The organism is Tepidibacillus sp. LV47 (assembly GCF_048381575.1).
GTDB lineage: Bacteria > Bacillota > Bacilli > Tepidibacillales > Tepidibacillaceae > Tepidibacillus.
In genome coordinates this window covers 1-180,546 of the sequence record NZ_JBLWIF010000005.1, presented here as the reverse complement: position 1 = coordinate 180,546, position 180,546 = coordinate 1, and the positions used below count along the sequence as shown (strand labels likewise).

171 protein-coding genes, 15 tRNA genes, 1 pseudogene, 2 riboswitches and 3 other annotated features are annotated in these 180,546 nt (G+C 37.2%); of the genes and pseudogenes, 147 read left to right on the top strand and 40 right to left on the bottom strand.

The window, feature by feature from the left end:
• Nucleotides 1–116: 116 nt before the first annotated feature.
• From ACMW72_RS08035 to ACMW72_RS07945, 19 genes and pseudogenes are all read left to right on the top strand, one after another.
• Nucleotides 117–192, top strand: a tRNA-Phe gene (locus tag ACMW72_RS08035).
• Between the two features lie 7 nt (nt 193–199).
• Nucleotides 200–275, top strand: a tRNA-Thr gene (locus ACMW72_RS08030).
• A 25-nt stretch (nt 276–300) separates the two neighbouring features.
• Nucleotides 301–385 (top strand) — tRNA-Tyr (locus ACMW72_RS08025).
• Between the two features lie 5 nt (nt 386–390).
• Nucleotides 391–464: transfer RNA gene (locus ACMW72_RS08020), tRNA-Trp, on the top strand.
• Nucleotides 465–480: 16 nt separating this feature from the next.
• Nucleotides 481–556 (top strand) — tRNA-His (locus ACMW72_RS08015).
• A 41-nt stretch (nt 557–597) separates the two neighbouring features.
• Nucleotides 598–672: transfer RNA gene (locus ACMW72_RS08010), tRNA-Gly, on the top strand.
• Between the two features lie 6 nt (nt 673–678).
• Nucleotides 679–752: transfer RNA gene (locus ACMW72_RS08005), tRNA-Cys, on the top strand.
• Nucleotides 753–767: 15 nt separating this feature from the next.
• Nucleotides 768–857 (top strand) — tRNA-Leu (locus ACMW72_RS08000).
• Between the two features lie 41 nt (nt 858–898).
• Nucleotides 899–984 (top strand) — tRNA-Leu (locus ACMW72_RS07995).
• A gap of 359 nt (nt 985–1,343) precedes the next feature.
• Complete coding sequence (gene rnhA / locus ACMW72_RS07990) at nt 1,344–1,925, top strand: ribonuclease HI (RefSeq protein ID WP_418368317.1); 582 nt, start codon at nt 1,344–1,346, stop codon at nt 1,923–1,925.
• Nucleotides 1,926–2,018: 93 nt separating this feature from the next.
• Nucleotides 2,019–3,185 (top strand): tRNA epoxyqueuosine(34) reductase QueG, encoded by a 1,167-nt coding sequence (gene queG, locus ACMW72_RS07985; RefSeq protein WP_418368316.1) that lies wholly within the window; start codon nt 2,019–2,021, stop codon nt 3,183–3,185.
• Between the two features lie 43 nt (nt 3,186–3,228).
• Nucleotides 3,229–3,759: a methylated-DNA--[protein]-cysteine S-methyltransferase gene (locus tag ACMW72_RS07980; RefSeq protein ID WP_418368315.1), complete on the top strand. Its 531-nt coding sequence runs from the start codon at nt 3,229–3,231 to the stop codon at nt 3,757–3,759.
• A gap of 71 nt (nt 3,760–3,830) precedes the next feature.
• Nucleotides 3,831–4,328, top strand: a pseudogene (locus ACMW72_RS07975) (amidase domain-containing protein); the annotation flags it as partial.
• A 121-nt stretch (nt 4,329–4,449) separates the two neighbouring features.
• On the top strand, nt 4,450–4,914 hold the full coding sequence (gene trmL / locus ACMW72_RS07970) for a tRNA (uridine(34)/cytosine(34)/5-carboxymethylaminomethyluridine(34)-2'-O)-methyltransferase TrmL (RefSeq protein ID WP_418368314.1): 465 nt from the start codon (nt 4,450–4,452) through the stop codon (nt 4,912–4,914).
• Nucleotides 4,915–4,948: 34 nt separating this feature from the next.
• Complete coding sequence (locus ACMW72_RS07965; protein WP_418368313.1) at nt 4,949–5,782, top strand: MTAP family purine nucleoside phosphorylase; 834 nt, start codon at nt 4,949–4,951, stop codon at nt 5,780–5,782.
• 13 nt (nt 5,783–5,795) lie between these two features.
• On the top strand, nt 5,796–6,284 hold the full coding sequence (locus ACMW72_RS07960; protein ID WP_418368312.1) for a metallophosphoesterase family protein: 489 nt from the start codon (nt 5,796–5,798) through the stop codon (nt 6,282–6,284).
• A gap of 373 nt (nt 6,285–6,657) precedes the next feature.
• On the top strand, nt 6,658–8,553 hold the full coding sequence (locus tag ACMW72_RS07955) for a PrkA family serine protein kinase (protein WP_418368311.1): 1,896 nt from the start codon (nt 6,658–6,660) through the stop codon (nt 8,551–8,553).
• 20 nt (nt 8,554–8,573) lie between these two features.
• The gene (gene yhbH / locus ACMW72_RS07950) at nt 8,574–9,722 is read left to right on the top strand and encodes a sporulation protein YhbH (protein ID WP_418368310.1); all 1,149 of its coding nucleotides are present in this window, start codon (nt 8,574–8,576) and stop codon (nt 9,720–9,722) included.
• Nucleotides 9,723–9,734: 12 nt separating this feature from the next.
• Nucleotides 9,735–11,147 carry a SpoVR family protein gene (locus tag ACMW72_RS07945; protein ID WP_418368309.1) on the top strand — a complete coding sequence of 471 codons (1,413 nt, stop codon included), beginning with the start codon at nt 9,735–9,737 and terminating at the stop codon, nt 11,145–11,147.
• Nucleotides 11,148–11,192: 45 nt separating this feature from the next.
• Here the strand turns inward: ACMW72_RS07945 and ACMW72_RS07940 are convergent, their stop codons facing one another.
• The 5 genes from ACMW72_RS07940 to ACMW72_RS07920 form a co-directional block, all read right to left on the bottom strand.
• The gene (locus ACMW72_RS07940) at nt 11,193–11,924 is read right to left on the bottom strand and encodes an ATP-binding protein (RefSeq protein ID WP_418368308.1); all 732 of its coding nucleotides are present in this window, start codon (nt 11,922–11,924) and stop codon (nt 11,193–11,195) included.
• Nucleotides 11,925–12,027: 103 nt separating this feature from the next.
• Entirely contained in the window at nt 12,028–13,131 is a 1,104-nt protein-coding gene (locus ACMW72_RS07935; protein ID WP_418368307.1) for a GerAB/ArcD/ProY family transporter, read from the bottom strand.
• A 26-nt stretch (nt 13,132–13,157) separates the two neighbouring features.
• The gene (locus tag ACMW72_RS07930; RefSeq protein ID WP_418368306.1) at nt 13,158–13,388 is read right to left on the bottom strand and encodes a hypothetical protein; all 231 of its coding nucleotides are present in this window, start codon (nt 13,386–13,388) and stop codon (nt 13,158–13,160) included.
• Between the two features lie 30 nt (nt 13,389–13,418).
• Nucleotides 13,419–14,603, bottom strand: coding sequence for a Ger(x)C family spore germination protein (locus ACMW72_RS07925; RefSeq protein ID WP_418368305.1), 1,185 nt, complete (start codon nt 14,601–14,603; stop codon nt 13,419–13,421).
• A complete protein-coding gene (locus ACMW72_RS07920; RefSeq protein WP_418368304.1) occupies nt 14,600–16,189 on the bottom strand; it encodes a spore germination protein in 1,590 nt (529 codons plus the stop codon). The genes ACMW72_RS07925 and ACMW72_RS07920 overlap by 4 nt, the downstream gene beginning before the upstream one ends.
• A gap of 251 nt (nt 16,190–16,440) precedes the next feature.
• Here ACMW72_RS07920 and ACMW72_RS07915 point away from each other — a divergent pair, with 251 nt between their 5' ends.
• Nucleotides 16,441–17,454 (top strand): C40 family peptidase, encoded by a 1,014-nt coding sequence (locus tag ACMW72_RS07915; protein ID WP_418368303.1) that lies wholly within the window; start codon nt 16,441–16,443, stop codon nt 17,452–17,454.
• Nucleotides 17,455–17,546: 92 nt separating this feature from the next.
• Here ACMW72_RS07915 and ACMW72_RS07910 read toward each other — a convergent pair whose 3' ends face one another.
• Genes ACMW72_RS07910 through ACMW72_RS07890 form a run of 5 tightly spaced genes read right to left on the bottom strand, consistent with a single transcriptional unit; the run spans nt 17,547 to nt 23,204 of the window.
• On the bottom strand, nt 17,547–18,017 hold the full coding sequence (locus ACMW72_RS07910) for a GNAT family N-acetyltransferase (RefSeq protein WP_418368302.1): 471 nt from the start codon (nt 18,015–18,017) through the stop codon (nt 17,547–17,549).
• Nucleotides 18,014–19,330, bottom strand: a complete 1,317-nt coding sequence (locus tag ACMW72_RS07905; RefSeq protein WP_418368301.1) for a YheC/YheD family protein — start codon at nt 19,328–19,330, stop codon at nt 18,014–18,016. Before ACMW72_RS07905 ends, ACMW72_RS07910 begins: the two co-directional genes overlap by 4 nt.
• A gap of 24 nt (nt 19,331–19,354) precedes the next feature.
• The gene (locus tag ACMW72_RS07900) at nt 19,355–20,731 is read right to left on the bottom strand and encodes a YheC/YheD family protein (protein WP_418368300.1); all 1,377 of its coding nucleotides are present in this window, start codon (nt 20,729–20,731) and stop codon (nt 19,355–19,357) included.
• The gene (locus tag ACMW72_RS07895) at nt 20,728–21,840 is read right to left on the bottom strand and encodes a YheC/YheD family protein (protein WP_418368299.1); all 1,113 of its coding nucleotides are present in this window, start codon (nt 21,838–21,840) and stop codon (nt 20,728–20,730) included. Before ACMW72_RS07895 ends, ACMW72_RS07900 begins: the two co-directional genes overlap by 4 nt.
• Complete coding sequence (locus tag ACMW72_RS07890) at nt 21,837–23,204, bottom strand: YheC/YheD family protein (RefSeq protein ID WP_418368298.1); 1,368 nt, start codon at nt 23,202–23,204, stop codon at nt 21,837–21,839. Before ACMW72_RS07890 ends, ACMW72_RS07895 begins: the two co-directional genes overlap by 4 nt.
• A gap of 105 nt (nt 23,205–23,309) precedes the next feature.
• Here ACMW72_RS07890 and ACMW72_RS07885 point away from each other — a divergent pair, with 105 nt between their 5' ends.
• The 5 genes from ACMW72_RS07885 to ACMW72_RS07865 all read left to right on the top strand — a co-directional run bounded on the left by ACMW72_RS07885 (nt 23,310) and on the right by ACMW72_RS07865 (nt 27,501).
• Entirely contained in the window at nt 23,310–24,398 is a 1,089-nt protein-coding gene (locus tag ACMW72_RS07885) for a DUF445 family protein (protein WP_418368297.1), read from the top strand.
• Nucleotides 24,399–24,466: 68 nt separating this feature from the next.
• On the top strand, nt 24,467–24,823 hold the full coding sequence (locus ACMW72_RS07880) for a YlbF family regulator (RefSeq protein ID WP_418368296.1): 357 nt from the start codon (nt 24,467–24,469) through the stop codon (nt 24,821–24,823).
• A 14-nt stretch (nt 24,824–24,837) separates the two neighbouring features.
• Nucleotides 24,838–25,524 carry a metal-dependent hydrolase gene (locus tag ACMW72_RS07875; protein WP_418368295.1) on the top strand — a complete coding sequence of 229 codons (687 nt, stop codon included), beginning with the start codon at nt 24,838–24,840 and terminating at the stop codon, nt 25,522–25,524.
• 221 nt (nt 25,525–25,745) lie between these two features.
• Nucleotides 25,746–26,036, top strand: coding sequence for a hypothetical protein (locus ACMW72_RS07870; RefSeq protein ID WP_418368294.1), 291 nt, complete (start codon nt 25,746–25,748; stop codon nt 26,034–26,036).
• Between the two features lie 151 nt (nt 26,037–26,187).
• On the top strand, nt 26,188–27,501 hold the full coding sequence (locus ACMW72_RS07865; protein WP_418368293.1) for a DRTGG domain-containing protein: 1,314 nt from the start codon (nt 26,188–26,190) through the stop codon (nt 27,499–27,501).
• A 100-nt stretch (nt 27,502–27,601) separates the two neighbouring features.
• On the opposite strand, the gene ACMW72_RS07860 is transcribed toward ACMW72_RS07865, so the two are convergent.
• Together ACMW72_RS07860 and ACMW72_RS07855 are read right to left on the bottom strand one after the other, a co-directional pair.
• Nucleotides 27,602–28,081: a hypothetical protein gene (locus ACMW72_RS07860; RefSeq protein ID WP_418368292.1), complete on the bottom strand. Its 480-nt coding sequence runs from the start codon at nt 28,079–28,081 to the stop codon at nt 27,602–27,604.
• A complete protein-coding gene (locus ACMW72_RS07855; RefSeq protein WP_418368291.1) occupies nt 28,081–28,410 on the bottom strand; it encodes a YtrH family sporulation protein in 330 nt (109 codons plus the stop codon). The genes ACMW72_RS07860 and ACMW72_RS07855 overlap by 1 nt, the downstream gene beginning before the upstream one ends.
• Nucleotides 28,411–28,534: 124 nt before the next feature.
• Here ACMW72_RS07855 and ACMW72_RS07850 point away from each other — a divergent pair, with 124 nt between their 5' ends.
• The 20 genes from ACMW72_RS07850 (at nt 28,535) to ACMW72_RS07755 (ending at nt 51,687) form a co-directional block, all read left to right on the top strand.
• Entirely contained in the window at nt 28,535–31,948 is a 3,414-nt protein-coding gene (locus ACMW72_RS07850; RefSeq protein ID WP_418368290.1) for a DNA polymerase III subunit alpha, read from the top strand.
• 158 nt (nt 31,949–32,106) lie between these two features.
• Complete coding sequence (locus ACMW72_RS07845) at nt 32,107–33,339, top strand: NAD(P)-dependent malic enzyme (RefSeq protein WP_418368289.1); 1,233 nt, start codon at nt 32,107–32,109, stop codon at nt 33,337–33,339.
• A 35-nt stretch (nt 33,340–33,374) separates the two neighbouring features.
• Nucleotides 33,375–34,052 (top strand): FadR/GntR family transcriptional regulator, encoded by a 678-nt coding sequence (locus tag ACMW72_RS07840; RefSeq protein WP_418368288.1) that lies wholly within the window; start codon nt 33,375–33,377, stop codon nt 34,050–34,052.
• 76 nt (nt 34,053–34,128) lie between these two features.
• Entirely contained in the window at nt 34,129–34,311 is a 183-nt protein-coding gene (locus ACMW72_RS07835) for a glutamate decarboxylase (RefSeq protein ID WP_418368287.1), read from the top strand.
• Nucleotides 34,312–34,349: 38 nt separating this feature from the next.
• Entirely contained in the window at nt 34,350–35,207 is an 858-nt protein-coding gene (gene accD / locus ACMW72_RS07830; protein WP_418368286.1) for an acetyl-CoA carboxylase, carboxyltransferase subunit beta, read from the top strand.
• Complete coding sequence (locus ACMW72_RS07825) at nt 35,204–36,163, top strand: acetyl-CoA carboxylase carboxyltransferase subunit alpha (protein ID WP_418368325.1); 960 nt, start codon at nt 35,204–35,206, stop codon at nt 36,161–36,163. The genes accD and ACMW72_RS07825 overlap by 4 nt, the downstream gene beginning before the upstream one ends.
• A gap of 157 nt (nt 36,164–36,320) precedes the next feature.
• Nucleotides 36,321–37,280 (top strand): 6-phosphofructokinase, encoded by a 960-nt coding sequence (pfkA, locus tag ACMW72_RS07820; protein ID WP_418368285.1) that lies wholly within the window; start codon nt 36,321–36,323, stop codon nt 37,278–37,280.
• 28 nt (nt 37,281–37,308) lie between these two features.
• Nucleotides 37,309–39,057 (top strand): pyruvate kinase, encoded by a 1,749-nt coding sequence (gene pyk / locus ACMW72_RS07815; RefSeq protein ID WP_418368284.1) that lies wholly within the window; start codon nt 37,309–37,311, stop codon nt 39,055–39,057.
• Between the two features lie 255 nt (nt 39,058–39,312).
• Nucleotides 39,313–39,738 (top strand): acyl-CoA thioesterase, encoded by a 426-nt coding sequence (locus ACMW72_RS07810; RefSeq protein WP_418368283.1) that lies wholly within the window; start codon nt 39,313–39,315, stop codon nt 39,736–39,738.
• An 11-nt stretch (nt 39,739–39,749) separates the two neighbouring features.
• The gene (locus tag ACMW72_RS07805) at nt 39,750–40,145 is read left to right on the top strand and encodes an FxsA family protein (RefSeq protein ID WP_418368282.1); all 396 of its coding nucleotides are present in this window, start codon (nt 39,750–39,752) and stop codon (nt 40,143–40,145) included.
• Nucleotides 40,146–40,396: 251 nt separating this feature from the next.
• Nucleotides 40,397–41,734: a citrate (Si)-synthase gene (locus ACMW72_RS07800; RefSeq protein WP_418368281.1), complete on the top strand. Its 1,338-nt coding sequence runs from the start codon at nt 40,397–40,399 to the stop codon at nt 41,732–41,734.
• 249 nt (nt 41,735–41,983) lie between these two features.
• Nucleotides 41,984–43,279, top strand: coding sequence for an NADP-dependent isocitrate dehydrogenase (icd, locus tag ACMW72_RS07795; protein WP_418368280.1), 1,296 nt, complete (start codon nt 41,984–41,986; stop codon nt 43,277–43,279).
• An 87-nt stretch (nt 43,280–43,366) separates the two neighbouring features.
• Entirely contained in the window at nt 43,367–44,305 is a 939-nt protein-coding gene (mdh, locus tag ACMW72_RS07790) for a malate dehydrogenase (RefSeq protein ID WP_418368279.1), read from the top strand.
• Between the two features lie 135 nt (nt 44,306–44,440).
• Nucleotides 44,441–45,283: a fumarate hydratase gene (locus ACMW72_RS07785; protein ID WP_418368278.1), complete on the top strand. Its 843-nt coding sequence runs from the start codon at nt 44,441–44,443 to the stop codon at nt 45,281–45,283.
• Between the two features lie 23 nt (nt 45,284–45,306).
• Nucleotides 45,307–45,864: a Fe-S-containing hydro-lyase gene (locus tag ACMW72_RS07780; protein WP_418368277.1), complete on the top strand. Its 558-nt coding sequence runs from the start codon at nt 45,307–45,309 to the stop codon at nt 45,862–45,864.
• A gap of 234 nt (nt 45,865–46,098) precedes the next feature.
• Complete coding sequence (locus tag ACMW72_RS07775; RefSeq protein ID WP_418368276.1) at nt 46,099–47,724, top strand: peptide ABC transporter substrate-binding protein; 1,626 nt, start codon at nt 46,099–46,101, stop codon at nt 47,722–47,724.
• A 98-nt stretch (nt 47,725–47,822) separates the two neighbouring features.
• A complete protein-coding gene (locus ACMW72_RS07770) occupies nt 47,823–48,755 on the top strand; it encodes an ABC transporter permease (RefSeq protein WP_418368275.1) in 933 nt (310 codons plus the stop codon).
• A 2-nt stretch (nt 48,756–48,757) separates the two neighbouring features.
• Entirely contained in the window at nt 48,758–49,678 is a 921-nt protein-coding gene (locus ACMW72_RS07765; protein WP_418368274.1) for an ABC transporter permease, read from the top strand.
• A 13-nt stretch (nt 49,679–49,691) separates the two neighbouring features.
• Nucleotides 49,692–50,717 (top strand): ABC transporter ATP-binding protein, encoded by a 1,026-nt coding sequence (locus ACMW72_RS07760; protein WP_418368273.1) that lies wholly within the window; start codon nt 49,692–49,694, stop codon nt 50,715–50,717.
• Entirely contained in the window at nt 50,707–51,687 is a 981-nt protein-coding gene (locus ACMW72_RS07755) for an ABC transporter ATP-binding protein (protein ID WP_418368272.1), read from the top strand. Before ACMW72_RS07760 ends, ACMW72_RS07755 begins: the two co-directional genes overlap by 11 nt.
• A gap of 205 nt (nt 51,688–51,892) precedes the next feature.
• Here the strand turns inward: ACMW72_RS07755 and ACMW72_RS07750 are convergent, their stop codons facing one another.
• Entirely contained in the window at nt 51,893–52,288 is a 396-nt protein-coding gene (locus ACMW72_RS07750; protein ID WP_418368271.1) for a DUF3899 domain-containing protein, read from the bottom strand.
• 169 nt (nt 52,289–52,457) lie between these two features.
• Here ACMW72_RS07750 and ACMW72_RS07745 point away from each other — a divergent pair, with 169 nt between their 5' ends.
• The 9 genes from ACMW72_RS07745 (at nt 52,458) to ACMW72_RS07705 (ending at nt 62,634) form a co-directional block, all read left to right on the top strand.
• Nucleotides 52,458–53,165: a response regulator gene (locus tag ACMW72_RS07745; protein ID WP_418368270.1), complete on the top strand. Its 708-nt coding sequence runs from the start codon at nt 52,458–52,460 to the stop codon at nt 53,163–53,165.
• Complete coding sequence (gene pnpS / locus ACMW72_RS07740; protein ID WP_418368269.1) at nt 53,162–54,934, top strand: two-component system histidine kinase PnpS; 1,773 nt, start codon at nt 53,162–53,164, stop codon at nt 54,932–54,934. Before ACMW72_RS07745 ends, pnpS begins: the two co-directional genes overlap by 4 nt.
• A gap of 101 nt (nt 54,935–55,035) precedes the next feature.
• A complete protein-coding gene (locus ACMW72_RS07735; protein ID WP_418368324.1) occupies nt 55,036–55,830 on the top strand; it encodes a prohibitin family protein in 795 nt (264 codons plus the stop codon).
• Between the two features lie 131 nt (nt 55,831–55,961).
• Nucleotides 55,962–58,616 carry a DNA polymerase I gene (gene polA / locus ACMW72_RS07730; protein WP_418368268.1) on the top strand — a complete coding sequence of 885 codons (2,655 nt, stop codon included), beginning with the start codon at nt 55,962–55,964 and terminating at the stop codon, nt 58,614–58,616.
• Nucleotides 58,617–58,635: 19 nt separating this feature from the next.
• A complete protein-coding gene (mutM, locus tag ACMW72_RS07725; RefSeq protein ID WP_418368267.1) occupies nt 58,636–59,478 on the top strand; it encodes a DNA-formamidopyrimidine glycosylase in 843 nt (280 codons plus the stop codon).
• Nucleotides 59,479–59,540: 62 nt separating this feature from the next.
• Nucleotides 59,541–60,191 (top strand): sporulation membrane protein YtaF, encoded by a 651-nt coding sequence (ytaF, locus tag ACMW72_RS07720; RefSeq protein WP_418368266.1) that lies wholly within the window; start codon nt 59,541–59,543, stop codon nt 60,189–60,191.
• A 19-nt stretch (nt 60,192–60,210) separates the two neighbouring features.
• Nucleotides 60,211–60,807: a dephospho-CoA kinase gene (coaE, locus tag ACMW72_RS07715; RefSeq protein ID WP_418368265.1), complete on the top strand. Its 597-nt coding sequence runs from the start codon at nt 60,211–60,213 to the stop codon at nt 60,805–60,807.
• Between the two features lies 1 nt (nt 60,808).
• Nucleotides 60,809–61,381 carry a lytic transglycosylase domain-containing protein gene (locus ACMW72_RS07710; protein WP_418368264.1) on the top strand — a complete coding sequence of 191 codons (573 nt, stop codon included), beginning with the start codon at nt 60,809–60,811 and terminating at the stop codon, nt 61,379–61,381.
• Between the two features lie 206 nt (nt 61,382–61,587).
• Nucleotides 61,588–62,634, top strand: coding sequence for a glyceraldehyde-3-phosphate dehydrogenase (locus tag ACMW72_RS07705; RefSeq protein WP_418368263.1), 1,047 nt, complete (start codon nt 61,588–61,590; stop codon nt 62,632–62,634).
• Between the two features lie 80 nt (nt 62,635–62,714).
• On the opposite strand, the gene ACMW72_RS07700 is transcribed toward ACMW72_RS07705, so the two are convergent.
• Complete coding sequence (locus tag ACMW72_RS07700) at nt 62,715–62,951, bottom strand: small, acid-soluble spore protein, alpha/beta type (RefSeq protein WP_418368262.1); 237 nt, start codon at nt 62,949–62,951, stop codon at nt 62,715–62,717.
• Between the two features lie 305 nt (nt 62,952–63,256).
• Here ACMW72_RS07700 and speD point away from each other — a divergent pair, with 305 nt between their 5' ends.
• The gene (speD, locus tag ACMW72_RS07695; RefSeq protein ID WP_418368323.1) at nt 63,257–63,643 is read left to right on the top strand and encodes an adenosylmethionine decarboxylase; all 387 of its coding nucleotides are present in this window, start codon (nt 63,257–63,259) and stop codon (nt 63,641–63,643) included.
• 90 nt (nt 63,644–63,733) lie between these two features.
• A complete protein-coding gene (gene nrdR / locus ACMW72_RS07690; protein WP_418368261.1) occupies nt 63,734–64,189 on the top strand; it encodes a transcriptional regulator NrdR in 456 nt (151 codons plus the stop codon).
• A 145-nt stretch (nt 64,190–64,334) separates the two neighbouring features.
• On the opposite strand, the gene ACMW72_RS07685 is transcribed toward nrdR, so the two are convergent.
• Nucleotides 64,335–64,628: an IscA/HesB family protein gene (locus tag ACMW72_RS07685; protein ID WP_418368260.1), complete on the bottom strand. Its 294-nt coding sequence runs from the start codon at nt 64,626–64,628 to the stop codon at nt 64,335–64,337.
• A 174-nt stretch (nt 64,629–64,802) separates the two neighbouring features.
• Here ACMW72_RS07685 and ACMW72_RS07680 point away from each other — a divergent pair, with 174 nt between their 5' ends.
• The 4 genes from ACMW72_RS07680 (at nt 64,803) to ACMW72_RS07665 (ending at nt 68,689) form a co-directional block, all read left to right on the top strand.
• On the top strand, nt 64,803–66,260 hold the full coding sequence (locus ACMW72_RS07680) for a replication initiation and membrane attachment family protein (protein ID WP_418368259.1): 1,458 nt from the start codon (nt 64,803–64,805) through the stop codon (nt 66,258–66,260).
• 3 nt (nt 66,261–66,263) lie between these two features.
• Nucleotides 66,264–67,190 carry a primosomal protein DnaI gene (gene dnaI, locus ACMW72_RS07675; protein WP_418368258.1) on the top strand — a complete coding sequence of 309 codons (927 nt, stop codon included), beginning with the start codon at nt 66,264–66,266 and terminating at the stop codon, nt 67,188–67,190.
• A gap of 60 nt (nt 67,191–67,250) precedes the next feature.
• Nucleotides 67,251–67,326, top strand: a tRNA-Ala gene (locus tag ACMW72_RS07670).
• Nucleotides 67,327–67,513: 187 nt separating this feature from the next.
• Nucleotides 67,514–68,689, top strand: coding sequence for an LL-diaminopimelate aminotransferase (locus ACMW72_RS07665; RefSeq protein ID WP_418368257.1), 1,176 nt, complete (start codon nt 67,514–67,516; stop codon nt 68,687–68,689).
• A gap of 135 nt (nt 68,690–68,824) precedes the next feature.
• Here ACMW72_RS07665 and ilvE read toward each other — a convergent pair whose 3' ends face one another.
• The 4 genes from ilvE to ACMW72_RS07645 form a co-directional block, all read right to left on the bottom strand.
• The gene (ilvE, locus tag ACMW72_RS07660; RefSeq protein ID WP_418368256.1) at nt 68,825–69,736 is read right to left on the bottom strand and encodes a branched-chain-amino-acid transaminase; all 912 of its coding nucleotides are present in this window, start codon (nt 69,734–69,736) and stop codon (nt 68,825–68,827) included.
• A 57-nt stretch (nt 69,737–69,793) separates the two neighbouring features.
• Nucleotides 69,794–70,672, bottom strand: a complete 879-nt coding sequence (gene pheA / locus ACMW72_RS07655) for a prephenate dehydratase (protein WP_418368255.1) — start codon at nt 70,670–70,672, stop codon at nt 69,794–69,796.
• A gap of 246 nt (nt 70,673–70,918) precedes the next feature.
• A complete protein-coding gene (locus tag ACMW72_RS07650; protein ID WP_418368254.1) occupies nt 70,919–71,326 on the bottom strand; it encodes a DUF1641 domain-containing protein in 408 nt (135 codons plus the stop codon).
• Between the two features lie 16 nt (nt 71,327–71,342).
• Nucleotides 71,343–72,482: an NAD(P)/FAD-dependent oxidoreductase gene (locus tag ACMW72_RS07645; RefSeq protein WP_418368253.1), complete on the bottom strand. Its 1,140-nt coding sequence runs from the start codon at nt 72,480–72,482 to the stop codon at nt 71,343–71,345.
• Nucleotides 72,483–72,773: 291 nt separating this feature from the next.
• On the opposite strand from ACMW72_RS07645, the gene ACMW72_RS07640 reads away from it, so the two are divergent.
• From ACMW72_RS07640 to thiC, 6 genes are all read left to right on the top strand, one after another.
• The gene (locus tag ACMW72_RS07640; RefSeq protein ID WP_418368252.1) at nt 72,774–73,040 is read left to right on the top strand and encodes a hypothetical protein; all 267 of its coding nucleotides are present in this window, start codon (nt 72,774–72,776) and stop codon (nt 73,038–73,040) included.
• 75 nt (nt 73,041–73,115) lie between these two features.
• Nucleotides 73,116–73,191: transfer RNA gene (locus ACMW72_RS07635), tRNA-Phe, on the top strand.
• Between the two features lie 49 nt (nt 73,192–73,240).
• Nucleotides 73,241–73,315: transfer RNA gene (locus tag ACMW72_RS07630), tRNA-Gly, on the top strand.
• Nucleotides 73,316–73,329: 14 nt separating this feature from the next.
• A tRNA-Leu gene (locus tag ACMW72_RS07625) sits at nt 73,330–73,419 on the top strand.
• A gap of 273 nt (nt 73,420–73,692) precedes the next feature.
• The gene (mqnC, locus tag ACMW72_RS07620) at nt 73,693–74,805 is read left to right on the top strand and encodes a cyclic dehypoxanthinyl futalosine synthase (protein WP_418368251.1); all 1,113 of its coding nucleotides are present in this window, start codon (nt 73,693–73,695) and stop codon (nt 74,803–74,805) included.
• A 105-nt stretch (nt 74,806–74,910) separates the two neighbouring features.
• Nucleotides 74,911–75,021, top strand: a riboswitch (TPP riboswitch).
• 149 nt (nt 75,022–75,170) lie between these two features.
• Nucleotides 75,171–76,943 (top strand): phosphomethylpyrimidine synthase ThiC, encoded by a 1,773-nt coding sequence (gene thiC, locus ACMW72_RS07615; RefSeq protein WP_418368250.1) that lies wholly within the window; start codon nt 75,171–75,173, stop codon nt 76,941–76,943.
• A gap of 50 nt (nt 76,944–76,993) precedes the next feature.
• On the opposite strand, the gene ACMW72_RS07610 is transcribed toward thiC, so the two are convergent.
• Entirely contained in the window at nt 76,994–77,293 is a 300-nt protein-coding gene (locus tag ACMW72_RS07610; RefSeq protein WP_418368249.1) for an MTH1187 family thiamine-binding protein, read from the bottom strand.
• A 169-nt stretch (nt 77,294–77,462) separates the two neighbouring features.
• Between ACMW72_RS07610 and ACMW72_RS07605 the strand changes: the two genes are divergently transcribed.
• From ACMW72_RS07605 to ACMW72_RS07575, 7 genes are all read left to right on the top strand, one after another.
• Nucleotides 77,463–78,236, top strand: coding sequence for a Cof-type HAD-IIB family hydrolase (locus ACMW72_RS07605; protein ID WP_418368248.1), 774 nt, complete (start codon nt 77,463–77,465; stop codon nt 78,234–78,236).
• Nucleotides 78,237–78,412: 176 nt separating this feature from the next.
• A complete protein-coding gene (gene pstS, locus ACMW72_RS07600) occupies nt 78,413–79,504 on the top strand; it encodes a phosphate ABC transporter substrate-binding protein PstS (RefSeq protein ID WP_418368247.1) in 1,092 nt (363 codons plus the stop codon).
• Nucleotides 79,505–79,596: 92 nt separating this feature from the next.
• Nucleotides 79,597–80,520, top strand: a complete 924-nt coding sequence (gene pstC / locus ACMW72_RS07595; RefSeq protein WP_418368246.1) for a phosphate ABC transporter permease subunit PstC — start codon at nt 79,597–79,599, stop codon at nt 80,518–80,520.
• Nucleotides 80,520–81,356, top strand: a complete 837-nt coding sequence (gene pstA / locus ACMW72_RS07590) for a phosphate ABC transporter permease PstA (protein ID WP_418368245.1) — start codon at nt 80,520–80,522, stop codon at nt 81,354–81,356. Before pstC ends, pstA begins: the two co-directional genes overlap by 1 nt.
• A gap of 23 nt (nt 81,357–81,379) precedes the next feature.
• Nucleotides 81,380–82,132 (top strand): phosphate ABC transporter ATP-binding protein PstB, encoded by a 753-nt coding sequence (gene pstB, locus ACMW72_RS07585; protein WP_418368244.1) that lies wholly within the window; start codon nt 81,380–81,382, stop codon nt 82,130–82,132.
• Between the two features lie 15 nt (nt 82,133–82,147).
• Nucleotides 82,148–82,804, top strand: a complete 657-nt coding sequence (phoU, locus tag ACMW72_RS07580; RefSeq protein WP_418368243.1) for a phosphate signaling complex protein PhoU — start codon at nt 82,148–82,150, stop codon at nt 82,802–82,804.
• Between the two features lie 86 nt (nt 82,805–82,890).
• A complete protein-coding gene (locus tag ACMW72_RS07575; RefSeq protein ID WP_418368242.1) occupies nt 82,891–83,283 on the top strand; it encodes a DUF6858 family protein in 393 nt (130 codons plus the stop codon).
• A 111-nt stretch (nt 83,284–83,394) separates the two neighbouring features.
• Here the strand turns inward: ACMW72_RS07575 and ACMW72_RS07570 are convergent, their stop codons facing one another.
• From ACMW72_RS07570 to nadB, 6 genes are all read right to left on the bottom strand, one after another.
• On the bottom strand, nt 83,395–83,718 hold the full coding sequence (locus ACMW72_RS07570; protein WP_418368322.1) for an ArsR/SmtB family transcription factor: 324 nt from the start codon (nt 83,716–83,718) through the stop codon (nt 83,395–83,397).
• 36 nt (nt 83,719–83,754) lie between these two features.
• Entirely contained in the window at nt 83,755–84,198 is a 444-nt protein-coding gene (arsC, locus tag ACMW72_RS07565; protein ID WP_418368241.1) for an arsenate reductase (thioredoxin), read from the bottom strand.
• Nucleotides 84,199–84,224: 26 nt separating this feature from the next.
• Nucleotides 84,225–85,277, bottom strand: a complete 1,053-nt coding sequence (gene arsB / locus ACMW72_RS07560) for an ACR3 family arsenite efflux transporter (RefSeq protein ID WP_418368240.1) — start codon at nt 85,275–85,277, stop codon at nt 84,225–84,227.
• Nucleotides 85,278–85,424: 147 nt separating this feature from the next.
• Nucleotides 85,425–86,489, bottom strand: a complete 1,065-nt coding sequence (gene nadA, locus ACMW72_RS07555; protein WP_418368239.1) for a quinolinate synthase NadA — start codon at nt 86,487–86,489, stop codon at nt 85,425–85,427.
• A complete protein-coding gene (gene nadC / locus ACMW72_RS07550; protein WP_418368238.1) occupies nt 86,489–87,331 on the bottom strand; it encodes a carboxylating nicotinate-nucleotide diphosphorylase in 843 nt (280 codons plus the stop codon). The genes nadA and nadC overlap by 1 nt, the downstream gene beginning before the upstream one ends.
• On the bottom strand, nt 87,285–88,862 hold the full coding sequence (gene nadB, locus ACMW72_RS07545; protein WP_418368237.1) for an L-aspartate oxidase: 1,578 nt from the start codon (nt 88,860–88,862) through the stop codon (nt 87,285–87,287). Before nadB ends, nadC begins: the two co-directional genes overlap by 47 nt.
• 424 nt (nt 88,863–89,286) lie before the next feature.
• Here nadB and ACMW72_RS07540 point away from each other — a divergent pair, with 424 nt between their 5' ends.
• From ACMW72_RS07540 to ACMW72_RS07505, 8 genes are all read left to right on the top strand, one after another.
• The gene (locus tag ACMW72_RS07540; protein ID WP_418368236.1) at nt 89,287–89,445 is read left to right on the top strand and encodes a hypothetical protein; all 159 of its coding nucleotides are present in this window, start codon (nt 89,287–89,289) and stop codon (nt 89,443–89,445) included.
• Nucleotides 89,446–89,852: 407 nt separating this feature from the next.
• Nucleotides 89,853–91,766 (top strand): threonine--tRNA ligase, encoded by a 1,914-nt coding sequence (gene thrS, locus ACMW72_RS07535; RefSeq protein ID WP_418368235.1) that lies wholly within the window; start codon nt 89,853–89,855, stop codon nt 91,764–91,766.
• A gap of 51 nt (nt 91,767–91,817) precedes the next feature.
• Nucleotides 91,818–91,929: a sequence feature (ribosomal protein L20 leader region), on the top strand.
• 34 nt (nt 91,930–91,963) lie between these two features.
• A complete protein-coding gene (infC, locus tag ACMW72_RS07530) occupies nt 91,964–92,473 on the top strand; it encodes a translation initiation factor IF-3 (RefSeq protein ID WP_418368321.1) in 510 nt (169 codons plus the stop codon).
• A 29-nt stretch (nt 92,474–92,502) separates the two neighbouring features.
• The gene (gene rpmI / locus ACMW72_RS07525; protein WP_418368234.1) at nt 92,503–92,700 is read left to right on the top strand and encodes a 50S ribosomal protein L35; all 198 of its coding nucleotides are present in this window, start codon (nt 92,503–92,505) and stop codon (nt 92,698–92,700) included.
• 37 nt (nt 92,701–92,737) lie between these two features.
• A complete protein-coding gene (gene rplT / locus ACMW72_RS07520; protein ID WP_418368233.1) occupies nt 92,738–93,097 on the top strand; it encodes a 50S ribosomal protein L20 in 360 nt (119 codons plus the stop codon).
• Nucleotides 93,098–93,323: 226 nt separating this feature from the next.
• On the top strand, nt 93,324–95,063 hold the full coding sequence (locus tag ACMW72_RS07515) for a B12-binding domain-containing radical SAM protein (protein ID WP_418368232.1): 1,740 nt from the start codon (nt 93,324–93,326) through the stop codon (nt 95,061–95,063).
• 77 nt (nt 95,064–95,140) lie between these two features.
• A complete protein-coding gene (locus tag ACMW72_RS07510; RefSeq protein WP_418368231.1) occupies nt 95,141–96,289 on the top strand; it encodes a Na+/H+ antiporter NhaA in 1,149 nt (382 codons plus the stop codon).
• 172 nt (nt 96,290–96,461) lie between these two features.
• Complete coding sequence (locus ACMW72_RS07505) at nt 96,462–97,517, top strand: M42 family metallopeptidase (protein ID WP_418368320.1); 1,056 nt, start codon at nt 96,462–96,464, stop codon at nt 97,515–97,517.
• Between the two features lie 39 nt (nt 97,518–97,556).
• Here the strand turns inward: ACMW72_RS07505 and sspI are convergent, their stop codons facing one another.
• Nucleotides 97,557–97,763 carry a small acid-soluble spore protein SspI gene (sspI, locus tag ACMW72_RS07500; RefSeq protein ID WP_418368230.1) on the bottom strand — a complete coding sequence of 69 codons (207 nt, stop codon included), beginning with the start codon at nt 97,761–97,763 and terminating at the stop codon, nt 97,557–97,559.
• A 114-nt stretch (nt 97,764–97,877) separates the two neighbouring features.
• Here sspI and ACMW72_RS07495 point away from each other — a divergent pair, with 114 nt between their 5' ends.
• From ACMW72_RS07495 to ACMW72_RS07430, 14 genes are all read left to right on the top strand, one after another.
• A complete protein-coding gene (locus tag ACMW72_RS07495) occupies nt 97,878–98,546 on the top strand; it encodes a potassium channel family protein (protein ID WP_418368229.1) in 669 nt (222 codons plus the stop codon).
• Entirely contained in the window at nt 98,543–99,361 is an 819-nt protein-coding gene (locus ACMW72_RS07490) for a TrmH family RNA methyltransferase (RefSeq protein ID WP_418368228.1), read from the top strand. The genes ACMW72_RS07495 and ACMW72_RS07490 overlap by 4 nt, the downstream gene beginning before the upstream one ends.
• A 33-nt stretch (nt 99,362–99,394) precedes the next feature.
• Nucleotides 99,395–99,623, top strand: a binding site (T-box leader).
• A 37-nt stretch (nt 99,624–99,660) separates the two neighbouring features.
• Nucleotides 99,661–100,695 (top strand): phenylalanine--tRNA ligase subunit alpha, encoded by a 1,035-nt coding sequence (pheS, locus tag ACMW72_RS07485; RefSeq protein WP_418368227.1) that lies wholly within the window; start codon nt 99,661–99,663, stop codon nt 100,693–100,695.
• A gap of 13 nt (nt 100,696–100,708) precedes the next feature.
• Nucleotides 100,709–103,123: a phenylalanine--tRNA ligase subunit beta gene (gene pheT, locus ACMW72_RS07480; RefSeq protein WP_418368226.1), complete on the top strand. Its 2,415-nt coding sequence runs from the start codon at nt 100,709–100,711 to the stop codon at nt 103,121–103,123.
• Nucleotides 103,124–103,300: 177 nt separating this feature from the next.
• Nucleotides 103,301–103,558 (top strand): cell division protein ZapA, encoded by a 258-nt coding sequence (gene zapA, locus ACMW72_RS07475; RefSeq protein ID WP_418368225.1) that lies wholly within the window; start codon nt 103,301–103,303, stop codon nt 103,556–103,558.
• 9 nt (nt 103,559–103,567) lie between these two features.
• On the top strand, nt 103,568–104,119 hold the full coding sequence (locus ACMW72_RS07470) for a CvpA family protein (protein WP_418368224.1): 552 nt from the start codon (nt 103,568–103,570) through the stop codon (nt 104,117–104,119).
• An 88-nt stretch (nt 104,120–104,207) separates the two neighbouring features.
• Entirely contained in the window at nt 104,208–104,474 is a 267-nt protein-coding gene (locus tag ACMW72_RS07465) for a metal-sensing transcriptional repressor (protein WP_418368223.1), read from the top strand.
• Nucleotides 104,475–104,670: 196 nt separating this feature from the next.
• Entirely contained in the window at nt 104,671–105,240 is a 570-nt protein-coding gene (locus ACMW72_RS07460) for a class I SAM-dependent methyltransferase (RefSeq protein WP_418368222.1), read from the top strand.
• 137 nt (nt 105,241–105,377) lie between these two features.
• On the top strand, nt 105,378–105,773 hold the full coding sequence (locus tag ACMW72_RS07455) for a DUF302 domain-containing protein (protein WP_418368221.1): 396 nt from the start codon (nt 105,378–105,380) through the stop codon (nt 105,771–105,773).
• A 210-nt stretch (nt 105,774–105,983) separates the two neighbouring features.
• Nucleotides 105,984–106,274: a metal-sensitive transcriptional regulator gene (locus tag ACMW72_RS07450; RefSeq protein ID WP_418368220.1), complete on the top strand. Its 291-nt coding sequence runs from the start codon at nt 105,984–105,986 to the stop codon at nt 106,272–106,274.
• A gap of 18 nt (nt 106,275–106,292) precedes the next feature.
• On the top strand, nt 106,293–108,683 hold the full coding sequence (locus ACMW72_RS07445) for a heavy metal translocating P-type ATPase (RefSeq protein WP_418368219.1): 2,391 nt from the start codon (nt 106,293–106,295) through the stop codon (nt 108,681–108,683).
• An 85-nt stretch (nt 108,684–108,768) separates the two neighbouring features.
• Entirely contained in the window at nt 108,769–108,975 is a 207-nt protein-coding gene (gene copZ, locus ACMW72_RS07440) for a copper chaperone CopZ (RefSeq protein ID WP_418368218.1), read from the top strand.
• A gap of 160 nt (nt 108,976–109,135) precedes the next feature.
• Nucleotides 109,136–109,672, top strand: a complete 537-nt coding sequence (locus tag ACMW72_RS07435) for a TlpA family protein disulfide reductase (protein ID WP_418368217.1) — start codon at nt 109,136–109,138, stop codon at nt 109,670–109,672.
• Between the two features lie 3 nt (nt 109,673–109,675).
• Nucleotides 109,676–110,380, top strand: a complete 705-nt coding sequence (locus tag ACMW72_RS07430; RefSeq protein WP_418368216.1) for a hypothetical protein — start codon at nt 109,676–109,678, stop codon at nt 110,378–110,380.
• A 73-nt stretch (nt 110,381–110,453) separates the two neighbouring features.
• Here the strand turns inward: ACMW72_RS07430 and ACMW72_RS07425 are convergent, their stop codons facing one another.
• Both ACMW72_RS07425 and ACMW72_RS07420 read right to left on the bottom strand, forming a co-directional pair.
• The gene (locus ACMW72_RS07425; protein ID WP_418368215.1) at nt 110,454–110,660 is read right to left on the bottom strand and encodes a DUF1657 domain-containing protein; all 207 of its coding nucleotides are present in this window, start codon (nt 110,658–110,660) and stop codon (nt 110,454–110,456) included.
• Nucleotides 110,661–110,736: 76 nt separating this feature from the next.
• Complete coding sequence (locus ACMW72_RS07420) at nt 110,737–111,090, bottom strand: phage holin family protein (RefSeq protein WP_418368214.1); 354 nt, start codon at nt 111,088–111,090, stop codon at nt 110,737–110,739.
• Nucleotides 111,091–111,354: 264 nt separating this feature from the next.
• Between ACMW72_RS07420 and ACMW72_RS07415 the strand changes: the two genes are divergently transcribed.
• The 9 genes from ACMW72_RS07415 to sdhB all read left to right on the top strand — a co-directional run bounded on the left by ACMW72_RS07415 (nt 111,355) and on the right by sdhB (nt 123,855).
• Nucleotides 111,355–113,706 (top strand): endonuclease MutS2, encoded by a 2,352-nt coding sequence (locus tag ACMW72_RS07415; RefSeq protein ID WP_418368213.1) that lies wholly within the window; start codon nt 111,355–111,357, stop codon nt 113,704–113,706.
• Nucleotides 113,707–113,813: 107 nt separating this feature from the next.
• Nucleotides 113,814–115,007, top strand: coding sequence for an MFS transporter (locus ACMW72_RS07410; RefSeq protein ID WP_418368212.1), 1,194 nt, complete (start codon nt 113,814–113,816; stop codon nt 115,005–115,007).
• Between the two features lie 18 nt (nt 115,008–115,025).
• Complete coding sequence (locus ACMW72_RS07405; RefSeq protein WP_418368211.1) at nt 115,026–116,498, top strand: spore germination protein; 1,473 nt, start codon at nt 115,026–115,028, stop codon at nt 116,496–116,498.
• Nucleotides 116,499–116,591: 93 nt separating this feature from the next.
• Complete coding sequence (trxA, locus tag ACMW72_RS07400; protein WP_418368210.1) at nt 116,592–116,909, top strand: thioredoxin; 318 nt, start codon at nt 116,592–116,594, stop codon at nt 116,907–116,909.
• Between the two features lie 53 nt (nt 116,910–116,962).
• Nucleotides 116,963–118,750, top strand: coding sequence for an excinuclease ABC subunit UvrC (uvrC, locus tag ACMW72_RS07395; protein WP_418368319.1), 1,788 nt, complete (start codon nt 116,963–116,965; stop codon nt 118,748–118,750).
• 71 nt (nt 118,751–118,821) lie between these two features.
• Nucleotides 118,822–119,012: riboswitch (Lysine riboswitch) on the top strand.
• A gap of 119 nt (nt 119,013–119,131) precedes the next feature.
• The gene (locus ACMW72_RS07390) at nt 119,132–120,340 is read left to right on the top strand and encodes an aspartate kinase (protein WP_418368209.1); all 1,209 of its coding nucleotides are present in this window, start codon (nt 119,132–119,134) and stop codon (nt 120,338–120,340) included.
• A gap of 342 nt (nt 120,341–120,682) precedes the next feature.
• Nucleotides 120,683–121,333, top strand: a complete 651-nt coding sequence (locus ACMW72_RS07385; RefSeq protein WP_418368208.1) for a succinate dehydrogenase cytochrome b558 subunit — start codon at nt 120,683–120,685, stop codon at nt 121,331–121,333.
• A gap of 15 nt (nt 121,334–121,348) precedes the next feature.
• Nucleotides 121,349–123,109 (top strand): succinate dehydrogenase flavoprotein subunit, encoded by a 1,761-nt coding sequence (gene sdhA / locus ACMW72_RS07380; protein WP_418368207.1) that lies wholly within the window; start codon nt 121,349–121,351, stop codon nt 123,107–123,109.
• The gene (gene sdhB, locus ACMW72_RS07375; RefSeq protein WP_418368206.1) at nt 123,106–123,855 is read left to right on the top strand and encodes a succinate dehydrogenase iron-sulfur subunit; all 750 of its coding nucleotides are present in this window, start codon (nt 123,106–123,108) and stop codon (nt 123,853–123,855) included. The genes sdhA and sdhB overlap by 4 nt, the downstream gene beginning before the upstream one ends.
• A 402-nt stretch (nt 123,856–124,257) precedes the next feature.
• Here the strand turns inward: sdhB and tpx are convergent, their stop codons facing one another.
• The 3 genes from tpx to ACMW72_RS07360 all read right to left on the bottom strand — a co-directional run bounded on the left by tpx (nt 124,258) and on the right by ACMW72_RS07360 (nt 126,317).
• Complete coding sequence (gene tpx, locus ACMW72_RS07370; RefSeq protein ID WP_418368205.1) at nt 124,258–124,764, bottom strand: thiol peroxidase; 507 nt, start codon at nt 124,762–124,764, stop codon at nt 124,258–124,260.
• Nucleotides 124,765–125,039: 275 nt separating this feature from the next.
• Nucleotides 125,040–125,309 carry a LysM peptidoglycan-binding domain-containing protein gene (locus ACMW72_RS07365; RefSeq protein ID WP_418368204.1) on the bottom strand — a complete coding sequence of 90 codons (270 nt, stop codon included), beginning with the start codon at nt 125,307–125,309 and terminating at the stop codon, nt 125,040–125,042.
• 96 nt (nt 125,310–125,405) lie between these two features.
• Nucleotides 125,406–126,317, bottom strand: a complete 912-nt coding sequence (locus ACMW72_RS07360) for an RluA family pseudouridine synthase (protein ID WP_418368203.1) — start codon at nt 126,315–126,317, stop codon at nt 125,406–125,408.
• Nucleotides 126,318–126,434: 117 nt separating this feature from the next.
• On the opposite strand from ACMW72_RS07360, the gene ACMW72_RS07355 reads away from it, so the two are divergent.
• The 15 genes from ACMW72_RS07355 to yihA all read left to right on the top strand — a co-directional run bounded on the left by ACMW72_RS07355 (nt 126,435) and on the right by yihA (nt 140,678).
• Nucleotides 126,435–126,857, top strand: a complete 423-nt coding sequence (locus tag ACMW72_RS07355) for a hypothetical protein (protein ID WP_418368202.1) — start codon at nt 126,435–126,437, stop codon at nt 126,855–126,857.
• Nucleotides 126,858–126,899: 42 nt separating this feature from the next.
• Nucleotides 126,900–128,087 (top strand): M24 family metallopeptidase, encoded by a 1,188-nt coding sequence (locus tag ACMW72_RS07350; protein WP_418368201.1) that lies wholly within the window; start codon nt 126,900–126,902, stop codon nt 128,085–128,087.
• A 156-nt stretch (nt 128,088–128,243) separates the two neighbouring features.
• The gene (locus ACMW72_RS07345) at nt 128,244–128,468 is read left to right on the top strand and encodes a helix-turn-helix domain-containing protein (protein ID WP_132767364.1); all 225 of its coding nucleotides are present in this window, start codon (nt 128,244–128,246) and stop codon (nt 128,466–128,468) included.
• 106 nt (nt 128,469–128,574) lie between these two features.
• Nucleotides 128,575–129,009: a MarR family winged helix-turn-helix transcriptional regulator gene (locus ACMW72_RS07340; RefSeq protein WP_418368200.1), complete on the top strand. Its 435-nt coding sequence runs from the start codon at nt 128,575–128,577 to the stop codon at nt 129,007–129,009.
• A gap of 29 nt (nt 129,010–129,038) precedes the next feature.
• The gene (racE, locus tag ACMW72_RS07335) at nt 129,039–129,848 is read left to right on the top strand and encodes a glutamate racemase (RefSeq protein ID WP_418368199.1); all 810 of its coding nucleotides are present in this window, start codon (nt 129,039–129,041) and stop codon (nt 129,846–129,848) included.
• Between the two features lie 109 nt (nt 129,849–129,957).
• Nucleotides 129,958–131,019, top strand: a complete 1,062-nt coding sequence (locus ACMW72_RS07330) for a GerMN domain-containing protein (protein ID WP_418368198.1) — start codon at nt 129,958–129,960, stop codon at nt 131,017–131,019.
• Nucleotides 131,020–131,172: 153 nt separating this feature from the next.
• Nucleotides 131,173–131,982, top strand: a complete 810-nt coding sequence (gene rph / locus ACMW72_RS07325) for a ribonuclease PH (RefSeq protein ID WP_418368197.1) — start codon at nt 131,173–131,175, stop codon at nt 131,980–131,982.
• Nucleotides 131,954–132,574: an XTP/dITP diphosphatase gene (locus ACMW72_RS07320; protein ID WP_418368196.1), complete on the top strand. Its 621-nt coding sequence runs from the start codon at nt 131,954–131,956 to the stop codon at nt 132,572–132,574. Before rph ends, ACMW72_RS07320 begins: the two co-directional genes overlap by 29 nt.
• A gap of 152 nt (nt 132,575–132,726) precedes the next feature.
• Nucleotides 132,727–132,800, top strand: a tRNA-Gly gene (locus tag ACMW72_RS07315).
• A gap of 9 nt (nt 132,801–132,809) precedes the next feature.
• A tRNA-Arg gene (locus tag ACMW72_RS07310) sits at nt 132,810–132,886 on the top strand.
• Nucleotides 132,887–133,186: 300 nt separating this feature from the next.
• Entirely contained in the window at nt 133,187–134,470 is a 1,284-nt protein-coding gene (gene tig, locus ACMW72_RS07305) for a trigger factor (RefSeq protein WP_418368195.1), read from the top strand.
• A gap of 128 nt (nt 134,471–134,598) precedes the next feature.
• The gene (clpX, locus tag ACMW72_RS07300; RefSeq protein ID WP_418368194.1) at nt 134,599–135,867 is read left to right on the top strand and encodes an ATP-dependent protease ATP-binding subunit ClpX; all 1,269 of its coding nucleotides are present in this window, start codon (nt 134,599–134,601) and stop codon (nt 135,865–135,867) included.
• A 144-nt stretch (nt 135,868–136,011) separates the two neighbouring features.
• Nucleotides 136,012–137,700 (top strand): ATP-dependent protease LonB, encoded by a 1,689-nt coding sequence (gene lonB / locus ACMW72_RS07295; RefSeq protein ID WP_418368193.1) that lies wholly within the window; start codon nt 136,012–136,014, stop codon nt 137,698–137,700.
• Between the two features lie 72 nt (nt 137,701–137,772).
• The gene (lon, locus tag ACMW72_RS07290; RefSeq protein ID WP_418368192.1) at nt 137,773–140,097 is read left to right on the top strand and encodes an endopeptidase La; all 2,325 of its coding nucleotides are present in this window, start codon (nt 137,773–137,775) and stop codon (nt 140,095–140,097) included.
• Entirely contained in the window at nt 140,094–140,678 is a 585-nt protein-coding gene (gene yihA, locus ACMW72_RS07285) for a ribosome biogenesis GTP-binding protein YihA/YsxC (protein WP_418368191.1), read from the top strand. The genes lon and yihA overlap by 4 nt, the downstream gene beginning before the upstream one ends.
• Here yihA and ACMW72_RS07280 read toward each other — a convergent pair.
• The 4 genes from ACMW72_RS07280 to ACMW72_RS07265 form a co-directional block, all read right to left on the bottom strand.
• Nucleotides 140,673–141,599: a DMT family transporter gene (locus tag ACMW72_RS07280; RefSeq protein ID WP_418368190.1), complete on the bottom strand. Its 927-nt coding sequence runs from the start codon at nt 141,597–141,599 to the stop codon at nt 140,673–140,675. The two genes, yihA and ACMW72_RS07280, sit on opposite strands and share 6 nt — an antisense overlap.
• A gap of 17 nt (nt 141,600–141,616) precedes the next feature.
• Nucleotides 141,617–143,305, bottom strand: a complete 1,689-nt coding sequence (locus ACMW72_RS07275; protein ID WP_418368189.1) for an HD domain-containing phosphohydrolase — start codon at nt 143,303–143,305, stop codon at nt 141,617–141,619.
• 242 nt (nt 143,306–143,547) lie between these two features.
• Nucleotides 143,548–144,369, bottom strand: coding sequence for an ABC transporter permease (locus tag ACMW72_RS07270; protein ID WP_418368188.1), 822 nt, complete (start codon nt 144,367–144,369; stop codon nt 143,548–143,550).
• Entirely contained in the window at nt 144,362–145,132 is a 771-nt protein-coding gene (locus tag ACMW72_RS07265) for an ABC transporter ATP-binding protein (RefSeq protein ID WP_418368187.1), read from the bottom strand. Before ACMW72_RS07265 ends, ACMW72_RS07270 begins: the two co-directional genes overlap by 8 nt.
• Nucleotides 145,133–145,303: 171 nt before the next feature.
• On the opposite strand from ACMW72_RS07265, the gene ACMW72_RS07260 reads away from it, so the two are divergent.
• Nucleotides 145,304–147,079 (top strand): M3 family oligoendopeptidase, encoded by a 1,776-nt coding sequence (locus ACMW72_RS07260; RefSeq protein ID WP_418368186.1) that lies wholly within the window; start codon nt 145,304–145,306, stop codon nt 147,077–147,079.
• A gap of 164 nt (nt 147,080–147,243) precedes the next feature.
• On the opposite strand, the gene ACMW72_RS07255 is transcribed toward ACMW72_RS07260, so the two are convergent.
• Nucleotides 147,244–148,251: an ABC transporter substrate-binding protein gene (locus ACMW72_RS07255; protein ID WP_418368185.1), complete on the bottom strand. Its 1,008-nt coding sequence runs from the start codon at nt 148,249–148,251 to the stop codon at nt 147,244–147,246.
• A 116-nt stretch (nt 148,252–148,367) separates the two neighbouring features.
• Between ACMW72_RS07255 and hemA the strand changes: the two genes are divergently transcribed.
• The 9 genes from hemA (at nt 148,368) to ACMW72_RS07210 (ending at nt 157,862) form a co-directional block, all read left to right on the top strand.
• Nucleotides 148,368–149,771 carry a glutamyl-tRNA reductase gene (gene hemA / locus ACMW72_RS07250; RefSeq protein WP_418368184.1) on the top strand — a complete coding sequence of 468 codons (1,404 nt, stop codon included), beginning with the start codon at nt 148,368–148,370 and terminating at the stop codon, nt 149,769–149,771.
• A 9-nt stretch (nt 149,772–149,780) separates the two neighbouring features.
• Nucleotides 149,781–150,590: a cytochrome c biogenesis protein CcsA gene (gene ccsA, locus ACMW72_RS07245; RefSeq protein ID WP_418368183.1), complete on the top strand. Its 810-nt coding sequence runs from the start codon at nt 149,781–149,783 to the stop codon at nt 150,588–150,590.
• A gap of 16 nt (nt 150,591–150,606) precedes the next feature.
• Nucleotides 150,607–151,257, top strand: a complete 651-nt coding sequence (locus ACMW72_RS07240) for a precorrin-2 dehydrogenase/sirohydrochlorin ferrochelatase family protein (protein WP_418368182.1) — start codon at nt 150,607–150,609, stop codon at nt 151,255–151,257.
• A complete protein-coding gene (gene hemC / locus ACMW72_RS07235) occupies nt 151,254–152,177 on the top strand; it encodes a hydroxymethylbilane synthase (protein WP_418368181.1) in 924 nt (307 codons plus the stop codon). Before ACMW72_RS07240 ends, hemC begins: the two co-directional genes overlap by 4 nt.
• 3 nt (nt 152,178–152,180) lie before the next feature.
• The gene (cobA, locus tag ACMW72_RS07230; RefSeq protein ID WP_418368180.1) at nt 152,181–153,713 is read left to right on the top strand and encodes a uroporphyrinogen-III C-methyltransferase; all 1,533 of its coding nucleotides are present in this window, start codon (nt 152,181–152,183) and stop codon (nt 153,711–153,713) included.
• 80 nt (nt 153,714–153,793) lie between these two features.
• A complete protein-coding gene (gene hemB, locus ACMW72_RS07225; protein ID WP_418368179.1) occupies nt 153,794–154,774 on the top strand; it encodes a porphobilinogen synthase in 981 nt (326 codons plus the stop codon).
• A 1-nt stretch (nt 154,775) separates the two neighbouring features.
• Entirely contained in the window at nt 154,776–155,828 is a 1,053-nt protein-coding gene (locus ACMW72_RS07220) for an Lrp/AsnC family transcriptional regulator (protein WP_418368178.1), read from the top strand.
• Between the two features lie 5 nt (nt 155,829–155,833).
• A complete protein-coding gene (hemL, locus tag ACMW72_RS07215) occupies nt 155,834–157,126 on the top strand; it encodes a glutamate-1-semialdehyde 2,1-aminomutase (RefSeq protein WP_418368177.1) in 1,293 nt (430 codons plus the stop codon).
• A gap of 148 nt (nt 157,127–157,274) precedes the next feature.
• Nucleotides 157,275–157,862, top strand: coding sequence for a DedA family protein (locus tag ACMW72_RS07210; protein ID WP_418368176.1), 588 nt, complete (start codon nt 157,275–157,277; stop codon nt 157,860–157,862).
• A gap of 70 nt (nt 157,863–157,932) precedes the next feature.
• Here the strand turns inward: ACMW72_RS07210 and ACMW72_RS07205 are convergent, their stop codons facing one another.
• Entirely contained in the window at nt 157,933–158,994 is a 1,062-nt protein-coding gene (locus ACMW72_RS07205; RefSeq protein ID WP_418368175.1) for a YeiH family protein, read from the bottom strand.
• Between the two features lie 25 nt (nt 158,995–159,019).
• Nucleotides 159,020–159,442 (bottom strand): universal stress protein, encoded by a 423-nt coding sequence (locus tag ACMW72_RS07200; protein WP_418368174.1) that lies wholly within the window; start codon nt 159,440–159,442, stop codon nt 159,020–159,022.
• 213 nt (nt 159,443–159,655) lie between these two features.
• Here ACMW72_RS07200 and ACMW72_RS07195 point away from each other — a divergent pair, with 213 nt between their 5' ends.
• The 4 genes from ACMW72_RS07195 to ACMW72_RS07180 all read left to right on the top strand — a co-directional run bounded on the left by ACMW72_RS07195 (nt 159,656) and on the right by ACMW72_RS07180 (nt 164,013).
• Complete coding sequence (locus ACMW72_RS07195; RefSeq protein WP_418368173.1) at nt 159,656–160,552, top strand: LysR family transcriptional regulator; 897 nt, start codon at nt 159,656–159,658, stop codon at nt 160,550–160,552.
• A 107-nt stretch (nt 160,553–160,659) separates the two neighbouring features.
• The gene (locus ACMW72_RS07190) at nt 160,660–161,964 is read left to right on the top strand and encodes a LysM peptidoglycan-binding domain-containing protein (RefSeq protein ID WP_418368172.1); all 1,305 of its coding nucleotides are present in this window, start codon (nt 160,660–160,662) and stop codon (nt 161,962–161,964) included.
• Between the two features lie 18 nt (nt 161,965–161,982).
• Entirely contained in the window at nt 161,983–162,963 is a 981-nt protein-coding gene (locus ACMW72_RS07185; RefSeq protein ID WP_418368171.1) for a phosphotransferase, read from the top strand.
• Nucleotides 162,964–163,008: 45 nt separating this feature from the next.
• Nucleotides 163,009–164,013 (top strand): phosphotransferase, encoded by a 1,005-nt coding sequence (locus ACMW72_RS07180; protein ID WP_418368170.1) that lies wholly within the window; start codon nt 163,009–163,011, stop codon nt 164,011–164,013.
• On the opposite strand, the gene ACMW72_RS07175 is transcribed toward ACMW72_RS07180, so the two are convergent.
• On the bottom strand, nt 164,006–164,167 hold the full coding sequence (locus tag ACMW72_RS07175; RefSeq protein WP_418368169.1) for a hypothetical protein: 162 nt from the start codon (nt 164,165–164,167) through the stop codon (nt 164,006–164,008). The genes ACMW72_RS07180 and ACMW72_RS07175 overlap by 8 nt on opposite strands.
• Nucleotides 164,168–164,318: 151 nt before the next feature.
• Nucleotides 164,319–164,540 (top strand) — a binding site (T-box leader).
• Between the two features lie 126 nt (nt 164,541–164,666).
• Here ACMW72_RS07175 and ACMW72_RS07170 point away from each other — a divergent pair.
• From ACMW72_RS07170 to ACMW72_RS07105, 14 genes are all read left to right on the top strand, one after another.
• On the top strand, nt 164,667–167,324 hold the full coding sequence (locus ACMW72_RS07170) for a valine--tRNA ligase (protein WP_418368168.1): 2,658 nt from the start codon (nt 164,667–164,669) through the stop codon (nt 167,322–167,324).
• Between the two features lie 84 nt (nt 167,325–167,408).
• Nucleotides 167,409–168,740 carry a bifunctional folylpolyglutamate synthase/dihydrofolate synthase gene (locus ACMW72_RS07165; protein ID WP_418368167.1) on the top strand — a complete coding sequence of 444 codons (1,332 nt, stop codon included), beginning with the start codon at nt 167,409–167,411 and terminating at the stop codon, nt 168,738–168,740.
• A gap of 16 nt (nt 168,741–168,756) precedes the next feature.
• Entirely contained in the window at nt 168,757–170,151 is a 1,395-nt protein-coding gene (murC, locus tag ACMW72_RS07160) for a UDP-N-acetylmuramate--L-alanine ligase (protein WP_418368166.1), read from the top strand.
• Nucleotides 170,152–170,417: 266 nt separating this feature from the next.
• Nucleotides 170,418–172,085: a GspE/PulE family protein gene (locus tag ACMW72_RS07155; RefSeq protein ID WP_418368318.1), complete on the top strand. Its 1,668-nt coding sequence runs from the start codon at nt 170,418–170,420 to the stop codon at nt 172,083–172,085.
• Between the two features lie 12 nt (nt 172,086–172,097).
• Nucleotides 172,098–173,123 carry a type IV pilus twitching motility protein PilT gene (locus tag ACMW72_RS07150; RefSeq protein ID WP_418368165.1) on the top strand — a complete coding sequence of 342 codons (1,026 nt, stop codon included), beginning with the start codon at nt 172,098–172,100 and terminating at the stop codon, nt 173,121–173,123.
• A gap of 23 nt (nt 173,124–173,146) precedes the next feature.
• Nucleotides 173,147–174,358: a type II secretion system F family protein gene (locus tag ACMW72_RS07145; RefSeq protein ID WP_418368164.1), complete on the top strand. Its 1,212-nt coding sequence runs from the start codon at nt 173,147–173,149 to the stop codon at nt 174,356–174,358.
• Between the two features lie 103 nt (nt 174,359–174,461).
• Nucleotides 174,462–174,803: a competence type IV pilus major pilin ComGC gene (locus ACMW72_RS07140; protein ID WP_418368163.1), complete on the top strand. Its 342-nt coding sequence runs from the start codon at nt 174,462–174,464 to the stop codon at nt 174,801–174,803.
• A gap of 78 nt (nt 174,804–174,881) precedes the next feature.
• Complete coding sequence (locus ACMW72_RS07135; RefSeq protein ID WP_418368162.1) at nt 174,882–175,634, top strand: prepilin peptidase; 753 nt, start codon at nt 174,882–174,884, stop codon at nt 175,632–175,634.
• 25 nt (nt 175,635–175,659) lie between these two features.
• Nucleotides 175,660–176,109, top strand: a complete 450-nt coding sequence (locus ACMW72_RS07130; RefSeq protein WP_418368161.1) for a type IV pilus modification PilV family protein — start codon at nt 175,660–175,662, stop codon at nt 176,107–176,109.
• Complete coding sequence (locus ACMW72_RS07125; RefSeq protein ID WP_418368160.1) at nt 176,106–176,582, top strand: prepilin-type N-terminal cleavage/methylation domain-containing protein; 477 nt, start codon at nt 176,106–176,108, stop codon at nt 176,580–176,582. Before ACMW72_RS07130 ends, ACMW72_RS07125 begins: the two co-directional genes overlap by 4 nt.
• Nucleotides 176,583–176,610: 28 nt before the next feature.
• Nucleotides 176,611–178,167, top strand: a complete 1,557-nt coding sequence (locus ACMW72_RS07120; protein ID WP_418368159.1) for a pilus assembly PilX N-terminal domain-containing protein — start codon at nt 176,611–176,613, stop codon at nt 178,165–178,167.
• Between the two features lie 49 nt (nt 178,168–178,216).
• Complete coding sequence (gene pilM, locus ACMW72_RS07115; RefSeq protein WP_418368158.1) at nt 178,217–179,254, top strand: type IV pilus biogenesis protein PilM; 1,038 nt, start codon at nt 178,217–178,219, stop codon at nt 179,252–179,254.
• Entirely contained in the window at nt 179,244–179,816 is a 573-nt protein-coding gene (locus ACMW72_RS07110; RefSeq protein WP_418368157.1) for a PilN domain-containing protein, read from the top strand. Before pilM ends, ACMW72_RS07110 begins: the two co-directional genes overlap by 11 nt.
• The gene (locus ACMW72_RS07105) at nt 179,813–180,466 is read left to right on the top strand and encodes a hypothetical protein (protein WP_418368156.1); all 654 of its coding nucleotides are present in this window, start codon (nt 179,813–179,815) and stop codon (nt 180,464–180,466) included. Before ACMW72_RS07110 ends, ACMW72_RS07105 begins: the two co-directional genes overlap by 4 nt.
• The last annotated feature ends 80 nt before the right edge of the window (nt 180,467–180,546 follow it).

The following is a 180,546-nucleotide window of genomic DNA, read 5'->3' as shown; positions in this document are numbered from 1 at the left end:
CATGCCTGCCTGTCACGCAGGAGATCGCGGGTTCGAATCCCGTCAGCTCCGCCATACTGTAAATGATCTTATTGACATCTTTGATGTAAAGGTGATATTATATTAATCATCTGAATGGCTCGGTAGCTCAGTCGGTAGAGCAGAGGACTGAAAATCCTCGTGTCGGCGGTTCGATTCCGTCCCGAGCCACCATTATTGTGCCGGCATAGCTCAATTGGTAGAGCAACTGACTTGTAATCAGTAGGTTGGGGGTTCAAGTCCTCTTGCCGGCACCATTTATTATATTTATATTCATATTTTGGAGGGGTACCAAAGTGGTCAAATGGGGCGGACTGTAAATCCGTTGCGGTATGCTTCGTAGGTTCGAATCCTACCCCCTCCACCACTTATAGGGGTGTAGTTTAATGGTAGAACAGCGGTCTCCAAAACCGTTAGTGTGGGTTCGATTCCTGCCACCCCTGCCATGCTAAAACTTAGATGGCGGTCGTGGCGAAGTGGTTAACGCACCGGATTGTGGCTCCGGCATCCATGGGTTCGATTCCCATCGACCGCCCCATATAGAGAATCGTTGGAGTCGCTAATCTAAACATCTTCTTTGCGGACGTGGCTCAGTGGTAGAGTATCGCCTTGCCAAGGCGAGGGTCGCGGGTTCGAATCCCGTCGTCCGCTCCAGGAGATGGCGGCATAGCCAAGCGGTAAGGCAGAGGTCTGCAAAACCTTTATCACCGGTTCGAATCCGGTTGCCGCCTCCATTTCCATTCCAATCTGCCGGGGTGGCGGAATTGGCAGACGCACAGGACTTAAAATCCTGCGGTGGGTTGACTACCGTACCGGTTCAAGTCCGGTCCTCGGCACCATTTATATTCAATATTATTTATGATCATGAATATATAAATACGCCGGTGTGGCGGAATTGGCAGACGCGCGCGACTCAAAATCGCGTTCCCAAAAGGAGTGGGGGTTCGAGTCCCTTCACCGGCACCATACATAGTGAAGATATTAGCCAATGCTTTGAGAGATCAGAGCATTGGCTTTTTTCATAATATATTTCAAGTTGCGACTTTTGGAGTTATGGACAACGGAGCTGGAATATACAAACCTATTTTTATTAAAATTTTTGTTAAGATTTTTTGCAAAAGTGTTGACCTTGTCCAATAGACATGGTATATTAAATTCTGTCTTTAAAATTGTTGATTTTTGTCGAACTTACATTATTGCTAGTTCCAACGCGGTTTTTCGTTCCGATTATGGACGAGGAGTCGCGTTTTTTTTTATATTTTTTCATAATTTATTAAAGGTTATTGCAAAAATAAGGAGAATGATAATTCAAAAGGAGGTTAATCATGGGTAATCAATCCTTTGAAGTATATACAGATGGTGCTTGTTCCAATAATCAAGCCTCTGGGATGCAGCCTGGAGGCTGGGGTGTTGTTTTTACAGATGGTAGGTCTTTTTCAGGTGGGGAAAAACAGACGACCAATAATCGCATGGAACTAACCGCTGTGATTGAAGCCTTGAAAAATACCCCGCCAGGAAGCCAGGTAACCGTCTACTCTGATTCTGCTTATGTGATTAATGCTTTTAATCAAAAATGGATTCAGAATTGGTTGAAAAATGGTTGGAAGACTTCCCAAGGGAAATCGGTAGAGAATCAGGATCTTTGGAAGACTTTGCTTCCCTTAGTTGAAGAGAGAACCGTAAAATGGGTAAAAGTTAAGGGACATTCAGGAAACCGCTTTAATGAATTAGCCGATCAACTAGCCGTTAAAGCTATAGCAAAACAAGAAATAAAAGAAGAAGAAATGACGGTCAAGATTACTTTATCCAAGTCAAACTATGATTTATTAATGGACAAACTTGGCCAATTAGGGAAAAGAGACCCCTCTATAAGAATTCTTTTGCATGAATTAAAAAGACAAGGTTAACCCAAGAAAAGATAAGTTTACCAAGAATTCATCACTACTATTCTTCATTTACATGCCCTATAATATACATTTAGTAATGATTAGGATAGAGTGATGAAGATGAATCAAGATTTGAAAGAACAGATCATTCAATATGCCAAAAAAATTGGTATCGACAAAATTGGTTTTACTTCTGCAGATCCCTTTCTTGAGTTAAAAGAAATTCTTATTCGTCATCGAGAGTTAGGATATGAATCTGGTTTTGAAGAAAAAGACTTAGATAAAAGAACGAATCCGAAGTTAAGTTTAGAAAATGCAAAATCAATCATTGCCATCGCTATTGCCTATCCATCGAAAATCGTATCACCACCGAAAAGTACAAAAGGAGAGTATCGAGGGTTTGTATCAAGGTCTGCATGGGGCCTCGATTACCACCTGATCCTCCATGAAAAATTAAATCTGTTAGGCCGGTATTTAAAAGAATTGGTTCCTTCGGCAGAATATGTAGTGATGTCAGATACGGGAGTGTTATCTGATCATGCTGTCGCTGAAAGAGCAGGAATTGGCTGGATTGGTAAAAACTCACTTCTTATTTCTCCTGAGTTTGGTTCATATGTTTATTTAGGGGAAATGGTCACAAACATCTCCTTTCCTGAAGATCAGCCAATGGAAAATCAATGTGGAGATTGCACCCGTTGTATCAATGCCTGTCCTACTCAAGCGATCGTAAGTCCATATCAAGTAAATGGGAAACAATGTTTATCTTACATTACCCAACGGAAAGATATGTTAGAAGAACATTGGATGGAGAAATTAGGGAATCGGATTTACGGCTGTGACACTTGCCAAATCGTCTGTCCAAAAAATAAAGGAATCAATTCGATGCATCATGAATTAACACGACCTAATCCTGAACTAGCAAAGCCTTTATTAAAACCTTTGCTAACGATCTCAAACAAGGAGTTTAAACAAACTTGGGGGAAGACATCTGCTGCATGGCGCGGGAAAAAAACATTACAAAGAAATGCGATTATTGGCTTGGCTCATTTTAAAGATGAATCATCCTTACCATTGCTAAAAGAAATCCTTGAAAAAGATAAGAGACCGATGATTCGGCAAACAACAGCTTGGGCAATAGGTAAGATTCGGGGACAACAAGCAAAAGAAATTTTGGAATCCGTAAAATTTAAAGAAAAAGAGGAAAAAGTCTTAGCTGAGATTAACAAATCCTTAAAAAGGCTGGCTAATCAAGATATTGCCGATTCGCCAAATAAGAAATAAATCGTTAACATTAGTAGAAACCAACCTCTTAAGGGGGAGTTCGATGAAACCATCATCGAGAGTGATTTACTACACGGAAATGGAAACACCAATTGGCTACTTAACCATTGCAGCAACGACAAAAGGTGTTTGTTGGATCGACTTTGGCATGTCTAAAGATACTTTTCCAGCTTTACAAAGATGGGCAAAACGTTGGTTAAATACAGAGCAATTCGTACCAGCCCAAAATGAATTAGATGATGTAAAGCAACAGTTAACTGATTACTTTGAAAAAAAGAGAAAGACCTTTGATGTTCAAGTTGATCTATATGGTACTTCTTTTCAAAAGCTTGTATGGCAAAATTTATTTACCATTCCTTATGGACAAGTTCGCACATATAAAGATATTGCCATGCAAATTAATGCCCCAAAAGCAGTAAGAGCAGTTGGCGGAGCAAACCATCAAAATCCAGTACCCATTATTGTACCTTGTCACCGTGTCATTGGAACAAATGGGAATTTAGTTGGCTATGGTGGCGGAATTGAGATCAAAAAATTCCTCCTTAACTTAGAAGGATATCAGGTTAAAGGTTAAAGCCCCATTTTTTCATATTCTGATTCCCTTCGCCATAGATTGAGGGTGAAGGGGGAATGAATATGGTGATGTATGATCGTGAACGAGCCGTTTTCTATGCGGAAAAATGGTGGAACAGTTACAATCCTCGTTTTCGTAAATTTGAGGTAGATTGTACCAATTATGTTTCCCAATGCTTATTAGCTGGTGGAGCTCCAATGACCCATGTAGGGAACCGTGGAAAAGGTTGGTGGTACAAAGGATCTGGTCAGTCTAGTGATACCTGGAGTTATAGTTGGTCTGTTGCCCATAGTTTGCGTTGGTATTTACAAACAAGCCAAACAGGGTTACGAGCAACGGAAGTAAGTTCACCAGATCAATTGCAATTAGGTGATGTCATTTGCTATGATTTTAATGGAGATGGACATTGGCAACATAATACTATTGTAACAGGATTTGATGCATTAGGAATGCCTCTAGTGAATGCCCATACGGTTAATTCAAGAAAGAGAAACTGGTCCTATCAAGATTCTTATGCTTGGACCCCAAAGATTCAGTATAAGTTTTTTCACATTCATGATCATTTTTGAAAATGGAAATAAGCAGTCAAAAAGTATCTCGCCTTGAGATGCTTTTTATTTTTTTTCATAAATGGATTTGTAGTATAATAAAAAGAGTTTATTGGTTGAAATTGCAATGAGGTGAAAAGAAATGGCTTTGAATATCGTCTTGCACGAACCAGAAATTCCAGCAAATACAGGGAATATTGCTCGCACTTGTGCCGCAACAGGAACAAGGCTTCATTTAATTCGACCCCTTGGCTTTTCTACTGACGATAAAATGTTAAAAAGAGCTGGACTTGATTACTGGCATGCCGTTGATATTCATTATTATGATTCCATTGAGGAACTATATGCCAAATATCCTAATGGCCGTTTTTTTTATGCCACAACCAAAACGGAGCAAAAATATACCGATTTGCAATATCAAGATGAAGACTTTTTCGTTTTTGGCAAAGAGACGGCAGGACTGCCGATGGAAATTTTAAAGAAAAATTGGGATCATACGATTACTATTCCTATGGGAGAAGCAGTACGTTCACTCAATTTATCCAATTCTGCAGCGATCATTGTATATGAAGCATTACGCCAATTAAATTTTCCAGGGTTAAAATAACGAGTGAATTGAAAAAATGGGAGGGGAACGAATCATGGATATACCAAAGGTAAAATTCGCAATCATTCAAGGATCAAGTACATTTTCCATTAACTTCCCAGAAGATTTACATCGTGACGATGTCAAGGTTTTAGAAACGGATCTTGTTTTTGATACTCCTTTTGGAAAAGGACCAAAGTTAAAACTGATTCAAGTGGGAGATAAAAAAGTTCTTACCGTTCGTATGCATGGATGGAGACCAAATGAGGGAATTTCTCGAGGAGTGGCTTCTCAACAACTTTTTTGGATTTTTGGACAAGCAGGGGTTAAGAAAATTTTTGCTGAAGGTGGCGTCGGCAGTATTAATCGTTTGTTAGAATTACGCGATTTGGTTATTGTTGATGATTATATTGACCATTCGATGCGTCAAGATGTGGGATTAGGCGGACCCTATCTTCTTACCATGAGGGACCCTATTTGCCCTACTCAAGCAAAAGCTCTAACAAAAGTGGCCAAACAGCGAGTAGAACCTTTAGGACGTCATGTCTTTAACCGTGGGGTTTATGTAAATACAGATGGCAGGCATTTTGAATCAAGAGCAGAGGTTCAGATGTTTCGCACATGGTTTGCCGATGTGGTAGGACAAAGCATCGCCCCTGAAGTCTATTTAGCAAGGGAAATTGGTGCTTGCTATGCGGGAATATATATGGTTGTCAACTATGCAGAAGGAATCATTAAAGATTGGGATCACAAGGATCTCAGTGATATCTTCTATCAAGAATCTCATACGATCGGCAATATTTTAATTGATGCAATGTATGAAATCGATGAGCATCAGGATCATTGTCATTGCCGTGAATATCGAAAAGATACATTATTAAAAGAATAAAAGAGAGGTTTTTATGAAGATTACAGTTATAGCTGATACACATATTCCAAAAAGAGCAAAGTGGCTTCCTGAAATTGTTTTTCAATCGATTGAATCATCCGATTTAGTTATCCATGCTGGGGATTTTACTGCTTATGAGGTATTGATTGACCTTCAATCCCTAAAACCTCTCGAAGGGGTAGCCGGCAATAATGATGGACCAGAAATCCTCATGCAATTAGGGAAGAAAAAAATCGTACAATATGCAGGCTTCTATATTGGAATCATCCATGGAGATGGAGCCTATGGAACAACGATTCAACGGGTGAAACAAGCTTTTGCCAAAGATAAAGTGGATATTGTCATTTTTGGCCATAGTCATCAGGCTTATCAAGAATGGGATCAGGGGGTTTTATATTTCAATCCAGGTTCTCCAACAGATAAAAGGCTAAGCCCCAAATATTCCTTTGGAGAAATTTGGCTAGGGGAGAAAATTGAACCCAAAATCCATTACTTTTTGTAATTTATTTTCACAAAATCTTAGAATGGCTTGTATGTTCTAACTCTGTTCCTAACCTTACGGCTTTCCGTAAATAAGGTCGGTGGGAAAACTCGCTCTAAAGAATCAGCTTATTAAACATACAAGCTAACTTATTAGGTTTGTATATTCCATAAGAGCGTTGGAATATACAAACCTATTTTTATTTGTAAAGTAGAAACAAACCTAGTTGGGACGCATACAATTTATAATAATTATATTTTTCACGTAAAGTTTTTCGTTTCATCACCAATTTCATCATGTACTACAAGTAAGAAGAATATAGTAGTAAAAAGAATGATTTTAAAAACTGCTAAAGGTCTTTTGGTGTTTTTGAAAAAGAAGAAAGGAGGCTACTATGGATATCTTAAAAAAGATTGCAAGGTATCAGGAAAGGGAAAAACAGTTAGCTTGGGAAGGCACCTTTGTTGATTACTTGGAGATCCTGAAAAAAAATCCACATGTAGCTCAAACTGCCCATTCCAGGGTTTATCAAATGATTATTGATCATGGCGTTGAAATTGTTAATGGAAATAAACAATATAAATTCTTTAGCAATGAACTGTTTGGATTAGATGAAGCCATTGAACGATTGGTGGAAGAATATTTTCATTCTGCGGCAAAACGTTTAGATGTAAGAAAAAGAGTGCTCCTTTTGATGGGACCTGTTAGTGGAGGAAAGTCGACGATTGTTCAAATGTTAAAAAGAGGGCTTGAAGCGTATACGCGGACAGAAAAAGGCGCTTTATACGGGATTAAAGGTTGTCCTATGCATGAAGATCCCCTTCACTTAATTCCTTATGATTTGAGGCCAGAATTTGAAAAAGAATTCGGAATAAAAATTGAAGGGAACTTGTGCCCATTATGCCAGTTGAATTTAGAAACAAAATACCAGGGGCGGATTGAAGACGTTGAAGTAGAGCGAGTCTTATTTTCTGAATCGAAAAGAATCGGGATTGGGACTTTTTCCCCTTCTGATCCAAAATCGCAAGATATCGCTGATTTAACAGGAAGTATTGATTTTTCTACCATTGCTGAATATGGATCAGAATCGGATCCACGCGCTTATCGTTTTGATGGAGAATTAAATAAGGCAAACCGAGGATTAATGGAATTTCAAGAAATGTTAAAAGCTGATGAAAAATTTCTTTGGAACCTTTTATCCCTAACCCAAGAAGGAAACTTTAAAGCAGGAAGATTTGCGCTGATTTCAGCCGATGAGCTCATTATCGCCCACACGAATGAAGCAGAATATAAAGCCTTTATTAGTAATAAAAAGAATGAGGCATTGCAATCAAGAATTATCGTGATGCCTATTCCTTATAATTTAAGAGTATCAGAGGAAGAAAAAATTTATAAAAAACTCATCTTTCAAAGTGATATTAAAGATGTGCATATTGCACCCCATGCCTTAAAAACAGCTGCGATCTTCACGATTCTAACTCGATTACGGGAATCCAAGAAGCAAGGAATGGACATCTTAAAGAAAATGCGTCTGTATGACGGCCAAGATGTGGAAGGCTTCTCAGAAGCAGATATCAAAGAACTTCGCAATGAATACCCAGATGAAGGCATGACAGGCATTGACCCGCGTTATGTGATTAACCGAATTTCCAGCGCCTTAATTAAAGAAGATACCAAATGTATCAATGCACTCGATCTGCTTCGGGCATTAAAAGACGGATTGGATCAACATCCATCGATTACAAGAGAAGACCGTGAGAAGTACCTGAATTTCATCTCAATGGCGCGTAAAGAATACGACACCGAGGCTAAAAATGAAGTGCAAAAGGCGTTTGTTTATTCCTTTGAAGAATCAGCAAAAACTTTGATGGATAATTATTTGGATAATGTTGAAGCTTATGCCAATATGACTAAAATTCGCGACCCAATAACAGGTGAAGAGCTTCCACCAGATGAACGTTTAATGCGCTCCATCGAAGAACAAATCGGTATTTCGGAAAATGCCAAAAAAGCATTTCGCGAAGAAATCTTAATTCGAATCTCCGCTTATGCGAGAAAAGGAAAGAAATTTGATTATAAGAGTCATGATCGTTTGCGTGAAGCCATTCAAAAGAAATTATTTGCCGATTTAAAAGATGTAGTCAAAATTACTACCACGACAAAAACTCCTGACGAAAATCAGTTAAAGAAAATTAATGAAGTGAGTAAGACATTAATCGAAGAATATGGGTATTGTCCAATCTGTGCCAATGATTTGTTGAAATATGTAGGTAGCCTCCTAAATCGCTAAAGGAAAAAGGGGGGAGAAATGTGGGTGAACCTCTCTTTAGCGTCTCCAAGGAAGATTGGTCTTTACACCGAAAAGGGTACGAAGATCAAATGCGGCATAAACAAAAAGTTCGTGAAGCGATTAAAAAGAATCTTCCTGATTTAGTCAGTGAAGAAAGTATTATTCTCTCAAATGGAAAAGAGATTGTCAAAATCCCCATCCGATCATTAGATGAATACCGTTTTCGTTATAATTACAACAAACAAAAATTAGCCGGTCAAGGTAAAGGAAAAGTTGGTGATGTATTAGGGGACGATGATGGCAGTCAAGCAGGGCCAGGAAAAGGCAGCGGCGCTGGAGACCAGCCAGGAGTAGACATTTATGAAGCAGAGGTAACTGTTGAAGAAATTGAAGAAATGTTATTTGCCGATTTAGAATTGCCGAATCTAAAAGATAAGCCCAATCAGAAAATGATTGTGGAAGATATCCGCTTTAATGATGTTCGTAAAAAAGGTCTGATGGGGAATATTGATAAAAAACGAACTATTCTTGAGAACTTGAAGCGAAATAGTTTGAATGGCAAAGCGGTGATTAAAAATATTTCCATCGATGACCTTCGTTTTAAAACTTGGGAAGAAGTCATAAAACCCCACTCTCAAGCAGTTGTCATTGCGATGATGGATACGAGTGGGAGTATGGGAATGTTTGAAAAGTATGTTGCCAGGACGTTTTTCTTCTGGATGGTTCGATTTTTACGAACAAAATATGAACATGTGGAAATTGTCTTTATTGCTCATCATACAGAGGCGAAAGAAGTGACGGAAGAAGAGTTTTTCACTCGGGGAGAAAGCGGTGGAACTATCTGCTCTTCCGCTTATAGAAAAGCCCTTGAAATCATTGATACCAGGTACCCGCCCGATCGTTTTAACATTTATCCTGTACACTTTTCTGATGGAGATAATTTAACCTCAGATAATGAGCGAAGTTTACATGCTGTAAAAGAACTATTAAAACGTTCCAATATGTTTGGCTATGGCGAGATCAATTCCTATAACCGTCATTCTACACTAATGAGTGTATTCAAAAATATTAAAGATGAAAAGTTTCGTTATGCAGTCATACGCGAAAAATCAGAGGTATATCAAGCATTAAAAACTTTCTTTTCGAAAAATGGAGAGCAAAACGATTGAGAGGGGTAGTAGATGGATGAGTTAAGAGAACTGGAACGAGCAATTGGGGAAATTACTGAGATTGCCAAAGGATTTGGTCTTGATCCATTTCCCATGAGATACGAAATCTGCCCTCCTGATATAATTTATACCTTTGGGGCCTATGGAATGCCGACCCGTTTTTCTCACTGGAGTTTTGGGAAGGCATTCCATCGAATGAAACTGCAATATGACTTGGGATTAAGTAAAATCTATGAGCTTGTGATTAACTCCAATCCAAGTTATGCTTTTTTACTTGAAGGAAATTCGCTGATTCAGAATAAATTAATCGTGGCCCACGTCTTGGCTCATACCGATTTCTTTAAGAATAATGTTTATTTTTCAAAGACAAATCGCGATATGGTTGAAAGTATGTCAGCCACAGCGGAACGAATTCGCAATTATGAGATCGAGTATGGAAAAGAAGTGGTAGAAAACTTTTTAGATGCCGCTTTATCGATTCAGGAACATGTGGACCCAAGTTTAATGGTGCCAAAACTTCGGTATGATCTACAGGAGGAGGAGATCGAAAATACCCCTAAGAAGCCGCCTACTCCTTATGATGATCTGTGGGAATTAGATATTAGGAACGAGAAAAAAGTAGAAAAAGCAAAAAAAGAACGTAAACTCCCTCCTAAACCAGAAAAAGATATTGTTCTCTTTATTCAAGAATACAGTACAATTCTAGAAGATTGGCAACGAGATATCTTAACCATGTTAAGAGAAGAGATGCTTTATTTCTGGCCACAAATCGAAACCAAAATCATGAACGAAGGTTGGGCTTCGTATTGGCATACTCGAATTTTACGCGAGATGGATTTAACTGAAGAAGAGACCATCGAATTTGCAAAATTAAATGCGGCTGTTTTACAACCATCAAGGACTTCGATCAATCCCTATTATCTTGGAGTAAAACTCTTTGAAGATATTGAGAAAAGATGGGATAACCCGACAAAAGAAGAACAAGAACAATTTGGAAGAAGACCAGGGCAAGGAAGGCAAAAAATTTTTGAAGTTAGAGAATTAGAACGGGATATTTCCTTCTTACAGAATTATTTGACCAAAGAAAATGTGAAAGAGATGGAGCTTTACCTTTATCAAAAAAAAGGGAACGAATGGGTGATTGTAGAGAGGGATTGGGAAAAGATTCGAGATCAACTGGTTCAATCAAAGGTAAATGGGGGATTCCCTTATATCGTCGTAGAAAATGGGGACTATTTGCGAAACGGAGAATTATATCTGAAACATCAATATGAAGGAATCGAACTCGATATCCGCTATGTTGAAAAAACCCTTCCTTATGTTTATCAACTTTGGGGGAAAACCGTGCATATTGAAACAAAAATCGAAGAACGACCGGTATTATTCTCCTTTGATGGGAAAAAAGTGTTCAGAAAATTTTTATAAGGTGGGTATCTTAACTCACCTTATTTTTGTTAACTTACAAGTTACTTAGGAAATATTTAAGGTGTATAGTGGTAATTGAATTGTAATCGTGGTTCCTTTTGTTTCTTCACTTTGAATCTCAATGGTTCCTTTGTGATTTTTTACAATTTGGTGACTGATCATCATGCCCAAGCCTGTACCAGTTTCCTTGGTTGTAAAAAATGGTTGACCAATTTTATCCATTATGTCTTTAGGAATACCACAACCTTGATCAATAATACGGATCTTTGTGAAAGAGGATGCTTTGGTTACGTCGATTCTAATTTGGCCTCCATTAGGCATCGCTTCAATTGAATTTTTAATTAAATTGAGAAAGACTTGCTTTAATTGGTTTTCATCGCATTCGATCCATAAAGGTTCATTTGCCAAGTTGCTGATTAATTCAATATTATGTAAGGTGGCCTGAGGCTGCATAAGCGTAATCACGTGATGAATAATCGATTGAATCGATTGCTTATGAAATACAGTAACTTGAGGTCTAGTAACGACTAATAATTCACTAAGGATTAATTCAATACGCTGAAATTCTGAATGAATGATATCGAAATAATTTTTTTCGATGATGCCACTTTCAATTAATTGTAAGAATCCTTTTATCGAGGTAAGGGGATTACGGATTTCGTGAACTAATGCTGCGGAGAGTTGGCCAATCAAAGATAATTTTTGTATGTTTCTTGCTATTTCATACATCTTCTTGTTTTCAGTCTTATTGATCAAATCTTCAAATTTATCAATCAACGGCGTAATGACCACTCCTATCACCCTTGTAAAATTTTTCTTTATTTTAACATAAAATTAAATAATTTTCATAATTTTTTTAAATTTATGGAATGGAGATGCATTAGTTTCTTACTTTTTGCTGCTTTTGTTTAAAAAAGCTAATTCCTAACAATAGCAAGGGAATCATAAAACCAAAAAGTAGGGCATAAGGAGTCCAAGTTGTTGCCGCAAATTCAGAAACTTCGATAATATTTTTATTGAGAATAATCGATAAAGAAATCACAATCATGATTAATGGAAGAACAATGATGCGATAATCCGTTAAATTGAATACTTGTGCAAACGCTAATACCCCTGCATAAAAACTAAGAGTCATTTTTATATAGAGGGTAAGTAAATAGGATAGGGCAATCATAGCCTCCAACCTTGTCAAAAATTCCCCTATATTAATTAATCGAGCCATCTTTAGTGTAGGAAAAATAGCCATTTTGGTTAGTGGTACGTCTAATACAAGGATCGCGCCCAGAGTAATGAGCATTAAAGTTAAACCGCCAATCACTACTCCACTTATCCACACGTTCTTGAGATGTTTTTGGTTATTTACAAAAGGGAAAATCATAAGAAATATCACTAATTCTGCGAAGGGAAAACCAAGGACAGGCATAGCTCCTTTTAAGATTGGTTTTATTCCTTCGGCAAAAAGAGGAAATATTCTTTTTGTTTCCATTAAAGGAAAAAGTAGAAATAAAGTGAGCCATATGCCACTAACCATAAAAGGTGTAAAAAGTTCATTGGAACGTCCGATTCCTTCAATCCCTTGCACCGTTACCATATAGATTAAGATACCAGCCATTAATGCAAATGTAATCGGTGGCGTTTCTGGCATAATCGCAGTAGTAGAAAAATCTGTCGCATTCCGCATCACTAAGGCGCTTAAATGAAGGAAAAACCATGCATACAATAATCCGATGACTTTACCAATTGGCTTACCTAGTAGTGTTTCCATGATTTCGATTAACGTTTGTTTTGGGTATTGCTTCGCTAGGGTCACCATGATCGATATGAATCCGATTGCTAAAATGGTTGCCGATAATATAGAGAGCCAACCATCTTGTTTTGCTTTAGCCACTACAGTTGATGGGATCATTAATACGGCACTTCCTGTTGTAAAGCTAATCACTAAGAGCCCAAATTGGAATCGATTGATCACTCCGTTTTCTAACATACATCTACCTCCAAATGTCGCTGAATTCAACTCAACAATTGGTCAATCCATTGTTGAACGGGTTGAAAAAGAAGTCGGATGCCATTGGTTGGGTTAGGAATATAAAGGTTTAACATCCTGCCAATCGATAGGTAAGCAGCCAAAATCATCAAACCTATATAAACGTAAATTTCTTTTTTTTGTTTTTCTCGAAAAAGAGGTTTCAGTTGAATGTAAGAAACAAACAAAATAAAAAGCCCGACTCCGATGACCATCATTGATTTCCTTTCATTTCAGTTTAGAAAAACTTATTTTAACAATCCGGTTTCATAAATAGTGGTATTCACTTTTACGTTGACGGTTAAATCAACAAATTCTTTTTCCCAATTGTTTTCGAGTTTTTTCCATTCTTTTGGGTATTCTCGTTTGAACTCCTCTCCAAAACCAAAGATGTCTGCCTTATATTTTTTTTGCGCCTTTTGAATGACATGCTCTACTTCTTTTTTCACTTCATGATTCGTGACTGTTTCAAGTTTTTTAATGAGCGAGGGATTTGTTAAATTTAAAGGCATACTTACCTCTCCAACATTAACAACAAGCTTGATCTCTAGATCAACTTCAGGCTTGCTATCAACAAGTCTTGTTTTCATTTTGGTTTTGGACCTTATAATTTCCATTGCATGATGGTGCCCATGAAAAGAAATGGGCAATACTCCTTTATCGACCTTATCGGTTACAAAAAGGAGACCCCTTGCTTCATCACTATTAAGAAAACCGATCAATTTATCTTTCTTAAAGACGGCAAACCCTTCCGTTTTTATTACAGTGTCTGGTTTTGACAATTGTGTGTGTTCCAATGTATCCTTATTAGGGCTAATAGGCGAGTTAAAAACATAAGGAACAATGGCGCTCCTTATAGGATTTGATAAAACATTGATCAACTCCCTTAATTCCACGACACGAGTAAAACCCCCAGACTTTTGCGCATTTTCTAGGTGCTTTTTGATGGAAACCCCATTGATTGAATCAAGAGGTAATTGAGTGGTTAAGATCTCTTCTGCCTTTTGCCCTTTCGTAACTAAAACAGGTGCATTTATCCGTATCTCTGCATCCCGGATTAAAAAATCAAGAAAAGCTTTAATCCCGCTTTTTCGCACCAATTCTTCATTAAAAATCCATGCCTGAGTGTGGGCAAAATAAAGCCTGCGAGACATTTCTCTTGTTGCTTTGCGCACCGCGTCAAATACCGTTTTCCCTGTAGACTTTATAGTAATAAAAGGAGTCATCGTACTGCTTACTCCTTGTTTCCCAGAGATTGCAGAAGGGTTAACGATCTGAAAAACCACAGTGATTTCTCCTTTTTTAGGGCCTGGATCAATACCTGCTGCTGTGACAATGGCAAGTTCATTTAGTTCACGCCGATTCCAACACCCTGTCGAAAAGAAGATGATAAAACTGATAAAAAGAAAAAGAGATAGGATCCTTTTGTTCATGATGGATCGCCCTCCTGTTTATTGCGCCTTCGGCTTTTTGGCGGATGGGGGATAGTAGGTTTTTCGCGAACTTCATTTGCTTGACTAAAAAGTCTTGGCCGGCTTAACATCATAAACCAGGGAATGCGCATAAAGATATCTTTTTGATCGCTAAGATTAAAAGGCGCGAGTCCATTTAAATAAGGAATTCCAAAGGAACGCAACCCAACTAAATGGATGGCAATCATCATTAAACCAAATAAAATCCCAAACAGACCAAAGCTTGCACTTAAAACAAGCAAACCAAAGCGGATAATCCGTGCTGCAATGGCTAAATCTACAGAAGGAGCTGTAAAACCAGCAATGGCTGTCATGGAGACGATAATTACCATTGCTGCTGAAATAATTCCTGCTTCAACGGCAGCTGTTCCAAGAACTAATGCTCCGACAATGGAGACCGCTTGCCCTACTGCTCTTGGCATCCTTATTCCTGCTTCCCGCAGCACTTCAAACGTTAATTCCATCATCAGGGCTTCTACAAAAGCAGGAAAAGGTATCCCTTCTCGTTGTGCTGCTATGCTAATCAACAAGGTGGTTGGCAATAACTCTTGATGAAAGGTAGTAACTGCCACATAAAGGGAAGGTAAAATCATCGAAAGCATAAAAGTGGCAATCCGCAATAAACGCAATAAGGAAGCCATAGGAGCGCGGATATAATAATCATCTGCTGCATCAAAAAACCTAACAATTGTGGCAGGAACAACCAAAACGAATGGGGTTCCATCCACGAGGATCACAATTTTTCCTTCTAATAATTCTGCTGCAGCGATATCAGGACGTTCTGTATTAAAGATAGTAGGAAATAACGACCACTTGGCGTCCTGGATAAATTCTTCAAGATAGCCGCTTTCTAGGACACTGTCGATTTTAATCTTGCTTAATCTGTTTCGCACTTCTTCTACGATTTTTGGGTTGGCATTCCCTTCGATATACATGATCCCGACAGTCGTTTCTGTTAATGTTCCAATTCTCATTTGTTCTAATCGCAACTTGGAACTGGGAATTTTTCTCCGAATTAGAGCAGTATTGGTGCGAATATTTTCTGTAAACCCTTCCCGTGGACCTCTGATAACTACTTGGTTTTCGGGCTCTGTTACTCCCCGACTTTCCCATCCTTTGGAATTTGCAATAAGGGCTTTTTTTTCACCTTCGATGAGGATCACAGATGCCCCTCTAAGCAGCTCATTTATAATCTTTGTTTGATTTTCCGATTCTATGACCTCGCCCACATTTAATAATTGGTCCTTAACGACAGTTCGTGGTGATAGGTTGGAATGTTCCGGATATTCAGTTAATAAGGTTTGAAAAAAGTGGTTTACAATACTGTTACTAACAAGACCATCTGTATAAAGCAGGGCTGCAGGAATTCTTTTTTCCTTCCCTAATGTGAACCGTCGCACGATTACATCTGGGCTATTTCCTAATTGATTTATGATTTTTGTAATCGTATCTTCTAAATTTGCTGAAATAGGAATGACTGGCCTATTTTGTTGTTGGGGTTGCTTATTTCTGTGTTTATTCTTATTAAACCAAGAGCGAATGAACATCCTTTCTCACTTCCCAATTCTGGTGATTAAGTAATAGTATGGTATTTTTTTTGTAGATTATGCATAACAAAAATTTTCCAATTCCCTCTATTTCAATGGTTCTACGTTCTTGGCAGATTTTACATGCCTGAGCGAACATTGATCTATGTTACCATGTACCTAACAAAACAAAATCTATCTAAATTCTATGAAAAATCGCTTTTTACAAAAGTGATGGTTTCATAGATTTAGAAAAAAATGGGAGGTCATGTATGAGATATCTAGCAAAGCGGCTGATTACTTTGGTATTGACTATGGCGATGTTTTTTGCCACTTCTTTTGTCTTTTTGCCAAGTGGATCAGTTCAAGCAGCGACAATAACAAGTACAAACATTGTAGAGGATGCCTTAAGTTTACTTGGCTCTCCATATCGGTTTGGCGGCGAATCCCCACAAACTGGTTTTGACACGTCAGGTCTTGTCTATTATGTCTATCAAAAGAACGGTATAACCGTTCCGAGAACGGTAAAATACCAGGCATTTTATGGTGTGCATGTGGATCGAAATGAATTACAAGCAGGGGATATTGTCTTCTTTTCCTATAAAGGGGATGTTCCCAATTTTGTCGGAATCTATATTGGAAATGGACAATTTGCTTCCTCATTTAGTGGAAAAGTAGAGGTTCATTCTTTAAACAGTAATTATTTTGATCAAAGGTATTTTGGAGCAAGAAGATTTATCATAGATGGACAAGCCGTAGCACAGCCTACAACTGCAGCACCAACCAATATATCAAGTAATACAAGTAGCTCTAATTCAAGTACAGTGCCAACGACAACAACTCAAGCTCCAACTCTAACGAATCAATTGGCAGATGCGATTATTCAAACAGGTTTGAAATATTGGGGTGTCGACTATAAATTCGGAGCCGATTATGACAAAGATGGTACCTATAAGTTCGATTGTTCTAGCTTTACGCAAAAAGTTTATGGAGAAAATGGTATTAGACTTCCTCGTAGTTCTCGCCAGCAGGCAACGGTAGGAACTTATGTAAAAAGAAGTGATATTCAAAAAGGAGATTTGCTCTTTTTTGCTACAGCTGGTAAGTTTGTAAATGGCAAACCATATATCGATCATGTAGGGATTGCCAAAGAGGTTCTATCGAATGGAACGATTATAATTCTCCACACCTATAAACCAGGTGTTGGGGTGACCACATCCACCATGTATCCAAACTCAGGCTATTGGAATAAGACTTTCCTTTTTGCGAAACGAGTTATTCAATAACAAAAATGAGGTTCGGTTTTCCGAGCCTCATTTTTTGAGAGAAATGGCTTCCTGACCTCTAATAAGCTTGGCTTGTATGATTCAGCGCAATTTTATAGCGAGCTTTCCCACTCTTCTTTGCTCCAATTTCCCCAACCTAAAATCAAAGTTGGTTTTCCTGTTGGTCCTTTTGTTAACGCAAATGCTTGCATGTCGGTGGCAAAACAAAGTTTTAGACTAGGGATATTGTCATTGGCCACCTTAACATAGAAACGGTCTAAGAATTTTTGGGCTTCTGTGATCAGTTGATAAGCAATTCCTTTCTTACGTGTTTTCGGATGAACGACAATAAAAGCTTGCTTCAGTCCATAATGGATGATGGCTAGAACACCAACGATCATTTTCTGATCAACCATGACATAAATAAGATCGCCATTTTCAGGGGTAAGTTTTTTGAAAGGAGTTTGTTTTAACCAATCGATGGCTTTTTTGGTAATATGGTTATCTCCATATTTTTGGATAAAGCGAATCAGTATTTGCCGATGTTGGTCATTCGTATCTCTTGTGATTTTGATCATCCTCATACTTTCCCTCCTTTAGGGACAAAACCAGATAAATAGCGGAAGTATTGAATTAAGCGTAAAAGAGATGTTTCTCGAATATTTGGTTCGTCAAATTCCATCGGTTTGGCATTGGCTTCAAAGAACCAGAGATTTCCGTTTTTATCAATTCCTAAATCCATTGACATTTCACCAAGAAGATGGTCAGTTTTTGCTTCAATATGTTTAGCGATTTTCACTGCGAGCCTAGCTATTTTTTCTTTCCATTTATTTGACAGTCCTTTATCAGCAAAGGTTTCTTTAAAGACTTGATCCACCGATTGAATATATCCACCTTGGGGAACATGGGTGGTAATGCTTTGTTTTCCAGCTACGCGTACACCGATACCAGTCACTTTCCACTGGTTTTTCCCGTTTTTTTGGACCAATACTCGGAGGTCATAGGGTTGTTGTTGATAAGTGTTTAGAAAAATACCTTGTTGAATAATATATTTTTTGTTCTTGGCAAGGGAATGGACTTTCTGCCATAAGGATTGGAAGTTTCTAAAACTTTGGTGATAGGTCATTTGCTTGGTTTGATAGGTAAGATAGAAATGATTTTCTTTTTTTTCAATTTTCATAAATCCGATTCCTGCTTTTCCATTTACTGGCTTTAGATATAGCATGGTATATTGTTGAAGATAGCGACTTAGATCTTCTTCTTTTAAAATGGTGGTATCCGGAAGGATTTTAGTCAGTTCTTTATTCTCACTCATCCATTGATGTAAAGCCCATTTATTGAAAAAATAAGGATTAAAAAAAGGAATGTTTTCTTTAACTAAATACTCTAAAACTGCTTTTACACTAGGTTTGCTTTCTTCTTTTCGACTTGGGATGCGATTATACACCACATCAGGGAAAGGAAGAATCTGTGTTACCCATTTTTTTTGATTGGAATCATAAATATATGCTTTTACTGTTTGGTCGATTAAGTCTACCTCTTCAGCAGGGAAAACAAAGATGAATACTCCTGCTTTTTTGCCCATTTGGATAATATCAATGAAATTTTTGACATTTCCTTTAAATCCTTGAGTTCCTTTTGTCGTTAGGATGCCAACAAAAGGTCCAGCTTTGTAACCTTTATCTTTTTTGATCAAGCGAATGGGATAGGTATAAGGCAATTTTGCTGGGCTGATTTTATAAGATGTCGTCGCTATGTTTTTGATTTGATTGTGTGAACCTACAGCAAGGGGATAAATGGCATGATCAAATTTTTTTGTATTCGTTTTAGAAGGAAGGATTATTTTCCATGATTGTGAAGGGTGAATTTGTAACCAGGCATATTGGGGTATGGCCATTAGATAACTCCTCCCTTGTTTGATTTAAAATCCAGATAAGTAAGTGGAATATTCAAGAAGAGATCGTCTTGATGTATGGCTAGCTGCTTTTAAATTCGGATGCTTAAAAATGGACCGGCCTGGTTTTGAATTCACTTCAAATAACCATATTTGTGCATCTTGATCAATTCCCATATCAAGTCCCAATTCGCCTATCGGGGTTGTTGATTTTTCTTCAACGACTTGAGCGATTTGCAGTGCTGCCTGATTTAATCTTTCGAGAATGTCAGTTGCGTCTGAATGAAACTGTTGTTCTATGAATTGTTTAGCGTCAAGCAATTTTCCTCCTGATCGAATATGTGTAGTCACACTGCCGTTGCCAGCAACCTTGGCACCAATAGCGACAACATTCCATTTGTTCGCCCTGTTTTTATGCATGTGTACACGGAAATCTACAGGTCGATTTTGATATTTTAGTAAATGAATTCCCTGCTGGATGAGGTAATGATTTGCTTTATGTTTATTTCTAAGAATGGTTTGATAAAGATTATGGAGATTTTTAAATGAAATGGCTCGATTTTGATTTTGCTGGCGGTAAAATAGAAGGTAATGATTGCGTTCTTTTTGAATCTTATAAATTCCAAGACCAAGGCTTCCCTCTGAAGGTTTTAGGTAGACCAGCGGATATTTGCTTAACATATATTCCAAAGTAGAAATATGGGAACTTAAATAAGTTTCAGGAAAATATTTTTTGATTCTGTCATCTACGGAAAGGATCTGGTGCATTTCCCACTTATTGAAAAAATTTTGGTTAAATAGTATTCCTCCAAGTCGTTGATAGTTTTCTTTAAATTGTACAACGGCAGGTGTTTTCTCAGTGGTTCGGTTAGGTACGCGGTTATAGACAACATCAGGTAGAGGAACTCTTATTTGTTGCCATTCTTTTCCCTTTAACTGTGGAAGATAAAAAAAACCGTTTACGGTTCTACTTGGCCAGTCGACTTGCTCCGGGGTAAAGACAAAATAATAAGCAGGATAGAAGGGTTCAGGTTCTAATAATTTTTTAAAAAACTGACTAAATGGGTTTTCAAATTCAGAAGTTGAATTAGTAAATTTTTTTCCTGAATAATCGGTTGTTAATATCCCAATAAGAGGGCCAATGCGGATTCTATTGTTCTCTCTCTTGATCATGATTTGTTTTTGGTAGGGGAGGTGAAGTTTTTTATAAACCGAAGAAGAAAGGAACGTTTGATCTTGGTTCATTTTTTTCTCTAACACTTTTACATCTAAATGTTTCAGGCCCAAAAAAAGATCTATTTTTTGATTAGGTTTTATCCCTAATTGGTGGATCAGTTTTTTTGATAGAAAGATGGTGTTATTCTGGGATGGAAAGATACGGAGTTTGGTGGAAATGGATGTCATTGTGCATTTCCTCCTAATGATCGATTTTTTGCTAAATATTTCGTATAAAGAATGGGCTGGCTCACAGATTTTATGATTGTCTGTTCTTCACCTAGGATCGAAAATACATTTCTGCCCGGCTTTGAATTCACTTCGATGATCCATACTTTTCCTTGTTGATCAATGCCAAGATCAAGACCTAATTCGAACAGTTCTCCGTGGGATTGTTCTATAAACGGGGGAATAGTTTTGGCAAAAGAGTGAATTAGTTCAAGGATCTCTTTTGCTTTATAGTGTGAAAATTCTTTTTGGATGAGGTGAACGGCTGATTCTACTTTTCCGCCTCCATGAAGATTTGAGGTAATATTACTGGCATCGCCGATTCGTGCTGCCATTCCGGTGGTTTCCCATTGCCCGTTTTCGTTTTTTTGAACTAATACCCTAATATCATATGGTTGATACTGTGAAGTGGTTAAATTTAAATACTGTTGAATAAGGTATCGTTTTTCTTTTGTAAACGAATGAATCCAATTAAGGAACTCTTTTTTGTTTTGAAAGATAAGGTGGATTTTTTTATTGTTATAGGCCCTTCCTAAGATATGGTAAGCACGATTTTGGATACTTACTTTTATCACACCTTTACCATGGCTTCCTCCGATTGGTTTTAGAATGATTGGCATTGTCGATAACCACTGAAAAAGCTGGTTTTCTCCTCGATAGATTGCCGTTTTGGGGAGATGAGATTTGAAAAGGGGATTGGTTGAAAGAATCTGATAAACTTCCCATTTTCCCTTTAACCCATTTCCTAAAAATGGGATTCGTTCTTGTTTGATTTTCTTGATATAAGGAAGATAAGTTCGGTATTCTTTTCTTGACGAATAAAAACATCGATCATAGATAAATGTGGGGATGGGGAAAATTTTTGTCTCGAAGCGGTTTTTATAGGGATTATACTGAAATCCATTTGTTGTTTTGCTTTTCCAATCGATCGAGTCTGGATAGAAGACATAGACATCAATATTATTTTTTTTCCCAATTTTATATAATTGTTTAAAATACTCTTTCTCAAAAAAGAGGTATTTTTTATTCTGGCATGTCATAATACCCAATATGGTTTTGCGGTTTTTCATTTTCGCCTACTCCCTTTTACCCTTTCAGGAAAACCAGTAAGAAAGCGTACATATTGAATCAGACGATGAACGGAAGGTCTTGGTCCAGCTAAGGTCGTTTCTTCTGTTTTCGATGGCTTGGAGTTAACTTCTAGGAGCCAAATTTTCCCATCGTTATCTAAACCTAGGTCAATACCTAATTCTGCAAAATGACCAGATGTTGATTCTTCCAGTTTTTTGGCAATTTGTAAAGCTAATTTACGAAAATGTTCTTTTTTTATGGTTTTGCTTAATTCTGGACTTGCTTGGCGAATAGTTGCCATTACACCTGCTTGTGTTCCACCTCTAGCAAGATTCGATACAAATTGCTGATCATTGGCGATTCTTGCAATCATCGATGTAATCGACCAATGGCCCCGGCCGTTTTTTTGAACAAGAATGCGAAAATCGATGGGACGCCGATTCAGTTGAATTAAGTTAAGTCCCTCTTGGATTAAATAAGGTTCCGATTGTAATCGAGGATAAAGGTGTTTAAGTAGCTTATTTAAGTTTTTAAAATAGAATGTAGATGCCCCATTGATCCGTGAATATTGAACAATATATTGTTCGGGTGACCGTTCGATTTTAATAATCCCTTTACCTAATGCACCATTGGTCGGTTTTAGATAAACGATCGGGTATTTTTTTATCATCTCTTTGAGAGATTGGTTTCCTTTAAAATAAGTGGTTTCTGGCATAAATTGATGAATCGAAGTTTTTTTCAGCATTTCATATACTTGCCATTTATTTAAAAAGTGCTCATTAAAAAAAGGAATTTGTTTTTGTAATTCAGCGATCTTTGCTTTGAATTTTCTTTCTTGACTGCGAGATGAGATTCGATTATAAATCACATCAGGCAAGGGGAATATTCCCACTTCCCATTGATTATTGCGATAGAACCATCCCTGAATGGTTTGCGATCCATGATAAATATCTTGAATGGTGAAAATATAAAATAAAATCCCTTGATTTCTTGCAAGAAGAGCAACCTCTTTAAAGAACTCTGTTAATTTGCCAAATGGGGTTTGGGGTTGTTTAGGATTGACGCTTTGTACTAATATGCCGAAAATCGGGCCTAACAATAGTCCTTTTTCTTTATCAAATTTCGCGTTAAGCAATGTACCATTTGGGATATGAAGTTGTGTTGCAAGATCAGATGGGATTCGCATTAAATTGCCGCTATTGGAGCTAAGAGTCACTTTTACCTCGGTTATTATTTTTCCAAATTTAAGGGAGATGGGTTGATTGATGGGAAGGTTGAGCCGATTGATTGTAGCGATATTTGCATAGATCGTCGGTTTTTGCTGATCTTCTTGTGTTTCAACTTGAACTTGTACGATACCCATTCGCTTCTCCCCTTTCCAAAACAAAAATAAACTACTATCATAATATGTTTTTAAAATTTAGGTGTGTTAGGCATTGGCCTTGAAAGGATGAAAGGAGATAACGTCATGATTCAACTATTTATGTCTATCTTCATTGGCGCAATCATCGGAGCACTTACAAATGAATTGGCGATCCGTATGTTGTTTCGCCCTTATCAACCATGGAAAATTGGAAATTGGCAAGTCCCTTTTACACCTGGTGTAATCCCAAAAAGACGAGAAGAAATTGCTGAGAAATTAGGGAATATGGTGGAAAAGTATTTATTTACGGCAAAAGGTTTAAAGGAATTTATCGAAAAAACGAATATGAAAGAAAAACTGTACCAAAAATTGCTTGAAAAGTTAAAAGGATATCGAGAACAAAATATGAGAATTGGTGATGTATTCGCTGCGTTTTTTCATCATGATTTGGCTAGTTTGTCTAAATATATGCCTATATATATAAAAAAAAGTGAATGGAAAAAGAAAAGTATAGAAGAGCTTTTCTCGCAAGACATTTTAGAGAGAGTTGAGGAACAAATTGACAATCTTGCTGTTACTTTTATCGGTGAAATGAAAGATTATCTCCATTCTGAACAAGGAGCTAGGTGGTTAGAATCGATTATTTTTGAGCTTCTTGAAGGAAGAAAGATGTTAGGATTTTTGGCAGGAATATTTTTTGATGGAACACAACTTTTACAAAAATTACAGGCTTATTTGGATCAACTTCTTGATCAACCAAATGCCTATCAAATTTTTGTTACCTTTCTTCGGAAGGAATGGAACCAATTAAAAACAAAGCCGATGGAAACATGGATCAATCCAATCGAACCGTACTTGGAAGAACAAATCGGGAATTGGATCAAGCAAAGTGTGGCCAAAATTGAAGAAATACCCATTGGACAAGCAGTTGATTTCCTGCTTGAAAACAATTTTTTAGAGCGCTTCTATGAGCAAATCTTTGGATTCATTCAAGAGCGTTTGGAACATTGGTTTTCTTATTTATCAATAGCAAAAGTGGTAAGAGAAGAAGTAAATCGCTTCTCCCTAAAAGAGTTAGAGAAGATGATCGTAGAGGTATCTGGAAAAGAATTAAAAATGATTACCTTTTTTGGCGGGATTTTAGGTGGGTTGATTGGCTTATTTCAGGGACTTTTGTTCCTCTTTTATTCATAATCAAAAACTTTCAGAATACTTGTGTAATATGGTAAATTATAGATAAGAATAGAAAAGGGAGGGGGAATATGGCGAATATTTATGATATCGCTTTTGAATTAGCTCGGGCAATAGAAAAAGATGAGAATTATCTTTTGGTGAAACAACTTTCGCAAAAGGTAATGAATCACCCGGAAAAAAGTAAAAAAGTAGATGAGTTTCGTTTTCAGCAATTTCAACTGCAAAAGAATCAGATGCAAGGATCACCTGTGGGGCCTAAAGAAATGGAAAAAATGAATCAACTTTATGAAGAATTAATTAAAGACTTAGAATTGAAACAACTTCTAGAAGCGGAACAACGGTTGAGTGTCCTTTTTGCCGATATCAATCGGATTTTGACCGGTCCATTAGAAAGAATTTATACAAAAGATGAAAACTTTAATTAAAAGGTGGGGTTAGAATGGACATTCGTTATCATGGACATAGTTGTATAGAATTAAGAGGTGAAAAATACAGTATCATTATCGATCCATTTATTACAGGAAATACTCATGCGAAAGTTGCGATTGATGAAATTAAGGTAGACTACATTTATATTACCCATGGTCATGGTGACCATATTGGCGATGCGGTACAAATTGCCAAAAATAATGCCGCAACGATTATCGCTCCATTTGAATTAGCCACTTATATGAGCTGGCAAGGGGTTAAGGCTCATCCATTACATATCGGTGGAAGCTATTCCTTTGAATTTGGTCGGGTGAAAGCAACACAAGCGTTCCATGGTTCTGGATTTGTCGATGAGGGGAACAAACAGATTATCTATTTGGGTATGCCAAGTGGAGTCATTGTTGAGATGGACGGGAAAAAGATTTATCATGCAGGAGATACGGGGTTGTTTGGCGATATGAAGTTACTAGAACGTGAACAATTGGATGTAGCTTTTCTGCCAATTGGGGGCAATTTCACCATGGGATTGGAAGATGCATTGTTAGCAGCGGAATGGATTAAAGCGAAGAAAACGATTCCGATTCACTATAATACCTTCCCTATTATCCAAGAAGATCCTCAAGCATTTGTCAATCGTTTACAAGAAAAAGGACTAAGTAGCGAAGTTCTTCCCATGAATCAGTGGGTGAAGTTGTAAGGGTGAATAAAAAACTTATTCTTTCATTCAAAAGAAATACACGGAAAAACGGATCAATAACTGAAGAAAAACAGTATATTCAGTTTGAAGTGCAAAAAGAAAAAGGTATCCTAACATCAAATATCCTCGATGGATTTACAATCGAGGTCGAAGAGTTATTCAGATAAATCTTGTTCTATCTTGTCTGCCTCCTACATACAGTGGAATAGGAGGGACAGTATATGAGACTATTAAAATCAATCGTCTATTTTATCATCGCCTTAGCGAGCTTGTTTTATGCGATACCCAGAATCCCTTTATTTCAAGGTGACTTATCAGCTCAAATCTTTGCCGTTACATGGATCCTCTTTGCGTTGCTTGTCGTTGGGGCCCATTTAGATCAACTCCTCTTCTTAGATGAAGAAAAACGCAAACAACTAGCTAGGATAAAAAAATATCAACGCCTAAAAAAAGAACAAGAAATCTTACATCTTCAACCGAAACGGATACAGATGGTACAAGGAAAACGCTAACTAGCTCCCTTACAAAATCTGAATGGCTTGTATGTTCTAACGCTTTTTTAGAACATACAAGCCTATTTTTATTTGCTCTTCAATCTGTTATAATATAGTACAACAGATGTGGGGAATTAAAGTATAACAGTATGGAAAGTACGGTGAGTTTATGGCAACCAAACACGAAAAAATTCTACAATATATTGAAAGTTTACCCATAGGTCACAAGATCTCTGTAAGACAGATAGCAAAAGAAATGAACGTAAGTGAAGGGACCGCCTACCGAGCGATAAAAGAGGCAGAGAATCAAGGTTTTGTCAGTACCATTGAACGGGTAGGAACGGTTCGGATTGAAAAAAAACATAAAGCAAACATTGAAAAATTAACCTTTGCCGAAGTGGTAAATATTGTTGATGGACATGTTCTTGGGGGTAGGAATGGATTATACAAAACCTTAAACAAATTCGTTATCGGTGCGATGAAATTAGAAGATATGATGAAATACGTCGACCCAGGTAACTTGTTGATTGTCGGGAATCGCGTACAAGCACACAAGTTAACTTTAAAGCAAGGGGCAGCAATTTTAATTACCGGGGGATTTGATACCAGTGATGAAGTGAAAAAACTGGCGGATGAAAGGGAGCTGCCGGTTATTTCTACAAGCTATGACACATTTACGGTTGCTTCATTAATCAATCGTGCCATCTATGATCGCTTGATTAAAAAAGAGATCATGATGGTAGAAGATATCATTCATGGACAAAAAGAAGTGATGATCTTAAAGGACAGGCAACTCGTATCAGACTACCATTTACTTGTAGAAAAGACAAAGCACAGTCGCTTTCCCGTTGTTGATGATCAAATGAAATTGGTTGGAATTGTAACTTCAAAAGATATCCTTGATAAAGATAAAAACCTAACCATTGATAAAGTCATGACCAAAAACCCGATTTCTGTCACTGCAAAAACTTCCATCGCGTCAGCTGCGCACATGATGGTCTGGGAAGGGATTGAACTACTGCCTGTGATCGATACGCATCGTAAACTAATTGGGGTCATCAGCCGTCAAGATGTACTCAAAGCTTTGCAATATATCCAAAAAAAGCCGCAAATTGGGGAAACAATCGATGACATTATAATGAAACCTTTTGAAGAACAAAAGGCAGAAGATGGGTCGATTATCTTTAAAGGAGAAGTGACTCCGCAAATGACCAACCAGCTTGGTTCTTTGTCAACAGGGCCATTAGCTAGCTTAGTGATCGAATCTGCCCACCGCATTTTGCGTCAGTATAAAAAAGGAGATCTTGTTCCTGAGAATTTGATGATTTATTTTGTGAAGCCTGTCCAAATCGAAAGTGTTTTAGAGATTCGTCCGAAAATCATTGAAGTCAGTCGAAAGTTTGGGAAAGTGGATGTTGAAGTCTACCACAAAAACCAGTTGGTAAGTAAAGCTCTAATTACATCGCAAGTAATTGAACGATGAAATGGCTTGTATAAAATGGAAAGCCGTAAGGTTAGGAGCAGCGTTAGATCATACAAGCCAGTGATTCTAATAAGGATAGAAAAAGCGGTTGGATGCTTTCTTATTGATGTTCTTGTACAGAGATCCAGATTCTTGTGATTGGTCCGACATAAATAATGTTCACCTTTACTGTAAATTGTCGTTTTCCAACAGTAAAATTCTTATTATTTAACAATTGATAAATCATTTCTGGCGCTTCGCCAATATCTTCGACTTTTTTGCCAACAAGAAAATAAGTCTCGTCAATTAAGACCTCAAGAAGTTCTGCTTCAATGTATCCGTTCAGTTTCTCTTGAATGTGAAATTGAACAGAACGAATGAGCTGATTCTTACTTTTGATTTTTTTCTCTAATTGCAAAACTTCAAGGTCGGCTTTCGTTTCTCTTAATTCATTTTTTAACTGTTCATTTTCAGTGATTAAATGGTCAATATGTTTGCCATGAAGAGATAAGTAAAAGAACATCCCCAAAAAAATACCCATAACAAAGAAAATGAGACAACGAATCCAAACTTTATGCAAAACCCAAGAGATATAACGCATTATTCCATATCTCCTTTTATGAGCCAAAGGATCACGATTCTGCCGGAATAAGCTCCGACTAAGCCTGTTATAATCATTAAAAGTTGGCGAACAATACCTGATAGATTTCCATCAAATAAACCACTTTCAAAAGTTTTAAATGAATCAAAAGTACCCCCTAGAGAAACAACCAATGCCCAAATTTTTAGGTCAGTAGAAAGTTCTTTAATAGTTAGAATCGGAGGTTGATGAGTCAAGAAAGCACCGATTCCCCCAAAGAGAGATCCACCGATCACAACGCCAAAAGCAAGAAAAAATGACATGATTAAATTGGTAATAAAAGCTCCCATCGTATTTCCCCTTATCAACAAGAATAGAAACTTGATGACGAAATTTTCCTTTATACTAGAATGTATGGGACAAATCTAGAAATCATGATAAGAATCAGTGAGGCTAAAACTTGAGGTGTCAGCTATGACGAATTTTGTTCACTTACATGTTCATACCGAATATAGTTTGCTAGATGGGGCAAGTCGAATCGACCATTTAGTGAAAAAGGCGAAAGATCTGGGAATGTCGGCTTTAGCGATTACTGATCATGGTGTCATGTATGGAGTGGTTCCTTTTTATCTAGCCTGCAAAAGGGAAGGGATGAAACCGATCATCGGAGTTGAAGCCTATATAACGTCAGGTCACCGAACCGATCGAATTTCACGACAAGAACAAAAAATTTATCATTTAGTGTTATTAGCAGAAAACGAGACGGGCTATAAAAATCTGCTGAAATTGACTTCGTTTGCCCATTTAGAAGGGTTTTATTATAAACCGCGAATCGATAAAGAGCTATTAAAAGAATATCATGATGGAATTATCGCTTTAAGCGCTTGTTTAAAAGGTGAAATAAACGACCATCTATTACAAGGTCAATATGAAAAAGCAAAAGAAGTTGCTCTCGAATATCAATCGATTTTTGGAAAAGAAAATTTTTATTTAGAGATTCAAGATCACGGTCTATCTGAACAGAAGCGACTATTAGAAGGGTTGATCAAGTTATCACAGGAAACGGGAATTCCTATCGTTGCCACGAACGATGTTCACTATGTAGAAAAAGAGGATGCCCTCATTCAAGATATATTAATGGCAATTGGCACAGGAAGTACGTTAGAAGATGAAAAACGGTTTCGCTTTCCTACTAAAGAGTTTTATCTAAAAAGCGCCAAGGAGATGAGAGATCTATTTTCTCATTTGCCAGAGGCATTAGAGAATACTATAAAAATTGCAGATCGTTGCCAATTAGAGATTCCGACAAATTTATCCATTTTACCGAAGTTTCCTGTACCTAATTCCGTTACTTCAGAACAATATTTAGAAGCCTTAGCCTATAAGGGGTTAGAAAAACGCTATCAACAAATTACAAAAGAGATCAAAGATCGTCTCGATTATGAGCTATCCGTAATAAAAAAAATGGGCTTTTCCGATTATTTTTTAATTGTCTGGGATTTTATGAAATATGCTCATAAGAAAGGGATTATGACAGGACCAGGAAGAGGGTCTGCAGCAGGTAGTTTGGTCGCTTATGTTTTAGGAATTACCAATGTTGATCCGATAAAGTATGGACTTTTGTTTGAACGGTTTTTAAATCCAGAACGAGTCAATATGCCTGATATTGATATTGATTTTCATTATGAGCGTCGTGATGAAGTAATCCAGTATGTGAAGGAAAAGTATGGGGAACATCGTGTCGCGCAAATTATTACTTTTGGAACGTTTGCCGCTAAAGCAGCTATTCGCGATGTGGGCCGAGTTCTGAATATCACTTACAGCAAAGTGGACAAAATTGCAAAACTCATCCCAAATCAATTAGGAATTACGATTGAAAAAGCTCTAAAAGAAAATCCTGAATTATTAACCTTATATCAACAAGATGAAGAAACGAAAAAAATCTTACAAATTGCAATGAAAATTGAAGGGATGCCAAGACATCACTCCACTCATGCAGCTGGAGTTGTCATTGGCGACCGGCCGTTAGAAAATTACACTCCATTGCAGGAAGGTCAAGGGAATATTCCTCTTACCCAATATTCAATGGGGATATTGGAAACTATTGGCTTGTTAAAAATGGATTTCTTAGGTCTGCGAAATTTGACCATTATTGAAAGAACGTTGGATTGGATTGAAAAAACGAAAGGAAAACGAATCTCACTTCAACAATTGGATGAGAAAGATCATAAAACTTATGAATTGTTAAGCCAAGGAAATACCAAAGGAGTCTTTCAATTGGAATCCCCGGGGATGATTCGTGTATTAAAAGAATTAAAACCAAGCCGTTTTGAGGATATTGTAGCGATTCTTGCATTATATCGTCCCGGTCCAATGGAGTACATTCCTGAATATATTAAAGCCAAATTTGGACAAAAAGAAGTGACTTATCCCCATGAAAGCTTAGAACCAATCCTAAAGGATACCTATGGAATCATTGTCTATCAAGAACAAATCATGCAAATTGCTTCAAAGATGGCAGGATTTAGCTTAGGGGAAGCTGACCTTTTACGAAGAGCGGTAGGAAAAAAGAAAAGGGAGATTTTAATTCAAGAACGGGAACATTTCGTCAAAGGAGCAATAAAAAACGGTTACGAGGGAAAAGTGGCCAATGATGTGTATGATATGATTGTACGATTTGCAGATTACGGGTTTAACCGCTCCCATGCTGTCGCTTATGCTGTCATTGCCTTTCAAACCGCTTACCTAAAAGCTCATTATCCTGTTGAATTTATGACAGCTTTGATTTCTGAATCAATAGGGAATCCGGAAAAGGTTACCGAATATATTGAAGAAGCAAGAAAAATGGGCATCGAAGTTTTACCTCCAGATGTCAAACATAGTTTCTATTCATTTTCCATAGAAGGAAATAAAATTCGCTTTGGTCTTGGTGCCATTAAAAATATTGGCGTTTCTGTGATTGAATCGATTCTTCATTTACGAAAAAGCAAGAAAGAGATTCGTAGTATCTTGGATTTTTGTATGGAAGTGGACGCAAAAGTTTGTAACCGAAAAACGATGGAATCCCTCATTCTAAGCGGAGCTTTTGACTCCTTTGGCATTCATCGAGCAAAACTTTTGGCCAATTTGGACGATCTTTTAGAACGAATTCAGAAGCGAAAAAAACTGCAAAACGATTTACAAATCGATTTATTTGCTGATCTAGATCCTTCCTCAGAGATTGAATTTGATTGGATCGAGGTGAAGCCTTTTTCTGAACAAGAACAACTAAAAAAAGAAAAAGAGTTACTTGGGGTTTACTTATCTGGAGATCCCTTAAAAGAGTATCGGGAACTGTTAAAAGCTTATACTTCCCATCATTTTACTGAATTTGCCCATTTGCAAGATGGTGAAAGGATCACTTTTGGCGGTTTATTAACAGAGTTAAAACCAATTGTCACGAAAAAGGGCGATCCCATGGCCTTTGCAGAACTAGAGACAGACGGACATCTGGTAGAACTGGTGTTATTCCCTAAAGTCTATCAGAAATATTTTTCTCAACTGCAAATTGACCAAGGAGTTTTGATCCGAGGGAAGATAGACAAGCAGGAAGAAAAAGTGAAAATCATTGTGGAGAAAGTGTCTTTATTATCCAACTTGAAGGATCATTTTCATTCAAAAGTGATGATGATCAAAATCGCAAAGGAAAACGAAAATACCAAAACATTGACAAAACTACAAAACGTTTTAACCAAAAGACAAGGGAACGTACCTGTCATCCTTTATTATGAGCAAGGGAAAAAATCAAGACGTTTGTCAAGGAAATATTGGGTAACATTCGATGAAGGACTGAAACAAGAAATCGAAACTATACTTGGCGAAAATAGTGTTGCCATCCATTTTGAATAGTTGATTGTATTCAGAACATTCAAGATGATAAAAAATTTTTTTCAAATCAAATTTTTTCGTGCTATCTGTTCCAAGATTCTGTTATAATGGTAGTGGTCAGACCACTAGGGAAGACTGTCTGGATTATTTTAATAGAAAAAAGTGGGGAGTTGTTGGTCTTGTCTACATTAAAAGAAGAAGCTTTAAAGATGCATCGTGAAAATCAAGGGAAATTGCAAGTAAGTGCAAAAGTACCGCTGATGAACGCACACGATCTCAGTTTGGCTTATTCGCCAGGGGTAGCCGACCCATGTATGGCCATTCACGAAGACAAGGAAAAAGTTTATGAGTACACCATGAAAGGAAATACCGTCGCCGTAGTATCAGATGGGACTGCTGTACTCGGACTTGGAAACATTGGACCTGAAGCAGCAATGCCTGTCATGGAAGGGAAGTCTGTTCTATTTAAAAATTTTGCAGGCGTAGATGCGTTTCCAATTTGTCTCAATACTACAGATGTGGATAAAATTGTAGAGACAGTGAAACTCCTAGAACCAACCTTTGGTGGTGTGAACTTAGAAGATATCGCAGCTCCAAATTGTTTTATTATTGAAGAACGTTTGAAAAAAGAACTAAATATTCCTGTTTTTCATGATGATCAACATGGAACAGCGATTGTTACCTTAGCTGGTTTAATTAATGCGCTAAAACTCGTGGATAAAAAGATGGATGAGATCAAAGTGGTGGTGAATGGAGCGGGGGCTGCTGGGATTGCTATTGTCAAACTATTAATGAGTGTTGGTGTTAAAGACGTGATCATGTGTGACACCAAGGGAATTATCTATGAAGGTCGTCCCGTTGGTATGAACCCTGTAAAAGAGGAAATTGCAAAGATTACGAATAAAGAAAAAGTGCAAGGCACTCTTGCAGATGCATTAAAAGGTGCAGATGTTTTCATCGGTGTATCGGTAGCAGGTGCAGTAACTCAAGATATGGTAAAATCAATGAATAAAGACGCGATCATTTTTGCAATGGCCAATCCGGTGCCAGAGATTTTCCCAGATGAAGCAAAAGCAGCAGGTGCCAGAGTCGTTGGAACGGGTCGTTCAGACTTGCCAAATCAAGTGAACAATGTATCTGCATTTCCAGGAATTTTTAGAGGGGCCCTTGATGTTCGAGCAAGGGATATCAATGAAGAGATGAAAATTGCTGCTGCTTATGCGATTGCAGAACTGATTAATGAAGATGAATTAACAGAAGATTATGTGATTCCACATCCATTTGATCCGAGAGTCGCACCAAAAGTAGCCGGAGCTGTTGCAAAAGCAGCAATGGAGACAGGAGCTGCACGTATTCAAGTTGATGTAAAAGAAATTGAAGAGAAAACAAGAAGATTATCTGTAATAAAATAGTTGAGAATGAAGTAAAAGTAAAATGGGGTGGCTCAATGCTCGATGATACGAAAAATCGAAAGTTATATCAAGAAGTTTTAGTTAAAATTAATGAAATCATCAAGGAAGATAATTTACAAGTAGGTGATCGTTTACCTTCTGAACGAGAACTCGCAGAACGACTCAAAGTAGGAAGATCGTCTGTTCGTGAAGCGTTGAGGGCATTGGAGTTACTCGGTTTAATTTCGACAAGACATGGAGAAGGTACATTTATTGAAGATTCCACTTCTCATCACCTAGTAGAGATTCTTGCTTTCTTTATTTTAAGGGATCAAAAATCAAAAAAAGATCTTTTAGAGATGAGAAAGATCATTGAATTAGATGCAGTAGGACTTGCTGCAGAGCGTATTACCGAAGAACAAATTCGCAAAATGGAACGTTTATTAGATGAAACCCAAAAGCGAATCAAGTCAGGTTTATTACCTGATGAAGAAGATTTTCTCTTTCATCAATATATTGCACTTGCAAGTGAAAATTATCTATTGTTTCGCATTTGGCGAGCGATTGTTGACTTTGGCCGAACGATTTTAAAAGACTCCCTTAAACGTCATGGGAGATCAGAAATTTCCATTCAAGAGCATCGGTACATTCTAGAAGCGCTTAGAATGAAAGATAGGGAAGAGGCGGAGCGAAGAATGAAAATGCACTTAGAAAAGAGCCAATTTTTTGCCTAATTGTACTCCCAAGAAAAATCGTCTAAAATAGAATAAATGGTCATAGAGCATGCTAGGAATGATGAGGGGGATCATCATGTGGACAGTCATCTATATTGCACCAAATGAAAAAGTAGCTACCAAAATCAAAGACCAACTAACTGCTGAAGGATTCCTAGTGAAAATAAGAGAAAGCCAGGTTTCAAATCAATTTGAAATCTTAGTACCAAAGGGAGAATTAGGCGAGATCCATGAAGTTTTGACAAAGATTCTAACTTAGCTTAACTTCTTTCTAACCTTCCAATGCGAGGTGTTGATGTGTTAAAAGATTTCTTTTTTAAACAAAAAAGATTTGCTACCATTCCGTCTGAACACGCGAAGAAAGATATCCCTGAAGGAAGAGTAAAAAAATGCGATCGTTGTGGTACGATTACTTTTGTTAAGGAATTAGAAAAAAACCTATACGTTTGTCCTAATTGTGACTATCATTTTGCCTTATCTGCTCCCGAAAGAATTAAAATGATCATGGATCAAGGACATTTTTTTGAATATGATTCGGATTTGATTTCTTCTGATCCTTTAAAGTTCGAAGGTTACACAGAAAAGTTAAAAAGCGATATGGAAAAATCGAACCTAAATGAAGCCGTCGTAACTGGAGAGGGAACGATAGGAGGTTTTCCTGTCGTTATTGGCGTAATGGATACTCGTTTTCGCATGGGAAGTATGGGTTCTGTCGTCGGTGAAAAAATTACAAGGGCGATTGAAAAAGCCATTGTAAAACGCTATCCCTTTATCATGTTTTCAGCTTCAGGTGGAGCAAGAATGCAAGAAGGAATTTTTAGTTTAATGCAAATGGCCAAAACGAGTGCAGCGATCGCTAAACTTCATCGAGAAAGAATTTTATTTATTTCTGTATTTACCAATCCAACAACTGGTGGAGTATCTGCTAGCTTTGCTTCGTTAGGAGACATTAATATTGCTGAACCTGGAGCATTAATTGGTTTTGCGGGGCCAAGGGTTATCGAACAAGTGATTCGCCAAAAGTTACCTGAAGGATTTCAAACATCTGAATTTTTATTAGACCATGGCCAACTCGATATGATAGTTCATCGTAAAGATCTAAAAGAAACCCTTAGTCAATTATTAAATTTACATATGGTAAAGGGGAGGATATAATGGCTAATTTACCGTTTGAACGCCCTCTCTTTGAATTGCGCAAAAAAATCCAAGAGTTAAAGCAATTTACTGAACATGAAAGTATCGATTTCTCAAAAGAAATTGAAGAATTAGAGAAAAAATTAAAGGATCTTGAACAACAAATCTATGGGAATTTGACACCATGGCAAAAAACACAGATCTCAAGGTTGGCGCAAAGACCTACGACACTCGATTATATTGAACGGATTTTTACGGATTTTATCGAATTACATGGAGATCGAGCATACGGTGATGATCATGCCATTGTCGGCGGCATTGCCAAATTTAATGGAATGCCTGTTACGGTTATTGGTCACCAAAAGGGTAGAGATACGAAGGAAAATATTTATCGCAATTTTGGAATGCCTCATCCAGAAGGGTACCGAAAAGCTCTCCGTCTCATGCAACAAGCGGATAAATTTCGTCGCCCAATTATATGCTTTATTGATACACCAGGTGCTTTTCCAGGTATCGGTGCGGAAGAAAGAGGACAAAGTGAGGCTATCGCAAGAAATTTGAGAGAAATGGCTCTATTCCAAGTTCCAATCATTTGTATTGTCATTGGCGAAGGTGGAAGTGGAGGAGCTTTAGCATTAGGGGTAGGAAATTATCTCTATATGTTGGAGAATTCTATATATTCAGTTATTTCTCCGGAAGGAGCGGCGGCTATTCTTTGGCGGGATGGTTCGCAAGGAGAGAAAGCGGCTAACGCAATGAAGATTACTGCTCAAGACTTATATCATTTTGGAATCTGTGATGGCATTATCCCAGAACCACTGGGTGGTGCTCATAAAGATGTAGAATTTCAATCCATGCAGATCAAAACGTATATTGAACAAGGATTAAAAGATTTATCCCCTTTAAGTGGGGAAGAATTAGTCGAACATCGCTATAAAAAATTTCGTGCGATTGGAGAATATATTTCGATTATTTAGAAAGTTAAAAAAGATAATAAAAAAAGGCCCTTTCATGTTATACTACTATATGAAAATAAATAAGGGTACCCTAAAATAAGGGTACACTCTTTTTTATCATATATGGACTTAATTTGTCCCTGTTGGACATTTTTAGATAATAGAAAGAGGTGTGATGATGAAACGTATTGGTGTGTTAACAAGTGGAGGAGATGCACCAGGAATGAATGCAGCCATTCGGGCTGTAGTTAGAAAGGGTTATTACCACGGATTAGAAGTATTCGGGATTTACCATGGATATAGTGGTTTAATCAATGGTGAGATTGAAAAGCTGGATATTGGCTCTGTAGGGGATATTATACATAGAGGCGGAACGATTTTATATACAGCGAGAAGTGAAAAATTTAAAACCCCTGAAGGGCAAAAACAAGCAATTGAACAGTTAAATAAGTATGGAATTGAAGGTCTTGTTGTCATTGGTGGAGATGGATCATTCCGTGGTGCGCTTAAATTAGCTCAACAAGGAATTTTAACGGTTGGTGTTCCTGGAACCATCGATAATGATATTCCTGCAACTGATTTTACGATTGGCTTTGATACAGCGGTAAATACCGTCATCAATGCCATTGACAAAATTCGCGATACGGCTACTTCCCATGAAAGAACATACATCATTGAGGTCATGGGAAGAAATGCCGGCGATATTGCTCTATGGTCAGGATTAGCAGACGGGGCTGAGTCGATTATTATTCCTGAAGCTTACTATGAAATGGATGAAATTATTGAACGATTAAAGCGTGGCCATGAACGGGGTAAAAAACATAGTATTATTATTGTCGCAGAAGGCGTTGGCAGTGGCATTGAGTTTGGAAACAAAATTAAAGAAAAAACTGGATTTGAAACAAGGGTGACGGTATTAGGTCATATTCAACGAGGCGGTTCACCAACTGCTTTTGACCGTGTACTTGCTAGTCGTCTTGGTGCTGAAGCAGTTGAATTATTAATAAAAAAGCAGTCTGGAAAAATGGTAGGGATCAAAAATAATCAGATTATCTCTGTAAGTATTGAAGAGGCACTAATGCAAAAACATACAGTAGATTTATCATTATATCAATTGGCAAGTATTTTAGCCATATAATGGAATATTGAAAGGATGTAGTTTGTATATGAGAAAGACAAAAATTGTTTGTACGATTGGGCCTGCTAGCGAAGAAGTTGAAGTTTTAAAAGAATTAATTCATGCAGGAATGAATGTAGCACGTTTGAACTTTTCTCATGGGGATTATGAAGAGCATGGGAGGAGAATAAAAAATATTCGACAAGCAGCCAAAGAAACAGGCAAGACGGTGGCCATTCTTTTAGATACAAAAGGTCCAGAAATTCGTACCGGTATTCTAGGAGTACCTGAAGTTGAACTAAAACAAGGAGAAACCATCATTCTAACGACTGAAGAAATTGTTGGCGATAAAAACCGCGTCTCTGTTAGTTATCAAGGTCTTCCACAAGATGTACATCCAGGCTCAAAAATTCTCATTGACGATGGATTAATTGGCTTAGAAGTTGAAAAAATTGAAGGAACTGAAATCTATTGCAAGATTTTAAATTCAGGAATTTTAAAAAGTAAAAAAGGGGTTAATGTACCAGGTGTAAAAATCAATCTTCCAGGTATTACACAAAAGGATGCAGATGATATCCGTTATGGTATTGAGCAAGGAATCGATATTATTGCTGCTTCCTTCGTTCGTAAAGCAAAAGATGTTTTAGAAATAAGAGAAATTCTTGAAGAATATAACGCCGATATATTAATCATTTCGAAAATTGAAAACCATGAAGGTGTTGAAAATATCGATGAAATTCTCCAAGTCTCTGATGGAATTATGGTTGCAAGAGGAGATTTAGGAGTTGAAATTCCTGCGGAAGAAGTTCCTCTTGTTCAAAAAATGATTATCGAAAAATGTAATAAAGCTGGAAAACCAGTCATCACTGCAACGCAAATGCTCGATTCCATGCAACGAAACCCAAGGCCCACTCGTGCAGAAGCGAGTGATGTTGCAAATGCGATTTTTGATGGAACCGATGCGATTATGTTATCTGGCGAAACGGCCGCAGGAAAATACCCGATCGAATCTGTTGCTACAATGGCTCGAATCGCATTGCGAACGGAAGAGGCCTTAAATTATTCTGAGATTTTCCGTAAAAGAAGTACGTTGCAACAAACCAACGTTACCGATGCAATTAGTCAAGCGGTGGTTAATACTGCAATTGATCTGAATGCAAATGCGATTTTAACTCCCACTGAAAGTGGACAAACAGCAAGACTCGTTTCCAAATATCGCCCTAAAGTTCCCATCATTGCTATTACCCCACATGAAAAAGTAATGAAAAAGTTAAGCCTAAATTGGGGTGTATATCCACTTTTAGGGAAAAAAGTTGAAAGTACTGACGAAATGTTAAAAGAATCTGTAGATACAGCAATAGGAGCAGGATATATTAAACATGGCGATCTGGTCGTCATCACTGCAGGTGTTCCCGTAGGGAAAGTAGGAACAACCAACTTAATGAAAGTACACTTGGTTGGAGATATTGCAGTAAAAGGTCAAGGGATTGGGAATAAGATCATCACAGGAAAAGTAGTAAAAGGGAAAACGGCAGAAGAGATTGAAGCAAAGATGGAAGAAGGCGCAATATTAGTAACGATTGCAACCGATAAAGAGATGATGAAATCTTTTGAAAAAGCTGCTGCAGTGATTACAGAAGAAAGTGGACTAACTTCTCATGCGGCAGTCGTTGGAATTAGTCTTGGTATTCCTGTCATTGTAGGCGCTGAAAATGCCTATGAAAAGTTTGAAGATGGAATGTATGTAACTGTTGATCCTGAACGAGGACATGTTTACGCAGGAAATAAAATGATTTAGTATGGTATAAAATAGGAGAGGCTGTGTAAACAGTCTCTTTTTTTGAGAATGGCTTGTCTATAGGTTTGTATATTCCAACGCGCTTTGTTGTTAGCCACTTTTTTTTTTAATAATGATTTAGGTGAGAAAGTGGCTACCAAAAGTCGCTGCTTATATACAAACCTAATAAGCTGGCTTGCTATGCTTTATAAGCGTTGGAATATACAAACATATTTTTAAGTTGTCTGTTTGGAATTGAGATAGGAGGAAAAGCTGATGGAATGGTTTGAGACAGAGATTCGAGTACGATATCAAGAGACCGATCAAATGGGAGTAGTTTACCATGCCAATTATTTTGTTTGGTTTGAAGTCGCCCGTACAGAAATGATAAGAAATTTTGGAATTGATTACAAAATATTGGAAAATATAGGATTATATCTGCCGGTTGTCGATGTCCGTTGTCAATATAAAGTATCCGCAAAATATGATGATGAAATTATCGTCAGGTCAAAAATTACAGAATACAATAGTTTAAGAATAAAGATAAAATATGAAGTGATCCGTAAAGAAGACGGAAAACTCTTGGCTACTGGCATGACTGAACATGTGTGGTTAGACAAAGACTATCGGCCTGTACGTTTAGATCGTTTTGCACCAAATATCCATCAAATTTTACAAGCCAAAATCAACCCAAAAAACTAGGAGGTATTCCTTTGTTTAGAACGATTGTAGTATTGATGATCATTGTTCCTGCTTTAGAAATCTGGGGAATTGTGAAAGCAGCAGAGTGGATTGGTGGACTAGAGACTCTATTAGCGATCATTGCAACTGGAGTTATTGGTGCCTATTTAGCGAAGAAAGAAGGAATGAGAATCTGGATAAAGGCACAAGAAGATTTAAGGAATGGGCGAATTCCTGGGCAAGCTATTCTTGACGGGATTTGTGTTTTTTCAGGCGGATTACTTTTATTAACTCCAGGATTTTTCACAGATACGATCGGTTTTTTATTGATATTTCCCTTTACTAGAAGTTTTTTTCAATATTACATAAAAAGATGGTTAGAAAAGAAGATTCGCAATGGCCAATATTATATTTTCATCCGACGTTAAAGGTTAGAAGAAGCGAAGTCGAATATATGAAGTAGTTCATTGAAATATTTGTACCAAAAAATATAATTTTTGAGAAAATTTCGATTACTAGTTCACAAAATAGTTGAAATAGTTTACAATATAATCAAACAAGAAGAAGGGCAATCTACATGCAGGTGTATAATTCTGAAAATTTATTATTTTGAGGATATTGTTCATCCTCTAACATGGTAATTAATTTTAAAAAAGGGGAGAGGTAAGGAGGTATTCAGATGTCAACTTTAAAGAACGTGCTTGCGAAAAAAATTGAAGAACACAGAAAAAGAACAACAAAGCTGTTAGTAGAATATGGGGACGTAAAGATTAGTGAAGTCACAATTGCGCAAGCGATCGGAGGAATGAGAGGGGTAAAAAGTTTAGTAACAGACATTTCCTATTTAGATCCATATGAGGGGATTCGGTTTAGAGGTTATACCATTCAAGAAGTAATGGAGAAATTACCAAAACCTGAAGGTAAAGAGTATCCATATGTGGAAGGTTTTTTGTATCTACTATTAACTGGTGATATCCCTACAAAAGAGCAAGCTTTAGAAGTAGTAGAAGATATGAGGAAGAGATCTCAAGTACCTCAATATGTATTTGATATGCTAAGAGCGTTACCAAGAGATTCACATCCCATGGCGATGTTCTCTGCAGCAATCGTATCCATGCAAAGAGAATCTGTATTTGCAAAGGCTTACAGCGAAGGTAAACTTAATAAATACAACAGCTGGGAATACATGTATGAAGATGTATTAAATTTATTGGCAAAGCTTCCACAAATCGGTGCATTTATTTATCGATTGAAATATAAAGGAGATACGCAGATTGATCCAGATCCAAATCTAGATTTTGGCGGTAACTTCGCTTATATGATGGGAATCGATCCACCATATGATGAAGTAGCAAGAATGTATTTCATTCTTCACTCTGACCATGAAAGCGGTAACGTTTCTGCTCATGCTACTCACTTAGTCGCATCTGCGCTTTCTGATGCCTACTACTCTCTCGCTGCAGGTATTAATGGCTTAGCTGGTCCGCTTCATGGCCTTGCAAACCAAGAAGTACTTGCTTGGATTCAAAAATTCATGGAAAAATTTGGTGGAGGAGTTCCTACAGAGGAGCAATTAAAACAAGCGGTATGGGATACGCTTAACAGCGGGCAAGTCATTCCTGGCTATGGTCATGCTGTGTTACGTAAAACTGACCCAAGATATACAGCGCAAAGAGAATACTGCTTAAAATATTTACCTGATTATCCATTATTCCAACTTGTAAGCAAACTTTATGAAGTCGTACCTGATATTCTCAGACAACATGGCAAAGCAAAAAATCCATGGCCAAACGTAGATGCTCAATCTGGTGTCATTCAATGGTACTATGGTCTAACAGAATATGATTTTTATACCGTGCTGTTTGGAATCGGAAGGGCTTTAGGAGTTCTATCGAATATTACTTGGGATAGAGCGCTTGGATATCCAATAGAAAGGCCAAAGTCAGTAACAACTGATATGTTAGAGGAATTTGCTAGACAGGCTCAAGAAGCAAAGGAAAACGGACATAGTGCTTAATCTTCAAAGATAGGGGAAATGTTTCGAAAGCGTTTCCCCTTGATCATGAATAATAATTATAATATATAAAAATTTTAGAAAAGAACAAAAAATAGATTGACGTTCTATTCTGTTTGGATACAGAATAGAAATAGGACAAGGGATATCAAGAAAATCATTCTTGAAAATCTCATTTGTGTAAATAGGAAATTATACAAATGTATAATTTCTTATCAATAATTATTATGGAAAATGGGGAGGTAACTGAAGATGTCAATTTTTGAAAAGTTCGACATGCCAACAAGGGGAGAAAAGATTACGATTGAAAATGGGAAATTAAATGTACCAAACAATCCAATTATTCCATTTATTGAGGGGGATGGAACTGGGCCAGATATTTGGGCTGCAGCTGTAAGAGTATTAGATGCAGCTGTTGAAAAGGCGTATAAGGGCGAAAGGAAAATCGAATGGTTTGAAGTATATACAGGAGAAAAGTCCTTTGAAAAATGGGGCGAATGGTTACCAAAAGATACATTAACAGCATTAAGAGAGTATTTAGTTGGGATTAAGGGGCCTTTAACAACACCGATTGGTGGAGGAATTCGTTCTTTAAACGTTGCTTTACGTCAAGAATTAGATCTTTATGCATGTGTACGTCCAGTTCGCTATTTCAAAGGCGTTCCTTCACCTGTAAAACATCCAGAGTGGACTGATATGGTCATCTTCCGTGAGAATGCAGAAGATATATATGCTGGAATTGAATGGCAAGAAGGAACAGAAGAGGTTAAGAAAGTCATTAATTTCTTAATTAACGAAATGGGAGTTAAGAAAATTCGTTTCCCAGAAACATCAGGTATTGGAATTAAACCAGTATCAAAAGAAGGTACATACCGTCTTGTACGTGCTGCCATTCAATATGCATTAGATAATAATCGTAAGAGTGTAACGCTTGTTCATAAAGGGAACATCATGAAGTTTACAGAAGGTGCATTTAAAAATTGGGGTTATGAAGTTGCTGAGAAAGAATTTGGCGATAAGGTATTTACATGGGCTCAATATGACCGTATTGCTGCTGAACAAGGTACAGAAGCTGCGAACAAGGCTCAAGAGGAAGCGCTTGCAGCTGGTAAACTTTTAATTAAGGATGTTATTGCTGATGCTTTCTTACAACAAATCTTAACCAGACCAAAAGAATATGATGTCATCGCTACCTTAAACTTAAATGGAGATTATATTTCTGATGCTCTTGCTGCTCAGGTTGGGGGTATTGGAATCGCTCCTGGAGCAAATATCAACTACGATACAGGTATAGCATTATTTGAAGCAACTCATGGTACGGCACCAAAATATGCAGGATTAGATAAAGTGAATCCGTCTTCTGTAATCCTTTCTGGCGAAATGATGTTACGTTACATGGGTTGGAATGAGGCAGCAGACCTTATTATTTCTGCAATGGAAAAAACGATTTCTAATAAAACCGTTACTTACGACTTTGCTCGCTTAATGGAAGGAGCAACTGAACTGAAGTGTTCCGAATTTGGTGATGAGTTAATCAAAAATATGTAATAATTTAAAAAATATGCAGGTAGAAAGGATATTTGTACCTGCAGATTGAATATTTCTATAATATAAAATGATTTAGAAGGGAAAAAAATGGTTTTTACACGTAGAAAAATTGCTGTCATCGGTGCTGGTTATACTGGTGCAACGACAGCCCTTTATTTAGCTCAAAAGGAATTGGGAGATATTGTACTCTTAGATATTCCTCAATTAGAGAATCCAACAAAAGGGAAAGCGTTAGATATGCTTGAAGCTACTCCTGTATTAGGAGTCGATGTGAATATTATTGGTACTAGCAATTATGATGATATCAAAGATTCGGACCTTGTCATTATTACAGCTGGTGTTGCTAGAAAACCAGGTATGAGCCGCGACGATCTTGTCAATACAAATGCGAATATCATGAGATCGGTGGCAGAAAAAGTAAAAGAATACGCTCCAAATTCATATGTCATTGTGTTGTCTAACCCGGTTGATGCAATGACGTATGTTGCATATAAGATAACAGGTTTTCCAAAAGAACGGATAATCGGTATGGCTGGTGTTCTTGACACTGCACGTTTCCGTACATTTGTTGCTCAAGCCCTTAATGTATCCGTGGAAGATGTGAACGGTTTCGTGCTTGGTGTGCATGGCGATACCATGGTTCCTTTAATTCGTTACTCCTATGCTGGTGGAATTCCTTTAGAAAAATTATTACCAAAGGATCAATTAGATGCGATTGTTGAGCGTACTCGCAAAGGAGGCGGGGAGATTGTTAACTTATTAGGAAACGGTAGTGCTTACTACGCGCCAGCAGCTGCTCTGACTCAAATGGCAGAAGCCATTTTAAAAGATAAGAAGAGAATCATCCCAACCATCGCCTATTTAGAGGGAGAATATGGTTATAATGACATCTGTTTAGGCGTACCTACTCTTATCGGAGGAAATGGCATCGAGAAAGTATTTGAGCTAGAATTAACTGAAGAAGAAAAAGCTGCATTAGACAAATCAGCGCAAGCCGTTGAGAATATCATAAAACTTGTTAGATAACATTATTCATAAAGTGAGCTTAACACCCCGGAGAGATTTTCCGGGGTTTTTTAAAAAAAAAAGCATTTCTAAACCGAAGATTCAAAAAATTATGGTACAATAAAATAAATGATTTATTGGCTGGGGGGAAAAGTAGTGAGAGAAATACATGTGGATCAAATTATAGACGCTGTAGCACAAATGGTTCAAGAAGCAAATTATGATTTAGGAAGGGATGTTGAAAACGCTATCAGGAGTGCATTAAGTACGGAGGAATCGCAAACAGGTAAGGATGTACTAAATCAATTACTACAAAATTATGATATTGCTAGAACAGAAAGAGTCCCAATTTGCCAAGATACAGGGTTCGCCGTTTTTATTGTGGAATTAGGGCAAGATGTTCATATTGTGGGGGGCAATTTAAATGATGCGATAAATGAAGGAGTTCGCCGTGGTTATCGGGATGGATATCTACGCAAATCCATTGTTGGCCATCCTTTAGAAAGGAAAAACACTGGAGATAATACACCAGCAGTTATTCATGTAGAAATCGTTGATGGAGATCAAATTAAGATCCACATGGCTGCTAAAGGTGGCGGTAGCGAAAATATGTCCTTTGTTAAAATGATGAAACCTTCAGATGGAGTAGAAGGAGTAAAAGAATTTATTATCGATTGCGTAAGACAGGCTGGACCAAATCCCTGCCCACCTATCGTCGTTGGTGTTGGAATCGGTGGAACATTTGAAAAAGCTGCTTATTTAGCAAAGAAATCATTATTCCGGGAAGTTGGAAAACGTAGTCACTTAGAAGACATTGCAAGGTTAGAAGAAGAGCTGCTAGAGAAAATCAATAAATTAGGGATTGGGCCTCAGGGATTAGGTGGGAGAACGACTGCCCTTGATGTTCATATTGAGATTTATCCTGCTCATATTGCTTCATTACCAGTAGCTGTTAATATTAACTGCCATGCTTCACGACATAAAGAAGTAGTGTTATAAAAAGGAAGAAGGGAGAGAGAAAAATGGCAACGATTCATATAACAACTCCTGTCACCGCTGAAGAAGTATCTAAGTTAAAAGTTGGGGATCAAGTATTGATCTCAGGTGTGATTTATACAGCTAGAGATGCTGCACATAAACGCTTAGTCGAATTAGTTGAACAAGGACAGGAATTACCGTTTGATATAAAAGATCAATTTATCTATTTTGTTGGCCCAACTCCAGCAAAACCAGGTCAAGTGATTGGTTCTGCGGGTCCAACAACTAGTTATCGCATGGATAAATATTCGCCGACTCTGTTAGATCTTGGTTTAAGAGGAATGATCGGAAAAGGAAGTAGGAGTCAAGAAGTAAAAGATTCGATGGTTAAGAATAAAGCAGTCTACTTAGCCGCTGTTGGCGGTGCCGCTGCTTTAATTGCCAAAACGATTAAAAGCGCAGAAGTGATTGCATACGAAGATTTAGGAACAGAAGCGATCCGAAAATTAGTCGTTGAGAACTTTCCTGCAATTGTCGTCAATGATGTCTACGGAAATGATCTCTATATCCAAGGTGCTGCACAATATCGAATCGATGACTAATCATATGAAGCCAGCCATAAAGTATAGAGATAAAATTTTTCTTGTCATTCAAAATTTTTTATGTATAATTGGTAGTGTGATTTTATGATGTTTATTTTTTTTTTTAATAATTGATGTTAACTAAAAATTTTGAAAATTCTAATTCATTTTATGAATTAGGTAGAAGATTAAGGTTGTTTATCAACCTTAATTTATAAAAAAATAAAAATAAAGATAAAAATAGGGGGTTAACTTATGAAAAAATTAAACAAATGGCTTGCACTTATGTTAGCGATCATCATGGTTGCAAGCGTTGGCTTAGTTGGTTGTGGTGGTGGAAGCTCAACCGGTGAGAAAGCACAACCAGATAAAGAACAAGTTTTAAAATTAAATGCAAGAACTGAACCACCAAGTTTAGATCCAGCTACGGCAACTGACTCTACTTCAGGGGATATCTTACGTGAAGTAATGGAGGGCCTTGTTCGACTAAATGAGAAAAGCCAAGTAGAGAAAGGTTCCGGTGTTGCTGAAGACTGGACAATTAGTGAAGATGGTCTTAAGTATACCTTTAAGTTGAAAAAGGGTCTGAAATGGACCAATGGTGATCCTGTAACAGCACATGATTTTGAGTATGCATGGAAACGCGTATTAGATCCAAAGACTGCTGCTGACTATGCGTATCAATTATTCTATATAAAAAATGCCGAAGAGTATAATGCAGGTAAAGCAAAAGCGGAGGATGTAGGGGTTAAAGCAACTGATGATTATACTTTGGAAGTGGAATTAAAAGCCCCAACACCATATTTCTTGCAATTAACAGCATTCTATACTTTAATGCCTGTTAACAAAAAAGTAGTGGAGGCTAACAAAAACTGGGCGGCTGAAGCTTCTACTTATGTTTCAAACGGCCCATTCAAATTAGCGAAATGGGAACATGATAAAGAAGTTGTGTTGGAGAAAAACCCAGACTACTGGAATAAAGATAAAGTTAAACTTAACAAGATTACTTGGGCAATGATAAACGATGAGAACACTGAGTATCAATTATATCAAAACAATCAATTGGATATTGCTATACCACCAACTGATCTAACCAAAGAGTTAATCGATAAAGGTGAGGCAAAAGCTGAGCCAATATTAGGTACTTATTGGTACCAATTTAATGTGAAAAAACCACCATTCAACAATAAATATATTCGTCAAGCATTTGCAGCAGCGATTGACCGTGAAGCGTTGATTAATAATGTAACAAAAGGTGGCCAAATTCCTGCATATGCTTTAGTTCCACCAAATGCTTCTCCGGATATGGGAGCTGATTTCCGTAAAGAAAACGGGGATTTTGTGAAAAAACCAGCTGATGCAAAAGCATTGTTACAAAAAGGTTTGCAAGAACTAGGGCTTAAAACATTGCCAAAAGTAACTCTTCTTTATAACACAAATGAAGGCCATAAGAAGATTGCTGAGGCGATCCAAGCAATGTGGAAACAAAACCTTGGCGTTGACGTTGAATTGAAAAACCAAGAATGGAAAGTATATCTTGATACCTTAAATGCTGGCGATTTCCAAATTTCTCGTATGGGTTGGTTAGCGGACTATATGGATCCCATGACATTTATTGATTATTTTGTAACTGATGGTGGAAATAACAATACAGGATGGGGGAACAAAGAATACGATGCATTAGTTCAACAAGCAAAATCTACTGGGGATCAAAAAGTTCGCATGGATGCTATGTTAAAAGCAGAGAAAATTCTAATGGACGAAATGCCAATTGCACCAATTTACTATTATACTCGAGTATATATGCAACATGATAATGTAAAAGGCGTAGTTCGTCATGCCGATGGTACCACTGAATATGCTTGGGCTTATATAGAGTAGATAATAATATCGAGTAGTTAAGGAAACAGAGAGGTATGCTATGATGTAGTATACCTCTCTAATTCCGTCTTTTACCCATTTCTCCGGAGGTGTTATACTTGCTAAGATATGTACTACAAAGATTAATGATGTTATTGGTCACGTTATGGGTAGTTATCACACTAACATTTATACTCATGCATGCCATACCTGGTGATCCTTTTACTTCAGAGAAAAAATTACCTGAGTCAACCATTCAAAATTTAAAAGCTTTTTATGGATTGGACAAACCTTTACTCGTTCAATATGTGAATTATTTGAAGAACATCGTTGTTCATCAAGATTTTGGCCCATCTTTTAAATCGAAAACATTAACAGTAAATGATTATATTGCAAGTAACTTTCCTGTTTCTGCTCAACTAGGTATTCAGTCATTGTTAATAGCACTTGTTTTTGGGTTGACCTTAGGAGTCATTGCTTCCCTTAGGCATAATACTGCATTAGATTATACAGCGATGATTATTGCTGTTTTAGGGGTTTCTGTGCCAAATATCGTCTTAGCTCCTATTTTGATCAATATTTTTGCAGTGAAACTCAAGTGGTTCCCAATTGCGATGTGGGGAACATTTGCACATACGGTATTACCATCGATTGCATTAGGGGCTCATTCGATGGCTGTCATCGCACGATTAATGCGTTCCAATATGCTTGAGGTACTTAACCAAGATTATATTCGTACGGCTCGTTCAAAAGGGCTTAGTTCTTTTGTTGTTGTCTGGAGACATACAATTCGAAATGCAATTTTACCCGTTATTACCATTTTAGGTCCATTAGCCGCTACATTATTGACTGGTACATTCGTTGTCGAGCAGATCTTTGGTATTCCTGGTCTTGGAAAATACTTTGTTCAAAGTGTTAGTGACCGAGATTACCCAATGATTTTAGGGACCACGATTTTCTACAGTGCAATTCTGATTACGGCTAATTTTTTAGTAGATATTGCATATGGACTGATTGATCCAAGAATCAAAATAGGAGCTAAGGGGGAATAAGAATGCCAGAAATCACAAAAGACAGCTTCAAACGAATTGAAAGAGACATCCATCAGTCAGAGCAAATTAGCCGTCCTAGTATCAATTTCTGGCAGGATGCATGGCGACGCCTGAAGAAAAACAAGTTAGCGATGGTGGGCTTAGGAATTATTATCTTTTTAATATTAATGGCGATTATTGGTCCACATTTGACCCCATATGATTATAAGACACAAGATCTAAGTAATACGAATCAACCAATATCAGCAAAGCATTGGTTTGGAACAGATGATTTAGGGCGAGATGTATTTGCGAGATCTTGGGAAGGAGCGCGTATCTCATTATTTATCGGTTTTGCAGCTGCGATGTTTGACCTTTTAATAGGAGTAGTATATGGTGGTATTTCTGGATTTAAAGGTGGAAAAATTGATCAAATTATGATGCGAATTGTGGATGTCCTTTATGGACTACCTTATCTAATCGTGGTTATATTGCTTATGGTTGTAATGGATCAAGGACTTTTTCCGATCATTGTAGCATTAGCTGCTACTGGTTGGATTGGAATGGCGCGTTTAGTTCGAGGACAAATTTTGCAACTAAAGCAGATGGAATTCGTATTAGCTGCTAAAACACTTGGGGCTGATACAAAGAGATTACTCTTTACTCATTTAATTCCAAATACGTTAGGTCCAATTATTGTCAGTATGACATTATCTGTACCAGGTGCGATATTTGGTGAAGCATTTTTAAGTTTTATTGGACTAGGCGTTACACCTCCGCTTGCTAGCTGGGGAACAATGGTCAATGATGCTGTTGTAACAATCATCTCGGGTTACTGGTGGCGATTATTTTTCCCAGCAACCTTAATCTCACTAACGATGTTTGCATTTAACGTTTTTGGAGATGGATTACGAGATGCATTAGATCCTAAATTACGAAAATAAGGGAGGAGCAAGTATGGCTGAAAAAATACTACAAGTTAAAGACTTAGAAGTCTCCTTCTTGACATATGCTGGAGAGGTGAAAGCGGTACGCGGCCTTTCGTTTGATGTGGAAAAAGGGGAAGCAGTCGCTATTGTTGGTGAATCAGGTAGTGGAAAAAGTGTTACTTCTCAAGCCATCATGAAATTAATTCCTACACCACCTGGTGTATACAAAAACGGCCAAATTTTGTTTGGCGGCAAAGATCTAATTAAACTTTCAAATAAAGAAATGGAGTCGATTCGCGGTTCGGAAATCGGAATGATCTTTCAGGATCCAATGACATCGTTAAATCCAACGATGACCGTGGGAAGACAAATTGCTGAAGGGCTTATGAAACATCATGGGTTAAACAAATCTGAGGCAATGAATCGTGCTGTTGAAATGTTGAAGTTAGTCGGTATACCAAATCCTGAAGTTCGTGTAAAACAATATCCCCATGAATTTAGCGGAGGAATGAGACAAAGGGTAATGATCGCAATCGCCCTTGCATGTAGTCCAAAATTATTAATTGCTGACGAACCGACAACAGCGTTAGACGTAACGATACAGGCACAAATTATTGACTTAATGAAGGACTTGCAAAAGAAAATGAATACTTCAATAATTATCATTACTCATGATTTGGGTGTTGTAGCGGACATTGCCCAAAAAGTGATTGTCATGTATGCTGGGAAAGTTGTAGAACAAGGTTCTGTAGATGAGATTTTTTACAACCCACAACATCCATATACTTGGGGATTATTACGTTCTGTACCAAGATTAGATTCAAAGGGAAACCGTTTAGAGTCGATCGAAGGGACACCGCCAGATTTATTATCACCTCCTAATGGTTGTCCATTTTACCCCCGTTGTCCTTATGCGATGGAAATCTGTACGGCCCATTTCCCAGATGAAACCGAAATTTCACCAACACATAAAACGTATTGTTGGTTACAACATCCTGATGCACCAAAGGATGACGTTCCGGTAAAAATAGGAGGGGCTTATCATGGAAAATAAAAATACACAACAAACAAACAACGATTATATTTTAGAAGTAAAAGACTTGAAGAAATATTTCTATGTAGGAAAAGGTGTTGTAAAAGCGGTTGACGGTGTTACTTTTCAGGTAAAAAAAGGAGAAACATTAGGACTAGTCGGTGAGTCTGGTTGTGGAAAATCAACGACTGGAAGAACAATCATTCAATTATATGAACCTACAGGCGGAGAAATTATCTTTAAAGGGAAAAAAATTGAAAAATTAAAAGGAAAAGAACGAAAACAATTTAACCGTGAAATGCAGATGATCTTCCAAGACCCTTATGCATCCTTGAATCCAAGGATGACAGTAGCAGATATTATTGGTGAAGGTATTGATATTCATAATTTGGCTACAGGCAAGGAAAGAATGGAACGCATTTATCATTTGTTAGAAACGGTTGGTTTGAATAAAGAACATGCAAACCGTTTTCCTCATGAATTCAGTGGTGGTCAAAGGCAAAGGATTGGGATTGCGAGAGCACTGGCAGTTGAACCAGATTTTATTATTGCTGATGAACCTATTTCAGCTCTTGACGTTTCCATTCAAGCGCAGGTCGTTAACTTGCTTCAAGATTTACAAAAAGAAAAAGGTTTGACTTATTTATTTATTGCCCATGATTTATCAATGGTGAAACATATCAGTGATCGAATCGGAGTAATGTATTTAGGGAATTTAGTGGAGTTGGCCGAGAGCGTTGAATTATATGAAAACCCGTTACATCCATACACGGAAGCATTATTATCTGCGATTCCATTGCCAGATCCCAAGTTATCTCGTACAAGAGAAAGGATTATTCTAGAAGGAGACGTTCCAAGCCCGATGAATCCACCAAGTGGATGTCGTTTTCGAACTCGTTGCCCAAAAGCCATGCCAGAGTGTGCAATTGAAACACCAAAATTAAATGAAGTAAAGCCAGGCCATTTTGTTGCTTGTCATTTATATAACTAATGAAATAAAAGACACCTTTATCGATCAATCAATAAAGGTGTCTTTTTTTATCGCTTGTATGTTCTAACTCTGATTCTAACCTTACGGCTTTTCCTTAATAAACAGTCGGTAGGAAAGCTCATTCGCTAAGTCTTACTTAGTTTATAGAATCATACAAGCCAAAAAAGAAATAAACGGACAACGGAGCGCACTGAAATATACAAACCTATTTTAATAGGAGAAATAAAAATAGGATTGCTTGGATAATAAGAATTATTGCGATGAATAATGGGAGGTAGATAAAAAGTTCATATTTAGCTTTCTTTTTTCGTAGGATGATCTCTTTCGGAACTTTATCTTTTTCTTGGCTCCAATGAGTTGAATCGGTATAAGGGTCTTCCCTAAAAAACATTTTCTTCCATCCAAGCCAAAATACATGAAAGAAACCAGAAATGTGAACAATCCCAATTCCACTGATTAATAACAAACTTAAACCGATCATAAACGTTGTATTCGAATAATTTAATAGGAAATTTCCTTCTCGCATATAGGCATAAAGAATAGAAACGAGTGTAAAGAAAAGACCGAGCATAACACGGATCAACCAAATTCGCTTTTTCATATTCATCTTCTCTCTCAAAATGATATATTACCAATAATCATGAGGTATTATATGATATTTTAAGCCTGAATCTCAATAGGATATAGCAATGTAAATAAAAATATTATGAGACTTATGTAGAAAAATGATAAAATAAGAATAGGAAAGTATGAAAAGGAGTGGGACGATTTTGCCCAAAAAGATCTTAGTTGTCGATGATGAACCATCGATTGTAACTCTGGTTAAATTTAACCTGGAAAAAACAGGGTTTGATGTGGAAACAGCCTTTGATGGCAGACAAGCAGTGGAACGATGTGAAAAAGAACCATTCGACCTTATGGTGCTTGATGTAATGCTGCCTGGGTTAGATGGATTAGAGGTCTTAAAAGAATTAAGAACAAAACAGATCAATATTCCCATCTTAATGCTAACAGCCAAGGATGACGAATTTGATAAGGTCTTGGGACTTGAGCTTGGCGCCGACGATTATATGACAAAGCCATTTAGTCCAAGAGAATTAACGGCAAGGGTGAAAGCTGTTTTACGGAGGTTATCTTCAAATCCCTCATATACTGAAGAAAAAGAATTAGAAGAAATACGAATTGGAGATTTAGTCATCGAACCTGAAAAATTTGAAGCTAGATTAAAAGGTCAATTATTAGAACTGACGCCAAAAGAGTTTGAACTTTTACTCTATTTAGCCAAGAACCAAGGGAAAGTGTTAACACGAGATCAATTATTAAATGCAGTGTGGAACTATGATTTTGCTGGAGATTCAAGAATTGTCGATGTTCATATCAGTCATTTGAGGGAGAAAATTGAAGAAGATACCAAGCAGCCGAAATACATTAAAACAATTCGTGGAATTGGTTATAAATTTGGTGATCCGCAAAAATGAAAAAATTAAAAACCCGTTTGACGATGACGTATATCATACTTATCGGAATTTTTGTGATAGGTTTAGGTATTTTTCTAGCGAAATTAATTGAAGAAACTTATATTGATGCAATCGGTGAGCGGCTAACAAAAGAATCAACCCTCTTACGTGAAGAAATTTCCTGGGTAATTAATCGCAGCGATACAAAAGCCCTTAACGAAGAAGCAAAACAGATTAAAGAAAAGTTGAATACAAGAATTACAATCATCGATGTAAATGGAAATGTACTTGCAGAATCAGATTTTGATAAGGATAAAATGGATAATCATGCTTCTCGTCCAGAATTTAAAAAGGCATTAGCTGGTCAAGTGGGAAAAGAAATACGCTATAGTCGCACATTAGGAATGAAAATGTTATATATTGCTTCACCTGTTTATTACGGTCAACATCAAGTAGGAGCTGTTCGTTTGGCGATTCCGTTTAGAGAAATCGAAGATTCTATCAACTCTTTTTGGTATAGTCTTGTCTTTGGTTTAACGATTGTTTTTCTCATTACGATTTTTATAAGCAACCAAGTGGCTTCGAAAATTACAAGACCGATCGAACATATTATCTATATTGCCAAACGAATCACGAATCGAGATTATCGTGCGCGTGTGCATATCCATACCCAAGATGAGATTGGGCAATTGGGTGCAGCGATTAATTTAATGGCAGACAGTTTACAAAACCAGATTGATATGATTCACGAAAATCAAAGCAAATTAAGTACGGTTCTCAATCATATGACATCAGGAATCTTACTCGTAGACAAAAAAGGAAAAATCATTTTGGCTAATCCTGCTCTAGAATGGCTCCTTGGAGTTAAAAATGAGGATATCATTGGCAAATATCATATGGAAGTTGGTCCAAATTACCTATTAAGTGAATTGATTGAACGGTCATTAAACACAGGGGAATCTATCCGAACAGAGATTGATACCCATTATCCTACGAAAAAATCTTTAGATAGTAGTTTAGCTCCTATCCTTGATGCTAAAGGTGAAATCAATGGTGTTGTAGCTGTTTTACATGATATTACCAAATTAAAAAATTTAGAAAATATGCGTAAAGAATTTGTAGCAAACGTATCTCATGAATTGCGTACACCCATTACAGCTGTAAGGGGATTTGCTGAAACTTTATTAGACGGAGCAATGAAAGATGAGGAAACCTGTAAGTCCTTTCTGCAAATTATTTATAAAGAAAGTGATCGTCTCCATCGTTTGATTAGTGACCTTCTTGATCTATCTAAAATTGAATTTAATCAAGATCTCCTAAAATATACTCTTGTTGATCTAAAGTCATTTATTGAATCCACTGTTGAAATGATTCGCCCTGAAGCAGCCAAAAAGGAACTTACAATCATTCAAGAATTAAGTTCGCTTCAAGCAGAAGTGGATGAGGATCGCTTGCGACAAGTGGTGATTAATCTCTTAACCAATGCCATCAATTATACTCCACCGAAAGGTACGATTACGATTCGCCTATATGAATATTCGGATCAACTCTTTGCAATTGAAGTAGAAGACACGGGAATCGGAATTCCGAAGAAAAGTTTACCGAGAATTTTTGAACGGTTTTATCGGGTAGATAAGGCAAGATCAAGGGAATCTGGAGGAACTGGTTTAGGACTAGCTATAGTGAAACATATTGTTGAGTCCCATGGGGGGAATATCAAGGTGGAAAGTGAAGTGCAAAAGGGAAGTAAATTCACGATTCTACTCCCGAAAAAAAGATATAAGGTATAGATTTTTAATAGGAGAATAGATTATGTTATGAAACTCTTGAGAGGAGAAAAGGAATGGAAACAGAAAAAATTGTTGATATGGTTCCCAAGAAACCAAAGAACATGAAAAAAATCATTGTTTCATTGATCATTCTATTTCTGACCATTTTCTTGCTTATTGACTCCTTTGTCATTGTAGATGCTGGTAACAGGGGAGTTGTGACCCAATTAGGAGCTGTACAAAATCGTGTCCTAAATGAAGGGTTACATTTTAAGATCCCATTTATTCAACAAGTGATCCAGCTGGAGGTTCGCGTGCAAAAGGAACAAACAGAGCAAACAGCAGCGTCAAAAGATCTTCAAGTCGTAACAACGACAGTCGCTGTGAACTTTCATCTCATTCCAGATGAAGTGAATCATCTTTACCAAAAAGTGGGCATGGCTTATAAAGAACGGATTGTGGCACCTGCAATTGGTGAGTCATTAAAAGCGGTAACTGCCCAATATACAGCAGAAGAACTGATTTCTAAACGTTCAGAAGTCAGTGAAAAAGTGAAAGAAACCCTAGCCAAAAAATTGGCGACCTATTATATGCAACTGGACGAGATTAATATTACAGAATTTAAATTTAGCGATGAATACAATCAAGCCATCGAACAAAAGCAAATTGCCGAACAACAGGCCTTAAAAGCAAAACTGGATCTCCAACGAGTTGAAATTGAGGCCAAACAAAAAATCGAACAGGCCAAAGCGGAAGCAGAAGCTTTAAAATTACAAAAACAAGAAGTAACCAAAGAATTAATTGAATTACGAAAGATCGAAGCACAAATGGAAGCGATCAAGAAATGGGATGGCAAATTGCCGAATGTAACAGGTGGTAGTATTCCATTTATTGACGTCAATGGTTTGCAAAAATGAGATCATCTCTTACGAAACAGTCTTCAGCTGGAAGACTGTTTTTCATTTGGGCGGAACAACGGTGCGCGCCTAGAAGTAGACAAATCGATATGATATGATAGTTGAAGAATATTGAAAGAGGAGTAAGTCGTATGGAAAAGTTCGTTTTAATTGACGGAAATAGTATCGCCAATCGCACGTTTTACGCATTACCACTTCTTAGTAATAAACAAGGGCTTTATACGAATGCTGTTTATGGATTTACGCAAATTTTATTAAAAATCTTAGAAGAAATAAAACCAGATTATCTTTTAGTTGCCTTTGATGCGGGAAAAGTCACCTTTCGGCATACCGATTTTAAAGAATATAAAGGGAAACGAATGAAAACCCCATCTGAATTATCGGAGCAATTTCCCATGATTCGCGAATTATTGGATGCCTTTCACTTACAATATTTTGAACTGGAAGGATATGAGGCAGACGATATTATTGGTACCCTTTCTAAAAAAGCGGAAAAGAAGGGGATTAAAACGATCATCTATACCGGGGATAAGGATATGCTTCAATTGGCATCTGAGTACGTGACGATCCATTTAACGCGAAAAGGTATCACAGAAGTAGAAGCATATACTCCTAAACAAGTGATGAATAAGTATGGTTTAGAGCCAAAACAAATCATTGACCTAAAAGGATTAATGGGGGATCCATCCGATAATATTCCTGGTGTTCCAGGTATTGGTGAGAAAACTGCATTAAAATTATTACACGAATACGGGTCGGTGGAAGAAGTATTCGCCAATATCGATCAGATCACAGCAAAAAAAGTAAAAGAGAAACTCATGGCTTATCAAGATCAGGCCATTTTAAGCAAGCAACTAGCAACCATTTATCGTGATGTTCCCATTGATTTGCAATTGGAAGATTTAAAAGTGGATGACAAAGGATATCAACGTGATGAAGTGTACCAATTGTTTAGCAAATGGGAATTCCATAGTTTGATTGACCGATTGGGAATGAAAAGATCAGAAGAAGAGAAAGGACAAAAACAAGAGTTGAACATCGATCGACTGACAAAAGAGACAAAAAGAAAATGGGAGCAAATCTTGCAAGAACAAGAAACTCTTGCTCTTTCTATTGAGACGATTGGTGAACAGCTTCATAACCGGCAAATTTTAGGTCTATCCGTGACAAACGGAAAAGAGATTCTCTTTATCAATCAAGATGAATTGAAAAAGTGGAATGCTTTTCAGCATTGGTTAAAGGATTCTTCGAAAAAGAAATGGGTTTTTGATGGCAAAAGAATGGAAATGATTCTTTTTTGGAATCAAATGGATATTCAAGGGATTGCTTCTGATTTATTGTTAGGGGCTTATTTGCTCAATCCCCAAGATGGTTCCCCTAGTTTAGCTGATATTGCTAAACAATATCATTATCAAGGTCTTGCCGATGATGAAATCATTTATGGCAAAGGAGCAAAATATGCCATTCCTGAAGAAGAAGTCTATGTGGAACATATCAGCCGAAAAGCGGATGCCATTTATTCGTTAATTCCAATCATTGATGAAAAGTTAATAGAGACAAATCTGAGTCGATTACTATATGAAGTGGAGCTTCCCTTGTCAAGAGTTTTGGCACGGATGGAGAAAGTTGGGGTTCGGATTGATATTGATCGTTTAAAGGAAATGGGTGAAGAGCTGAATCAGACCCTGATTTCTTTAACAGAAGAGATTTATGAACTGGCTGGCACTGAATTTAATATAAATTCACCAAAACAACTAGGAGAAATCCTTTTTGACAAACTGCAGCTTCCCATCATCAAAAAAACGAAGACAGGTTATTCAACGAGCGCAGATGTATTGGAAAAATTAGAACCTTATCATCCAATTGTCGGCTTGATTCTAAAATATCGGCAAATTGGGAAATTGCAATCCACTTATATCGAAGGATTATTAAAGATGGTGGATCAAGAAACAAAAAGAATTCATACCTCCTTTAACCAAGCGATTACCGCAACGGGACGGTTAAGTAGTACGGAACCTAATTTACAAAATATCCCAATACGTCTTGAAGAGGGAAGGAAAATTCGTCAGGCTTTTATTCCATCAGAAGACGATTGGTTGATTCTTTCCTCTGACTACTCGCAAATAGAATTACGGGTACTTGCGCACATTTCTGAAGATGAAAACTTAATTCAAGCATTTCTTTATGATATGGATATTCACACAAAAACGGCAATGGATGTGTTTGGGATAAAAGAAGATGAAGTGACACCATTAATGAGAAGACAAGCCAAAGCGGTCAATTTCGGGATCGTCTATGGAATTAGCGATTATGGGCTAGCGCAAAATTTGAATATTTCAAGAAAAGAAGCAGCTGAATTTATAGATCGTTATTTCTCCGTCTTTTCTGGGGTAAAAATCTATATGAAGGAAATCGTTGAAAAAGCAAGAAAAGATGGTTATGTGAGCACTTTAATGAACCGGAGAAGATATCTGCCCGATATTCATAGTTCCAACTTCAATCTTCGCAGTTTCGCTGAACGGACGGCAATGAATACCCCAATTCAGGGAAGTGCGGCTGACATTATCAAAATTGCGATGATTAAAATCGATCAAGAAATGAGACGTTTACAACTGAAAAGTCGTTTATTATTGCAGGTGCATGACGAATTGATTTTTGAAGTTTCTCCTGATGAAAAAGAGACTATGGAAGAACTTGTCAAACATATGATGGAAAATGCCATCCAATTAAAAGTACCTCTAAAAGTGGATCTCCACTTTGGCAAAACGTGGTACGATGCAAAATAAGTGGGAAAGAGGATGAATAATGCCTGAATTACCAGAAGTGGAAACCGTTAGACGGGGTTTAGAACTGGTTTTAATTGGAAAAGTAATAAAAGAAGTCCAAGTTTTTTATCCCAAAATCATTCGTTCGCTACAAGACATGGAACAATTTAAATTTCTGCTTATCGGCCAAACCATTCGATCGATCGGCAGAAGAGGGAAATATTTACTTTTCTATTTCACTGATTATACCCTGATTTCTCATCTAAGAATGGAAGGAAAGTATATCTATACCGAAAAGCCAAATGAGCCTTATGATCAACACCATCATGTGATCTTTTCTTTTACCGATGGAACAGAGTTACGTTATCGCGATGTACGGAAATTCGGAACTATGGATCTGGTTAAAAGAGGGAACGAAATGAGTTTTAAAGGGATTAAAAAATTAGGGCAAGAACCGATTGATCCTCATTTTGATCCAGAACGTTTTAAGCAGCAAGTGAGGCAAAGATCTGCGCCCATCAAACAGATATTATTGAATCAAGAGATCGTAAGCGGACTTGGCAATATTTATGTAGATGACAGCCTTGCTCTCAGCAAAATTCATCCATTACGTCAAGGAAAATCATTAACCGATCAAGAAATCTCGACTCTAATCAAGTCAATGAAACAAGTTTTGGAAAAGGCGATTGAAAAAGGCGGTTCAACCATCCGTAGCTTTGAAACCATTTATGGAAAAGGGTCGATGCAAGACCATTTGCTCGTATACGGGCGGACAGGAAAACCTTGTTTGTTCTGTGGTACTTCCATTCAAAAGATAAAAGTGGCTGGCAGAGGAACTCATTTCTGCCCTAACTGTCAAAAGGAACCAAAAGAATATAATTAGGCACTTCTTTTCTTCCTTTCCAATAAGATATCTATTGAAGATTGGAGAGGGAGAGATGAAGCTTGAGCATCGTTTCACTATTGATTTTATCACTTGCTGTTAGTTTAGATAGCTTTAGCGTTGGTGTGACCTATGGTTTTCGTAAAGTGTTGATTCCTATTTATTCGATTATAATCATAAGTATTGCTTCTGCGGCCATGATTTTATTATCGATGCAATTAGGGGGGGTGGTCCAAGCTTTTCTATCCCCAAACATTGCTAAGTTTATTGGGGCAATGATTTTGATTTTGATTGGCATTTGGGCTATTATTCAAGTTTTTCGCCAAAAAGATGAAGATTATGATCATGAAATCGGTTTTGAAGTTCAAAAAGTATTCATAATTGAATTTAAAAAATTAGGTTTGGTGATTCAAATATTAAAAACACCGATGAAAGCAGATATTGACCGTTCAGGAAGCATATCTTTATTAGAGGCGATATTTTTGGGATTAGCTCTTTCTTTAGATGCTTTTGGCGCAGGGTTAGGAGCTTCTTTAATTGGATTTAAACCTTTGATTACAGCCATTTCCATAGCAGGAATGAGTGGCCTTTTTATTTTAATCGGGATGAAAGTTGGCTTTTGGTTTTCGGAAGTAACATGGTTAAAAAAATTTACGTTAATACCAGGGATTATTTTAATCTTGATGGGTTTTTTCCGATTTTTGAAAAAATGAATGTAAAGGGTGAGTTGAGTTGATTGTTGGTCTAACTGGGGGAATCGGTAGCGGTAAGAGTACGGTAGCGAAGCTCTTTATAAAGTATGGAATTCCTATTGTTGATGTTGATCAGATCGCAAGGGAAGTTGTAAAGCCAAACCTGGAAGCATGGCAAAAAATCATTGAACATTTTGGCGAAGAGATTCTGTTGCCAAATCAAGAAATCGATCGCAAAAAGTTAGGGAGAATAATTTTTCAAGATGAAAAGAAAAGAAAAATCTTAAATGATATCACTCACCCGATCATCATTCAAAAAACACTGGATCAAGCGAGGGAGTTGGAAAAGAAACACTCTCTTGTGATTGTCGATATTCCCTTATTATTTGAATCAAAAAGGGAAGAATTATTTGATCAAATCATTGTTGTTTATGTTCCTTTTGCGGTTCAATTAGAACGTTTAATGAAACGGGATCAAATTTCAAAAGAAGAAGCCATCATGAAAATAAAGTCACAAATGGATTTAGAAGAGAAGAAAAAAAGGGCAGATCTTGTGATCTATAATGATAAAGGGATTGACAAAACGGAAGAACAAGTAAAACAAATCATTGCAGATTGGCAAAGGAAAAGGATTTAAGATGATGTTCAAATTAAAACGTTATCGAAAACCCATATTTTTCTTTTTCTTATTGTTCCTTGTCTTTCTTGCGATCAATTCCCGCGCTATTTGGAAGTTTATGTATCCTATAAAATATGAAAAGCAAATCAAGGTTTATACGAGTGAGTTTCGTGTTGATCCCTATTTGGTATTAGCCATTATTCAAGTGGAGACTCGTTTTCAAAAGGATAAACAGTCAGCAAAAGGTGCAATCGGTCTGATGCAAATTATGCCCGATACAGCAAAGTGGATTGCAGAAAAAGGGGGTTTTCCTCCTCACATGGCTAAAAATTTACATCAGCCAGATAATAATATTGCCTTTGGAAGTTGGTATTTAGCTCAAATGCACCAACGGTTTAATGGCAATATCTATGCTACCATTGCAGCCTATAATGCAGGTCCGAGGAATGTGGAAAAATGGATGCAACAAGGTCTATGGGATGGTTCATTTGAACAATTAAATCGAATCCCCTTTGGTGAAACAAGACATTATGTACAAAGAGTTCTCCATTTTTATGAACGATATCAATGGATTTACAAAGATGAATTCTGATCCTTTCTTTTTTTGGTAGCACTTCATATTTTGAAGTGCTATTTTTTATCTATTAGAAATGGATTGCATAGAATCAAACAAGCCTAAAAATTACTCCTAAATATTTAAAGTGATTATTTTTTTGAAATTTTGTTGCGCAATATGTCATACTGATTATAATAAATAATATAAATAGTGTGTAATAATATAGAGAGGAGAAGCAGATAATGTCAATTCGAATGGCGATTAGCGGGTTTGGAAGAATCGGAAGAATGGTATTCCGTCGAGCTATGCAATTTCCAGAAATTAATATTGTCGCTGTCAATGCAAGTTATAAACCAGAGATATTGGCACATATGTTAAAATATGATACCGTTCATGGGAAATTAGATGCGAAAATAGAAACCACAGATGATTCGATTATAGTAAATGGAAGAGAAACCAAAATCATTCCAGAACGCAATCCTGAAAAACTGCCTTGGAAAGAGATGAACATAGAAGTTGTAATTGAAGCAACAGGTAAACATCGAGATCGGGAAAATGCAGGCAAACACTTAACAGCTGGGGCGAAAAAAGTGATCATTACAGCACCTGCCAAAGGAGAAGATGTAACGATTGTCATGGGAGTCAATCAAGAAGTATATGATCCAGAAAAGCATCATATTATCTCGAATGCATCTTGTACAACAAACTGTTTAGCACCTGTAGCAAAGGTATTACATGAACATTTCACCATTGAAGAAGGAATGATGACAACAGTTCATTCCTATACGAATGACCAAAGAGTTCTTGATAATATGCATAAAGATTTACGAAGGGCAAGAAGTGCAGGTCAAGCCATTATTCCAACAACAACAGGTGCTGCAAAAGCCGTATCTTTAGTTTTACCAGAATTAAAAGGAAAATTAAACGGAATTGCACTTCGTGTACCAACACCTGATGTTTCAATTGTTGACCTTGTTGTAAACGTAAAAGAAAGCGTTACTGCTTTACAAGTCAATGAAGTATTAAAAAGGGCAAGCCAAAATGAAATGAAGGGAATTATTCAATACTGTGAAGAACCTTTAGTCTCTGCTGATTTTATTGGCAATGATCATTCAGCCATTGTGGATGCCTTATCGACCATGGTGATTGGTGAACATCAGATTAAAGTGATGGCTTGGTATGATAATGAATGGGGATATTCATGTCGAGTCGTTGATTTAGCTCGCTATGTATCAAATTTTGAAGTTAGCAAACGAGAAAATAAAGTACCTCTAACCTCTCACTACTGAATAATACGGAGGGGCCGAGAAAACTCGCCCCCTCCTTTTTTTCTAGCCATATTTCCAAATGGTTAGAAAAGGATATTCACTTAAGCTTGAGGCAATTTAGCTCCTCCTGCAAGCTGTTGTTCAGCGATTTGAACTAAATGACGAGTAATGTGACCTCCGATAGAACCGTTATCACGGGAAGCGATAAAGCCCATGTAACCATCTTGAGGAATTTGAATTCCTAGTTGAGTAGCCATTTCAAACTTAAGTTGATCTAAAGCTTGACCAGCTTCTGGTACAAGTAATTGATTGCTGCTACGTTCTTGACCTTTTGCCATGATTGTCACCTCCTTTGAGTTTGTACTTGTATTTTGTGTTGAACTCACAAAACAAATACAGGTAACTCATTCCTAACTTGGGAAATCTAATTTATAATCAATCTTAATCCAAAAAAATCCTTGCAAAAAGAGATTAAAACCAGTATACTGAAATTCGTGAAATTCATTATGATTCAAAACTAAAGGAACCAGTATCTACTTAAAGGGTTAGGACCTCATTGGACTAACTTGCCCCCGTGGTAGATAGCGTAGGTCCCGCATGCTTGAAAGGGCATGAAAATTATGAATTTAAGGGGGATTGAATGATGGATACTATGGGACGTCACATTATCGCAGAATTATGGGGATGTAACGTCGAAAAACTAAACGATTTTAAATTTATTGAAAAAATGATGGTAGATGCAGCATTAGAAGCTGGTGCAGAAATTCGAGAAGTTGCTTTTCATAAGTTTGCACCAATGGGAGTAAGTGGAGTTGTGATTATTTCCGAATCTCACTTGACTATCCATAGTTTTCCAGAACATGGTTATGCAAGTATTGATGTATATACTTGCGGGGATCGAATTGATCCGCAAATCGCTGCAGATTACATTACAAAACAATTAGAAGCAAAAACGCGTGAATCAGTTGAAGTACCTCGTGGAATGGGACCAGTGAAAATTGACCCAATGAAGGTCGAAACTTTTGCTTAAAAGCAAGATGTAAAAGGAAGGATGTAAAAATCCTTCCTTTTTTAATATACTAAAAATAAAGAAGGTTTATAAGGAATGAGGTGAGGATTGTTGCGTTGCCCCTTTTGTAATTACAATGGAACAAAGGTTTTAGATTCTAGACCCATTAATAATGGAAAATCAATACGGAGAAGAAGAGAATGCGAATCGTGTGGACGTCGTTTTAATACTTATGAAGAAGTAGAGGAAACCCCGATTTATGTGATCAAAAAAGATGGAAGCCGTGAAGAATTTAGCAGAGAAAAAATTTTACGGGGGTTATTACGGGCTTGTGAAAAAAGACCTGTTGGTATAGAAACATTAGAAAATATTGTTTCTGATATAGAAAAAGAATTAAGGAATGATTTACTTACTGAAATCGAGAGCCAAAAAATTGGCGAAATGGTGATGGAACGATTATATCATATCGATGAGATCGCGTATGTTCGTTTTGCTTCCGTTTACCGTCAATTTAAAGATATTAATGTCTTTTTACAAGAGATTACGGAACTATTGCGTAAATCATAAAGCGCTAGGATCTCCTTATAAAACAAAAAGTGGCTTGTATGTTGTTACTCTGTCCCTAACCTTACGGTTTTCCCTGAATACACGGTTGGTAGGAAAACTCGCTCTAGAGAATCAGCTTTTAGAACATACAAGCCTATTTTTTATATTATGAACATGTTGAACCATAAGTCGATCTTACTGTAAATCCGCTGCCAAAACGAGAATTTTTAAAATCGATCTCTACCTCACCGATATTTTCTAATTCTTGAGCATTGACAACCACTTTGAATTCATCTTGATCAAATATTTTATCTTCTTCATTTGGCTCATCCAGAGCCAACCCCAAAGAGGGTCCCCCTCAGCCAAAACCGGCTATATATACACGGATCGCTGCACTACTTTGTTTCTCTTTTAGGATTTGTGCAAGCTTCTCCTTTGCGCTAGGTGTAACAGTTACCATCCCTTATCTCCTTTCCCTTGTCTTAAACCAAATATAAATAACAAGATAAGAATTATTTTAATTCATAAAAACATTATATATAGTTTAGTACGATAGAGCAATAGATAGTTTCGGATAAATGAAACTGATGATATAATAAAATAGTGACCTGTTGAATATAAAGGGGATGAGATGATGCCATATCCTTTCAATGAGATCACACCGTTAGACCCATACCAAGTACGAATGACAGAATCCATTGAGATGTCTCATATCTCATACCTAATCCATTTATACCAACCGATTATTGGTCCTGAAGCAGTCAGTTTATACTTAACTCTGCGGAATCACTTTCCATCCCAATATCTAGGTGTTTCTTCACAACATATGCATCGCCAATTGGCCAATCAGGTATACGTCCCCTTTCATATTCTTATGAAAGCGCGAAAAACTTTAGAAGCAGTAGGTTTATTAAAAACAAAGAAATATCAACATTCCCTTGAAGAAAAACAGTTTATTGAATATATTCTTATTCCTCCCCTTAAACCTGTTGAATTCTTTCAAAGCGATATTTTAAGTATTATGTTACTAAATCGCATTGGAAAAAATGCCTATCAAGCATTAATGGAACAACTTCTCGTCGATGAAAAAACGGCCCCTTCATCAGAATATATTGAGAAAGAGATCACGAAATCGTTTGATGAGGTATTTGATTCGATTCTTTGGTCTGAGATTACCATTTCACCCGAATCAGAGATCGATCAGTTCATCAAACCTTATTCCTCCATTTCTGCAAAAAATTCGCAGAGAAAAACAATCACAATCAAAGATCAATATTTAGATATTGAATTTATTAAAGGAATGACAAGCAATTTATATCAAGACCAACATATTTTCTCACAAGAAAATATTCAACTTTTTCATGAACTTGCTTTTCTTTATCACTTATCGGAAATGGATCTGATTCACCTTTTACATGATCCTTATATTTATGATTCACACGGAAAATTACAAGAAGATTTGCTTAGAGAACGTGTTAGAGAAAGATTACAATATGAACAAAAAGAAATGTTCTTTGTTGAAAAAGGAAAAACCCTTCATTCGCCAAAAGAAGGACAAGTACCAAATATTGAAGATAAAGAGCAAAGGCATATGTGGATATTAGAACATTATTCACCGATTGAATTATTAAAACGATATCAGCGTGGAGCAAAAATTCCAGAAGCTGATCTTCATTTAATCGAAGGACTAATTCGCGATTACGGTTTACCTTATCAGGTGGTTAATGTTTTAATTGAATATGTCTTACTATCCAATCAATACAAGTTACCAAAGAAACTAACGGAGAAGATAGCCGGTCATTGGAAAAGACTAAATATCACCACGGTTGAGGAAGCATTACAAATTGCAAAGAAAGAACATCAGTTATATCGGGGATGGAAAGAAGGAAGCAAAAAAGGAAGCTCCTCAATTAAAACGGTCAAGGAAAGGAAAATAGAAAAAAGAGAAAAAGTTCCCGATTACATTTTGAATCAGGAGAAGAAATATCACGGGAATCGAAGCAGTGAAGCTCAAAAAGAATTGGATCCAAAAGCCCAAGAAGAAATTGAGGAATTGTTAAGGAAATTGGGGGAAACAGGGGAAGGAGCGTAAAAAATGAACCATTTAGGTCAAGTATTAAGTGAAATGCTCCCTAAACTTTTCATAGATAAACAAAATTGGCTGCAATATTTTGAACATCATCCAGAATTAGAAGAAATGATTCACAAACAACAACTAACAAAAGAGCATTTACTGCCAGCTTTAAATCAGTTATACCAATATATTGAAGAAAAAAAGCATTGTGAGATGTGTAAGGGACTTGACCATTGCCAGAATCTATTGAAAGGTCATTTTACCCAGTTAACTTTTTCCTTTGGGCAAATTCAGTCCGCTTTAACCAAATGTCGTTTTCTCATTCAACATGAAGAACAAACTTATAAAGAGAAATTATTCCACAGTCAATATATTGCAAAGGATATTTTGAACGCTTCATTTAAAGATTTGGATAAAACGGGAGAAAGACAAGAGGTCATTCGAGCACTGTTGAAGTTTATCGCCAATCAACAGGAAGGGAAAAAACAAAAAGGAATCTATCTCTATGGACCATTAGGAGTGGGAAAAAGCCATTTGATGGCTGCAACGGCCAGATTATTAGCAGATAAAGGAATTTCCACATTGATGATTTACGTTCCTGACTTTTTCCGAGAAATAAAAAACTCGATCCATGATCAATCATTAAATGAAAAAATGAAATTGTTAAAAGAAGTTGAGGTTCTGATTTTAGATGACATTGGAGCGGAAACGATCTCTCAATGGGAGAGAGATGAAATTCTAGGTGCTATTCTTCAGGCAAGAATGGTAAAAGGATTACCAACTTTATATACCTCTAATCTGAATTATGATGATCTAGAAGAACACTTGTCCTATTCGAGCAAAGGGGGAATTGAAGAACTAAAAGCGAAACGAATTATGGAAAGAATTCGCCATTATACCATTCCTTATTTTTTAGATGGACCAAATCGAAGAATGATGGGAAATTAAAATTTCTCATCTTGCGTGAGAAAAACCAACATGCTATACTATATTTTGTCCCAAAAAGATGGGGCATTAGCTCAGCTGGGAGAGCGCTACGCTGGCAGCGTAGAGGTCAGGGGTTCGAGCCCCCTATGCTCCACCATACATAGGATTATTCGTGGTCTAGTTTCCTTTGGAAGCTAGGCCATTTTATTTAAAAATGAATTTGCTGCATGAGATTTTTCTAGTTTTCCCATGAACTTTAATATAATATTTATAATATTAATGTAAATATTTTGATCATTTAAACAAGAAAGAAACTTTTGTATTGTTTCATTGGGGGAGAAGGTATGAATATTTCCGTATCAGAAAGAGTTAGGGTGTTTCAAACCAACGTTTTTTCTGAACTATTTGCTTATAAGAAACAACGGCTCGAACAAGGGTTAGAAGTGATCGATTTAAGTGTGGGTAGTCCTGACTTACCGCCGCCTGTTTATGTAATGGAAGTTTTGGCAGATGCAGTAAAGGATCCAACACAATATGGATATGCACTAAAGGGCACGGATGAGTTTCATGAAGCGGTAGCTCATTATTATGAGAAAAGGTTCTCCGTTTTATTGGATCCAAGCAAAGAAATTTTGCAACTCATGGGTTCCCAAGATGGGCTGGTGCATTTACCGATGATCTTTGCCGATCCTGGTGATTTGATTCTTGTTCCAGATCCAGGGTATACGGCTTATGAAGCAGGTGTTCATCTAGCAAGTGCAACCCTTTATCCAATGCCACTAAAAAAGGAGAATCAATTTTTGCCATGTTTAAGGGAGATTCCTGAAGACGTGGCAAAAAAAGCAAAAATGATGATTTTAAATTTTCCTGGGAACCCAGTTCCTGCTCTAGCGACAAAAGAATTTTTCGAAGAAGTTGTTCAATTTGCAAAAAAATATGAGATTATTGTCGTTCATGATTTTGCTTATTCCGAATTAATTTTTGACGAAAAAAAAGGAATCAGTTTTTTAGAAATCGAAGGAGCAAAAGAAGTTGGAATTGAATTTAATTCTTTATCAAAAAGTTTTAATCTGGCAGGAGCTCGTATCGGTTATATTGTTGGCAATGAAAAGATGATTGAAGAAATAGCCAAAGTGAAATCGAATCTAGATTATGGAACCTTTTTACCGATTCAAAAGGCAGCAGCCACTGCTTTAAAAGGTGGAACTGAGTTTTTGCATCAAAATAGGAAAATTTACGAAAGACGTCGCAATATTCTTGTTGAAGGTTTGTCCTCATTAGGATGGCATGTGGAAAAACCATCTGCTACGATGTTTATTTGGGCAGAAATTCCCAAAGGTTGGAGATCTAAGGAATTTGCTTTAGAATTAATCCAAGCGGGTGTTGTTGTGACACCAGGAAACGCTTTTGGTGTTCAAGGTGAAGGATATGTGCGGATTGCTTTAGTTCAACCGGAGGAGAAATTGAAAAGAGCTATTGAATTGATTGACCAAAGTGGGATTTTGCAAAGAAAAAGATAAATGGATGAAAAAAGTCTACTTGCAAAGAAGCAGGTAGACTTTTTTGACTGTATGTGCTAACGCTGCTCCAAACTTTAAAGTCGCAGCTTATAGAACATACAAACCTATTTTATTATCAAAATAAACTTTCATCTGTCAAATTAAAGAACTTGAAGCTTTTTGTTCCATATCTTGATAGACTTGTGTTCCTTCAATTTGGACGATTTTTCGAAACTCTGTTAATAGATGTCTTGTAATCGGACCAGGTACACCATCGCCAATTTGTCTGCCATCAACGTCGATAACTGCAATGACTTCAGCTGCTGTACCCGTTAACAATACTTCATCAGCGACATAAACATCATGACGTGTAAATGGTTGCTCGATAACTTGGTAACCTAATTTTTTCGCGATGTCCATAATCGCTTTTCGCGTAATTCCTTCAAGAGCGCCAAGGTATGTGGGTGGAGTGTAGAGAACACCATTTTTCACAATAAAGATATTATCTCCCGATCCTTCAGCTACATAACCATTTGCATTTAACATGAGAGCTTCACTGGCACCTGCGCGATTCGCTTCAATCTTAACAAGAACATTGTTTAAATAGTTTAAAGATTTAATTTGTGGATTAAGTGCATCAGGTGTATTTCTTCTCGTTGGAACGGTAACCACCCGAATTCCTTTTTCATAAAGTTCCTTTGGAAATAAGGCTAGGGGCTGTACGATAATAATGACTTCTGGCTTCTCGCATTTGAAAGGATCTAATCCCAAATCACCAATCCCTCGGGAAACAACCAATCGAATATAGGCATCCCGATAATTATTCTTACGAACGGTTGCAACAACTGCTTCTTTCATTTCTTCTTGAGTCATGCCAATTTCAAGTAAGATCGATTTTGCCGAATCGTATAACCGTTTAATATGTTCGTCTAAACGAAAGATATTTCCGTTATATACCCGAATCCCTTCAAAAATTCCATCTCCATATAAGAATCCATGGTCAAAAACAGATACTTTCGCATCTTCCTTTTTCACGTATTCTCCATTCATATAAACCCACTCAGACATCAATTTCTCCCCCTTTTAAATAATAGAAATATTTCGATAATTTTATAAAAAAGAAAATTAAGAGCGCACTCCATTCATTGTCTTTACAAAATAAGGATAACTTCCTAATATTCGAATCTGGCATCCTAAAGCTTCAATTTCAGCAAAAGCTCCAGGTAGTAAGACATCGTCCATTTTCTGTTCGATGTCAATGATAAAATAGTAATTTCCGAGTCCTCTTTTTGTAGGTCTAGATTCAATTCGTGATAGGTTGATTTTTCTCCAAGCAAAAGCGGCTAGAACTTGGTATAAGGCTCCAGGGTAATCTTTAGGGAGTGTAACGAGGATCATTGTCTTATAAGATGATGATTGCAATGGTTTAAAGTTGAGTGGTTGATCACCAAGAACGATAAAACGAGTGTAATTGTCTTTATAATCTTCAATACTCTCTTTCTTAAAAGATAATGAATAAATTTCCTTAGCTAAACGTGTACCAATAGCAGCCCAAGGCTTATCAGGATTCTCCTGTATCATTTGTGCTGCTTCAGCCGTACTATTGGTATATATTATTTCAGCATGTGTGAAAGTACTATAAATAAAACGGCGGCATTGAGCAATCGCTTGCGGATGTGAGTACACTCTTTGTATCTCTGAAAGAGATATCGAAGATTGAGACGGTGAAACCAATAAATGTTGGGTGATCGGTAGTACAAACTCAGTTAAAATTGGTAATTCTATCTCATGAATGATCCAATCTAACGTAAGATTAACAGAGCCTTCGATTGAATTTTCCAATGGAACAACCGCGTAATCAACCTTTTTTGTGTTAGCAGCTTCAAGGACATCTGGAATGCTACGAAAAGGAAGATAAGTAACTGTATCGTTTTTAAAAATGGAACGGGCAGCTTCTTCTGTAAATGTTCCATGAGGCCCTAAAAATGCAATTTTTTTTGACATTATTCATCTCCTTCAGAAGGTTTTGATTTTTATAAACCTTACTACTTTAAAAGTGTGATGTCAAATGATCAAATTTATGTTTTTTTGGAGGTGAAACCGCTTAAATTCTTAAAAAAGAGGAGAAATTCTTACTTGTTCGGAAATTTATAACGAATTTTAAAATTGGGTGTATGATATGAAAAACCCCTTTTTAACTTTTTTGTTAAAAAGGGGTATTCGTTTATTCGGTAGGTTTTTCATCTAATATTATTTTGTTAAATTTTTGGATAAGGTGAGAACGAATTTTATTGCTTTTTGTATTCCAGGATCTTTCATTAATTTTAATAGAGAGCCAATTCCTACTTTAGAAGTATCATGTTTTACTTGCTCTTGAGTTTCTTCAATCGCTTCTAGAAGTTTGTCAATGGTATCCATTCCGCCGATATCTGCAAAGAGACGATCACCATATTCCATTGCTGTGCCTGCAATACCAGCTAACTTAGTTACAGCACTTGTATTTAACGCTCTTGTTGCACTTGAAATAAGAGTTGCTAAGTCTATAAGGTCTTTTAAGACATTTTTTTCCTTCAGCACTTTAAGAGTTTGTAGTAATTCTTTAATCATTGCCACTTCTTCAGCGGTTAGTTGTAATTGTTGTTCGCTAGTAACACTCATTCTTCAACACCCCTTCCTATAATAGTCCTCGAGCTGTCATCCAATACATTTCGTTAAAGGCATGTTTAAACCAATGGATCATTGCCGATTGAGGAACTGGATTTGGTGGATGGTTATAATCCATATTGATATAGGTACCTTCTTCTAGACCTGCTTCAATGAAACAGAATACTTTACCATCATAGAAGTTGGTAGGTGTTTGGCCATGTAATTCTTGTTCGATGTTTTTTGCAACGTATTCAGACTCATAGTGAGCAGTAGAACCTGCTTTACTGATTTGCAATGCAGTAGCGTCACCAATTACGTAAATATAGTTATCGTTGACAGCCTTTAATGTATACTGGTTAACAGGAATGAAGCCCATTTCATTTCCCAAGCCAGAGTCAAAGATCACTTTTGCACCGCGATGAGGTGGGATGGATACTAACAAGTCAAAAGATTCTTCTTTTCCATCTTTGGAGTAAAGGATTTTCTTTTGCGGATCAACTTTTGCAGGAACGAAATTGGTTACATAACGGATGTTACGTTTCTCTAATTCTGGTTTAACCCAGGTTGCTACATTTGCTGCCATGTGAACCGTTTCTAGTGGATAGGTGTAAACCAGTTCAACCTTATCGCGTATTCCTTTCTTTTCGAAAAATTCATGCGCCATAAAATAAAATTCTATAGGAGCAACGGGACATTTATGGGGCATACCCAATGTAATAACAATTTTTCCGCCTTTAAAATTGGTTAATTTTTCTCTTAATTTAAGGGTTCCCTCTGGTGAATAGAAGTTGTCCCCCGCTTCTTTTAATCCAGGAATTAAGTCAAAACGTGGAACTGCTCCCGTACCAATGACCAAATAATCATAGGAGAAATCTCCTTTATTGGTATGTACGACTTTTTTGTCTTTGTCAATTTTGGTTGCTTCAGCAATTACAAGATTTACACTAGGGTGTGTAATCGTTCTTTGCTTCCTGATATAATGCTCTGGATGTTGAAGACCAAAAGCAACGAATAACCAACCAGGCTGATAAATATGTTCTGCTTCATTGGTGATCATGGTGAGTTTCACTTCACCTTTTTTAATCTCATGCTTTAATCCTTTAGCTAGGTGGTTAGCTACCATTGTACCGCCAGTACCACCGCCAAGGATAACAATGTTTTTTGCCATTTCTTTTACCCTCCCTGTATCTCTTTATTCATTAAAAAACCTTTGAGACATCTTTTTCATCTTTGTTCAATAATGAACTTAGTAAGTTCCTTGAAACAAAGATTACTTGATGGAATTCTCTAACAAATATTTTATACAAGTTGATAAAAAAATTCCATTGGTTTTTAGTAATTATCACAAAATACTAATTATAAAATTTATATATTTTTGAAACAGCTGGACAAATATGCAGGTAATACAATATTGACGTACATATAATAAATTAATCAGAAAACGATGGGAGGGGTTAAAATGATTGAAATCAGCATTATCATTGCGATGGCCATTTCTTTAACACCAATAATCAGCGAAAAGCTTCATATCAATAAAAAATTGCGAGCTTGGACGGCACTTGTATTGATTGTACTTTTTAATATAGCTAATGCTATTCTATTTACGGATCATGCAGTAATCGATGCGATTAGGCAAGGAATACGTGATGGTGTTGTAGCTGTAGGAATCTATTCTACAGGGAAAAATACAGTGGAGTATGTAGTAAGTAGAAAGAATAATACTTAATCAGGGAAAGTGAAAAATTTTTAAAAACATTGACATGAAACTAGAGAAATGATAATATAAAATTCGTCCGAAAAAGGCTCGGTAGCTCAGTCGGTAGAGCAGAGGACTGAAAATCCTCGTGTCGGCGGTTCGATTCCGTCCCGAGCCACCATTTTTCTGAATATCATTTATTATTTCGAGAACATCCGATAACTATATTTGCGGACGTGGCTCAGTGGTAGAGTATCGCCTTGCCAAGGCGAGGGTCGCGGGTTCGAATCCCGTCGTCCGCTCCATTACATCTTAATCTGCCGGGGTGGCGGAATTGGCAGACGCACAGGACTTAAAATCCTGCGGTGGGTTGACTACCGTACCGGTTCAAGTCCGGTCCTCGGCACCATTTATTTTGAATATTACATGAAAATTACCCCTCATTTGAATGTGTTGAGGGGTTTTTTGTTTTATCTCTTTATTATTTATTAATTGCATTATTTATTAATTGCTAAATCTATCTGTTGAATACTACTGCTTAATTGTTGATCAACCACATTAGCTTTTTTAACAGTGATAAAGATCATACTAAGGGCCTGATGAATACCCTTAAAATATAGGCAAATTATCTGGTTTATGTTACGATGGAAATGAGTGATTTGGACATCGTGGAGGGAGAAATATGTCGCATATCGATCAGATTTTAGAAAAAGCATTAAATGGAGAACGATTAACGCTGGAAGATGGAATAGAACTATTTGAGAGTAATGAAGTTGAAAAAATTGGTCAAGCAGCGAATGAGATCAAAAAACGACTCCATCCAGAACCGATTACGACCTTTGTCATTGGCAGAAATATCAACTATTCCAATGTTTGTGATACGTATTGTCGTTTTTGTGCCTTTTATAAAAAGCCGGGAGAAGAAGGCGCTTATGTACTATCGAATGAGGAAATTTTACATAAGATTCAAGAACTTGTAGATGTTGGCGGTACAGAAGTTCTAATGCAGGGAGGAACCCACCCCGATTTACCATTTGATTATTATCTCAATTTATTGAGGGAGATTAAAAGGCATTTTCCAAATATACATATGCACTCTTTCTCTCCAGCGGAAATTATGAAAATGAAAGAAATATCTGGTCTCACTTTGGAGGAAACGATACGATTATTGTATGAGGCAGGGCTTGATTCTTTACCTGGTGCAGGAGCTGAAATCCTTGATGATCGAACGAGGATCAGAATTAGCAAAAAGAAAGGTTCTTGGAAAGATTGGATCAATGTGATGAAAACAGCAAATAAGGTAGGTTTGACAACAACCGGTACAATGGTAATTGGCTTTGGAGAATCGATGGAAGAGCGCATTCTACATTTAATTCGAATTCGTGAAGCTCAGGATGAAACAGGTGGATTTCTTGCGTTTATTCCATGGACATTCCAACCTGATAATACGAACCTGAAAGCAGAAAAAGTAACGCCTGAAGAATATTTGAAAACCGTAGCGATTAGCCGGCTGATGTTGGATAATATTCCTAACATTCAATCCTCATGGGTTACGATGGGAGCCGAAGTCGGTAAACAATCCCTATTTTATGGTTGTAATGATTTTGGTAGTACAATGATGGAAGAAAATGTCGTTTCTGCAGCAGGTACAACACATAAAATAAATACAAATTTAATCATTCAACTCATTCGTGAAACGGGGCATATTCCTGCACAAAGAAATACAAAATATGAGATTCTCCATATTTTTGATCAAGATGAAAAGGTCGAGAAAGATTTTATCATGCAAAATTAATCAAAATAAAGGTCTGAATCTTTAGTATTAAAATAGCGATCATAAAGAGACAAAGGCTAAAAATAGATTGACAAAACGAAAAAATTTAGATAATTTTAATTTAAAATTGAATCATGCGGGAGCTTAGGGGAACTAGGCTGAGAGGATAACTATTCTGTTATCGACCGCCGAACCTGAACTGGGTAATGCCAGCGGAGGAATCAACGTACAATGCGATCACGATTTACAACTAGATGTACAAAGAACATCTAATCATTAGACCGCTTATATACCTAGGCGGTCTTTTTTGTTTACATGTTTTCTCCACCTTTTAGAAAAGGTTCAAGTTTCACTTATAATGGACATTATTAAAGGAGGTTATTGTCATGGCAAAAGAATATGGTGAAAAAAACAATATTTCTTTGTCGTCTTTTCCTGGGAGTAAAAAAGTATATGTTCAAGGATCGAGGCCCGATTTAAAAGTACCTATGCGAGAAATCGAACTAGCTACGTCTATAGGCCCATTTGGAGAAGAGAAAAATCCGCCAGTCCGCGTTTACGACACAAGTGGCCCTTATACCGATCCTTCCTACTCTGTCGATATTCGTAAAGGACTACCTGCCCTTCGTCGTCAGTGGATTTTAGAACGGGGGGACGTGGAAGAATATCCAGGACGTGAAGTTAAACCAGAGGATAATGGATTCCGTAAAGGTGATCCCAATCTAGAAATTCCTTCTAGCTTTAAAAGAAAACCCCTTAGAGCAAAAGCAGGACGAACTGTAACCCAAATGTACTATGCACGTCAAGGAATCATTACTCCTGAAATGGAGTTTGTTGCCATTCGTGAAAACGTGTCACCAGAGTTTGTACGGCAAGAAATAGCAAGGGGACGGGCGATTATTCCTGCCAATATTAATCATCCAGAAAGTGAACCGATGATCATTGGCCGCAACTTTCATGTTAAAGTCAACGCCAATATTGGGAACTCAGCTGTTACTTCTTCCATTGAAGAAGAAGTGGAAAAAATGACTTGGGCAATCCGCTGGGGAGCAGATACGATCATGGACCTTTCTACTGGGAAAAATATTCATACCACACGGGAATGGATCATTCGCAATTCTCCTGTTCCTGTTGGAACGGTTCCAATCTATCAAGCGTTAGAAAAGGTAAATGGAAAAGCAGAGGATTTGACGTGGGAAATTTTCCGGGATACCTTAATTGAGCAAGCAGAGCAAGGAGTGGATTATTTTACCATCCATGCTGGTGTTTTACTGCGTTATATTCCTTTGACAGAAAAGCGGGTAACGGGGATCGTATCTCGCGGCGGTTCCATCATGGCTGCTTGGTGCCTTGCCCATCATGAGGAGAATTTCCTTTATACCCATTTTGAAGAGATTTGCGAAATTTTAAAGACCTACGATGTAGCTATTTCCCTTGGCGATGGTCTTCGTCCTGGATCGATTGCTGATGCTAATGATGAAGCACAATTCGCTGAATTAGAAACTCTCGGGGAACTAACAAAGATCGCTTGGAAGCACGACGTTCAAGTGATGATCGAAGGTCCAGGTCATGTTCCCATGCATAAAATTAAAGAAAATGTGGAACGCCAACTTGAAGTTTGCCATGAAGCCCCATTCTATACGTTAGGTCCTATCACCACCGATATTGCTCCTGGATATGATCATATTACCTCAGCAATTGGCGCGGCGATGATTGGCTGGTTTGGCACCTCGATGCTATGTTATGTAACGCCAAAGGAACATCTTGGATTACCAAATAAAAATGATGTGCGAGAAGGTGTAATTGCCTACAAGATTGCTGCCCATGCTGCTGATCTTGCCAAAGGACATCCAGGGGCGCAAATAAGAGATGATGCTATTTCTAAGGCACGGTTTGAATTCCGCTGGCGCGATCAGTTTAACCTTTCCCTTGATCCGGAAAGGGCAATGGAATATCATGATGAAACCCTTCCAGATGAAGCAGCCAAAACGGTTCATTTCTGTTCTATGTGCGGGCCAAAATTCTGTAGTATGAGAATCACTCAGGATATCCGCGAATATGCGAGAAAGAAAGGAATCTCGTATGATGAGGCAATAAATGAAGGGTTAAAAGAAAAGGCAAAAGAATTTAGAGAAAGTGGGAGCGAGATCTATAAATAAAGATAAAAAGATGTCACTTCGTTGTGGCATCTTTTTATCTTTATTTTGAATTAATGTAAGGATTGTTGAACGACGGATACTTGATGATTCATTTCCATATTTTTGTCTACGCGATCATCAATACTTATATTTGTAATGACACGCTGTACTCCATTGGTTATGGCATTTTGATGAATTTCCTTTGCCACATCCATTAATTGATTAATGTCTCCTTCAATGATCGTTGCTGTAGGGGTAATCTGATATTTTAATCCCTTTTGTTCAATTAAACGTACAGCATTGGAGACATGGGAACTAAAACTTGGCGAATTTGTCCCAACGGGAACAACACTAATTTCAAGCAATGGCATGTTTGTCACTCCTTTATTAATAGGTTTGAGTTCTATCTATAGAATGCTTAAAAAAGCAAAATCTATACAACATGGATAAACACTACGAACATCTTATCCAAAAACAGCGTATTTCTATGATATAATTTCCTATGTATTGAAATTTGTTATGAAATTAGGAGCGTGAAACATGTCATACAAAATTGTCTTTTTTGATATTGACGGAACATTAGTGGACGAAGAAAAAAGGATTCCCTCTGATACCAAAGAAGCCTTGCAAGACTTAAAGAATAAGGGAATTCTCATTGCAATAGCTACAGGACGAGCTCCTTTTCACTTTGAAGAAATAAGAAAAGAATTAGGGATTGATTCTTTTATTAGTTTTAATGGTTCTTATGTTGTTTATAAAGGAAAAATTATATATCAACATCCTATTAGCAAGAACGATTTGGCATTACTAGAGCAACACGCAAATGAGAGGAATCACCCGATAGTTTATTTGAGTGATAAAGATTGTTTTGCTAATGTAAAGGATCATCACCATATCATTGAATCTTTTCATTCTTTAAAATTAAATTCGCCAAATTACCGTCAATCTTATTGGCAGGAAGAAACCATTTACCAAGCATTACTCTATTGTCAAGATCATGAAGAAAGTTATTATATCAAGAGCTTTATTGATCTTCAATTTGTTCGTTGGCATCAATATTCGATGGATGTTATTCCAAAAGGGGGCTCAAAGGCTAAAGGAATCGAGATGATGCTTAATTACTTAGGGATCTCTCCATCAGAGGCTGTAGCTTTTGGTGACGGTTTAAACGATCGAGAGATGCTTTCTTTTGTCGGTGCAGGAATTGCTATGGGAAACGCTCATGAAGAAGTAAAACCTTTTGCCAAGTTCATCACAAAACATGTTAACAATGGTGGTATCAGTTATGCCCTTAAACAACTATGTCTGATTTAATTTTGGAAAACCAAAAATATTAAGCATGAAAACATAAAAATGAGGGGAACATATGAAAAATAATCTTTAGGAATTTACAATTTCTTAACATTCTGTTCATGTAAGCTTGAAAAAGACAAGCTATAATTCAAAATGTGAGTTAAGAAAACACAAAAATCTGAGGAGGAAAAGTAATCGTGTATTTCAAAAAAATAGGCTTATTTTTCTTAGCATTAGTGATTATCTTTACTTTAGGTGCATGTCAAGCTCAACAACCACAAGGTGGGCAAGGCGCATCCAACAATAATCAACCAGCAAAGGGAAATGGAACACTTATTAATGGTTCTGGATCTACTTTTGTTTATCCGTTGATTGACAAAGCAAGGGCAGGGTACGAACAAAAAGCGGGAATTCGCGTGAATTACAAAGGCACTGGTAGTGGTGCTGGAATTCAGCAATTGATTGCAAAAACTGTTGAATTCGGTGCTTCTGATGCTCCGATGAAAGAAGATGAAATTCAAAAAGCTGGTGGAAATGTCCTTCATATTCCTGTTACCCTTGGTGGAGTAGCAATCTCTTATAACTTAGAAGGAGTTCAGGATTTAAAATTAACAGGTGAAGTACTTGCTGAAATCTATACGGGGAAAATTACAAAATGGAATGATAAGAAGATTGCAGATCTAAATCCTGGGGTTCAATTACCTGATCTATTAATCGCTCCTGTATATCGTTCAGAAGGATCTGGAACAACCTTTATTTTCACAAGTTATTTAAATGCAGCGGCTCCAAACATTTGGACAAAAGAGAAAGTGGATAAAAACATCGATATGGCTGCGAATAAAAATGCTATTGGTGCGAAAGGAAATGCTGGGGTAGCAGCTCAAATCCAAAATACAAAAGGTGCTATTGGATATGTTGAATTAGCTTATGTGATTCAAAATAATATGACTGCTGCTTCCATTCAAAATAAAGACGGCCAATTTGTAAAACCAACTCTTGCTTCCGTTACTGCGGCAGCGGTAGGTGCAGCACAAAGCTTTGCAAAAGATATGAAGAGTTCTTTAGTGAATCAGCCAGGTAAAGATAGCTATCCGATCGTTGGAACGACATGGGCATTGGTATATGAGCAATCTCCATTAGATGCTACAAAAACAAAACAAGTTGTTGACTTTTTAAAATATTTAGTAACTGACGGTCAACAATATGCAGAAGCTTTAGGGTATGCTCCATTACCAAAAGAAATTCAGGATCTTGATCTAAAAGAATTAGACAAAGTGAAAGTAAAATAGTAAAATCATAGTGGTTCTGCTAAAGCAAAAAGCCCTTCCATTAGGGTTTTTTGCTTTAGCTTGTGTATTTTATCTGGCAAGGAGTGTATGGCTTGAAAAAAAATTTAGGGGATAAGATTTTTAAAGGAATCGCATATGTTTTTGGGTTTTCGATTCTTTTTTTATTGTTTTTCATGGTCTACGAAATGTATCAGGGCTCAAAATTATCGATGAGTGAGTTTGGGCTTGGGTTTATCTTTCAAAAAGATTGGAATCCTGTTGAAGAAAATTTTGGAGCTTTGACTTTTATTTATGGAACCATTGTATCCTCCTTGATTGCGTTATTGATCGCAACGCCAATCAGTGTAGGAATTGGTATTTATTTAGTAGAAGTGGCACCAAAATGGGTTCGCAATGTGGTTGGCTTTATGATTGAGCTCTTGGCTGCCATTCCATCGATAGTTTATGGTTTATGGGGCATTTTTGTGTTGGCCCCAATCATTGCCGAAGATGTAGCGCCGTTTGTTGATAAGACCCTTGGCCAAATCATTCCTTTTTTTAGAGGTCCTTCGTTTGGGGTTGGACTCATTACAGCAGGAATTATTTTAGCCATCATGATTACGCCAACCATTGCTTCAATTGCAAAAGAAGTTATTATGACTGTACCAAATTCTCAACGGGAAGCTGCATTAGCATTGGGTGCAACAAAATGGGAAATGATTCGTATGGCTGTATTAACCTATGCGAGAACAGGAATCATTGGTGGTATGATTATTGGATTAGGGCGAGCGATCGGGGAAACGATGGCTGTTACGATGGTGATCGGAAACCGTCCTGCCATTGCGGAGACGATTTTCCAACCTGCCTATTCGATGGCCAGTGTCATTGCAAACGAATTTACAGAAGCATCTTCTAACCTGTATCTATCCGCATTAATTGAGATTGGTCTATTATTATTTGGAGTTACATTGTTAATTAATATTAGTGCGAGATTATTAATTTGGTCTGTTTCAAAGGGAGTTCAAGAGGTGAAATGATGAATTCATTAAAAATTAGAAAAATAAAAAGTGCCCTTATGATTAGTATCACGATATTATTCACAATTGCTGCTTTAATCCCTCTTTTTAGTATTTTTGGTTATGTACTTGCAAAAGGTTTACCTGCATTAAATATTGATTTCTTTACCCAACTTCCTGCACCTGCTGGTGAACCAGGAGGAGGAATGGCACAGGCCATTTTAGGGACCTTGATTTTAATTACACTTGCATCATTAATGGGAATTCCAATTGGTTTAATGACAGGAATCTATCTATCTGAGTATGGGAGAAATCGCTTAGGGAAGATCATCAGTTTCTTAACAGATATCTTAATTGGAGTGCCATCTATTGTTGTAGGAATTGTCGTATATACACTATTAGTAATTCGTATGGGCGGTTTTACCGCAATCGCGGGTGGTGTAGCTTTGGCGATCATTATGATTCCTGCGGTTACACGTACTACAGAAGAAATGCTAAAACTAATCCCAAACGATATTCGAGAAGCTGGATTAGCCCTTGGTTTACCGAAGTGGAGAGTCATCTTATTTATTGTCGTTCCTTCTGCTTTACGCGGAATTGTGACTGGTGTTATGTTAGCCGTGGCACGTGTTTCCGGAGAAACAGCACCCTTATTATTTACGGCTTTTGGTAATTCTTATTTTAGTACATCTTTATTACAACCAATGGCTTCTCTACCTGTTCAAGTCTATACTTATGCCACATCTCCTTATAAAGATTGGCAAGCTCAAGCGTGGGCTGGGGCTTTAACATTAATTCTTTTGGTCTTATTATTTAACGTTTCTGCGCGGTTTATAACAAGGCAAAGATCTTCGTGATTTTGTTCAAATGAGGTGAAACCATGTCAATTCAAGTCAACAATTTAAATGCTTGGTATGGGGATTTTCATGCGATTAAAGATATAAATTTAGATATTGCCGATAAACAAGTAACTGCATTAATCGGACCTTCAGGATGTGGGAAATCTACTTTTTTACGTACCATTAACCGTATGCATGAAGTGATAGAAGGTGCAAGAGTTTCAGGTGAAATCATTGTTGATGGGAAAAATATATATGACTCAGATGTAGATCCAGTAAATATTCGTCATAAGATCGGAATGGTTTTCCAAAAACCAAATCCATTTCCAACCATGTCCATTTACGATAATGTAGTAGCAGGATTACGTCTAAATGGGATTAAAAACAAAAAAATATTAGATGAGGTTGTAGAAAAAAGTTTAGTTCAAGCCAACCTATGGGATGAAGTTAAAGATCGCTTACACAAAAACGCAATGGGACTATCTGGTGGTCAGCAACAACGTTTATGTATTGCAAGAACGCTAGCCGTAGAGCCCAGCATTATTTTAATGGATGAACCAACTTCAGCACTTGACCCCATTTCTACTTTAAGAGTAGAAGAACTGGTTCATTCTTTAAAAGATAAATATACTATTATTATCGTTACTCACAATATGCAACAAGCTGCTCGTGTATCAGATAAAACCGCATTTTTTCTAAATGGGGAATTAATTGAATATGATGATACTGTAACCATATTTTCAAATCCCAAAAACCAAAAGACCGAAGATTATATTACAGGTCGTTTTGGTTAATAAAGGAGTGATCACATGCATCGTAAAACTTTTGACCAAGAATTGAACAACTTACAACAGAAACTCGTTCATATGGGCCAGTTTGTTGAGCAAGCATTAGAACGAGCGTTAGAATCTTTATCCAATTTGGATCGTGAGCTTGCCAGAAAAGTAGTAGATGATGATATTAAAGTCAATGAAATGGAAGATGAGATTGAAAGCTTGGCCCTTCAATTAATTGCAACACAACAACCTGTTGCAAAGGATTTGCGTAAAATCATCGCTGCGATTAAAATTGCGAGCAGTTTGGAAAGAATGGCAGATCTTTCTGTTGATATAGCAAAAGTGACGATTCGTATTCAGGAAGATCAATTAATGAAACCACTCATTGATATACCAAAGATGGCAGAAATGGTCAAAGAAATGCTTGCAAATGGGATAGAGTCCTATATCACTGAAAATGTCGAATTAGCGTTTGCTTTAGCAGAAATTGATGATCGAGTTGATAAATTGTACAGCCAAGTATTGCGAGACCTGTTAGAAATAATGACTCAAAGACCAGAAACCTTAAGTCAAGCCATGCTCTTATCTTTTGTTGCTCGTTACATTGAACGAATCGGGGACCACGCAACAAACATTGGAGAAAGTGTGATTTATTTAGTTAAGGGGAAAAAGCCTGACTTAAACTTGTAGTGTTGATATGAATAAAGGATTGCGGGATAATAAATTCTGCAATCTCTTTTTTATTTTTATAAATCGTCATTGGAGGGTACTATAGTATGGAAAAAATTAAATTTATGGAGAACTACTCGGTATACACTAAGAATATTATGAAGTCTAATACCACGTTTCAAACTGTAGATGAAATTATGGAGCATCTGAAACAAAAAGCAACAGCGCATCCAGCAGCAGAATTCATTGCTATATATGATCATTATCAACATACAAAAAATCTAGAAAACGGAGAAATTGCAGAAGGAATTGTGGATGCCAAGAACTTTATCTTTTGTTTTGGGGTGAGGATTCCTAACCCGAATACGTTGGCATTACGTCCTCGCTCGATTGGGGTTGTGGAATATGAAGATAAGTTTGTCCTTAGTTTCATGGAGGCACCAATGGAGAATGCTAACAAAACAATGATAGAATGGGTAGAATCCGTAGAGAATAAATAAGTAAGTAGGAAGTAAGGAAAAATAAATATAAAGAAACCCGTATGAATGCAAAAATCATACGGGTTTTTGGCTTTTGAGGGGGATAGGTTATAGCATTCATAGGAACGAAACTCACTTTTTACTAGGAGGCAAGCTACAAGTATTTCCCACATCAATAGAGTTGACCCAATCTGTGAGATCGGGTAATAGCTCAATAATTGCTTTGCGTATAAGATCACTTTCTTCTGGTGCTCGTAAGGAATAATAGACCCATTGTCCCTGTTTCCGTTCTTTGACCAAGTTCATCAGTTTTAACTTTCGAAGATGTTGAGAGATGGCTGGTTGAGAAACATCAAGTAATTCGGTAAGCTCACAAACACATAGCTCTCTTACCTTTAATAGGGAAAAAAGAGTGAGTCTCGTTTTATCCCCAAGTATTTTTAATAGTTCAGCCATTTCATCAATCTCCTGGATATGAGGATTGTCCAAGGATTATTCCTCCTTTAACGTTTGCCTTGCTTCTTCAATGATGTCATAAACCAATTTGTCAATTTGATCCCTTACTTTACGGAAAACAGCCATAATTTCTTCTTCTGTCCCCGTCGTTTTCGCTGGATCTTGCAGTGGCCAGTGAATTCGTTTCACGTGTGGAGGGGTGTATGGGCAACGTTCTTCCGCATCTCCGCATAATGTGATCGCATAAAGAGCGTTATTTAGAATTTCTGGGTCAATGATATCGGATGTATGATTGCTAATATCTACTCCAACTTCTTTCATTACTTCCACCGCTCTTTTGTTCAATCCATGGGCTTCGACACCTGCGCTATAGATGTCAAAGTCTCCACCCGCATATTTTTTCCCAAAGCCTTCGGCCATTTGACTACGGCAAGAGTTCCCTGTACAAATAAAGTAGATAATTGGTTTGTTTTTTGCCATGATATCATCCTCACATTCTTAGATTTTTACATAGATTGTGGAAAATATTTCTTTTGAAACCATAATGCCACATTCACTAAACCAATCATAACTGGAACCTCTACAAGTGGACCGATAACAGCAGCAAAAGCGGCTCCAGAATTGATTCCAAATACCCCGACAGCAACGGCAATCGCTAATTCAAAGTTGTTGCTTGCAGCAGTAAAGGATAAGGTCGTGGAAATGGAATAGTTAGCGCCGGCTTTTTTACTAATATAGAAAGAAACTAAAAACATAACCACAAAATAGATCAATAAAGGAATAGCGATACGAACTACATCAAGAGGTAATTTAATAATCATGTTTCCTTTTAAAGAAAACATAACAATAATCGTAAAGAGCAATGAAATCAATGTGATTGGACTGATCTTTGGAATGAACTTTTTTTCATACCATTCCTTTCCTTTTGTTTTGACTAAAGAATAGCGAGTAATCATTCCGGCAATAAAAGGTACCCCTAAATAGATAAAGACACTTTTCGCCACTTCAGCAATCGTAATATCGACAGCAAATCCTTGTAAACCAAACCAACCTGGTAAGATAGTAATGAAAATATAGGTGTAAAGGGAATAAAATAACACTTGGAAAATAGAATTAAACGCTACAAGCCCAGCTGCGTATTCGGTATCTCCTTTGGCCAGATCATTCCAAACAATAACCATAGCAATACAACGGGCCAATCCGATCATAATCAAACCAATCATGTATTCTGGATAATCTCGTAAGAAGATAATGGCAAGGAAAAACATGAATAATGGACCGATTAGCCAGTTTTGGATTAACGAAAGTCCTAAAACTTTGCCATTACGAAAAACTTGACCCATCTCTTCATAACGAACTTTTGCTAATGGAGGATACATCATCAGGATTAATCCAATTGCAATTGGAATAGAGGTCGTTCCCACTTGAAATTGATTTAAGAAGGAAACAAAGTTAGGAAACAAAAACCCAGCCCCAATCCCAACAATCATCGCTGTAAAAATCCATATCGTAAGATAACGATCCAAAAAAGATAATCTTTTGCTGACTTTTTCACTCAACTGTAAACACACTCCTCTACCTTCAAAACTATGTAAAATATAATTACATGCTTATATATTAAATTAAAAAGTCCTAAAAAACAAGATAGACCTTTACAAAGATGGAAAAGGTCTATCTCAACTCAAATTTTCGAATCGATTATTAGATTATTTAATCATGAACATGTTGTTAAGTGCTAATAAAGCATCTTCTTTTGTTTTTTCATCTACAATTATTTGATTAACAACCCTGCCTTTAACAATATTTTCTAAGGAATTTAGCAAATCTATTAAATCAATTTTATTCATAGTATAACAATTGATACAGGTATATGGATTTAACGAGATAATTTTTTTGTCTGGATTATTATGTTTCAAGCGATTGACTAAATTAAGTTCTGTACCTATCGCCCATTTGCTTCCACTTTCTGACTGTTCAATCGTTTGAATAATTTTGTTGGTTGACCCGTTTTCATCAGCCATTTGTGCTACTTCAAAAGTACATTCAGGATGAACAATAATTTTCATATCAGGTTCTGTTCTACGAAGATGTTTTATATCTTCCACAGTAAAGTTTTGATGAACTCCACAATGACCTTTCCATAAAATAATTTTAATATTATTTACATCTCCATCTAATTCTAATTCTTCTTTTATAGGATCCCAAACAGCCATTTCATCAAGCTGAATTCCAAGGGTATATGCTGTATTACGACCTAAATGTTGATCAGGTAAAAACAGGACGCGTTGTTTTTTAGTGAAGGCCCAAGAAAGTATTTTTTTTGCATTGGATGAGGTAACTGTAGCTCCACCATGTCTACCTACAAATGCCTTTATCGCTGCAGTAGAATTTACATAAGTTAAAGGAATGATGGTATCACCATAGATATGGGTTAAATATTGCCAAGCTTTTTCTGCTTGCTCTAAAGTTGCCATATCTGCCATCGAACATCCAGCCTCTAAATCTGGTAGTATTACTTTTTGGTTAGCATTCGTCAAAATATCGGCTGTTTCAGCCATAAAATGCACACCACAAAAAACAATAAATTCAGCTTCTTTATTTTCAGCAGCTAATTGCGCTAACTTAAGAGAATCTCCTATATCATCAGCAAATTGTATCACTTCGTCCTTCTGATAGTGATGACCAAGTATGTACAAACGACTCCCAAGTTTTTTCTTAATTTCCTGTATGCGTTCTTCCATTTGTTTTACGCTCAACTCTAACGCTTCCATTACTTTTTCCCTCCAGAAATATTAAAGCTAATATCTAATGCATTTGCTGAGTGGGTAAGCATTCCTAAAGAGATGTAATCAACTCCTGTATCACGATACTGTGCTATATTGTCCAGTGTAATTCCACCTGATGCTTCTGTAATGATATGATCAGGGACAAGGGATACATATTCTTTCACTTGTTCAGGTGTACAATTATCAAATAGAATGATGTCAGCACCGGCATTAACCGCTTCTATAACTTCTTCCTTTGTTTCTGTTTCAACTTCAATTTTAACCATATGTCCTAATTGTTGTTTCATGGTTTGTATAGCTTTTGTAATGCTGCCTAGATAGGCAGTGTGGTTATCTTTAAGCATTACACCATCATAAAGCCCAAACCGATGATTATAACCGCCACCACAGCGTATAGCATATTTTTCCATCATCCTAAGGCCAGGGGTGGTTTTTCTCGTATCACATATTCTTGTATGGTCACTGTTTAGTAAGTCAACTGCTTTTTTTGTTATTGTAGCAATACCACTCATTCGCTGTAGAAGATTTAATATTACCCTTTCTCCGCTAAGAAGATAAGTGATTGGACCGCAAACTGAAGCAATGATATCTCCTTTTTTAACCTGATCACCGTCATTAGCATAAAGTATTACATCGATCGAAGGATCAAAAATCGCATATCCTTCTTTTATAACTTGTAGCCCACAAATTATCCCATCTTCTTTAACCACAAATTGACCGCAGCCTTTACTTTCTTCAGAAAATATTGTTTCGCTTGTAATGTCCCTTTCTCCTATGTCTTCAATGAAGAACTGTTGAAGTAACATTTTTAACTTGATTGAATTCATTTTCTTCACTCCTTCTTACAATATATCGTTTCAGCCATTTTTCATCATTAGAATAAGGGTAGTCTTTGCGAAAATGTCCACCACGGCTTTCAGTTCTTTTTAAAGCTGATGTTGTAATTAACCATCCTGTAGTTACCATATTTAATCTAGTTATTTCCTCAAAAGACAAGTCGATTATCATGTTAGAATGAAATTTTGGTAGAAACTGTTCAAACCATTCTTTGGCAAAAAGAAGGCTAGCTTCATCTCGAATGATTCCTACGTTCTTCATCATTACATCTTGAATTTCTTTTATTTCCGGCAGTGATAATTTCAGTTTTTGTATTTGAGGAATCATTGGATCTCTCCTTATGTTCTTTTTAGGTCGCATGAAAATATATTCAGCTACTTTATTTGCAAAAACAACTCCTTCTAAAAGAGAGTTGCTAGCTAAACGGTTAGCTCCATGAACACCGGTATAAGCTACTTCGCCGATAGCATATAGTCCTTTCAAGGTTGTTTCACCATAAGCATTGGTTTTAACTCCGCCCATGATAAAATGGGCACCTGGAGCTATTGGTAATAATCCAGTGTTTATGTCGATATGGCCAGTTTCACACATTTTAGAAATGGTAGGAAAACGTTTAGTAAAATCTTTAATTATGGATATATCAAGATATACTTGATCACCATTTTGCATAGACAGATAGATTGTTCTTGCCACAATATCTCTTGGCGCAAGGTCTTTTAGAGGATGAATACCTTCCATGATCAATTCTCCCTTTTGGTTGACAAGTCTTGCTCCTTCACCGCGAACAGCTTCGGATACTAATCCAAAAGGGATACTGTTATGAACGAGCATTGTTGGATGAAATTGAATAAATTCAAGATCAATTAAATCAGCCCCTGCTCGATAGGCCATAGCAATTCCATCACCGGTAATTGTATGATCGTTAGAACTAATTGGATAAAGCCTACCAATACCCCCAGTAGCTAAAACGATATGGTCAGCTTGATAAATAAAATATTCACCCTGCATATTTTTGGTTATGACACCGACACAATTACCATTATGAGTTAATAGTTCGTAAACCATCTCATCTTCATATATGGTAACATGGGGTTTGATAAGCTTAATTAATTTTTCAATGATGATTTTCCCAGTCGAATCTCCTCCTGCATGGACGATTCTTCTGTTATGATGTCCCCCTTCTCTACCTAATTCCAAGTTGCGATGGTGATCGCGATCAAAAGTAACTCCAATATCAATGAGTTGTTGAATGATTTTTGGAGCATTTTGCACAAGGCATCTCACAGCTTCTTCGACATTATGATAATGGCCAGCGATAATCGTATCCTGAAAATGATGTTTCCAAGAATCATTTTTACCAATCGCTGCTGCAATTCCCCCTTGAGCCAAGATCGAATTACTATGATCTAGCTTTCCCTTTGTAATTAAAATCACTTTTTTTTTGCTGGAAAGGAGGTAGGCAGCATATAAACCTGCTATCCCACTGCCAATTATAATTACATCGGCTTTTCTCATTTTCATTAATAAAGCCTCCTTAAAATACTAACAACACACTTGTCTTTACATCTATATTTACACAAAACAAAGGATATGACAAGGGATTTAGCTGAAAAACATATTACTTACTTATAAAAGAAGAATATATAAACCAAATATTGGTAAATATAACATTGCAAAAATTAATATAACGTTTACACTCTCTTAATAATAGAAGATTATCCTTGTAGTAAAAGAAGCTACAGGAAGGTACTTATGGAAAGCTTTGATCGATTCCAGTTAAAATACTATTCAACAGCCATTGCTTTTAGATAATTGTGGAACAAATTATTCCCTTATTTAATGATCGAGTGGACGGCGCATTGGGAAATGAGTATACTCGAAGCAGCCACTATAGCCATGAAACATCAAAGGGATAAACAAAATGATTGTATGGTAGTGATGGAAAATGGACAATGCAACAAGCCATTTTCCAAACCAATCGTTTAATCAGGAATGTGGAAGTGAATTGAAAGAGACACTTCGAACGATTGGACAGACAAAAGAAATTCTTCTAAACATATTTACCAACATTCAATTCCATCAACAAAATCTTGAAGAATCTTAGACCAATCCAGACAACGAAGACGCATTGCAATCACAAAGTTAACGAAATCTGTGGTTCTTGACTTTTGACTATGGAATCACTATAATTTTTATCAATGTTATAACTTGATAAATTTCAGATTCGATGATGAGGACATGAATCATCAGAACACCCGTTTCCAGAGAGAGAACCCACTGGCTGAAAGGTTCTTAACGAAGAATGATGATTTACCACCTCGAAGAAATCAAGGTGAAACCAGTAGCTTTGATCGGGAATGGCCCCGTTATCAACGAAGAGGGTTTAGATCAATGTATAGATTTCTGTTTACACATCTAAACCGAATTTGGGTGGAACCACGACACGATCGTCCCAATAGGATGATACGTGTCTTTTTTCGTTTATAACGACAAAAACAAGGAGTGAAAGAAATGGACAAAATCAAGATTACATTACCTGATGGTTCTGTAAGGGAATTTGACAAAGGTGTTACCACTTGGCAAATCGCAGAATCGATTAGCCCAAGTCTTAAGAAAAAAGCAATCGCAGGAAAAGTAAATGGAAAACTCATCGATCTATATATACCTATTGAAGAAGATGCAACACTTGAAGTCATCACATTAGATTCAGAAGAAGGATTAGAAGTTTATCGTCATAGTTCTGCCCACCTCCTTGCGCAAGCGGTCAATCGCTTATATCCTGGAACAAAGTTTGGAATCGGGCCAGTCATTGAAGATGGATTTTATTATGATATGGATGTACCTGTCACTTTATCAAGCGAAGATCTTGAAAAAATTGAAAATGAAATGAAAAAAATTATTAAAGAAGACTTACCCATTCGTCGCCGTGTGGTGTCTCGTGAAGAAGCATTACGAATTTTCCAAGAAAGTGGCGATGATCTAAAGGTGGAGATCATTAATGAACTACCAGAAGATGCAGAGATCTCTATTTATGAACAAGGGGAGTTCTTTGATCTTTGTCGCGGGCCACATCTTCCCTCAACAGGGAAAATAAAAGCCATTAAATTGCTAAGCATAGCAGGCGCTTATTGGAAAGGAGATTCCAACAGACAAATGTTACAACGGATTTATGGAACTTCTTTCCCCAAAGAGTCACAACTTGAGGAATATTTGCATTTCCTAGAAGAAGCCAAGAAACGGGATCATCGCAAATTAGGTCGTGAACTGGAACTCTTTATGTTTTCCGAAGAAGCTCCTGGAATGCCTTTTTACCTTGAAAATGGGATGATTATTCGCAACGAGCTTGAGAATTTCTCTAGAAAACTTCAAGAACGAGCAGGATATATGGAAGTTCGCACTCCATTAATGATGAACCAACGCCTATGGGAGCAATCTGGACATTGGGATCATTATCATGAGAATATGTATTTTACAGAGGTTGATAATACCAAGTTTGCTTTAAAACCAATGAACTGCCCAGGCCATATGTTAATCTATAAAAGCCAGCTTCATTCCTATCGCGATTTGCCCCTTCGTATCGCAGAGTTTGGCCAAGTTCATCGCCATGAATTATCTGGAGCCTTAAATGGAATGATGCGTGTTCGCACCTTTACTCAAGATGATGCTCATATCTTTGTTCGTCCTGATCAGATTGAATCAGAAATTAAAAATGTAATCAACCTTATTGATCAGATTTATGGTGTCTTTGGTTTTGATTACCGTGTGGAATTATCCACTCGTCCAGAAGATTCCATGGGATCAGATGAATTATGGGAACAAGCAGAAACAGCCTTAAAAAATGTATTAGACCATCTGGGAATGGAGTATGTCATCAATGAAGGGGACGGTGCATTCTATGGGCCAAAGATAGACTTCCATATTCTTGATGCCTTAAAACGAAGCTGGCAGTTAGCAACCATTCAGCTTGATTTTCAAATGCCAGAGAAATTTGATTTACATTATATTGGGGAGGATAATAACCGATATCGTCCCGTTGTGATCCACCGTGCAATCATGGGATCGATCGATCGTTTTATTGGAATCATCACCGAACATTTTGCTGGAGCTTTTCCCGTTTGGTTAGCTCCTATTCAGGTGAAATTGCTCCCAATTGCACAAGCCCATGTGGAGTATGCCAATGATGTCTACCACAAGATGATCGAACAAGGAATTCGGGTCAAACTGGATGATCGCAATGAGAAGATCGGCTATAAGATTCGTGAAGCACAATTGCAAAAAGTACCTTATATGCTCGTTATCGGGGATAAGGAAGTTGAGAATGGAACACTATCTGTTAGAAAACGCAGCTATGGTGATCTAGGTGCAAAACCAGTAGATGAAGTTATCGCTCAGATCATCGAAGAAATAAGAACAAAAGCAAGATAGTTTATTGACAAAGATATAAAATTGTGCTATGCTGATTTAGCAATCATATGGATAATCAAGCAGAAGCGCCCGCTTCTCACCTTATTGACTAGGGTCAATGGGTTAATATGAATGAGAAGGATGGATAAGTGTGGGCGCATTGCGTCTACACTTTTTTCTTGCTTTTTTATCCATGGAAAGTTTTTTGGAGGTGGCAAATTATTATCAAAGAATATTTAGTCAATGAGGACATTCGTGCTCGCGAAGTTCGTCTAATCGGGCCTGATGGAGAACAGATTGGGATTGTTCCTTTAAAAGAGGCATTAAGAATTGCTGAAGAGCAAAATCTTGATTTGGTAAATGTTGCTCCTGCAGCTAAACCGCCTGTTTGCAGGATCATGGATTACGGCAAATTCCGTTACGAACAAAGTAAAAAGGAAAAAGAAGCACGGAAGAATCAAAAAGTGATCAACACCAAAGAGATTCGCTTAAGTCCAACCATTGAAGAAAACGACTTTCAAACGAAGCTTCGCAGTGCGATTAAATTTTTAAAAGCGGGAAATAAAGTAAAAGTCACCATTCGCTTTCGCGGACGTGAAATCACTCACCAAAATATTGGCGAAAATGTCTTAAACCGTTTAGCTAAAGAAGTAGAAGAGATTTCTGTTGTTGAACGGAAGCCAAAATTAGAAGGTCGTAGTATGGTTATGATTTTAGCGCCGAAATAAGAGTTTATGATAGATTGGAGGAATTGGTTATGCCAAAAATGAAAACACATCGTGGAGCAGCAAAACGCTTTAAGAAAACAGGTAGTGGTAAGTTGAAAAGAAGCCATGCTTTTACTAGCCACCTTTTAGAAGGGAAAAGCCCAAAACGCGCTCGTCATTTACGTAAGAGTACTCTTGTAAGTAAAGGTGATTATAAACGTATTAAACAATTAGTTACCTATCTATAATTAATGAACAAGGTCATGATCGAGGAGGGAAATTAATATGCCAAGAGTAAAAGGCGGATATGTGACTCGTCGTCGCCGCAAAAAAGTATTAAAACTAGCAAAAGGTTATTTCGGTTCTAAGCACCGTTTATTTAAGACTGCAAATGCTCAAGTCATGAAATCTTTATTATATGCTTACCGTGACCGTCGTCAACGTAAGCGCGATTTCCGCAAACTATGGATTGCTCGTATCAACGCAGCTGCTCGCATGAATGGTTTATCCTATAGCAAATTCATGTATGGTTTAAAAGTAGCTGGTGTAGATATGAACCGTAAAGTATTAGCTGACTTAGCTGTAAATGATGCAAAAGCATTTTCTGAGTTAGCACAATTAGCAAAAGAAAAAATCAATGCTTAATATGATTATTGAAAAAAGCACCCTTAGCGGGTGTTTTTTTTCAAAGATAAGAAAGTATAATAATGTTTGAAGCAATAGCTCCCTTACAAAACGTGAAATGGCTTGTATGTTCTAACTGGGTTTGTATATTCCATAAGCAGCGACTTTTGGTAGTGTATTTATACACGGACAACGGGGTGCGTTGGAATATACAAACCTATTTTTAGTAAAAAGGAAGAGGATTGCGATGAAAATCGTCTTATCAACCTTGAATGCGAAATATATCCATTCGTCACTTGCTTTACGCTATCTCAAAGCATATAGTCAGAAAGAGTTTCCCAATATAGAAATCTGTGAGTATTCCATTAATGAACCCTTAATGACGATTTTAACCGATCTATATGAAAGAAAACCAGATGTGATCGGGTTTTCATGTTACATATGGAATATTGAAGAGACGATTCAATTGATTCAGATGTTAAAGAAGGTAAGACCTGATTTAACGATCGTTTTAGGTGGGCCTGAAGTTTCTTACGATATCTCCTATTGGTTTAATCGTATAGAAGAAATTGATGTGATTGTTTACGGTGAGGGAGAGGCAACATTTCTTCATCTTTTGCAAACTCTACAAAAGGGAGAAACATTAAATCAGGTACAAGGGATTGCTTATCGAACAGAAACAGGCTACTATATTAATCCTCCTCGGCCAAAATTGGATCTCAATCAGATTCCAAGCCCGTACCAAGATGAAGAAGATTTAGCCTCATTGCGAGATAAAATCGTCTATTTTGAAGCTAGTCGTGGATGTCCTTTTTCCTGTGCCTATTGCTTATCTTCAGTTGAAACTGGGGTCCGTTATTTTGCTATTGACCGCGTAAAAGAGGATCTATTCCGATTGATTCAACACGGAGTTAAGACCATTAAATTTGTTGATCGAACGTTTAATCTAAATAAAAAGTATGCTATGGAAATCTTCCAGTTTTTAATTGAGAATCATCAGGGGACTGTTTTTCAATTTGAGATCACCGCTGATATTATGAAGGAAGATGTCCTTCAATATCTTGTCGATCATGCGCCAAAGGGGGTTTTTCGTTTCGAAATCGGCATTCAATCGACCAATGACTATACGAATGCCCTTGTAAATCGAAAACAGAACTTCAAAAAACTAAGCCAAACGGTTTTGAAAATCAAAGAAAGTGGAAAAATCGATCAACATCTAGATTTAATCGCCGGGCTACCTAAAGAAGATTATGCTTCTTTTCGTAATACATTTAATGATGTATTCGCACTGCGACCTGAAGAATTACAACTTGGATTTCTCAAAATGTTGCGGGGAACAAAAATCTGGTATGAAGCAGAACAATATGGATATGTCTATCAAGATTATGCTCCTTATGAGATTCTAAAAAATGATGATTTGCCATTTGACGATGTGATTCGCCTCAAAAGAGTGGAGGATGTGTTAGAAAAATATTGGAATGGGCATCGGATGGATCAGACCATTGAATACCTCGTTGACAAAGAGTTTTCTTCTCCTTTTGATTTTTTTCAGGAATTTGGTGATTATTGGACAGCAAAAGGCTGGCATCGTATCGGACATCAGTTAGAAACCTTATTTTTAAGGCTTCTTGAGTTTTTACAAGATCGTCAAACCAAACACATTGACTTTATCGTAAGTTTAATGAAATTTGACTACTTTTTAAATTTTACACATAAACCAAGAAAAACCTGGTGGGAATTTGCGATTTCTAAACAGAAATTGAATGATATTTTTAAACAGTTGGTTCAACATCCTGAAAGATTTTCTGCTCAATTCCAGATGCTAGGATTGAGCGAAAAAGATTTGCATAAACATACGATGGTAGAGATCCTTCCCTATCATCTTGGGGATTATTTTGAAACAGGAGCAATGGTCAAACAAGATACCTTATTCCTTGTTTACTTTAATCCCCCGAAAGAACCCATTTATTTTTTAAAAGAGGTTTGACATCATAAGAAAGTAAAGTTAAAATCGGATTTGTTATAGAATAGTGACAGAATTGAACTACAAAAGGGGGATGCTGATTGCGAAAAACGGTAAACTTATTAAGAGAATTTTCTATTCCATTGATTTCCGGTGTCATTGTCGCATTAATATGGGCGAATCTCTCACCAGAGAGTTATAAAAGCTTTGTTTACGGAAAATTATTTGGTGAATTTGATTTTCATTTCTTTGTTAATGATATTTTTATGGTCTTTTTCTTTGCGATTGCTGCGGTTGAGATTACGCAAAGCTTTATGCCAGGTGGTGCTTTAAATCCCATCAAAAAAGCGGTTAACCCACTTATGGCCACTTTGGGTGGGGTATTAGGACCTGCTATTGTCTATATGACATTAAATGCGATCATTGGCTCACCAGAACTCTTTCGGGGTTGGGGTATACCAACAGCAACAGATATTGCTTTAGCTTGGTTGGTTGCAAGATTTGTCTTTGGTAATAAGCACCCAGCTGTGTCTTTCTTACTTTTATTAGCGATCGCAGATGACGCCATTGGGTTGGCCATTATCGCTATTTTCTACCCAGATCCTGCCCATCCTGTTGAACCCGTTTGGTTATTATTAACATTAGCAGGGATGACTGTGGCTTTTATTTTAAGAAAAGCGAATGTAAAGAGCTATTGGCCATATCTTATCATAGGCGGAGCATTAAGTTGGACAGGCTTGCACAATGCCCACTTGCATCCTGCATTGGCTTTGGTCTTTATCATTCCATTTTTACCTCATCCAATTCAAAATCCTGGGGAATTATTTGAAGAAGATGAATCAGATATGTCAACATTACATCAATTTGAGCATCAGTGGAAAGCCTTCGTTGATTTTGGCCTATTTACCTTTGGATTGGCAAATGCAGGAGTTGAATTCTCTGAAATCGCTACTGCGACATGGTTAGTGTTTATTGCACTCCTTGTCGGTAAAACGTTTGGGATATTTACATTAGGTTTGATCGCTAATCTAATAGGATTTTCATTACCAAACGGTATGGGTAAAAAAGAGCTGTTTTTAGCAGGGGTTGTTGCAGCGATGGGATTAACGGTTGCTCTGTTTGTTGCCGGAGCAGCATTTACCGATCTAAAAGTCCAAGGTGCAGCGAAAATGGGAGCGCTCTTTAGTGCAAGTACAGCGTTGATTGCTTTTATCGTTGGTAAAATGTTAAGGATCAAAAGAATCAATTAACCTCTGAATTCAGGATTGAAGAGAGAAAAATCTCTTTTCAATCCTTTTTTTATTTATTCGCCTCCCGAAATATTTGTATAATTTGTTTTTATTATTCGGTATAATAAGTTTGTTTAAACGTACCAATCTAAATCAAGGAGGTTGAGCTAAAGTGGAAGACCAAACTTTACAAATGTTTAAAGAACTAACAGAAGCACCTGGTGTTCCTGGTCATGAAGGACCTGTTCGTGAGGTGATGAGAAAATATATCTCTCCATATGCCGATGAAGTCTTTACGGATAATTTAGGAAGTCTAATCGCTAGAAAAGGGGATAAAGGGCCAAAAATCCTTATTGCCGGCCACCTTGATGAAGTTGGCTTTATGGTCACACGGATTACCGATGAAGGTTTTCTAAAATTTCAACCATTAGGTGGCTGGTGGGAGCAAGTAATGCTTGCTCAACGTGTTACTGTACATACGCGAAAAGGAGAAGTTATTGGCATTATAGGTTCAAAACCGCCACACATTTTGCCGGCAGAAGCGAGAAAAAAACCCGTCGAGAAAAAGGATATGTTCATTGATATCGGGGCATCAAGCAAGGAAGAGGCAGAGGAATTTGGCGTACGTCCTGGAGATCCAATTACTCCTGTATCTCCATTTACGGTGATGAAAAATTCAAAGATGTTAATGGCAAAAGCTTGGGATAACCGTATTGGTTGTGCGATTGCGATTGAAGTGTTAAAACGATTAAAGAATGAACAACATCCAAATACGGTTTATGGTGCGGGTACTGTTCAGGAAGAAGTAGGATTACGGGGAGCTCAAACCGTTGTCAATACGGTAAAACCTGATATTGCCTTTGCTATCGATGTGGGAATTGCTGGGGATACACCAGGTGTAACACCCGATGAGGCTATTAGTAAGATGGGAAAAGGGCCACAAATTTTACTTTATGATGCATCCATGGTTCCTCATCGGGGGCTTCGTGATTTTGTGATTCGTATTGCAGAAGAGGAGAAAATTCCCTTTCAGTTTGATGCATTATCTGGTGGGGGAACTGATGCTGGACGCTTCCATTTACAAGGAAGGGGAGTTCCTTCTCTTGTTGTTGGGATTGCAACTCGTTACATTCATAGTCATGCTGCGATCTTACATCGGGATGATTTCGAACAAGCCGTTGAACTTCTCGTTAAGGTGATCAAGCGATTAGATGAAGATACGGTTAACCAAATTAAAAATAATGCCTAAATCTAAAAGAGTGCTATAAAAAAGCACTCTTTTTCATACTCAATTAATATGTTTACTCAATGTTTCCACCATATACTCCTGGGTATCTGCATCTACATTTGACCAAATAATTTCAAACAAAACACCTAAACCCGGTAACGTTTTTTCTTCATGTTCTTCGATGGATGTTACGATCATATCCCTCAACTCTTCTTCTGTTTTTCCTCTTATGTTATTGATAATCGCTTGGCGAAGATCAAAATTCATATTGATTGAAGAACCTCCTTATTTCCAGTGTATTAATTCTTAGTATATCCAAATCGATTTCAATCAATAGTTATGATATAATAAAATTTAAAATGCTTTGAAGGGAGAAACAATATGGGTAAGCAATTTGCGGTCATTGGTCTAGGTCGGTTTGGTTTAAGTGTGGCAAAAACCTTACACGAATTAGACTATGAAGTCTTAGCAATTGATAAAGACGGAGAAAGGATTCAAGAAAATATGAACCAGGTTACCCACGTGGTACAAGCCGATTCAACCGATGAAATGGCCTTAAAATCATTAGGGATTCGCAACTTTGATGTTGTTGTTGTTGCCATTGGTCAAGATATTCAGGCCAGTATTTTAACTACTTTAATTCTTAAAGAATTAGGTGTAGAAACGATTGTCGTCAAAGCGCAAAATCAACTTCATGCTAAGGTTTTATATAAAATCGGGGCAACAAAAGTTGTTTTCCCTGAACGGGATATGGGACAAAGGGTTGCCCATAATCTTGTTACCCCCAATATTCTTGACTATATTGAACTCTCTGATGAATATAGCATTGTTGAAATTATTGCCAGTGAAAAATTGTCAGGGAAAAGTTTAGTTGAATTAAATATTCGCGCAAGGTTTGGCTGTAACGTAATGGCGATTAAAAATCAAGACAAAATTAATATCGCACCAAGTGCAAAGGATATAATCTATGAAGGAGACGTGCTTGTTGTTATTGGTCATAATAATGATTTGAAAAAATTCCAAGACTTTGTCATGAATGGAAAGCGATGAAGATATCGATGAATACAAATGTAGAAATCATTCAATCGGTGCACAATCCAAAAGTCAAGTCATGGATTCGCTTAAAGACCAAACAAGGAAGAAATGAACAAGGGTTATTTTTGATTGAAGGAATCAAGAACGTTGAAGAGGTATTACAATCAGGACAAGAAGTGGTGAGTATTATCTACGGAGAGGACAAAGAGATTCCTGATTCATGGCGAACAAAAATGGAGCAGTCTAAACAACCCATTCATTTATATCAGGTTAGCCAACATATTATCGAAAAACTAGCAGAAACAAAAACCCCTCAGGGTTTTTTTGCCATCGTAAAACAAGAACTACATACCATAGAAACCTTACTCTCCCACTCCTTTTTACTTTTAGTAGATGAAATTCAAGATCCAGGGAATTTAGGCACAATTATTCGCAGTGCGGATGCAGCTGGAGTTGAAGGGATTATCTTAGGTGATGGAACAGTCGATCCTTATAATGGAAAAGTGATTCGTTCCGCCATGGGGTCTATGTTTCATCTTCCCATCGTAAAAGCAAGTTTAGATGAAGTGATACCCCGTTTGAAGGAATCTTCTTTTCAGGTGATTGGTACAAGCCCTTATGCCAAAAAGGCGTATTTTGAAATGGATTATAAACAAAAAACGGCCATTCTTGTTGGTAATGAAGCAAGGGGATTGGCTGAATCAAGAATGGAGCAAGTCGATCAAATGGTGCAAATTCCTTTTATGGGTCAAGCTGAATCTTTAAATGTGGCAATAGCGACTAGTATCATTTTATTTGAGCGAGCTAGACAAATATTGAAATCATCTTGAAGTTTTATTTATAATAAAATAAAAAATTAGATATAAAATGCGAGGAAAGAGAGAGTAGACAACGGATTGATCTTTCTCAGGGAGAAGGTGCCATAGACTGAAAGCATCTTTAAAGATCAAGTTGTTGAAGTTCACTCTGGAGCAGGGCTTTGAAAGATAGTAGGAGTATCCCGTTTGTTGGCGTTAAGACATCGAGGAGGAAAATAACGTTTTGTGTTGTTTTCCTTGAATTAGGGTGGTAACGCGGCTTTTCGTCCCTTGGGCGGGAAGCCTTTTATATTTTTAAGGAGGTTTGAACGATGCAAGACAGGTTAAAGCAAATTCGTGTGAACGCACTGGCTGAGATTGATCAAGTTACAGACTTACAATCCTTACAATCGTTACGGATTAAGTACTTAGGGAAAAAAGGCGAAATTACAGAGGTATTAAGAGGGATGGGGGCTTTATCTCAAGAAGAGCGTCCTTACATTGGGAAATTAGTCAATGAGATTCGTGAAGAAATTGAACAAGTTCTAAGGCAAAAAGAAGAGTTTCTGCGAGAAAAAGAAATGGAACAAAGATTAAAAGAGGAAACCATCGATGTTACCTTGCCCGGTCAACCATCGATTCAAGGGAATCGCCATCCGTTAACAAGAATCATTGAAGAGATTGAAGATATTTTTATTGGTATGGGATTTGAGGTAGCCGAAGGTCCAGAAGTAGAATCGGACTATTATAATTTTGAAGCTCTAAACATTCCTAAAGACCATCCAGCAAGGGATATGCAAGATACCTTTTATATCACAGAAGATATCCTCATGCGTACCCATACTTCTCCTGTTCAAGTTCGGACTATGTTAGCGAAAAAAGGAGATGTTCCAGTAAAAATTATTTGTCCTGGGAAAGTGTATCGCAAAGATGAGGATGATGCCACTCATTCCCATCAATTTACTCAGATTGAAGGACTTGTGGTAGATGAAAACATTAGCATGAGTGATTTAAAAGGGATCTTATTAAGTTTTGCGAAGCGAATGTTTGGGGAACAGTCCAAGATTCGTTTGCGTCCTAGCTTTTTCCCTTTTACTGAACCAAGTGCAGAAGTAGACGTTTCCTGTATGATCTGCCATGGAGAAGGATGTCGGGTATGTAAAGAAACAGGATGGATTGAAATCTTAGGTGCAGGGATGGTCCATCCGAAGGTATTAGAAAATGCTGGTTATGATTCTAACAAATACACTGGTTTTGCTTTTGGGATGGGTGTAGAAAGAATTGCTATGTTGAAATATGGAATCGATGATATTCGTCAGTTTTATATTAATGATCTGCGTTTTCTTGATCAATTTAAACGAATGTAAGGAGGTTATAGAAGTGAAAGTATCCTACCAATGGTTAACCCAATTTGTAGATATTAATGACATCAGTCCATATGAATTGGCAGAAAAATTGACAAGAAGTGGTGTTGCTGTCGATGTGGTTCAGCAAGTGAATCCAGACATTGAAAAAGTGGTCGTCGGCCATGTAATTGAGACCAGCAAACACCCTGAAGCAGATAAATTAAAGATTTGTAAAGTCGATGTGGGCAAGGAAGAAACCTTGCAAATTATTTGCGGGGCAGCGAATGTAGCTACAGGACAAAAAGTTCCTGTTGCTTTAGTTGGGGCCAAATTACCTGGTGGGGTCAAAATTAAAAAGGCCAAACTGCGTGGGGTTGAATCCCAAGGAATGATTTGTTCAGCAAAAGAATTAGGGATGAATGAACGTTTGCTTTCCAAAGAAAAAACAGAAGGGATTCTCGTTTTACAAGATGATGCAAAAATTGGTGAGCCTATTGAGCCTTTATTAGGTTTTGATGACTATATCTTAGAGCTTGACTTAACCCCTAATCGCGCCGATTGTCTAAGTATGATTGGTGTCGCTTATGAAGTCGCTGCCATTTTAGAACGGCCTGTTAAACTACCTGAAGATCCTTTAGAGGTTAAAATCGATCCCAACCATCCTGTGCAAATTGAGATTGATGCACCAAAGGAATGTAAACATTATGCAGCTCGAGTTGTTAAAAATATTCAAGTGAAAGAGTCTCCTCAATGGCTGCAAAATCGCTTAATCGCTGCAGGAATTCGTCCCATCAATAATGTGGTCGATGTGACAAACTATGTGATGTTAGAATATGGACAACCATTGCATGCCTTTGATTTTGAACGCTTAGATCAATCGAAAATCGTTGTACGCTTAGCAAAACCTGAAGAAAAAATCATTACCCTTGATGATCAAGAACGAACCTTAGATGAAGAGATGCTCTTAATTACAGACGGGGTAAAACCAATCGCCATTGCTGGCGTCATGGGAGGAGCAAATACGGAAGTAACAGAAAAAACAACACAAGTTCTGTTGGAGTCTGCTTATTTTGATGGAATTTCCATTCGGAAAACGTCTAAAAAATTAGGACTTCGTTCTGAGGCAAGTATGCGTTTTGAAAAAGGAGTAGATCCGAATCGAATCTATGCTGCATTAAATCGGGCAGCAGCGCTTTTACTGCAGTTAGCAGGGGCAACTCTTGAAGGAGATATAACGGAAGAAAAAATAGCAGAACCTGAAGAAAGGAAAATTCACGTTCGAACCAATTGGGTGAATCAAGTACTCGGTACCAAAATTACTGTTGATGAAATGAAACGAATTTTTAAACGACTTCATTTCGTTACGGATCAAGTAGAAGATGGACTGATGGTAACAGTTCCAACGAGACGTCAAGATATTATGCAAGAGGTTGACTTAATCGAAGAAATTGCAAGAATCCATGGCTATGATGAGATACCAACGACCATGCCAATTGGAAAGTATTCACAGGGTGGACTTAAGTCAAAACAACACCTTCAGCGCATAATCAAAAATCGACTAGAAGCAATGGGGCTTCAAGAAGTGATTACTTATACTTTGACTGGTGAGAAGCAACTTGGATTGAATCAAGGATTAGCAGATGGTTTGAAACCGATAGCTTTAGCACTGCCAATGAGTGAAGAAAGAAAATATCTAAGAACCGATTTAATTCCTCATCTTTTAGAAGTTGCACAATACAATATCAACAGAAATCAAACAAATATCCGAATTTATGAAATAGGGAAAGTGTTTCTTACCGATGAAATGAATGTAACTACTTTGCCTAAGGAAAAAAAAGTCATTGCTGGGCTTGTAACGGGTCAAGCGCCGACTTATTGGCAGAATAAAAATGAGGTTTATGATTTTTATTATACGAAAGGAATTGTGGAAGAGCTTTTAACATGCTTAGGAATCACCTCTATTCAGGTAGAACCAGCTACAATTAAAGGATACCACCCTGGACGTACTGCAACATTGAAAAAAGGCGAAATCTTATTAGGCTATATAGGCCAGATTCATCCTATAGTTCAACAACAATATGATCTAGCTGAGACTTTCGTTTTTGAATTAGATTTAAGTACTCTTCTTGAGATGGCAAACACTGAAATTGAATATCGCCCATTGCCAAAATATCCAGCGGTAGAACGAGATTTGGCTGTGTTGGTCCCAAAAGAAGTTACGGCACAAAAATTAATCGATATTATTAAAAAAGCTGCAGGTAATTTGCTTGAATCAGTGACACTTTTTGATGTGTATACCAACGAGAAATTAGGGACAGATAAGAAGAGTATGGCATTTTCTCTAATTTATCGCCATAAAGAGAGAACATTAACGGATGAAGAAATTGTCTCCATGCAAGAGAAAGTGATTGAAGCCCTAAAGGAACATGCGCAAGCAGAACTTCGTTAATTCACCCTCGACTGTTGGGAAATTTCCAACAGTCTTTTTTTCATGTTTCCATAAGTTGTTGGAATATATAAACCTATTTATATGGCTCAAAAATTTGCGAAGAAATTTTATGCCACACGTGGTATACTTATCATTATGGAAGAATGATTTCATTTTGCAGCAGGGAGGATTTGCCGAGTGAATGAAGCACAAAAAAATCGGTTAACAATCTCCATATTTGGACAACAATATACAATAGTAGGAAAAGCGAGCCCTAATTATATAAGGATGATTTCAGGATATGTGGATGAAAAGATGAGAGAAATTGCAAAATCGAATCAGCGTCTGGATTCGACCAAAATAGCTGTTTTAACGGCAGTGAATATCGCTGACGAATATTTTCGTTTAAAACAAGAATATGATGAATTATTGAAGTTGATTGAAGATGAAGAATAGAGGGATATGATGAATATAGTAGACCTTATTATTCTTTTTCTCTTAATTACTTCGCTCATCAGAGGATATCAGATGGGTCTCATACGGCAAATGATTCACTTTGTTGGTTATTTCGTGGCGTTTTTTGTTGCTTATCATTTTTCTGAAGAATTGGTCCCTTGGATCAAACAAATCGTGCCGACACCAATTTTTCAGCAATCTTCGGTCCGAATGTTTTCCAAAAACTTTCAATTAGAAGGAATGTTTTATCATGCAATATCCTTCTTTCTTCTTTTTATGATAACGAAGTTCGCATTAAATTTAGGTGGAGCGATTCTGCATCAAGTGGCTAGTTTTCCAGGTATCGCCATTGTAAATCAAACTTTAGGTGCAACCGTTGGTTTGATCCAAATGCTTCTTATTTTGATTATACTCATAAATATCGTTTCTGTTATACCATCGCCAAAGCTGAACCAATGGGTAGAAGGTTCTCTTTTCTCTCAATATTTATATTCCTTAACACCAATGATTACGAAAACGTTATATAATCTTTGGAATTCATCAACAATCGGTTCACTTTAATGTGCTTTTTTGCCAATTTCAATGAACCTGGCTTAAATGCTAATTTCTAAGCGAAATTGAAGCAAATTTGTTCTCGGAGGTGAACCTTTTGGAATATCCGACAGATATTATCAACCGTATGAAGAGAGTCGAAGGTCAGATTCGAGGCGTTCTTAAAATGATGGAAGACGGAAAAGAATGTGATCAAGTTGTCCATCAATTATCGGCAATCCGAAATGCTGTTGATCGGATAATCGTCAATGTAGTCGGGGTAGATATGAGTAATTGCTTGGTTGAACATCTCAAAAATAAAGAGGAACTGGATACAGATAAGATTATTAAAGATACATTGCAATTATTATTAAAAATCAAATAGTTGTAGTATGGCCAGGGATCTGTTTCTCTGATCTTTTTAACATATATCGGGTTTGTATATTCCATAAGCGTTGGAATATACAAACCTATTTTTTTCTTTGAAGTATAGAATTCACACTTAAAACTTTGATAGTTTCAATTAATTGGGTAAAAATATGTTTAGCTAAAAATTTGCATTTGCAGGAGTTGAGAGTTTAATGGTGCATCGTTTTGATCCAAAACATGCGAGTAAATTGAATAATGACGAAAGAAAGAAAATGTTACCTCCTGATAAAGTTCTTCAATATCTTGATTTAAAGAAAGAGGATACGGTGCTTGATTTAGGAGCAGGTACAGGTTATTTTTCTTTACCAATTGCAAAACTGGTAAAAAAAGTCATTGCTGTTGATGTGTCAGAGGAAATGTTGAGTCATCTGAAGCAAGAAATGAAACGGGAAAAAATAGATAATATCGAGATGATTCAACACGAAATAGAAACTTTACCCTTTGATGACCAAATCGCAGAAAAGGTTATTGTGTCCCTTGTATTACACGAAGTGAAAGATTTGAATCAGACAATAAGGGAAATTCACCGGGTATTACATCCTAAAGGGAAATTATTAGTTATTGAGTGGGAGAAGAAAATAAGTGAGTCTGGACCACCCATTGAAGAGAGAATAGACTCATTTAAATTAAAGCAAGTACTAGAAAACAGCAATTTTCAGGTCTCACTAGAACGGCCAAATCCAGATCAGTACATTTTAATTGGAGAAATAAAAAAGGACTGAATGAGATCAAAGGAAATTCATATTTTCTTCACAATACTCTGTTATTTTAAAAACTGTTCAGATTATTATTTTTGCTGATTCACAGAAAATAAGCAGAGCACAATAAGGGGTATAGTAGAAAGGGGTCTTATTTAAGGATGAAACAAGATCATTATCATGTAACGTTTGAGACAAAGAAGGAATTAGAACAAGTGATTGCAGATCTTGAAAAGGAGTTAAAGGAAATCCGTTTCGGGGTTTTGTGGAGATTTGATATTCATCAAAAGCTAAGTGAGTTAGAACTTCCAATTGAACATAAGATTGTTGTTTTAGAAGTATGCAATCCGAATGAATCCTCGGGGATTATTGCTGCAGACCCGATGTCTAGTTATTTCTTGCCTTGCAAGATCGTCGTTTCCGAACAAGAAGGGCAAACAAAAGTGGGATTGGTTCGTCCATCAATACTAATTGGGCTTATGGAACAAGAAAACCTAACGGAGATTGCAAAGAAAATCGAAGATAAATTAATTCAAGCGATTGAAAACGCAGTATAAGTAGGCGTGTGAATAAAAGAACCCGATGATTGTTTTAAACGGCCAAATTCTGGCCGTTTTTCACTTATGCGAATATATTCATTTGAATAAATACCTATATAGGGTATTTATAAAAAATGGTTTTGTTTAAAAAAATTATTACTAAATGAAAATTTGTCCTTCCAATCAAAAATAAAATCTTTTATAATAATACCTAAAGGGGGTATAGGTATGGAACGCTTAACAGATGATCTGTTACCAAATGAGACAGATCAAAAGATTCTTCGAAGATTAAAACGAATTGAAGGTCAGGTTCGTGGCATTCAAAAAATGGTTGAGGATAAACGCTACTGCGTTGATATACTTACGCAAATTGCTGCTGTTCGTGCTGCTTTAGATAAAGTAGGATTAGCGGTTTTAGAAAAACATACACATGGTTGTGTCCAAAAGGCAATCAAATCAGGTGAAGGCGACGCTATTATTGATGAATTAATGGATGTTATCAATCTTTTTATTAAATAGATCGTAAGTATATGAGGAGTGAGTTGCGTGGCGAGTGAAGCGAAAGCTACATTAAAAATTGAGGGGATGACATGTGCAGCTTGTTCAACAAGGATCGAAAAAGGGTTAAATAAATTAGATGGGGTAAACGCATCTTTAAATTTAACCTTAGAAAAAGCTGCGATTACTTATGATCCTAGTAAAGTAACGTTAGAACAAATTGAACAAAAAATTAAAGATTTAGGCTATGGTGTAAGGAAAGATAAAGTAGAACTAGATATTGTCGGTATGACTTGTGCGGCTTGTTCCGCAAGAATTGAAAAAGGTCTAAATAAAATGCCAGGTGTTTATTCTGCAACGGTAAATCTTGCAATGGAGAGGGCAGTTATCGAATACAATGCTGATGAAGTCGATCTTGATGATTTCATTAAAAAGATTCGAGATTTAGGTTACGATGGCAAAGCTCATGAAGATGAACAAATCGGTGAATCAGCGAAGGAAAAGGAATTACGGAAGAAGCGAAATAAATTAATTACTTCTGCAATTTTGTCTTTGCCGTTATTATGGACAATGCTTGGTCATATGGGAGCGATGTCTTTAGTCCCAGAATTTATGATGAACCCTTGGTTTCAACTTCTTTTAGCCACTCCCGTTCAGTTTTATATTGGTTATCAATTTTACCATGGTGCATATTCAGCATTGAAAAATGGTAGTGCCAATATGGACGTTCTTGTTGCACTTGGAACTTCAGCCGCCTATTTCTATAGTATTTATGGAATGATTGTGGGAACACATCAACTCTATTTTGAAACAAGTGCAATCTTAATAACTTTAGTACTTTTTGGTAAATACTTAGAAGCGTTGGCAAAAGGTAGAACATCTGATGCGATTAAAAAGCTGATCGATTTACAGGCCAAAACGGCGATGGTACAAAGAGATGGAGAGTTTATTGAAGTTCCCATTAAAGAGGTTGTGAAAGGCGATATCGTGATGGTTCGCCCTGGGGAAAAAATTCCTGTCGATGGGGAAATTATCGATGGTTTCTCTTCGGTAGATGAATCCATGTTAACGGGTGAAAGTATCCCGGTTGATAAAAAAATAGGGGATACCGTTATTGGGGCAACAATAAATAAACATGGCACTTTTAAATTTAAAGCAACTAAGGTTGGGAAGGACACCGCTTTAGCTCAAATTATCAAAGTAGTAGAAGAAGCAAATAGTACCAAAGCTCCCATTCAACGTATGGCTGATGTCATTTCAGGGATCTTTGTTCCAATCGTTGTTGCCATCGCATTACTCACCTTCATAGGATATTATTTCTTTGCAGATCCTTATAATTTTGAACACGCGCTTGTGAATGCAATTGCTGTTCTTGTTATCGCTTGTCCATGTGCTTTAGGATTAGCAACACCAACTTCGATTATGGTTGGAACGGGTAAGGCAGCAGAGCATGGCATTTTGTTTAAAGGTGGAGAACATTTAGAGAATGCAAAGAAGATTAATGCGATTGTCTTGGATAAGACAGGAACGATTACAAAAGGTGAGCCTGAATTAACGGATACAATTCCTGTAAATGCTTCAGAAGAAGAATTACTACAACTCGTAGGCTCTGTAGAGAAAAGTTCTGAGCACCCCATTGGTAAAGCTATTGTAAAAGGAATGGAAGATAAAGGAATTCCTTTATTACCTGTAAGTGATTTTGAAATTATTCCAGGAAAAGGTCTAAAAGCGAAAGTAAATGAAGTAATGGTCTATATTGGAACACGCAAATTAATCAGTGAGCTAGGATTGAGTATTGAAACCATAGAAGAAAAAATGGCTAAATTTGAAGAACAGGGGAAAACCGTTGTACTTGCTGCAACTGAAACAAGGATTTTAGGGTTGATTGCTGTAGCGGATACAGTAAAACATGATTCAAAAGAGGCAATTCAGAAATTAAAAGAGATGGACATCAAAGTTGTGATGATTACTGGTGACAACCAGCGTACAGCTAAGAGTATTGCGGAGCAAGTGGGTGTAGATGAAATTCGGGCAGAAGTCTTACCAGAAGATAAAGCAAAAGAAGTGCAAAAATTAAAAGATCAAGGTTATATTGTTGCCATGGTTGGTGATGGGATTAATGATGCTCCTGCATTAGCAACAGCTGACGTAGGAATTGCCATTGGTACTGGGGCAGATATCGCAATTGAAGCTGCTGATGTAACATTAATTGGTGGCAGCCTAAAAGGGGTCGCAGATGCGATTTATATAAGTAAGCAAACTTTAAAAAATATTAAGCAGAATCTTTTTGCTTCTTTATTTTACAACACAATTAGTATTCCTGTGGCCATTGCCGGTTTACTAGCTCCTTGGATAGCTGGGGCAGCAATGGCAATGAGTTCAGTATCCGTTGTCTTAAATTCATTGCGCTTAAAAAATATAAAATTATAAAGATGACGATTTTCGCTTGTGACCCTTACAAAAAAAAGAAAGGGTTTCATATAAAATAAAAATCTTATATTGGAGGGAATAACAAATGGAAAAAGTAATTCGTGTCGAAGGAATGACTTGCAATCATTGTAAAATGGCAGTAGAAGGTGCATTAAAAAAATTAAGTGGTGTTATTAATGCGGTTGTAAGCCTTGAAAACAAAAATGTTACCGTAACTTTTGATGAAGGAAAAGTAACATTTGAACAGATGAAAGAAGCAATTGAAGATCAAGGATATGATGTTGTTGACTAAAGGAATCTGAGATGGGTAAAATGGCTATTGATGGAAATTATCAATAGCCATCATTCGTTTTTGGTTCCTATAATGTTTCAATCATTGACGAAGTTACCATATCTTGATAAAAAATGTAGATAGAGAAAAGAAAAAATATATAGAAAGAAGGTAGGGCGCTTTGAAAAAAGGATGGATAAGTGTTCTCATTGCGATCTTACTGGTTGGAGGAATTATCTATTATAATCAAACCAGTGGGGGTAGGCAAAAAGATGTTCGACCTGAAGAAGGGTTTCTTGCTCCTGATTTTACTTTAAAAAATGAACAGGGAGAAAGCATTTCATTAAGTCAGTTAAAAGGAAAGCCAGTATTTTTAAACTTTTGGGCCTCTTGGTGTCCCCCTTGTAAAGTGGAAATGCCATATATTCAACAAGCTTATGAAAAATATAAAAATCAGGTCGCTTTTTATGGAATTAATCTAACCTTTAATGATTCAAAATCTGAGGCAATCAATTTCATGAAAGCAAACGGGTATCAAATGCCGATCTTATTCGATGAAAATCCAAACCCAGATCATACAGTTGCCAAATTGTATCGAGCCAATACCATTCCCACTAGTTTCTTTATCGATAAAGAGGGTGTGATTCAAGTTAAACATGTGGGAGCGATGGATTATAAGACGATTGAAACAAACATCAAAAAGATTTTGGGGGAGTAACGGATGATCGAAGCAAATCAGATTCTGAAAATCGGTCCTATTCAACTTCCCCTTCAATGGATCATTTTATTTATTGGACTTTTTCTTGGAACTTTTGTTAGTGAACAAATGGCACGAAAAAAAGGATGGGAGAAAGAGAACTTTTCTGATTTAGTATTTACTCTTATACTAATCGTGCTTTTGGTCTATAAATTTGGCTGGATCGTATTTGATCTAAAACGAGTGATCCAAAACCCCCAAGTAGTCATTTGGGCCTCTGGAACAAATACCAGTTTCTGGATAGGAATATTAATCGCTATTCTTTACTTGGTTTTTCAAGTAAGAAAAAAGGGTTTTTCATGGGTTGATATTTTGCAGTTTTCTTGGTTCATTTATACCATTACTTTCTTTTTCTATTCGTTATTGATCAAAGATGATGGAAAAGCGATCCAATCACAACACCTTTACCATCCAGTCAATCTCTATAAAGCCTTTTGGCTCGGTTTGTTATTAATCTTATTTTTTCGCTGGAGAAAGGAATTCACTTTCACCAAACTCATGTTGTTATATATGGGATTAGGTTATGGTTTATTAATCATTTCTATCTTTGATGTCAATATCAAATTGATCTTAGGCTTAACACAAGAACAATGGCTAAGTCTTCTTCTTTCGTTAATTGGAATGATTGGTATGTTCAAAAAAGAAGGCACTAAAAGACTTACTCCATAAAATATCCCTCTATAGTAGACAGTACTTTTTTTGTCTACTATAGAGGGATAATATTTTTTACGTAGCTTTTTATTTATTGTTGTTTGTATTGAGGCTCTTCATTTGTTATATAATTTAATCGTGCTTGCAAAGCAGAAATGGTGTTATCCATATTTTGTGCAAGTTGGTTAAACATTTGTTTTGCTTGTTGGTCTTGAGTTTGAAGAGCAAATGATTTTAAATTCGCAGCAACGCTTTGTGCACTTGCAATGGTTTGTTGTAGTTGAATTCCAACAGTCATTTTATTCACCTCCTTTTCACAGAAAAATTAAAATCTCCAGATGATTACTAAACTATAAATGTGAATTACTGTAAAATCAGGATCGCTCTTCACCTGTGAATTTTCTTTTTATTGGGACAAATAGATCAATAATCCCAATGACTAAAGCAGCAATTAAAGCACCTACAACGGTGACTCTTACACCTGGGATAAAAAATTGGGTTAGATAGATGACTAAGGCGCTTGTAAGAAAGCCGACAATGCCACGACTAAATGGGGAAACATTCTCTCCGAAAATGGCCTCAATAATCCATCCAAGCACTGCAATGACGAGTGCTGCTAAAAATGCGTTCCAAAAACCATTGATCACAAAGTTTGGAACGATAGCTCCTACAAATAATAAAACAAGAGCAGCAACTGCAAAACGAATGATATGTCGAATAATGGTCATCTTTTTTAATCCTCCTTTTAAATTTAAAAATGAAAGGATATTTGTATACTTTCCAGAATGCGTTGCTTTTATGAGTTTTTATCGTCAAATGATATAATAAAAAAAAAACTTCTATCGAAGTCTTTTCGAAGACGTAGTCGAGTTCTTCTTTAGAGGTAGTTTTTTATGTCGATCGTTCAAATTTAACTTCGATTTATTACTTTAATGAAGTTAAACTTTCCGATGCGGTAAAAAGTACGCTTTCTAACTTAAGGAGGACTATTTGTGGATCGTACACTAACGATTTTAGAATTTCACAAAATTATTGATCGACTAATCAATAAAGCGATGACTCCTATGGGAAAAGAATTGGCAGCAACAATACTTCCTTCTTTTGATTTGGAAGAAGTTGTTTATCGACAAAAAGAAACCCATGAAGGATTAGAGGTCATTCGCTTAAAAGGGGGCCTTTCTTTTGATGGGGTTCATGATATACGCGGCTTTATCAAACGAGCCAAAATCGGTGGAATACTTGCCCCAGAACAATTAAGACAAATCTCTTCTACTTTAATGGCAGCAAGGAAATTGAAGAAATTGATTCTTCAATTAAATGAAGAATTATCCCTACCTATTTTGCGAACCCTGGTTGAACCAATCATCGAGCTTTTTGAAATCGAAAAGAAAATCAATGAAAGTATTAATGAATACAATGAAGTGGTTGATTTAGCAAGTACAGAATTAAAAATGATCCGTAATCAAATTCGCTTAATTGAAAGCAGAGTGAAAGAGAAATTAGAATCGATTTTGCGAAATCCTCATTATCAAAAAATGTTGCAAGATCCAATCATTACCATTCGTAATGGTCGCTATGTCATTCCAGTCAAACAAGAGTATCGTGGGGTTTTTGGTGGGATGATTCATGATCAGTCGGCTTCAGGAGCTACTTTATTTATTGAGCCCGATTCTGTCGTTCAATTGAATAATCAACTAAGGGAGTATCAATTAAAAGAAGTAAAAGAGATTGAAAAAATTCTAAGACAACTGACTGATTTGATTCGGATGGAAGCAGATTCCATTGCAGAAATGGTGAAACATCTTGGAAGGTTAGATGTTATCCAAGCAAAAGGGGAACTTGCTAAAGAGATGAAAGCAACTCTCCCCAAACTCAACCGACAAGGATATATTCGTTTAAAAAAAGCTCGACATCCATTGATCAATCCTGAAGAAGTGGTTCCGATTGATGTTCATTTAGGCCAAGAGTTTCATGTTTTAATCATAACAGGCCCTAATACCGGGGGAAAAACGGTTACTTTAAAAACGATTGGTTTACTTACTTTAATGGCGATGGCTGGCTTTCATATTCCCGCTGATGAAGAGAGCGAGGTTGCTGTTTTTTCCTCCATCTTTGCCGATATTGGTGATGAACAAAGTATCGAGCAAAATTTAAGCACATTTTCCAGTCATTTAAAAAATATTATCGAAATCCTGAAAAAAGTGGATACGAATAGTTTGATCTTGTTGGATGAATTGGGGGCAGGTACCGATCCAACTGAAGGGGCAGCATTAGCTATTGCAATTTTAGAGAAAATTCGCTTGCTGCAAGCCAGGGTTGTTGCTACGACTCACTACAGCGAATTAAAAGCATATGCCTATAATCATCAAGGTGTTGTAAATGCTAGTGTGGAATTTGATGTAAAAACTCTAAAACCTACCTATCGCTTGCTAATCGGCGTACCTGGTCGAAGCAATGCGTTTGCCATTGCCAAAAGGCTTGGGCTTGAGGAAGAGATTATTCAATTTGCAAAAGAACAATTAAGTGAAGAAGATCAACAAGTAGAATTGATGATTCATTCCCTTGAATGGAACCAAAAAATAGCAGAAAAAGAACGACTTGAAGCAGAACGTTTAAGAAAGCAAACACAAGAGATGAAAAAAGAAGTGGAAGAAAAACTGGCTTTATTAGAACAAAATCGCTTCAAAATTTTAGAAGAAGCAAAACAAGAGGCAGAAAAAATCATTCGCAAAGCCACCAGGGAAGCCGATGAAATCATTCGTGAATTAAGAAAATTAATTCAGGAAAAACGGGTAGATGTAAAAGAACATGAATTAATTGCCATGAAAAAACGTTTAAATGAATCGGTACCTGACCTAGAAAAACCAAAGCCTATTTCCAAAAAACAAAACAAGAAGATTGAGGTAGGGGACGAAGTAAAGGTTTTAAGTTTAGGACAAAAAGGAAATGTGATTGAACAAGTAAGCGAGAACGAATTTATTGTCCAAATCGGAATCATCAAAATGAAGATCAATAGACAGGATTTAGAAGTTAGCGAAGAAAAGAAACGTTCTAATCCTGAGGCGATCATGACAGGGGTAAAACGCACGAAAGAGTATGTAAAACCAGAATTAGATCTTCGCGGTAAGACGGTTGATGAAGCGATGATCGAGATTGATCGTTACTTGGCTGACGCGCTCTTGGCAGGATACAAACAAGTATCCATTATTCATGGGAAGGGAACAGGGGTTCTTCGCAGCGGGGTACAGGATTTTCTAAAAAGGCATAAATTAACAAAATCGATTCGTATGGGTCAATATGGTGAAGGGGGTTCTGGTGTAACGGTTGTTGAACTAAAAGCGTAATAAAGAAGGAAAGACGAGACTGGTTTCATCAACCAGTCTTTTTTTTAAATTTTTCATTGGAATTGGGGAAAGATGAAAAAGACACTTTTTTTTTGGAGTGGTTTAAAATGAATCACCCTAAGACATTAGATAAAAACGCTAGATTGCTTTTACTGGTAAGCACATTATACACGATTGCCATTGCGTTATCGAATACATTTGTAAATGTATATTTATGGAAGTTAGAGAAAAACTATATTTTGATTGGATGGTTTAATTTTTTTCAATATTTAACAACCTTACTGATTTTTATTGTTGCAGGAAAACTAGCTAAATATTTGGACCGTGTGATTTTACTACGAACAGGAGTAGCGATATTAACTGTTTTTTACCTTGTTGTTCTACTACTTGGGTCTCTTTCAGCAAAATATTCAATGTCTTTGGGAGCTTTACTTGGTGTAGGCCAAGGATTCTATTGGTTTTCTTTTAATACCTTATATTTTGAAATTACAAACCCAAAAAATCGAGATATTTTTAACGGAATGAATGGTTTATTTACTTCTTTTGGCGGAATCATAGCTCCTTTTTTATCCGGATGGTTAATCTCTCATAATACAGGTTTTACTGGATACCGTTACATCTTTTTTATCTCCTTATTTGTATTTTTGGTTGCAGTTCTTATTAGTTTTCTTTTTTATAAACGACCATCAAAGGGGAGATATCGTTTAACAAAAGTGTTAAAACAAAGTTTAACTCCAACACCTTGGCGTAATATTTCCCTGGGAATGATTGCGCAAGGCGGAAGAGAAGGGGTTATTACTTTTCTTACAGGGTTGTTAGTATATATTTCGACAAATAATGAGTTTTCTTTAGGTACTTATTCGATGTTAATTTCTCTCGTTGCCCTTGTCAGTTATTTTTTAGTTGGAAAATGGATGAAAAAAAAGTGGCGAAACAAAGGGATGATGATCGGTTCATTGATGATGGCATTGGTGGTCATTCCCATGTTTTTTAAGACAACATACACCACTTTGCTGATTTATGGAATTGGAACCAGTTTATTTGCCCCTCTTTATTTTATTCCTTTAACCTCAGTTGTTTTTGATCAGATTGGGAAGAATGAGGAAACAGCAAATTTAAGATCCGAGTATATTGTTCTAAGAGAAATTAGTTTAAACCTTGGGAGAATGATGATGATTTTTGTGTTTATCCTTTTTATCAAATGGGTAGGGATTCACTATCTTCGTTACGTTCTTTTAATCTCTGGTATTTTACAAGTTTTTACTTGGTTATCATTTCGCAAAGTATTTACCTATAGCTGAAAGGGTGAAAGATGGGGAATGGTTCAACTAGAAGAAAGAAAGTTAAGCTCCAATCTTAAAGAAAACGTTGAATTTATGAATCAAGCATTGGGGGTCAACAAAAGTTTTGATGTCATCTACCGTAAACTCTATTATGGGGGAAAAGAATTTGCTCTTTATTTTATTGATGGATTTGCGAAAGATGATATAATGAATCAAATTATGAGGTATTTAGGGAAAATCGAAGCAAAAGATTTAACTCCCGATACCTTAAAACGTCTGTTAGAGACCCATATCGGTTATTTAGAAGTAGAAGCTGCGGATGATTTTAAAAAGATTATCTCCCAAGTTCTTGCTGGCCCCTTAGCGTTATTTATTGAAGGAGAAAACAAAGCGATTCTCATTGATGCAAGAACTTATCCCGCAAGAGGCCCGCAAGAACCTGATATTGAACGAGTGGTTCGCGGGGCACGTGATGGCTTTGTCGAAACGTTAATTTTCAATACGGCTCTTACCCGTCGTCGTTTACGAGATCCTTCTTTACGAATGGAATATTTGCAGGTTGGAGAACGTTCGAAAACGGATATTGCCATTGCCTATCTTGAAGATGTGGCGAATTCTGACTTAGTCGAATTGATCAAAGAAAAAATCAGTAAGATGGAAATCGATGGACTGCCGATGGCTGAAAAAACCTTAGAGGAATACCTTTTTCCTAATCATTGGAACCCTTATCCAATGGTACGTTATACAGAAAGACCGGATGTAGCAACGGTACATCTTTTGGAAGGGCATGTACTCATTTATGTGGATACATCACCGAGTGTGATGATTACGCCAACAACCTTATTTCACCACGTTCAACATGCGGAAGAATATCGGCAAAAACCGATCATTGGTGCCTATTTACGCTGGGTACGTTTTCTTGCGTTAATGATGTCAGTCATTTTGTTACCTTTATGGTATGCTGCTGTCAAGGAGCCATCTTTGCTTCCAGATTCTTTACATTTTCTTGAACCCAAAAAATCAGGGGAAATTCCTTTATTTTGGCAATTTATGTTTGCAGAATTGGGATTGGATGTTTTACGAATGGCAGCGATTCATACACCCTCTTCTTTAGCAACAGCAATGGGATTAATTGCAGCAATTGTGATTGGTCAAATGGCCATTGATGTTGGTTTATTTACGAAGGAAGTGATTTTATATCTCTCTATCGCTGGAATCGGTACTTTTGCAACACCTAGTTATGAATTGAGTCTAGCCAATCGAATTGTTCGCATCGTTTTGCTCATTCTCACTCATCTACTTGGGATAACAGGGCTTGTGCTTGGTTTCATATTATGGTTCTTACTTTTAGCATCTTCTAAATCTTTAGACACACCTTATCTTTGGCCTCTTATTCCCCTAAACGGCAAAGCCTTGCTGGATGTAATTGTCCGTTCACCAATGCCTTATAAGAATAAACGACCGAAAATCTTGTCTCCTAATGACCCAGATCGAAGCCCAAGAAAGTAAGGATAAGTTTTAATTGGTTGCAAAGAAACTTCATTCTTTGCTATACTTTTATCTGTTGTGAGACTTTTAATTATAAAAGGAGGACTGTTCAAAATGGCAATTGTTCATGTTACTGATCAATCCTTTGCTTCTGAAGTAGAAAGTACAGGTACAGTTCTTGTTGATTTTTGGGCTCCATGGTGTGGACCTTGTAAAATGATTGCGCCTGTACTTGAGGAAATTGATCAGGAAATCGGTGATAAATTAACGATTGCAAAGTTAAATGTTGATGACAATCCAGCCTCTGCTGCAAAATATGGAATCATGGGGATTCCAACACTATTGCTTTTCCAAAATGGAAAACCCGTTGAGAAAATCGTAGGTTACCAACCAAAAGAGCAATTAATGGCAACTTTAAGCAAGCATCTATAATTTTTTGATATAAACCCCCTAGTTCTTAGGGGGTTTTGTTGCAGGTGATAAAGATGGATCCAATCATTAAAGAGAAGCTCGCATTACTCCCCGATAAACCAGGTTGTTATCTGATGAAGAACCGTGAAGGGCAAGTGATCTATGTTGGTAAAGCAAAGGTTCTTAAAAATCGAGTTCGCTCCTATTTTACAGGTAGTCATGATGCCAAAACGCAAAAATTAGTCAGTGAAATCGCTGACTTCGAATATATTATTACTGATTCCAATGTGGAAGCACTCATCTTAGAGAACAATCTGATCAAAAAATACCGCCCTCATTACAATATCATGCTAAAGGACGATAAAACTTACCCGTATATCAAATTAACGGCGGACGAACATCCTCGTTTGGAAGTCACGAGAAAAGTGAAAAAAGATAAGGCGAAATATTTTGGCCCTTATCCAAATGCTGGATCGGCGCAACAAGTGAAAAAATTATTAGACAAACTTTATCCCTTACGAAAGTGCAAAAATTTAAACAATCGGGTATGTCTCTATTACCATCTTGGACAATGCTTAGCACCCTGTGAATTCGAAGTGAAACAAGAAACATATGAAGAGATTACGAAGAAAATTATTCGTTTCTTACAAGGGGATTATAAGGAGATTGCCGATGGATTACGAAAAAAAATGGAACAAGCAGCTGAAAATCTTGAGTTTGAACGGGCAAAAGAATATCGTGACCAATTACAAGATATAGAAAATATTATGTCAAAACAAGTGATCACTTTAAACGATCGAATGGATCGGGATGTTTTTGGAGTCTACACCGATAAAGGTTGGATGTGTATTCAAGTTTTTTATATGAGACAAGGTAACTTAATTGAACGAGAAGTCTCAATGTTTCCCTATTATGGAACGATCGAAGAAGATTTTATGTCTTTTATTACCCAATTTTATTTTGCAAACCCTGTTCTGCCAAAAGAAATTTTGCTTCCAAAAGAAGTTAAACTCGATCTTGCACTTTTAGAAGAATGGTTACAGATCAAAGTTTATCAGCCAAAAAGAGGTCCAAAAAGAAAATTAGTGGATATGGCAATAGAAAATGCGAAAGTTGCTTTAGAAGAAAAATTTAATTTAGATGCAAGAAACGAGGCAAAAACAATCCAAGCGGTTGAACGGTTAGGGGAACTTTTAAGAATCAAAACTCCCCATCGCATTGAAGCTTTTGATAACTCGAATATTCAAGGTACCGATGCTGTTTCTGCGATGGTTGTATTTATCGATGGGTATCCTGACAAATCTAGCTACCGCAAATATAAGGTAATGAGTGTTGAGGGATCAGACGATGTTCATACGATGCAAGAGGTCATCCGTCGTAGATATACGCGAATTTTAAAAGAGGGATTAAACCTTCCAGACTTAATTATCGTTGATGGGGGCAAACAACAAATCAATGCAGCCGTTAATGTATTAGAAAATGAACTGGGTCTCAACATTCCTGTTGCAGGACTGAAAAAAGACGAAAAGCACAAAACTGCCGAATTGCTTTACGGTGCTCCCCCTAAGGTTGTTCCAATGGAGCGAAATAGTCAAGAATTCTACCTTTTACAACGAATCCAAGATGAGGTTCATCGTTTTGCCATCTCTTTTCATCGGCAAACGCGAACAAAAAGCATGTTATATTCTCAATTAGATGAGATACCAGGTGTTGGCGAGAAAAGAAAAAAATTATTATTAAAACATTTTGGCTCGATTAAAAATATTCGTGAAGCATCGGTAGAAGAGTTTCGGAAAATAGGAATTGGCGATAAGTTAGCAAAGGAAATTTTAAAATTTTTGTGCTCTGAAGAAAAAAAGTGATAAAAATATTGCAAAAGGAGTCATTTATGTTATAATACAAAAAAATTTAATAATGATTGCCTCACTTTCCATTGTGAGGTAGGGGTTGCAAAATTCATGAGTCATCTACGGGAATGACGGGTAAATGATGAACGTAGATAAAAGGGGATTTTGCCGAAGCGTACTTATGAACCTGCATAAGTATAGCTGGGCTTACATCGAATAGGTGTAAGACTGTCACAGTTAAACCATCCCAATTTAACTGTGGAGAACTATCTTGATCTTGGGAGGTGGAGGACTTTTTGTTGTCACTGACAACAGGTAAAGTCTACCTGTTGTTTTTTGTTTATCAAAGGATTTTTTCAGTTTTTTAAATTTGGCAAGTATAATGAGGTGAGCGATATGGGGATCATTGTAAAAAAATTTGGTGGTTCCTCGGTAGCTAATGTCGACCGAATGAAAGCGGTAGCTAAGATCATTGCTAAAACAAAAGATCAGGGCCATCAATGTGTTGTTGTCGTTTCAGCGATGGGGGATCATACCGATGAGTTGATCGATTTAGCTCATCAGATTTCTGCACATCCTTCATCGAGAGAGTTGGATATGTTAATGACGACTGGGGAACAAGTATCCATCTCACTACTCGCCATGACCTTACAAGAGATGGGGTATCGTGCGATCTCTCTAACCGGTTGGCAAGCAGGGATTGAAACAGAAGAGGTTTATGGGAAAGCGAGAATTACCAATATTGATACGAAACGAATTTTGCATGAATTAGAGAAAGATCAAATCGTCATTGTTGCTGGTTTTCAAGGAATTTCCAATCAAGAAATCACAACTCTAGGTAGAGGTGGATCGGATACAAGTGCTGTCGCATTAGCAGCAGCTTTACATGCAGATGTTTGCGAAATTTATACCGATGTTGAAGGGGTATATACCACTGATCCAAGGGTAGTGAAGAATGCCAAAAAATTAAATGAAATTAGTTATGATGAAATGCTTGAACTTGCCAATTTAGGAGCAGTCGTATTACATCCAAGATCTGTTGAGAATGCCAAACACCATAGGGTAAAACTCGTTGTGCGTTCTAGTTTTGTTGATACTCCCGGAACAGAAATTAAGGAGGAGAAATCAATGGAAAATGTTCGTGTTGTTACAGGAGTTGCTTATGACCTAGATGTGACTCGCGTTCAGGTGGTCGATTTAGAAAATAAAATTGATGCTTTAGCCGATTTATTTACGACTTTGGCGAATGAAAATATTAACGTCGATATGATTGTTACGAGTGATTATGAAAAAGATCGAATTAATGTATCGTTTTCCATTAGTGATCAAGATATTGGCCCAACCTTAAAAGTGTTAGAAAAAAAATTAGGAGAACAAGCAAAAGTAAGTCATGATCATCACTTAGCGAAGGTTTCGATTGTAGGAGCAGGGATGATTTCCAATCCAGGAGTAGCAGCAAAAATGTTTAAGATCTTAAGTGATGCAGGAATCCCTATTCATATGGTGACCACTTCTGAGATCAAAGTATCTTGTTTAGTTCCAAAGACACAAGCAAAACAAGCAGTCCAAGTTTTACATGACGCTTTTGAATTAGGGCAGGAATAATTAGAAACATCCCTTCAAACCTTTGAAGGGATGTTAATCTCTTATATAATGATTTATATTTTCTAAATTTTTTTAAAAAAAACCAAAAAGGCCGATATTTCCATGATTTCCTGAGTTTCATACCGATTCTTTCACTCATGTCCTTTTTGACGCTTGCTAGGATAGAGGAGTACAATGAATTTTGAGATAAAATATTCCTTTTTTTGGTTTCACTCAATGAAACCTTTTTAAACTAGTTGTTAGAATATGAAAAAAGGAGGTTTAAGGGGAGGGAATGAAAGAGGTCTAGGAGGAACGTAAAATACAAATTGCTTTTCAATCTTTAAAGGGGGGAAATTGTTTATGGCAACTTCGCATTTTTTTAATCGCAGGTTGCACTCCTTATTAGGAGTTATTCCTGTAGGTGTGTTTTTATTGATTCATTTAACGGTTAACTACATGGCAACAAGAGGACCTGAATCCTTTAACAATGCTGCAGGTTTTATGGAAAGCTTACCTTTTCTACCAGTTCTTGAGTGGGTACTGATTTTCTTACCACTTTTATATCACGCAATTTATGGACTTTATATTGCATTTCAGGCGAAGCATAATGTTGGTAACTTTAGTTACGTCCGTAACATAATGTTTATGTTACAGCGTTACACAGGTATTATTACTTTAATCTTCGTTGGTTGGCATGTATGGGAAACGCGGGCTCAAATGGCTCTCGGAACCAAGGAACTGAACTTTAACATGATGGCTGATATTTTACAAAATAATTGGATGATGGCTTTTTATATCGTTGGTGTGATTTCGGCGATCTTCCATTTTTCTAACGGAATGTGGTCATTCTTAGTAAGTTGGGGAGTTACGATTGGTCCACGATCACAAAGGATTTCAACTTATGTGTGGATGACGGTATTTGTTCTTGTATCGATCGTTGCAATCTCTTCATTATTCTCTTTTACAAATGCTGAGTATATTAAAGAAGCAGTCAATTTAACAACTCATTAAGGGGGGAGCGGGAAGATGAGTAATCAAAGAATCATAATAGTTGGTGGTGGATTAGCAGGTTTGATGGCAACCATCAAAGTTGCAGAGGCAGGTGTACATGTCGATTTATTTTCTTTAGTACCAGTTAAGCGCTCTCATTCCGTTTGTGCGCAGGGTGGAATTAATGGTGCTGTCAATACAAAAGGTGAAGGCGACTCTCCATGGATTCATTTTGACGATACCATCTATGGTGGGGACTTCTTAGCCAACCAACCTCCTGTAAAAGCAATGGCTGAAGCAGCTCCTGGAATCATTCATCTATTTGACCGAATGGGTGTTATGTTTAATAGAACTCCTGAAGGACTTCTTGATTTCCGCCGTTTTGGAGGTACGAAACATCATCGAACCGCTTATGCTGGTGCAACAACGGGGCAACAACTACTCTATGCTGTTGATGAACAGGTTCGCCGTTGGGAAGTAGCAGGATTAGTAACCAAATATGAACATTGGGAGTTCTTATCTGTTGTTCTTGATGATGAAGGAAGAGCAAGGGGAATTGTTGCTCAAGATTTAAGAAGCATGGAGATACATACCTTTGTCGGCGACGCTGTTTTATTAGCAACAGGTGGACTAGGTATGATCTTTGGTAAGTCAACGAACTCTGTTATTAACACCGGTTATGCAACTAGTGCGGTTTACCGTCAAGGTGCTATTTATGCAAATCCAGAGTTTATTCAAATACACCCAACTGCAATACCCGGCGATGATAAAGACCGTTTAATGTCAGAATCCGCTCGTGGTGAAGGTGGAAGAATTTGGACTTATAAAGATGGAAAACCTTGGTATTTCTTAGAAGAAAAATATCCCGCATATGGAAACCTTGTGCCTCGTGATATTGCTACAAGGGAAATTTTCCACGTTGTTGTTGATCTTGGCTTAGGGGTAGATGGAGAAAACAAAGTTTATCTAGACCTATCTCATAAAGATCCCAAAGAGCTCGATATTAAACTTGGCGGGATTTTGGAAATTTATGAAAAATTCGTTGGCGACGACCCAAGAAAAGTTCCAATGAAGATCTTCCCAAGTGTTCATTATTCAATGGGAGGATTATGGGTTGATTATGATCACATGACAAATATTCCTGGCCTTTTTGCTGCAGGTGAGGTCGATTACCAATATCATGGAGCGAACCGTTTAGGGGCAAACTCATTATTATCTGCAATCTATAGTGGTATGGTTGCAGGTCCTAAGATGGTTGAATATATCAAAGGATTAAAGAAAGCTTCTGCAGATGTATCGAGCAAATTCTTCGAAGAACAAAAACGCAAAGAACAAGAAAAATACGATGCAATCACGAAGATGAATGGCAATGAAAATCCGTATAAACTTCATGAAGAACTTGGGAAGTGGATGACAGAGAACGTAACTGTTGTTCGTTACAACGATCGTCTCCTCAAAACCGATGAAAAGATTCAAGAGCTTATGGAACGTTATAAACGCATCAACATTGAGGATGCTTCGAAATGGAGTAATCAAGTTACCACCTTTACCCGTCAGTTAGAAGGCATGCTTGTCTTGGCTCGTGCAATTACAATGGGGGCTTACCATCGCAATGAAAGCCGTGGAGCTCATTACAAGCCAGAGTTTCCAAATCGTAATGATGAAGAATGGTTAAAGACGACGATGGCAAGATATACCCCTGATGGTCCTGTATTTAGTTATGAAGATGTGGATGTCTCTTTAATCAAGCCAAGACCTCGAAATTATGCCGTTTCGAAGGAGGAGACAATGAAATGAGTGAAAAAAAGATCCATTTAATTATAACTCGTCAAGATGGACCTGATTCAAAACCTTACAAGGAAGAATTTAAAATTCCTTACCGCCCAAACATGAATGTCATTAGTGCTCTCATGGAAATTCATAAAAATCCGGTAAATGCGAAAGGAGAAAAAACCAAACCTGTCGTTTGGGAAATGAACTGCTTGGAAGAGGTTTGCGGTGCCTGTTCAATGGTGATCAATGGGAGACCACGACAAGCTTGTAGCGCATTGATTGATAAATTAGAACAGCCCATTCGTTTAGAACCAATGAGTACATTTCCGATTATTCGGGACTTGATGGTTGATCGAAGTAGAATGTTCGATGCGTTAAAACGGGTTAAAGCTTGGATCCCAATTGATGGAACCTATGATTTAGGACCTGGTCCAAGAATGCCTGAACATACTCGTCAATGGGCCTATGAATTGTCGAAATGTATGACATGCGGGGTATGTATGGAGGCGTGTCCAAACGTAAATAGCAAGTCTGCATTTATTGGCCCATTTGCCATCAGCCAAGTTCGTTTATTCAATACCCACCCAACTGGTGCAATGAATAAGTGGGAGCGTTTAGAAGCACTTATGGGCGATGGGGGTGCCACAGACTGTGGTAACTCACAAAACTGTGTTCAAGCCTGTCCGAAGGGAATTCCATTAACGACATCCATTGCAGACATTAACCGTCAATTAACGATTTATTCCTTTAAGAAGTTCTTTGTGAGCTAATATATATGGAAAATATTGGCTGCCCTAAAAAGCTTTATGCCTTAAAGGGTGGCCCTTTTAAAATGAAATGGCTTGTATGTTCTAACACTGCTCCTAACCTTACGGCTTTCCGTAAATAAGGTCGGTAGGAAAGCACGTTATAAAACATACAAACCTATTTTTAAAACAGTTTTTTAAAGAAAATTTTCTTAAGGTTAGACAAGATTGTTCAACGATAGGGATCGTAAGAGTGCGATTCACCGATTTAGTATTCATCAGCTTCACCTCCGATTGTAAAGTTGGTCAATTGAAAAGAAGTTTTCATAATGCAACATTTATACTATATTTCTAGTGTAAAATTAAAAAATGTGATAAAAAAGAGAAGGGGTTTTCCCTTCTCTCATCATTGGCATTAATCGGCATTTACTCTGCCGCTTTAATTGCTTCTATAGCTTTTTCGTAATCTGGGTGATCGGTAATTTCTTTTACATATTCCACATAAGTGACTTCATTTTTTGAATTCACCACAAAAACAGCACGAGCTTCTAAACGAAGTTCTTTGATATATGTACCATAAGCACTGCCAAAAGACATGTTTTGATAATCGGATAATGTAATCACTTTATCAATACCTGCGGCTCCACACCAACGCTTTTGCGCAAAAGGTAAATCAACGCTAATGGTTAAAACCGTTGCATTTAATTTCGCAGCTTCTTCATTAAAACGTCTTGTTTGTGCATCGCAAACAGGTGTATCAAGGGAAGGAACTACACTAATAAGTTTAACCCCTGTAAAATCTTTTAATGATAATGGATTTAAATTATTATCAACGACAGTAAAATCAGGTGCTTGATCTCCCACTTTAATTTCTGGACCGAGTAAAGTAACTGGTTTACCTGCAAATGTAACAACTCCAAAACGTTCTTCCATATGTAAATCCTCCTTCAATATTAACAACTTTATTATAGTTATAAACTAACTATATTTAATATAATAACAAGTGCTCAATTTGAAGTAAAGTTCGATTTACACTTAGGAAATTCATTTTAATTTTTTATTCACACTTTTCTGTCTAATAAATATAATACATTGAAAGCCCCCCTTATAAACTGTTCCCCGGTAAAACATATTTTATTACCCAAGGTCTACCTTGGGATTTTTTTATACTAAAAAAGGTCAGAGAATGAAATAAAAAAGAAGAAGGGTTAACCTTCTTCCTCATCTTTCCTTACACGTCCCTGCTCTAGACGTGAAACACGTCTTTCTAAACGATTCACCTTTCTTTCTAATCGTTCTACCCGCTCTACTAGAGTACGAGGTGATGGAGTAGGCGGAACAGGAATGAATAAGGGTTGACCAACGTAAATCAAATTTGGATTGGTAATTCCATTTGCCCGCATAATGGCTTCGGGCGTCGTGCCAAACCGTTGAGCGATTGACCAAAGATTATCTCCAGGTTGCACAATATAAGTCATGTTTAGAACCTCCTTTGAAATATGTTCATAACAGGATATGTTCTTACTAGGGAGATGTGTATAATCAATCGCCCATTTTCAGCCTATGCACAGAAATTAGGCTAAATGATGAAAGAGAAAGCTTTGCATGTCTAATGGTAAAGGGGCTTGGAAATGAAGAGACTCACCTGTTCTTGGATGATCAAACTCTAATTGAATCGCATGTAGAGCTTGTCTTTGCATCCCATTATCCCCAGTTTTTCCACCGTATAATTCATCACCAACAAGAGGATGGCCGATATAACTCATATGGACACGGATTTGATGCGTTCTTCCAGTAGCCAATTGTAATTCAATTAAAGTCGCGTCACTAAACCGCTCAATCACTTTATAATACGTGATTGCTGGTTTTGCATCAGGATGAAGGTCAGTAACAACCATTCGACGTAAGGGATGATCCGGATCTTTCATAATAGGAGCATCAACGATTCCTTTATCTTCAGCTACATAACCATGGACAATCGCACGATATGTACGTTTTAAAGTTCGATCTTGGAGTTGAAGGGATAGTTTATGATGAGCGTATTGATTTTTGGCAATGACAAGTAATCCAGAAGTATTTTTGTCCAGCCTGTGGACGGGCCGAAAACGAAACTGCTCACCTTTTAATTTCCAATGATGAACCAAACCATTGGCTAACGTTTGATTAGGATGGGATTTAGTTGGATGAACGACAATACCTGCAGGTTTATTCACAACCACAATATCTTGATCTTCATAAATGATCTCAAAGTCGACAGGTTCTGGAGAAATATATTCTGATGTTTCAATGGGAACAAAGATTTCTAGTAAATCGCCTCGATGAACGCGAACAGTGACGTAAACAGGTTCCCGATTTAAATAGATTCCTTTTGTATTTTTCACTCTACTTAAAGATTTTCTTGAAAATTGATAATGCTTTAACAGGATTTCTTTTATCATTAGACCGTCCCATTCTATAGGAATCGAGATTCGGATTAACGGTTTCATAGGAAAACTCCTTCAGTAAAGATGATCCTTAAGAATTATTTTTGATCATCTTTCTCATTCTAATACTAAATATACTTTAACATCATACCATAATTTATATTGAAAGGATAAAGAAAGATGTTTTTTCATGGAATTGATGCAGAGCATTTATTGATTCAATACCCCATATTATCACCTCGGTTAACCATCTTTCGCCAAAATCTTGTACAAAAAAAAGACCGAAAACACTTACTAGAGCAATTTGGTTTTGAACCGGTTCATTTTTTAGAGTCTAGTAAAACGTATTCAGTCAAAAGCTGTTTAAATTCCTGTTTCGCTTTTGGCAATGTTGTCTTTGCTTTTTCATCATTACCCCAACCTCTTTTACAACTCTCTTCTCACGAGGTAGGAGTACCTGTTGTCGATACGCGTAAAGCCAACGCCATTTTCATTCAAAACCGCGATTTGGTTAATGAAATGAAAAGACTTTATCCTAATATTCCTATCATTATCGTCAATAGTAAAAGGTTTTCACATACGGCTATTTCCGATAGAATATAAATAGTAAGAAAATTAAGAAATAGGAAAAGGATGGATGTAAGTATGCATTACTCATTGGTTCCTGAAAAGGAGATTCAGGCAAGAATTGAAAAACTGCAAGAGCAATTGAAAAATCATGGGATTGATTGTGCACTGATTGCACAAAATGTTGATCTGTATTATTTTTCCGGTACCATGCAAAACGCAATGATAGTTATTCCTGCTATAGGAAATGCGAGTCTTTTCGTGAAAAAAAGTCTAGAAAGGGCAAAAAGTGAATCAACGATCAGAACCTTACCAATGCCTAGTATGAAGCAATTTCCACAACAATTGCGGGATCTTGGCATACACTATCAAAAAATGGGGTTAGAATTGGATGTACTTCCTTATGGACATTTTCAGAGAATGCAAAAAGTGTTTGTAGAAACGGAGTTTGTCGATATTTCACCAATCATTCGTAAACAAAGAAGTGTGAAATCAGCCTATGAAATCGAAGCGATTCGTCAATCGGCAAAAGTGGCTTATGAAGCGATATTAGAAGTACCAAAAATTTTAAAACCGAATATGAAAGAAATTGATTTCGCCTCTGAGATTGAAAAGTTTGTTCGAATGCGAGGCCACATTGGTAATCTAAGGCTTCGAGCTTTTAATCAAGAGCTTTTCCTTGGGATGATTGTTTCTGGTGAAGCAGCGGCAAAACCAACGGGCTTTGATGGCCCCGCTGGAGGGGAAGGTCTTTCTCCAGCGATACCTCAAGGAGCAGGATGGAAAGAGATAAAAGCAAATGAACCGATTTTAATCGATATTGCAGTGGCGGTAAATGGTTATATCGTAGATCAATCACGGATCGCCGTCATAGGGAAATTAGACCCTCAATTAGAAGAAGCATATCAAGTCGCCGTCCAAATCATCAAAGAGATGGAGAAAAGTGCCAAACCAGGAACGTTATGGTCTGAACATTATCTTCATGCGGTAAAAATGGCGGAAGAGGCAGGATTAAAAGACTATTTTATGGGTTTTAAACAAGATCAAGCAAAATTTCTTGGTCATGGTGTAGGATTGGAATTGGATGAATGGCCTGTTCTAGCAAAAGGGTTAGACCAGCCTTTAGAAGCAGGAATGGTAATTGCAATTGAGCCAAAATTCACTTTTCCTGGAAAAGGGGTTATTGGTATTGAAAATACCTATGTTGTGACAGAAAATGGTTTAGAGGCGTTATCTTATGCACCTGAAGAAATCATTCGAATATAATAACATTGTCTTCCCATTATCCTTCAACCCTTGCAAAGGGCAAAAAATAGGTGATTGACTCACAACCAGCTATGCACTTCTTGAACATAACGCACATAAAATAATCTGAAATCTCCCTTGTGAGTTGATGAGCCCGAGCAAGGAGGGGTGGAACTTTTGAAGGGTAATGACCAGCACGCTAAACCATTATTAACAAATCGGGAAAGAGAAGTATTCGAATTATTAGTACAAGACAAAACGACCAAAGAAATTGCCAAACAATTGTTCATTAGTGAAAAAACGGTACGTAACCATATTAGTAACGTGATGCAGAAATTAGGTGTGAAGGGTCGTTCGCAAGCGGTTGTTGAATTGGTTCGGCTCGGGGAACTAAAAATCTAAGCCCTTGAGAGCCCCCTAAAAAAGCCCGCTAGGAAACTAGTCGGGTTTTTTTAACGAAAACTTTGATATAATAATGCCATTAGATTTATATTGTTGGAGGGAGATCATGAAGCATTCCCCGGAACAAATAAAAGAAATTGAATATGTATTACGCAAAATTAGTGGGATTATTAAGCAGAAAGGAAGAGAGATTCTTAGTGAGTTTCCCATTACTCCCCCTCAATTTGTCGCACTGCAATGGTTAAATGAAGAAGGAGATATGACAATTGGAGAATTGAGCAATAAAATGTATCTTGCTTTTAGTACCACGACTGATTTAGTTGATCGGATGGAGAAAAATGGATTGGTTGAAAGAATACGGGATCAAAAAGACCGTAGAGTGGTTCGGATACATCTTTTGAATAAAGGAAAAGAGATTATTAATGAAGTTTTAGAGACAAGGAGAGCGTATCTTGCTCATATCTTAGAAAGTATGTCTCAAGAAGAAGTGAATCAGATGGCCATATCACTTCAACAGCTTTTTAAGAAAATGAATGAGTAGATTTACAAAAATTCTAGGAGGAACCTAAGATGGAAGAACAAAACGCAATAGGAATCTTGGACTCTGGCGTCGGAGGTTTGACGGTTGTCAAAGAAGTATTTCGGCAACTGCCAAGAGAAAAAATCATCTACTTTGGCGATACAGCTAGATGTCCATATGGCCCTCGGCCAGCTGAAGAGGTAAAAAAATTCACATTAGAGATCGTCGATTTTTTGCTCACTCAAAACGTTAAAATGATTGTGATCGCTTGTAATACGGCAACCGCAGCAGCCTTAAACGAAGTGAAAAAGAAGGTCAAGATTCCTGTTGTTGGTGTGATCCGCCCGGGAAGTTTAGCTGCGATTAAGCATACACGAACGGGAGAAATCGGTGTGATTGGGACGGAAGGAACCATACAAAGTGGTGCATATGAAAAAACATTAAAACAAATTAATCCCAACTTAAACATTACAAGTTATGCTTGTCCAACTTTGGTTCCTCTTGTTGAAAGTGGAATCGAAGATGAAACCATGATTCGCCAAGTGGTGAAAGAAGCATTACAACCGATTTTGAACCAAAAAATGGATTCCTTAATTCTCGGATGTACTCACTATCCACTGATTAGTCAATATATTCAAGAAGTAGTGGGTGAGCAGGTAAAATTATTAAGTTCTGCTGAAGAAACGGCTAGAGAAGTGAGTACAATTTTGCACTACCAGAATCTCCTTAATCAGACTGAAAATCATCCAAAACATCTTTTTTATACAACAGGTGATGTGGATCATTTTAAACAAATTGCAGAAAAATGGTTAGGAAGAACGATTGAAGTGACTCATATCGATCTCTCGAAAGTAAAATGAAGAAAAAAGTTCTATCAAAAAATGATAGAATTTTTTTTGGACAAAAAAGTACTAAATTTCCTTAAGGCTCGTATACATAGAAGTAGAATTGCCTTGAGGAGGGGAAAATATGTTCAAACGGAACAAATTATCATTGCTGATCATCTTAAGTCTAGCATTTATTCTATTATCTGGATGTGGAATATTTGGACCTGAGGAAACTTCAAAGGAAATTGATCCACCGCCTGCTTTGGATGTAAAAGATAATACAGGTACACTTGATGTAACGACTAAAGAAAATGAAGAAGCAACGACGGCAGATCAAAAAGAACAAGTGAAATTTACGATCTATTTTTTTGATGAAAAAGGTGATGTTGTTCCCTACACTATGGATATTCCAAAGGTTGAAGGGATCGGTCAAGAAGTGTTAAAGTACATGACCATTGGTGGGCCAGCTGAAGGCAAAATCCCTCAAGGGTTTAAACCCGTTTTACCAAAAGGAACAAAGGCTACAATGAATGTGAAAGCTGATCAAAAATTAGCCATCGTTGATTTTTCTAAGGAATTTTTATCTTATGAGGCAAAATCTGCTGCTGATGAGAAAAAGATTTTAGATGCAATTACATGGACATTAACGGAATTTCCAACCATTGATCAAGTGGAAATTCGGGTCAATGGTTATCCATTAGAATCGATGCCTACATGGAAAACACCAATTGTTGGACCTTTAAGCCGAGCAGATGGCATCAATTTAGAATTGGGGAATAACATTAAGATTGGACAAACGACTCCTGTAACTCTTTATTTTTATCGGAGTACAGGTAATAAAGAATATCTTGTTCCTGTAACAAGAATGGTACAAAAGACCAATGATTTAGCAAAAGCCACACTCGAACAATTAGTGATTGGTCCGAAAGTAGGTTCTGGATTAACTTCTCCAATTTTACCATCAACCAAAATCCTCGATGTAAAATTGGATCGTCAAGTGGTGATTGCAAATTTTGATGAGCAAATCTTGGGACCGAATCATGAACTGACAAATCGAGAATTAGACATCCTCGTTTGGTCATTGACGGAAAATACAGGTGCTAAATCCATTCAAATCAAAGTTAATGGAAAAACGGAAGGTTTAAAAGGAAACTTAGCAAAACCAATCACTCGTCCAGAAAAAATTAATGCCTCGATTTTATAATGAAAAAAGTTTTGTTATAATATGGTAGAAGGAAAACAAAGGAGGTAGTCAGCTACCCCTTTTTTCTTTTTCCCGCCTTTAACTTCTTTTAAAATGTTGGATGTTCAAAGGAAAGATGGCAAATACTAAGATATAAAGAATTGGGGGAAGAAAATGAGACCAGATAACAGAAATGCAGATGAACTACGAAAAGTAAAAATCACCAACCAATATATTAAGCATGCAGAAGGCTCTGTTTTAATTGAAATAGGAGATACAAAAGTGATTTGCACAGCAACGGTAGAAGATAAAGTCCCAAATTTTATGCGGGGGGAAGGAAAGGGTTGGATCACCGCCGAATATGCTATGATCCCCAGAGCAACCCATACAAGAAATCCGCGAGAATCTACCAAAGGAAAGATTAGTGGCCGAACAATGGAAATTTCGAGGTTAATTGGCAGAGCATTGCGTTCTGTCGTTGATTTGCAAGCTCTAGGAGAGAGAACCATTTGGCTTGATTGCGATGTCATTCAAGCAGATGGTGGAACGAGAACGGCTTCGATCACGGGAGCATTTGTAGCAATGGCAGATGCTTGTTATAGGTTAGTTCAAGAAGGAAAACTAACAAAAATGCCGATTCGCAATTTTGTAGCGGCAACAAGTGTAGGAATCATTGAGAATGAAGCAAGATTAGACCTTTCTTATGAAGAAGATTCTCAAGCCATCGTGGATATGAACATTGTGATGACCGATGAAGGGAAGTATGTTGAAATACAAGGAACAGGTGAAGAAGCTCCTTTTACAGGTGATGAATTGATGGAGTTACTTCGTTTAGGCAAAAAAGGAGTAGAAGAATTAATCCAGGTTCAAAAAGAAGTGATGAAAGAATATGTTGATCTCATTGGAAAAAAAACAGAGGCTAAAGGAGAAATAGAGGTTGGAGGAGAAACACAAGTTGAAGAAAAACCAAGTAGTGAACAATAAAATCGTTCTCGCGACGAAAAATCAAGGTAAGGTTCGAGAATTTAAGGCGTTATTTTCTGAACTTGGTATTGAGATTTTATCAATGAAGGAACTTGCAAACGTTCCTGAAATCATTGAAGATGGGAATACGTTTGAAGAAAATGCGAAGAAAAAAGCGGAAACGATCTGTAAATTAACAGGGGTACCTACCATTGCTGATGATTCGGGTCTTGTCGTGGATATATTAGGCGGAGCTCCAGGGGTCTATTCTGCTCGTTATGCTGGTGAACATGCGACAGACGAAGAAAATAACCAAAAATTACTTCAAGCATTAGCAGGAATACCGATGGAAAAACGTACTGCTCATTTTGTTGCCTATTTAGCCTTTGCTGTACCCAATAGCGAAACGATTGGTGTACAAGATTCGGTCGATGGTTATATCCTTGAATCGCCAAGAGGACAATATGGATTTGGTTATGATCCATTGTTTTATCTCCCCGAATATAACAAAACAATGGCAGAACTTAATCCAGAAACGAAAAATAGAATTAGTCACAGAGGAAAAGCGATGAGAAGATTATTTCAAATGTTAAAAGATCAATGGGAGCAATAGCTCTCTTACAAAAAATGAATAAAAATGAATGGCTTGTATGTTCTATAAAAACATACAAGCCAAGCTTATTATAAAAAATCATTTATACATATTGACCTTAAATTTTAAACTTGTTATAATATCTTTTGTCTTTGGGATATTGAATAAGATTTGCGGATGTAGTTCAATGGTAGAACATCGGCTTCCCAAGCCGACAACGCGGGTTCGATTCCCGTCATCCGCTCCATAGCAATCTGTCTCAGTAGCTCAGCTGGATAGAGCAACGGCCTTCTAAGCCGTGTGTCGGGGGTTCGAATCCCTCCTGGGACGCCATTACATAAAAGCAAGTAAAACGGCCTTTCTTATGTTGGATAGCAAACATAAGAAAGGTTTTTTCTTGTATAATTTAAAAAATTCTATTGTTTTGTCATTCATTTTTCGCTATATTTAAACTAGCGCCTTCGATCACGAAGACGTTTTTTTCATGTGAGGTAAATGTTTTTTATTGTTTTAAAAGAAATAGGTTTATGTTATAATGTAGTGGTTATACTGTGATATAAAGTATTACATATTTTTGGAAAAAATCATGGTATTGTTCCGTTTGGAAGAGTATTAGGAGGGGAAAGGAATAGAATGCAAACGAAATGGGAAAAGATAGAAAAGAATAAAGTAAACCTTCATGTTGAAGTTGAGATGGAAAAATTAGATGAAGCATTAGACAAAGCATTTAAAAAAGTAGTAAAACGCGTTAACGTACCAGGTTTCCGAAAAGGAAAAGTACCTCGAAAAATTTTTGAAGCGCGGTTTGGCGTAGAAGCCTTATATAATGATGCTTTAGATATTTTAATACCTGAAGCATATGAACAAGCGATCAACGAATCTGGTATTGAGCCAGTCGATCGTCCTGAGATCGATATAGAAACCCTTGAAAGAGGAAAACCTTTTGTGTTTCATGCGACGGTAACTGTAAAACCAGAAGTTGAGCTTGGAGAATATAAAGGAATTGAAGTTCCAAAGAAAGATTTCTCGGTTAAAGAAGAAGATATCGAAGAAGAATTAAAACAACTTCAAAACCGTCATGCTGAAATTGAAGTATTAGAAGACGGTGAAGTTCAAAATGGGGATATTGCCGTCATCGACTTTGAAGGTTTCTTAAATGGAGAACCCTTTGAAGGTGGAAAAGGAGAAAAATATTCCTTAGAAATCGGATCTGGTACCTTTATTCCTGGATTTGAAGAACAATTAATCGGAATGAAAAAGGGAGAAGAAAAAGAAATTCAAGTCACTTTCCCAGAAAACTACCATAATGAAGATTTGGCAGGAAAAGAAACTACCTTTAAGGTAAAAGTACATGATATCAAACGCAAAAAACTCCCTAAATTAGATGATGAATTTGCCAAAGATGTAGATTTTGAAACTTTAGATGAATTAAAAGCAGATATCAGGAAAAAACTTGAAGATCGTATGAAACATGAGGAAGAACATTATCGTCGTGACACGGTAGTTGAAAAAGTAACGGAGAATGCAACCGTTGATATTCCAGAAGTCATGATTAATAATGAGGTCCAAACCATGATTCGTGAATTTGAACAACAATTGGCCTATCAAGGATTAAACCTAGACCTATATTATCAATTCACGAATTCCGATGAATCTGCCCTAAAAGAGCAATTCAGGAAAGATGCAGAAAAACGTGTCAAAACCAGCTTAGTCCTTGAAGCGATTGCGAAAGCAGAAAATATTGAAGCGACAGATGAGGATGTAGAAAAAGAATTACAAAATCTTGCAGAGCAATATAAACGCGATGTAGAAGAGATTCGTTCTTTATTCACAGCACGTTCCAATGGTATGGAAGGTTTAAAATCGGATATCCAAATACGTAAAACCATTGACTTCTTGGTTGAACAAAGCAAATAATCAAATTACAATATAATAAACAGGGCACGGAATTCCGTGCCTTGTTTTCACAAAATAAACTGTTATATTCTTAATCAGACTAGCTCATACTTTTTTTAGTACCTTTGTAGAAGGGGCGTAGAATTTAAATGTTTAAGTTTAGTGATGAAAAAGGAACTTTAAAATGTTCATTCTGTGGGAAATCTCAAGATCAAGTACGCAAATTAGTTGCTGGACCAGGTGTATATATTTGCGACGAGTGTATTGAACTATGCAATGAAATCATTGAAGAGGAGATTGGAACAGAAGAAGATCTCACGTTGCAAGATGTACCAAAACCTTTAGAAATAAAAGATTTTTTAGATCAATATGTTATTGGTCAAGAAGATGCAAAGAAATCGCTTTCTGTTGCGGTATATAACCATTATAAGCGAATTCATACGCAACAAAAGTTTGATGATGTTGAACTGCAAAAAAGTAATATCCTATTAATCGGGCCGACAGGAAGTGGGAAAACGCTCTTAGCGCAAACGTTGGCCAAAATCTTAAATGTTCCTTTTGCTATTGCCGATGCCACTTCTTTAACCGAAGCAGGATATGTGGGTGAAGATGTGGAGAATATTTTATTAAAATTAATCCAGGCTGCAGATTATGATATTGAACGGGCGGAAAAGGGAATCATCTATATTGATGAAATTGATAAAATTGCAAGAAAATCAGAAAATCCATCGATCACGCGAGATGTATCTGGTGAAGGGGTACAGCAAGCACTGCTAAAAATCCTTGAAGGTACAGTTGCAAGCGTACCTCCTCAAGGCGGAAGAAAACATCCCCATCAAGAATTCATTCAAATTGATACCACCAATATTCTCTTTATCGTTGGTGGGGCATTTGATGGACTTGAGAATATTATCAAGCGTCGACTTGGTAAAAAAGTGATCGGTTTTGGCACAGAGAAAACGAATTCGGAACTGAAAGATGAGAATATTTTAACCAAAGTTCTGCCAGAAGATTTGCTCAAATTTGGGTTGATTCCTGAATTTATTGGCCGTCTTCCTGTGGTCGCAACTCTTCAACCACTAGATGAAGAGGCACTCATTCGCATTCTTACTGAACCTAAGAATGCCTTGGTTAAACAGTATCAGAAGATTTTAGAAATGGATAATGTGCAGCTTGAATTTGATCAAGAAGCATTAATTGCCATCGCAAAGGAAGCTTTAAAACGGAATACGGGTGCTAGAGGTTTACGTTCCATTATTGAAACCGCATTATTAAATGTAATGTATGAATTACCATCACGACAGGATGTTTCCAAATGTGTGATTACTGAAGACACGATTATCAAGAAATTCCCTCCTATACTCTATAATAAAGAAGGAAAAGTGATCCGTTTAAAGCCTCAGGAGGAAAGTGCGTAATAACAGAAACATTGGGTTTGTATATTTCAACGAAATATACAAACCTATTTTTAATTTATTTAAGCTTCTATTGATTATCGTTCCTCCTAAAAGGAAATACTATCTTTTATCAAGCAAAAAATGGAAAACTTTTGGGAGGTAATTATGAACGTTACCGCATTATTGATTAGTATCCAAGTGTTTTTTGGGATTATCATTGGTTTATATTTTTGGAATCTATTAAAAAATCAACATCAAAATAAAGTTGCCATTGATCGAGATTCAAAAAAAGAGTTAGAAAAATTATATAAATTAAGACAAATCTCCCTAACAGAACCCCTCGCTGAAAAAACAAGACCTCGCCATTTTAAAGAAATCGTCGGGCAAGAAGAAGGATTAAAAGCTTTGCGTGCCGCATTATGTAGTCCCAACCCTCAACATGTGATCATCTATGGACCACCTGGTGTTGGGAAAACCGCTGCTGCCAGACTTGTCCTTGACGAAGCGAAACAACTCCCTTATTCTCCTTTTAATCAAGATTCAAAATTTGTAGAAATCGATGCGACAACAGCGCGTTTTGATGAACGAGGGATTGCCGATCCATTGATTGGTTCTGTTCATGACCCCATTTATCAGGGTGCTGGAGCGATGGGGGTAGCGGGTATTCCTCAACCAAAGCCAGGAGCCGTAACAAGAGCTCATGGCGGTATTTTATTTATTGATGAGATTGGCGAATTGCATCCTATTCAAATGAATAAACTCTTAAAGGTTCTTGAAGATCGAAAAGTGATGCTAGAAAGTGCTTATTATAATTCAGAAGATACCAACATTCCAAAGCATATCCATGATATTTTCCAAAATGGTTTACCAGCGGATTTTCGTTTAGTAGGGGCAACAACAAGACAACCCCATGAAATTCAGCCAGCTATTCGTTCCCGTTGTTTAGAAATTTTCTTCAAACCCCTAACAACGGAACATATCGGTGAAATTATTAAAAATGCTTTGGATAAAATTGCGATGGATTATGATCCTGAGGTCATCGAAGTAGGGAAACGTTATGCAACTAACGGTCGGGAAGCAGTGAATCTCGTTCAAATATCTGCAGGAATTGCTCTATCTGAACAGAGGAAGAGAATCGAAGTGAAAGATATAGAATGGGTTATTAATAGTAGTCAAATCTCACCAAGGCCTCATTTCAAAGTATCCTCTGAACCCCAAATTGGCATTGTTAATGGGTTAGCGGTTTATGGGCCGAATATGGGTGCGCTTTTAGAGGTGGAGGTAACCGCAAAAAAAGTAAGGAAAGGTCAAGGAAAGATAAAAATTACGGGAATTGTAGAAGAAGAAGAACTTGGTGGTGGTCAAAAAACCCTTCGCCGTAAAAGTATGGCTCTTAATTCTCTAGAAAACGTGCTGACCGTACTACATCATCAAACAGATATTGATCCCTATGATTACGATATACATGTAAATTTTCCAGGAGGAACTCCCATTGATGGACCTTCAGCTGGGATTACCATATTGACTGCGATCTATTCTGCAATCAAAAAAATTCCTGTCGATTCTGAGGTTGCTATGACTGGTGAAGTGAGTATCCATGGAAAGGTAAGACCCATTGGCGGAGTGATTACGAAGATTGAAGCGGCAAAAGAGGCAGGAGCAAGAAAAGTGATTATTCCGAAAGACAACTGGCAACAAAGTTTTGAAGAATATCCAGGAATAAAAGTCATGAAAGTAGAAAATATTGAAGAAGTATTAAAAATCGCTCTAATTGGCAAAAAGGAGAAATCCTACCAAAAAACTGCTCAAGTGTACACGGCAACACCAACAACAGGTTTTAACTCTATGAATTAGACAAAAATACAAAGATAGGATAAAATTTCATCTGTAAAACGATCCTAAACGATCAGTTTGGAGGTGACAATCATGGCTACAGATAACGAAAGAAAATCACTCCCACTCTTACCATTAAGAGGACTATTGGTCTATCCAGGAATGGTACTTCATTTGGATGTTGGGCGGGATAAATCAGTAAAGGCTCTTGACCAAGCCATGATGAAAGAAGAAGCCCAAATTCTCTTGGCGACACAAGAAGAAATTCAAATTGATGAGCCAAGTATTCACGATATCTATCGCATTGGAACAGTAGCCAAGGTACGACAGATGTTAAAACTTCCGAATGGAACGATTCGTGTATTGGTAGAGGGGCTTTATCGAGCAAGAATTATCGAGTACATAAAAGAAGATAGCCATTTTGAAGTCATATTTATCAAAATGGAAGAGACGGATTCAACAGGGCTAGAAGTTGAAGCTTTAATGAGAATGGTGTTGGAACAATTTGAGCAATATGTAAGGATGTCGAAAAAGATTACTCCTGAAACTTTGGCCGCAGTAAGTGACATTGATGATGCAGGGAAACTAGCGGATGTTATTGCTTCCCATCTTCCTTTAAAAATTAAAGATAAACAAGAAATTTTAGAGATTACCTCGGTAAAACAACGCTTAGAGAAAATATTACATATATTAAATAATGAGAGGGAAGTTCTTGAATTAGAGAGAAAAATCAACCAACGTGTCAAAAAACAGATGGAAAAGACGCAAAAAGAATATTATTTGCGCGAACAGATGAAGGCAATTCAAAAAGAATTAGGCGACAAAGAAGGACGTCAAGCCGAAGTTGACGAACTTCGGGCTAAACTAGAGAAGTTGGAAGCACCTGATTATGTTAAAGAAAAGATCGAAAAAGAGATCGACCGTCTAGAAAAGATCCCTACTACCTCTGCTGAAGGGGGAGTCATTCGTACATATGTGGATTGGCTATTAGACTTACCATGGACAGAAAGTACCGAAGATGATTTAGATATTAAACATGCAGAAGAGGTTTTAAATGAAGATCATTATGGGTTGGAAAAAGCGAAGGAAAGAGTTCTCGAATATCTTGCTGTCCAAAAACTAGTCAAGAAATTAAAAGGGCCGATTCTCTGTTTCGTTGGTCCTCCTGGAGTTGGTAAAACCTCTTTGGCCAAATCGATTGCTCGGGCACTTGGAAGAAAGTTTGTACGCATCTCTTTAGGTGGTGTTCGAGATGAATCAGAAATACGGGGACACCGGAGAACTTATGTAGGAGCCATGCCTGGACGGATTATTCAAGGAATGAAAACGGCTGGAACCATCAATCCTGTTTTTATCTTAGATGAGATTGATAAGATGGCTTCTGATTTTCGCGGTGATCCAGCAGCTGCCCTGTTAGAAGTTCTTGATCCTGAACAAAATTATTCTTTTAGTGATCATTATATTGAAATTCCCTATGATCTATCTCGAGTCATGTTTATCACGACTGCAAATTCAACCCATACAATTCCTAGACCCCTTTTAGATCGGATGGAAGTATTACCCATTTCCGGCTACACCGAGCTAGAAAAGTTGCATATTGCGAAAAACTATCTTTTATCAAAACAGATGAAAGAGCATGGTTTATCCAAAGATAAAATGCAGGTTCAGGATGAAGCCATGATGGAAATTATTCGTCGTTATACAAGGGAAGCAGGAGTACGTAATCTGGAAAGAACCATTGCCACCCTTTGTCGCAAAGCAGCTAAAATGATTGTTTCCGAGGAAAAGAAAAAAGTAATTGTTACCGCAAAGAATTTAAGCCAATTTTTAGGCAAACCTATGTATCGCTATGGAATCGCTGAGAAGGAAGATCAGATTGGAGCGGTTACGGGATTAGCTTGGACCCCTGTTGGGGGAGATACGTTAACGGTTGAAGTTTCCATCTTTCCAGGAAAAGGGAAACTCACTCTCACAGGACAACTTGGTGATGTCATGCGTGAATCGGCTCAAGCTGCATTTAGTTATATTCGCTCGAAAGCCAAGGAATTCAATATTGATCCCGAATTTACGGAGAAAAACGATATCCATATTCATGTACCTGAAGGCGCAATTCCTAAGGATGGACCCTCAGCTGGAATCACGATGGCAACTGCCCTTGTTTCTGCTTTGACAGGAATTCCTGTCTCAAGAAGTATTGCGATGACAGGAGAGATTACGTTACGTGGCCGGGTTCTCCCCATTGGAGGGTTAAAGGAAAAATCGTTAGCTGCCCATCGAGCCGGAATCAAAACTGTGATCATCCCAAAGGAGAATGAAAAAGATTTAGAGGATATTCCTGAGAGCATTAAAGAGGATTTAGAATTTGTTCTTGTTGAACATATGGATCAGGTCTTAAAAAAGGCCTTGGTGAAAAAATGAAAATAATCAATGCAGAAATGGTGATTAGTGCGGTCAAACCGGAACAATATCCAAATGATGGCCTACCAGAGATTGCTTTGGCAGGGCGTTCTAATGTTGGCAAGTCTTCATTAATTAACAAAATGTTGCAACGAAGATCTTTAGCACGTACCAGCTCTAAACCTGGAAAAACGCAAACGATTAATTTCTATCGGATTAACAAAAATTTTTATTTTGTTGATTTACCCGGTTATGGGTACGCACGAGTATCAAAAACGGTTCGGGAACAATGGGGTGAAATGATCGAGAAGTACCTAACCAGTCGTGAGAATCTAAAAACGGTATTATTAATAACCGATTTGCGTCATCCCCCCACCAAAGATGATAAGATGATGTATGATTGGTTAAAGCATTATCATATTCCCGTTATCGTAATTGGAACCAAAGCAGACAAGATTCCTAAGGGAAAATGGGAAAAACACAAGAAAATTGCTAAAGAAACGTTACAATTTGATCCCAATGATACTTTTATTATTTTTTCTTCAGATACGGGACAAGGACGGGATCAATTATGGGATGAATTAAAAAAGGTCGTGTCATGAGACACGACCTTTTCGCTTTATCAGTTGAAAGATGGATTGGAATAGATCTGGAGGCAATTCGACCATAATCATTCCGATAAAAATCAGTAAACCTCCTATGATGGTCCAATGATTCATCACCTCATCGTGAACGATGTAAGAGGTAATGGCAGCAAATACAGGTTCCATTGCAAAAATAATTGCTACTCTTGTAGGTGTGGTATAACTTTGAAAGGTTGTTTGGGCAACATATGCGAATACTGTTGCCAAAAGTGAAGTAATCAATAATGCAATCAAAACATCTTTTTGAATGAAATTGTGAAAACTTAATTGCTCGAAATCATCAAATAAGAACATCACGATTCCATTTAATAATGCAACCGTCGTAATTTGGATCCAAGCAAGGGAAAGGGTTTCGTATTGGGGAGCAAATTTTCCTGTAAATACGATATGTAAAGCAAAAAAGATCGCACAAAGGAACACAAGTGTATCTCCCCATGCAAAATGTCCTCCTTCCATCATCGTCATCAAATAAAGGCCAATCGTAGCTAAAGAAACTCCTAAAATCGTTGGCCATTTTGGCAAAATTTTTAGCAAGAAAATAGAAAATAAAGGAACCAAAACCACAGATAATCCTGTAATAAACCCTGCTTTTGCTGCAGTAGTATAGGTTAATCCAATGGTTTGGAAGGCATATCCGCCAAAAAGGAAGATTCCAAGAATAATACCTGAACTCCATCCTTTTTTACCAAGCTCAACGACTCCTTTTCGATTTTTCATTAAGATATAAAGAAGCAAAAAAATCGATGCGATAGAGAAACGAATCCCGTTAAACGTATAAGGGGGTAAAATGGCTATCGCATTTTGGACAACAACAAAGGTGGTTCCCCAAATTAGAGCCACCGATAATAAGATCAAATCAGCAATCATTCCCTTTTTCACTTCAAATCCTCCACTCTTCAATTCGCTAAATAGGAAACAAGGCCATATTCTTGAGACATGTGGATCTGTTTTAATAGATCATAATGCTGATTATATACCCTTGTGAAGGCTTCAACAACTAGGGGGTCGAATTGTTTTCCACTTTCTTCTTTAATGATATGATAAGCTTGTTCCATACTCATACCTCGGCGATAAGGACGATTTGATGTCATTGCATCAAATGCGTCAGCTACACTGATAATTCGAGCTTCAATTGGGATTTCTTCATCTTTAAACATTGAAGGGTACCCATTTCCATCAAAACGTTCGTGATGGTGAAGGATTGCATTTTTTACCCGATCAAATTGGTCAATTCTTTCGAGAACTTTCGCACCAATCACAGGGTGTTGTTTGATACACTTATATTCATTCGGATTTAATTTACCCGGTTTATTTAAAATGTCTAATGAAATCCCGATTTTGCCGATATCATGAAGAATCGCTGCTGTCTCAATATCCCGGATCTGATCTTTCGGTAATCCGAGCTTACTTGCGATTAAAGAAGAATATTCATAGACCCGATAAGAATGTCCTGCAGTATAAGGATCATTTAATTCTAGCAATTCAACAGTCGTTCGGATAAGGTCAAGCCTCCGTTGATAGAGGCGATCTTCTCTTAATTTTAATGCGTGCAGCATCTGATTAAAATGTTCACTTAGATCACTGAGTTCCCCTTTATTCTTAATTTCAATCCTTTCATTGAATGAAGAAAGAGAATCACCCAAGACTTCTTCGGTTATTCTTCTCGTCATTTTTGCAAATTGCTCTAATGGATCTAAGATTTTTTTGCGAAATACATAACCGAGTAGTAACACACTACCAATCGAGAAGATCACCCAGATGATGAATTGAAGTTGTAATTGATAGACAGGTTTTAAAAACCGCTCTTCAGGTACAAATGCGGCAATCGTATAAGGGTAATCTTTTAAAGTAGAATAGGTTACATAATGCTTTTCATCATTCAGTGTGATCTCTTGAATTTGTAATGGAGAAGAATCATTTACTAAGTTTTTAAAGAAAGTTGGATGGGGATTTAAATCTCTATGGTCGGATACAATGATATTTTGATTTGCGTCTAATAGAAAATAGGAATAGTCAGAATACCCTTTTTTTAGAATGTTCTCTTTTACTTTTTCAAAGCTTAATTCGATGCCGATCATTCCGGCAAAGCGGCCATCTCGAAGAAGTAAGGGTTCTGCGATACAAGAAGTTGGTTTCTTCGTAAGCAATGAAGTGGTTTGTCCAGTGAAAAGTTTTTCTTTACTTTTTTTCACTTCTAAAAAGCAAGGTTTATTTTTAAACGTTAGGGAAGCCGTTTCTTTTGCTTCTGGATAGAGGGTAATGATTTGGCCATCTTGATCGATCAGATAAATCGTTTTAACCACATTGTCCATCTGATCGTAAAAATTTTTTAATAACGCTTTTTTCTCATTGAGTGAGGATGAAACGATTGCTGAGTTTCGCGAAAATATATCTAAGCTTGATTCAACGGAAGATAGGTATTGACTCATTTCCATTGATAGATTATCAATGTTTTTTATAAAATATTCTTTTTCTTTTTGCGTTGAAGATTGATTGACGAGATAAATCGCTACTGATGCAAAAATAAGAAAAGGAATGAGAATATAAATGGAAATATAAAGGAGCAGTTGGTTCCGTAATCGCATTAAAAAATCTCCCTTTTTAAAAGTAATTTTAGTTTGAATATAACAGATTTTGTCAAAAACACTCATCTTTTTTTGGAATTTCATTAAAAGTTCATATTTTTATTAAAGAATTTGTCAGATTGCTAACCTAGATTATAATAATTCTAATTTAATTGGATGTAATCCTGCTTTAAAAAATTTTACTTTACAAAAAAAATGAAGGCCACCAGATGGTAGCCTTATGTAGAAGCAACATTAGTAAACTATTCATGGGTTGATAGGATTTTCTTTTCAATATAAGCAACGATTTGGTACATGAGTGTCGCTGCAATGCTAATAATCAACAAACTCATCATCACTAATGTGAGATTGAACACTTGAAATCCATAAATGATCAAATAACCTAACCCTGCTTTGGAAACCAGAAATTCGCCAACGATGACACCAACCCAAGATAAGCCAACATTGACCTTTAACGTAGAAACGATCGTAGGAAACGATGCAGGCAAAATGATTTTGAAAAAAGTTTGGTATTTTCTCGCACCAAAAGTTTGCGCCAGTTTTAAGTAATTAGGGTCTACTTCTTTAAAACTGGTATATACGACAATTGTCGTGATGATAATCGATATCGCTAGCGCCATCGCAATAATCGATACATATCCAGCGCCAAAAGAAACGATAAAAATAGGACCAAGAGCGACTTTTGGCATTCCATTTAAAACCACCAAATAAGGATCCAAGACTTTTGCCATAAAAGGGGAGATCCAAATCAATGTAGCTAAGAGTGTCCCAAGAACAGTACCTAAAATAAAACCAACGGCTGTTTCAAACAATGTAACATAAATATGGTGTTGTAGTTCTCCAGTAGCAAGCATTTGCACGAAAAGATCCCAAATTTTGCTCGGACGGCTAAATAGGAATTCATCGACAAGGCCAAAACGAACAGCAACTTCCCACATTCCGATAAAGAAAATCAATAATATGATTTGTGCAATTCTTACATAGATTTGATTCTTACGAATTTGGATAAGATACTGTGCATGATCTTCTGACTTGGCCCCCTGGCTTAAAAAGCGTTTAATCATGGTCATCCATCTCCTCCCAAATCATCTCAAAATAGGTTTGAAATTCGGGTTTTTCTCTCGTTAAGAAGGGCGTTGTATTTCTTAGGAACTCTGGGATTTCAATGATTTTTTTGATATAGCCGGGGTTTTTCCCAAGAATAATCACTCGATCAGACATTGCAATCGCTTCACCAAGGTCATGAGTAACCAAAATCGCAGTTTTTTGATGCTTTTTAATGGTTTTTGCAACGAGGTCTTCTAATTTTAGTTTCGTTTGATAGTCAAGGGCAGAAAAAGGTTCATCAAGTAAGAGAATATCAGGGTTAGTTGCAAGTGTTCTTACCAAGGCAACACGCTGTCTCATTCCTCCTGAAAGTTGATTCGGATAGGTTTTTGCATATTCGGATAATCCCATTTCATCTAATAGATAAAGTGCATGTTTTTTTGTAATGGAATCTAAACGTCCTTGAATTTCAAGACCTAAAAAGATATTGTCTTCAATCGTTCTCCATTTTAATAGGTAATCTTGTTGTAACATATAGCCAATCTTTCGCGAGGGACCTTCGACGATTTGATCATCGATCATAATTATCCCTTCGGATGGAGGAAACAGCCCTGCGATCATGGATAAAATCGTACTTTTTCCACAACCGCTTGGTCCAACTAAGCTGACAAACTCACCTGTATTTACCGTAAAAGAGATATCTTTTACTGCAACAATTTCTTCTGTTTTTGTATGGTAATTTTTGCTGACTTTTTCTAAGGTAATGGTGATGTTATTCATCCTCATCACTCCTTCAAGTTATCCTATTCACTAGGCAGGTGTTGGGTTCATGAAGAAATGTGGGTTAGTAGGATTTTCTAGAATGAAGTGGAAATCCTTATATAATAGTAGAGCAAATTGTAATAGTAATAGCCAAAACATTTCGAACCTTATATAGAGGGGGATTCGATCATGGAGATGAGATGGAATTTAGCTGCGTTATATCCATCTCTAGATTCTGAAGAATTGAAAAGGGATTTAGAAATGGCGATTCATGAGATTGAACAGATTAAGAAGTGGACCGAACTGGAGTTGAATTCTTCAGAAAATGCAGTTCGGAAAATTGAAGACTATTTAAAAATGCAAATCTCTTTTTTAAACCGGTATAATCGTCTCTACCATTTTGGCGAATTAACATTAAGTGTTGAAGCGAAAAATGAAAAAGCATTAAAAACAGTAGAGCGTTTAGAAGAATTAGGGACAGAATTAAAGGAACCTAATGTCAAATTCCAAAAGTGGCTTTCCCAAATCTCCAATCTAGACCAACTGATTCCTACATCCCCTAACCTTAAAGAACATCGTTTTTATCTCCAAGAGTTAGTGGAGAAAAGTCGCTATCTTCTAAGTGATAAAGAAGAAGTGGTTCTTGCAAAAATGAAAAATACGGGATCTAGTGCTTGGTCGAAATTGCAGGAATTATTAACTTCTACTTTACTCGTTGACATTACGATTGATGGTGAAGACAAACAACTCCCTTTGCCTGTTGTCAGAAATATGGCTTATGATGCGAACCCTACCGTTCGAAAAACAGCTTATGAAGCAGAACTCAAAGCTTATAGAAAGATTGAAGAATCTTCAGCTGCAAGTCTTAACGGGATTAAAGGTGAAGTGATTACTGAAAGCAAAATGAGAGGTTATACCTCGCCATTAGAAAAAACCTTAATCGATTCTAGAATGGACCAGAAAATTTTAGACGCAATGCTTACCGCCATTCGCGAAAGTCTACCATCTTTCCATCGGTTCTATCGCAAAAAAGCCGAAATGTTAGGGCATCAAAATGGTCTACCCTTTTACGACTTATTTGCACCAATCGGTAAAGTTGACAAAAAGTATACCTATGAAGAGGCAAGGGATTTCATCGTGACCCATTTCCGCCAATTTAGTGACCGTTTAGCCGATTTTGCCGAGCATGCGTTTACACATCAGTGGATTGATGCAGAACCGAGAGAAGGAAAACGCGGTGGAGCTTTTTGTTCTAATTTACATGAAATTAAAGAAAGCCGTATCTTATCGAACTTTACAGGTAGTTTTAGCGATGTCACCACTTTAGCCCATGAATTGGGTCATGCTTATCACGGGGCTTGTCTAGCAGAAGAATCGATTTTAAATAGCGATTACCCCATGCCCCTTGCAGAGACAGCATCCATCTTTTGTGAGACGATCGTTAAGAATGCAGCATTAGAACAGGCTGAAGAAGAGGAAGCATTGTTTATTTTAGAAAACGATATTTCCGACGCAGGCCAAGTAATTGTTGATATCTATAGCCGTTTTCTCTTTGAAAGTGAAGTCTTTAAACGAAGGGAAGAAGGCTCATTATCGGTGGATGAACTAAAAGAAGTGATGCTCAATGCGCAAAAAGAAGCATATGGCAATGGCTTAGATCACCAATACTTACATCCATATATGTGGGTTTGTAAGCCTCATTATTATTTTGCCGATTATAATTTTTATAACTTTCCCTATGCCTTTGGCTTATTATTTGCCAAAGGGTTATATGCAGAGTATCTAAAACGGGGAAAAGAATTTGTCAAAGAGTACGATCAACTTCTGTCGGTGACAGGAAAAATGAAGATTGCCGATGTCACCAAAACCATGGGGATTGATGTGACACAGGTTGATTTTTGGCGTAATTCACTCAAATTGATTGAGCAAGATATTGAGACGTTTGTGAATATAAGTAGTAAGTAATTTGCAAAGCTTCTCCTCTCAAAGGTAGTAAGTGAGTTGCAAAAGCGATGACTTCAAAAAAGGTTAAAGGTATGGAGAAAAGAAGTGCGTTACAATTACAAATCATCTAATAAAAAAAAACGGAGTGGAATACTCCGTTTTTTAGCAGGAATGACAATTTTCTCTTATCTCATAGCCTTTCTTGCAAAATCAGTATTGACGATCTTTTCATAAGGTGCTTTTGACTTTAATTCGCCGGCATTTTCCATCACTTTTTCAAGGTTGTGATATTCTTCTTCATCAATGATGGGATTGGTTGCCCAAGACCCTTGAGAGCGATAGCGATCCAATACTCGTAACATGAGTTTCCGATCGAACTCAGGGAATTGAGGAGAAATCGCATCGGCAATTTCTTCTATTGTGTGATTCTCTACCCATTGTTGGGCTTTGTAAATGGCATTGGTAAATTTTTGGATCTTTTCTGGATTTTTTTCGATGGTGCTTTGTTTTGTAATAAATACGGTGTAAGGTAATTTTCCACTATCTTTACCAAAAGAAGCAACCACATACCCTTTTCCATCTGCTTCAATTTTGGAAGCAATCGGCTCAAATAATTGAACAAAGTCACCTGTTCCAGAGACAAATGCTGGACCTAAGTTGGCATAGTCAACATTTTGGATAATAGTGTTATCCACTTTTGGACGAATACCGTTTTTCATTTGTACATATTCACTAACCATTTCTGGCATTCCCCCTTTTCTTTGGCCAAGGAGGACTTTTCCTTTTAATAGATCCCAGGAAAAGTTTTTAATGGGTTCCCTTGATACTAAGAAAGAACCATCTGTTTGCGTTAATTGGGCAAAGTTGATAGCAGGATCCTTGGCATTTTGGCTGTAGACATAGATGGTTGTTTCCGTTCCCACCAGAATAATGTCTGCACTGCCGCTGACAAGGGCTGTCATCGTTTTATCCCCGCCATTGGCATTAAATAGTTCCACATTTAATCCTTGTTCTTTAAAGAATCCTTTCTCTATGGCCACATATAATGGCGTATAGAAGATGGAGTGGGTCACTTCTGCTAAACGAATTTTTTCTTGGGTTTTGGGTGTGGAAGAATCAGAACATCCGGCGAAAAATGTAAATGTTGTAAGTAATAAGATTGTAAGGCTTGTTTTCAAGATTTTAGTAAACATAAGGCACCTCCACGTTTGCCTATTTTCTTTCACAGTATCATATGTAAGAGGATTTGAATCGGTTCAAAAAAAAAGTGTGGATTTAATCGATCAATGTTATAATGGAGTTAAATGAAATGGATACGGATACAAACTGGAACTATGGGTGGGTATGGGTTATGTATGTAATAGTAGTAGGGTTGAATCATCGAACAACCCCTGTAGAGATTCGGGAAAAATTCACTTTTCAAGAAGAAGAACTCCCAAAGGCATTGTCCCAATTAAAACAAATGAAAAGTATTTTAGAAGCCGTAATCGTCAGCACCTGCAACCGGACAGAAATTTATGCGGTCGTTGATCAGTTGCATACAGGAGAGCATTTTATTAAACGGTTTTTGTCCGAGTGGTTTTACCTTCCCAAAGAAGAATTCATTCATTATTTATATGTCAAACAAGATCAAGAAGCGACCGATCATCTATTTAAAGTCGTCACTGGATTAGATTCGATGATTGTTGGTGAAACCCAGATTTTAGGCCAGGTTCGGGAAGCTTTTTTCATTGCGCAGAAATATCAAGGGACAGGAACGATTTTCAACCATTTGTTTAAACAGGCGATTACCTTTGGAAAAAGAGTTCATACAGAAACAGGAATCGGACAAAATGCGGTATCGGTTAGTTATGCAGCTGTTGAATTGGCTAAGAAGATCTTTGAACGGTTTGAGGATAAATCGGTATTGATTATTGGCGCTGGGGAGATGAGCGAACTAACGGCAATTCATTTACATTCCCACGGTGTGCAAAACGTCATGGTTGTCAATCGAACCCTTGAGAAAGCAAGGGATTTGGCTTCTGCCTTTCACGGGGTTGCTTATACGATGGAAGAGTTACCCCAAGCCTTATTTCGAGCGGATATCGTCATTAGTTCGACAGGGGCTGATTCTTTCATTTTATCCCGTACCCAGGTAGAAGAAGTGATGAATAAAAGGAGTAACCGGCCTTTATTTATGATTGATATTGCCGTTCCTAGGGATCTTGATCCAACCATACAAGAGTGTGAGAATGTCTATCTCTTTAATATTGATGATCTTCAGGAAATCGTCGATGCCAATATCCAAGAAAGGATACGAATCGCGGAAGAAATTAAAAAGAAAATTGAGCAAGAGGTTGAAGCATTTTATCAATGGGTGAATACCTTAGGGGTCATTCCTTTGATTGCCAAACTACGAGAGAAAAGTTTAAAGATTCAAGAAGAAACGATGAAATCTCTTGAACATAAACTGCCTCACTTATCTGAGCGTGATTTAACGATTATTCGCAAACATACCAAAAGTATTGTGAATCAAATGTTAAAAGAGCCGATTCTTAACCTCAAAGAAAAGGCTATTGAACCTGACGCTCCATTGATGATGGAGTATTTCATGAAGATTTTTGGGATTAAAGAAGAAGAACTAGAGGGTTCATTGCAATTTGCAAAGAAAAAGAACAAGGAACTTGATTATTTAGAACATAGATGGGAACTGAAAACATCGTTTTTTAAGTAGGGTTTTAGGATGAGTGGATGGATTTTTCTCGTTTTCATCTTCTATTCTTTTAGTCTTGGCATCCGTATGTCCAATCTATTTACGACAACAAGCAGAAAGAAACATTTAGCGGAGATCAGTCTGTTTCTTGGCGGGTTGATTCAACTTTTGCTCTTTCTTATTACTTTTTTTAAAAAAGGGTATTTTCCTTTATTAACCATTTATGATGTTCTTTATTTTTATTCATTGATTGTCATCATTCTAGCGATGATGATTCAACGTTTCTTTCAGGTAGATGTTTTTGAAATCTCCATTATAATGGTTGGATTTTTCTTGCTATTATTAGCAGTAATCATCGGAGAGACTTCGCCTACAATCGATGAACATTTTTTATCTCGATTTCTATTTCTCCATATTCTTTTAACGTTGACCAGTTATGGCATTTTTTCCTTGTCCGCTTTGTTTTCGCTTTTCTTTTTGTTGTATGAACATTTGTTAAAACAGAAGAAATGGAATTTATTAACGAAAAAGATGCCCAGTCTGCAACGATTAGAAAAAAATATATTTTTGGCCAATTTATTTGGAAATGTATTTTTATTTATTGGATTGCTGTTTGGATCTATTTGGGCAACGACCTTCTTCCGCTTTACATTTTTCTATGATCCTAAGGTAATGATCTCCATCCTTGTGTTCACGATGTATGTTGTCTTTTTCATTCAAAGGCAAAAGGGGAATTGGAGCAGTAAACAATTATCCCAGTGGAACCTTCTTTGTTTCATGATGGTTTTACTGAACTTTTTACTTTCCCACTATTTCCAATCTTTTCACCATTGGTTTTAGGTAAGAGGTGGATTTGATGAAAGACTATTATACAATGCTTGTGAATATGGAAAACCGCCCTTGTCTTGTCATCGGGGGTGGAAAAGTAGCGGAAAGAAAAATCCACCGATTGCTGCAATCAAAAGCGAAAGTGACGGTGATTAGTCCTTCCGTAACTGAGCAAATTCACAAGTTGGTGGAAAAGCAACAAATCATTTGGTTAGAGCGGGAATATCAAAAAGGGGACATGAAAGGGTTTTTTCTCATAATCATTGCAACCGACCAAACAGAAGTGAATCAAAGGATTTATCAGGAAGTCAATCATCAGGTGCAACTCGTGAACGTAGTCGATGCTCCTGAATTATGTACCTTTTTGGTTCCTTCAACCGTGACAAGGGGGCATTTGCAGATATCCATCTCAACCCATGGGGCAAGTCCGGGATTAGCGAAAAAAATCCGCCAAGAAATAGAGCAAACTTACGGAGAAGAATATGAAATCTATACCCGTTTTTTAGCGGAAATGAGAGAATGGATTCTAAAGCAAGACTTAGATCAAAGTACTCGGCAATATTATTTTGCGAAAATGTTAGCAGATGAAGTGTTTAAGCGAATCAGAAAGGGAGAATTCATACGAATCATGGAAGAGTTGAAACAGGAGATTATACAGAAAAGGGATGTTCTTCAATGAGGAAAATTATTGTAGGTTCAAGGAGAAGTCAACTAGCACTGGTGCAAACAAAATGGGTCATTCAACAATTAAAAATCTTTTATCCAGATGTAGAGTTTACGATCAAGGAGATCGTGACGAAAGGGGATAAAATCCTTGATGTTACCCTTTCAAAAGTTGGTGGCAAAGGACTATTTGTGAAAGAAATCGAACAAGCGCTCTTAAATGGTGAAATTGACTTAGCAGTACATAGTATGAAAGATATACCGTCAGAGATGCCAAAAGGGTTGATATTAGCTGCTGTGCCAAAGCGTGAAGATCCAAGAGATTGTCTTGTTTCGCATTCTAATTACACTATTGACACCTTGCCAAAGGGGGCAAGAGTAGGAACCAGCAGTTTACGGCGAGGGGCACAAATCCTCGCTTATCGAAGTGATCTTAAGATCGAATCGATTCGGGGGAATATCAATACCAGATTAGCCAAACTTGAATCAGAGGAACTCGATGCCATTATTTTAGCGGCTGCCGGTCTTCATAGGATGGGATGGAAGGAGAGAATTACTCAGTATCTCGATCCTAATACCTTTATTCCTGCAGTTGGACAAGGGGCATTAGCTGTTCAAGCGAGAGAAGAGGATAAAGACATCCTACAAATGTTGGCGAAAATTGATGATCCTTTTACAAGAACTCTCGTATTAGCAGAAAGAGCTTTTCTTCACCGTTTGCAAGGCGGATGTCAGATTCCCATTGGAGCTTATGCCAAATGGAATGAGGGGCAAATTAATCTTATTGGTCTTGTTGCTTCTGTTGACGGGAAAACGGTGCTGAAGTATCAAGACCAAGGATCTAAAGAGGAAGCTATAACTTTAGGAATCAAAGTTGCTGAGCGTTTATTGGCAATGGGAGCTGACCAAATCTTAGCTCAAGTGAAAGGAGAATGATGGATGGGAATTGGTAAAGTGTTTTTAGTTGGGGCAGGTCCTGGAGATCCCAAGTTAATTACGCTTCGGGGAAAAGAAGCGATTGAACAAGCAGATGTAATTATATATGATCGCCTTGCCCATCCTTCTCTATTAAAATACGCGAAAAAAGATGCAGAAAAGATTTATGTCGGGAAACGTCCAGATCACCATACATTTAGGCAGGAAGAAATCAATCAGTTGTTAGTGGAGAAGGCCCTTTCGGGGAAGATTGTCACTCGCTTAAAAGGGGGAGACCCTGCTATTTTTGGCCGTGTCGGGGAAGAAGCAGAAAGCTTAGCAGAACATCACATTCCCTTTGAAATTGTTCCAGGGATTACCTCTGCCATTGCTGTTCCTGCTTATGCAGGGATTCCTGTCACCCATCGGAACTATACTTCATCTATTGCCATTGTTACAGGTCATGAAGATCCGACTAAGAACGAATCCAATATTGATTGGGCGAAACTATCTACCGCAACAGGTACGTTAATCTTCTTGATGGGAGTTTCTAATCTCCCGATCATTACTAAGAAACTGATGGAAAATGGCAGAGATGAAAATACACCCATTGCCTTGATTCGTTATGGAACTCGTGTTGAACAAAAAACCGTTGTTGGTACGTTAAAAGATATTGTTCAAAGAGTAGAAGAAGCAAAATTAACTTCACCAGCGATCATTATTATTGGCGAAGTGGTCAAACTGCGAGAAAAACTTCAATGGTTTGAGAAAAAGCCATTATTTGGCAAACGAGTTCTTGTTACTAGGGCAAGAAGTCAGGCAAGCGAATTATCTTCATTGATTCAAGAATTGGGAGGGGAACCTGTAGAATTCCCTGTGATTAAGATCGTCCCACCAAAAGATTCAGAAGCATTTAACCGAGTGATTCAACAGTTAGAACAATTTGATTGGGTGATTTTTACCAGTGTCAATGGGGTTCAATCCTTTTTTGATAAGCTAAAAAAGATGAGAGTGGATATTCGGAAAATGGCAAAGGCTCGGATCGCCGCCATAGGCCCCAAAACCGCTCAACTATTAGAAGAAAAAAGCCTTATTGTCGATGTACTTCCCCAAGAATTCAAAGCGGAGGGGTTACTTGATTCGATCAAAGATCAATTACAACCAGGGCAAAAAGTATTACTTCCTCGAGCAGACATTGCAAGAAAGATTCTACCTGAACAATTAAGAGAAAAAGGCTTAGAAGTAGTAGAAATCGATGCCTATGAAACAGTGATCGATGCAGAAAATAAAGATGAAATTCTAGACCTATTAAAAGAGAAGAAGATTCATATTATTACATTTACCAGCTCATCAACGGTTCGCAATTTTGTCGAAGCATTTAAGGAAGAGCCTATACAAGAGCTGTTAGAAGGAGTGACTTTAGCAAGCATTGGCCCAATTACGACGGAAACCGCTACATCCCTTGGCTTGAATGTAACGGTTACGGCTGATGAATATACCATACCAGGACTGGTAAAAGCAATTTCCGAAAGAGTAGTCTATCAAAAGGGTTTGTGATTAGCAAAGGCGACGACTTTGCAGAGTGCACGGAGAACACAGACGCGTTGCAAACATTCCACATGAAAGGAGTAGTTGACATGGAACTGCAATTTAAACGCCATCGACGTTTACGCCAAAATGCGGCAATTCGTAACTTAGTACGCGAAACCCAACTTCATCCTTACGATCTTATCTATCCTTTATTTGTTACCTATGGAGAAAAAGTTCGAAATGAAGTACCTTCTATGCCTGGGGTATACCAACTATCCTTGGATGAACTAGAAAAAGAAATTAAAGAAGTCGTTGATCTCAATATTCAAGCTGTGATTCTTTTTGGAATTCCTGAAAACAAAGACGAAGTGGGAAGCGGGGCTTACGATGATCAAGGTATCGTTCAAGAAGCGATTCGTCTCATTAAGAAATTGGCTCCAGAACTAATCGTAATTGCGGATACCTGTCTTTGTGAGTTTACCGATCATGGACATTGCGGTATCGTGCAAGAAGGAAAGATTCTAAACGATCCATCACTTGACCTGTTGGCAAAAACGGCAGTTTCTCAAGCGAGAGCAGGAGCGGATATTATTGCCCCTTCGAATATGATGGATGGATTTGTGGCAGCAATCCGTTATGGTCTTGATCAAGCAGGATTTACTGACGTACCGATTATGTCCTATGCTGTCAAATATGCATCTGCTTTCTATGGTCCATTTCGAGATGCGGCCCATTCCGCACCACAATTTGGTGACCGCAAAACTTATCAAATGGATCCAGCCAATGCGAGGGAAGCTCTTCGCGAGGCTGAATCTGATGTTGCTGAAGGTGCAGATTTATTAATCGTAAAACCTGCATTGGCTTACATGGATATCATTCAGCGCGTGAGAGAGCAATTTAATTTACCTGTGATTGCCTATAATGTTAGCGGCGAATATGCCATGGTAAAAGCAGCAGCACAAAATGGCTGGATTGATGAACAAAAGATTGTCCTAGAGATGTTAACAGGAATGAAACGAGCAGGAGCGGATATGATCATTACCTACTTTGCCAAGGACGTGGCCAAGTGGTTACAAGGGAGGAACTAACATGAGTGTACAATCAATCGATACCATCAACCAAGAATTACTCAATCTCATCCAAAAAGATTTTCCATTAGTAAAACAACCATTTCTTGCAATGGGAGAGCAGTTAGGGATTTCGGAAAAAGAAGTGATCGAACGTTTACTAGCATTAAAAGGAACAGTGATTCGGCAAATCTCTGCTATCTTTGATACGAGAAGTCTTGGCTATCAATCGAGCCTTGTTGCAGCAAAGATCCCTCCAGAACGTTTAGACCAGGCTGCTCAAATCATTAATCAACATCCTGGAGTTTCCCATAATTATAAACGGAACCATGAATTTAATCTTTGGTTTACCATTGCAATTCCTCCAAATAGCAAATTAGGTTTGGAAAAGACGATAGAGATACTTGGTCAAATGGCTGAAGTAGAATCCATTCGGATCTTACCAACCCTAAAACTATTTAAAATCGGTGTCCAATTAGACATGACAGGAAAAGAAACCAAAAACAAAACAGAAGCACCGATCTATAGTGAGAAAAAAAGAAAAGAAATCCAACCATTAACTGAGAAAGAGATTGAAATGATTCGTGTATTACAAAAAGATTTAGAAATTGTTTCTCGTCCTTTTGATTCATTAGCGAAAGAAGCAGGAGTAACGGTAGAAGAGTTATTGAATCAAGCGAAGGTTTTTAAGGAGAAAGGGCAAATGCGGCGGTTTGCTGCAGTTTTACACCATCGCAAAGCAGGATTTACCGCGAATGGTATGGGGGTATGGAAGGTTCCTGAAGAAAGGCAAGAAGAAGTAGGGTATAAAATGGCGGCATATCAAGCCGTTAGCCACTGTTATCTTCGACCAACCTATCCCGATTGGCCATATAACATCTTTACGATGGTTCATGGACGAAGTGAACAAGAAGTAGAAGAAATTCTTGAGATGATGGCAAAAGAAACAGGAATTACAGAGCGTGCGGTTCTATATTCGACAAAGGAATACAAAAAGACAAGAGTGCAATATTTTACAAAAGAAATGGAAGAATGGGAAGAGAATGTTATTCATCAATATCAGATAAAGGAGTAAGAAGGATGGAACGATATCGAAATTCAATCGAACAATATGCAATTGCCAAGGAGTTAATGCCTGGCGGTGTGAATAGTCCAGCTCGTGCTTTTCGTTCTGTTTCACGCAATCCTGTTTATATGGATCATGGAAGAGGTTCAAAGGTCTACGATATCGATGGTAATGAATATATCGATTATGTGGCTTCATGGGGTCCCCTTATTGTCGGACACGCCCATCCCGAGGTCATTTCCTTTGTCCAAGAAGTATTAGCAAAGGGAACTAGTTTTGGTACTCCAACCGAATTAGAAACAGAAATGGCAAAACTCATCATCGAATTAGTACCATCTGTTGAAATGGTACGAATGGTCAACTCGGGAACAGAAGCCACCATGAGTGCGATTCGCTTAGCAAGAGGTTATACAGGAAGAAATAAAATTCTTAAATTCGAAGGCAGCTACCATGGACATAGCGATAGCTTATTAATTAAAGCAGGATCAGGAGTGGCAACATTAGGACTGCCTGATAGCCCAGGAGTGCCTGAAGGAACTGCGGCTCAAACGATTACGATCCCTTACAATGATTTAGAAGGTGTAAAAATTGCGTTTGAAAAATTCGGTGAAGATATTGCCGCGATTATCGTTGAACCTGTTGCAGGTAACATGGGCGTTGTCCCACCTAAACCTGGGTTTTTACAAGGTCTTCGGGAGATTACGAAACAATATGGGGCTTTATTAATTTTTGATGAAGTGATGACGGGTTTTCGTGTTGGCTTACACAGTGCTCAAGGCTTATATGGAGTAACTCCTGATTTAACCACACTGGGAAAGATTATTGGCGGAGGTCTTCCAGTTGGAGCTTATGGTGGAAAACGGGAGATCATGGAACAGATTGCGCCTGTAGGTAAAATTTATCAAGCCGGTACTTTATCAGGCAATCCTGTGGCGATGGCGGCAGGAATTGCAACGATCAAATTATTAAAGCAGCCAGGAGTTTATGAGGAATTAGAGCGCAAATCGCATTTACTCGCGGAAGGCATGGATAAAAATGCAAAGGAATTAAATATCCCTCATCATATCAATCGTGTAGGAGCCATGATTGGTTTCTTCTTTACAGAAAAAGAAGTATATAACTATGAGACGGCAAAGACATCCAATCTTGAGTATTTCAAGCAATATCATAGCTATATGCTCGATCATGGTATTCATATTCCACCCTCCCAATTTGAGGGAGTTTTTATGTCAACGGTTCATACGGATGAAGATATTGCTAAAACGTTAGAAATTCAATATGAGGCGTTGAAGTCGTTAAAAAGATAATACTAGTCCTTTTAAAAAAATGAACTTTTTTCATTTTGGTCCGTCTTTTAAAAAGGAATATAAATTTAAAAAGACATGTCTACTTGACATGCCTTTTTGTTTGCAGTTATATTGCTAATATTAAAAGATATTGGAGAGATGGAAGAGAATGGCGAATATAGTATCAACGATTTTATCTTGGGTTATGGATTTAGGGTATTTTGGAATTATGCTAGGATTAATGGTTGAGGTAATTCCAAGTGAGATTGTATTAGCCTATGGAGGCTATTTGGTTTCAAAAGGGGAGATTACCATCGTCGGATCCGTGATTGCTGGGACAATTGGTGGAGTCTTTTCCCAATTATTCTTGTATTGGTTGGGATATTATGGCGGTCGTCCCGTGTTGGACAAATATGGGAAGTACCTGTTGATAAAGAAACATCACCTTGATCTGGCGGAAAACTGGTTTAACAAATATGGTGTAGGTGTTATCTTTACGGCTCGCTTTATTCCCGTGGTTCGACACGCCATCTCGATTCCAGCAGGTATTGCGAAAATGTCGGTATGGAAGTTCATCATCTATACCACATTGGCAATCATTCCCTGGTCGATCCTCTTTATTACGTTGGGGATTCAACTTGGAAATCGTTGGGATCAGATTGGAGACGTTGCCAGTAAGTATACCACACCACTAGCCATAACAGCAGTCGTTCTTATTCTTCTGTATTTTCTATTTAACATGAGGAAAAAAAGGTAAAAAAATAAACACAAAAAAGTCCTTGATCTTATTGCTAGATCAAGGACTTTTTTGTGTTATATAAGTCATTTTACGCAATAAAGAAAGCAAGAATGGAAAGGAGGATAGATGATATTAACATTGCAATTAAAGGTTTTAATGCCTTTGTGCGCAGGTCACGAAGACTAACGTTTAAGCCAAGACCCACCATTGCGGTTGTTAAGATAAAAGACGTAAAATTGGAAATGCCATTTAAAGTACTTTTTGAAATCGTAATATACTTCCCTAGAACATAGCTTCCAAATAAACTCATGAGAATAAAGCCAATTAAAAACCAAGGAAACTCAATTTTTGTATTTCCAGAAACTGCAGCATTTTTTCGATTCATCCAATACATTAAAATAAAACTTAAGGGTACAAGTAATAGAACCCTACCTAGTTTTGCTAATAAAGCGATTGCTAAAGCATCTTGGCCTGCTGGTGCTCCAGCTAACGCTACATGAGCAATCTCGTGAAGACTAATTCCACTCCATATGCCATATTGAATGTTTGAGAAAGGAAGAATAGGCCTTAAAATTGTATAAGTGATCGAAAAGACAGTTCCTACTAATGCAATAATACCTACAGAGATTGCTGTGTCGTCATCTTTTGCCTTTAAGATTGGAGAGACTGCGGCAATGGCGGCTGCTCCACATACCCCTGTTCCAACACCTAGAAGTAAAGACATAGAAGAATCAGCTTTCAGAAGCTTTCCTAACCATACCGTAACTAAAATAGCAAAAGTAATGACAAACAAATCGCGAACGATAAGTCCTAAACCTTGATGAATGACGACATCAATATTTAATTTTAATCCATATAAAATAATTGCGAACCGTAATAAACGTTTTGCTGAAAATTGAATGCCTGACCGAATTGCTTCTGGATAGCCGAAAAACTGACGATAGATTACTGCAATTATGATTGCACTAGCAAGTGGACCCATTCGATTAAATCCTGGTATCGTTGAAAGTGCAAATCCGAAAGCAGCGATTACAAAAGTAAAGGCAATACCTGCTAACCATAATCCTTTAGAATTAGAATTAGCTAAAGGTTTTGTAACAACCTTTACATCTAAAGGTTTTGTAACAATCTTTACATTTTGATTTTCCATGATATCACCTCTTTAATTTGAATTTTTACTTTTTAACGATTAATACAGGAATTGAAGATCGGTGCATTACCCCTTGTGCTACGCTACCTAAAAATGCACGATCAATGAATCCTCTCCCATGACTTCCAACAATAATGAGATCAACTTGCTCTTCTTTTGCAACATTGCAAATCGTTATACTTGCATGGCCTGTTCGATGCATAAATTGTACTCGGTCTTTCAAAGAAGAAAATAACCGATTCTTCACGTCGTTTTCAATTTGTCTTGTGATGGTTTCTTCATATCTGTCTACAACATTTGGTACGAGGTCATATGCATAATTTTCTTTAACAGTAACGTATAGCACAATAGCTGTTGCTTTAGGCCAAGCCTCTAAAAATTTTTTTGTCATTTTCGCTGCATGTTCAGAATACTCAGAGCCATCTGTTGCAAAAAGAATCTTATTCATTATAATCAACCTCCATGATCAAATTTTGTAAGTTCATGTGAAAAGTATTCATGAAACATAAACTTATAATCATTTGCTGCAATACAATTAGTAAGTATAAAGCAAATCTCTTCATAAATTAAATAAATCATTGTAATGATGATGATAAGTAAAAACTTATGTATGTGTGTATTATAATACGAGTAGTAGTTCTGTCTAGGGGAGGGTTTATCAATGAAACAATATTTAGAGGTATTTGTAATGGTCGCTGAGAAAAAAAATTTTTCTAAAGCTGCAGAAGAACTCCATATGACCCAACCAGCAGTAAGTCAATATATTCGAGCATTAGAGGAATCTATGGGTACCCGATTATTGGAGCGGAGCAATAAATATGTTCGTTTAAATAAAGCAGGAGAAATTGTTTTTCATTATGCAAAAGAGATCCTAGGGCTTTACGTAAAAATGCAGAATTCAGTTGATGATTTAATCAATAAGCCGACTGGTTCCATTATAATTGGTGCAAGCTATACATTTGGGGAATATATTCTACCGCACATTATTGCGCAATTACAACAAAATTATCCAGAAATTACTCCTTCAATTCAGATACATAATACGAAAGAAATTATAGAACTTGTATTGAATCATCAATTGGATGTTGGATTTATTGAAGGGAATTTAAAGAATGAGCACTTAACAAGTGAAGTGATCTTAGAAGATGAAATGTTTATCGTCGCTTCCCCAAAACATCCATTATTTAAAATGAAAAAAGAAATTTGTATTTCTAATTTAGAAGAAGAAACTTGGATTTTAAGAGAAATTGGATCAGGAACCAGAGAAGCTACAGAAAATTTTTTTCGAATGTATAAATTGAATCCGAAAAGATTGAGAGAGTTTGGTAGTACTCAACTTATAAAAGAATCTGTTGAGTCAGGTCTTGGAATCACTTTATTATCGCGATGGGCGATTGAAAAGGAGTTAGCGAACCATTCGATTGAAATTATTAATGTAAAAGGATTACCATTTAAGCGCGATTTTTCAATGATTACAAATACTTCCTATCAAATAAAGGCGTTAAAGACGTTTATCGATACACTTCATCACTATCTTGCAAATCAACAAAATTTCTAAGAAAGATAAAACTTTGTTAAGAGAAAAATTTATGATGGTAAAAGTTCTATTCTAGACAGCATGGTCATATATTTTATTCGAGGAAACCTATGCAAGGGGTGATCATGTTGTCGGAACAGCCATATATGAAATTCGAAATACGTGAGAAAGTAAATCAATTAAAAGAGAATAAAAGCTTTCATCAACTTGCGAGCTTAGAATTGCAACCAATTGTCAAAGTTTATGAATCAGAAAATAACATAGAAATTTCAGGTTATCTAGTATTGAATGGGGAATTTGCAAAAGATTATGTGAACGAAAAATGGGAAGAACAATACGAACAATCGGATGGGATTCATGCTGGATCTATTTTTGAACAACCAGAAGAGCCTTTGAATTTTCAATATCAAATCCCCATATCGATCCAAATCCAAGCAGATCGAGTGGTTGAACCATCACAAGTATTTGTCGACATCGATTTTTTTGATTATGAAATTTTATCAGATCATCAGATCGAATTAATTGCCCATATTAAATTACTAGGCGTTCATCCTTATAAAGAGCAGGACACACCCGTTGATTTCAATTATGACGACGAATCATCCCAAGATTATCAAGAAGGTTCAGCCAGTATTTCTTATGAAAAAGAAATAAATGAACAGCCCGCTATGGAAAATAAGGAAGAAACTGCACCAGAAGAAGGGCAAAAAGAAGCAGTAAAACAAATGGAAGACGATGAAAAGAAGGAGAAAGACATTGAAAAAATAGAAGCTAAGGAAGGTCAACAAGAAGAAATAGAACAAGTAGATGCAAAAGAGACGCAAGAAGAAGAGCAAACAGTCAACGAAACGATGGAAGATCAATCTACTGAGCAAGACCAAACGGATCCGCAAGAACCGAAGGAACAACAAGCCCCAAAAATGAAAATCGGGTTTAGACCGAAAGAAAGTGATCCAAAACAAAATGAAGTTACAGGTTCTAATCCTCTTTATTCATTAATTAAAAAAGAAAAACAACAATCCGTTACCGATGAAACGACAGAAAGTAAAATGGAGCAGTCATTAAGTATGGAAATAAATGAAAGTTCTCAAGACGAATCATTCAGTAAGAAAGAGGAAAAAACTGTAGAAGAAACGATAGAAGTGGTAGAAGAAAACGTGACAGAAGAAGGAGTTAATGAAAAAACAGGAAAAGAAGAAGAACCAAAAGATGAACAAGTAAGAAAAAAGAGCAAAAATTTATTGTTTAGTTTATTACAGAGTAATAAAGAATCACGAAAAACAATTAAACTCTACTTTGTGCAAAAAAATGATACATTAGAAAGCATCGCTGAAAAATATCAAATCAAGGTACAAACGATAGTAGAGAAGAATCATTTATCTGACCAAGAGATTCATGAAGGACAAATCCTTTATCTCCCGATTGGAAGGTAAAGAAAGGAAGTTAGCTCGATGACCCAATATCTTCTACTTGATCGGATCAAAGAAAATTACGATTTAAACATCGAGAAATGGGATCACTACCAAGGTAGCTATAAACTATATACCAATCGGGGGATTAAATTGGTAAAGGTCTGGAATGATGATGAAACACTTTCTAGCGCCTTTCACCTTCGTGAACAATTAGCCTATAGCGGTTTTCGGACCATTGATCGGTTTATTCGTACCACATCAGGTGAGCCATATATTCTTAATGGTGATGAATATCTAGTCATTACAGATTGGATCGATGGTCGAATCCCGCAAGTAACCAATGAAAATGATCTGAAAAGACTAGGGAAACAAATCGCAAAACTCCACTTGAGTTTGGAAAAAATTCATACAGACCAAGACTTTGAACCATGGTCGATTCAATTTGATCGTGGTTTACAACATTTACGTCAGATCAAGGACAAGATTACCGCAAAAAGTAAAAAAAATTCTTTTGATGAAACGGTATTATCCTACCTTGATTCACATCTGCAACAGGTAGTGCAGAGTATTTTAATGGCAAACCAAGTGGAAAAAATCAGCTTTCACTCCGGTAGACAGCCCCAATTATGCCACGGGAATTTGGAATTAAAATGGTTTCGCATCGATACGTATCAAGAACCATGGCTCATCCATTTTGGGATTCCAGTTTATGATATACCAGCGTATGACGTTGCGAAATTCCTTGTTCACTTATATTTGAAGGCAGAGTATCAAGAGAAGTCGTTATTCCAATTTCTCGAAGGCTATCAAGAGATGATGCCACTAGATAAAGAGGAGAAACTGTGGATTCTAACCTATATCACATTTCCCCATCATCTTTGGAAATTTCTATACATGTGCTATTTAAGTGGTTTACAGCAAAAGAGATTTATAGATGAACAACAATATTTTCAATTGATCGATTTACAAAAACAACTAGAGCAATTATATCGTACACTTTATCAATATTTTCGACTTTAGTGCAACCCTCAACCCATAAACACTGCTTTTAAAGGGGGCCTAATGATGTCACATATAAATGGCCTAGAAAGGACAGGTATCCATCCCCACGTATTTCAGGAATACGATTTTTTGATAGAAAAAGCTGAAATGCACCATTCTACTATTAAACTTACCACTCAATTAGGAGAATTTTCCGTAAAAAAAACAAAGATGAAACCAGATCAACTCGATCGTATGATTGAAGTATTAGGGTATTTAGACACTCAAAATTTTTTAGTGAATCAAATCGTCAAAAATAAATTTGGCGATCCTTATATACCTGTGAAAGATGGGCTTGTCTATGTAAAAAAATGGGTAGAGGGGAAACATCTAAAACTTAATTCTCATCCCCACTTTTTAGCAGCCATAATGGTTATGGCCAAACTGCACAAATTGGGATTAAATTTTTCACCTCGGAATTCTTCTCATTACCCAAGTATGAATGAAATTCAGATTCTAAATACTTGGAAACAGCGAATGATCTGGATCAAAAAATACCACAAACAATTAAAACGAAAGTCAGGTTTAACGACATTTGAACATGTACTATCTACCTATATTCCTTTTTTAAAAGACTGGGCTGAAGAAGCGATTGAACAATTAGAGCAATGGGTGATTGAATATCATTCGATTAGGGACTTAAGAAGAACCATTTGTCATGGGAATTATCATCATCGAAACTTAATCCTTCATCAAGAGAAAATCGTCGTGTTAGATTTTCATGGAGTCTCTTATGACACCCCTGTTCGGGATATCGCCCCATTTATACGCCGATATATTTTAAATAAGGAAAACCGTACCTGGGCTTTTGAGTGGTTAGAAGCTTATCAAAACATTATGCCTTTAAACCAAGCAGAAAAAAGCTTGCTAGCTATTTTTCTCCTTTTCCCTGAACGGATGTTTTCTTTCATCAAAAAATATGAAGAGAAAGGAAAACATGGATCGGAAGAACATGATCTAAAGAAACTACAGGTTCGCTGGGCACAGATGCGAGAATTGATTTGGTTTATTGATCAATATCTCAAATGATGTTCATCATAATGCTAATATAGACGATAAAAAATAAAAATAGGATAAACACGTCAAAAGGTGTTGGAAAGAATACCGTTCGTAAAAACTGAAGAACAATTAAAGGGAATAAAATCACGCGAAATGCTTCGCGAAATTTTTTGTATTTATTCATGGTACTCACTCCTACCAAGATTTCTATCCATATGTTATGCTAAAATTTGTATATCCGTTCCCTTGATCTCAGATTGGAAGGGGATTTGACTTTAGATAGAATACTGTTTACAATATTAGATAAACGAATAAATATTCTACAAAGATACTTTTAAAAAACGATGATCGGGAGGAGTAAGTAACCCTTTCCTTTAAGAGAGGGAAACTCTTGGCTGAAAGGTTTCCCAAGGAAAAGTTACTGAAGGTCGCCCTGTAGTTATCCATTTGAAGTAGGAGTAAAATGGATCGGAATCATTCCGTTATCAGATTGAGTGCATGAGAGAGGGATCTTCTCATGAACAAAGGTGGTACCGCGAACTCTTTTCGTCCTTTGAGATGAAAAGAGTTTTTTATTTAATATAAATACACTCCCAAAAGTCGCTGCTTTTACAATACCCAAATCTAAATAAACACGTGTAAATCCAACATGAAAAAGACTTAAAAAAATGGAGGAGTAAGAAATGGCGGAAAATCTCGAATTGCAAATTTCTACAACTTATGATCCAAAAGATATAGAAAAAAAATGGAGTCAGTTTTGGTTAGAACATGATTTCTTTCAAGCAGGAAAAGACCTAAGCAAACCACCCTATTCCGTTGTGATTCCACCCCCAAACGTTACAGGGATGTTACATATTGGACATGCATTAGATTTTACATTGCAGGATATCATTGTTCGAATGAAAAGAATGCAAGGTTATGATACCCTTTGGTTGCCTGGAACCGACCATGCAGGGATTGCGACTCAAGCAAAGGTAGAAGCCAAACTTCGCCAAGAAGGGATCAGCCGTCATGAACTTGGTCGGGAAAAATTTCTCGAACATGTTTGGGAATGGAAAGAAAAGTATGCGAACCGTATCCATGAGCAATGGGCAAAATTAGGTTTGTCTCTTGATTATTCTCGTGAGCGCTTTACCCTTGATGAAGGACTTTCAAAAGCCGTTCGCAAAGTGTTTGTTAGCCTCTATGAGAAAGGTCTTATCTATCGTGGAGAATATATCATCAACTGGGATCCTGAAGCAAGAACTGCTCTATCAGACATTGAAGTAGAGTATAAGGAAATCAAAGGTGCCCTCTATCATATGCGGTATCCTTTAAAGGACGGAAGTGGTTATATTGTTGTTGCAACCACTCGTCCAGAAACGATGTTAGGAGATACTGCTGTTGCTGTCCATCCAGAAGATAAGAGGTATCAACACTTAATTGGTAAAACAGTGGTTCTTCCAATTGTAGGTAGAGAAATACCAATCATTGCCGATGAGTATGTGGATCGCGAATTTGGTAGCGGTGCTGTGAAGATTACTCCTGCTCATGACCCCAATGACTTTGAAATTGGCTTGCGTCATAATTTACCAAGAATCCTTGTCATGGATGAAGCGGGCAGGATGAACGAAAATGCAGGCAAATATCAAGGACTTGACCGTTTTGAGTGTCGAAAACAAATCGTCAAAGACCTTCAAGAACAAGGTGTTTTGTTTAAAATTGAAGAACACATTCATTCAGTTGGCCACAGTCAACGTACGGGAGCGGTGATCGAGCCATATTTATCGACACAATGGTTTGTAAAAATGAAGCCTCTAGCTGAACAAGCGATCAAACGGCAAAAGAGTGGCAATGGGGTACAGTTCGTACCTGAACGCTTTGAAAAAATCTATCTCAATTGGATTGAAAATGTTCGCGATTGGTGTATTTCTAGACAACTTTGGTGGGGACACCGTATCCCTGCATGGTATTGTGAAAATTGTGGGGAGACGATTGTTTCTATGGAGGATCCAACGACTTGTACAAGTTGCGGTCATGACCATTTAAAACAAGACGAAGATGTTTTAGATACTTGGTTCAGTTCTGCCTTGTGGCCATTTTCAACGATGGGTTGGCCTGAAAAGACGGCTGATCTTAACCGGTACTATCCAACCAATCTTCTAGTAACTGGTTATGATATTATTTTCTTCTGGGTTGCTCGAATGATCTTCACTGCCCTTGAGTTCACTGGCGAAAATCCATTTAAAGAAGTTTATATTCATGGGTTAGTTAGAGATAGTGAAGGGAGAAAAATGTCCAAATCCCTTGGAAACGGGATTGATCCCATCGAAGTGATTGAGCAGTATGGTGCTGATGCACTTCGTTTCATGATCTCAACAGGAAGTACACCTGGGCAAGATCTCAGGTTTCATTTTGAACGGGTGGAAGCGGCCCGCAACTTTGCTAATAAGATTTGGAATGCTTCTCGTTTTACTATTATGAATTTAGGTGACTTCAAGATAGAAGATATGGACCTTAGTGGCCCATTAACAACAGCAGATCATTGGATTTTGCATCGCTTGAATGAAACCATCAAGGATGTCACTCGTTTATTAGATCAGTATGATTTTGGTGAGGCTGGAAGAATTTTAACCCACTTTATTTGGGATGAATTCTGTGATTGGTATATTGAATTATCCAAGTTGTCTTTATATGGGGATGATGAAACAGCGAAAAAGACAACCAAATCCGTCTTAACCTATGTTCTCGATCATACCTTACGCTTATTACACCCATATATGCCGTTTATTACGGAAGAAATCTGGCAACATCTTCCTCATGAAGGTGAGAGCATTTCCGTAGCCAAATGGCCTGAATACCGTAAAGAATTCGTCAATGAGCAAGCGGCAAAAGAGATGACCTTATTAATGGAAGTAATTCGTTCTGTTCGTAATATTCGGGCTGAAGTGAATGTACCATTAAGTAAAAAGGTTCAATTAATCATCAAACCAACGAATGAAGAAAACAAGGCAGTTTTAAATAAGGGTATTCGTTATATTGAGCGTTTCTGTAATCCCGAAACTTTAGAGATTTCAACGAATGTAGAACCACCTGAAAAAGCCATGTCTGCTGTTGTGACCGGTGCAGAAATCTATCTTCCATTAGCAGGATTAATCGATATTGAACAGGAAATGAAACGGTTAGAAAAAGAACTAGAAATACTGAACTTTGAAGTAGAACGAGTTCAAAAGAAATTGTCCAATTCAGGATTTATTTCCAAAGCTCCTGCTGATGTTGTAGCTAAAGAAAGAGAAAAAGAAAAGGATTACCTTGAAAAACGGGAAAAAGTCCTGACAAGGATTCAAGAATTAAAAGGTTAAACGAGAAAAAGGGCGTTTTTAGGAGTGTTTTCCTATTCATAAAGATTTAGTAAAATCATACTATATTGAAGAGGATGGGGGAAAATGGGGAACGTTCTAGTCAAAACAAAAGAAGAAGCGATCTCTTGGATTCATGGCCGGGAGAAAGTAGGAATAAAGCCTGGTCTTGAGCGAATGGAATGGATGTTAGAGCGGGTTGGCCATCCAGAGCGCCATCTAAAGTTTGTTCATGTAGCAGGAACGAATGGAAAGGGTTCAACCGTTAGCTTTATCAGCCATGTCCTTCGTAGAAGCGGGTATACCGTTGGTACATTTACATCACCATACTTAATTGATTTTACCAATCGGATTCAAGTGAATGGTGAAGATATTTCGGGAAAAGATCTGGTTGCTATCCTCAACCAGGTCATTCCCCTAGCTGAAGAGTTAGAGCAAAGCGAGTTAGGTGGTCCCAGTGAGTTTGAAGTGATCACCATGGTTGCAATCCTCTATTTTAGTCAAATCGCAAAACCTGATATTATTATTTGGGAAACAGGTTTAGGTGGACGGTTAGATTCAACAAATGTCGTGTATCCCCTTGTATCCGTCATTACCAATATCGGCTATGATCATATGGAGTATCTTGGAAGTGATTTAAAACAGATCGCAAAGGAAAAAGCAGGGATTATTAAATCGGGCGTTCCTGTTGTGTCAGGTGTGGAACAAGAAGAAGCAAAAGCGGTGATCTATGAAGTGGCTAAGGCAAAAAAGGCTACCGTCTATCAGCTTGGTGAACAATTTTCCACCGTCATAAATAAAATACATCATAGCGGAAGCAAATTCGATTTTCAAGATATATTCTTAACTATGCCGAACATTGAAATTTCCATGATTGGATCACATCAAATCAAAAATGCTGCCATTGCACTTATGACCCTTGAAATATTACGTCAATATTATGCATTTTACATTGAAGAAGATTCCGTTTATACTGGAATGAAGCATACCTTTTGGCCTGGTCGGCTTGAGAAGGTGTTAGAGAATCCTCTAGTGATCTTAGATGGTGCTCATAATCCAGAAGGAGCAGAAAGTTTAGCTGAGGCGATTCACTTATTTAACTACAAACGGCTTATTTTAGTCACTGGGATTCTAAAAGATAAAGCGATTCAACAATTTTATCAACCACTTCTGCCATTAGCGGATGAACTGATCATTACTGAACCAAAGTTTCCACGGGCTAAGGAAGCTTTAGAAGTGGCAAAAATCGTTCATTCGATTGGTGGGGCAAGCCATGTTCTTGTACAAGAGAATTGGAAAGATGCAGTTGATATGGCGATTCAAGAGGCAAATAAGGATGATTTAGTCATAATTACAGGTTCTTTGTATCTGATATCCGATGTTAGGAAATATATACTTGAACATTATAAAAAGAGTTAAAGGGTTGGTGAATAAGGTGAATAAGTCACAACGAGTACATTTTATTGGGATCGGTGGCTATGGAATGAGCGCGATTGCACGAGTCATGCTTGATATGGGTTATCAGGTGAGTGGCTCAGATATCGCTAAAAAGGAACTCACGGAAAAACTCCGTGCTAGGGGGGCTAATATTTTCATTGGTCATCAAGAATCAAACATCGCCGGTGCAGATTTAGTGGTTTTTTCCACCGATATCCCAAAAAATAATGTAGAATTATTGGCGGCAGAAAGACGAAATATTCCCCTTATTCACAGGTCGGAAATGCTCGCTCGTTTATTAAATGCAAAAAAAGGAATCGCTGTTGCTGGTGCTCATGGAAAAACTACAACTTCTTCGATGATTGCCTTAATCATGGAAAGAAATCATCTCGATCCTACTTTTGTCATTGGCGGAGAAGTGATAAATATGGGGAGCAATGCAAAAGCTGGCAAAGGGGATTTTGTCGTAGCAGAAGCTGATGAAAGTGATGGTAGTTTTTTACAATATTATCCTTATATTGCCGTTGTGACGAATATCGAAGCCGATCATTTAGAAAACTATGACGGTAAATTTGAAAATTTGAAAAAGGCTTATTTTACATTCTTACAACAGATAAAACCCGATGGTTTTGCTGTATTAGGATATGATGATCCTTCGATTCAAGGGATGTTACCTGAACTAACGGGAAAAGTCATCACCTTTGGACTAGATCAAAAGGCAGACATGGTGGCAAAGGATTTACAATTTGTCGATCGCAGCTCGTCCTTTACTGCAGTCTACCGAGGAAAGACTCTAGGGAGGGTCCAATTATCTGTTCCTGGTAAACATAATGTATTAAATGCTTTAGCTGCATTAGTTGTTGGATTAGAGACAGGAATTTCGTTTACAGGAATTGCAGAGGCTTTACAGGAATTTACTGGTGCGAAACGAAGATTTCAAGTGATTGGAGAGTATAATCAAATGACCGTTATAGACGATTATGCTCACCATCCTACCGAAATTCAAGCAACAATTAGTGCAGCAAAAGCAACAGGGAAACGCATTATTGCTGTTTTTCAACCCCAACGATACACAAGGACATTTTTCTTATTAGATGCCTTTAGTCGTGCTTTTTCCGAAGCCGATGAAGTGGTGATTACCAATATTTATTCTCCTGCTGGTGATCGACAAATTGAAGGAATTGATGCAAAGAAGTTGGTTGAATTAATTAAGAAAAATAGTAATGAAAATGTGAAGTTTTTCCCTACTAAAGAAGAAGTGTTAGAATATTTAAAAGAAGTGGCAAAACCAAATGATCTCATCCTAACAATGGGGGCAGGAGATATTTGGAAGGTAGCTTATCAACTCGCTGAGTTTTGGAAGGAAAAAAAGAAAGAGAGAGAAAAAAAATAAGCTACGATATAATCGGAAAAGAATATTTCTCCACAAAAAAGTGACTCGTAACGCATGTCACTTTTTTTGTATTATCAAATAACTTTTCAAAAATATTTCATTCTCTATAAAAATAAGAAATGATATGATAGACCTATGAAGTTAGACTTATTTTGCTAAAAAGGGGGCTTCAAGATGAAAGAAAAACAGTTCGGTGATTTTTTGGAAAAAAGGATGATACACAAACAATGCAAGAAATGAAAAAGGGAGAAATTCCAATGGAAATGATGCCTGCTAAGAAAATGAGAAAACGCATTGGTGATCTGCTTGTCGAAGCGGGAATCATTACCAAAGCTCAACTTGAAGAAGCTCTTCATGAACAAAAAAAATCAAAAAAAAGGCTAGGAGATATCCTGATTGACAAAGGCTATGTTACCGAACAACAAATGATTGAGGTCCTCGAATTTCAATTAGGAATTCCCCATGTGAGCCTTTACCGCTATCCAATCGATCGTAATCTTATCCAGATTATCCCTGAAAAATTAGCAATTAATTACCAAGTGATTCCAATTAAAAAGATTGGAAATAAATTGGTAATTGCGATGGCAGATCCCCTAGATTATTATTCAATTGAAGATTTAAGAATGACCACAGGTTTTCAAATTGAACCGGTCATTGCGACAAAAGAAGAATTATCTAGGGCGATTGATCGTTACTATGGGATTCAAGAAACGGTAAATGAGATTATGCAAAATCTTCCAAAAGAGGAAGAAATGGATGAACAGTTGCAATCCGAAGATGCTCCAGTGAGCCGAATGGTCAACCAAATCATTCAAAATGCGGTGAAACAACGAGCAAGTGACATTCACTTTGACCCCCAAGAAAACGAACTTAGGGTACGGTTTCGAATTGATGGTCAAATACGCACAGAACAATTTTTGCCAAAACACATGCAAGGCATCATTACGTCAAGGTTAAAAATTATGGCGCAATTAAATATTGCCGAAAAACGTTTGCCACAAGATGGTAGAATTCAGATAGAAGTGGATGGTCGCCCTATTGATATTCGAATTTCTACATTACCTACTGTTTATGGTGAGAAAATCGTACTACGGATCTTAGATTTAAGTCAGGCTATTAAACAAATCGAACAAATTGGTTTTTCCAAAACCAATGCGGAAAAGTTTCGGAAAATGATTCATAAGACGTATGGCATCATCCTAATCACAGGGCCTACAGGTAGTGGGAAAACATCCACACTGTATGCAGCATTAAATGAGTTAAATCGTGAAGATGTCAATATTATTACCGTAGAGGACCCAGTGGAATATCGAATTGCTGGGATCAACCAAGTCCAAGTAAATGAAAAAACAGGCCTTACCTTTGCAAGAGGATTACGTTCCATTCTTCGCCAAGACCCAAACATTATCATGGTTGGTGAGATTCGCGATCTGGAGACGGCAGAAATTGCAATTCGTGCGGCTTTGACTGGACATCTTGTTTTAAGCACGATCCATACCAATGATGCCGTCACAACAGTTACCCGTTTAATCGATATGGGCATTGAACCATTTTTAGTATCATCTGCGGTAACAGGTGTTGTCGGTCAACGATTGGTGCGCAGAATCTGTACGGATTGTGCTGTTCCATATGAACCAAGCGTAGAAGAGAAGCAGATTCTTGAAGAATATCGGATCGAAGTGACACAGCTTCTGAAAGGAAAAGGGTGTGTCAAATGTAATCAAACCGGTTATAGAGGACGCACCGCTATTCAAGAATTATTAATTTTAGACGATCGATTGAAACAGATGGTGATTGAAAAACAACCTGATTCTGTATACCGTCAATACCTAAAAGAAAATGGATTTACGACAATGTTTGAAGATGGTCTTGAAAAAGTGAAACAAGGTTTAACAACAATCTCAGAGGTTATACGAGCAACCTCCAAGGACTAAAGGAGATGAACCATGTATACCATCGAGGAATTGATGAAAGAGGCTTTTGAAAAAAAAGCCTCTGATCTTCACCTTACCGTCGGAGCAAAACCAACGTATCGAATTAACGGGAAATTAACACCGGTTGATGTTCCCCCTCTTACACCAAATGACACGGTAAATTATCTAAAAGCAATCACGACAGAGGCCCAATATCAAGATTTTTTGCAAAAAGGAGAAATTGATTTCTCTTATGGTTTAGCAGGAATCTCTCGTTTTCGAGTGAATGCGTACCAACAAAGGGGAACAGTTAGTCTTGCGATTCGTGTAATCCCAACAACAATTCCTTCATTGGAAAGTTTGGGAGTACCTAATGTAGTTCATTCTCTTGTCGAAAAACCACAAGGACTTGTTCTTGTAACCGGTCCGACTGGCAGTGGGAAATCTACCACTCTTGCGGCAATGATCGATCACATTAACCAAACCCAATATAAACATGTGATTACCTTAGAAGACCCTATTGAATATCTCCATCGACATGGAAAATCATTGATCGATCAACGGGAAATTGGCGTCGATTCATCAAGTTTTGCAACAGCTTTGCGAGCTGCATTACGCCAAGACCCAGATGTGATTCTAGTCGGTGAGATGCGAGATCTTGAAACGATTTCAACTGCGATTACGGCTGCAGAGACAGGCCATTTAGTTTTAGCAACATTACATACATCAGGGGCTGCGAATACGATTGATCGAATCATTGATGTCTTTCCTGCTCATCAACAGCCACAAATTCGTTTGCAATTAGCATCGGTGCTATTAGGAATCATTTCTCAACGGTTATTACCAACCATTGATGAATCAGGTCGGGTAGCCGCAATGGAAATTCTTATAAACACTCCTGCAGTTGCCAATCTTATCCGTTCGGAAAAAGTTCATCAGATCCAAACGGTCATGCAAACGGGAAAAAGTTTCGGCATGCAAACGATGGAAATGGCGCTTCAACAACTAGTAAAACAAGGAAAAATTGATGAATATACAGCAAGACAATATTATATTTAACTGAATAAAGTGGGTGAAGCAAGGTGGCCCGTTTTCAATATATAGCTGTTGATAACAAAGGAATACGTACAGAAGGGACCATCGAAGGGAATTCACAAGAGATTGCTATTGCGGAATTAAAGAAACAAGGAATGTATGTATTACATATCAAACAGGATAAAATGTCCTTTTTGCAGAAAGAGATTATCCTCGGCAAGGTTGTCAAGATTGAAGAACTGGTTGTGTTCACAAGACAACTTGCAACATTAATTAAATCTGGTGTCACTATTGTTGATTCGGTGCGAATACTTGGTGAACAGACAACAAATAAACAATTTCGAAAAGTGATTCAGCAGATTGAGTATAGTCTTCGAAATGGAGAACCCTTTTCGTCGACACTTGCAGAGCATCCGAAAGAATTTCCGTCCATTTTTATCAATATGGTCCGAGCAGGGGAGACAGCTGGTAATCTAGACGAAACCTTAAATAGTGTGGCTGAGTTCTTTGAGAAGGAGTATAAAACGAGATCAAAAGTCAAATCAGCTATGACCTACCCGATTGTAATTAGTATTTTGGCGACATTGGTTACCATTTTCCTTTTGCTTAAGGTTGTACCGAATTTTGTCAAATTGTATCAAGATTATGGTGCTAAACTACCCCTACCGACAAGAATCATTATTGGGATCAGTAACATAATTGTGGATGGTTGGTATGTCATATTTATCCTCGTCATTTTAATAACAGTTGGATTGGCCATATTCAAAAAAACTGGTCAAGGTCGATATTATATCGACTATCTTAAGTTAAAACTGCCGATCTTTGGCAAGTTAATCCAAAAGGCAGCGATGGCCAGATTTGCTCGAACCTTAAGCGCCCTATTAAAAAGTGCAGTACCGATTCTGCAATCATTAACAATGGTAAGCCAAGTAGTGGAGAATGAGGCAGTTGCTCGTCCGATCCGGGAAGCAAGGGAGAGTTTGCGTCAAGGAAAATCCCTACATGAACCATTGAAAGATCATTGGGTTTTTCCGCCTTTAGTCACCCATATGATCGCGGTTGGCGAAGAATCTGGAGCAATTGATGAAATGTTAAACAAAGTGGCTGAATTCTATGAAAATGATGTAGATACGATGACGGATCAATTGAAATCATTAATCGAACCATTACTGATCGTCTTGATGGCCGTCATTGTGGGAACCATTATCCTTGCCGTTATTATGCCGATGTTTGGAATCTATGACATGATCGGAAAGTAAGAACTTTTCCAAACACGTGGCCTGGAGTGCGATCCTTACAGGCCACTAAAAAGATATTATTATTTTAAAGTAAAGATAAAAAAAGAATGGGGAGGTGAGAAGGATGAATAGAAATTTATTTAGAAAACAGTTATCTAACCAACGTGGTGTGACGTTAATTGAGCTATTAGCGGTTATTGTTATCTTAGGGATAATTGCGGCGGTGGCTGTGCCTGTCGTTTTGAATCAAATAGATACAGCGAAAAAAAATGCAGGAGAAGCTGATAAGGCCATCGTTCTTGATGCAGCTCAAAGGTATTTCATTCAGCATAGCAGTGATGCAAACCCACCAGATAGCGTGGCAGTTTCTACGCTTGTAAGCGAAGGATTTCTTAAAGAAAAACCTAAGGGGTATACGGGGCCAGACCCTATAACCAAAGATGATTTAACAACTACTACAAACTAAACTATTACTAATCCATAGTGAAATTCCCCTCCATTTTGGAGGGGAACCCTATATTTTATTTTTGAGAGGTATAACCCTATGAATCTTTTATTTTGGGCATTATACATATTATTATCCTTATTCATCGGTTCATTTCTTAATGTTGTCGCTTTACGCATCCCAAAGGGAAAATCGATTGTTTATCCTCCATCTCATTGTCCTACCTGCCATCATCGTTTATCTGTATTTGACCTGATCCCGATTCTTAGCTATTTTGGTTTACGGGGAAAATGTCGCTATTGTGGGGCAAAGATCTCACTCATTTATCCTTTTGGCGAATTCCTAACTCTCGTGATTTTTTTACTAATTCCTTATTTTTTTGGAATTTCAAAAGAGCTTTATATCGCTTATCCGTTTGCAATGGTAATGATTGTTGTCACATTAAGCGATATTCGCTATCAAATCATCCCTGATAAAATCACTTATCCTGGTATTCTATTTTTTCTTGTCCTCCGTCTATTCATCCATCCTTTACCCTACCTGCATTATCTCTTAGGAGCATTGATTGGCGGGGGATTGTTACTGCTTATTGCTATCATAAGTCGAGGTGGAATGGGCGGAGGGGATATCAAACTCTTTTTTCTTATTGGTTTGGTCTTAGGATGGCAAAATACCTTACTAGCTCTTTTCCTCTCAACAGGAATCGGAGCGATCATTGGTGGACTTTTGCTATTACTTCGAATGATCAAACGGAAGCAAATGATCCCCTTTGGTCCATTTATTTTTATCGGTACTATGATTACCTATTTCCTAGGAAATCAAATATGGCAATGGTATTTAGGTTTATATTAAGTTTTCTTTAAAAGGGGGCATCCCAATGAAAAGACAAAAAGTGAATAATGAACTTGGGATGACGCTCGTCGAATTATTAGCTGCGATTACGATTCTAGCAATTATCGTTGGTCCAATGTTTCTACTGATTGGTCATGCTTATAACAACTATATCGAAGATCAGCGAAAAGTCAAAGCGTTGACGATTGCACAGCAGAAAATGGAAGAGGCAAAGACGAATCAAAATTGGTTAATGACCTATGATAAAGCTGGTTATGTTTTAGCCCAAGGGCCGGCCTACTTAGCAGATGATCAGAATTACTATATTGTCGACAACAACACCATTGATGGATCATATCAATATTTAATTCTCATGAAAACAAGTGATACGGATGTGGATTTCGTGAAAATAAAAGTCGAAGTGTTTTGGAAAGAAGTGAAACCGGAGCGACAAATCTCGTTTATCATCTCCGAAGCGAGGAGGCCAAAACCATGATTCGGCTTTCCGATCAAACAGGTGTGACATTGGTTGAATTACTAGCAGTCATTACGATTTTAAGCATGATCATCATTGCGATATCAACGGTGCAATTCCAATTTTTTCATGCTTATCGAGAAATTCGTGATGGTTCTTTTCAAAATGATGAGACTTCCTTCTTTATCCAGACTTTTTCTAATCAAGTTCGAAATAGTAGTGAGATTACAATTAGCGGGGATGATAAACAAATTAAATTGACACAAGATGGAACAACGGTTTTGTTTGCCTATGACTCTGTAGCAAAAACGATTACCTTTACAAAAGGAACACAGTCGATCGTTCTATTAAAAAATGTCATTGCATTTCTACCACAAAGAATAATCAATATGGGGAAAGTGGGTATTCAGTTAGATTTTCAAGTTCAATCTGGGAAACAAATGATCCCTTTTCAAATCAAAGCCTATTCTTATATAGGAACGAAAGCTTCATAAGAGTAGATTGGAAAGAGGGTGAGGTTCGATGATTCAGGTGAAAAAATGGTTTCGTGATGAGCAAGGAGCGGCACTTGTGATGGTGTTGGTTCTTGCAATGATGTTCGGTATATTAGGAATAAGTCTTATCTATGTTGGCATCACTCACCATGAAAATATTCTGAAAGATGAATTAAAGTTACAGGCCTATTATGCTGCAGAAGCAGGAATCATTCATGCGGTGAAACAAATTGAGAATGATCATAATGTGATTTTTCCATCAACACCGATTGTTGTATCGTCAAGTGACCCACAAGCAAAACTTCAATACACCTTACAAATCAAGGATCATAATGGAACCGCAATCACTGTTCAATCTATTGGAAATGCATATCGGAGCAATAAACTTCAAGCTACTGCAACGATATCGGTGAAATTGGATAAAAGTAAGCCGCGCGAGTTTCAAACGATTCCTTTTTTTAATTACTCGATTTATAGCAATGATCCATTGATTTTAGGCCAAGAAAAAGTAAATTTTAATAATTGGAAAGCTTCATGGAGTTCACCGATTATGAAATTTAGTTGGCAAACAAATGATCAAGCGATTTTAAAAAATAAAATTGAATCAGTTGGTAATATCTATTCTTCACAAGATATTAAACTCTATGACTCTGATCAGATCAATGGTTCCTCAAATAATCAATATCTAGGAATTAGACCAAAACTAATGGACGGCAAAATGACGACTCCATCCTCAAAAAATGTATATAAAACAGGATACAATATCATTTATTTGGATTTATGGTTATTCAAAATATATTACGTCGATAGCAAATCAAAAGATGAAAGAGATCCTAAAGGAAATTTATTGACAAATACGGAATTAAATAACCTTTACGGAGAAAATTTATCCATAGAAAAGAAAACGGAAGGAAATGTAGCTGAGGGAATCGCTCACTTAGAAAATGAGATTCGGGATAATCAAGATCGTTATAATATGAAAGAATATTCCAGTGATCTACACATCACAAAAACAAATACGGATCAATTAAATGGTTGGCTCCATGTAAAAGGAAATCTCATTATTGATGAAGGAGTAACGATTGAGCATTTAAATGATCTATTGGTGCTTGTTGATGGTGGAATTTATATTGGGGCAAAATCATCTCTAAATAGTAGTCCGGAGTACCATCCTGTAAAACTTCATGGGAATAATATTATTCTAATCGCAAAAGGGAATGGAAATCAAAACTGGAAGAACATTATTCAGAATCAATCTTCTATTCGAGATACTATTGCACAAAACTACGTTATACCATGGATTGGAGAGTACACAACATATCATACTAGTTCTTATATGAACAGTTATGCAAACGATCCGTCATTATTAAATCGTTTAAGTATCTTAATCAATGAAGGAGCAGAAATCGATGGATGGGTCATCGGGAAACAGGATGTCGTGATGGACTATCCAATAAGTAGTAGTGATGTTGAAAAAACAATAAAAATTAACGGGGGTATTGTCGGAGAAAAGATACTATTCCCTAAATCGATACAAATTGCAAAGGACTTATTTATTTATGATTGGAAAGTAGAATATAACTAGAAATGACAGTAAAAAGATATAGAAAAGCAATAGATGGAGAGGGGATGTCATGTTCGCCGCATTAAAAAAAAGATTAATGAAAAACATGCGCCAATTGGCTATTTGTTTTGAAGAAAAAATGATTCGCTTCATAGAAGTAACCTTAAATCAAGAGCGAATTGTTGAGATTCACCAGGCTTTTTCATTGGAGAATAAGCTGATGAATGAAGCAGGTCATGTCGACAAGGAAAGTTGGAAACGGTTTCTAAAAGAAACAGTAAAGCCATATAAAATCAAAGCTAAACAAGTTCATGTCGTGATTCCAACATCTAATGTCATCGTTCGTCAACATGTCATGCCCAATCTCCCAGAAAAAGAGTTAAAACAAATGATTCATTATGAGATTGGTAGTACCATTCACCTACCATTTGAATTGCCAGTGATCGATATCGCCAAAGTAAAAACAACGGAAGCAGTGTATAAAGATGATGGTCAAGAGGGATGTAAAGTGGTATTAGTTGCTGCTCCAGGTCAAATGATCTATCCGATTGTTGAGGGACTGGTCGATGTTGGATTTGAAGTGAAAAGCGTCGATATTCCTGCTACGAGTTTATATCGCTTGTTTAAAACGAATTATCCAGAACGAAAAGAGGAGCCGATGATTATTGCTGAGATCATGAATCATGGTGTTGACTTACATATCTTCGACCGAGGAATTTTATGGTTTACCCGTCATATCCAAATGGATTTTACTGAAGAACCCTCATTAATCGAGGGAACAATCAATGCCAAGGCTTTATTAGAGAGGATCCAATTTCAAGAATACTACCAATCTTTTGTGTTAGACTTAGCAAATGAAATGGAACGGGCGATGAATTTTTTCCAATATACATTAAATAACCGAGACCAAGCGATTAACAGTTGTTGGATCGTGTCAAAGCATAAGTTGAATGAAAATTTTTACCTTTATTTACAAAACAGATTGGAAATCGAGGTAAACCCTTTAATTTATCAACCTAAATCTACAAAAGTAATGTCTGAAGATTTGAGTGGCTATGACAAAGGAATAGGCACACTTTGTAGAGAGGTGACCAACCGTGGAAATTAATTTATTACCTCAAGTGCCTACAATGCAAAAATATCGTTTTCAAATCGCTATTGTCGTAGGTGTCATCGTTATCTTGTTTAGTGCTTTTGTTGGTTTTCAAATTTGGTATAAGACGAATCAAATAGAAAAACAAAAAATCATACTTCAACAGTTGAAAAGCGAACGGGAAACGAAAGAAAGTCAGTTAAATCAAGAACAACGAGTTATACAATTCATTAAAACCTATCAAAAAGAATATACTCGCTTAAAAGCAGCAGATATCAACTGGGTTCCGATCGTCGATGAATTAAGTAAAAGATTACCTAGCAATGGCCGTATTATCCAAATGAACTGGTCTGATGATGGAACCATTAAAATGGTAGGCGATTTTTCTTCATTAGAATCGATTGGTCAATATCTTCAATTATTGAATCAATTAGAATGGATTGAGCAAGTAGATTTTGTAAATGCACAGGCCCAAGATCAATCAACAAGTGGACGTTTTCAAGTGTTATTGAATGTGAAAATAAATCAGGAATCGCTCTACATGATCAATACCTTGTTGGGAGGGGATAAAAAATGACGGAAGGACGTAAAGCATTATTGTTGATTTTCGTCTTTTTTATCTTTATGGGTGGATTTTATTTTTACAAGACAGCAGGATTCAATAAAGAATTGAAGCGATTAAACGAAGAAATTGCAAAAGAGAAAGGTTTACTACAAAAAATTCAACAAGAAATGACGGGCATAAAAAGAGAACCTAAAATCGATGATGTCGCCAAATATGCAGAAGCCCTCCCTGCCGAAATCGGAAATGCGCAGATCTTACAATTTTTTCATCAAGTGGCGATGAAAAATAAAATCGAAATTCTTACCTTAGACTTTGAGGATCATCAGCAATATGAGGAAAACAAGCAAATGAATCATAATGATTCCTCTAATGATAAAAAAAACAATAGGAATCCAAGTCAAACCACTGATTCTGGTGTAAAAACGGTAAAGATTAACCTAACTGTACGAGGAGATTTTAATCAATTACGTAATTTCGTTCAGGATATTTATCAATCCACACGAATCTTTCATCTCGCTAATTGGCAATGGTCGGTATCAGGGAATTCGCCTGTGGTACAAATGGTATATAAGACTTATTATTTTCCTCAACTTGAAAAAGAATTGCCACGACTTAAACCGATTCCTACCTATGAACCTGCGAATCGAAATAATCCAACATAAATGCAAAGTAAAGGCAGACTTGATTTTTGATATGCTCCCCTTAAGGTAGACAGATAAAAAATAAAAATTCTGTTTATCTT

Coding starts and splice junctions, on each gene's coding strand:
- ACMW72_RS07265 (WP_418368187.1), bottom strand. CDS start 145,132: ATGAATAACATCACCATTACCTTAGAAAAAGTCAGCAAAAATTACCAT.
- ACMW72_RS07240 (WP_418368182.1), top strand. CDS start 150,607: ATGAAAGACTATTATACAATGCTTGTGAATATGGAAAACCGCCCTTGT.
- pyk (WP_418368284.1), top strand. CDS start 37,309: ATGAGAAAGACAAAAATTGTTTGTACGATTGGGCCTGCTAGCGAAGAA.
- ACMW72_RS07570 (WP_418368322.1), bottom strand. CDS start 83,718: ATGGCTGAACTATTAAAAATACTTGGGGATAAAACGAGACTCACTCTT.
- ACMW72_RS07180 (WP_418368170.1), top strand. CDS start 163,009: ATGTCACATATAAATGGCCTAGAAAGGACAGGTATCCATCCCCACGTA.
- thiC (WP_418368250.1), top strand. CDS start 75,171: ATGGCAAAAGAATATGGTGAAAAAAACAATATTTCTTTGTCGTCTTTT.
- ACMW72_RS07575 (WP_418368242.1), top strand. CDS start 82,891: ATGGAAAAAATTAAATTTATGGAGAACTACTCGGTATACACTAAGAAT.
- ACMW72_RS07175 (WP_418368169.1), bottom strand. CDS start 164,167: ATGAATAAATACAAAAAATTTCGCGAAGCATTTCGCGTGATTTTATTC.
- ACMW72_RS07185 (WP_418368171.1), top strand. CDS start 161,983: ATGACCCAATATCTTCTACTTGATCGGATCAAAGAAAATTACGATTTA.
- ACMW72_RS07645 (WP_418368253.1), bottom strand. CDS start 72,482: ATGGCAAAAAACATTGTTATCCTTGGCGGTGGTACTGGCGGTACAATG.
- ACMW72_RS07125 (WP_418368160.1), top strand. CDS start 176,106: ATGATTCGGCTTTCCGATCAAACAGGTGTGACATTGGTTGAATTACTA.
- ACMW72_RS07860 (WP_418368292.1), bottom strand. CDS start 28,081: ATGCGTTATATCTCTTGGGTTTTGCATAAAGTTTGGATTCGTTGTCTC.
- ACMW72_RS07980 (WP_418368315.1), top strand. CDS start 3,229: ATGAAACCATCATCGAGAGTGATTTACTACACGGAAATGGAAACACCA.
- ACMW72_RS07610 (WP_418368249.1), bottom strand. CDS start 77,293: ATGCCATTGCTTGAAATTAGTGTTGTTCCCGTTGGGACAAATTCGCCA.
- ACMW72_RS07220 (WP_418368178.1), top strand. CDS start 154,776: ATGAGTGTACAATCAATCGATACCATCAACCAAGAATTACTCAATCTC.
- queG (WP_418368316.1), top strand. CDS start 2,019: ATGAAGATGAATCAAGATTTGAAAGAACAGATCATTCAATATGCCAAA.
- ACMW72_RS07270 (WP_418368188.1), bottom strand. CDS start 144,369: ATGATTAAACGCTTTTTAAGCCAGGGGGCCAAGTCAGAAGATCATGCA.
- ACMW72_RS07945 (WP_418368309.1), top strand. CDS start 9,735: ATGGATGAGTTAAGAGAACTGGAACGAGCAATTGGGGAAATTACTGAG.
- ACMW72_RS07135 (WP_418368162.1), top strand. CDS start 174,882: ATGAATCTTTTATTTTGGGCATTATACATATTATTATCCTTATTCATC.
- hemL (WP_418368177.1), top strand. CDS start 155,834: ATGGAACGATATCGAAATTCAATCGAACAATATGCAATTGCCAAGGAG.
- ACMW72_RS07840 (WP_418368288.1), top strand. CDS start 33,375: ATGCTCGATGATACGAAAAATCGAAAGTTATATCAAGAAGTTTTAGTT.
- ACMW72_RS07420 (WP_418368214.1), bottom strand. CDS start 111,090: ATGACCATTATTCGACATATCATTCGTTTTGCAGTTGCTGCTCTTGTT.
- ACMW72_RS07210 (WP_418368176.1), top strand. CDS start 157,275: ATGGCGAATATAGTATCAACGATTTTATCTTGGGTTATGGATTTAGGG.
- trxA (WP_418368210.1), top strand. CDS start 116,592: ATGGCAATTGTTCATGTTACTGATCAATCCTTTGCTTCTGAAGTAGAA.
- ACMW72_RS07140 (WP_418368163.1), top strand. CDS start 174,462: ATGAATAGAAATTTATTTAGAAAACAGTTATCTAACCAACGTGGTGTG.
- ACMW72_RS07385 (WP_418368208.1), top strand. CDS start 120,683: ATGGCAACTTCGCATTTTTTTAATCGCAGGTTGCACTCCTTATTAGGA.
- ACMW72_RS07120 (WP_418368159.1), top strand. CDS start 176,611: ATGATTCAGGTGAAAAAATGGTTTCGTGATGAGCAAGGAGCGGCACTT.
- ACMW72_RS07260 (WP_418368186.1), top strand. CDS start 145,304: ATGGAGATGAGATGGAATTTAGCTGCGTTATATCCATCTCTAGATTCT.
- ACMW72_RS07130 (WP_418368161.1), top strand. CDS start 175,660: ATGAAAAGACAAAAAGTGAATAATGAACTTGGGATGACGCTCGTCGAA.
- ACMW72_RS07170 (WP_418368168.1), top strand. CDS start 164,667: ATGGCGGAAAATCTCGAATTGCAAATTTCTACAACTTATGATCCAAAA.
- sdhB (WP_418368206.1), top strand. CDS start 123,106: ATGAGTGAAAAAAAGATCCATTTAATTATAACTCGTCAAGATGGACCT.
- pilM (WP_418368158.1), top strand. CDS start 178,217: ATGTTCGCCGCATTAAAAAAAAGATTAATGAAAAACATGCGCCAATTG.
- lon (WP_418368192.1), top strand. CDS start 137,773: ATGGCTACAGATAACGAAAGAAAATCACTCCCACTCTTACCATTAAGA.
- ACMW72_RS07925 (WP_418368305.1), bottom strand. CDS start 14,603: ATGAACAAAAGGATCCTATCTCTTTTTCTTTTTATCAGTTTTATCATC.
- ACMW72_RS07890 (WP_418368298.1), bottom strand. CDS start 23,204: ATGGGTATCGTACAAGTTCAAGTTGAAACACAAGAAGATCAGCAAAAA.
- ACMW72_RS07900 (WP_418368300.1), bottom strand. CDS start 20,731: ATGACATCCATTTCCACCAAACTCCGTATCTTTCCATCCCAGAATAAC.
- hemA (WP_418368184.1), top strand. CDS start 148,368: ATGGATACGGATACAAACTGGAACTATGGGTGGGTATGGGTTATGTAT.
- ACMW72_RS07775 (WP_418368276.1), top strand. CDS start 46,099: ATGAAAAAATTAAACAAATGGCTTGCACTTATGTTAGCGATCATCATG.
- cobA (WP_418368180.1), top strand. CDS start 152,181: ATGGGAATTGGTAAAGTGTTTTTAGTTGGGGCAGGTCCTGGAGATCCC.
- ACMW72_RS07905 (WP_418368301.1), bottom strand. CDS start 19,330: ATGGCCATACCCCAATATGCCTGGTTACAAATTCACCCTTCACAATCA.
- ACMW72_RS07355 (WP_418368202.1), top strand. CDS start 126,435: ATGTTTTTTCATGGAATTGATGCAGAGCATTTATTGATTCAATACCCC.
- nadC (WP_418368238.1), bottom strand. CDS start 87,331: ATGAATTCAATCAAGTTAAAAATGTTACTTCAACAGTTCTTCATTGAA.
- speD (WP_418368323.1), top strand. CDS start 63,257: ATGGATACTATGGGACGTCACATTATCGCAGAATTATGGGGATGTAAC.
- ACMW72_RS07425 (WP_418368215.1), bottom strand. CDS start 110,660: ATGACTGTTGGAATTCAACTACAACAAACCATTGCAAGTGCACAAAGC.
- ACMW72_RS07850 (WP_418368290.1), top strand. CDS start 28,535: ATGACGAATTTTGTTCACTTACATGTTCATACCGAATATAGTTTGCTA.
- ACMW72_RS07855 (WP_418368291.1), bottom strand. CDS start 28,410: ATGGGAGCTTTTATTACCAATTTAATCATGTCATTTTTTCTTGCTTTT.
- ACMW72_RS07105 (WP_418368156.1), top strand. CDS start 179,813: ATGACGGAAGGACGTAAAGCATTATTGTTGATTTTCGTCTTTTTTATC.
- ACMW72_RS07765 (WP_418368274.1), top strand. CDS start 48,758: ATGCCAGAAATCACAAAAGACAGCTTCAAACGAATTGAAAGAGACATC.
- ACMW72_RS07330 (WP_418368198.1), top strand. CDS start 129,958: ATGTTCAAACGGAACAAATTATCATTGCTGATCATCTTAAGTCTAGCA.
- yihA (WP_418368191.1), top strand. CDS start 140,094: ATGAAAATAATCAATGCAGAAATGGTGATTAGTGCGGTCAAACCGGAA.
- ACMW72_RS07780 (WP_418368277.1), top strand. CDS start 45,307: ATGGCAACGATTCATATAACAACTCCTGTCACCGCTGAAGAAGTATCT.
- hemC (WP_418368181.1), top strand. CDS start 151,254: ATGAGGAAAATTATTGTAGGTTCAAGGAGAAGTCAACTAGCACTGGTG.
- pnpS (WP_418368269.1), top strand. CDS start 53,162: ATGAAAAAATTAAAAACCCGTTTGACGATGACGTATATCATACTTATC.
- phoU (WP_418368243.1), top strand. CDS start 82,148: ATGCATCGTAAAACTTTTGACCAAGAATTGAACAACTTACAACAGAAA.
- rph (WP_418368197.1), top strand. CDS start 131,173: ATGAGACCAGATAACAGAAATGCAGATGAACTACGAAAAGTAAAAATC.
- rpmI (WP_418368234.1), top strand. CDS start 92,503: ATGCCAAAAATGAAAACACATCGTGGAGCAGCAAAACGCTTTAAGAAA.
- ACMW72_RS07275 (WP_418368189.1), bottom strand. CDS start 143,305: ATGCGATTACGGAACCAACTGCTCCTTTATATTTCCATTTATATTCTC.
- ACMW72_RS07665 (WP_418368257.1), top strand. CDS start 67,514: ATGAATATTTCCGTATCAGAAAGAGTTAGGGTGTTTCAAACCAACGTT.
- rnhA (WP_418368317.1), top strand. CDS start 1,344: ATGGGTAATCAATCCTTTGAAGTATATACAGATGGTGCTTGTTCCAAT.
- ACMW72_RS07930 (WP_418368306.1), bottom strand. CDS start 13,388: ATGATGGTCATCGGAGTCGGGCTTTTTATTTTGTTTGTTTCTTACATT.
- arsC (WP_418368241.1), bottom strand. CDS start 84,198: ATGGCAAAAAACAAACCAATTATCTACTTTATTTGTACAGGGAACTCT.
- ACMW72_RS07810 (WP_418368283.1), top strand. CDS start 39,313: ATGGAATGGTTTGAGACAGAGATTCGAGTACGATATCAAGAGACCGAT.
- ACMW72_RS07430 (WP_418368216.1), top strand. CDS start 109,676: ATGATCGAAGCAAATCAGATTCTGAAAATCGGTCCTATTCAACTTCCC.
- ACMW72_RS07865 (WP_418368293.1), top strand. CDS start 26,188: ATGGCAACCAAACACGAAAAAATTCTACAATATATTGAAAGTTTACCC.
- ACMW72_RS07165 (WP_418368167.1), top strand. CDS start 167,409: ATGGGGAACGTTCTAGTCAAAACAAAAGAAGAAGCGATCTCTTGGATT.
- rplT (WP_418368233.1), top strand. CDS start 92,738: ATGCCAAGAGTAAAAGGCGGATATGTGACTCGTCGTCGCCGCAAAAAA.
- sdhA (WP_418368207.1), top strand. CDS start 121,349: ATGAGTAATCAAAGAATCATAATAGTTGGTGGTGGATTAGCAGGTTTG.
- ACMW72_RS07340 (WP_418368200.1), top strand. CDS start 128,575: ATGAAGCATTCCCCGGAACAAATAAAAGAAATTGAATATGTATTACGC.
- ACMW72_RS07870 (WP_418368294.1), top strand. CDS start 25,746: ATGAGACTATTAAAATCAATCGTCTATTTTATCATCGCCTTAGCGAGC.
- pfkA (WP_418368285.1), top strand. CDS start 36,321: ATGAAACGTATTGGTGTGTTAACAAGTGGAGGAGATGCACCAGGAATG.
- ACMW72_RS07205 (WP_418368175.1), bottom strand. CDS start 158,994: ATGGAAAATCAAAATGTAAAGATTGTTACAAAACCTTTAGATGTAAAG.
- ACMW72_RS07360 (WP_418368203.1), bottom strand. CDS start 126,317: ATGAAACCGTTAATCCGAATCTCGATTCCTATAGAATGGGACGGTCTA.
- nadB (WP_418368237.1), bottom strand. CDS start 88,862: ATGAAAATGAGAAAAGCCGATGTAATTATAATTGGCAGTGGGATAGCA.
- polA (WP_418368268.1), top strand. CDS start 55,962: ATGGAAAAGTTCGTTTTAATTGACGGAAATAGTATCGCCAATCGCACG.
- ACMW72_RS07150 (WP_418368165.1), top strand. CDS start 172,098: ATGTATACCATCGAGGAATTGATGAAAGAGGCTTTTGAAAAAAAAGCC.
- mqnC (WP_418368251.1), top strand. CDS start 73,693: ATGTCGCATATCGATCAGATTTTAGAAAAAGCATTAAATGGAGAACGA.
- dnaI (WP_418368258.1), top strand. CDS start 66,264: ATGAACCATTTAGGTCAAGTATTAAGTGAAATGCTCCCTAAACTTTTC.
- ACMW72_RS07755 (WP_418368272.1), top strand. CDS start 50,707: ATGGAAAATAAAAATACACAACAAACAAACAACGATTATATTTTAGAA.
- pstA (WP_418368245.1), top strand. CDS start 80,520: ATGAATTCATTAAAAATTAGAAAAATAAAAAGTGCCCTTATGATTAGT.
- ACMW72_RS07605 (WP_418368248.1), top strand. CDS start 77,463: ATGTCATACAAAATTGTCTTTTTTGATATTGACGGAACATTAGTGGAC.
- trmL (WP_418368314.1), top strand. CDS start 4,450: ATGGCTTTGAATATCGTCTTGCACGAACCAGAAATTCCAGCAAATACA.
- ACMW72_RS07705 (WP_418368263.1), top strand. CDS start 61,588: ATGTCAATTCGAATGGCGATTAGCGGGTTTGGAAGAATCGGAAGAATG.
- ACMW72_RS07470 (WP_418368224.1), top strand. CDS start 103,568: ATGAATATAGTAGACCTTATTATTCTTTTTCTCTTAATTACTTCGCTC.
- ACMW72_RS07710 (WP_418368264.1), top strand. CDS start 60,809: ATGATGTTCAAATTAAAACGTTATCGAAAACCCATATTTTTCTTTTTC.
- pheA (WP_418368255.1), bottom strand. CDS start 70,672: ATGTCAAAAAAAATTGCATTTTTAGGGCCTCATGGAACATTTACAGAA.
- ACMW72_RS07455 (WP_418368221.1), top strand. CDS start 105,378: ATGAAACAAGATCATTATCATGTAACGTTTGAGACAAAGAAGGAATTA.
- ACMW72_RS07390 (WP_418368209.1), top strand. CDS start 119,132: ATGGGGATCATTGTAAAAAAATTTGGTGGTTCCTCGGTAGCTAATGTC.
- ccsA (WP_418368183.1), top strand. CDS start 149,781: ATGAGTGGATGGATTTTTCTCGTTTTCATCTTCTATTCTTTTAGTCTT.
- ACMW72_RS07450 (WP_418368220.1), top strand. CDS start 105,984: ATGGAACGCTTAACAGATGATCTGTTACCAAATGAGACAGATCAAAAG.
- ACMW72_RS07920 (WP_418368304.1), bottom strand. CDS start 16,189: ATGTTCATTCGCTCTTGGTTTAATAAGAATAAACACAGAAATAAGCAA.
- ACMW72_RS07915 (WP_418368303.1), top strand. CDS start 16,441: ATGAGATATCTAGCAAAGCGGCTGATTACTTTGGTATTGACTATGGCG.
- ACMW72_RS07405 (WP_418368211.1), top strand. CDS start 115,026: ATGGTTCAACTAGAAGAAAGAAAGTTAAGCTCCAATCTTAAAGAAAAC.
- tpx (WP_418368205.1), bottom strand. CDS start 124,764: ATGGAAGAACGTTTTGGAGTTGTTACATTTGCAGGTAAACCAGTTACT.
- ACMW72_RS07760 (WP_418368273.1), top strand. CDS start 49,692: ATGGCTGAAAAAATACTACAAGTTAAAGACTTAGAAGTCTCCTTCTTG.
- ACMW72_RS07195 (WP_418368173.1), top strand. CDS start 159,656: ATGAAACAATATTTAGAGGTATTTGTAATGGTCGCTGAGAAAAAAAAT.
- clpX (WP_418368194.1), top strand. CDS start 134,599: ATGTTTAAGTTTAGTGATGAAAAAGGAACTTTAAAATGTTCATTCTGT.
- ACMW72_RS07800 (WP_418368281.1), top strand. CDS start 40,397: ATGTCAACTTTAAAGAACGTGCTTGCGAAAAAAATTGAAGAACACAGA.
- copZ (WP_418368218.1), top strand. CDS start 108,769: ATGGAAAAAGTAATTCGTGTCGAAGGAATGACTTGCAATCATTGTAAA.
- ACMW72_RS07155 (WP_418368318.1), top strand. CDS start 170,418: ATGCCTGCTAAGAAAATGAGAAAACGCATTGGTGATCTGCTTGTCGAA.
- ACMW72_RS07255 (WP_418368185.1), bottom strand. CDS start 148,251: ATGTTTACTAAAATCTTGAAAACAAGCCTTACAATCTTATTACTTACA.
- icd (WP_418368280.1), top strand. CDS start 41,984: ATGTCAATTTTTGAAAAGTTCGACATGCCAACAAGGGGAGAAAAGATT.
- tig (WP_418368195.1), top strand. CDS start 133,187: ATGCAAACGAAATGGGAAAAGATAGAAAAGAATAAAGTAAACCTTCAT.
- ACMW72_RS07505 (WP_418368320.1), top strand. CDS start 96,462: ATGTTTAAAGAACTAACAGAAGCACCTGGTGTTCCTGGTCATGAAGGA.
- ACMW72_RS07910 (WP_418368302.1), bottom strand. CDS start 18,017: ATGAGGATGATCAAAATCACAAGAGATACGAATGACCAACATCGGCAA.
- ACMW72_RS07490 (WP_418368228.1), top strand. CDS start 98,543: ATGAAGATATCGATGAATACAAATGTAGAAATCATTCAATCGGTGCAC.
- ACMW72_RS07640 (WP_418368252.1), top strand. CDS start 72,774: ATGATTGAAATCAGCATTATCATTGCGATGGCCATTTCTTTAACACCA.
- ACMW72_RS07885 (WP_418368297.1), top strand. CDS start 23,310: ATGATTCAACTATTTATGTCTATCTTCATTGGCGCAATCATCGGAGCA.
- lonB (WP_418368193.1), top strand. CDS start 136,012: ATGAACGTTACCGCATTATTGATTAGTATCCAAGTGTTTTTTGGGATT.
- ACMW72_RS07965 (WP_418368313.1), top strand. CDS start 4,949: ATGGATATACCAAAGGTAAAATTCGCAATCATTCAAGGATCAAGTACA.
- ACMW72_RS07895 (WP_418368299.1), bottom strand. CDS start 21,840: ATGAAAAACCGCAAAACCATATTGGGTATTATGACATGCCAGAATAAA.
- pstB (WP_418368244.1), top strand. CDS start 81,380: ATGTCAATTCAAGTCAACAATTTAAATGCTTGGTATGGGGATTTTCAT.
- ACMW72_RS07875 (WP_418368295.1), top strand. CDS start 24,838: ATGGACATTCGTTATCATGGACATAGTTGTATAGAATTAAGAGGTGAA.
- mutM (WP_418368267.1), top strand. CDS start 58,636: ATGCCTGAATTACCAGAAGTGGAAACCGTTAGACGGGGTTTAGAACTG.
- ACMW72_RS07200 (WP_418368174.1), bottom strand. CDS start 159,442: ATGAATAAGATTCTTTTTGCAACAGATGGCTCTGAGTATTCTGAACAT.
- ACMW72_RS07540 (WP_418368236.1), top strand. CDS start 89,287: ATGGACAATGCAACAAGCCATTTTCCAAACCAATCGTTTAATCAGGAA.
- sspI (WP_418368230.1), bottom strand. CDS start 97,763: ATGAATTTTGATCTTCGCCAAGCGATTATCAATAACATAAGAGGAAAA.
- ACMW72_RS07680 (WP_418368259.1), top strand. CDS start 64,803: ATGCCATATCCTTTCAATGAGATCACACCGTTAGACCCATACCAAGTA.
- racE (WP_418368199.1), top strand. CDS start 129,039: ATGGAAGAACAAAACGCAATAGGAATCTTGGACTCTGGCGTCGGAGGT.
- ACMW72_RS07460 (WP_418368222.1), top strand. CDS start 104,671: ATGGTGCATCGTTTTGATCCAAAACATGCGAGTAAATTGAATAATGAC.
- ACMW72_RS07410 (WP_418368212.1), top strand. CDS start 113,814: ATGAATCACCCTAAGACATTAGATAAAAACGCTAGATTGCTTTTACTG.
- ACMW72_RS07960 (WP_418368312.1), top strand. CDS start 5,796: ATGAAGATTACAGTTATAGCTGATACACATATTCCAAAAAGAGCAAAG.
- ACMW72_RS07350 (WP_418368201.1), top strand. CDS start 126,900: ATGCATTACTCATTGGTTCCTGAAAAGGAGATTCAGGCAAGAATTGAA.
- ACMW72_RS07750 (WP_418368271.1), bottom strand. CDS start 52,288: ATGAAAAAGCGAATTTGGTTGATCCGTGTTATGCTCGGTCTTTTCTTT.
- ilvE (WP_418368256.1), bottom strand. CDS start 69,736: ATGTCTGAGTGGGTTTATATGAATGGAGAATACGTGAAAAAGGAAGAT.
- ACMW72_RS07935 (WP_418368307.1), bottom strand. CDS start 13,131: ATGTTAGAAAACGGAGTGATCAATCGATTCCAATTTGGGCTCTTAGTG.
- ACMW72_RS07365 (WP_418368204.1), bottom strand. CDS start 125,309: ATGACTTATATTGTGCAACCTGGAGATAATCTTTGGTCAATCGCTCAA.
- ACMW72_RS07650 (WP_418368254.1), bottom strand. CDS start 71,326: ATGAGTGTTACTAGCGAACAACAATTACAACTAACCGCTGAAGAAGTG.
- thrS (WP_418368235.1), top strand. CDS start 89,853: ATGGACAAAATCAAGATTACATTACCTGATGGTTCTGTAAGGGAATTT.
- ACMW72_RS07515 (WP_418368232.1), top strand. CDS start 93,324: ATGAAAATCGTCTTATCAACCTTGAATGCGAAATATATCCATTCGTCA.
- mdh (WP_418368279.1), top strand. CDS start 43,367: ATGGTTTTTACACGTAGAAAAATTGCTGTCATCGGTGCTGGTTATACT.
- ACMW72_RS07735 (WP_418368324.1), top strand. CDS start 55,036: ATGAAAAAAATCATTGTTTCATTGATCATTCTATTTCTGACCATTTTC.
- pheS (WP_418368227.1), top strand. CDS start 99,661: ATGCAAGACAGGTTAAAGCAAATTCGTGTGAACGCACTGGCTGAGATT.
- ACMW72_RS07955 (WP_418368311.1), top strand. CDS start 6,658: ATGGATATCTTAAAAAAGATTGCAAGGTATCAGGAAAGGGAAAAACAG.
- ACMW72_RS07700 (WP_418368262.1), bottom strand. CDS start 62,951: ATGGCAAAAGGTCAAGAACGTAGCAGCAATCAATTACTTGTACCAGAA.
- ACMW72_RS07835 (WP_418368287.1), top strand. CDS start 34,129: ATGTGGACAGTCATCTATATTGCACCAAATGAAAAAGTAGCTACCAAA.
- ACMW72_RS07495 (WP_418368229.1), top strand. CDS start 97,878: ATGGGTAAGCAATTTGCGGTCATTGGTCTAGGTCGGTTTGGTTTAAGT.
- ACMW72_RS07880 (WP_418368296.1), top strand. CDS start 24,467: ATGGCGAATATTTATGATATCGCTTTTGAATTAGCTCGGGCAATAGAA.
- uvrC (WP_418368319.1), top strand. CDS start 116,963: ATGGATCCAATCATTAAAGAGAAGCTCGCATTACTCCCCGATAAACCA.
- nadA (WP_418368239.1), bottom strand. CDS start 86,489: ATGGAAGCGTTAGAGTTGAGCGTAAAACAAATGGAAGAACGCATACAG.
- hemB (WP_418368179.1), top strand. CDS start 153,794: ATGGAACTGCAATTTAAACGCCATCGACGTTTACGCCAAAATGCGGCA.